Source organism: candidate division WOR-3 bacterium (genome assembly GCA_039801085.1).
In the GTDB taxonomy this organism is placed as follows: Bacteria; Hydrothermota; Tepidihabitantia; order Tepidihabitantales; family Tepidihabitantaceae; genus JAOABP01.
Map to the genome: position 1 here is coordinate 308,833 of JBDRTY010000001.1, position 230,686 is coordinate 539,518.

Sequence of the window (230,686 nt, forward strand, 5' to 3'; positions counted from 1 at the left end):
CGGCGGTGGACAGTGCGCGGGTGGCTGGTAACTCACACCGGCTTCAGGGCAAGGATACGCTTGCCCTGAGTGCCAAGTTTGTTGACGAGGGGCAGGCGAACTCGGTTACCAGCGGGATGATCACGGACGGGCAGGTTGGTAATGCCGACCTTGCTGACAATGCGGTCAACTCGGCAAAAATTCAGGATGGCACGATTACCAATTCTGACATTTCGGCAACTGCCGGCATCAGCGATTCCAAGCTTGCCGGCACCGGCACAGTGGTCACCAACCTCAATGCTGACCTGCTGGATGGTAACCATGCTTCAGCTTTCCTGACCATCGCCAATGACTACGGCCGGAGCGGAGTTGCGACTGATCTGTATGAAGGAACATTAACTCTGAGCGCCAAATATGTCAACGAGGGGCAGACCGCTGGTGGTGATTTAACCGGAACCTATCCTAACCCGACGATTGCCAATAATGTCGTTACTTCGGCTAAGATTCAGGATGGAACAATCATCTCCGCCGATATTGCCAATGGTACAATTTTAGGAGCAAACCTGCATCAGATGGGCGCCACCACCGGTCAGGTACTGAAATGGACCGGTTCTACCTGGGCACCGAGAAATGATAGTATCGGGGCGGGCGACAATGCCTGGGTCCGCGGAGCGCCGGACTCGGTGCTTTATACCATCAGGCAGCTGGGTATCGCCCGTGGTGGTGCTTATAATATGCTTTACGGCATCAACCGCCATACCCACACCAATCTGGGCTATGCCTGTACTACCGGTGTCAACGGGGGGAGCCATGCTGGCTGTGCAGTAGGAGGTGGTTTCTATAATAATTCCACAAATGACTACACTACCGTTGCCGGTGGTGTTCAAAATACCGCAAGCGGTGCCCGCTCGATGGTTGGTGGGGGCAGCGGGAACCGTGCAACAGGTGATTTTGCAGCAGTTCTGGGAGGTTCTTCCAACGCAGCAGTAGGAAATCACAGTTCTATTGGTGGCGGATTTTGCAATGCTGCCAGCGGTGACTTTGCTACGGTGGCGGGCGGTGCGCGCGACACAGTCTTCGGGGTTTATGGCAGTGCACTTTCCGGCTACGACAATCTTGGCGGTGACGGGAATGCTGATACCGCAGCAACTGTTGCTGGTGGCTTTAGAAACTCTGCCACTGCCAAGTTTACTTTTGTCGGCGGTGGCTACATTAACACCGCCAGCAATAATTACGCAACGGTCGGGGGCGGCTATACCAATACCGCCAGTGGTAATTACTCAACGGTTGCTGGTGGCGTCAATAATACCGCCAGTGCTCAGGATGCAACGGTCGGTGGTGGTGAATACAACCGGGCAACAGATATGTTTACGACGGTCAGTGGCGGATGGAGCAACCATGCAAGCAATACCGGGGCAGCGATAGGAGGCGGGGGGTTCAATACCACCAGCGGTAATTACAGCACCGTCGGTGGCGGGATGGAAAATACCGCGAGCGGCAGTATGAGCACAGTCGGTGGTGGTTATCGCAATGTCGCCAGTGGCGGTTATGCCGTAGTTGGCGGTGGTTGGGCTGATACGGTAAAAGGTTATCTCGGCGGAGTGCTTTCGGGATTCAGCAATCTTGCCGGAGATGCAGCTGAGGATACCGGAGCGACAGTCACTGGTGGCTATGAGAATGCAGTGACCGCCAAATATGCTTTTATCGGCAGCGGTAGGTTAAATTATGCCAGCGGCATTTACAGCACGGTCGCTGGCGGCATCCGGGATAGTGCGATAGGCGACTATTCTTTCGTAGGTGGTGGTGTCAACAATGTCAGTCGTGGTGATTACTCAACCGTGTGTGGTGGCTACATTAACATCGCTGACGGTAGCGATGCCTTCATAGGAGGGGGTGATTTTAATACCGCCAGCGGCGGTTTAAGCGTAGTAGCTGGTGGATGGAGGAATAATGCCTCAGGCAATAACTCCACCATTTGTGGGGGGCAGTACAATCTGGCAAGTGAGCCATATGCAACAGTTTGCGGTGGCTACGCCGATTCATCCGTGGGTTATTTCAGTTTTACTGCCAATAATCACTCGGTAGTCTTTTATACCAACTCTGCTGCCTTCAACGGTCAGAGCGCTACCGCCTCCAACCAGCTCCGCTGCGGCACCCTATCCAAGGCAGGTGGAAGCTTTACCATTGACCATCCGCTTGACCCCTACGGCAAGATCCTCAATCACTACTTTATTGAGGGTCCGGAGATGCGCAATCTCTATGATGGTGAGGTTGTGCTGGATGCATCGGGTCGTGCCACTGTCCATCTGCCAGAATACTTCAGCGCCCTGAACCGCAGACCGCGAATCCAGCTGACCGGTGTCGGGACTTCCAATGTCTATGTTGCTGTGGACATCAGAGGAAATACCTTTGTAATCGGCGGCAAGCCGGGTACCAAGGTCTACTGGCAGGTGACCGGTGAGCGGCAGGATGTCTCGGCTGAGGTGATCCGGCGGCTGATGCCGGTGGAGCAGAAAAAGGCTGGTGAACTTGCCGGCAGGATGCTGGATGACGAGTTCCTCTCCGGCTGTATGGAGCAGCTGGAGCGCGAAGGCAAGGCGCAGGGTATTGATTTCCGCACTGCTGCGGGCAGACAGCGCTATGAGCAGATGAAGAATCCGCCGCAACTGGAAAGGAAGATAATGGAGGAGCGATGAAACCGTTTATCTCTCTTCTGGGAGTCATCCTGCTGGCTTTGATAGTTTCTGCCCAGCCCTACCGGTGTGACTGGCAGGTGGTGGCAGCAGGTGGCGGTATACTTGCCGGTGATTACCGCTGTGGTGCCACCATCGGTCAGACTGCAACCGGCAGGATGAGCGGAACCAACCTGCTGGCGCTCATCGGCTTCTGGCAGCCGGAGCCGGCAGTCGGGCTGGAGGAAAGACAGCAGTTTGACCAGTAGGCGGTGTCGCCGCTGGTGACCCGGCTTTACCAGCCCGCACCCAACCCGTTTCTCCGCCGGACGGTCGTCTGCTACTCGCTGGCACAGGCGGGTCCGGTCAGTCTGCAGATCCTTGACCTTTCCGGCAGAGTGGTGCGGACACTGGTGAACGCAATCCAGAAGCCGGGTGTTTACCGTCTGGTCTGGGATGGACAGGACGGTTCAGGCAGAGCGCTTGCCGGCGGGGTCTACTTCTGCCAGTTCTGTGCCGGTGCTCACCGCCAGACGGTGAAACTGCTCTTCGGACGCTGAGACTGAGTCAGAAGCTCAAGCGGGGCGGGGAGAACCCGTCCCGCTTTTTTATAAATACTTAAAAGGTGAATTTTAATACTAAGTTGATTTTCTGCAATGACTTAGGGGCTAGCCCCGGGCATGCCCCTCAGCGGCTGGGGAGAGGGGATCCGGCTGAAAATCTGGTATGAGGTACTGTCGAGATTGCCGGTCCAAAGCAGGGATATCAGCGGGCAGAGATGCCGGCACGCTGTGCCGATTTGACGAGGATGTCATATTCAATATTGACCTTTGACCCCGGACGCAGGTGCTTCAGGGTGGTGTTTTCCCAGGTGTGGGTGATGATGCTCGCGGTGAATTCGTTCTGCCGGCAGTGCTGGATCGTCAGGCTGACCCCGTCAACCGCAATTGAGCCCTTTTCCACCAGATACCGGCGGTTTTCGGGCCGGACCGCAATCACCAGCCGGATGGCACCGGTGCCACGCTGAACGGACTTTACCCTTGCGACTTCGTCAATATGGCCAAGCAGGATATGACCGCCGAGCCGGTCGCCAGCCTTAAGCGCCCGCTCCAGGTTGACCTGCGCTCCAGTCCGCAGACTGCCCAGTGTGGTCTGGCTGAGTGTCGGAGCGGTCGCCTCGGTTTCAAAACCGGTTGCCGTTACTCTGGTTACGGTGAGGCAGCAGCCGTTGACCGCAACACTTTCACCCGGTTTGAGTTCGGCGGCAAAGGGTGCAGTGATCTCAAGATAACGGCGGGCACCGGCAGCGGTAATCCGGCGGACCTTACCCTGCGCCTCAACTAAACCGGTAAACATAACCCTCGGTAAGGATGTCATCACCCAGTTCAACATGGCGGACATCGCGCAGGGTGATGGCAGTATTCAGGCTGCGCGGTCTGAGCCCGGCGCTGAACAGTTTTCCCGGTCCAAGTATCCTCGGTGCCTGAAAGATATACGCCTTGTCCACAACCCCGGCCTCCAGGGCAGAGGAGGCGACGGTCGCTCCCCCTTCAATCAGGACCGAGGCGATCTGCCGGTGGTAAAGCTCATTTAATATGTCCTGCCAGTTCAGCCGGTTCCGGCGGTCGAGCCGGACCCGGACAACCTCCGCACCTTTGCCTTCGAGCATCCGGATCCGGTTCTGCTGCCGGCAGGCAGTGAAGACCAGCACCGGTCCGGGTTCGGCAAAGAGCCGACTGTCAGGCGGAATCCGGAGGCTGGAGTCCAGAACGATCCGGTGGAGCCGTTTTTCGCCGTTCAGCCGGCAGGTGAGGCGCGGATTGTCCTTGATTACCGTATTGACCCCGACCAGGACCGCATCTGCCATCAGGCGCAGAAACTGCCCCACCGCCCGCGCCCGTTCGCCGGTGATCCACTGCGATTCGCCTTCATCGGTTGCCATCATGCCGTCCAGGGTCGCTGCCACCTTGAGCATGACGAAGGGGCGGTGTTCGCTCATATAGGTGATATAGGCTTCGTTGAGCCGGCGTGCCGCCTTTGCCAGCAGTCCGACCTCAACCGTAATTCCCTGACGGCGCAGACAGCGGACACCGGCACCGTTGACCTTCGGGTTCGGGTCAAGCATGGCGGCAATCACTTTTCTGATGCCGGCACGGAGCAGGGCATCGGTGCAGGCAGGGGTTTTGCCCTCAAAACAGCAGGGTTCCATTGTAACATAGAGAGTTGCGCCTTTTGCCCTTGAGCCGGCAGCCCGCAGCGCTTCCACCTCCGCATGGGCAGAGCCGAACCGGCGGTGATAACCCCGGCCGACAATTTTACCCTCCTTTACCAGCACCGCACCGACCATCGGGTTGGGGGAGACCAGACCGCAGCCCTGAAACGCCAGCTCCAGCGCCTCAAGCATGAAACGGCGGTCGGCTTCAGTCCAGCGGGGCATAAACTTTACCGATAGTCAATCTGGAAGTCGTCGTATTCGTGCAGGTATTCGCCCCACTCCAACTTGACATTTTCCACAATCGCCCCCGGCGGTCCCTGATGCAGTTTTGCCACCAGTTTTTCCAGCTTTTCCCGTTCGCCTTCGGCATTGACCTCAACCCTGCCGTCAGGCAGGTTGCGCACCCGTCCGGTCAGACCGAGCGTCCGCGCCTCCTTCAGGACAAACATCCGGAAGAAGACCCCCTGAACCCTGCCGGCGACATAGGCGGAAAGTGAAGCCTTGTTTCCCGTTGCGCTCATGATTCAAGCATAGGTAAAAACTGCCGGTTGTCAATAAAGGGCAGTCCTGTTTTACCCGGAGGATTTTTCTGATAGAATATTCCTGTGAGCACGGGTAAGAACCGATGGTGGCGGCTGGTGGCGGTTTTGCTCCTGGTCATTGCCGGCAGTGTTCTGGTGATCCTGCCGCACTGGCTGCGGTTCGGCAGGAGAGCAGTAACACCGCTTGTGCTCCAGGGCAGGGGCAGACTGCCCGGCGGTCCGGCACCGGACACCCTGCTTCTGCTTTACCGGCTGTCACTGGTGTCGGATCCGGAGCTGGGTTCTGACATCTTCCGGCTCGGGCTGGTGGAGAGTCTGGATTTCGATACGCTGGGGAATGTCCGGGTGGTGCTGGGACTGACAACGCCCTACTGCCCGTTTATTGAGCCGCTGGGCAGGGCGGTGCTCGAGACGCTGGTGAATACACCCGGAATCAACGGTGTGACGGTCAGGGTTGACCCGCAAATCCGGGTGCGGCGATGAGTCCCGGGCTTTTCGTCCGGGCGGTAATGCTCGGTCTGTCTGCCGGCACATCCTGTCTCGGTTTCTGTCTGCCGGTGGTGCTGCCGGTGCTTGCCGGTTCGGACCGGGCCGGTTTTTATCCGGCAGCGGTCCGGCTGTTATCATTTCTGGCGGGCAGGCTGGTCGCCTATCTCCTTTTCGGTATTCTTGCCGGTCTTGCCGGCGCCCGGCTGAGCGGACCTGTTTTCCTGCGGACAGCAGCACTGCCGGTTATCTATCTCCTGCTGGGCGGATTGATGATAATTTACGGCATTACCGTCTTTGATCCGTTCACCCGGCTCAGGTTCTGCCGGCTGATTCAGCCCCAGCTCAATTCGGGCCGGTTTCCTTTTCTCCTCGGGCTGCTGGCAGGGGCAAGTCCCTGTCCGCCGTTTCTGCTCGCACTGGCAACTGTTCTTGATTACGCCGGCGTGCTCAGCGGGGCGCTGTTCTTTCTGGTTTTCTTTCTGGCGACCTCGGTCTACTTTCTACCGCTGTTATTTGCCGGTTTTCTTGTCCGTTGGGATCCGCCCCGGAGCGCTGCCCGCATCGTGGCGGTGGTTACCGGATTTTACTTCGTGGTGCTCGCATTGCGCACACTGTTGAGCGTATTTTGAGTCCATTTCTCAGTTGCGTGAATTTATTTGACAAGAGAGAGAGAGAGTATAATTAAAATTAAGACGCAGCCGGATGCCAGCCCCGGCTGTGAAAGGAGATGCGATGTTTGCAAGCTGGAAGGCGCTGATTGTCGCAACGGCATTCAGCGTGACTGTCATCGGGATTGCGTTTGCTGATGACAATCCCGACTCCGAAGGGTTGTGGCTATTTACCATGCAAAATGGTATGTGTGCTAACCGATGCTCAGTTTTGTCGCCTATGTAAGCATCATTACGACCAATGAACCGGCAGCCCGCTATGCTGCGGGTTATACCGGACCCGGGGGATTGTGCGACTTTCCGCCTTATTACTGGAGATGCAAATTCAGCCGTTTTGGACCGAATGGCAGTTATTACATTCCGCGCGATTCCCGGTATCGCTGGCGGTTTTATGCCAAGCGGCAGGACCAGCTTACACAGCGATGGTATTACAGTGACTGGAGCAAAGAGATGGAATATTCTGAAGTCCGGCTGTTTGATGCTGATACTTTGAATATCTACCGCGACCGGCCGCCCGAGCCCATTCCGCCCTTCAGCTCTGAAGAGTAGACTAAGGGAAGATGCAGAGCAGGAAGTGGTGCGGACTGCTGATTGCAATCGGTTCTGCCGTGCTGCAACCTGCTCTGCATCCGGGTTATTATGTGTTTGCTCAGGTTTGGGTCCGAACCTATGACGGTCCTGCTAACGGGATGGATAACTGTTATTCCTTAGCTCTCGATTCCTCAGGCTGTCTATTGTTAACCGGTTATGTGACACTAGTTGATCAGGGAGAAACTGTTCCGGCTTACTGCACGATGAAATACACCGGTAGCGGTGAAAGGCAATGGGTGAAGTTTTTCCCCCGCGGGTTCGGATTGACGATTACAGCCGATTCTGAGGGTAATGCGATTGTTGCCGGCGACAGTTTCGTGCTCAAATATTCATCTGAAGGAGAACAGTTATGGGTTCGACATTGCGGTCCGGCTTTCTGGGGTAGTGACGTTGCCGTGGATACACGAAGAAACGTATATGTGACTGGTTATTATCTGGACACAAGGTATGCAATTACAATAAAATATGATGCCAATGGTAATGAGGAGTGGATACGGGTTGATTCTGCCGGAAACTGGTTTGTCAGCATGGCGGTTGATTCACTAAATAATGTTTACTGCGGAGGATACAGTTACGCCGATGGCAGATGGGCATATCGCATTGTAAAATATAAATCCAGTGGCGAGCGGGAATGGGGGATCAGCGAGGAGTTGTTGAACGGAGTAATAAATAAAGTAAGACTGAGTGACTGCAGTGATTTATATGTAGTCGGCAGTCTGCTGAATGAATCCGGTCCCTATGCAGCAGCCACGGTCAAGTATGACAGTAATGGTGTGAGACAATGGGTAAGATTTTTTGAGGGTCCGGGTTATGATGTGGGGCAGACACTGGCGGTTGACCGGAATGGCAACTGTTATGTCGCGATTGGGACTGCCGAAAGGCCGGGGATGGTCACCAATTTTGACATTGTGCTGGTGAAATATGCTGCCGATGGTACTGAAATATGGCAGCGGAGATATACTGGCTATGGGGGAGATGATTATCCGTTTGCGATCGGTGTCGATGCTCAGAAGAATATCTATGTCTGCGGATACAGCGATAGCCGCCGGAGCGACACGGTTCTGAGGAGCGACTATCTGTTGCTGAAATATGATTCTCTGGGGAATCTGCAGTGGGAGGCTCGTTATTACGAAGGTGAGAACTGGGGATGGGCATATGACCTTGAGATTGATCCGACTGAAAGTTGTGTATACACTGCCGGCTATGTAACCAAGAAGAAAAATGGCTGTTTTGATTATGACTGGTGCACAATTAAATATCTGGCTTCCGGACCCGGCATCACCGAAAACGAGCCGGTGGTAAACAGCACTCCGATCATGGTGGTTTCCAATCCAGCCCGTTCTTGCTTCCGGATTCGTTCCCGACTCGGACTTTCAAGTCTCGGGTTCTATGATATCACCGGCAGGCTGATTATGAGTTATCCGGTCAGAGGGCAGGTTGATCTGACCTGCTATTTAATCGGGGTTTGTCCGGGTGTTTATCTGATTAAAGGAGTTACCGCCGAAGGTGTATTGACCAGTAAGCTGATCGTCCGTTAATCCAGAATATACCTTGTCAATTATTTTCCTGCGGGTATAATGAACTTGTGAGTGTTGAACTGGCACCCTTGGCGGACCGGATGCGGCCCAAGGAGCTGGACAGCATTGTCGGACAGGAGCATCTGCTGGGCAGAGACAAGCCGTTCCGGCGGATGCTGGAGCGGGGCGAACTGCACTCGATGATCTTCTGGGGTCCGCCCGGTTCCGGGAAGACGACCCTCGCCCTGGCAATTGCCCAATACACGGCTGCGGACTTCATTCAGATTTCCGCCGTTTCCTCCGGTGTCGCCGATATCCGCAAGGCGGTCAAACGGGCACAGGACAACCGGCAGCTGTTCCGGCGCCGGACAATTCTCTTCATCGACGAGATTCACCGGTTCAACAAGGCACAGCAGGATGCGCTGTTGCCTTATGTCGAGTCCGGTGTGATTACGCTGATCGGTGCCACAACCGAGAACCCCTCATTTGAAGTGATTGCCCCGCTGCTTTCCCGGTGCCGGGTTTATGTGCTGAATCAGCTGCGCCCTGAGGAGCTGAAGGTGCTGATGCGCCGGGCGCTGGAGTCAGAGCAGGGGCTGGCAGGGCTCAAGCCCGAGGTCGGAGATGATGTCCTTGACTATTTTACCGTCATCGCTCAGGGTGATGCGCGGGTGGCGCTGACCGCACTGGAGCTGGCGGTGATCTCCACCGAGCCGGATGAAACCGGAAAGCGCAGGGTGACGTGGGAGCTGGCACAGGAGATCGTCCAGCGGAAGTTTCTGCTTTATGACAAGGGGGGAGAGGAGCATTACAACCTGATTTCCGCCCTGCACAAGTCGCTCCGGGATTCGGACCCGGACGGAGCGCTCTACTGGCTGGCACGGATGCTCGAGGCCGGCGAGGACCCGCTCTATATCGCCCGCCGACTGGTCAGGTTTGCCTCGGAAGACATCGGGCTGGCAGATCCGGATGCCCTGCTCGTTGCCAATGCCGCCAAGGAGGCGGTGGATTTTATCGGGATGCCGGAGGGTAATACCGCACTGGCGCAGGCGGTGATCTATCTGGCGCTGGCGCCGAAGTCCAATGCGGTCTATCAGGCATACCTGCGGGCAAAACAGGATGCACTCAACAGCCTCACCGAACCGGTTCCCCTGCATCTGCGCAATCCGGTGACCCCGCTGATGGAGAATCTGGGTTACGGCAAAGGATATAAGTATGCCCATGATTTTCCCGATGCCCGGGTGGAGCAGGAGCACCTGCCGGATTCACTCCGGGGCAGAAGATACTATTTTCCCACCGGCCGGGGATTTGAGGCGGAACTGAAAAAACGGCAGCGGCGGCCGGACCGGGAAGAAGGTACTGATTGACAGCTGGCAAAATATCCCGATAATTAGCTATCGGCACCAGAGAGGACTTTTATCTTACCAAGCTGGAATGGCTCGGACCGCTGCTTGTCCGGGGGCTGAAGCTGCTGACCTCAGTTGAGGCACTGGGACAGGAGTTTTCCTTTTCCCAGATGATGATCCTCCTGACCCTTTTGCGGCTGAACCGGACGAGTATGAACCAGCTTGTCCAGACACTGGGGCTCTCGCGGGCAAATGCGAGCGGTCTGGTGGACCGGCTGGTGAGAAAGGGGCTGATCGAGCGCCGGCGTTCCGAGCAGGACCGGCGGCTGGTGCTGATTCAGCTGACTTCAGAGGGACAGCGGTTGGCACACCACCTTGCCCGGCAGAACCGGCAGGGGCTGCGCCGGATGATGAAGCGGATTCCCGAAGCCGATCTCAAGGTGTTCATTCAGACCCTGGAGCAGCTGGCGCTCGGCCTGGCGGACGGCGACTGATCTTTTTTTCTTGACTGATAGTTAACATTATTTACAATTAACTATGTTTACATTTTATATTATTAACGGTAAACCGGGGGTAAACTGCTGATGCGGTGGCTGCCGAGGCTGGTATACCGGTATTCGGTCTGGATTACAGCCGGAGTCGGGCTACTGACGCTGGTGCTGGGCTATTTCCTCAAGGAGCTGAAGATTGATGCGGAAGTCACCAGGATGATGCCTGCCGGTGAGGCGGGAGTTGAGGTGCTGCGGGTGGTGGACCGGGAGTTTGGCGGTTCGGAGCAGGCAATTGTGGTTATTGAGTCCGAAAGTCTCTTCAGTCCGACGGTGCTTTCCGGTATCGAAAGACTGGTAGAACAACTGTCAGCCATTAGTACGGTCAATCAGGTGACCGCGCTGAATAATCTGCAGGATGTCCGCGGAAGCGGTGATGAGGTGGTGATATCCCGGCTGATTGATTCCATTCCGTCAACCCGGGCGGGTCTGGAGTCACTGCGTGCCCGGGTACTTGCTGACCGGCGTTACCGGGGCAGGCTGGTAGCAGAGGATGGGAAGGCAGCGCTGATTCTGGTCCGGCTCAGACCTGATGTGGACAAGGCGCAGGCGATCCGGCAGATTGAGACGGCAGTTAAACAGGCACACTTTCCGGGCCGGGTTTCCCTTGCGGGGTCACCGGCGCTGATGGAGTTTGTCCGGCGCTGGATGGTTGCTGATCTCTTGAAGCTGATTCCGCTGGTAGTGCTGGTGCTGCTCATGGTTCTGGGGGTGGCGAGCCGGACCTGGGGCGGAACACTGCTGCCACTGCTGGTCGTGCTGGTGGCGGTTGTCTGGACGATGGGGCTGGTCGGGCTGTTCCGCCAGCCGGTGACGATTGTAATGGTTGTGCTGCCACCGATTCTGCTTGCTGTCGGCAGCGCCTACGGGATTCACATTTTGGAACGCTGGCAGCAGGAGAGTCGCAATGGTCTGGACCGGCGGGAAGTGGTGGAGCGGGCGGTCGGCAGAACCGGGGTGCCGGTCTTCCTGGCGATGGTTACCACTGCTGCGGGATTTGCTGCCAACCTGGTGATGAAGGTAGTAGCAATCAGGGTCTTTGCTCTGTTTGCTGTTGTCGGGATTGCGGTTTCCTTTGTGCTGGCGGTCGTCTTTCTGCCGGCACTGCTGATGCTGCTGCCGGTGAAGCCGGCAAGAGTCCGGTCAGAAACTCCTTCCCGGTCAGCCCGATGGCTGGGTCAGTTTGCTCAACGGATTATCCGGTTCAGAACCACGGTGCTGATAATCGCAGTGTTTGTATTCGTGATCGCTCTGCTGTCCGGGAGCCGGGTCAGACCGGAGACCGATTTTGTCCGCTATTTCAAATCCGGTTCCGAACCTGCCCGGGCAGCAGAGATTGTCAACCGGCAGTTCGGTGGTGAACTGCAGTTTGAGATTCTGGTCGAGGGTGATATTCAGGACCCGGCGGTATTAAGCCAGATGGAAAAATTCAGCAGTGACCTGGAGCAGATTGAGCATATCACTCATATCAGCTCAATCGTTGAGGTGCTGAAATCAACCAACCGGGCATTCAATCAGAACCGGCAGGATGCTGAGGTGCTGCCTCAAAACCGGGATGAGGTTGCTCAGTATCTTCTCCTGCTTTCCTTTTCCGGTTCCGACTACCTTGCCAGTCTGGTGACCCCCGATTACCGGCTTGCCCGGATCACCGCCCAGTTCAACGAGCACAGCAGTGCGGAGCTGGGGAGGGCGATTAGAGAGATCCGAGCGCTGATCAGAAGGGATTTCGGTCCGGAGGTCCGGGTCCGGCTGGGCGGTGTACCGCTGGCGATCTATGCCCTGCATGAAGGGATCGCCACAAGCCAGCTCTGGAGCATCATTGCTGCCCTGCTGGCGGTTGTGGCGCTGGTCGCAGTGATGTTCCGTTCACTGAGGCTGGGTCTGGCTGCGGTCCTGCCGGTCGGCTTTACCTTGGCAATGGCGTTCGGGCTGATGGGGCTTTTCGGGATCAGGGTGGATGTGGTGTCCGCAATGCTCGGTTCGATTGCGGTGGGTATCGGGATTGATTATTCCTGCCATCTGATCGCCCGATTCCGTGAAGAGTCAGGAGAAAAGGATATCAGGTCACGACTGACCCGGACCGTGCAGGCGGTCGGACCACCGATTCTCACCAATGCACTCGCGGTCGGGCTGGGCTTTGCGGTGCTCGGCGGTTCGTCGCTGATGATTGTGCAGAAATTCGGACTGCTGATTGCCGGGGCGATGCTTTTTTCCGGATTTGCCGCACTGCTGCTCGTGCCGGCAGTGCTGGCAGGGGTTTTAAAGACAAACCAAGGAGATAAAAAATGAAAAGGATGCAAGCTCTCACTTTAATTCTACTGTGCCTCAGTGCCGTAGTAGCGGCAATGAGCGGCGATGAGGTGCTGAACCGGATGCGGCAGGCAACGACCGCCGCAGACCGCCGGATTGAGGCGGTAATGAGGATTACCGATAAGAACGGCCGGGTTCAGGAGCGGGTTCTGCGGATGGTGATGAAGGGTGATAATAAACTGCTGGTGCGGTTTCTTGAGCCGGCAGATTTGCGCGGGGTCAGCTTCATGAGCACATCTCCGGAAAATATGTGGGTTTATCTGCCATCACAGGGCAGGGTGCGCCGGATTTCCGGCAGTGCGGCTGAAGCCAGTTTCGGCGGTTCGGATTTCTCCTACCGGGAAATGGCAAACATCTCCTTCGGCTCCAGCCGGGTGCGGGGTGTGCCGGTTGAGACCGAGCTCAACGGTGTCCGGGCGTATCAGCTGCTGATTGATGACGGCGGGACCCAGAGCCGGCTCTGGGTGGAAAAGGAGCGGTTTCTGCCTCTGCAGGTAGAACAGCTGGACCGGGAGGGCGGGGTGCGCAAGCGCATCATCTTTGCCGAGTTCCAGCAGGAAAAAGGGGTCTGGATGCCCTGGCTCATCCGGCTGGAAAACAGGGCAAAGGGCAGTGTTACCGAACTGCGGCTGAGAGGTGCGGAACTGAACATCGGAATCCGGGACAGCTATTTTTCTGAGGAGAATATGAAGAAAGGAGGATGAGATGGCGGTCTGGGCATTGATTTTCAGTCTGCTGTCTGCGGGTCAGGTTCCGGTTCAGGGCGAGCTGTCCAGCCGGGCGCTTTTCCGGATCGAGGATCGCGACAGCTCCCGTTTCAGTTTCTTTAATACTGCCGGCAGTCTGGTTTTTACGCCGCTGGCAAATGAAAGGCTGGAAACAAAGCTCGGGTTCACAATCCGGGCACAGGGGTTTCCGCTGATAAACAGTGCGACCCAGCTCAGTGAGGCGGACATCGTTGAACCGGTGAGTGTGCTTCTTGATGAGGCATATGTCCGGTTTTACGACCTGGTGCCGGGTTTGAGTTTTACCGCAGGCAGACAGCGGGTGCACTGGGGCAGTGCGGATGTGATCAATCCGACCGACAACTTTACCACTCCGGACTATTCCGATCCGCTTGTCTGGGACCGCCGGCGACCGGTCTGGATGCTGCATCTGGGATATTCACCATTAAACGCACTGGGTATGGAGTTCGGTCTGAAACCGGTTTTCGAGCCTGCACTCAACCCGCCTGGTTCCTGGTATGATGCCAGGATTCTGCCGACCGCCCAGGAGTTGCGTTCCGCTCTGGTGGCACAGCTGATCGGCATGGGCTATGACCCGGTGCTTGCGGAGCAGATTGCGGGTCAGTTTGACATCCGCATCCGGGAGCTGATGAACCTGCCGGATCAGACACTGAAGGATCTCACCTGGGGTGGCAGGGTCAGGACCCATCTCGGCAGGTTTGATTTCTCGCTCAGCGGTCTGCGCGGATATGACTTTCTTCCTGAGGCACAGCCGGTTTTGACGACCGATTTTGCCCAGCAGCGACTGGATTTTGTGCTTAATGAGTTCTTTCCGCAGAAGACGGTTTTCGGTGCGGATCTGGCAACCGAGCTTGCCGGGATCGGGCTGTGGGCAGAGGCGGCATATGCCTTTTACGATGACACCATGCTCAGTGACCGGCTGTCGGTAATCGGTGGCATAGACTACTCATTTGCCGGTTTTTATCTCAACCTCCAGTATCTGCACGGCGATTTTCCGCTTGCCCGGCTTCAGACTGAGCCGGTGCGGGACTTTCTGCTTGCCGGACTTGAGCACCGGTTCATTTCGGACCGGCTGCTGGTCCGGCTCGGCGGGGTCCTGGAGCTGGAAAAGCGCTCATTCGGGCTGATACCGCTGGTGCGAATTACACCGGTAAGCGGACTGAACCTGGAGCTGACCGGACTGGTGTTTTCCGGAAAAACCGGTTCCGCATTTGCACCTCTGGACCGGGTGCGGGAACTGGGTTTTGGAATCAGTTATCAGTTCTGAGTTTGCAGGAAGGGAGAGCTGGGGGACAGGGATTCGAACCCCGACTAGCTGGTCCAGAGCCAGCCGTCCTACCGTTAGACGATCCCCCAGTGCGATAAAAGATTAATTCTGGAGAGATCAAAGTCAAGTCAGTCCGGCATCCTTCTGAGGAGTGGTGATTGACACCTGCTGATGATGCAATATAATGGCTAATCGTGCGATTTGCAAGATTATTATCCTTCCTGCTGCCGGTTTTCATTCTGCTGATACTTTTTTCCGCCTGTGCCCGGCATGAGGTCAAGCCGGCAGAGCGGTTCGTGACCGTCTTTGTTTCCTCTGGACTCACACCCGAGGGGCGGGCAGGAATGGCAAAACTGGTGGCGGAGATAAGAGGCAGAACACCGGTTATCTGGATTGACGGTGGCATCTCAGCAGACACCCGCGGACCGCTCCGGTTCAGCGATGGTGAACTGCTTACTGACCTGCCCTCGGCTGCGGGGTGCGATGTGGTCCTGCTGACTTCGGACTGGCTCGGGTTCGGGGTGAACCGGCTGAAACTGCTGGTGGACCGGGCACGGCTGCGGGTGCTGTGTGCCAATCTTGAGGACAGCCTGGGCATGCCGGTTGCCCATCCCTGGATGACCAGAAATGCCGGCGGGATCAGTTTCGGTATCACCGCGCTCTATACCGACACCAGCGACTGGCGCCGGTATCAGCAGGGATTAAGGCTGATTTCCCCTGAATATGCGGCAAGGAAGATTTCCGGGCTTATTGCCCGCAATACCGATTTCCGGCTACTCATTCTGCCCGCAGGCGCCAGTGGTCAGTTCAGCGGTTATGACCTGACTTTAACCGCTGAGCCGGGCAGGGTTTTCCGTTATGATCTGGTATTCCTTGGTTCCCGGCTGAACAACCTGACAAAAACCGAGCTTGACCTGAATTCACTTGTGCCCGAACCCGCGGTTCAGCAGCGGATTGACTCCCTGCTTGCGGAATATGAAACCCGGGCACAGGCACCGGTTATCGAGAGCCGGGTAAAAATTCCGCCCCGGATTCTGCGCAAGGCGGTCATTGACGGGCTGATGGACCTGAGGCTGGCAGAGGTGATTGTCTATGATACGCTCCGGCTGGTCCGGGATACGATATTTCCCGGTATGATCACCCAACGCCGGCTGGCTGAGGTCTTTACCGAACCCGGCAGATGGGCGCTGGTCCAGCTGGAGGGGAGCGAAATCCGCCAGCTTGCCAGTCAGCCGGGATTGAAAATTGAGACCAGAAAAAATCTGCCCGGTGGCAGACTGATGGCACACAAGAGATACCGGGTAATGATGCCTGCGAGTCTGCTTGAGGCGCATCCGGAAATCTATACCCGCGGGTTTGAATTCACACTCCTGCCCCTTTATCAGTATGCGGCGGACATCCTGCAGGCACAGGGGAAGCGATGAGCGGGTTCAACCTCCATTTCCGCTGGGGCAGGTTCATCTGGACCGTGCTGATCACCGTTTACTTTCTGATTTTTTTCACCAATTTCTTTCACGATGCGGCACCGGAACGGGCGATTCTGCCTACACTCTTTGCCTGGATTTTTGTCCTGTGGCTCGGAGTGGAGTACTACTTCGGTTCCCCATTCTTCCAGTCCGGAGTGGTTGAGCCCCACGGCTTCTGGCGGGCACTCTTCGCCTTCTATGTCTATCCGCTGCTCGGCTATCTGGGAGCGGACTATATCTGGTGGCGTTTGACCCAGATTCCCCTGCCACCCGCGGTTTTCGGAGTATTAGGGCTGCTGATTTTCGGTTTCGGAACCTGGCTCCGGCTGGCAACCCTTTTCGGCATTCTCCGCATCATCCAGCGCAAATCGGGCAGTGGTGAACTGCTCATACCGACAAAGAAGTTTCTGGGGCTGAAATTTCAGCGGCTCTGCCGGCATCCGCGCTATCTTGGCACTCTGATTCAGCTGCTGGGTGCAGCGCTGGTGTTCAACTCCTGGGGAGGGGTGGTGCTGGTGCTGGGGCTGGGACTGCCGCTGATCTGGGCACAGGTGCGTTATGAGGAGCGGGTTCTTAAGGCAAATATGAGACCGGATTATGAGGCATATTCCAGGACCGTGCCGGTGCTCCTGCCGGCATTGAACCGCCATCCCCAGAAAACAGCACGGCAGGCATGACCACAGAACCGGGGCCAGCCCCGGGCATGCCCCTCTGATTAAAGTTTCGGATTAACTCTTTTATCTAAAATACCAATATACCGAATGTTATGCATTAAATAAAACCGGCTGTGAAATCCTGCCCGGTTCCGGACTCTAACTGTATGAAGAAAGGAAAGAGCAAACTGAAAGGAGGAAGTTATGAACAGTAACACCCTGAAAAGGGTTCAGAAATGGCAGGTCAAGACCGAGCCGGAGCGGGTTTGTGAACTGCTTCGGGCACTCCGGTCCGGGATGGTGAAAAACACCGAGCTGATGCAGGAGCTTTTGGTGGAGATTGAGACCCGGGTCCGGCAGGTGCTGAATGACGCCGGGGTGGTGACCATCCTTTATCCCTTCTATCTCAACTTCGGAAGGGAGGTGTTTGCCCGCCGGCTGCGGTTTGCCGGACAGTCACTTTTGATTGAGGTTGATGTGCTGCTGGAGAAATGGGTGCGCCGGGGTCTGGACCGGCAGGTGCTTGAGCGGATCCGGGATGAGGTGTTCACCCTGACCGAGCCGGAGGATTAGCCGGTTTTGTCGGTGCCGGATTTGCCTGGATGGTGATTCTGGATAAAATTCTGAATGTGAAGGCGGTAGATACGCAAATGACGGAGGTGACAGTTATGCGTTTCAGGACCGTTCTGATCCTGACCGTCCTCTGCCTCGCTGGGTGCCGGCTGTTTCCGAATCGTCCGGAGGTGATTAACTATCAAACCGGCGGTCAGGTTGAGGACCTGTGTATTTATGGCAACCGGCTGTTTATCGCCAACGGTGATTCCGGGGTGCTGGTGCTGGATGTGACCGAGCCGACCGCACCCGTCAAGGTGGCGGAGCGGAAGTTCCCTTACTATCACTTCCGAGCCATTCACGCCTGCGATACGCTTGTTTTTGCCGGCACCGATTCGGGCCATATCTTCCGGTTCATCCTCCGGGACACCGCGCTGATCCTGGTCAGTCTGCAGGATTTCACCCTTACGGGTCCGATTGTCGGAATCACCTACACCAAGTACCCGAGCTTTGCCTATGTGCTGACCCCGAAGAAGCTGGCGGTCTTCATGCCCGAACCCTGGCATTACAAGGAGAAACTGCTTTATTACAGCGATGCGGTGGACATTGATGGCCGGAATAACGAATATGATGTCAAGGTTGCCCAGCGGAATGACGGGGTCAGGGTTTTCTTCGCCCAGCTGGTGGCGGATACGCTGGTAATAAACCACACCGATTTTTTTTACGATTACGAGGGTATGGAGGGGATATTCCGCAATGACGCCTACATTGGCCAGCGGGGTCTGTTTATCGCCGAGGGCGCAGACGGACTCTGGGGGGTGGGGATCGGACCTCCCAACGGTGGGGATACACTTTACCGCTTTGACACCCGCGGATTTGCCTATGACGGCTGTGCCAGCGGGGAGTATGTGTATGTGGCGGATGGCGGCGGGGTGAGTGTGCTCAAGATGAGCCTCAGCGAGAAACTGCGGGAGGTGTGCTATCTGGAACTGCCGGGATTGACGAGAAAACTGGTTGCCTACAATGACATTCCGGGCAACCGGTTCTACATCTTTGCCGCCTCCGGCGCCGGCGGACTGCACATCTTCAAACAGTGGCGATGAGCAGGCGGTTGCTTCTGGTGCTGAGCGGACTGATTATTTCCGCCTGCTGCTGCCGGATTGAAAGCGGACAGCAGAAATTCAACGACTACCTGATCCAGCTTCAGAATGTGGACTTGGAGGCGATCGGAAACACCCGGTTTGATCTGGTGATTATTGACTATTCCCGGGACGGGAGTGAGGAGGGGCGGTTCAGCCCTGATGCGATCCGGGCGCTGAAGACCAGCCCTGGTGGCAGTAAGCTGGTGATTGCCTATCTGAGCATTGGTGAGGCGGAATCCTACCGCTGGTACTGGGACAGCCTGTGGGATGCGGATCGGGACGGCCGTCCGGATCCGGGTGCGCCCTCCTGGCTTGGTGATGCCAATCCGGACTGGCCGGATAATTACAAGGTCCGCTACTGGGAGCAGGGCTGGCAGGAAATTATTTATCTTTACCTCGACAGGATCATTGACGCCGGTTTTGACGGTGTCCTGCTGGATGTGGTTGACGCCTATGAATACTGGGGTCCGGAGGGAGAGAGCGGGGCAGAGTTTGCACCGGCAGCTTCGGAAATGGTCCGGTTTGTCAGCGGGATTGCCTCCTATACCCGGCAGGTGCGCGGCCGAAGCGACTTTCTGGTCATTCCCAACGGCGGTGAAGGTCTGGGGGAGTTTGATGAGTATCGCACCGTGGTCTCTGCCATTCTGCGCGAGGATGTCTGGTATTACGACAACAGCCCGCAGCCGCCAGAGGCAACTGCCGAGGTCATTGACCGGTTGAATCGGTTTCACTCTGAAGGGAAGCCGGTTCTCGTGCTTGATTATGTGACCGAACCGGTGCTCATTGACGATTTTTACGCCCGGGCGGAGTCGATGGGTTTCATTCCCTATGCCACGGTGCGGGCGCTGGACCGGTTGACAATCAATCCGGGACACGAGCCGGACTGAAGGCGGGGAAATACTTGACAAGGGGTATTTGTTGAAGCATATTTTATTAAGTGCCAAGTAAGCCGACGCCGTTAATCAGTGCTGTTAGGATAAGCTATGGCTAGTTTACAAGATTTTTCATTGATAACATCCGAAATCGCTTACTTAAAGAAAAGATACAGAATAAATGAGTTTTCCCGTGCGTTTATATATGCAGTATTAGAAAAACTATACGAAATCGATATAGATGAAATAGAAAATTATGTCATAGACGGCGCTTATGATTTTGGCATTGATGCTTATTATTGGGAAGATGCAAGAGCCGACGGAAGAAAAACTATAAATATTTTTCAATTTAAACATACTGAAAAATTCGAAAATGCGCAAAAAGCAGATGCCTTTCGAGAACGGGATGTTAATGATATTATTGTCAAACTTGAGAGAATCTGGCATAAAGATGGGTCATTACTGAAATCCCCCAACAGGCGGTTCACGCAGTTAGTCCAGGAGATGTGGGATGCTTTTAATAAAGGGGTAATACAAACGAAAGTTTGGCTGATTTCTAACTATATTAATTCGATTAGCGATAAGAATAAAATTAAGCATTTCGAAGTGACTGTGCGAGAAAAATTTAAAGCAGATCTTGAAGTATGGTCGCTTGATGAATTGGTTTCATTGTTTATAAAAAAAGATTTTCGACCTGTGGATTTGAATTTGCAGTTGAGCGGCAGGCGGTATTTTGATACTACTACCGGACAGGTTCGAGCTGTTGTTGGCGTAATTAATGCACATGAACTAATAAAAAAAGTTATCAACGAAAATGATGAATTGAGGGAGGAGATATTTAACGAAAATATAAGAGTATACTTAACCAGAAATACAAAGGTTAACAGCCAAATTTACAGGACAATAGAAGCCGAACGTGAAAATGCTAATTTCTTTTTCTATAACAATGGAATAACAGTAATTTGCGATAGTTTGGTACATGCAAATACAGATAGCCCCGTAGTTGCATTAAAAAATTTTCAGATAGTCAATGGAGGACAAACGATTCATGCTCTTTATGAGGCTTATAAAAACAATTTATCTGAGAACATTAAAAACATAGACTTGCTTCTAAGAATTTACGAAGTTAAAAATAGAGATATAGGACAAGCTATTGCGCGATACACTAACACGCAAAATCCCGTTAGAAGCAGAGATATAATGTCGAACGATCCCGTACAAATTAAAAAAAATAGATGCCGAGAAGGCGGGGCAAGTAATACTAGCTTTTTATCTGGAGAAGCCAGGAAGCGCTAAGAACAAGAAAAGGGAAATCTTTGGCGATTATTATCAAGAAATATTTGATGAAAGCAAAATCGATGCTAAATATGTTCTACTGCCTTATCTGCTTTATGAAAAGATAAATCAAGATATAAGACGAATAAGACAGGAGGAGAAGAAATATAAAAGTAATCCTAAAAAGTTGAATGCGTTAGCCAAAGATGAGTTTGTAAAACACGCAGGTTATTATTTATTATTGGGGTTAAAATTTTTTGCTAACAAAAAGGGGTTAGATTTGAATTTAGATAATACAGGCAAGATCTTTAAAAATTACAAAGATGTTAAAAAAGTTTTAAGAGATATTGTCAAACAACGTATAAGTAGGTTTCAGGAGAATTTAGTTGATTTGTTCAAAAGTGATGATTTAGTCGAAGAATTGAGGTGTAAGATCTACCAAATATAAATATAAATAATAGATACCATGATTCTAATTTCTATACTAGGAGTATTGGTAATTGTGTTATTTGTAATGTGGTTATCTCGAAGTTCTCAAAAAGCTGCACGTTCAAAAATACACCCCAAGGGCGAACGGCTAGTAGATGACAGTCACGGTATCTGCAAAAGTGCAAATTTACAATGCGCTGATGATAATGCAGTAGTAGCAGCTACCAATAACGGTTATATAATAAATCCTCAAAGCACATTTCCGTTGACCATTTATAACGTTGATCGAGAAACTGCAATTATAATAAAAAAGCTACTTGATACAAAATGCTTTATTGGCAATGCGCAGGAACTGGTTCCTGTAATTCTTAAAACAAATCTTCGCTGTAAAGAGATCGAGGACTACATCAATACATTCAAACCGCAATATTTTCGTAAAATTGAGGAATTGAAACAATCTTCGTCTGAATGGCAATCTGCATCTGAAAAAGATAAAGAGGACTTACTTGCATATTTTCGCGAACAGGCAATTGAATCTCTGGATATTAGACCATACTGTGACTTGGAGGTATTATTTGAATGTGAACCAGAGGATTTTACCATTGACGACGCTTTGCTTGAGCGATACGGCTATGATGTACTACAGGTATATTTAAAATATGCAGGTGATATTAACAAAGTGCGAATCCTACCAGCCGGTCACTTTGAACGTAAAAAATTTGACAGGTTAGTAGAGTTGGGATTAGCAATAAATGGATATGAAATTGATTCGAAAGCACTTTTAAGCTCGCTGACACTTAAACAGCTTAACGAAATTGCAGCCAGTTTGCAGGAGAAGCCATTTAGTCGCAAAAGCAAGGCAATAGAATTTCTAGCGTCACTGCCCGACGTGAGGGGAAAAGTTGGTACTGTGATTGCTCTTAGAGAAGTTTTCCAATTGCGACCGCTACCGCCAGAATTCTCGCACATAGACCTGAAGAAAATATCTGATATATGGTGTTATGTTTCTGAGATTGCCGAGCTGATAACACATACTTATCATATGGGGAATTATGCAAAACAGGACATGCAGAATAATCTTAGTTTGTCCGTAAATATTAGCGAGTGGAAGATTTTGACTGCAGGTGATTCATCGTGCCCATATTGCAAGCGTGCTGCGCTCAAAGTATATCCGGCAAATCAGTACCCTAGAGTTCCTTTGCACATAGGATGTAGATGTACAGTAATAAATTGACATATAAGTTTTTTAAATAATTTCAGAAAAAGATATATTCAAGATGCTAAAATTATTCGGCATGGTATCTTCATGATGCCTGTGATTGGGATCACTTACTACGGGTCAAAGATTGATAAGGTTTTGTCAGGATGAGAGCGAATACCCGCCGGGTGGTGGCGTTTATCGCCGGGAAGCTGATTGCCGGCAGCGGGGCGTGGGCAATCTATGACTGTGAAGAGGCGCGGAGCTGGCGGTTTTCCGGCAGTGTTTCACCGGAGCAGATCCTTGTTTATGACCCGGAGCAGAGGTGTATGATCAGCGGTTATGGTGAGGAGGGCTGTTACTCAATTTATCACCACGGTAACCGGCACCATATTGAGCTGAAGATTGAGGGCAGTGGCTTTGAGGGATATGACTACGGTTCGAGGTCCCGTTTTTCCGGAAGTGTGGAGGGCAGTTCGGTCGTGATCCTTGACGGTCAGGAGCGGAAGTATTATTACTTTACAATTTAATTTTCAGGGTTCGGTGACAACAATCAGCCGGTCGGGTTTGATGTCTTTGAGGGTCACGGTCTTGCCCGGGGCAAACCGGACCTGAACCGTGACCGGCCGGTCCGAGCTGCCCAGGCCGAAGTGGGCTAAAAGGGAGTTCTGGCTGGTGGTGCCTTTCCCACCCTCAATCTCGCGGATATAACGCTTTCTGCCCTGAATCACCGTGACCCGGGCGCCAATACCGCAGGCGTTGTGTTTTGTGCCGACTACCCGGACCTTGAGCCAGTGGTTGCCGTTTTTCGTGTCGTTGCGGAAGAGGCGCAGGCCGGAGCCGGAGCCAACCACCAGATCGAGATCGCCGTCGTTGTCAAAATCAGCCAGGGCACAGCCCCAGCCGTTGAAGACCCGGGTGCCGGAAAGATAGGTGGCTTCCGCAAAGGGGTAGTTGCCGAAGAGGTTCTGCCAGCCGGCAGTCGCCTGGCGCGGTGCGGGGTTGAGCTGGTTGAGGTAGAGGAAGGAGCGCCGGTTTTCATAAACGGAGGTGATGTAGAGGTCGAGATCGCCGTCGTTGTCTAGGTCGCCAAATGCCGGATCAGAGTGGGTCTCTTCGTAGCGGATGCCAAGCCGGGCGCGGCGGTCAAGGAAGCGGGGCTTCGCCTTCGGTCCGCGGTTTTCGTAGAGCAGGGAGCGGTCGGAGAATTCTATGTAGCGGGGATGGGCAAGGTTGGCACAGAAGAGGTCGAGGTCGCCGTCGTTGTCAAAATCTGCCCAGACCGAGCCGATGGTATGGCCAAACCAGCCGGAAATCTCATTGCCGGCAATCCCCAGTTTCGGGGCAAGGTTGGTGAAGGTGGAGTCGCCGTTGTTGTGCCAGAGGAGGTTCTGGCAGAGGCGGTAGTTGGCAACATGGCAGTCCGGATCACCGTCGTCATCGTAATCACCCCAGTTGACACCTCTGCCCGCAAGGTCCTCACCATAGGGCGGAGTGATGCCGGCACGGGTGGTGATGTCCTGAAATCTGCCCTGCTGGTTTTGATAGAGCCGGTCCGGATACCAGGTGTGTTTTTCCCAGTTTTCGTAGTTGGCACAGTAGAGGTCGAGCCAGCCGTCAAGGTCAAAGTCGGCAGCAGCACAGCCTTCGGTCGGATAGGGGTCCGAGGGGTTGCCGAGCGATTCGGTGGCGTTGCGGAATCTGCCGCAGTGGTTGAGGAGGAGCCAGTCCTGAGTGTCCGCACCGCAGATGTAGAGATCGAGCCAGCCATCGTTGTTAAAGTCGGCAAAGATGCCACCCCTGCCCCGGATGCCCGTAAGTCCCGCTGAATCGGTGAGTTCGGTGAAGTGTCTGCCGGAGTCGTTGCGGAAGAGGCGGGAGCCGTTGAGCAGGAGGTCTTCAAAGCCGTCATTGTTAAAATCGCCCCAGGCAACCCGGGATTCCCGGCAGCCGGCAAGTCCGGCCGAGTCGGTGATGTCGGTGAAGACCGGTCCGGTGTAGGAGAGTTGCTGGCGGGCAAGCATAAGCTGCCGGGCAGGGGGGATGCCGAGCCGCTGGAGCGCGGTGTCTGCCCGGGCAGACCAGTAGTTGCGAGAGTCGCCGAGTACGAGCGCGGTCAGGTAGCAGAGCCGGGCGCTGTCGGGCCTGCCCAGCCGGGAGTAGGCATCGCCGAGCAGGGACCAGAAGGGTGCAGGGGTGAATTCGTTTTCGGTGTCCCAGGAGAATTGTTGCAGGGCTTCGTAAAGCACGGGCAGTGCCTCCCGGGGGCGGTCCTGAAGGATGAGCGCCTCAGCGAGCGCGGCACGGGCAAGTCCGGCAAGGGGCGGGTATTCGAGCTGCCACTGGGCAGGGGGTTTGTTTTTCGGCTTTTTCGCTCTGGGCGCCAGCTGGAGCGCACGGCGGGCATACTGTTCCGCAAGCCGGGGCCGGAATCGGAGCCGGTTGTAGAGGGCAGCGGCATAGCGGTAGCGGAAGGGGTCCAGGGAGTCGTCTTTGAGCATCTCCCCGGTGAAGTGGGCAAGACCGAGGGTGTCGTTCAGGGCGTAGAGTGAGCTCAGGAGATAGATGTAGAAGGTCTGGCGCCATTCGGTCCTGGGATAGCGGGCAAGGAAGCGGGAGATGACCAGGACTTTGGCGGTGTCGTTGGTCCAGACCGGATAGAGGGAGTCGTAGAAGGCAGAGCCGATGAGTTCATAAACCGGGGCTGAGTCCGGATATTTGAATGCCAGGACGCTGAAGGCGCGCCGGGCACGGAGGGAGTCTTCGCCGAGGACAAAGCCGGCGTGGGCAAGGAGGAGGTTGCGGTAGGTGGTGTCAATGAAGTAGCCGCCGGCTTCAGCGCGGATGAGCTGGCGGACCGAGTCGAGCCGGGCGGAGTCCGGGCGGTGAAGGTTGCAGAGCGCCTGCCATCTGCCAATGACCGCCGAGTCGTCGTCGGGCCTTGCTTTCAGCACCTTTTCCCAGAAGTAGAGGCTGGAGTCGTACCGGCGCCAGTGATCATAGACCCGGGCAAGGTCTTTGAGCAGTGCCGGGTTTTGCGGCTGGCGCTGGAGCCGGGCGTAGTAATAATCGGTGGCAGCCGGATAGTCCTGCCGGGCAAGAAAGTCCTGCAGTGCCGGCCGGGCGGTGAGGATGAGGAGTGAAATCAGGAGCATCAGAGGATAAATTTAGGGGTAAAATTTCAGGAAGTCAATAGTTAAAGCAGGGGCAGTTCGTAGAGCCGGTAGCGCTTGTAGATCCTGCCACCGATCGCCAGGTCAAACTGGTTGATCGGGTCGTTGTCCTCGAGGTTCCAGCCGAGTTCGCACCATTTGTAACCTTTGCGTGCGGCATTGCGCTCAGTCTCGTAATAAAGCACCGCAATGATGCCGGTGTTGCGGAACTCCTTTTTGACCCCGCCAATCAACGCCCGAACACCATCAATCCTTTTGCGGTAATAGAGCAGTTTGACCAGCTCCAGCGGTCCGAGCCTGCCATTGAGGTGTCTGAGCACCTGATTCCAGTCCGGAATGGTGACCGTGACTCCGACCGGCTGACCGTCAATTTCCGCAAAGAGCACCAGGTCCGGATCAGCAAGCTGTTTCAGCTTGCGGGCGGTCAGGTCCATCTCCTTGTCGGTCATGGGCACAAAGCCCCAGTTTTTCTCCCAGGCGGAGTTGTAGATGTCCTTGAGAAACTGGATGTCCCGCTCAAACCGCTTCATATCAAAGGGACGGACCCTGACGCCGGTGCGGCGCTTGATCGCATTGATCATCCGCTCAATCCGCTCCGGAATGCCGTCGGCTGCCAGTTTCAGGAGGGCATAAAGGTCCTTTGCCTTGTGGAAGCCGTAGCGCTCGGCGAACTCCAGGTAGTATTTATGCGTGTAAGGCATCATGATCGTCGGCGGTTGAGCAAAACCTTCCAGCAGGAAGGCACATTCGTCGTTGAGGCTGGGGTTGACCGGTCCGCGCAGCCGTTCCATTCCCTGATTTTTCACCCATTCGCGGGCGGTATCCCACAGTTTTTCGGCAACCAGGTAGTCTTCAATACATTCAAAGAAGCCGAAGAAGCCGGTCTTTTCCTGATGAAAGCGGTTGTGGTTGTCGTCAATAATCGCCGCAATTCTGCCGACCGGCGTTGCATTCTGCCGGGCAAGGAACAGTTCGCGCCGGGCATGCTCCCAGAACGGGTTTTTTGCGGTGTCAAGGGTCTCATGGACCTCGGAAATCAGGGGCGGCACCCAGTAGGGGTTGCCCTGATAGACTTTCCAGGGGAGGCGGATGAAGTCAGTCAGGTCTTTTTTGCTCCGGACCGGTTCAATTGAAATTCCCATTGATCATCCTTGGTTTCCTGAATGCCCTACCAAAAAATGATAATATGAAAAATTGTGAAAGTCAAATTGCTGAGTGCATATTTTGATTTGGTCAGCGGTTTGATTATTGTTAAGAAAAGGAGTGATAAATGGTCAGAATATTACCACTGGCTTTGATGCTCGCAGCCGGGCTGGCAATGCCACCCGCACCGGGTTTTCAGGGACCGATGCCGGTCTTTCCGCCCGGGGTCGAGGTTCCCGGTCCGAATAAACTGAAGGGTTATGATTTCTGCGAGACGGTGACGATCCTGATGCAGTTTCCGGACAACCGGGCAGACACGGTTGAGCATTCACCTGCCAGGTTTGATTCCATGCTGTATTCGACCGGGGTCTACAATAATGCGCCCTACCGGGCAGGGAGTCTGAACGATTTCTTTCTGGAGAACTCTTATGGTCGGTATTCGGTGCGGGGCGGGGTTGCCGGCAATCGGTGGTTTCTGTCCCGGTACAATTATTCCCGGTATTATGACGGTAATTACATGCTTTCCACCGGCGGTCAGCTTGCCCGGGAGAATCTCGAGCAGGTGGATTCGTTTGTTGATTTCCGGGAGTATGACATTGATGGGGACGGGCATGTTGATGCGCTGTTTATGGTTCATGCCGGGGCGGACGGCGCGGATAATGGGGATGTGAATTGTTGCTGGTCGCATGCGATTCCCGGTTTTAATTACCGGACGAATGATGGGGTGGTCATTGACGGGGTGACGAATGTGCCGGAGTTTGCCATGGTGACCGAAACCCGGGATACAACGCTGTGTTGTATTGCGGTGATGTGTCATGAGCTGGGGCATCTGGTCGGGCTGCCGGATCTGTATGACTATTCCCGTTACAGCTGGGGTGTGGGCTATTGGGGGCTGATGGGCTATGGTGCCTGGGGTGCGGGCGGTAATACGCCGTGGAGTCCGGCGCATATGGAGGCGTGGAGTAAGGTTGAGGCCGGTTTTGTGCAGCCGGTGGTGATTGCCCGCGATACTTTCGGGCTGCGGATTGTGGATGTGGAGACCCATCCGGTGGTCTATAAGGTCTGGCGTCAGGGGAGGAGTTGTGATACCTGTTTTCTGCTGGAGAATCGGCAGAGGAAGGGGTTTGATGCGCTGCTGCCCGGGTCCGGGCTTTTGATCTGGCACATTGACCCGTATTACAGCGCCTATCATAATCGGGTGGATCTGGAGGAGGATTCGACTAATCATCTGGACCGGGGTAACGGGGTGAGGCCGGATCCGCATGTCTATCATGAGGCGCTGGGCGATACCTCAGATCCGCTGCCCGGGATCTGGAACCGCACGAGTTTTGATAACTGGTCCAATCCTTCGAGCCGGGCAAGGAACGGTCAGCCGACCTGGGTGAGTGTGAGGAATATCCGGGAGGTGGGGGATACGATTGTGTGCGATGTGAGTTTTGACTCAAGTCAGGTTGGAGTTGAGGAGCCGGAGCGCCGGGTGCCGGGGTTGAGGGTTGAGCCGGGGATATCCCGGTCCGGATTCAGAGTTGAGGTTGAGGGGGGAGGACCGGTTGCGGTGGCAGTTTTCAGTAGTGATGGCAGGAGGGTTTGGAGCGGAGTGGTGCCGGAGCGGGGCTGGTGGAAGGGGGTTGACAGTCAGGGGCGGAGGGTTGGGAGCGGTGTTTATCTGGTGCGCGCCGGGAGTTTGACCCGGAGGGTGGTGTTGGAGCGATAGGAGGAGGAATGGTCAGGATTAGCGGGTTGCTGTTGATATTCAGTGTTTTGGGGTTTGCGGTTGAGCCGCCGGAATACGGGCTGGATTCGGTTGCGCGGAGGGCGCTGGAGGAGGCGCTGGAGGTTCAGGGGATGCGGGAGGAGGAGCTGGGGTTTTTTAAGTTGTGGGCGGTTGACAGTTTTTTCCGGCTGCGGGTGGTGGAGCGGCTGCTTTCCGGTCCGCTGGAGGTTTTGCCTTATGTTGAGGGGCAGGCCGAGGTTGTGCGGGCGCGGTGTCGGAATCGGGCAGGGCTGGTGCGGCATCTTTATAATGAGGTCGATGTCGGGCTGGAGCGCCGGGATTCGCTGCGGGTGGCAGGGGAGGTTGCCAGGGAGCTGGAGCGGAGGGGCGGTTGTGTCGGGGTTGAGGGTGCGGTGAATGTCATTGCCGCCGGGTTTGCGGTGGGGAGGCGGTATCTGGAGCGGGCGGTGGCAGGGATTTCCCAGGAGGAGCTGGATGTTCTGGTTGGCGAGGCGCCCGGTTTTTGGCGGGATGAGGATGATACGCTGGAGCGGGGTTTTGCCGGACGGCTGCATGAGGAGTTCGGCCGGGTTTATGATACGAGCCGGGAGGTTAAGTCCGAGACGCTTTTGGCATATGCCCGTAAGATCGATCGCCGGGCGCTGGCACTTGCCGGGCTGGCGGTGGTGGGCGCGGTGGAGCGGGCGGTGGCGGTTTTGAGGGCTGTGCCCAGGGATTCAGGGGGGAGTTTTACGGTTGAGGGGGTGAGAGGAGGGGTGGTTTTTTGTCAGGAGAGTGAGTGGGGGAGGGTTGTTGTCGGCGGTGTGGGTGATAATGTTTATGAGGCGCCGGCAGCGGTAGTTATTGATCTCGGGGGTAATGATATCTATTATAACCGGGCAGGCGGGGCGGTCGGCATTCTGGATCACCCGTTCGGGGTGGTGATTGACCTTGAGGGTGATGACCATTATCTTTCCGAGAGGCTTTTTTCCCAGGGGGCGGCGCTTTTCGGGTGCGGGGTGCTTTTTGATCTTGCCGGGGATGATGTGTATCGCGGTGGTCACTATAGTCAGGGGGCAGGTGTGTTCGGGACCGGTGTGGTTTATGATGGGGGAGGAAGTGATATTTATGATGCGGGTTTTTTTGCCCAGGGAGCGGGTCATTACGGGGTCGGAGTGGTGGTTGATGAGGCAGGGAATGACAGTTACCGTTCTTTCTGTTATTGTCAGGGGTTTGCCGGGACCTGGGGGTACGGGCTGCTCGCAGAGCTGGGGGGGAATGATCTTTATTATGCGGGCGGAAAATATAAGCATGAGCCGCTTTTGCCCAGGGAGTACCGGTCGTTTGCCCAGGGTTATGCGATCGGGGTGAGGCCGGATGCCGGCGGGGGGATCGGTTTTCTGTGTGATTTTCAGGGGAATGATTTTTATAATGCCGAGGTCTATGCCCAGGGGACGAGTTACTGGTATTCACTCGGGATGCTTTATGACCAGGAGGGTTTTGACCATTATACCGCTGCCCAGTATTCGCAGGGCGCAGGGATTCACCTGTCAGTGGGCGCACTGGTGGATGAGGAGGGGAATGATTCGTATTTTTCCCGGCTTGGTCCGAGTCAGGGGGAGGGGCATGATCTTTCAGTCGGGGTGCTGGTGGACCGTAAGGGGGATGACGGTTATTATGCGTCTGGCGGGCAGGGGATCGGGCTGACGAATTCGGTTGGGCTGTTTGTTGACCAGGATGGTAATGACTGGTATATGGCATCAGAGTCGCTGATCAGTCAGGGCTCGGCGAACTGGGCACGGGGGTTCGGCGGGATCGGGCTGTTTCTGGATTTGGCAGGGAGGGACTGGTATCCGGGGAGGAATGTGGCAGGAGATCAGAACCGGTGGACCAAGGGGACCTACGGGTCAGGAGTTGATCTGCCCCGGCCGGCAACGGTGGTTGACTGGGAGCCGGATGTTGACACTTCCGAGGCGAGCATTGATTCGGTGATCACCGCACCGGTGGAGAGTGTGTTTAAGACCGCATCGATCTGGGCGGTGGGGAATGCCCGGAAGAGGGTGCTGCGGGCAAGAAAGGAGCTGATCCGGCTGGGGAGAAAAGCAGTGGAGTATGTCGTTGAGCATAAGCTGGATACCAAGGACGGGCTGGAGTCGGAGGCGATTGCCGCATTGATGAGGGCGCTGCCCGATACCGCCAAGCCTTATCTTTTCCGGGGGCTGCGGGATGAGCGGTTTCTCGCCCGGCAGAATTCGGCTTACTGGCTGGGGGAGATGGGCAGTAATGCCCGGGATGCGGTGGATTCAATTCTGCTGGCACTCAAAGAGAAGCGGATTACACCCAGACGGGCGGTTTATGCGCTGGGGTCAATCGGTGATTCGCTGGTGGTGCCGGAGATTCTTTATCTCCTGAGGGATACAATGGAGGTTTCCCGGATCGTGACCGCAGAGGCGTGCGGTAAGCTGAAGAATCCGGTGGCGATTGAGCCGCTGATCGCAACTCTGAATGATCCGCTGTTTACCGTGCGGAGTGCCGCCGAGGCGGGGCTGGTCGCCATCGGGGAGCCGAGCGTTGACCCGCTGCTCCGGAGTCTGGCGGAACAGAAGGTGCCGGCATTGGGGCACAGTATCCGGGCGCTGGGGCAGATCGCGGTAAAACTTGACAGCGTTCAGGCAGAACCGGTAAGGCAGAAGTGCCGGAACCGGCTTGTCTCCTGTCTCCGGCATCCGGCACCGTTTGTCCGGCTGTGTACCGTGGAGGCGCTGGGCCGGATGCTGGACAGTGAAACCCGGGCGCGGCTGCGGGCAGAAATGGAGAGGGAAACCGACCTGTTTGTGCTTAATGCCTACCGGCAGGTGCTGAGTGCTCCCGGAAAGTAAAGTTTGCATCACCACGGTCTTCGGAGTAAAATTCAGCGATGCGCATGCTGACATTAACTTTAATGGTGTTCAGTCTGGCGGCGGCGGTTAACATTCTGCCCAACCCCTCATTTGAGGTCTGGCTGGATACGCTGGGCGTGAACATGCCGCTGGGCTGGTTGACCTCAGAGCTTACCCATCCGGGTTCGGCACAGAAGGATACCATCAGTCATTCCGGTTTCTACGCGCTGAAGCTGACTGGCGGGGATACGGTGGCGTTTGCCACTTCGGTTACGGTTGTCCGGAGTGGACTGAGTTATGAGTTCAGCGGTTATGCCAATGTGCCCGGAATCGTCAGCGGCGGGTTTGTGCTTCAGTTTCTGACCCTGAGTGGCGGTCTGATCGGTACACCGCAGTTGATCCCGGTCTATTATTCCAGTGGTTACCGGCGCTATTCCCGCTGGATCACCGCACCCGATTCGGCATTTTTTCTTACGGTGTCGTGCATCGCTCTGCCCGGCGGTTTGGTTTATTTCGATGATGTTACGGTCGATGACACCTCACTTCTCGGCATTAGGCAGCCGGCACCAAACAGACCATCTCGCCTCCGGATAAGCAAGCTGGTGGCACCGGTTCCCTTCGGCAGTGCACCGGAAGTCCGGCTTTATGATGTCCTGGGCCGCCGGGTTTACGGGCGGAAACGGACCGGAGTCTATTTTCTCATCTCCGAGTGAGCGCATACGGGGATTGACATCGGTAATTTGGTGATTATCATTGACCCGTGATTAAGGTTGTTGTCCAAGGAGAGGAACGGCAGGTTGAACCGGGTTTGACTGCCGGTGCCCTGCTTGCTGATGAGCGGGCGCTGGCGGCGCGGGTGAACGGCCGGCTGGTGGATCTTTCCTTCCGGATTGAGGAGGATGCCACAATCGAGCCGGTGTATTTTGAGTCCCGGGAGGGCAGGGAGATCTTCTGGCATTCGGCTTCGCATCTGATGGCGCAGGCGGTGAAGCAGCTTTATCCCGAGGCAAAGGTGACGATCGGTCCGGCGGTGCCCGAGGGGTTTTATTATGATTTTGATGTTCCTGAGCCGTTTACCGAGAAGGATCTGGAGAGAATTGAGGCAAGGATGCGCGAGCTGGCGACACAAAAGATTCCGATTGTCCACAGGTATCTGCCCCGGAAGGAGGCGCTGAAGCTTTTCTCCGGGCGGAATGAGACTTATAAGCTGGAGATTATTAACGAGATCCCGGATGAGCAGATATCGGTCTATGAGCAGGGGGATTTTGTTGATCTGTGCCGGGGACCGCATGTTCCAGATACCGGCAGGATTAAGGCGGTTAAGCTTCTGAGTGTTGCCGGTGCCTACTGGCGCGGTGATGAGCGGAACCGGATGCTTTCCCGGATTTACGGGGTCGCCTTTCCGGATGAGGCGCTGCTTAAGGAGCATCTGGAGCGGCTGGAGGAGGCAAAACGGCGCGATCACCGGAGGCTGGGACCGGCGCTGGGGCTGTTCAGTTTTCATGAGGAGGCGGGTGCCGGGCTGGTGTTCTGGCATCCAAAAGGGGCAACAGTTCGCCGGCTGATTCAGGAGTACTGGGAGAGGGAGCATTTAGCTGCCGGCTATCAGCTGGTGGTGACACCGCATATCGCCCGGAGTCAGCTGTGGCATCAGTCCGGACATTATGATTATTACCGGGAGAATATGTATATTCTGCCAGTGGAGAATGAGGAGTATGTGCTGAAGCCGATGAATTGTCCCGGGCATATTCTGATTTACCGGACCAGGGTCCATTCCTATCGGGAGCTGCCGTTGCGGATGGCTGAATGGGGCACAGTTTACCGCTATGAGCGTTCCGGTGTGCTGCACGGGATGATGCGGGTAAGGGGGTTTACTCAGGATGATGCCCATATCTTCTGCACCCGGGAGCAGGTGGAGGAGGAGATTTACGGTGTGGTGGCGCTGGCACTGAAGATGCTGCGGCAGTTCGGGTTTGAGCGGTTCTCGGTATCCCTGTCGGTCCGGGACCCGAAGCATCCGGAGAGGTATCTGGGTACGGATGAGCAGTGGCAGGTGGCAGAGGGTTCGCTCGTTAAGGCGCTGGAGCGGGTGGGGCTGGATTTCGTCCGGGCTGAGGGGGAGGCGGTGTTTTACGGTCCGAAGATCGATATCCATCTCGCCGATTCGCTGGGCCGGGAGTTTCAGTGTTCTACCTGTCAGTTTGATTTCAATCTGGGTGGCAAGTTTGATGTGTATTATATGGATCAGTATGGTCAGCATCTGCCGGTCTATCTGGTGCACCGGACCGTCCTGGGTTCAATCGAGCGGTTTATGGGGATCCTGGTTGAGCATTACGGCGGGGCGTTTCCGGTCTGGCTGGCACCGGTGCAGGCGCGGGTGATGACCGTGACCGAGAAGGAGAACGGCTATGCGCAGGAGGTTTACGAGGCACTGCGAAAGGCTGATGTCAGAGTTGAAATTGATCTGAATAATGATAAAATTAACTACAAAATTGGTGAGGCAGAGCGGGAGAAGATTCCCTTTATGCTGGTGGTCGGGGCACGCGAAGCCGAGGCAAGGACCGTCGCACTCCGCCGCCGGGGTAAGGGGAATCTGGGCGCAATGCCGCTGGAGAAGGTAATAGCACTAATCAAGGAGGAAGAATCTGGAAGGACACGGTGAGCAGGTGGTGAGGGAGGGACTTAAGGACCGGCCCAGGGCAAATGAGCAGATCAGAGTGCCGTATGTCCGGGTGATCGGGGTGGATAAGCGGCCGATCGGTATCCTGCCGACACGGGAGGCGATTGCCTTAGCCCGGCGGCAGAATCTGGATCTGGTGATGCTGGCGCCGAATGAGGAGCCACCGGTCTGCGGGATCATGGACCTGGGACGGTACCTGTATGAGCAGAAGGCTCGACAGCGGGAGTCGAAGAAGAAGCAGCATCAGACCCAGGTGCGGCAGATACGGATGAAGATGAAGATTGACAAGCACGACTATGAGGTGAAGCTGAAGAAGATGCGCGAGTTTCTGGCAGATAAGGACCGGATCAAGCTCGTGCTCTGGCTGAGAGGACGGGAGGTGCTGCATACTGATCTGGCGATGCAGCTGATTGAACGGATCAAGCAGGACCTGGCAGATGTTGCCAAGGTGGAAGGACAGGTAAGACTTTTTGATGAAGGAAAGAAATCTATTCAGTTAATGCTGGTGCCAAAATGAAGATGAAATTGAAAACACTGAGTTCGTTGAAGAAGCGGGTGAAAAAGACCGCAACCGGGAAGTTTGTCCATGCCCACAGCGGGACCAGTCATAATAACAGCGCCAAGACCAGCCGGCAGAAGCGGTTGCTCCATCGTCCGGCAGTGGCAGATGAGACGAAGGTTAAGGCGTTAAAACGGCTTATGCCCTACTGAAAAGGAGTGTCGAATGGCACGAGTCAAGACCGGACCGGCAACAAGGAAACGGCGGAAGAAGTGGCTTAAGCAGGCAAAGGGTTACTGGGGTGGGAAGTCCCGGCTTTACAAGAGCGCCCGGCTGCAGGTGATGCACGGGCTGATCAGCGCCTACCGGGACCGCAAGCAGAAGAAGCGGGTTTTCCGTTCGCTGATGATTACCCGGATTAATGCGGCGCTGGAGCCGTATGAGCTGAGTTACAGCCGGTTTATCAACGGATTGAAGAAAGCCGGCGTCACGCTGGATCGCAGTGTCCTTTCAGAGGTTGCGATTCAGGCGCCGGAGGATTTTGCCCGGCTGGTAGAGCTGGCAAAGCAGAACCTCGCCAGTTAATACCCGGATTCAGTCGCCGTAAAATAAAAAGTCGGGGCGACCCGATTTGAACGGGCGACCCCCAGCACCCCAAGCTGGTGCGCTAAACCAACTGCGCCACGCCCCGTGTCATCATTTTAGAAAAGAACCGGGTCCAAGTCAAGTTTTGGTCGCTGTGCCCGGTATTTCCTGAGTCTACTCCAGCGGTACTGCCCAGACATAAATTGAATCCAGCGTGAGTTTGGGCAGGCGGCAGATAAACTGAACCTGCCAGCCGGCGAGCTCATGCGGCTGGGCATCAGGAGCAAAATAGCGGATGATCAGCCGGCGGTTAGCCGAGTCCAGTCCCGCATAGGAGAAGCGGAATTCAAGCGGCGATTTGACATCATAGCGCTGGCGCACGAGCTGGCGCAGGAGATTTTCATTTGCTTCAATGTCGTGACGCAGTACCGAGATCTGGGGCTGGAGCGGATGGTCCGGGGGCAGGGGCTGATGGTAATGAGGGTAATAGCCGGTAATGACCGGTGGCGGGTTTGATGAGGAAAGTCTGATAATCCGGGACTGGCGGGGACAGTAAACCGTTAATGCGGGTATGAGCATTAGCAGGATTTTGCAGGTGCGCATATTCAAAGTTTAGGGTTGAGTTGGGGTCTGTCAACCCGATTTGACCGGCAGATAGCCGGTTTTATAATCAGGGTGTGCCCAGTGTCGGGATTGCCCGGAGTCTGCACAGTTATCACCATTTTACTTTCTGGCGGGCGTTTTTTGAGGCGCTGGGATGGGAGGTGATGCTCAGCGGCAGGACCGACCGGCAGACGGTGGAGCAGGGGGTGAAGCTGGCGCCAGCCGAGCTGTGTCTGCCGGTGAAGGTTTTTCTGGGGCAGGTTGCCCGGCTGCTCGAGCAGGCGGAGTATGTGTTTGTGCCGCGGCTGGTCTGCCGGCAGTTGAGGGGAGATTTTTATTTCGGCTGTCCGAAGGCGATTGCCCTGCCGGATCTGGTGCGGGCGATTTTTCCACAGCAAAAGGGACGCATTCTGGAGCTGGTGATTGATCAGCAGACTCAGCGCGATGAGGATGGTTTTGTCCGGTGTGCAAAGGCACTCGGTATGGACCGGCAGCGTGCTCACCGCGCCTTCCAGCAGGCAAAAATGGCTGAGGCAGGAAAATTGCGGGGACAGGGTGCCAGCCCGGCAGATTGCTTTCCGCCGGAGCGGTTGAGTTTAATGCGGGAGGCGGGCAGGGGAAAAATTGGCGTTATCGGTCATCCGTATCTGGTTTATGATGAGCATATCAGTCTTGGGCTGCTCAGGATGATTGCGGAACTGGAGGCTGTGCCGGTGATTCCTGAAGTCGGGGAGGAGGAGCTGATTCAGGAGGCGGGCAGGGGAAGGGCGTTGAACTGGTATTATGAACTGGAGCTGATCGCGGGGGCACGGAAGATTGTCCGGGATGAGCAGGTTGACGGGTTGCTGCTGGTTTCCAGTTTTGCCTGCGGTACCGCACCGGTGGTGAATGAGCTGATCCGGCGCGAGGTGGCGGTCCGAGCCGGTCTGCCGATGCTGACGCTGCTTTTTGATGAGCACAGTGGTGAAACCGGTCTGCGCACCAGGCTGGAGGCGTTTGGGGAGCTGATTAAGGCGCGAAGATGAGGGTTGCCTTTCCGTATATGGGTGATATCCGGCTGGTGCTGGAGCCGATTTTGCGCAAGCTGGGGGCAGAGGTGGTGGTGCCACCGGAGCCGAACCGGGAAACAGTTGCCCGGGGTGCCCAGCTGGCACCGGAGACGATCTGTCTGCCATTTAAGGTGACGCTGGGTAATATCCTGCAGGCACTGGAGCTGGGGGCAGATACGCTGGCATATGTCAGCGGTTCCTGGTCCTGCCGGTTTGGTTATTACGGCAGACTGCAGGCGGATATCTGCCGGGAGCTGGGCTACCGGTTCCGGCTGCTGGAGCTGCGTCGGGACCGGATGAAAGAGATTGTGCAGGAGATACTCCAGTTGAGTGACAACAGTCTGCTCCGGGCAACAGGACGGGCATGGCAGGCGTTCCGGCTGGGCTGGTTCAAGGCGACAACGCTGGAGAGGGCTTATGAATTGAGCCGGCAGGTGCTGCCCCAGGCGGAAAACAGGCAGGAGTGCCGCCGGCTGCTGAAAACGGTTATTGCCGAGATTGCGACGGCAGATAAGGTCCGGGAGCTTAAGCAGATTCGGGACCGGCTGGCAACCCGTTTTGCCCGGGTCAGAAGAAATGGGAGGGGTTCGGTTCTGCGGGTGAAACTGATTGGCGAAAGTTACTGCACGATTGAGCCGTTTGTCAATTTTGACTTAATCAACCGGCTCGGGGAGATGGGGGTCTGGGTTGAGCCGTTTCTCACCGGTCCGCGCTGGCTCGGTTTTCACGGGTTCCGGCTGCGGAAAGGGGAGGTGCGCAGGGCACAGCGGCTGGCAAAGAGTTACTGGCGATACTGTGTCGGTGGTGAGGATGCCAATTCGGTCGGGCATCTGATTATGGCTGCCCGCGCCGGTTATGACGGGGTGATTCATGTCCATCCGTTTGCCTGCATGCCGAGCACGGTGGTTCAGCCGGCACTGACAGCAGCCAGCCGGGATTATGATATTCCGTTTCTGTCCATTTCGGTGGATGAGCATACCGCCGAGGCCGGATTCCTTACCCGGGTTGAGGCGTTCATTTCGCTCCTGGAGCGCCGTAAAATTTCAGGGAAAGGAGGTGCCGGATATGTATCTGGTGCGGGTCAGTAAATCGTTCAGCGCCGCCCATCGGATTGTTGACCAGGGTGGCAAGTGTGAGCAGCTTCATGGTCATAATTACCGTGTGGAGGTAGTAGTCGGTTCTGAAAGGTTGAATCCGCCCGGGATGGTGGTGGATTTTAATGAACTGAAAGAAGCGGTGGCGCTTATTCTGCCGGACCATAAACTGCTGAATGAAGTTTTCGACTTCAATCCGACCGCGGAAAACCTTGCCCGCTATTTTTATGAACAGTTGCAGAGCCGGTTTCCGGTGGTGCGGGTACGGGTCTGGGAAAATGATGAATGCTGGGCTGAGTACGAGCCGGATTAGTCGAGGATGAGCAGTTTTTGGCGCTGGTGGCGGTTGAGTTCAACTATGTAAGTTCCGGCTCTGGTGAATATGATTTCACTTACCGGGGCAGCGGTGGTGAATATGAGCATGCCGGCAGAATTGTAAACCCGCACTGAAGCGGGGGGGGTGAGCGGAAAGCGATGACCGGTAAGCAGCCAAGCAGGTTTTTCAGGATAAACCGATTTTGTCCGGGCTGTCTGCCGAATCAATGTCTGTGTCAGTTGAACCGCCCGCCAGGCATTCACCAGTCCGTAGCCGAAACGGCTGTCTCTGCCGGCACTGCCCATGTCAATGGCACTGGCGGCAAGGATTGACCGGACATCGTTTGCACTTAATCCCGGGTCAAGGGCAAGGAGCAGAGCGGCAACGCCACTGACTTCGGGCGCTGCCATTGAGGTGCCACTGGCTTCGGCGTAGGAGCCTCCCAAGGTTGTTGAGAAGATACTGGTGCCAGGTGCCACCAGTTCCTGTTCCGGACCGTAATTGGAGAACCAGGCAAGTTCGGAGTTCTCGTTGGTAGCGCCGACGGCAACGCATTCACTGAGCCGGGCAGGATAGGTGATGGTTGATCTGCCGTCATTTCCTGATGCGGCAATCAGGAGGACGCCCCGGCTTGCCGCATACTGGCAGGCTTCGATGAGCACGGTTGAGGCAGCATCACCCCCGAGACTCATATTTATGATCCGGGCACCATTATCAACCGCCCAGCGGATGCCCCGGGCAACATCACTCAGATTGCCACTGCCCGAGTCGTTTAGTACCCGGACCGCCAGGAGCTGAATCTGCGCCCAGCCAGCAACACCGATGAGATTGTCCCGGACGGCAGCAATGATGCCAGCAACATGGGTGCCGTGAAAGGCGTTTTCGATGCCCGGATTGTCCGGTTTCGGATCGTTATCATTATTGAGAAAATCGTAACCCAGCTCACCGGTGCGGAAGTTGGCGGCAAGGTCGGGATGGGTATAATCTACGCCATTGTCAACAACCGCTACCTTAAGTGTTCCACCGGTGACCACATCCCAGGCAAGGTCGGCATACATGATCCATTTGTCCCACTGGCGCAGCAGAAACTGGGGATCATTGGGTATATTCAGGATGCGGGCAGGATAATCAGGTTCCACATACCGGATGCCGCGGAACTGGCTAAGTGCCGGCTGCACAAGTCGGCCTTGAGAGGAATCAATGGTAATCACCAGAAAACGGGCGTTCGTGTCAATCAGCAGCATCCGGGCGCCAAGTTCCTGAATCTGCCTGATGATGGAAGTTAAGGCTTCGGGATAAAAGCCGATGACGAGCCGGTCCCGGATTTCGGTGCCGGCCGGGAGATCGGGGGTAATGGTAGCAGTGGCAGTGAGTTGTTCCCGGATTATCGAGAGTCGGAGGATGTCATCGGTGGTAATCGGCGGACAATCGGGACGGGGGATTAAGGTAAACAGCAGTAACAGCAGGTTGATCATCTTTCCAGCGTAAAGCGTGCCCAGTAGGTCCGAACCGTGCCGGAGGTATTGAGGAATACCAGATACCAGGTGCCACTGCTGGCAAACTGATAATTGAGGTTCACTTCAGGAGCATTCTGCTGCTCGTAAAGCGGGACATAGGAGCGTCCCTGACGGAACAGCTCAAAGTTCACCGGATCAAGCAGGGAGAAGCGGCTGATCGTGCCCGAAACTGCCCGGGCGTCCCCCAGAACCTTTCTGCCGGAATCGGCACTGAACTCAATCCAGCGATAGTAGTTGTGGTTGAGGGTGATTTTGCCGTGGAAGATGCTCTGCTGGCCAATGGCGGCGATCTGAAGATTTACCGTATCGCTTGTGCCCCGGTTGCCAGCGAGGTCGGCAGCAATGCAGTAAATTTTATGCCAGGAGCCGGGTTCGAGCGCACTGGTATTCCATTCAAAAGTTGCGGCAGCCGAACTTTCACTGGCGATCATAATGCCGTCAGCATAAAAATCGATGGCGGTAACACCGTTAGAGTCATATGCCTCGACCTGCACCGGTACCGTTCCGCTGACTATGGCGGAATCAGGAGGGGATAGGATGTGACAGCTGGGCGGAGTTGTGTCCAGCAGTTTAAACAGCAGATCACAGCCGGTGAGCAGCAGTATCAGCAGTATCCAGGGTTTAAATTTCATATTCAGCGCCCTTTTCCGGGATGGTGATTTCCGGAATACCGAGCTGATGCAGCGGTTCTATAATTGCCTGCGCTGCCTGAGGTTCGGCATGGACGATAAATATCCGGCGGAGGCGCCGGAGGTTCATATTTTTAACATATTCAAGCAGGGCGTTGCGGTCGGCATGGGCGCTGAATTCGTTCATGACTTCAATTTCTGCCCGCACCGGAAATTCCTCGCCGAAGATCTTTACCACCGGCTGATGCTCCACGAGGCGCCGGCCCAGGGTGTGCTGCGCCTGAAAGGAGACGATGAGAATCAGATTTTTCGGATCGGTGATAGAGTGTTTTAAATGATGCAGTACCCGGCCGGCTTCACACATACCCGAAGGGGAGATAATGATACAGGGTTCATGGAGCTGATTCAGTTTTTTTGATTCATTGACATCTTCTATATAACGCAACCCCGGGAAATCAAAAGGTCCGTCATATTCGCCATTAACAAGAGTCTGGGTTTCAGTGTCAAAATAGGCAGTACTGTTGCGGTAGACTTCCGTCACCTGACTGGCAAGCGGTGAGTCAACAAAAACCGGAAGGTCCGGAATTGCGGACTCCTGACGGAGCAGTTTCAGATTGTAGACAATTTCCTGTGCCCGTTCAACCGCAAACGCGGGGATGATAATTCTTCCCCCGCGTTCTACCGTCCGGTTGATGATGGCGGCAAGCCGGTTGCGGACATCACGATAGTCGCCATGGAGCCGGTCACCATAGGTTGCCTCCATGATCAGAATATCCGCTTCAGTTACCTGGACCGGGTCACGGATGATGGGCATCTTTTTGCGGCCCAGGTCGCCGGTAAAGAGTATCCGCTGGTTTTCTACCTCAATGTCAATAAGTGATGAGCCGAGAATATGACCGGCATCGTGGAAATGAACGGTAAATGGTCCGAGTTTCTCCCTGCGGGCATAGCTGATTCCCTGGAGGCGGGTCAGGGCATGTTCAGCATCGGCGGTGGTATAGATCGGTTCCTTGGGCGGTTCGCCGCGTTCCCGGCGTTTTTTGTTCAGATATTTGATGTCACCTTCCTGGATTTTGGCGGCATCCAGCAGCAGAAGCCGGCTGAGTGCCACCGAGGGTTTGGTCATCAGTACCTTTCCCCGGTAGCCGTTTTTGATCAGGTTGGGCAGGTTGCCGATATGGTCGATATGGGCATGACTGATGCAACAGTAGTCAATCTGACGGGCGTCAAAAGGCAGATGGCGGTTAATTTCTTCCGCCTCCTGCCGGTGTCCCTGAAACAGCCCGCATTCCAGAAGCAGTGATTTGCCGCCGGATTTCAGAATGTGCTGTGACCCGGTGACCGTGCCGACTCCGCCCCAGAACTGAATTTTCATCTGACGAGGCTCCGCACGGTGCGCATGTTTTCCAGATCGTCCTTGATGCTGGTACGGGGGGTTTCCATGATGCCGGGCAGTTTTCTGAGCAGCGGATGGTTAACGATTTCGCTGAATCCGGCAAGACCGATTTCACCTTTGCCGATGTGCCAGTGGCGGTCAACTCGAGAACCGAATGGTGTTTTGGAATCATTGAGGTGAATCAGGTAAAGCCGGCTGAAGCCGATTGCCCGGTCAAACTGCCGCAGAGTTTCGTCAATTGCCGGGCGGGTACGCCAGTCATAACCCGCTTCAAACGAATGGGCGGTGTCAAGGGTAACCCCGAGCCGGTCCCGGTCTTCAACCTGCTCGATGATCTCAGCAATCTGTTCAAACCGGTAACCGATTTCCGAGCCCATGCCGGCGGTGTTTTCCAGCAGGAGCTTTACCCGGTTCGGGACAAGTCGGAAAATCCGGTTGATGTTTTCAGCCACCCGCTGCAGTGCGGATTTTTCCTCCGTTCCCATTGCCTTGCCGACATGAACGACCAGAAAATCAATACCAAGGGTTTCGCACCTTTTCAGGTCATCAGCAATTGTCGTGATTGATCGTTTTTTCAACTCCGGATCAGTAGCAGCAAGATTGGGGAGATATGGGGCATGGGCGAAGACAGGGCTTATTTCCGATTTCCTGATTTCCTCGCGGAATCTTGCGACATCTTCTTCTTTCAGGGGTGAGGCACTCCAGCCCCGGGGAGAACGGGTAAAGAGCTGGACGGTATCACAATTCAACTCCTCAGCCCGTGCCCTGACATTGGCGAAACCGCCGGCGATCGAGATGTGAAACCCGAAGCGCATTTTTATGATGCTACCCTGCTGACGGTTTAAGTCAATGATATTCACGGGTTAGGTTTGCTTGACACTTGTGAAATGCGGTCTATAATCCACTATGCACCCCTGTAGCTCAGCAGGATAGAGCAGCGGTTTCCTAAACCGCAGGTCGCCCGTTCGAGTCGGGCCAGGGGTAGAGGTGTATGATGAAACAGAAGTTTTACAGAAAATAAAAACCGGGAGAAAAGGTGAGAATCAAGCATCGGGTCAGCAAGGATGAGTTGAAAGAGGATAAATTCCAGGAGTTCGTCGAAAAGGCGGCGGAGTTTTATTATGAGAATCCGCGCCGGTTCTGGATCGGAGTTGCGGTCGGAATTCTGGTGATTGCTGGTGTCATTCTCCTGATTCAAAACCGGCCGAAACCGGTTCGGAGTGCCGAAGCAGAGCTGAGGCTGATGGATGCCCTTTCCAATCTCTATCAGGGCAAGTATGATTACGCGGAGATGGCACTCAAGGAGCTGACAGCAAAATTTCCCCGTGATTATGCCGGCATCAAAGCCCATTTCTATCTGGGCACACTCTATTTCGGGTCTCAGGAGCCGCGACTGGCGGAGGCAAAGCGGGAGTTCGGAATTTTTTTGAAAAAGGCAAAAAATGATCTGCTGTTGACCCCGGCCGCCCAGTACGGAATTGCCGCCTGTGAGGAGCAGGCAGGAAATTATCTGCAGGCAGCCAGGCTTTATGAGTCAGTCTACCGTAAATATAAGGAGCTGCCGCTGGCACATGAGGCGGTGCTGGCAGCCGGGCGCTGTTTCCGGCTTGCTAATAAGCTTGATGAGGCGGAAAAGCTGTACAGTGACTATCTGGAAAAAGACAAGCCGGCAGCAATGAAGGCAGAGGATGTCAGGGTTCAGCTCGGTTACATCCGGGCACTCAAGAACCGGTTATAAAATAAGATGATGAAGGAAGCGCTGACATTTGATGATGTCCTTTTAGTTCCCCAGTATTCGCAGGTTCTGCCGGCAGAGGTCATTACAGAAACATTTTTTACCAGAAAAATCAGACTGCATCTGCCGCTGGTGAGTGCCGCAATGGATACCGTGACTGAGGGGAGAATGGCGATTGCGATGGCACGGGCGGGCGGGATCGGTGTTATTCACAAGAATATGACTATTGATGAACAGGCGCAGGAGGTGGCAAAGGTCAAACGGGCGGAAAGCTCGATGATTTCCGATCCCCTGGCGATAACACCCGACCGGACAATCGCTGAGGTGCGGGAACTTTTTAACCGGCATGGCATTTCCGGTTTGCCGGTGGTGGATAACAAGGGGCGGCTTGTTGGTATAATCACCCGGCGCGATCTACTGTTTGAAGATGACAGTACAACAGCGGTGGAGAAAGTAATGACCAGCACCAATCTGATTACCGCTCCGGTCGGCACGAGTCTGAAGAAAGCACGGGAGATTCTCCGTCAGCACCGCCTGGAAAAATTGCCGATCGTTGATGAGCAGGGACGGCTCAAGGGATTGATTACCACCAAGGATATTCTGAAGCGGGTAGAACATCCCTTTGCCACCGTTGACAGCAAGCGCCGGCTCCGGGTAGCAGCAGCAGTCGGAGTGGGCAAGGAGGCGCTGGAACGAACGAGGGCGCTTGTTGCCGCAGAGGTAGATGCGATCGTTATTGATACTGCCCATGGCCACTCAAGTCGGGTGCTTGAGACAGCACGGGCGATCAGAAAGATGTTTCCGCAGGTGGAGCTGGTGGCAGGAAATGTGGCGACTGCAGAAGGAGCACGGGCGCTGATTCAGGCGGGAGTCGGAGCGGTCAAGGTTGGTATCGGGCCGGGATCGATCTGCACGACCCGGGTGGTTGCCGGCGTTGGTGTGCCTCAGCTTTCCGCAATCATGGAATGTGCCCGGGTATGCCGGCAGTATAAGGTTCCGCTCATTGCTGACGGTGGAATCAGATTTTCCGGTGATATCGCCAAGGCACTGGCAGCCGGTGCAGATACGGTGATGATGGGGAATCTCCTTGCCGGCACTGATGAGAGCCCGGGTGAGGATGTTCTCCTTGAGGGCAGACGCTACAAGGTATACCGGGGAATGGGTTCAATTGATGCAATGAAAAAAGGCTCCTGGGACCGGTACTTTCAGGAGAGCGGTGCAGAACTGGTACCGCAGGGGATCGTGGGCAGAGTGCCCTATCGCGGCAGTGTCAAGGATGTGCTCTTTCAGCTGGAAGGTGGTCTGCGGGCGGCGATGGGCTTCTGTGGTTGCCGGACGGTCAAGGAACTGCAGCGCAAGGCAAGGTTTGTCAAGATTACCAACGCCGGCTTGCGGGAGAGCCATCCGCACAGCATCACCATCATCAAAGAGGCACCCAACTACGAGGCGCCGGAGCAGGAATAATTCAGCCTGCGCAGGTTGGGACTGATTATTTTATGTCACCGGTGCCTTTGGTATAAACCCTTCCTTCATCATCCACTGGGTAAGTTCCCGCGCCTGCTTTATCTTTGCGGTGGCGGTTTTCATCAGTTCCTCGCGGGTCATCGTGACCCGGGCAACTCCCTGCTCGATCGCCTTCATACCGACCGCCACCGCCTCGCGTGGAAATACCTCCCAGTCATCCATCGTCGGGATGAGATAATCTTCTCTTAAACCGCGGTCTTCGGCGACCTTTGCCAGTTCGAGTGCTGCTGCAATGCACATCTCGTCGGTAATTGTTCGGGCGTTGACATCGAGCGCACCGCGGAAGATCCCAGGGAAGCCCAGCGAATTATTCACCTGATTGGGGAAGTCGCTTCTGCCCGTGGCAACGACCCGGGCACCAGCTTCAATCGCCTCCCAGGGCCAGATTTCGGGAATCGGATTGGCGCAGACAAAGACGATTGCGTCCTTTGCCATTGCTTTGATCCACTCCGGTTTGACCACACCCGGTCCTGGTGTGGAAAGGGCAATCAGGACATCGGCGCCTTTCATCGCATCAGCAATTGTACCACGGACATTTTCATCATTGGTAATCTGACACATATGCCACTTTTCCTTGAATTCTTCCTGCAGTTCGGTTCTTCCTTTATGCAGGGTGCCCTTGGAGTCGCACATGATGATATTACCCGGAGTAACTCCGCCTTTGATGATAACCCGGGCGATTGCGATATTGGATGCGCCGGCACCGAGCATCGCCACCTTGACTTTTTTGATGTCCTTGCCGACGATCTTTAAGGCATTAACCAGACCGGCATAGGTTACCGCTGCCGTCCCCTGCTGGTCATCGTGCCAGACTGGAACATCAAGTTCGGCGCGCAGGGTGTCAAGGATCCGGAAGCATTTCGGCTGGGCGATATCCTCGAGGTTGAATCCGCCAAAGGATGGTTCCAGCAGTTTGGCAGTCCGGATGAACTCATCCGGGTCCTTGGTACGGAGGGCAATTGGAACCGCATCAACTCCACCGAGGTACTTGAAGAGCAGTGCCTTGCCTTCCATTACCGGCATGGAGGCTTCGGGACCGATGTCCCCCAGTCCAAGTACGCGGGTGCCGTCGGTGAGCACGCAGATGGTGTTTGCCCGGTTGGTATGGACAAAGGAAAGGTTTACATCTCTCTGGATTTCCTTGCAGGGTGCAGCAACACCCGGTGTATACCAGATTGCAAAGTCATTAAAGTCCCGAATACAGCACTTGGGAGCAATCTGGTATTTTCCCCGATAAAAGGGATGAAGTTTCAAGGCATCTTCTGCCGGCTTTTTTGCCTTGGTAATCAGCTGTTCAATTTCAGCCGGGGTAAGTTTTTTCATTTTTGACTCCTTTTTTAAAACTAAACCGTTTTTGCCTTTGCGGTTGGTGATTTAACCGTAATTATTACAATACCGGCAGCAATACAGAGCAGGGCGGTAATGAGGAAGGCGACATTGTAGTTGCCGGTAATTTCCTTGATCCGGGGTGCAAAAATGTTGGATAACAGTCCACCAACACCATAGGCGGTGAACACCAGCCCGTAGTTAATCCCCGAATTCTTTGTTCCATAAAAATCGGCGGTCACCGCCGGGTAAATTGCCAGATAGCCGCCGAAGCTGGAACCGACCAGGGCAATGCCGATCCAGAAAATGAAGGGCAGGGAGGGGATCAGAAAATAACCGAGAATGGCAATGGCGTTGATGAGAAACATCAGGAAGAGTGCCCGGGTCCTGCCCAGACTGTCGGAGATTCTGCCCCAGAAGATTCTGCCCAGGGCGTTAAAGATTGCCAGCACGCTGACACCGAGCGCCGCGGTCTCCTTGCTGAATCCGCCCAGTTCCTGTGCGATGGGGGAGGTCTGGCCGATAATCATCAGACCGGCAGCACAGCCGGCAAAATAAGTGAGCCAGATGAGCCAGAACTGAATGGTAGCAAGCATCTGCCCGGCAGTATAATCGGTGCGCACGGGGGTACCGGCAGCCGGCTGGGGTGGATTCCAGCCCGTAGGCTTGTAACCGGCAGGCGGGTTGCGCAGGATAAGGGCACCGATGAGGATCAGGATCAAATACACCACACCGAGATACCGGAAGGTGGCAAACGGGCCGATTGCGTCAATCATCGCCCGGGCGAGCGGTCCGACGATCAGTGCTCCTGCGCCAAAACCGGCTACCGCCAGTCCGGTAATCAGTCCCCGCTTGTCCGGAAACCATTTGACACCGGCAGAGATCGGACAGACATAGGCAAAGCCGATGCCGATTCCGGAAATGATGCCATAGGCGATAACGAGCATGACGATGCTCGAAGCGAAACTGGCAAGAATCATACCCAGAGCAAGCAGGATACCCCCAATGATGGCAACGATGCGAGGACCAAACCGATCCTGCAGTCTGCCTCCGACAACGGTTGCCAGTGCAAAGAAAATCAGAACAAAGGAGAAGGGCAGCGATGCCTGAGTTGAGCCGATGTTCAGTGCGGACTCAAGAGGTTTGCGGAATACGCTCCAGGCATAAATTGCACCCAAGCACAGCTGAATCAGCAGTGCTCCAACAACAATCAGCCAGCGGTTGAAGGTTCTTTTATCAGTCATTGCGCAACCTCCCTTGATATTTGCGGACCCGGGCAGGAGCGCCGGACAAGCAAGACGCTCCTGCCCGTGGTATTTTACTCATCTAAGGTCGAGATGTCGCCGACCGGTTTGCCCAGAGCTTCAGCTTTCAGCAGCCGGCGCATGATTTTGCCCGAGCGGGTCTTGGGCAGTTTGTCCCGGAATTCAATTGATTCGGGCCGGGCGATCGGTCCGATTTCCTGAGCGACCCATTTCTTGAGTTCATCAGCCAGCGCGTCTGACGGCTGATAGCCGACTTTGAGAGTAACATAGGCTTTGGGTACATCACCCTTTACCTCATCCGGAATGCCGATGACCGCAGCCTCGGCAACCGCTGGATGGGCAACCAGTGCGGATTCGATTTCTGCAGTTCCCAGCCGGTGTCCGGCAACATTGAGCACCTCATCAGCGCGCCCGCGGAACCAGAAGTAACCGTCCTCGTCCCGGGTGCAGGAATCACCGGTGAGATACTTGCCCGGATACCGGGACCAGTATGCCTGAATATAACGGTCCGGATCCTTGTAGAGAGTCCGCAGCATCGAGGGCCAGGGGCGGGTGATTACCGCAAATCCGTTTTCGCCGGGTTTGATCGGGTTGCCTTCCTGAGATACAACATCAGCGGAGAAGCCGGGGAGCGGTTTCGTGGCGGACCCGGGTTTTAGTGGCGTGATCGGCAGGGGCGAGATTACAAACGAGCCGGTCTCGGTTTGCCACCAGGTATCCATGATTTGAAGCCGGTCGCCGCCGATGTGCTTACGGTACCAGCGCCAGGCTTCGGGGTTGATCGGTTCACCGACCGAACCGAGCAGACGCAGGGATGACAGGTTGTGCTTCGCTGGATACTCTTCACCAAAACGCATGAACATCCGGATGGCGGTAGGAGAGGTATAGAGAATGGTTACCTTTTCCTGTTCGATGATTGACCACCACCGGTCCGGGGCAGGGTAGTCCGGTGCACCTTCATAGAGGATGGAGGTTGCGCCCAGCATCAGTGGAGCATAGACGATATAGGAATGACCCGTGACCCAGCCGATATCAGCAGCGCACCAGTAGATGTCCTGGGGTTTGATGTCAAAGACAAATTTCAGCGTAGTATAGGTACCGACCGCATAACCACCGTGGACATGGACAACGCCCTTGGGCTTGCCGGTTGTGCCCGAAGTGTAGAGGATGTAAAGCATATCTTCGGAATCTAACTGCTCAGTGGGACATTCTTCAGGTTCGTCAGCGGTCAGTTCGTGCCACCAGAGGTCGCGCCCCGGTTTCATTTCTACCGGATTGCCCGCGCGCTTGAATACGATACAGTGTTCAATTGACGGGCATTCTGCCAGCGCTGGATCGGCATTGGCTTTCAGGGTAACCAGTTTGCCCCGGCGATAGGCACCATCAGCGGTAATGAGAATTTTTGCTTCAGCATCCTGAATCCGGTCCCGGAGTGAGGCGGCAGAAAAGCCGGAGAAGACCACCGAATGGATTGCGCCGATCTTGGCACAGGCGAGCATCGCCACCGGCAGTTGCGGTATCATTGGTAGAAAGATTGTTACGCGGTCGCCCTTCTTAATCCCCAGTTTTTTAAGCGCATTGGCGAGTTTGTTAACTTCCTTATAAAGTTTTTCATAGGTCCAGAGTTCCCGCTCGCCCGGCTCAGAATGATAGATGTAGGCAATTTTATTTTTTACATCAGTTTTCATATGCCGGTCGACGCAGTTGTGGGCGATGTTGAATTTTCCGTCGACAAACCATTTGTAAAACGGGGCTTTTGATTCATCCAGCACTCTGGTCCATGGTTTGAACCATTCCAGCTCCTTCGCCATTTCTCCCCAGTACCACTCGAGATCCTGGGCACGTTTCAGCAGTTCGTCCAGTGTCTTGATACCGTGTTTCTTCATAAACGCCATAATATTGGAGTTTGCCACCAACTCCTGCGGCGGTTCGTAGAATTTCGGCTCTTCTGCCATGTTGTTTCCTCCTTTTTATAAAATTGTCCGGAGTTTTCAGTATATTGGCAGCCGGATTGATGTCAAGAATTTCAAAATTGAACTGTAACCGGTGCCCAGTTGTAGCCGGAGTCCCGGCTGAGCAGGAGAGTCAGTTCGTCGCCACCGATGATTCCAACCAGACCATCGGTAAAGAAGCGGATGGTAAACAGGTCCCTGGTGGTCCCGCTGTTAATCCTCTCCCAGGTTTCGCCACCATCAAGGGTATGAATTACTGTGCCCTGGGCACCGACACAGAAGCCCGCCATGGTGTCATGACGCATGTCCAGCGAATAAAGTGGTGGTAGCACGAAATCAATTGGCAGTGGACGCCAGATTTCACCACCGTTAGGGGTGAAAAACACTCTGCCGGAATTGGTAGTGGCAAATCCGACTACATCGTCTGCCGGAAAGTGAACTGCGGTAAAGTGCGTATTGGTAACCAGTCCATTTACATTGCCGGTCTGGGAAAACCAGACTGAACCGCCGGTGGTGGTTTTCAGGATTGTGCCGTTAAGCCCCACCGCATAGCCGGTCAGCTCGTCTGCCGGAAAGTGGATGTCCATGATTTTTTCCTCAGTGGCAGTCGGCAGTTTTTCCCAGGTTCTCCCATAATCTGCGGTTCGAAGCACAGTCCCGCGGTCGCCGGCTACGAATCCGACTTCCGGCGAGACGGGAAATTTGATGGAACGCAGGTCAACCGTTACAGGGGCAGGAAGCTGTTTCCAGTTTCTACCTTCATCTTCGGTTTTCAGGAGCGTTCCTCTATCACCACAGGCATAGCCAATCATCGCCTGCCCCGGGAAGCAGACACTGTAGAGATTGACCGTAGTCGGGACAGTGAGCCGGACCCAGGTGGCGCCACCGTCAACCGTTTTCAGCAGCAGACCGTTATCGCCGGCGGCAAAGGCAATCATCGTATCCTCCAGCGTAAAGACCGAATTAATCCGGTTCGGCATGGATATACAATATAAAAACCTGATTTTTTGTCAATAACTTGTAATTGGCATGCTGAAGATATAACTTGACTTTGGGCAGGGCAGGGTTAAGTTTTAACTGCGACAGCATAAGGACCGTCCCGCAATGCGGTCGGCGGGAAAGTCCCAAGTAGTTAGGAAAGAGCTAATAAAGACCGAGGAGGAGTTAATGAAACACAAGGTCGCGATACTGGCTCTGGTCAGCGTGCTGGCACTGGCACTGGCTGCCGGTCCGGAGGTGACCACGAGCGATGTGAGTCAAGGTGAACCGCAGAAGGTAAAACTGTATTACGGCACTTATGGGTCAAATGATTATGTCTGGGGAACGGTGAAGACCCAGCTTCCAACCGATGCCTGGCTTTACCACAGCGAGATGCCGGGCAGAATGATGGACAATACCTGTGCAACTGACGGCAACTATGTGTATGTGCTTGCTGGATACGGCACAAGCAACGCACTCTACCGCCATCAGGTCGGGTCAACCACCTGGCAGACGCTGGCACCCTGTCCAATGGATATCTGTAATGGTGGGGCTGCCATCATCGGTGATACACTTTATTACTGCAGCGGGTATTCTTACACTGTTGGTGCTACCGTTGATACGATGTTCAAATACTGCATCAGCACCAATACCTGGACGAGCGGACCCGGACCATTTACAGGCACAACCTATAACTGGCAGCCGCTGGTGCTTGCCTGTGGGGGCAAGCTGTATTACATCAGCGGTTGCAATCAGCCCGGAGCTACCAGTCCGACCCGTGAGGTCTACTGTTATACACCGGGCAGTGGCTGGTCCCGGGTTGCGGATATGAATCAGGGACGGGTGTTTGCCATGGGCTGTGTCTATCATGATACCATCTGGGTTACCGGCGGAAACGTTGACAATGTGGCAATTACCCATTCTGAATTTTATGACCCGGTTTCCAATACTTGGACAGTAAACAATTCCATATTCCCGCAACTCCCGATTGCCACCTGGGCAGCCGCAAGCGGTGTCGTTGGGCAGACGATGTTTGTCGCCTCAGGTGTGCGGGAGATGGTTGCGCTGATGGACACCTGCCAGTATTTTGATTTCGGAACCCGGACTTGGACGGTCACACCTGATGTCCTCCTGCCGGTTTACCGCGGCACGGGTGTTGGCAATGCTGACGGCAAGGCGGTGGTTTATGGCGGTTCGATCGGCGGGTTTACACCGACGGATACCTGTCAGTATGAGGTGCTGGCAACCGGTAATGCAAATGATGTGGGTGTGATTCAGATTGTGGCGCCCGGGAGTGTGATTGTGCCGGGTAATGTGACACCGAGAGCGAAAATCAAGAACTTCGGCACCAATGCCCAGTCCAACATTCCAGTTTACTGCTGGATTGATTCGGCCGGAACAAGAGTCTACGAGCAGAGTGCTACCTATGCCGGACCGCTGGCACCTGGTGCGACCGCGGATGTGGACTTTTCACCTCAGTGGCGGGCGGTAGGTGGAACCTACAATGTTACCATGTTTACCGACCTCCCCGGCGATGAATCGCGGGCTAACGATACCCTGCGCGGGACAACTCAGGTGATGCAGTATTCAATCGACTGGTATCAGAGCGATACCATCCAGCCTGACCGGGTAAGCCGGACCGCCTGTGTTAATGATGCTCAGGGCAGGCTGCATGTCATCTGCGGTAACTGCTTTGTTCATACATCACATCCTTCGGATATGATTTATGATACCGTAACTCATACCTGGTCAACCGGACTGACTCATCCCGCTGGCGGTGGTGTGGGTGTTCACAATCACGATGCAGTGCGGATCAATGATGTAATCTGGGTTGGTGGCGGCAGTTCCGGCTCGGGTTTCTACAACAACCTTACGAAACTGGATCTTGGTGCCAATACCTGGACTTCTGCAACCGCGATGCCGCAGTCCAATCTGCTTTACTACGCGTTTGGCGAGTATGCGGACTCCGGCTGGGTTTACTGCTTCGGCGGTTCACCGGATGGTACCGGCGGACCGATCAACAACTGTTACCGGTATGACCCGAACACTAATGCCTGGACCGCAATGGCGAATATGCCTGAAGCGCGGCGCAATCCCATGGTTGCCCGGGTTGGTGATACCATCTATGTGATTGGCGGTATGTCAACCAATGATTACACATCAACCCGCGGGACGGTGTGGAAGTACTCGGTACTCGGCAATACCTGGACCGTGGCAACTGATTCCATGCCGGACCGGCTGGGCTGGGGCAGGGCGGTTACCTACTCCTATTCTGGCGGAACCTTTATCTATGTGTTCGGCGGCTATCGGGCGGGCACGATTGTTAATACCTGCTGGCGGTATGATGTCAACAGCCACACCTGGACTCAGGACCGGGCGCTGTTGACCGCAACCCGTTCGCACGGCGGTTCAATCTCAGGTAACTTCATCTGGGTGGCAGGCGGTTATAACACATCTCCTGGAATTCTGCCCAATGTCCAGAAGGGTGTTATTGCCCTGACCGGCGTTGAGGAAGGCAAGCCGACTGTCAACTGGGAAGGGATTGAGAGCGTCAGGCCGACGCTGGTCCGTGATTTCTGCCGGATCAGTTACAGCTTGCCGGCGCGCAGCAATGTCAATCTGAGTGTATATGATGCGACCGGCTCACTGGTGCGCACGCTGGTTGACGGCACGGTAGCTGCAGGAAATCAGACGGTGACCTGGGACCGCCGGGATGCGGCGGGCAGGCGGGTTGCTGCCGGGACCTACTTCTACCGGCTGACCATCAACGGCAACTCGGTTTCCGCCAAGGCGTTGCTTCTGCAGTAACCGCTTCCCCGGATAAGAGCGAAGGGGCTGCCTTTCGGCAGCCCCTTCTGTTTTTACTCCAGCGGCAGGGCTCGAACCTGCGACCCTCCGGTTAACAGCCGGATGCTCTACCCATTGAGCTACGCTGGAATCTGATAAAATATATCAAAGAGAAAAATACAAATCAAGTTCAGCGCACAAGAGCAAATCTGGCGATTGACCGTCCAAATGTGGTTTCCAGCACCGCCAGATAGATTCCGGAGCCGGCAGGTTTCCCGGACTCATTCAACCCGTCCCAGCAGGCATTAATTCCTTCCAGTTCTTCAGAAGCAAAGTATCGTCCCGGAGTCGGCATTCTGGCGGTGTTGAGCTGAACCGTTTTTACCCTGACACCGCTGGTAGTGTAGATGGTGATCCGGGCGTCCGGAGTGACCCGGCTGAGATTAAGGGCAAAGTAAACCTTCAGGTTTTCCCCGGTAACAAACGGGTTGGGGTAAATGAGTGCGATCCGGTCCTGCGGGCTGGGCTGTGTCCTGGGTGATGGCGGGAATCTGCTGAACGCGGAGTCAACACGGGGCACCCCATAACCGAAGGTGCAGCTTTTCACTGCCCGGCTGGCGGTTGTGTAAAGCGCCACCCGGATTGATTCCGCATTCCATTCGGGGTGTGCCTCCTTGAGCAGGGCACAGCAGCCGGCGATCAGGGCGGTGGCACAGGAGGTACCGACGCTGCCTTCAAGGAAGTTTTCCGAATCCGGTGCCGCAACCGCAACGGTATCTGCCAGCGCTACCAGATCGGGTTTGATTCTGCCGTCAGCGGTCGGTCCGGTACCGGTTCCGCGCCAGGGGGTAAGGTTCTTCTCAACCCCACCGCAGGTGATGACGCCTTCGGCATCGCCAGGTGCGGTGATATACGGCCGGGGCCAGGGATATTCGGTTGTGTCACGGTTGCCCATCGCGGTGACGATTACCAGCCCGCGGCGTGCTGCCAGCTCGCAGGCAATTGAGATCGGTGCGGTTCTGCCGTCAAAATGCTCGTCCCGGTACCAGCCCCGATAGCCGAGCGATGTGGAAACAATATCCGCACCGCACTTTTCCGCCCACTCCAGCGCCTGAATATAGGTATCCTCCTCCATGTTATATTCATATCCCCGGTTGCCGGAAGTCTTGTAATATTCGGTTTTGGCGACAATCAGGTCGACTCCGGGTGCGATGCCCATCATGGAATAGGGCTGATAACCGGCGATCAGTGAAGCCATTCTGGTGCCGTGATTGGGCTGGTCATAGGAGAACTTCAGTGTGTCCGAATCTTCCCAGACCGCGATTTCATCACCCCGGCGGAACCAGAGGATGGAACTGTTGTCCGGGGCAGCCACTGGGGAATAGCAGAAACCGAGCGTATCAACCGGTTCTGTATCACGCCAGCTCATTCCCAAGTCCGGAGTTGTCCGCTGATAGAGCATACCGCCGGATTCGTAAACAAGGGTCAGACCATTGCTGGTGTGGCTCAGGGTATAATCCCCGAAGGAGCTGGCGGAGTCAATGGTCAGCGGAGAGGACCAGGTGGCGCCGAAGTCCGTTGAGCGGAGCAGATTCAATTTTGTCCGGACCGGGTTGCTTTGATCCTGATAAACAAGGAGGCGCAGAGAATCGTGATTTTTTATGGTAAACAGTCTGATGTGTCCGGCACTGCCGGCAATCAGTTCTCCATCGGGATTGAAGCTGACACCGCCATCAGTGGAATAAAACTGCCGGACCCGGCCGGTATTTTTCTCCCGGACAAGGAGGTTGATTCTGCCCTCAGGTCCGGCGCTGAGCTGGGGCTCGGTGAGCGGCTGGTCATGGGTGATTTCGGTATAGAGCAGCCAGTTTGGGGCAGGAGTGGTAATGAGCGCCTTGCGAAGGGAGATTACGGAATCGCTTTTCAGCCAGGCGGCATAAAGGGTGTCGGCGTAAATTGCCAAACTTGGATGCCTGCCTGTGCCGAGTGTCTGCCGGTTCTGCCAGCGGTCATTAATGAAATAACCGAGATAACAGGTGGGCGCAGCACCGGGATGCAGATCAACCTCATTAAACGCCAGATAAAATACCGAATCCCGGCAGTCCAGCTGCAGATTTTCATAAGTGTAGTAATAAGGCCGGGAAACTGCCACCGGCTGCGGCTGGCTCCAGTTTTCTCCCCGGTCAGCAGAAAATGTGAAGAAGACCGCCCGTGCGGGCAGACCGTAGGTGTAATTGAAACTGTCAGCAACAAAGGCAAGCAGGGTGAGACTGCCGTTGTCGCCCAGTGCCGGGTCCTTGACCAGACCAAGGTAGCGCAGTCGGGGTATAACTTCAGCTTCTGCTCCTGCATGCCGGATATAAAAATTGTCACCGGACAGAAAGTCATACTGCCGCCAGATCCGCAGCCGCCGGACCGCCTGGTTCTTGAGCTTCAGCCCGGTGTCAAAGAGCGCCAGTTTCACACCGGTGCCGAACCATCCCTGATAAAAAAGTTTCGGCACTCCCAGCATCTGCGCCTGATCCCAGGCAGCACCGTAGAACCGGTGGGCATCAGCGGTGTCAAGGGACCGGTAGTTGCGATGTGATTCCGGCTGGGTAAGCGGGACGGTCAGGTCAAAGGCGGTTTCAGTTTTCCGGGCAACAGGACGGATATCATAAACATAGGGAAGCTGGTAAATTCTCGATACCAGCTCCGGTGGCATTTCAAAGCTGGCAGCATTCAGCCAGCGGGACACGGTGCGCAGCCGGGCGCCCAGCGCCTCAATTTCCCGAATGTAATCCTGCCGGACCGGCAGGTCATCAAAGTCAAAGCCGGCAACCGGTTCCCGTGCCCGGCGCTGGAGCTGGGACAGGGATGCGGTCCGGTAGAGGTCAGCAAGCGCCTGCTGATACTGGGACTGATTGAATATTCCCTTGTCCGTGAAAAAAACCCAGACCCGGCTGGGGGAGATTTCCGGCGGTGCGGATTTCACCGGAATGCGCACCAGTTCAACTGTCGCCGGAAGGAAAAGCAGCAGGAAAAGATGCATTAATTATATACCCCGCGCAGGAATTGAACCTGCAACCCACGGATTAAGAATCCGTTGCTCTGCCAGGTTGAGCTAGCGGGGCACAAATTACCATTTTTCATCTGCGCCCGGCGCGACTCGAACGCGCAGCCTACGGGTTCGAAGCCCGGCGCTCTATCCAGTTGAGCTACGGACGCATGCATTCAGGGTGAGTGAGGGGACTCGAACCCCCAACATCCTGAGCCACAGTCAGGTGCTCTAACCGAATTGAGCTACACTCACCGTGCGACTCAATTTTTCTTCAGTATAGCAATTTCCCGACCGTTTGTCCACTCTTGCATTGCGGGAATTCGATGGTAATATCTTCGGCGGGAAAATCAAAGAAAGGAGTAAGTTGATGAGTCAGACCAGGCCAATGAGGAAGATACTGGTGACCGGCGCAGTCGGTCAGATCGGCTCCGAGCTGACGCTGGCGCTCCGTCAGCGCTACGGAGCGGAGAATGTGATCGCCACCGGCAGAAAGACCCAGCCGAGCAGGGAGCTCCTGGAGTCCGGGCCATTCTACTTTATCGATGTAGCAAAGCGGGAGACGATTGAGGAGGTGGTGAGAAAGCACAACATTGACACCATCTTTCACCTGGCGGCGATTCTGTCCGCTGCCGGCGAAAAGAACCCCCAGCTCGCCTGGGATGTGAATATCAACGGGCTCTACAATGTGCTCGAGGTGGCACGCGAACACAATATGGCGCGGGTGATTGTGCCCAGCTCAATTGCGGTCTTCGGACCTGAGACCCCGCGCCAGAATACCCCGAACGAGACGATTCTCAAGCCGAGAACAATGTATGGAATCACCAAGGTAGCGGGTGAACTGCTGGGTGATTACTACTTCCGGCGTTTCGGTCTGGATGTGCGCGGACTGCGCTATCCGGGCATCATCTCCAATGTCACCCTGCCGGGTGGCGGTACCACCGATTATGCAGTTGAGATCTTCTACGCCGCAATCAAATTCCGGCGCTACAAGTGTTTCCTCCGGGAAGATACCCGGTTGCCGATGATGTACATGCCTGACTGCATCAAGTCAACAATCATGCTTGCTGAGGCACCGCTGGAAAAGCTCAAGCACCACTGCGACTTCAATGTCACCGCCATGAGCTTCTCGGCGGGTGAGCTTGCTGCCGAGATCAGAAAGCACATCCCGGATTTTGAAGTCACCTACGAACCCGATTTCCGTCAGCAGATCGCCGACTCCTGGCCCGAGTCGATTGACGATTCGGCTGCCCGGGAGGAGTGGGGCTGGAAACCGGATTATGACCTGCCGGCAATGGTTAAGGACATGCTTGAGGTGCTGGGCAGAAGGCATAAGGAGGGGAAACTGGGCTGGCCCCCGGAAGGGGCATAGCTCTGACTGATGGAGGACATCCGCAAACAGCGGCCTGAGGGTTCGATTCCGATTGACAAGGTCGGGGTCAAGAACCTGCGCTATCCGATCGTCCTTCTGGACAGGGCGCACAAGCGTCAGCACACGATCGCCACGATCAGCATGTTTGTTGACCTGCCCAAGGAGCAGCGCGGTACCTTCATGGGCAGGTTTGTTGAGATCCTCAACCGCTATCACCGGGAGATTGATGTCCACAGGCTGGGCACAATTCTCAGGGAGATGCGGGAACGGCTCGGCGCCAACTCCGCCCATCTGGAGATGGAGTTTCCCTACTTTGTGGAGAAGTGTGCACCGGTATCCGGGGTCCGTTCCCAGATGGACTACCGGTGCTGGATCAGCGCCAGCCTGAGCGACCGGTTTATGCTCCGGCTCGGGGTGGCGGTGCCGGTAACGACCCTGTGTCCCTGTTCAAGGGAGATGTCCGGCAGAGGCGGGCACAACCAGCGGGCAGAGATCCGGGCGGTCGTGGAGTTCAAGGGGTTTGTCTGGATTGAGGACCTGATTGATCTTCTCGAGGAGTGCGGCTCAAGCGAGGTGTATTCACTGCTGGAGCGGGAGGATGAGAAGCACCTCACCGCTCAGGCGCTGGACAACCCGGCGTTTGTTGAGGATGTGGTGCGCAAGGTGGCACAGCGGCTTGATGCCCATCCCCAGATCACCGGTTATGAGGTGGAGGTGGAGAGTTTTGAATCCATCCACCACCACGAAGCCTATGCCTATATCAACCGCTTCCGCTCGGGATGAAGACCCTGCTCGTTGACTGCTACCTCAAGGATGCCGAGTCCCGGCTCGTTTATTACCGGCAGATGATTCAGCCCTGGTCCGAGATTTCTGAGATAAAGCTCGCGGAGCTGAAACCGGGGCTTGACTTTACTCAATACGATGCGGTGGTGCTCACCGGTTCCCAGTGGATGCTTTCGGAAAGGGATGTGCCCGAACCGGTTAAGGCGGTGCTCCGCCAGCTGCTCCTGCCGGTGCTCGGCATCTGCTTCGGTCACCAGCTCCTTGCCCGCTCCTTCGGTGCGGAGGTCAAAAGCGGGCCGGAATTCATCGACCGGATGGAGCGGATCCGGTTTCAGCCCTGGCGCCTGTTTGCCGGGCTGGCGCCGGAGGCGGAGATGCGGGAGAGCCACCGGGAATATGTCACCCCGGAATCGCTCGAACGGATGGGCTGGGAGATCGGTGCGGTTTCTTCTTCCTGTCCGGTTGAGGCGATAAGGCATCCCCGGCTCCCGCTCTACGGTGTTCAGTTCCATCCGGAGCGGTCAGAAATAAATGGCGAAATACTGTTCCGCAACTTCTACGAGATCGTCAAATCAGTCCGCACCGGCCAGGGCTGACGCAGACACAGCAAAGAGATTTCTCCGCTCCGGTTGAGATGATCCTTTCTGTCATTCCGAGTGGAGCGAAGCGGAATCGAGGAATCCCTTTTTTCTTCTTCCGTCATTCCGAGCCTGTTGAGGAATCTCCTTCAAGAGATTTCTCGACTCCGCCCTTCGGGCTCCGCTCGAAATGACCGAAAGGGAAGTCATTCCGCGCCTGTCGAGGAATCGCTTTTAAGGGATTTCTCCACTGCGGTCGAAATGACGAAAAGGGAAGTCATTCCGGGCTTGTCGAGGAATCTCTTTTAAGCGATTTCTCCACTCCGCCTCGCTCTGCTCGGCTCCGGTCGAAATGACCGAAAAAAAATGTGCCTGCGGCTTCGCTCCGGTCGAAATGACCCTTACTTGTCATTCCGGGTGGAGCGAAGTGGAAGCGGTGAATCTCCTTTTTCTCAGACTGAGAGGGATTTCTCGACTGCGCTCGAAATGACCCAAACAGGTTACTGCGGTCGGATAGACCTCTGCGGGTCGTTCCATGCCTTTCTTTTATTGTCATTCCGAGTGAAGCGAAGCGGAATCGAGGAATCTCTCTTTTCTTCTTCCGTCATTCCGCGCCTGTCGAGGAATCTTCTTCAAGAGATTTCTCGACTCCGCCCTTCGGGCTCCGCTCGAAATGACCGTTTTATTATTGTGTCATTCCGGGCGAGGCGTCAGCCGAGTCGAGGAATCGGTAAATCAGTGCAAAATGCAAAATCTGTCAAGCTGTTGACAGATTCAAATGCTGCTTATAATTACTGTGAGCCGATGAGTTTCTACTCTACTCTACTCTACTCTACTCTACTCCTTATTACTCCAATATCTTAACCCCTCGGGTGAGGTGCGGGCAGGCAGGCGGTGCTGCTGGCGGCAGTCTGCTGCCAGCGGTTGGAAGTCAGCAGGCAACCTGATAGATTTAAATCATTAAAAGCGGAAAGGAGGTTGAGGATGAAAAAGGCAAGTTTGTTCAGGTTGCTGATTTTAAGCACCGCAGTGCTCGCGGGGGCGATGTTAGCACAGGAGTGGGAAAGGCTGGAAGATGTGCCGGTTCCGGTTCAGCGCTGGGCATGTCTGACATATTCCTACAGCGAGTATGGTTCAAGGTCCTATGACACGGTCTGGGGTGTCTTTCCGGCACCTGCCTACGGCAAAACCTGGTTCCTTTATTACGACTGTGTTGACGGCCACTGGCATTATCCCGCTGATTCGGTGATCAACCGGGATATGAAACAGACCGCTTTGACCTTTCAATGGCTGGAAGAGGGAGTTGTTTATCTTGTGGGGCAGACATTGGACGGAGACAACCTCTTCTGGTATCCGTTGAATGAAGGGCGCTGGCATTCAGAGCCGATAACTGCCTTTGCTCTTGGTCCCCGTCCCGGGCTGGCATATAAAGCAAATCCCGGCTACAACCAGCAGCTTGAGCCGATACCGGGCTGGCTTTACTGTCTTGCCGGTGGTGGTCAGCAGTTCTGGCGCTACTGGCTGCCGAGCAGTTATCCGCCGGTGACGGTGGATGGCATCTACCCGGCTCAGGGTGCCCTGATTGCAGATCAGACACCGGTGTTCATCTGGCAGGAGGAAGGGGCAGCGATTGAATACCGGCTGGTGGTGGCGACCGATCCACAGTTTAGTAACACGGTGATCAATGTCATCACCACGGTGCCGCAGTATTAGGTGGAGACCAGACTGGCAAATGGCGACTATTACTGGCAGACCGCATCCCGGAGTGCAGGCAGTGGCTGGAAGACCGGACCGGTGCACAGCTTCCGGCTTCAGGGTGGCTGGGAGCGGCTGGCAGATATCCCGACGCGGGTTGGTGATGGCGGGGCGCTTGCCTACTGCGGGAAGTTCTTCGGCACATCTTCAGACATCTTCATTGCCTTTGTCGGGGGCGGCGACACCGTCTGCTACGCCTATGTGGACGAGTATAATCGCTGGGTGCGGCTGTATAGTGAAGAGTATGTGCCTCCGCAGAACATCGGCGCAGCTCTGAGTGCGCATCGGGGGCTTTATATGGACCGAGGGACTCCTTATGCTATTTGGGGGATTGGTGATAACTATTTTCGATTTTATGAGTGGGGGAGATGGACTCAAGGAGCTCCAGCGCTCCCAGAAGATATCGGGCCGGGTGCATCTTTAGCTGTGGGGCGGTACCATTTACAACCTTATGGCGCTTATCTTTACTTCATTCCCGGGTCCGATCCAAGAAATGGAACACCAAGAGTCTCCTTCTGGCGAAAGCTGGTCTTTGCTTATGACGGGCAGACAAAGGTACAGAAGTCGGGTGGAATGGGTGATGAGGGGTTGTATAGCAATCAGATGATTCTGGCTGGTGGTAAAGGGGTGATAGCTTATGTGCTGGACCGACCGGCGAATGTGCGGATAGCGGTTTTTGATGCTGCGGGCAGAAGGGTTGCTCTGCCATATGCTGGCAGGCAGGATGGAGGTCACCATCTGGTCCGCTGGCATTTCAAGGGTGCCGGAGCGTATTTTGTCCTTGTTGACATTGACGATGAAAGGCATAAATTCAAGGTGGTTGTGCGGTAGAACAAAGGTAAAGGCGGCGGGGCGGAATTGCCCCGCCGCACAAAGGGGCAGAGGGTTGATGGCTTATTTCCTTTTAATTTTCCTTTGTCCTGCGACTGTCTTCGGACAGGTGGTGGAGCTGGACACAGTATTGACTTTCCCTCAGCGGATTCTGAATGGTTTTTATGTCTCCGAGTTGAATAAATTATACATTTCCAGCCGTAACAAGATTTATGTGGTTGACTGTTCAACCTGTCAGATGGGTGAGATTCCGATCAGCTGGGGAGGTGATAATCATTTTGCTTATAATCAGCAGGGCAGGAAATTGTATGTGAAGGACCAGGGATACAGTGACAGTGTGGCGGTGATTGATGTGCTGGGCGATACGGTTATTAAATGGATTTCAATCAGCGGTATTCAGGCAAGGAACTTGGCTTATGCCAGGAATACTAACCGGCTGTATTTCGGTGGTGTGCGGCTTTGTGTAGTGAACTGTGATAATGACAGCATTATCAGGGAGATTGCTCCTCCTCTTTCCGGTTACTATTTCGCGGCGGCGGACTGGGATGCTGAGCAAATGAAGCTTTATGTGTCATTAGCGAGATGGGGGTATCCGCCGATGATGGCGGTCTATGATACGAGTGAGTCGCTGGTGGCGCTGTTGCGGGTTCCGATTGTTGAGCCGTTTGCCCTGCAGTTTCATCATCAGCTGGGCAAGGCATATTTTGCCGGCTATGCCATGGATTGTGCGGGTGTGATTGACACGAAAAACGACACCTTTGTTCGCTGGTTTCCGATTCTGGTTGTGTATTCCGGCCTGGTTCCCTATGCGCTGGATACGATTGACGACAAGTTCTACTGTGCAGCTGCGCGTCAGCATTGGCCCGACACGCTGTATGTGATTGACTGTGTGACCGACTCCATCGTCAAAAAGCTCCTGGAGGCGGGCTGGGGACCTTTGTCGGTGCGCTGGGCGGCCTGGAGCAACCGGCTGTATTTCACCGGTGGTCCGCGTGGTGAGACGCTGAAGGTCCTGGACTGCCGGACCGATTCGGTGATTGACCGGGTGTATCTGGAGGAGTATAGCCTCTTCGGGCCGCCGGACATTGAGCTGGACCCGGTCCGGCACCGCATCTTTGCGATTGGCTGTGACAGCGCGCTGTATGTTCTGCGCGAGCTGGAGCAGGGGGTTGAGGAGGAGCGGAGCAACAATCCGGGGCGGTCAGCGCCCACAGTGGTGCGGGGTGTGCTGTATCTGCCGGAGCGGGCAGGAGCGGCAGGTAAGCCGGTGCTGGTGGACATCACCGGCAGGCGGGTGCGGGAGCTTGTGCCCGGTGCCAATGATGTGCGGGGTCTGGTACCAGGGGTGTATTTTGTCCGCAGCAATGCCGGCGTGGAACGCAAAGTAGTGATTGCACGGTAGGAAAGGGATTTCTCCACTGCGCTCGAAATGACATAAACAGGTTACTGCGGTCGGATAGACCTCTGCGGGTCGTTCCATGGCTTTGCTTTCTTGTCATTCCGAGTGAAGCGAAGCGGAATTGAGGAATCCCTTTTTTCTTCTTCCGTCATTCCGCGCCTGTCGAGGAATCTCCTTCAAGAGATTTCTCGACTCCGCCCTTCGGGCTCTGCTCGAAATGACCGAAAGAGAAGTCATTCCGCGCCTGTCGAGGAATCTCTTTTAAGCGATTTCTCCACTCCGCCTCGCTCTGCTCGGCTCCGGTCGAAATGACCGTTTTATTATTGTGTCATTCCGCGCGAGGCGTCAGCCGAGTCGAGGAATCGGTAAATCAGTGCAAATTGCAAAATCTGTCAAGCTGTTGACAGAATTCAAATTCTGCTTATAATTACTGTGAGCCGATGAGTTTCTACTCTACTCTACTCTACTCTACTCTACTCTACTCTACTCTACTCTACTCCTTATTACTCCAATATCTTAACCCCTCGGGTGAGGTGCGGGCAGGCAGGCGGTGCTGCTGGTGGCAATCTGCTGCCAGTGGTTGGAAGTCAGCAGGCAACCTGATAGATTTAAATCATTAAAAGCGGAAAGGAGGTTGAGGATGAAAAAGGCAAGTTTGTTCAGGTTGCTGATTTTAAGCACCGCAGTGCTCGCGGGTATTGCGTTTGGAAGATGGGAGCCGCTTGATCCGGTTGGCGATGGTGAAGTGGTTGGTCCTGGCGGCTGTGCGGCACGGGGTAGGGGCTACACCTTCGTTGCAATAGGGGATGGGAGGAGGAAGGTATATGCATTTGATCATGAGGGTGAAATGTGGGATGAAATAGAAGTACCGATGCCCGAGGCAATTGATTATGCCGGCGCGATGGCATATGAACTTGGATATGGACGTCATTTGTATGTTGTGACTGATGAAAGCGGAGGAAAACTTCAGGTGTATCGTTTTTATGAAAATGAAGACTTGGAAGGCGAGTGGTTGCCACCGATTCCATTACCGGAATCAATCGGTCCTGGTGTGGCACTGGCCTTTGTTCCCTGTGTGAGGGCAGACACAACCCATATTGGTGACCTTTACCTTCTGGTGGGAAAATGCACCCGACATTTTTACCGGCGTTCATTTGACTGGATCGCCGAGCTTGATGCCCTCGGTCCGGGCAATGATGCGGAAATAACGGTGCAGGATATCTGTCTTGACTGGCTCCCTGATCCCTGGTGGGATTCATACCGGTTACAGGTGTCATCCAATGCAGATTTTACCAGCCTGGTGCTGGATACGGTGATATCGGTTGGTGAATTCAAACCAGCAGGTGCGGTATTCCCCTCTGCAACCGGCACTTATTACTGGCGGGTCCGGGGTATTAAAGACGGGCATCACTCGGACTGGTCCGAAGCTCAAAGTTTCACTTTAGCCCAGCAGAATACCTCTCTCAATTACGAGATTATTCCTGCCGATGGGTTGCTGATAAGCGGTGATGAGCTGGTATTTGACTGGCAGCCTCAGAGTGATGCGGAATCCTACCGGCTGCAGGTGGCGCTATCCCCGGATTTTTCCGAGCCGGTGATTGATGTTATTACCGATGTGAGTGAATGGGTGGCAGAGCAACCGCTTGAGACTGGCACATACTACTGGCGGGTGTGCTGCCGGAGAGCAAATGGCTGGGACAGCTGGACTCAACCGATTGAGTTTCAGGTTGAATACGGCTGGCAGCGACTGCCGGACATTCCATCTGACACCCCGGTTGGAGCCGGTGGTGCGATGTGCTATGTTAAGGCCAGGGATGGTGATACTATGGCACTCTATGTGCTGGTGGGGAATGGCAGCAGTCAGTTCTGGCGGTTCAATCTCAGTGAGGGTGGAGTCTGGCAGGAGCGGGCTGAAACCCCTTATCCGCAGACCGGCGGCGCAGCAATTACATCATATCAGAGGTGGCAGCAATCAAGCGACCTGTGGGCGATTTTTGGCGATTTGGTGGAATTCAGGCGTACTTTCAAAATAAATCATAACGGTTGGGCGAGAATTGATCATCCTCTTCCCCGGGTTTGCGAATACGGTTCATCGATTGTTCGCAACGAGCCTGATTACCATCTTGTTTTAGTCGTTGCCGGTGAATATCCTGAGGACAGCACCAACTTTTATGCCTGGGTGCCGGATACGGCTAAGGACGGAGAGGAGGGTGCGCAGGCGCGGTCGGCGGGCTTTGGTCCAGCCGATGTCCGGTTTGGGCGCACCGGCTCTGATCTGTGGCTGAATTACACGCTCTCGGAGCCGGCAGCAGTGGATATCGGTCTGTTTAACCCTGCGGGTCAGAAGGTGGCAAGTTTATATTCAGGGTGGCAAAGCGCCGGTTGTCATCAGCACCGATACAGACCCGGTTCGCTGATAAAGGGGGTTTGCTTTATCAGGGTTGACATTGCGGGCAGAAGCACTACTATCAAGCTAACCGCATGGTAGCGGAGATAAAACCGGGAGGGGCGGATCCGTCCCCTCCCGACATTCAGGAAGACTGGGCAATGAGGATTGTATTGTTGCTCTCTTTATTAACCGCTTCAGCAGATGCCGGTCTGGTGCTGGATACGATTCTGCCGGTTCCGGACCCGGTAGAATTTATGTATCTGGTTCCGGCCTTCAACAAGCTGTATGCAGGTGGGCGGAGTGCCCGTATCTATGTGTTTAACTGTGAAGATGAGGAGCTTACTGGTATTATTTCGCCTTCGGGATTTGGCGAGGTTTATCCCTATCCGGCATGGGCAGCGCAACACAACAAGTTATACTTTCCAGTCTCTCACAACCCCATTTCTGATGAGAGCTGTGCCTTGGCCGTAGTGGATGTTACTACCGACTCCCTTCTAAAGGTGATTGAATTAAATACACGTTATTGGGGTAGCTCTTACTTTCCGATTGCCTGGAATTCGGCTCTGAACAAGATTTATGTCTCCTGTTATGATTCGCTGCTGGTCATAGACGGCAATACCGATTCCATAAGCAAGGTGATTCACTGTGAGGACTACATTCTCGGCGGTTTTGTCTTCTGGGATTCGGTGGATAACTGCGTGTATGTGGGGTCGGAGGGCTGGGCAAGCCGCTACAATGTGACGGTTATTGACTGTGCCACCGATTCAATCGTTGCAGTGATCCCGACGCGGGTGTTTTTGCCGTGCAATGCGGTTTACAGTCCCAAGCAGCACAAGCTGTATGTCGGGGGTGCGGCTGAGGGTAACGAGGTTGCTGTTATTGACTGTTCAAGTAAGAGGCTGATCGGGCATATCCGCGGTATTGCCTACTATGTGGATTACTTTCCTGCGTACGCCAGTGCCGGTGATAAAATTTACTGGCCAGCGGAGCCTGATTCCTGGGATGTAATCATAACCATAGATTGTCAGAACGACTCCATAACCGGCACAATCGACGAGATAGCAGGGATGAGATTTTATTTCTGCAGCCAGGCTTACTCCGAGGAGTGCAATCATGTATACATATCTTTTACGACCTGGGACTATCGCAGATGGGTTGCTGTTCTGAATAGCAAAAACGATTCAGTCCTGAGTTACCTTAGCATTCAGGCGCGGGTTTTTCAGGATATGCTGTGGAATCCGGTTAATCGTAAGGTATACCTTGCCGGGTACTGGGACTCCTGTATCTATGTCTTCCGGGACAGTCTGGTCGGGGTTGAGGAGCGGGGAGTGGTTTCATCGCCGGCAGAGGCTGAACCGACGCTGGTCCGCAGTATCCTGTATCTGCCGGAGCGGGCAGGAGCGGCAGGTAAGCCGGTGCTGGTGGACATCACCGGCAGGCGGGTGCGGGAGCTTGTGCCCGGTGCCAATGATGTGCGGGGTCTGACACCAGGGGTGTATTTTATCCGCAGCAATGCCGGCGTGGAACGCAAAGTAGTGATTGCACGGTAGGAAAGGGATTTCTCCACTCCGGTCGAAATGACCCAAACAGGTTACTGCGGTCGGATAGACCTCTGCGGGTCGTTCCATGGCTTTGCTTTCTTGTCATTCCGAGTGAAGCGAAGCGGAATTGAGGAATCTCTCTTTTACCAGGCCGGGAGGGATTTCTCGACTCCGCCCTTCGGGCTCCGCTCGAAATGACCGAAAGGGAAGTCATTCCGCGCCTGTCGAGGAATCGCTTTTAAGGGATTTCTCCACTCCGCCTCGCTCTGCTCGGCTCCGCTCGAAATGACCTTTCCCTTTTTCTGCCATTCCGAGCTGAGCGGAACTGAGAAATCGCTCTTTCTCAGACTGAGAGGGATTTCTCGACTGCGCTCGAAATGACCAAAGGGGAGGTCATTCCGGGCGAGGTGTCAGCCGAGTCGAGGAATCGGTAAATCAGTGCAAAATGCAAAGTGCAGAATGCAAAATGAAAAGATCTTTCGGGCTGTTGACAGAATTCAAATTCTGCTTATAATTACTGTGAGCCGATGAGTTTCTACTCTACTCTACTCTACTCTACTTCCTTTTACTTCACAACCTCAACCCATCTGGTGAGGTGCGGGCGGGCAGGCGGTGCTGCTGGCGGCAGTCTGCTGCCAGCGGTTGGAAGTCAGCAGGCAACCTGATAGATTTAAATCATTAAAAGCGGAAAGGAGGTTGAGGATGAAAAAGGCAAGTTTGTTCAGGTTGCTGATTTTAAGCACCGCAGTGCTCGCGGGCGGGGTCCGGGCAAATGTTAATACTTACTACTTCATAGGTCCTGATTCGGTGTTAGCTGAGGTTGTGGTACCTGATACTGTCTTTCCTCAGGCACCAGATGCAAGCTGGCGACTGATTAGTATTACGGAATTGCATAGTATTAGTCTGTACTCTCCAAGTGAATACGAAGCGATGGCAAGACAGCAGGGTAATTTCTGGACTCAAGAGACTGATGGTAACACTCGAGAGTCGGGTTGGTATGTTGTTGGTCAGTCTGGTAACACAAAATGGATTGTGAGTGGTGGGACATCGGAACGGATCTGGTATCGGTGCTGGCCTGGAAGAGTGTATGTTAAGACGGAGTTGTTTATGGACGGCTATCAGAATCCGGTATCAGCAGGCACGGCAAATTTTGATCTGGCATATAAGGCAACAATAGTTACCTGGCCACGGAGCTGGACCGACGGTTCAGTTCATCGCTGGCAAAACAAGACCACTCACTGGTATGGCAGCAACTGGATATATCTTGAATGGCAACTGATCTACTGGTAAAATGGCGTATGAGGAGAATTGCAATTGTCTTGCTGGGGCTGGTGATTAATACAAGTCAGTTGTCAGCAGAGAAGGCGGGTATCGGTTTGAGTGGTTCCCTCTGCCGGACAAGACACAAAATCTTTCTGCAGTTTTTTGACCCATCTCAGCCCAGGCGTGAACTATGGCGGATTACATTCAAGGATGATTACTGGGGTATGGGATTGAATGTACTCTACGGTCCGGTCTGGCGTCTCTACGCCAGGATGACTCTGGCAGAACTGCAGTTGTATACTGCAGGTGGAGCGGGCGTCATGATTTTTCCGGGTCTCGGGCTGGATGTGCTTCTGACTCCGTTCAGGTGGCGGTTTGCGCCCTATCTCTGGGCAGGAGCCAGTTTCAGCGGCTTCTGGGGCAATCAGGGCACGCCGGATATGCGGTTTAATGATGTGGGCGAGATTACGCCCTATTATGACCTTCGCGGTGGTGCCGGCTTAAGGTATCAGTTCAGCCGGTCACTCTGGGCTTTTGTTGAGACTCAAAACTGGACCAGCATCTCAGTTCCTTCATTCTTACCGCACAACGGGTTCCGGCAGAACTGGGTATTCAGTGCTCTCGGACTGCTGCCGGTAAAAATTGGTGTACATTACTGCTTTGCCCACGAATGAGGAGCGTATGCAGTGTCAACGGCAATGACACTGAAACTGCCGGTATGGTAGGCAGGAGTTGCCGGGGAGGGCTTTCTGCCCTCCCCGGAGAAAGGGTGGCATAAGTGAAACACACCTTGCTGGTGTTTATGTTCTTGTGTAGTGGATTGCTTTTTAGTCAAGTCCTAGATACTATAATGAGATTTCCGTTTAAGCCCGCTTCTTTTTTTCATATTGTTCAGAATAACAAACTGTATGTGAATATGTATACAACAGATTCAGGAATTTACTATATCTATGTGCTTGACTGTGATAGTAAACAGATTATCAGAACAATTTCTTATACGACAATGATCGGTACTTACCCTGGTTGTGGATTATTGCCGAGCAGACATCCCCAGAAGCTTTACTGGGGGTTGTATAATTATACTTCTCAAGATACTCCCGGACTTGCCGTGTTCGATATCGCGGATGACACAATGTGCAAGCTAATTCCGGCAGGTGTAACCTGCCCATTTAATCTCTATTCTATAAATGGACTGGGATATAGTTCAACTTCGGACCGGTTGTTCACCTCGGCTGCTCGAGATTGGCGGGAGGGGCAGATTTTTGTAATTGATTGTGCCTCAGACAGTATCGTGAACTGTATCCTTGGTTATCCTACAAGTGCTACGATGTGGTGGGATTCCGTTGGTAATAAAATGTACCTTTCTTCAATCCAGGAGTTCGATCGGACAGACTGGATTACGGTGGTAAACTGTGTTTCTGGAGAGGTGCAGAAGGTGATAAGAACCGGATTGTATAAACCAGCAGCAGGTATTTATCTTCCTCAGTATCGCAAAATTTATGTAGCGGGTGAACATGACGGGGTGGCAGTGATAGATTGTGAGTGCGATACAGTAATCAAACGTTTTGATAACATAGTATTCTTCACCTCCGAATTGTCGATCTGGCAACCGGAATACGCCCCCTCAGTGAATAAGGTTTATTTTCCATCCGTTGTCACCAGAGCGCAAGGGCTTTATGGAGATACGATTCTAATAATTGATCCGCGGACGGACTCAATTATCGGCGGGATTCGTGTCCAGCCCTGGGTTACGAGAAGCTCGAATTATCGTGCCGGCGAGTTCTGGGGAATGGATTATGCACCGTGGAGCAACCGGCTGTATGTGGTATCCTGCACTGCCGGGCAGGGGGTAGTTAGATCATTCATATCTGTTTATGATTGTACGACCGATTCACTCATCGGGCAAAGCTGCTATCAAATTCCCGTGATTGCTCAAATTTACTGCAACCCTCTTAACCGCAAAATCTATATTTCTTCTCCAGAGGATTTTGCTATCTATGTCTTCCGGGACAGTCTGGTCGGGGTTGAGGAGCGGGGAGTGGTTTCATCGCCGGCAGAGGCTGAACCGACGCTGGTCCGCAGTATCCTGTATCTGCCGGAGCGAGCAGGAGCGGCAGGTAAGCCGGTGCTGGTGGACATCACCGGCAGGCGGGTGCTGGAGCTTGTGCCCGGTGCCAATGATGTGCGGGGTCTGACACCAGGGGTGTATTTTGTCCGCAGTAATGCCGGTGTGGAACGCAAAGTAGTGATTGCACGGTAGGAAAGGGATTTCTCCACTGCGGTCGAAATGACATAAACAGGTTACTGCGGTCGGATAGACCTCTGCGGGTCGTTCCATGGCTTTGCTTTCTTGTCATTCCGAGTGAAGCGAAGCGGAATCGAGGAATCCCTTTTTTCTTCTTCCGTCATTCCGCGCCTGTCGAGGAATCTCCTTCAAGAGATTTCTCGACTCCGCCCTTCGGGCTCTGCTCGAAATGACCGTTTTATTATTGTGTCATTCCGAGCGAGGCGTCAGCCGAGTCGAGGAATCCCTTTGTTCATCCTTCTGTCATTCCGCGCCTGTCGAGGAATCGCTTTTAAGGGATTTCTCCACTCCGCCTCGCTCTGCTCGGCTCCGGTCGAAATGACCTTTCCCTTTTTCTGCCATTCCGAGCGAAGCGGAACTGAGAAATCGCTCTTTCTCAGACGGAGCGGGATTTCTCGACTGCGCTCGAAATGACCAAAGGGGAGGTCATTCCGGGCGAGGCGTCAGCCGAGTCGAGGAATCGGTAAATCAGTGCAAAATGCAAAGTGCAAAATGTGGTGGTCAGATGTGGTGGAGCTGGGGGCGGATCAGGGTGACAATGGTAAGTGTCAAGAGGACAACAACCCCGGAAACAAGCAGTGCCGAACAGGCGCTCCAGCGCTGAGCAATTGAACCGCCGATCAGGCTGCCGAGCGGAAACATGCCGTTGAAGAAAAGGGAGAAGATGCTCATCACTCTGCCGCGGATGTAATCCGGTGTCAGGGTCTGAATCAGGGTGTTAGTCAGGGAGGCGATGCTGGTCTGGCAGAAGCCGACGAGCAGAAGCAGGATCAGGGCAAGGTGGTAACTGCGGCAGAAGGAAAAGGCTAAAAGGAGCAGTCCGAGGCTCAGGGTGCCGGCAAGAAGGATTTTGCCCCGGTGCCGGGTTCGGCTTAATGTTGCCAGAGTTAATCCGCCAGCCAACGCACCGGCACCCAGAGCGGTCATCATCAGACCGTAGCCGCGTGCTCCCTGTCCGAGGACATCCCGGGCAATGACCGGCAGCAGCGGAATGTAGACAATTCCGAATGAGGAGAAGATGCCGATAAGCAGGATGAGCAGGCGGATGTCCGGATGGGACCGGACATAGCGCAAGCCGGAGACAAGCTGAGTGAGGAGCGGTTCCGGCTGGAGTTTATTTGCCGGTTGATCCAGCCGGATCAGGGCAAGGGCGAGGATGATGGCGAGAAAGCTGGTAGCGTTGATGGCAAATACCGGTGCCGGACCGGAGAAGGTCAGAACTGAGCCGGCGATCGCCGGTCCGATCATCCGGGCGAGGTTGAACATTGAGGAGTTGAGGGCGATGGCGTTGAGCACATCCTTGCGGTTGACCAGTTCGGGCACAAGCGTCTGGGCAACGGGCGCATTGAGCGCGACAAAGATGCCGGCAAGAAAGGAGATGAGAAGAATCTGATAGATGGTGATGACTTTTGTCCAGGTGAGGATTGCGAGCAGGAGGGCAAAGAAGGCGAGGACCGACTGGGTGACCAGCATCAGGTTGCGCTTGTTGAACCGGTCTGCCAGGACCCCGGCCGGAAGGGAGACAAGCCAGACCGGCAGCCAGTTCATCGCCGAGTCCAGGCCGACAAGGAATGGTGAGTTGGTAACTGAGAGTACAAGCCAGCTTTTGGCAACATTCTGCATCCAGGTGCCGGTAAATGAGATTATGTTGCCGAACCAGTAGAGCCGGTAGTTTCTGTGCCGGAATGCGGCAAAGGTGGCGGGCAGGCGGATGGTCAGAACCGGACGGGTCTCTCCGTTTTCGGAAGGCATGGAAATACAATTTTAGCCCGTTCTGAACCGGATTCAAATCGGTGATGGACCGCCCGGAATTTACCTTGTCAACACAAGTTTGCTTCTGGTATGCGCTCCTCCCGGATGAGCGATAAAATATATTCCCGGCGCAAGCCGGCTGAGGCTGTTGATTCCGGGTTTGAGGTCAAGTACCTTTCTGCCCCCAGCATCAATCAGGATTAATCGGCTGGAGGAGAATATCCCGGGGTTCAGCTTCAGGAGCCCGCGGGTGACGGTGGCTGCCGGTTCTGCTGGCGGGGTCGGATCTCTGGCCAATTCGCTGATGCCGAGGAGTGAAACCGGCACAAACTGGCAGACGACCGGGTTGGTACTCATCGGTCCTTGGTTTTGAACATAGAATCCGGCGGTGGAGTCCATAATGTAGACGACCGCAATGGTATCCGGTGGACCGGCGAGCAGCTGGTCAACAATGCACGGAAAGCGATGGGAGACTTCGTTGCTCGGGGTGATCTGAAGTGGCGGACCCCAGGATTCGCCGTTGTCGGTGCTGGCAGCGAGAAAGATATTGGCGCGGAGAAGATTGGTCCTGGGTTCCACATTCAGGGAGTCAAACTCCTCCCAGGCGACATACAGGTTACCTGTATTGTCGGTGCCGATGCTGGGATGGCAGCAGTAGTTGGCGTTGTAGCCGAGCGGTGCCCGGATCACCTCCAGCCGGCAGCCGGCACGCCGGATCTGGGACCACTGTGGTTCATTGATTTCGCACCAGTGCCAGATGCCGGCAGGCACGATGTAGGCGGTGTCGTTGATTACCGGATAGACATCGGTAACGATGTGGAGCCAGCCCTGATGGTCAAACCAGGGGAAGGGACCGAAAAGGGAGATGCGGGTCAGGGTGTCACCCTGATAAGCCCGGGGCGGAGCAAGCGGTTCTGTTTCCCAGGTGGTACCGCCATCAGTGGAGCGGGCAAGGTAGATTGAGTCCTGGGTTATGCCGTCAACCCAGGTGATGGCAATTTTCCGGCTGTTGTCAGGTGCGGCAGCGATGTTGAAACTGGGATAGCCCGGTTCACCAAGGGTGCGGGGCGCAGTCCAGTTGAGCCAGTCCGGACAGGAGGTATAAATCACCCGCTCCCGCTGTCCGTCATCCATGACCGCAACCTGGGCACACCGGTCCGGGTCAAGGGCAAGCACGGGCCAGAGCAGTGAGTCGGGTCCCCATGAGAACTCAAAGATACCGGCACCGGGCTGGAGGTCACGGGCAAGGACCGGGTTTATCGAGCTGGAGGTGGCGATATGGGCAACCATCCAGGCAACACCGGTAACCGGATCCGCCTGCAGGTTGCCGAACCCGGCACGCTGGGGATAAACATTGCATCCGGAGCCGATGAATTCAGTTGCCAGAAAATGCCAGGAACGGGTGGTGAAATCATAGAAGTTATAGCGCAGGTTGCGGTCGGTAAACGGCTCCGGAAGCGCAGAGTAGAGCCAGAGGCAGTGCAGACCATGGGGTGGAGCGCTGACCAGGGTCCGTTTTACCGGTCCGCTCAGCTGCCAGTCATAGGTGGTGCCGCCGATCGTGTCAACCCTGCCGGTATAATTGCCGAGGGCAAAGGCGGTAGCGATGAGACTGAGGGTAATTAAAATGATTCGGCACATTGGACCTCCTGTTCCATCGAAATTATAATCCGGATCTGTTTTCTGTCAACCGGTTGACAGATTCTGAATTTCAGTCCGCGAGGGGGATGAAGCGCCAGGTGATGGTATCGGGCTGGACCTCAAAGAGGAGAAATCCGGCTTCCCCGAAGTCCAGCGCCCGGGAGACCGCACCGGTGAGGAGGTGGCTGGTGCTGTCAATCTGCTGGTGGCGCAGGCCATGGATGTGCCCCGCACACCAGGCATACACCCGATATTTGCGCAGCAGGCTGAGCAGTTTTGCCCGTTCCGCAACCGAACCGAGCCGGAAGATGGAGGGGGTCTGGTCATCATAGAGCGGGAAGTGGGTGATGATAATTTTGTATTTCTCCGGTGAGCTGAGTTCGGTCTCAAGCCAGCGGAACTGGGTGGCGCCTAATCTGCCTTCGCCGGTATCAAGGAAAATCAGCTTCAGGTGCAGGCCGGGGCGGATCGCATAGCAGGAGGGACCGAACCGGGTCTGATAATAATCCCAGCTGTTCGGCCGGTAGAGGTCGTGGTTGCCAAGCGTGACATAGAAGTGCCGGTTTGTGTGCTGGAACAGATAGAGCACCGAGTCATATTCGGCAGTGGTGCCATGGTCGGTCAGATCACCGGCAGCACAGAAGAAGCTGATATTCAGGGAATCAAGGCACCGGACAAAGGTCTGCCAGTAACTGCCTGCCGGCTTGCCGATATGCAGGTCACTGAAAACGGCAAAACGCAGGGTATCGGGAAATGTTTCGGGTAGCAGGATGCAGTCCAGACTCTGCCGGACCCGGGTTTCAACATCAGGATGAAGCAGGACCGCCCGCGGGTCAATTTCACAGCCGGCAGTGATTAACAGTAGCAGGCAGAAAAGCCTATTTGCCATACTTCACCCCGATCTCTGCCCGGAGCGCTGACGGATAGATCAATCCGGTGGAGAAACCGTTAAACGCCAGTCGCGCCCTGCCAACGAGCTGCCACCGGGGAGTGAACCGGTAAGCGCCGTCAAGACTGATGGGAAACTGCTGGGGATTGAGGATTTCGAGCCGGTCAAGGTTGGTGAGTCGGGCGGTCAGGCCGAACTTTGGTGTCTCCAGCAGACGCCAGCCGAACCGGTAGATGATGTTCCACTCATTCATTCCCGGCGCAGGCAGACGCCGGCAGATGCCCAGACCCAGTTCCAGCCGGGATAGCGGTTCAACCTGCACCAGTCCGAACAGCCGGTTCTCGGATGTATTCCAGCCGGTCCAGCGCTGGTGCTGAAAGCCGGCGTCCATCCGGGGACTGAGAAAGCCGGGAAGTTTCAGCCCGCCGGTCAGGGCAAAGCCGGCAGGACCCGGATGCTCGATGAAGCTGAAACCGGCAGTGCAATCAAGCGTAAGCAGGTTGAACAGCTCGGCGGTCAATCCGGCATTGAGCAGGCATTTTGCCTCAACACCGGTCTCGCCCTGATAGCCGAGTGCGAGATCGGCATTCAAGCCGGGTGCGGGCAGGAGCGTCAGCATTACCACCACCGGCAGACTGAGCACGATATGATTTAACCGGACGGCGGGGCGATGTCAAATCGGATGCTTGACAGAATCGGGAAGGCGGGTTAAAATCTGAATGTCAACCAGGAGGTGGTATGAAACAGGCGGCAGTTTTTTCTGCCCTGCTGGTGAGTGTCCTTACCGCCCAGTGGCTGGAGCGGTATATCTATTTCGGCGATTCGCTGAACGGACCGTATGCACCGGACCGGATATTTTACAACCCCGGTAATAACAATGTCTTTGTGTTCGGCGATGACTGGGGGGTGCTGGTGTTTGACGGTGTGTCCGGCAGAAAGATCGCCCGGATTGACCTGCCCGATTATCCTGCCGGCTTCTGTTACCACCCGCAGGCAAACAAGCTCTATGTTGCGGGCACGGAGGTGGTGGTGATTGATGCTGCCGCCTGCCGGATCATCCGGACGATCAGTCCGGGTTATACTACCGAGCACATCTGCTATAATCCGGCGAACAACCGGGTTTATGCCGCGGGTGGCAATCTGCTCAGCGTCATTGATGCTGTCAGTGATACGCTGATTATGAGTGTCGGTCTGCCCGGTAGGGCAGCAGCGGTCGCCTGTGCCCCGCGAGTGAACAAGGTCTACTGTGTGATGACCAATGAAAGGGTGGCGGTATTTGACTGCGACCAGAACCGGGTGATCAGAACCTTCTATACCGGTGCCGGTCCCTATACGACACTTTATAATGAGCAGACCAACCGGCTTTATATCGCTGAGGGTTATGATGAGGACATTGCGGTGGTGGACTGTGAACGGGATTCGGTGCTCCGGTGGCTCGTTGCCGGCTACGAGCCGCACCGGCTGTGCCTGAATCCGGTCAGCGGAAAATTTTACTGTGCGGATGGTGATGGAAACTGGTTCGGCATCTACGATGCCCGGGCCGATACCCTGATCCGGTGGCTTTATCTCGGTGAGGAGGTGCAGGGCGGGATGGTCTGGGATTCAATTGACAATCTGGTCTATGTGTCGCTCACTGATCGTGACAGTCTGGCAGTGATTGACGGGGTCACCGATGAGCTGGTCCGGCAGGTGCCGACACCGGGGCGGGAGCCGTCCGGCCTGGCATACAATCCGCGTCAGAATCTGGTTTACTGTGCGGAGACAGGAAGTGACCGTGTGACATTTTACGATGGAAGAACGAGTGCAGTGGTGGGCGAAGTATCGACCGAAGTTCCCGGAGCTTCAAAGCTGGTCTATATTTCCGCTACCGACCGGGTTTACTGTCTTGTTCACAGTGATAGCATCTTTCCCGTAGACTGCGCTACCGGCCGGATTGGTGTTCCGATTGAGCTGCCGTTTTCCCCGGATGAGCTGATTGAGGTTGCCGAGGTTAACCGGGTGTATCTGTTTCCGATGTGGGGAGAGGCGATCGCGGTGATTGAAATTGCAGGGGATACGCTCAGCAAAATCATCCCCGTGTCCGGAGTTCCGTTACAGCCGGTGCGGGCAACCGGGCAGAACCGGATCTATTTTGTCCTGTATGAACAAAGGACCGGGTTTTACGGTTTGAACTGTGTTACCGACTCAATTGATGAATCTGTGATCACCGATTCCTTTCCTGCGCTGCTCGGCTATGCTGCCGGACGCCTCTACTTTGCGGAAGGCGCTGGTACCCGCCGGCTGGTCGCCTATGATGTTGCCGGGCGCCGGCGAGTGGCGGAGATCAGTCCGGGCTGCTATCCGCAAGCGCTGTATCCGCTGCCGGGACTGAATCTGGTGGCGGTGTCCTCCCGGTTTCAGGATTCGCTGGTGTTCATTGACTGTTCAACCCATACGGTTACCGGGGCGCTGCGTTTCCGTTACGGTTTCTATTATTTGATTTACAATCCGGCGAACCGCCGGCTCTATCTTCCGGCATACGGTGATACAATGTATGTGGTCGATCCGGTCCTGCCGGCAGTGGTGGATACGGTGGCGGGCGATTTTGCCGGTCCGTGCCGGGCAGTGGATACGATTGCGAGCAAGCTCTACTTTGGTGACGAGCACCGGGTGACAGTTTTTGACTGTCAGAGCAACCGGATTGTGGTTGTGATTCCGCTTCCGGGTTTGGCTTCGGGGTGTGCCTTCAGTCCGCCGAACCGGCGGATGTTTTTCAGTGTGTCGGGGGTTGGCGGGCTGGCGGTCATCCGGGATACGACAATGGTGGGTATCGGCGAACAGAGATCGGTTTTAAGCGACAGCCGTTCTCTGCCAACCGTGGTGTGCCGCCGGCTGAATCTTCCTCTTGAGTTTCAGGCTCCGGGCCGGCAGTTCTATCTTGCTGACCCGGCAGGCAGGCGGGTGCAGGTGCTCAAACCGGGGGTTAACGAGCTGGACCGACTGGCATCAGGAGTTTATTTTATCGTCAGCAGCAACCGGCAGGAGCAGGCACAAATCCGGAGGCTGATTATCGTCCGGTAAAGCAGATAGCGGGCAAGTAAACTTGACTTTGATTTTTGACCGGTTATTTTTCTGAGTGCACACGCGTCCGGGGTTTTCTCAGTCAGAAATGCCAAGGAGTGAACAATGACCGATAATAATATTGATTTTTTCATTTCCCGGTTTGAGGAGCTGTTCAGTCTTGCACCTCAGCCCGGAAGGTATTTTCAGCCCCGTGCCTACCGGAATGCGGCGGTCCGGTTCCGTGCCCATACCGGTCATGACTGTGAGCAGGTTCGGCATTTTTTCAATACGACCGGCTGTCCCCTGCATTCAGTGCGGGCGCGGCGGGAACTGGTAGAAAAAACCGGACTGAATCCGTTTCTCTATCCGGCGCAGCTCCTGCCCGGTTGTGACCTGCTTTCTGACTCCGGCACCACCACCATGACCATGGAGCAGTGGGCGCAGCTGCTTCTGGGCGATGAGGCTTACGGCTCAAATGAGGGGTATTATGAACTGAATGAGCAGATCGGGAGAACCTTTGGTTCCCAGTGGCAGCAGGAGCTGACAAGTACCGTTCAGACGCTTTTTATCTTCCACCAGGGCCGGGCGGCTGAGCATGCGCTGTTTTCTAATCTGTCCCGGATGCTGGGACAGCGGGATGTTCCGCCTCTTGTCGAGGTGCTGAACGGGGTTGCTGATCGGACCGGTGTTTTTGCCCGGCTGAGACGGGCGGCAGAACGGGTGCGGAAAAGGAGCGGTGCGGAACCGAGGTTTGTTATTCCGAGTAACGGCCATTTTGACACGACCGAAGCCAATATCGCCGACTGCAGTATCGTTCCGCTGAATCTCAACTGTGATGAGCACCGGCAGAATGATGAGCAGTTTCCGTTCCGGGGTAATATCAATCTCGGTGAGCTGGCGGAACTGCTGGACCGGATTCCTCAGCACATCCCGCTGGTCTATCTCACAATCACCAATAATACCGGCGGGGGGCAGCCGGTCTCAATGGCAAATATCCGGGCGGTGCGGGAGCTGACCCGGCAGAAAAATATCCCGTTCTTTTTTGATGCCTGCCGTTTTGCGGAAAACGCCTGGTTCGTCCGGGAACGGGAACCTGAGTTTCGAAATAAAGATGTTGCCGAAATCGTCCGGCAGATGTTTGAATACCCGGACGGGTTTCACATCAGTCTGAAAAAGGACGGGCTGGCAAATATCGGTGGCGCGCTGGTAATCCGGCCGGACGGACTTTTTGCCCGGCTGGCCGATTATCAGCAGATTCTGCCCCGGCTCACCGATTATCAGATTCTGACTGAGGGTCATCCGACTTATGGCGGACTGGCGGGCAGAGACCTGAAGGCGATCGCCGAAGGGCTGCGGATGGTGGTGCGGAACGAGTATCTGTTTGCCCGGGTTGAGCAGGTCCGGCGTTTCGCAGAACGGCTTGCCAGTGATGGCATTCCCGTGCTCAAACCCGCAGGCGGCCATGCGGTCTATCTGGATGTGGACCGGTTCTTTGATGGTGTTCCGGTTCAGGACCGTGACTATCCCGGAGTGGCGCTGGTGGCGCTGCTGCTTGTTGCCGGACACCGGCTGTGTGAGCTGGGGGTCTACGCCTTTGAGCTTGAGGATGTGACTCCACCGCGCAACAACTTTGTGCGGGCAGCGGTGCCCCGGCTTGCCTATGAGGACCAGGACCTGTCTGCCTGTGCGGAAGCGGTCCGGCTCGTTTATGAACACCGGGCACGCATTCCCAAAGTTGAGGTAGTTTACGGTGCCGGACTGCTCCTGCGCCATTTCAAGAGCCGGTTCCGGTTTGTCTGAGGATGCGGGTCGGTTTCTATCAGTTTGAGCCCAGACCCAGAGCGATGGAGGAAAATTTGAACCGGATCTTTGAGCGGTTGAAAGGAGTAAGCGCTGATCTGATTGTGCTGCCGGAGTTGTGTCTGAGCGGATATCTGTTTGCCAGCCGGGAGGAGCTTGCCCGTTATGCGCTTGCGGTGCCGGATGCACCGGTCTGCAACCGGCTGGTTAACTTCTGTGCGGAGAAAAATCTCAGTCTGGTGCTCGGTGCCGCCGAAAAGGCGGGTGCCTGTATTTTTAATTCCGCGCTGCTTTTCACCCCGACCGGCTCAATTCATGTCTACCGGAAGGTGCATCTGTTCAACGACGAGAAGGATCTTTTTGATCCCGGTGATCTGCCGTTTCCGGTGTTCAGAATTGATGCGGTTACGGTGGGGCTGCTGGTGTGCTTTGACTACTTTTTCCCGGAGAGCGCCCGATCGCTCCTGTTGCGGGGTGCGCAGATTGTCTGCCATCCGGCAAATCTGGTGCTGAATTATGCCCAGTCAATGACCATCACCCGGGCACAGGAGAACCGGGTCTTCTGGATTTTAGCCAACCGCACTGGCACTGAAGCGCTGGGCAGCCGGGTGATGAATTTTACCGGTCAGAGTCAGATCATCAGTCCAGAAGGAACAGTGCTTGCCCGCGCCGGTGCTGAAGCTGAAGACCTGCAGATTGTGGATATTAATCCCGCGCTGGCACTGAACAAGACGGTTACCCCGCGCAATGATCTGATCGCCGACCGCCGACCCGGGCTCTATTTTCCCGGAGCAGGATGAACGACCGTGCCGATGAAGAGAATTGTGCCGGTCGTGTTGTCCTGAATCAGAAACAGAAAGGGCCGGTTGAAAACCAGATTGAAACTGTTTACCGGAATTGCGGTCATCACCATTTCCACTGAGGTCACCGCTGCCGCTTCCGTGCCCTCCTCATTGACTTCAATGAAGCTTTTGTGCTTGACATCACCGATTGCCAGGCGCGGCTGGGAACACATGGCGGAAAAGTCTGCCCGGTTGAGGTCAAAAGCCAGTCCCATACCCAGCTGGCTCAGTGCCGGTTTCAGGCTCTGTTCATACTCAATCCGGAAGCGCGGCAGGGCAATTTCTCCCTGGCGGGAGGCAAACCGGGCACGCCAGGCAGACCAGTTTTCCGGTGTGAGCTGTTTGAGCAGTGCCGGCAGGCCCGTTTTTTCTTCCGGCAGGAGTAGAAACATGCTGATTTTGCCCTGACCGTAGGGCAGTTCCACCGCTTCAAAGCCGGCGCCGGCAAAATAGCTGAACTTTCCGGACCGGTGCATCATCTGGACCCTGACCGTGCGATTGTCCGGCAGATAGAAGATATCTTCGGCAGTCAGCTGGGGGTCAAAGGGCTGCTGCCACTTGCCCTTGAAATAGACCGCATTGATCAGAAACAGCGCATGTTCGGGGTTGATCCGGCTGATGATCGAGCGGATTTTATCGTGGGTCCTGCGGCTGACCCAGCTGTTGATCCGGCTGGCAGCATCGGGTGAGTTGAAGTCAAGGGTGAACAGTTCGGCTGAGTAGAAGTGCTGCAGTTTCCGCCGGAAGACAGATTTGAAGGCAATCCCGTGCCGTGCCCAGATTGAATTTGCAATTTCCAGTGTTATATTCCGTCGGGCGGTAATCAGGGAATCGAGAAGGTTTTTCTCCCCGGCATTGAGCTCCTCAGTGCGGGTGCCGGATAATGACAGTGTCTTCAGTATCACATTCTTTGTTTCGCCTGCAGCTCCAGTTGCGGTCATTGTCAGTGCGGTAGCGATTGAATAGGGGGAGATGAGCAGATTTTCCGCCGGCTGGACCGCGGCAAGTTCATTCACCAGGGCAAAGCCAAAGCGGTTCTTGGCTGCCGCTAACAGCTCCGGTGCAACCGGCGGGTTGGCACCGCGGAGCGGGGAGCTGAAAAGTGAAAGCAGTAATAAAGTGTACATATTAAAACAATATGAGGTCTCAAGCCGGCAAGTCAAATCCACGCCATGATCATAACAGGATCGACGCTCTTGACTTGTCAATTATGCCGGTTATGATATCTGTTCCGCATCAAATTAAAAAAAGAAAGGTGGTATAAGTTATGAAGCACAATATGGAAAATTATGAAGAGACCTATCGCAGCTTCAAGTGGGAAGTTCCTGAATTCTACAACTTCGCCTATGATACCGTAGACTCTTGGGCGGAGAAGGACCGGACGAAGCTGGCATTGATTTCGGTGAACGATGATCCTAAGGTAGCCCAGAAGCACACCTTCTGGGAGTTGAGCCGGCTGTCCAACCGGTTCGCCAATGTGCTGATGTCAGCCGGCGCCAGGCCGGGGGACCGGCTGCTGGTGCTGCTGCCCCGGATTCCGGAGTGGTATGTGGCGGTGCTCGGTGCAATGAAAGCCGGTGTCGTTTTCATGCCGACGCCAACGCTGTCAATGCCCAAGGATATTGAATACCGGCTTAACAGTTCCGGTGCCGCCTTTGCGATCACCGACGCTGATAATGCCTTCAAGATCAGAGATATTCAGCAGAACTGTCTGAATCTCAAGGCGGTGTTTATCGTTGGCGGGAACCAGGAAGGCTGGATTAGCTATGAGGAGGAGATGGAGAAGGCGGCGCCTGAGGTAAAGGAACGAATTCGGACGCGGACGAGCGATCCGCTGCTCATTTACTTCACCTCCGGCACGGTCGGGTATCCGAAGATGGTTGAGCACACCCATGCCTATCCGCTCGCTCACATCGTCACCGCCAAATTTGTTCATGATCTCCAGCCTAATGATATCCACTGGACGATCGCCGATACCGGCTGGGCAAAGACCGCCTGGGGCAAGCTTTTCGGCCAGTGGATCATCGGCTGCACCGTGCTTCAGCGCAATCCGAAGGGCAGGTTTAATCCGAAGGCGGCGCTGGAGGTGCTGGAACGCTACGGTGTAACCACATTCTGCGCACCACCGACCGCTTACCGGCTTTTGATCCTTGAGGATCTGAAGAAGTACCGGCTGAGTCTGCGGCACTGCGTCTCTGCGGGTGAGCCTTTGAATCCGGAGGTCATCCGGGCATGGGAGGCAGGAACCGGACTTAAGATTTATGATTTTTACGGGCAGACCGAAACCGTGGCAGTGCTGGCAAATTACCCCTGTCTGCCGATCAAGGAAGGTTCGATGGGCAAGCCGACACCGGGACATTATGTGGCAATTGTTGATGATGAAGGTAATGAGTTGCCCGCTGGCGAGGAGGGACATATTGCCATCCGGATCAAGCCGTTTCATCCGCCGGGAATCTTCAAAGGCTATCTGAATCAGCCCGATGCCAATCTGGTGGCATTCCGGGGCGACTGGTACTACACCGGCGACAAGGCATATAAGGATGCGGAGGGCTATTTCTGGTTTGTCGGCCGGGCCGATGATGTGATCAAGGCATCCGGTTACCGGATCGGACCGTTTGAGGTGGAGTCGGCGCTGATTGAACATCCGGCGGTTCAGGAGTCGGCGGTCATCGGTAAACCGGACCCGGTGCGTGGTGAGATTGTCAAGGCTTTCGTCATCCTCAAGCCGGGTTACGAGCCTTCAGAACAGCTGGTCAAGGAACTGCAGGAACATTGCAAAAGGGTGACCGCACCCTACAAGTATCCGCGCGAGATTGAGTTTGTAAAGGAGCTCCCCAAGACGATCAGCGGCAAGATCCGCCGGGGGGAACTGCGCCGGATGGAGCTGGCACGGCTGGCAGCCGCTCGCGAGGGGAAACAGCAGTAACCGCATAATCCCGGTTCGGGTTAAGCATATATAAACTTGACCTGAACCGGGTTTGGTTTATGCTCAGTTATGGCCGGTTCCGGGCTGGCGCTGCTCATTCTGCTCGTCTGTGCTCTTATTCTTGCCGTTCTCGTGCTGGTTTTGTTCAAGTTGCGGCGTCCCGGTGATACTGAGCCGTCGGCTGCGACACTGCTGCTCCAGCAGATTGAAACGGTTCGTCAGGAGCAGACTCGAGCACTGGAGGCAAATGCCCAGCTGCTGAATCAGCGGCTGGCGGAGATGCAGCAGGTGCTGCTGGAGAGCACAAACGCGGTCGGGGCGCGGCTTGATCATACTGCCCAGCTTAGTGGCGAGTTGAACCGGAGGCTGGGTGAGTTGGCAGCAGCGGCGCAGAATATTCTGGATGTGGGCAAAAATCTGGCGTCGCTGCAGGATATTCTGCGCGCACCCAAACCGAGAGGCGTCCTGGGTGAATTTTTCCTCGGCAATATTCTTCAGGAGATGGTGCCGAACAATTATGAACTGCAGTATCGGTTCCGCAGTGGTGAGCGGGTTGATGCGGTGGTACGGCTCGGTGGAAAGCTGGTGCCGATTGATGCCAAGTTTCCACTTGAGGATTTTCAGCGGCTGCTGGCTGCCGGCGACGAGAATGAACGTCTGACACTCCGGCGGCAGTTTTTGCAAAGGGTGAAAAAGCACATCGATGCCATCGCCCAGAAATACATTCTGCCGGATGAAGGGACTTTTGATTTTGCGCTGATGTACATCCCGGCAGAGAATGTTTACTATGAGACAATCGTTACTTCTGCAGAGCAGGAGGAGAGCGTTCTGAATTATGCGTTTGCCCGCAAGGTAATCCCGGTATCACCGGGAACAATTTATGCCTACCTGCAGGCGATTGTGCTTGGTCTGCGGGGGATGCAGGTCGAGCGGCAGGCACAGGAGATACTTGCCCATCTGGGCCGGCTGCAGTCCGATATCAGCCGGTTCCAGGAGAAGTTTCAGATTCTGGGTAACCATCTGACCAACGCCCATAACCGCTATGAGGAGGCGGCACGGGAACTGGAGCGCCTGACCGTCAGGCTGGCATCGGCTGTGCCGGTCGCAGACCGCAAATCTGAGAGCCGTCAAGCGTGATTCAGGAGGTGAAGGATGAAATCCTGCCGTTTTGTTTTCTTAGTTTGCTTGATAATGGCGCTGGCATCCGGTGCCTGGCGGCAGCTGGGACCGGAAGGTGTCAGTGTCCGGGCAATGAGCAACGTTCCCGGGTACCCGGATGAGCTGTTCATAATTACGGGCGGTTTTCCGAGTTACATTTGCTGGACTGGCAACGCGGGACAGACCTGGACCGTGCGCGAGACGATACCCGACCGGCTGAACGCGCTGACGGTCAATCCTCTTAATGTGAGAACGATGTTTGCTGGCGGTAATACGGGAAAAGTTTACCGCAGCACCAACAGCGGTTACAGCTGGTCGGTTGTCGCTACTCTGCCGTCCGGGGTGCAGATTCAGCAGTTGGCGGTGAATGCGGAGAACGGCGCGGAAATCTGGGCACTGGCAGAAATTGCGGCAGGAGATTCTGTCGGGCTCGGTTTTTACCGTTCTACTGATGGCGGTGCAAACTGGCAGGGCAGGGGTGTTGTCTGGTCATATGCTGTTCAGGCACGGGCATTGGCGGTAGTGCCCGGAGATTCGGGGTGGGCATTGATCGGTGGTTCGGTGGCTAACCGGGCGCGGCTGTTTCTGACCACCGATGGCGGGTCCAGCTGGGCAGACCGTTCGGTCGGGCTTGCGGGCAGCTGTGTTTACGGCGGTGCCTTTGTGCCGACCGGCAGCGGTGTGATTGTCTGTGCCACCGATTCCGGGATTTTCCGGTCAACCGATCTGGGAGTCACCTGGACCAGAAGGCTCAGCGCTCCGGCATATTCCATTGTCTTTGCGCCGTTGTCACCATATTACGGATATGCGGGTGGCGAAAATCTGGTTTTCCGTTCAACTGATCTCGGTCTCAGCTGGCGGACCGATACTGTCAGTGTATTCACCGGCACCGGAACCCGTTTTATTGCGGTTAACCCCAACAGTCCGCTGGAACTTTATGCCGGTAATGGTTTCGGGGTATTCTACAGTTATAATGGTGGTTACAACTGGATCAACCGTTCATCCGGTTTCCGGCAGCTGGATGTATCGTTTTTGAAATTTTACCGGCCAGAAACTTTGTTTGCCGGGATTACCGGCTACGGGATTGTCCGGTCAAACGATGGCGGGCAGGGCTGGGAGCTCTGGGGCAGGATGTTTCCCGGCAGCGGCTGGGTCCGGGGACTGGCGGTGAATCCACGGCATCCTGATACTGTAATCTGCGTAACCGGCTGGGACAGTAAGCTTCATCTGACGATCAATCGGGGCGACTCCTGGGAAACTTTTACCGTTGTCAGCCATTTTGAACCGATGGGTGTTGATTATCATCCCCGCGGACCGGATACGGTTTATGTCTGGGGAGGAAAACGGGATTCGGTTTCAGGACCGCTCCGGTTTGCAATTTACCGTTCAACTGACCGGGGACAGCACTGGACTCTGGTTCTGGTCCGGAATGAAGGCTGGTGTCAGGGGATGATATTTTCCGGCACCGGCGATACACTAATCGCCTACGGCAAGGACGGCAGCGGTCCTGCAGTTCTGCGTTCAACCGACCGTGGCAGGAACTGGATTTCCCTGACCAACGGTATCAGTGGTGCTTCTGTTGCCGACCTTAAGCTTGTTCCGGGCAGTTCAGAGCAGTGGTTATGTGCCACCCCGGCCGGCGTATTCCGGACCCAGAATTCCGGTTCCTACTGGAGCCGGCTCGGTCTTCAGGGTGTTACCTGTGTGCTTCCGGATACCATGAATCCGAATGTCATCTGGGCGGGAACCGATACTCAGGGGTTCTACTATACCACCAATCAGGGGGTCAGCTGGTGGCGGGATACTCTGGGTATTGCCGGTCGGTCGGTTTCGTTTCTTGTGTTTAACCCGTTCCGGCGCAGTGCAGTCTATGCTGGAATTACAGGTCACAGTCTCCTGGGAAGGAATGTGATCGGCATCGGCGAAACGGGGCAGGAACGGTTTCCGGAGATGGAACTGGGGGTCCTGCCCACAGCTGTCCGGAAAATCTGCCGGATTATCGTCCCTCCCGGGACTGAGCGGATTGAGGTTTTTGACCCTGCGGGCAGGAAACGGGCTGAGATTCCGGTTTCGGGACGGAAAGAAGTCTGCTGGTCGATTCCCGGAGAGCTGAATCCGGGTGTTTACCTCCTGGTGCTCAGGCGCGCACAGGAAAGAACGGTGCGAAAGGTTCTGTTCCTGCCGTGACAAAGTTGACAGGGAAGCCGGTTTTCGTTATGCTAATGAACTGCAAAAAAGGAGTTGAAAATTGGTCAGAATACGGCTTACACGACTGGGTGCTCGAAATAATCCGGTGTATCGGGTGGTCGCAATCGACTCCCGGCGGGCACGCGACAGCCAATACCTGGAGGCGTTAGGGCATTATGACCCGCGCCGCAAGGTGTTAAAGCTTAATCTCGAACGGGTTGATTACTGGTTGTCAGTTGGTGCTCAACCTTCAAACACCGTGAACAGGTTAATCAAGCGTTACCGTCAAACTGTTCCGGTGGCGCAGTCTCCAGCAGCACCGGAACAGCCACCCCTCTCCCCGAAGACAGTCGGGGATACGGATGTTGAGCCGGAGCAGATTGAGGGGTCTGCTCCACACAAACCTGAGTCGGCAAACTAAAAAGGAGGAACGATGAAGGAACTGATCGAACACATCGCGAAAGCACTCGTTGACCATCCTGACAAGGTTGAGGTCAAGGAGATCGCCGGCGAAAAAACCCTGATTTACGAACTGCGTGTCGGACAGGGTGACCTGGGTAAGGTCATCGGCAAGGAAGGCAGGACCGCAAAGTCCATCCGCGCGATCATCTCCGCGGCCGCGATGAAGCAGGGTAAGCGGGCGCAGCTCGAAATCCTCGAGTAGTCGCTACTGCTGACCCAGGTCCGCAGCCAAGGGCAGGCAACGGTGCGTATCGATCTAGTAACCATTTTTCCCGAGTTTTTTGTCGGTCCGTTTGATTGCGGTCCGACTCGAATTGCCCGGGAAAAAGGGGTGCTGGAGATCGGGATTGTTAATCCCCGGGATTTCACCACCGACCTGCACCGCACCGTGGACGATTATCCGTTCGGGGGCGGTGCCGGCATGGTGATGAAACCGGAGCCGATTTTCCTTGCGGTTGAAAGCATCAGAAAACCTGAATCACGGGTGATTCTGCTTTCACCGCAGGGGGAGCGGTTTGACCAGCAGATGGCGCACCGGTTTTGCAGTCTGTCTCACCTGATTCTGATCTGCGGACGGTATAAAGGGGTGGACGAGCGCGTCCGGCTGCTGCTGATTGACCAGGAAGTGTCAATCGGCGATTATGTGCTCGCCGGAGGAGAGGCTGCGGCAGTGGTGATGATTGAAGCCATTGCCCGGCTTCTCCCCGGCGCGGTCGGCGATGAGGATTCAGTTGCTACCGATTCGTTTGAAAACGGTCTTCTGGATGCACCGGTCTATACCCGGCCACGGGAGTTTCGGGGTGTCTGTGTTCCGGAGGTGCTGATCTCGGGGAATCATGGTGCGGTGGCAAAATGGCGCCGGCAGCAGGCGCTCCTCAATACCGCCCGGCGCCGGCCGGAGCTGCTGCGCAATGTGTTACTGAGTGCTGAAGAGCGTGATTTTCTCCTGCGGGAACTGGGCGAGCTGCCGGCAGAGATTAAAGACGGTGAATGCGGAAGTGAAATCAAGAAGGTTTTTGAGAAGATTTGAAAAGGAGTTAAGTTCATGGCACAGAAGATTAAGGAGAAAAAAGGAAATTCCGGCGGCAATTCGCCTGCCAGCGTTGTAACCCCGGAACCGGGGGATCTGGTTGATGTTCACATCCGGATCCGGGAAGGTGATAAGGAGCGGATTCAGGTATTTCGGGGTTATGTGATTGCAGTGCGGGGCAAGGGTGCAGGCAGGACATTTACCGTGCGCCGGGTAAGCCAGGGAATCGGAATCGAACGGATATTCCCGGTGCAGGCGCCGGTTATTGCCAGAATCGAGGTCCGGCGCAAGAGCCGGGTCCGCCGGGCAAAGCTGTATTATCTGCGCGAGAAGACCGGTCGCGAGGCGGTATTGAAGGAACTCAAAGCCGGTGCGCAATCTGGACCGCAGGCTGGCGAAGTTTAGTGCCCTGGTCTGTGGCGTTGATGAAGTAGGCCGGGGCGCAATTGCCGGTCCGGTCGTGGCAGCAGCAGTGGTGCTGCCGAAGGGCACTTCAATTCGTGGTGTTGATGACTCCAAAAAATTGACACCGCGCCAGCGGGAGCTTCTTGTGCCGCTGATCCGGGCAAAAGCTTTAGCAGTCGGTATCGGTGCGGTCAGTCAGCAGGTGATTGAGCAGACCGACATCGCCCGGGCGACATTTCAGGCAATGAGGCTGGCGGTGGCGAGGGCGTTAAAACAGCTTGACCCTGCTTGCCGGAATCAGCTGCTGGTGCTCGCCGACGGCTGGGAAATACCCGGGCTGGAGGTACCCTGCATTGGAGTTGTCAATGGTGATGCCCGAAGTGCTGTGATCGCATCCGCATCAGTTATCGCCAAGGTTTACCGGGACAGCCTGATGTGCCGTTATGATGTCCGCTATCCGGGCTACGGATTTGCCCGGCACAAGGGGTATGGAACCCCGTTTCATATTGCCGCTCTTAAGCGGTTGGGGGCTGCACCGGTTCACCGTCGCAGCTTTGAGCCGGTCCGGAGTCTGGTCAACCCGGACAGCGGCAGCCCGCAATTTCTGCGGGAAAAGTTCGAGGCACCCGGATTCTGATATTGTATGCGCAGCCGGGACCTGGGCAGAGAGGGGGAAATTGCGGCGCAGGAGTTCCTGAAAAGGAGTGGCTACCGGATTCTGGCAACCAATTACCGGTGCCGGTTCGGTGAGATTGACATTGTGAGTGAGCGGGATGGCACGGTTGTGTTTGTTGAGGTCAAGGCCCGGAGTTCAGACCGCTTCGGTCAGCCCGCCGAGGCGGTGACCAGGTCCAAGCAGGTCCGGCTTTACCGGCTGGCACAGGAGTTTCTCCTGAGGCACAACTTGGAGGATGTGCCGGTGCGGTTTGATGTGCTGACTCTCGTCCGGTTCGGCGGGAATATGGAGATTGAGCATCTGGAAGGGGCTTTCTGATGCTGGCGCGGGTGCTTTCCAGTTCGGTGTTCGGGGTGGACGGTTATCTGGTGACGGTGGAGGTGGACATTGCCTACGGGTTGCCGGTATTTAATATTGTCGGGCTGCCGGATGCGGCGGTTAAGGAGTCTCAGCACCGGGTGCAGGCGGCAATCAAGAATTCCGGGCTGGCATTCCCGAACCGGCGGATTACTGTAAACCTGGCGCCGGCGGACATCAAGAAGGAGGGCCCGGCTTTTGATCTGCCGATTGCGGTTGGAATAATTGCTGCCGCGGGCGGGATTGGTGCCGGTGCCCCTGATGGTTTTGTGCTGACCGGAGAGCTTTCGCTTGACGGCTCGGTCCGGCCGGTCAAGGGGGTGGTTTCGATGGCACTGGCTGCCCGTGCCGCACAGGTCCGGGGTCTGATAGTCCCCGCGGCGAACGGACTGGAGGCGGGTCTGGTGCCGGAGTTGACCGTTTACGGAGTCGGGTCGCTGGTCCAGACGCTGAATTTTCTGAATGGAACTGAAAAACTGGAACCGGTGCAGACCGATGCCCGCCGGCTTTTTGAGCAGGCGCGGGATGCCGGGATTGATTTTTCTGAAGTGCACGGTCATGAGCATGCGAAACGGGCGCTGGAGGTGGCGGCAGCAGGGGGGCACAATGTGCTCATGACCGGACCGCCGGGCAGTGGCAAGACGATGCTTGCCCGGCGTCTCCCGACGATCATGCCGCCACTGACTCTCGACGAGGCGCTGGAGGCAACCCGGATCCATTCGGTTGCCGGAACCCTGCCGGCGGATGTGCCGATTGTGGCGGTCCGGCCGTTCCGCTCTCCCCATCATAATGTGTCCGAAGCCGGGATGATTGGTGGCGGGACATTTCCCCGTCCGGGCGAGGCGTCACTGGCACACAACGGGGTACTTTTTCTGGATGAGCTGCCGGAGTTCCGGCGGGATGTACTGGAGGCACTGCGCCAGCCCTTGGAGGATGGTGAGGTGACGATCGGCCGGGCGCGTTCAACCCTGACCTTTCCGGCGCGCTTCATGCTCGTGGGAGCAATGAACCCGTGTCCGTGTGGTTTTTTCGGGGATCCGAAGCATACCTGCACCTGCACCCCGCAGAAAATCCGACGCTACCGGAGCCGGATCTCCGGACCGCTGCTGGACCGGATTGACATTCATATTGAGGTGCCGGCACTGCGCTATGCCGATGTGGCAGACAAAAAGCCGGCAGAAAGTTCGGCAAAGGTCCGGGAACGGGTATTGAAGGCAAGGGAGATTCAGCTTGCCCGTTTCGGCAGTCTGAAACTCCGGCGCCCGGTTTACTGCAATGCCCAGATGACACCGGCACTCATCCGCCGGTTCTGTCCACTGACCAGGGAAGGCGATGAGGTGGTGCGTACCGCCATCGACCACTTCGGTCTTTCCACCCGTGCCTATCACCGGGTACTGAAGGTAGCACGCACTATTGCCGACCTTGAGGGCCGGGAACAGATTGAGCCCCGGCATCTGACCGAGGCGGTGCAGTACCGGAGTTTTGACCGTAATGTCTGGTAAGGAAAGGAGTGTTTAATGAGTAAACTTGTTCAGCAGATTGACCGCCGGCAGGCACGCGTGGCAGTGATCGGGATCGGTTATGTCGGTCTGCCGCTGGCGGTGGAGATCGCCCGCGCGGGTTACTACACGGTCGGAATCGATGTGGACGAAAACAAGGTTCAGGCGGTCAGGCAGGGGAAAAGCTATATCGGTGATGTACCGGCAGAGGATGTTGCCGAGCTGGTCAAAGCCGGCAGGCTGAAGGCGACCACCGATTACCGGCAGTGCCAAGAGTGTGAAATCATCAACATCTGTGTTCCGACGCCGTTTACTGCCACCAAGGACCCGGATGTTTCTTATATTGTTGAGGCGGGGAAGCGAGTAGCAGAAAACCTGAAGCCGGGGCGGCTGATCATCCTCCGCAGCACCACCTATCCGGAGACCACCGAAAAGGTGCTTTTGCCGATTCTGGAGCAGACCGGGCTGAAGGTCGGGCGCGACTTCTTCCTTTCCTTCGCACCGGAGCGGATTGACCCGGGCAACAAGAAATGGACAATCCGGACTACGCCGGTGGTGATTGGCGGGGTGACGAAAAAATGCACCGAGCTTTCCTGCCGTTTTTATGAAAAGATTGTGGACCGGGTGGTGCCGGTCTCCTCGCCCCGGGTGGCGGAGATGTCCAAACTGCTGGAGAACATCTTCCGGAGCGTGAATATTGCGCTGGTTAATGAGCTGGCACGGATGTGCGACCGGATGGGCAACATCGATGTCTGGGAGGTAATCAATGCGGCAGCGACCAAGCCGTTCGGCTATATGCCCTTTTATCCCGGTCCGGGAATTGGCGGGCACTGTATCCTGATTGACCCCTACTATCTTGCCTGGAAGGCACGGGAGTATGACTTCCATTCCAACTTCATTGAACTGGCAGCGGAGACCAATGAGGCGATGCCGTTCTTTGTTGTTGACCGGATTCTGGAGGTGCTGGGTATCAATGGTGTGCCGGCAAGAAAAGCCCGGATTCTGATCATCGGCGCCGCCTTCAAGCGGGATGTGGATGACACCCGCCATTCCCCGGCAATCAAGGTGATGGAACTGCTTCTGGACAAGGTGCGCCGGATTGAATATGTTGATCCGTATGTACCGGAAATTGAAATTGCCGGCAGAAAATTCCGGGCGCAGAAACTGACACCGGCGCTACTGCGGGCAGCCGACTGCGTGGTCATTCTGACTGACCACACCTGTCTCGATTATGATCTGATTCTGCGGGAGAGCCGGCTTATTGTTGACACCAGGAATGCGATCAAGCACCGGCGGGTTAAGAAGCTTTATACGCTGGGCTACCGGGTTAAGGGTTAGACACCACCTGCCCAAGCGGTAATAAAACTGACGATTTCCGGCAATGCCTGCCGGACTGCCGGCGAAAGTTCAGTGCCTGCTCTTGTGTCTGAGGGCATAATCCCCATAAGGTAAACTTCCGCGCCGGTTTCTGCTGCCAGCAGTTCGGCGATCATGTTGAGCGGCGGAGTATGGGTGGAGAAACCGGCTACTTCCAGCCGGTCAAATTCGGACCGGTCAAACAGCCGGAATTCCCCCGGTTCGCCACTGAACCGGCAGGCGTCAACAAATAGAATCCGGTCAGGCCGGGCTTTAATTACCGGTCCGAGATGGTTCTCCGGGACTGTCCGGGCATCAATCAGCACAATTCCGGGCAGATTCAGTGCCCCCAGCATTTCGGCAATATGGACGCCGACGCCGTCATCACCCCGTTCCGGATTGCCGATGCCAATGATTACGGTGCTCATCCCCGCCCCTGCCGGTATTTCAGGGCTTTTGCCTCCCGGACATAACTGCCGAGCCAGGGGACCCGGGAGGCGTAGCACTCCAGAGCAATGATCCGGTTGGCATAATGGACCGCACTGTCGGCAACCCCCAGACCCTGCCAGGCGTATGCCAGCTTGAGCCAGTTTTCGGTCAGGCCGTAGCGGTTATCAGGAAATGTCCGGCGGATGTCGGCATCAAGTTCTCTGCCGAGCGCAATCGCCTGCCGGTAATCACCCTTTGCCAGATAGACATCGCGCAGAAGCCTTCGTGCTGAGCGGTTGCCGGGATAGCGCCGGAGCAGATGTTGGCAGTAACGGATTGCGGCAGGATAGTCTCGATCCTCCTTATGCATGAACCCGAGCATGAACTCCGCCATCGGCTGGAGCAGTTCTGCCTGAAGTCGTGCCTCCTCCATCTGCCGGTATGCCCGCTCCCGTGAGCCGAGCAGGCCGAGTCCGAGGCAGTAGCGGTCGGCGGTTGCCTTGAAATACTCAATGACGGCGAGACCGAACCGGGCATCGTGGAGTTGCGGGTCAAGCGTCAGCGCCCGTTTCAGATGGGATGGGACCCTGAGCATGGTCCTGAAGGCGTCAAACTTCCGGTTCTGCCAGGAGAGGAGGTTTGCCCGGTTGAGCAGGGCAAGACCGAGATAGAGATGGGCTGATGCATCCTGCTCATGCTCCTGGAGCCGGCGCCGGCAGGCGTCAAGCACCTGCTCGGTGCAGTGCTCAAACGAGTCCACGAGGGCGGTGTTGCCGGAGTCATAAATCAGCAGCTGCAGCAGGCACGCCTGCCAGAACAGTCCGGGAAGCCGGGTGTCGGGATGCTGTTTCAGCAGTTCCACCTTCTCCCGGGCAGTTTGATAAAGCTGACGATAGGACAGGTCCCGGGCAAAGATGATTGATTCTCTGATCCCTGCCGGCTGCTGAGCGCTGAGAGCTGCCAGCAGAACGAGCTTAACGCAGAGCAACCGCCTCAATTTCCACCATCGCACCCTTGGGCAGGGCTGATACCTGCACGGTGGAGCGGGCAGGATAGGGCTCCTGGAAATAGCGGGCATAGACCGCATTCACCCGGGCAAACTGGTTCATATCGGTGATGAAGATCATGGTCTTGACGACCCGGTCCAGACCGCTGCCTGCTGCCTCCAGCACCGCAGCAAGATTTTTCAGCACCTGCTCAGTCTCGGCTTCAATGCCACCCGGAACGAGTTCGCCGGTCCTGGGATCAATGCCGAGCTGACCTGAAGTCCAGACAAATTCACCGGCAATTACCGCCGGACTGTATGGTCCGACCGGCCTCGGTGCCTTTTCGGAGTGAACCGTTTGTTTCATAACTTCTCCTTTCAGCAGCCGTAGTAAAGGTTGAACTCCCAGGGATGGGGGCGCCGGGCGATCGCCTCGGCTTCGATCCGCTTCAGCTCAATCCACTTGCGGATTGTCTCCTCGGCAAACACCCCCGGTCCGGTCAGAAACTGGTGGTCATTTTCCAGTTCCCGGAGCGCCTGCATCAGGTCGGACGGCACCGGTGTGCTTCTGGAGCGCATCTCCTCGGTGCCGCCCCGGACCGTCTGAGGCAGACCCGGATCAAGCCGGCGTCGGATACCGTCCAGCCCGGCAAGGAGAATTGCTGCCAGCGCCAGATAGGGGTTGGCGGTCGCATCCGGAACCCGGAATTCCAGCGCCATCTTCTCCGGTTTGCGGATATAGCCCGGGATCCGGATCGCTGCGGTCCGGTTGGCAATCGAGAAGAACGCCTCGGTGGGTGCTTCATAGCCGGGCACGAGCCGGCGGTAGGAGTTGGTTGAAGGGTTGGTCAGGGCGCAGAGTGCGGGCACATGCTCAAGGATACCGCCGATGTAATTGAGCGCCAGCCGGCTCAGTCCGGTCGGGCTCTTGCGGTCGCCAAACAGTGATATTCCCTTTTTTGCCAGATACTGGTGGATATGCATTCCGGAGCCGGGTTCGTTATAAATCGGCTTGGGCATGAAGGTAGCGGTTCTGCCCTGCCGGAATGCCAGATTGCGGATCAGATACTTGGTCAGAATGACCGCATCACCGGCACGGGATGCCGGCAGATATCCGGGTTCAATCTCCACCTGCGCAAACCTGCCTCCCTCATGGTGATGGTATTTCACCGGGATGCCGCAGCGGTTCATCAGACAGACGAGCTGGTTGCGGAACTCCTGACTGCGGTCAAAGGGCGGGGCAACATGATAGGCAGAGCCCTTGAACAGGGCGGTGCCGGTCTGATCATCATGCTTGAGTTCCTCACTTGTCACCCGGTAAACTGCGGAGCTCTCATCGGTCCAGAACTCGGCCGAGGTGAAGAGATAGAACTCAAACTCGGGCAGAAACATGATCTCATCACAGCCGGTTGCTTTTTTTACCGTGCTCACCGCCTTCTCCAGGATGTAGCGCGGGTCATGCTCATAGCGCTGACCGGTCTGCGGGTGATAGATTTCGGCAAACATTGAGACGGTCGGCTCGCCGGCAAACGGTTCAACAAATGCGGTCTCCAGGTCGGGCTTGAGGATCATATCTCCGGACTCCACCTTGCCGAATCCCGCAACCGAGGAGCTGTCAAATCCGATCCCGTTTTCCACCGCCGATTTCAGATTTTCTGCCGGAATGGTCACATGGCGCAGTCTGCCCCAGAGGTCACAGTATTTGATGTCAATGAACTTTACCCTGATTTCCGGTCCTTTGCCTTTTGCCTTCTGCTCCATATATAGTAGCTTGCCGGAAATCAGGCCGGTGTCAACTTGTTCTGTCCGATCTCCAGACGCACCGCTGGCACTGAGCCCGGGACCCATATTATGCCCGACGGTGTAGGGAACTGCCACCCGGGCAGGGGTAAGAATAACGAAAATAAATCTGTAACTTGTTGATATTAAAAAACCTGCAATTCCGGGGCAGAATCAGGCGGTGAATTTTTCTCCTCGGGCGGACTCTAACTGATAATGGGAAATTTGCGTGAAGGCGGGTCTGTAAGCCGGGTTCTGTACCCCTTGCGGGGCGACGGTCATTTCTCTGGGGCTGACAGTTGCCCGTCAGCCTCAAGCAACCTACCCGGGAATCAGACGGACCGGGCAAGTCCTCTTCCCTGTTGGTCTTGCACCAGGCAGGGTTTGTCCATCCGGCATGTCACCATGCCGGATAGTGCGCTCTTACCGCACTATTTCACCCTTACCCGCACCGGCAACCTCAACCGGTGCAGGCGGTGTCGTTTCTGTGACACTTTCCGTCGGCATGCGGTTACCCGCATACCGCCTCGCGCTTAACGAGTGCCTTGCCCTGTGGTGCCCGGACTTTCCTCCCCGGAAAAAATCCGGGGCGACCGTCCGACCCGCCTTCACCCAATTATATCATGACGCATTCAGCTGGCAACCGGTTGCAGCAGGGTGAAATAATGGAACCGGTTGAGGTCATCATGGTTGACGATGTCAAATCCGGTCTGGCGCGCCAGCTGGAAGATTGTGCCCGGATCCAGCCGTTCCTTCTCCGGTGGTCCGGGTGGCGGTTTTATTTTGTGCCACTCCACAATCAGCAGTCTGCCATCAGGTTTGAGCAGACGCCGGGCTTCCCGGAGTGCGGCTGTGGGTTCAGCGATTTCGTGGAGCACCAGCGCCATCAGGATCCGGTCCGCACATCTGTCTGGCAGAGGTATCCCCACCGCATCGGCAATCAGGGTCTGCACCTCAGCCCGGGTGGAGCCCAGGTTTTTCCTTAACTCCCCCAGCATCACCGGTGCGATGTCAATTGCGATCAGTCTGCCATGCGGACCCAGCTGCCGGAGCAGGGCACGGGCAAAGTATCCGACCCCGGCACCGATGTCCAGCACTGTATTGTCAGGTGCGATGTCCAGTTCACGGACAATCCGGGTTGCGGGCAGCCGTTTCCGGCGCTCCGGTGCCAGCAGATGGCGTCGCTCTGCCGGATTGAAGCGGTGGGGCACTTTACTCCTGACGGAGCTTCTGGAGGGCGTTCAGCACCGCCTGAACGATCAGTTCCGCGGGCACCGCCTCATAAGTCCGGTTCTCCAGCTCCACGGTCCGGCATTGAGCAGGTCCGCACACATCACAGCACGGGCTCTGTCCGGTTGTGGCAGCAAGCCAGGATTCCAGCGGTCTGTTGTTGATCAGAATCCGGTTGGAGCGCAGGGGGTTCTGCCGGAATTCCTCCAGCGTCAGCGCCCGTTGCTCAACACTCAGTTCCACACCTGCCTGACTGAGTACCGGTTTCAGCAGGGCAACCGCCTGCTTTAGCTCCTCACCGGTTGAGCTGCAGCGGGGACAGGTGCGGTTGTCCTCAACCAGCCGTTCCCAGATGATGGTGATTTTCCGGTCCATTAGAACATTTTAGCCGATGCCGGATCAAAGGCAACTGCAGCACCCGGCTTGATTATCAATGCCCGGTGGCTATTATTAACGGTATGACTGCAGTCCTGGCGATCGGCGGCAACTCACTCATCCGCTCCAAGGAGCAGATCTCGTTTGCTGACCAGCTGGCGACCCTGAAGGCAAGCTGTGAACCGCTGGTGGCGCTCGTCCGACAGGGCGAGCGGGTAGTGATTACTCATGGCAACGGTCCGCAGGTCGGGTTCATTCTCCTCCGCTCCTATCTGGCGCGCAACCGTCTGCCTGAAATTCCGCTCGATGCCGCCAACGCCCAGACTCAGGCGGAGATCGGCTACATGATTCAGCAGGTGCTCGGCAACCTTTTCCTTCAGGCGGGAATCAGTCAGCCGGTGGTGACGGTGGTAACCCGGGTGCTGGTGGACAGAGATGACCCGGCATTTGCCAAGCCTTCAAAGCCGGTCGGTCCGTTCTATACCCGTGCCGAGGCGGTGAAACTGGAGCAGGAGCTGGGCTGGACCGTCAGGGAGGATTCAGGCCGGGGCTACCGTCGGATGGTGGCGTCGCCCCTGCCGCAGGCGGTAATTGAGCTTGAGGAGATCCGGAGTCTGGTCAATGCCGGTGCGGTGGTCATCGCCTGCGGTGGTGGCGGAATTCCGGTGATCCGGGAGAATGGTGAGCTGAAGGGGGTGGCAGCGGTGATTGACAAGGACCTGGCTTCTGCCCTGCTCGCCAACCTGCTGGGTGCGGAGCGGATGATCATCACCACCGCGGTCGACCGGGTGTATCTCAATTACGGCAAACCGGATGCCCAGCCGCTTGCGCAGGTGCGCGCCGGCGAGCTGGCGGAGTATCAGAAACAGGGACATTTTCCCGAGGGAAGCATGGGTCCGAAGATTGAGGCGGCGCTCAGGTTTCTTGCCGGTGGCGGTAAGGAGGTGCTGATCACCGATCCGGACCATCTGCTGGCAGCGCTTGAGGGCAGGGCAGGCACAAGGATTACAGAATGAGCCTCCGGAGCCGGCTGGTTGCGGTGGCACTGCTGGTGGTTGCGGTGCTGGGTGCCCAGGAGCAGATTCTGATTCCGATGGACTTGACCCAGACCGACCATCTGAAGGCATACGGCATCGCCTACCGGCTCCTGCAGCGGGGCACCAGGGTGGAGTGGCTGCTCAACTACCGGGGCGGGTCATTTCTCTTTCCGGTGGAAAATCAGGCGCTGCGGGAGTGCCGGCTTAACGGGGTCTATTATGAGCCGGTATCACCTTCAAAGCTTGTCGAGATCCGGCAGACGATTGAGGCAAACAACATGGCATCGGTGATCCTGGAACGGCCGACCCGGGTTGCGGTCTATGCTCCACCGACCGCGGACCCCTGGGATGATGCGGTCCGGCTGGCACTGGACTATGCGGGCATACCCTATGATGTGGTCTGGGATCCGGATGTGCTGGCAGGCAGACTTTCCCAGTATGACTGGCTTCATCTCCATCATGAGGACTTTACCGGTCAGTTCGGCAAGTTCTACTCCTCCTACCGGCAGGAGAAATGGTATCAGGAGGAGGTGGCGCTCAACCTCCAGACCGCAAAAAGGTTCGGGTTCAGCAAGGTGAGCCGGCTCAAGCTGGCGGTGCTGGAGAAGATCCGGGAGTATGTGGCAGCGGGCGGGATGCTGTTTGCGATGTGCTCGGCAACCGACACCCCGGACATCGCCTGGGCGGCAAGGAATACCGACATCTGTGCCGAGGTTTTTGACGGTGATCCGGTTGACCCGCAGTATCAGAAAAAGCTTGACTATGATGGTTGTCTTGCCTTTGAGAACTTCCAGGTGATCACCGACCCGTATCTTTATGAGCATTCCAATATTGACACCTATCTGGAGACCTCAGGCCGGGGTCCGGATGTGTATTTCTCCCTCTTTGACTTCTCCGCCAAGTATGACCCGGTGCCGACGATGCTCGTCCAGAACCATGTCGGGCTGGTCCGGGAGTTTCTGGGGCAGAACTGCGGTTTCCGGCGCGAGCTTCTGAAAAAGGATGTCCTGATTCTGGGTGAGGTGGAGAACACCGAGGAGGTGAAATACATCCATGGCCAGTTCGGCAAGGGGACCTTCACCTTTCTGGGCGGACATGATCCTGAGGACTATGCCCACCGGATCGGTGATCCGCCGACCGACCTCAACCTGCACAAGAATTCGCCCGGCTACCGGCTGATTCTCAACAATGTCCTTTTCCCGGCAGCGGAGAAAAAACCGCTCAAGACCTGAGGATGAACTCCACACCCAAGTGTCTGGAATGCGGACTGGAGCAGTGCCGCCGGATTTACCGGCTGGTCCGGGGTGATGATGACGGCTGGGAGCAGGTTCAGCAGGAGCTGGCGGTGCTCGTGCCGGCACTGGACCTGAGCGAGCCGCCCGGCACCATGACCGCAAAACTGCTCGTCCGGACGACGGGACTGCTCGGCACAACCGATCCATTCCGGGAGATAAAGCAGGAGCAGAACCGGCAGGCGGCAGAGCTGGCGGTGACGCTGGATGGACAGCTGGGCAGGGATGAAGCCGGGCTGAGGCGGGCGATGATGCTTGCCGCAGCCGGCAATGTGCTTGATGTCGGGCCCGGACAGAAATTTGACCTCAACACACTGCTTGATTCGCTCCGGTTTGCCCATGACGACTCAGAAAAACTGATTGAGCGTTTAAGGCGGGTCCGCCGGGTAATGTATATCCTGGACAACTGCGGTGAGGTGATGTTTGACCGGCTGGTGCTCAGCCGGCTGCCCCGGACTGAGCTGACAATTGTTGCCCGCTCATCTCCAATCCTCAACGATGTCACGGTTGAAGAGGCGGTGGCGCTCGGGCTGGGTGAATTCGGCAGGGTCATCGGCACCGGCTCGCCCTACCTCGGGATTGACTTCCAGACTGTGAGTCCTGAGTTCCGCGCTGCCTATGAGCAGGCGGAGCTGGTGATTGCCAAGGGCCACGCCAATTTTGAGGCGCTGGTGGACGGACCGCGGGACGGGTTCTATCTTCTGACCGCCAAGTGTGAACTGGTCGCAGACCGGCTCGGGGTCGGGCTGGGTCAGTCGGTCTGCTACTATTCAGCAGGGGCCGGGAGGTAGTATGTGCCTGGCGATTCCGGTCCGGATTGTCCGGATTGAAGGTGAGACCGCAATTGGTGAGGTGGGCGGGGTGGAGCGTGAGGTTTCGCTTGTCATGACCCCGGAGGCAAAGGTGGGTGATTATGTCATCGTCCATGCCGGGTTTGCGATTCAGATTCTGGACCGGCAGGCGGCAGAGGAGACGCGTCAGCTCTTTGACCGGATGGCGCAGGCAGTTCAGGAGCGGCGCCAGCGGGCGAAGAGAAAGACCGGTTAGCGGACGACCAGTTTCGCCCGGAGCGCCTGAGGTTCAAGCCGGATAAAGTAGACGCCGGGTTGCAGGTTCAAAGGGAAAATCGTGAATTCCTCCTTATTCCTGTTAGTGGTGGTGATGCTTGTGGATAGCACACAGCCGCCGGCGATATTGAAAATCTTTATCTTTTCAAGCACCAGATGGGTGGGCAGCGCCTTAATCCCCAGCTTTCTGGCACCCGGCAGGTAGTAAACAAGCGGGCAGCCGGACCGGCCCGGTTCGGTAACCTCGCCGATTCCCGGTCCCGGACCGTAGTATTCAAGAATATACCATCCCTCTTCATCTGCCACATAAATCCGGTGGTTGCGGACACGCAGCCGGCAGGCAAAGGTCGGGGTGATGTAATAGCCCACCTCTACGGGCATCAGGGTCTGGGAGACATCGATCGCCCGGACGCCATCAAGTCCGGTGGCGACAAAGGCGATATTGTGCTCAAGCTCAAAGTCATAACCGTAATCCGGGGTCAGGTAATAGGTCAGCCATACCGGGTTTGCCGGGTCCGAGATGTCAAATACAAGCAGACCGTAGCCACCTGAAAAGAACGCATAGGGATAGCGTATCTCTACCCGTTCGAGACTGGCGGTAGTGTCGCATTTTCCCAGAAAAACCGGGTTTGCCGGGCTGGAAATGTCAAAGGTCCTCATTCCCGCATCCTGCTCAGCGGTAACAAGCAGGTTTCCGTAAACGGCACAACCGGCAAAGTCCTGATTTCGCTGTCGGGGAATCCGGCTGATGATTACGGGGTTTGCGGGATCAGCAACATTGACAATCAGCAGACGATTTCCCCCAATAAAGAGCAGACTGTCTTTGAGCAAGAGTCTGCCTGCCGGTGTGTCAAGCGTGGCGATGAGTTCCGGGTTTTCAGGATCACGGACATTCAGAACCATCAGTCCCGGTGCGGTGTTACAGGCAACATAGGCGATGGTATCGTGAATCAGAATGTCTTTTACCCGTTTCTCCGGGGCATAATGGGTGCAGAGACGGGGCTGGTGCGGATCGGCTGCATCGTAGATCATAATGCCGTTATATCGGGGTGCAGTAAACACATAACTGTCGGCAACAGCAATACCTTCCGTATGTGTATGAAATCCGGTCATCCTGCCCAGAATCTCCGGGTTTGCTGGATCAGAGATGTCAATTACCAGAAGCGTGTCCAGAAAATATCTGCCCAGAGTGTCTTCGGTGATGCAGAACAGGCGGTTGTGGTATACCGCTGATGTCCCGGTGCGATTAACCGTTGCAATCAGACGGGGTGAGACGGGGTTGGCGATGTTGAAGATGCGCGTCTTTGGCGGCAATCCGCCTTCAATTGCCAGTGCCAGCGTTTCGTTGAAGATTGTCACCTTCCTGGCATAGCTCCCGGGTATTGAGCAGATCTCCGCCGGCTGGCGGGGATTGGCAATGTTCCAGAGCCGTAGCCCTGAATTATACCAGGCAATGAGGGCAACCGTATCCTTAACCGCTATTGAGACCGCCGGTCTGGGCAGGCGGTGATTAAATACCAGCTCCGGCCGGGCAGGGTTGGCGATATTAATGACATTGAAGCCGCCGAGCCAGTTGACCACATAGGCAAAAGAATCCTTTACTTCAACATCATAAGTTGTGTAGGGCAAATCCAGACTGCCGGCTTCACGAGGATGAAAAGGATCGGAGTAATCAATAATCCGCAAGCCTGCTTCATAGCAGGCAACATAGGCGTAGGGAAAGGCAAGGGTGCATCCTCGGGGAATATCGGGAGTAAGATAGTTACTGATCAGCCGGGGGGATTTTTGCTGAGCGATATTGTAAAGGCTGATGCCGGATTTGAATTCCGGGGAAAGCAGGAATGTGTCAGTAATTGAGGAGTAAGAGCCGGGTGCTCCGGGCCAGACCGGTGAGGTAAAGGAATCCAGTTTGACGGGGGTCTGCGGGGTTGAAACATCGACGATATAAGCAGCCCAGCCTGCGTTTACATAGATGATGCTATCAGATACCGGAATGATATTATAAGTTACGGAAAAGGGCCAGCCGCCGAGCAGACGGATATTGGCTGAGTCCCGCATCTGAAGCGTAAAAATAAAAGATAGTAAAATAATCTGAGAGCCCATTTTAATTTATTCCGGGGCTGGGGACAGCCCAGCCCCGGTTTTTATTATTACCAGCTGATCGCATCGCCTCTCAGGCAGGGATCAATAAAGATTTGAGATTTTTCCGGTCTGTAGGGGACTTCAGTTAGATAAGTGGGGGAGAAAACCGTTCCGGTTGCCCATTCAGGAGGCGGAAAGGGACCGGGTTGGGTAATTGGCGGTGTTTCAATCCGATCCTTGGGAATCCAGCGCAGTGCCTTGATATAATAGTAATGATCCCATGGTATTGAGTGATAAGGGATATTCCGGTTGTGGACATAATAGGCGGTATGAATGGACCAGTAGGTGTGGACCCACGCATTGATGCCGGAATCATCTTTTGCCTGTGCATATACCCAGGAGTAGTCGGCAGGTTGCCTGTTGGGCCAGTGAACCAGTTCCTGAATTCCTTCCGGCCTTGGTTCTGGAGGATAATATTCTGGGCATACTGAAGTGCCAATCTGTATATCACCGTTTGTAATCTCCTGCTGCATTTCCTGATAGAAGGTCAGCTCAGGGTTGATGGCGATTGCCGTGCCGGCAATCAGCAGGGCTGCCAGAAAGGCAACCAGCAGTTTCGGGTATGACATCTCTGCTCCTTTCACAGTCAGACCACTGCCTTGCTGACTGCAGGCAGATTATAATAAACTCGCTCTCTCTCCTGTCAAGCGGTCCTGTGGTCAGTTGCCGACAATGAATTTGGCGGAAATGGGGCGAATGCCGTTTTTAAGACGCAGCTGGACAAAGTAGACGCCGGGTCTGATGCTGGTAAGCTGGAGCTGGTGCCCGGTAATGGTTCCGGTCTGCAGGAGTCTGCCCGAGCTGTCAAAGAGCCGGACCTCACCGGTTTCTGCCGGCAGATCAAGCACCGCACCGGGACGCACCGGGTTGGGCAGGAGGAGAGAAGGGTTTGAGGCGGTCGCTGGCTTTTCGGTAATCCCCGGTCCGGTTGGCGGATACTTGATTGTGCACCAGTCGTAATCGTATGCCTGCCGGGTGCCGGTGATGACAAATCCGGTGGTGATGACATTGTCCTCGTTGTCAATCGCCAGCGCATAGATCCAGCCGGCGATACTGTCCGGGCTGACATACCTTGCCTCCCAGACAAGGTTGCCCTCCGGGTCATATTTAATCAGCGTGTAATCATCTCCCCAGTAGATGCCGACAGTATCCCTCGGTCCCTGGCTCCAGCCACCGACATAGACATTGCCCCGGCTGTCAACACCGATGGCAAAGGGGTAGTCATCACCGATTGTGTCGTTGTAGCGCCGTTCCCAGAGCCGGGTGCCGTCAGGAGTGTATTTGATGGTCAGGAAGTCGAAGGAGGGCATGATGCCGGCGCGGCGGGCGCTCGGACCGGTGACATAGCAGTTGCCCTGGGCATCAATATCCAGGCTCTGACCGATGTCGTAGCCCGGTCCGTCATAGACATCCCACCAGAGCTCCTGCCCCTGGCTGTTGAGTTTTACGGTGTAAACCGCCTGATAGTAGGGCAGGGATCCGGTTGCATAGACATCGCCGGCGGGTGTTGCCTTAACTTTGAAGGCATAACCTGAGACCTGCTGGTAACGCCAGAGCAGTTCTCCATCCGGGCTGTATTTAAGTATCATAAACATTGCATCTCTGCTATACCCGGCGGTATAAACATTGCCGGCACTGTCCAGTGCAATGCTTACGGTGTGCCATCCTATTGAATCGATAGCGGTCCACAGATCATGCCCGGCCGAATCGTATTTGATAGTAATGGCAAAACTCGGATCAGCACCAATGCTTCCCGTAGTATACACACAGTTCTGCCGGTCAACGGTGATATCGCTGCCCCCTGGAGTTCGTACCCAGGCGATATTACCATATTTATCGTATTTTACAGTGCCTCTGTCCCCGGTTACATAGGCGTTGCCCGATGAGTCGGCAGCAATCGCACTGGCAAAGCCGGGTCCAAGAAGCCGGACCCAGTGGCGGGTTCCATCCGGTCCGTATTTCATGGTGCAGTAGTAGGAGGTAGTATCACCGTTACTTTCAATTATACCGGCATGGCCGGTAAGGAGCACATTGCCCTCTGGATCAAGGGCAACCGCCATTGACTTGTCCCATGCGTGGGAGGGTCCGTCATAGGTCCGGACCCAGAGCTGGGCAGACAGCGGTCCGGTCAGCATCAGCGGGAGCAGGAGCAGGCCGGTGACTATGAGTTTTTTCCGACCGTCCTGCTCCCGCAAGCGCATCTTTCCTGCTATTCCTGAGTGTAATACGGTGGAATCGGGTCGGGCGGTGAGGTGCGGGTCAGATAGAGGAAGTCGTAATCATAACGGTTGTCAGGAGAATAGATCATCTCCTTGCTCCAGTCGCTGTAATAGGTGGTGCCGTTAATTTCCTTGTAGGCATAGAACCGCCAGCGATACCGGCCATCACAGGGAATGGCATATCCGGGTGGAATAATTTCCTGTCGGGCAAACCGACAGGTGTTGTAGTTTGGGGGATACTCACTCTGACCATTCGGTCCGGTATAGCCGGTGATGTAGTGTGATGCCCGCTGGTTTGCAGAGTAGATATCATAGACATAGGCGGCGACATAGGATGATTCAGGTAAGCCAGAACGGAGTGTATACAGGAACAACCCTTCGGGTGTGGGGTTGTCGTTGGCGATTGCCGTGCCGGCAATCAGCAGGGCTGCCAGAAAGGCAACCAGCAGTTTCGGGTATGACATCTCTGCTCCTTTCACAGTCAGACCACTACCTTGCTGACTGCAGGCAGATTATAATAAACTCGCTCTCTCTCCTGTCAAGCGGTCCTGGTTTTTTCAGCAGACCGGCTCAATCAGTCCTTCGCTGCCTTCCTCCTGCTTCTGGGCGATGGTGGCGATGATCTTTGCCGCATCGGCAGCGGTCGGAGCGTTGAGCGCCAGACGCCGGACCGGTTCCAGATGCAGGGCCCGGGCAAGGGCGGCGAGCACCTGCAGGTAGACCGAATAAAGGGAGGGTGGGGAGATCAGGGCGACCACGAGGCTGACCGGCTCGTTGTCCCGGGCATGCCAGTCCAGCGCCGGATTGACCCGGGTGACGACCACGACAATCCGGTCAACCGCATCGGTGGCGGAGTGGGGCAGGGCAACACCATGGCCGACACCGGTTGAGCACAGCTCCTCCCGCTTGCGGAAGCCTTCAATCAGCGAGTCATGGTCGGTGGTGATGCCGGCACTGAGCAGGCGGTCGGCGATCAGGCCAAACAGCTGCTCCTGGGTGCCAACCGGCGGAGCATCAAAGGCAAGCTCGGGCAGGACAATATCCTTCAGGTTCATGACACCGTCCGGAAAAATTCCTGTATCTTATTAATAATGAGTCCCTGCTCGTGAAATGTCAAACTGTGCCGGACTGGCAGGCAGAGGATTTCGCTTGCCACCCTGGCGGCGACCGGCAGGGGATAAAGGGGGTCGGGGTAGTAAATCATGGTCTGGATGCCGTTTTCGCTCAGAAACTGGCGCAGCCGGTCCCGGTCAGGGGTGAGGATTGCAAACTGGTGGCAGTTGGGCAGGGAGTCGGGATGGGAGGTGGCGAACCGGACCCAGGGGTGAAGTGCCAGCCGGTAGCGCTCGGCAAGCTCCCGGCGCCGGGCGTTCCAGTCGTCAAGATGGGGCAGTTTGAGCCGGAGAAACCCTGCCTGCAGTTCGTCAAGCCGGGCGGAGTTGGGGACCTCCAGCGGGCGGTTGAGGACCAGGGCACCGCCGTTGCCCAGTGCGCCGAGGTTCTTGGTCGGATAGAAGCTGAAGATGGCGGCATTACCGAAACTGCCCAGCTTCCGCCCCTGAAATTCGGCACCGAGCGCCTGTGCCGCATCCTCAATTAAAAGCAGGTTGTTTGACCGGCAGAGCCGGACAAACCGGTCCAGATCACCACAGTTGCCGAAAAGATGCACCAGCACAATCGCCCGGGTCCTGGCGGTCAGCTGTTCCGCACACCGCTCAGGGTCAAGGCAGAGTGTGATCGGCTCAATGTCGGCAAAGACCGGGGTTGCCCCGGTGCGGGTGATCGCCTCCACGGTTGCGGAAAAGGTGAAGGGGCTGGTGAGCACCTCATCACCCGGACCGATGCCCAGCGCCTTCAGTCCGTAGTAGAGGGCGTCGGTGCCGCTCTTGAGGCAGGTAACCTGCGGCACACCGAGGTAGTCTGCCAGTTCAGATTCAAACGCCTGGAGTTCGTTGCCGAGGACAAACCGGCCTGAGTCCAGCACCCGTTCCAGCACCTGATGAAACCGGGGACCAAACTCCTGATTTTCGGCCGTCAGGGTGTAGAAGCTGACTGTCTCTGACATAATGGATATGATAGAATGCAGTGCGCGGCGAATCAACGATTGCCGGCTGTAAGGTTGACAGCGGGATGAATTTTCGCAAGAATTAAATGATGACCAGAGAGCAGGCAAGACAGGAGATTGAACGGCTGCGCCGGGAGATTGAGGAGCACAATTACCGGTATTATGTGCTTGCCCAGCCCGTGATCTCCGACTATGAGTATGATCAGCTGGTAAAACGGCTCGAGGAGCTGGAGCGGCAGTTTCCCGAGTTTGTCACGCCGGATTCACCGACTCAGCGGGTCGGCGGTGAACCGCTCAAGGAGTTTGCCACCGTCGCCCACGAGATCCCGATGCTATCGCTGGATAACACCTATAATTACGACGAGCTCCGGGAGTTTGACCACCGGGTGCGCAAGGTTGTGCCCAGACCGGTCTATCTCGTCCAGCAGAAGATTGACGGCGTGGCGGTGGCGCTGCGCTATGAGAACTTCCGGTTTGTGCTCGGCGCCACCCGGGGCGACGGCCTGCACGGTGATGACATCACCCAGAACCTGCGCACGATCAATACCATTCCGCTCCGGCTGCGCCAGGAGCGGGCGGGTTTTGAGCGGTTTGAGGTCCGGGGTGAGGTGTATCTGCCGCGCCAGGAGTTTGTCCGGCTGAATGAGGAGCGGGAGGATGAGGGACAGCCGGTGTTTGCCAATCCGCGCAATGCCGCTGCCGGGACGCTCAAGCTTCTGGACCCGCGTGAGGTGAAGAAGCGGAAGCTGGAGTGCTTTATCCATACCGTGCCCCGTCCGCCGAAGGGTTATGAGCGGGATTCGGAGACGCTCCGGATGCTGAAGGAGCTGGGTTTCCGGATCACACCGCCATCGGTGCTGTTTGACAGTATTGAGGGGGTGATTGAGTTCTGCCGGAAATGGGAAGGGGAACGGCACAGCCTGCCCTATGATGTGGACGGAATGGTGATCAAGCTCGACCGGTATGCGGACCGGGAGGAGCTGGGCACAACCGAGAAGAGCCCGCGCTGGGCGGTGGCGTTCAAGTATCCGCCCGAGGAGAAGGAGACGCGGGTGAAGCGGATTTTTGTCAATGTCGGCCGGCTGGGTACAGTGACGCCGGTTGCCGAGCTGGAGCCGGTTTTTCTTTCCGGCACGACCGTTACCCATGCCACTCTGCACAATATGGATGAGGTGGAGCGGCTGGATGTGCGCGAGGGTGATATTGTGGTCGTGCACAAGGCGGGAGAGATCATCCCTCAGATTCTGCGGGTGGTGAAGGAGAAGCGGCCCCCGGGAACGAAGAAGTTCCGGATGCCGGAGCGCTGTCCGGTCTGCAACACCAAGCTGTTCAAGGAGGCGGATGAGGTTGCTTGGCGCTGTGTCAACGCCTCCTGCCCGGCACAGCTGGTGGCGCGGCTGATCCATTTCGGCTCCCGGCAGGCGCTGGATATTGAGGGGCTGGGCGAGAAGCTGGCACAGCAGCTGGTTGGAACCGGGCTGGTCCGGAATTTTGCGGATCTCTATGAGCTGAATGAGGAGCAGCTGGTCAGGCTGGAACGGATGGGCAGGAAGTCGGCAGCCAATCTGCTGGCAGCACTGGAGCGGTCCAAGTCTAGACCCTTCTCCCGGGTGCTTTACGGGCTGGGAATCCGGCACATCGGCATTCATGCGGCACGGCTGCTGGCTCAGCATTTCGGCTCAATTGACCGGCTGATGCGGGCAAAGGAGGAGGAGATCGCCCAGGTGCCGGGCATCGGACCGGCAGTTGCCCAGTCGCTGAAAAACTTCTTTGCCGACCGGGAGAATGTGGAGCTGATCAGCCGGCTGAAGCGGGCCGGTCTGCAGCTGGCAGAAAAGAGCGCTGCCGGACCGAAGCCGCTGGCGGGTAAGAAGTTTGTGCTCACCGGCACACTGGAACATTTCACCCGGGAGGCGGCTACTGAAAAGATTCTCGCCCTGGGCGGCACAGTATCCTCATCGGTCTCCAGAAATACCGACTATGTGGTGGTCGGACGGGATCCCGGTTCCAAGCTGGATAAAGCCCGGCAGCTGGGAGTGAAGACGATCGACGAGTCGGAGTTTCTGCGACTCCTCGGGGAGCGGTAGTTGACCCGACCGGAAAAGGGACTCGCAACACCGGTTCAGTATCTCAAGGGGATCGGGCCTAAGCGGGCGGCACTGCTGGAACGGCTCGGAGTCGTTACCGTGCGCGACCTGCTGTTTCTGGTGCCGCGGCGGTATCTGGACCGTTCGCAGGTGCTCCCGATCAGCGAACTGCGGGTCGGAGATGAGGCGACGGTGCTTGCCCGGGTTATGGCGGTTTCTGCCCGGAAGACCAGAAACGGACGGGAGCTGGTCAGCTGTCTGGTCCAGGACCAAAGTGATGTGATTGAGGTGCTGTGGTTCAACCGGCCGGATCTGAAAAACCGGTTCAAGCCCGGACAGGAGATTCTGATCTCGGGCCGGGTGACCCGGTTCCAGCATAAACAGTTTGTCAATCCCAGTTTTGAGCTCAGTGAGACGGGCGGTTTTTCCTTTGCCCATGCGATCATCCCGGTCTACCCGCTGACCGCGGGACTTTCACTCTGGGTTATCCGCAGGGCGCTGCGTACCGCCCTGGACCTTTACGGAGGTGACCTGCAGGAGACACTGTTACCGGAGATCATCCGGCAGTACCGGTTTATGGAAATTAAACCGGCGCTCGAGGCAGTTCATTTTCCGAAGAGTCTCGTGGTGGCACAGCGGGCACGGGAGCGGCTGATTTATGATGAGCTTTTCTTTTTCCAGCTGCTTTTGGCACTCCGGCGCCGGGCAGCAAAAGGGGTGGAGAAACCAGCACCGGTGATTGAGAAGGGAAATCTGACGCGCCGTTTTCTTGCCAGTCTGAAATTCCGGCTGACCCGGGCACAGGAGCGGGTGATTGATGAGATCCGTCAGGATCTGGCACAGAAGCGGTGCATGAACCGGCTGCTGCAGGGGGATGTTGGATCGGGAAAGACCGTGGTCGCCCTTTACGCCCTGCTCATCGCCTGTGAGAACGGACTTCAGGGGGCGCTGATGGCACCGACCGAAATTCTTGCCGAACAGCACTATCATAACTACGCACCGGTACTGCAGGAGCTGGGGGTCAGGTGCGCCCTGCTCACCGGTTCCACCAAAAGCAGCGAACGGGCAGAAATCCTTTCCGGACTGGAGCAGGGCACGGTGCAGATTGTTTTTGGTACCCACGCGCTGATTGAGGAGGGGGTGCGGTTTGAGCGGCTCGGGCTGGTGGTAGTGGATGAACAGCACCGGTTCGGGGTGATGCAGCGGGCAGCACTGCTGAACAAGGGGCTTAATCCTGATTTTCTGGTAATGACCGCAACCCCGATCCCCCGGACATTGACCCTGACCGTCTACGGTGATCTGGATCTGTCGGTTCTGGATGAGAAGCCGCCGGGCAGAATGCCGGTCATTACCCGGCTGGTGACCGAACGGCAGCGGGAACGGGTTTATGAAGGGTTGAGGCGCCGGCTGGCGCTCGGCGAGCAGGTGTTTGTTGTCTGTCCGGTGATTGAGGAGAGTGAACGGCTGGAGCTGACTTCGGCGGTTGAGACCTACGAGCGCATGCGGCAGGTTTTCAGTCAGTTCCGCATCGGTCTTGTTCACGGCCGGCTCCGGGCAGAGGAGCGCCGGCGGCTGATGGAGCGGTTCCGGCACGGTGAGCTGGACATTCTGGTGGCGACACCGGTGATTGAGGTTGGAGTTGATATTCCGAATGCAACGGTGATGCTTATTGAGCATCCGGAGCGGTTCGGGCTGGCACAGCTGCATCAGCTGCGGGGCAGAATCGGCCGGGGTGACCGGCAGGCATTCTGCATTCTGATTGCTGGTGATGAGGAGCTGGCAGAGGCAAGTGAGCGGCTGCGCTATTTCGTTGCAACTACCGACGGGTTCAAACTGGCGGAAAAGGATCTGGAGCTGCGGGGTCCGGGAGAGATTTTCGGTACCCGTCAGCATGGACTGCCGGATCTGCGGGTCGCAGATATTTTCCGGGACCGGGAGATTCTGCTCCGGGCAAGAAGAGACGCATTCCGGCTGGTGGAGGCTGATCCGGAACTCGAGGCTCCAGAGCATAAGCGGCTGAAAGCTACACTCCTGGAGCGGTTCGGTGATCGCGCCGGGCTGCTACGGGTGGGTTAGGAGGCAGAGATGAGATTTTTGCGCAGGTTTCAGCAAGGCGGGGTGGGGCTGGCAGTTCTGGTCCTCTGTCTGTGCACCGGTTCCCTGCCCAAATCTATCGGCAGATTGCAGGAGGTGACGATTATTACCGACTACTGGAACCTGGTGAGTGGTCAGGTGAAGGCAGTTCTGGAACAGCCTGTCTTTACCCCTCAGCCCGAGCCGGAGTTTCTGCTGCGGGTCGGCGGATTTGACCGTTTCCCAAGTTATTCCCGGATGCGGATCGTTTTTCTGATCGGCACCGTCCGGGATTCAATCATCCGAGGTGTGCTGGGTGGCCGTGCCGATTCGCTCGGTGAGGAAGGCTTCGGGTTGTTCAAGTTCCCCAATGCCTGGGTAGATAATCAGCAGGTGCTTCTGTTTGTTGCCCGGGACACAGAACGGCTGATTGAGGGACTGCGGGTTTACGGAGCACGACTCTATCGCACGGTTACCGAGATGGTGCTGGAGCAGATGACCGCCGCCACCTATTTCCGGGGCAGGGATGATGGGGCAGGCCGGCAGCTGGCACGGTTCGGTTTCAGTCTGGATGTGCCGAAAGAGTGGCTGATTCAGGATAAGGACAGTGCGGAGCGGTTTATTTACATTCACGGTCATTTCCCGGACCGGAGTGTATTCGTCCACTGGCAGGATACCGTTTTTCCACTGGTGTCCGATTCTGTTCTTCAGCTGCGGGACCGGCTGACCGCAAAGTTCTACGATGGTGATTATGTGGACCGGAATGCGGTGCGGGCTGAGAGTATTGAATTTCTGGGTGTTCCCTGCCTCCGGATTCGGGGGGTGTGGCAGAATCAGAAACAGGTAATTGGCGGACCGTTTGTGCTCTATGCGTTTAATTATCAGGAGCGGTTTTTCCTCCTCGACGGGATGGTGTTCAATCCGGGAGAGAAAAAGGTAAGCAGTCTGTTTCAGGTAGAGGCAATCATCAGGACTTTTCTGCCCCGATGAGTCAGAGTTGACTCTGGTAGACCCGGTAGGTGCGATACAGCCTGCCGCCCCACATCAGGATCGGGCGGATGATTGAGTAGTTGTCTTCCAGAATCCAGGAGACCTCTCCTTCGGTATAGCCGAGCCGTTTTGCTCCCATGAATGACTCATAGTAGAGCAGGGAGTCAAATCCGAGATTGTGGAATTTCCGCTTTACCCCCAGCGCCCAGAGCCGGGCACGGGTGATGCGGTTTTTGTAGAGCAGAAATTTCAGCCAGCCGAAGGGAAAGAGTCTGCCCTTGAGCCGGTTGAGCACCTGGTTGTAATCGGGCAGGGCGATGCACATGCCCGCCGGTTCCCCCTGATAGAAGACAAGCGGGCAGATGGCGGGCTGGATGATGGGTTTCAGCTGCCGGGCAAGGTCGTCAATCTCCTCATCGGTCATCGGTGCAAAGTCCCAGTTCTGGGACCAGGAGTCGTTGTAAATCTCCTTGATGTATTTCAGATCGGTCTTCAGGTCCTGCAGATTCACCGGCCGGACCGAAAGACCGGGTTTGTTTTTCAGCGCATTAAGAACACGCTGCAGCTTTTCCGGAATCGGCTGGTCAAGCGGAACCGCATAGGCATACAGATCTTTAACTTTGGTAAACCCGCAGGCTTCAATGAGCACCGGATAATAGGAGGGGTTGTAGCTCATCTTGATGTAGGGCATGCCATCAAACGGTTCGATCAGCAGCCCGGCTTCGTCATTCAGACTCGGATTTGCCGGGCCGTAGATCAGTTTCATTCCTGCCTGACGCAGATACTCCCGCACCGCCTGGAAAAGTGCCTGGGCAGTTTCAATGCTGTTTTCACATTCAAAGAATCCGAAGAAGCCGATTGCGGTCTGGTGATACTCGTTGTAATTACGGTCAACCGTGGCGCAGATCCTGCCGGCAGGCTGGCCTTTGCGTTCGGCAAGAAACAGCCGGCGCTCGGCATGGGACCAGAACGGATTCTGACCCGGTGTCAGGGTGCGTTTGACATCACTGAGCAGAGGCGGGACCCAGTAGGGGTCGTTACGGTAAAGCGCAAATGGCAGGCGCACAAAACGGTTAAGCTCAGCTGCGGTTGTTACCGGACGGACGGTCAGTCCGCTCAAGGAATCAGCCCCTCTTTTTTCCCGACCTTTTCAAAAATCTCCAGTGCCTGAGTGATGTCTTCGTCGGTGTGGGTTGCCATATAACTGGTCCGGATGAGGGAGCGGTTGGGCGGGACAGCAGGGGGCAGGACCGGATTGGCAAAGATGCCGGCATCAAAAAGTTTGCGCCAGAAAAGCAGGGTTTTCATGTCATCGCCGATATGGATCGGGATGATCGGGGTTGCGGTGGTGCCGATGTTGTAGCCCATGGAACGCAGTCCTGCCATCATTCTGCGGGCATTACGCCAGAGCTGAGTGCGCCGTTCCGGCTCCGATTTGATAATCTTCAGGGCGGCGAGCACAGTGGCAACTGCGGTGGGGGGTATGGCGGCAGAGAAGATCAGCGGCCGTGCCTGATGGCGGATAAAGGTAATTACTTTGTGCTCACCAACTACATAACCGCCGATCGTGGCGAATGACTTGGAAAATGTGCCCATGATCAGGTCAACCTTATCTTCCACCCCGAAATGTTCAGCGGTGCCCCGGCCGTGCCGGCCCAGGACACCGACCGCATGGGCGTCATCCACCATCAGCCGGCAGTGGTATTTCTGCATCAGCGGCACAATCCGGTCAAGCGGTGCAATGTCACCCTCCATTGAGAACACGCCGTCAACGATTACCAGCTTACCCGCATCCCGGGGCAGATCTTTGAGCAGGGTTTCCAGCGATTCCGGGTCATTGTGGGTAAAGCGCTTGATCTGGCCATAGGACATCTGACAGCCGTCAACAATCGATGCATGGTCCAGTTTGTCGGTGATCGCAATGTCCCCGCGCCGGACCAGTGCGGAAACTACGCCCAGATTGGTCTGATAACCGGTGGAAAAGACAATGCAGTCTTCTTTTTTGTAGAAACCGGCTAGTTCCGATTCCAGCTGGACATGAAGATCGAGCGTGCCGTTAAGGAACCGGGAGCCGGTGCAGCCGGTGCCGTATTTTCTGATTGCATCAATTGCTGCCTGCTTGACCCGCGGATCGGTTGTCAGCCCGAGATAATTGTTGGAACCGAGCATGATCAGCTCCTTGCCGTTGATGGTAACCCGGCGGTCCGGCTCGGAATTCAGGGGAATAAAGTAAGGATAGTATCCTGCCCGCTTTGCCCGGTCAACGATCGGATAATATTCACTGCATTTGGCAAATAAATCCATCGGGTTGATTTTAAGCTGTTGCTTGGATATGTCAAGCAAGATGCCAGTTTCGGGTTATTTCTGTCCTTCCGCGAGTCATACTTGACTGATTTCGAGAGCTGATTAATATTGCCCTATGAAGGATGAAGGTCAGGTAAGAGAAATTCCGGCAAAGAGCGGTAATTTTTCCGAGTGGTATACCGCAGTGGTGCTGAAGGCGGAACTTGCCGATTACGCACCGGTCCGGGGCTGTATGGTGATCCGGCCCTATGGCTATGCGCTGTGGGAAAACATGCAGGCACGGCTGGATGCCCGGTTTAAAGCCACCGGACATGTCAATGCCTATTTTCCAACTCTGATTCCCGAAAGTTTTCTTAAAAAAGAGGCGGAGCATGTGAAGGGGTTTTCGCCCCAGGTCGCCTGGGTAACGAGAGGCGGGGATTCGGATCTGACCGAACCGCTGGCGCTCCGCCCCACGAGTGAGGCGATTATCAACTACATGTACGCCCGCTGGGTCAGAAGTTATCGGGACCTGCCGGTGCTGATCAACCAGTGGTGCAACATCTTCCGCTGGGAAAAGACTACCCGGCTGTTTCTGCGCACCCTGGAGTTTCTCTGGCAGGAGGGGCATACGCTGCACCGGACTCAGGAGGAGGCACAGGAGGAGACACTGCGGATATTAAACATCTATGTTGATTTTGTGGAGAATGACCTGGCGGTACCGGTAATTGCCGGGCAGAAGCCGGAAAGTGAGAAGTTCCCAGGTGCCCTGGCGACCTATTCCATTGAGGCGCTGATGCCGGACGGTCAGGCACTCCAGGCCGGAACCTCGCATAATCTCGGCCAGAACTTCACCCGGGCTTTTGATATCCGTTATCTGGATGAGGATAATACCGAGAAGTATCCCTGGGGGACATCTTGGGGTGTTTCCAGCCGCCTGATCGGCGCGGTGATCATGACCCATGGTGATGACAAGGGGCTCTTTCTGCCGCCCCGAGTGGCACCGGTCCAGGTGGTAATCGTGCCGATCCTCTATGGCAAGGAGGATGAGGCGGTCTTAAGCCAGTGCCGGAAGGTCCGGGAAATGCTTTCGCTATTCCGGGTAAAACTTGACGACCGGCTTCAGTATACCGCCGGCTGGAAGTTCAATGAGTATGAGATGCGCGGAGTGCCGCTGCGGATTGAGGTCGGTCCCCGCGATGTGAAGAACGGTCAGGTGGTACTCGTGCCCCGGGATGGCAGTGGTAAACTGGCGGTCAGTCTGGAACGGCTGCCGGACGAGACCGGAAAACTGCTGGACCAGATTCAGCGGAATATGCTGGAACGGGCACGGCGGTGGGTGATGAGTGTTACCACCAGTGCGGCGACGATTGATGAGTTCAAGCATAACCTTGCGGCGAAGCCGGGGTTTGTCAAGGTCCACTGGTGCGGTGCCCCGGAGTGTGAAAACCGGCTGATCGATGAGACCAAGACCACGCCGCGCAATATGCCCTTGAATGAGCAGGACAGCGTAGGGAAATGCATCATCTGCGGCAAGGAGACGAGGATCCTGATTTATTACGCCCGGACATATTAGCCAATTTTGATTCCTTTCTCTACCGTACAGTAATCAGGTTCTTGATCTGCTCAAACTTCTTGGGTCCTATGCCCCGGACATTCATGATCTCCTCCACCGATTTGAATTTGCCGTGGGTCTGACGGTATTCAATGATGCGCTGGGCGGTTTTGGGTCCGATGCCCGGCAGTTGACAGAGCAGTTCCAGATCAGCGGTGTTGATGTTGATTAAGCCGGTTTTGGGTTTTTGTGTCCGCAGGGCCTGAAGGGCGGTTGCCGGATAAAGGCGGGGCGGCGGGCAGGTGATGATTGAGCCTTTTTCCGAGGCATATCTGAGCCAGAAATCGGTCAGGTTTTCGGTCAGGGTTTTGCCTTTTTCCGTCAGCCCGGACATTTCCAGCCAGGTTTCGGTCGTGATCAGTTTGTAATCTCCTCTTTTTCTGTCTCTGAGCCTGATACCGGCGACATCGGCAAGGGTGCGGAGCTGGCTGGTGTCCCCCAGTACAAAGAGATCGGCACCGGCAACTGCAGGAGCAGGCAGATTTTCATTGATACCGGCGGGTTTGAGGATCTGATTGAGCAGACTCTCCGGCAGGGTGAGCATTTTCAGTTTTTCCTGATAAGGGACTGCATTGAATAAATCCCGACGGGTGAGCGGAGCGGAAGGAAGTCCGGCTTCAGTTGCCGAGAGCGGCAGAATGACCAGATCCGCATTATATTTCTGACGCAGAGCTTCGGCAATGGCAAGCGCGAGCTGAAGGCGTCCGGATTCATCCGGAAAGAACTCGTTGGTGGAATAGGCGGCGGTGGTATCATATCGGTTAAGGATAAACTGTTTGAGCTGGGGAACGGTTTCGGTTCCGGGCTGAACATTGAGAAGCTGGGCTTCAATCGCATACACCCGGCGCTCCGTCTTGTGAAAGAGAATATCGGCAATCCCAAGCCGCTGGCCGTAGACGCCGCCGCTGACAATAGCCGCCTTGCCGGAACGGGGTAGCTGGCTTTCCAGCTGCTGTTCCCCCCGGCAGATTACTAGATCAATTCCCGGCAGACTTTCGGTGATGATCCGTCCCTGTTCAGCTGTAATATGACCGAGGACGATCACGATTTCTGCCGATTCAGCCTTTACTGCTGGAAGCAGACGCCGTGCCTGATAGAGCGGTTCATCAATGACCATCCCCGGAATTCTTTCCGGGGCGTTAAGCAGTGTGATTTCCGGATCAGACAGACCGATAATACCCACTTTGACCCCGCGGACATCCTTGACCAGATAGGGTCGGAAGAGGGGTGTCTGCCGGTTGAGTAAAATGTTGAGTATGGGGTCGGCAAGAATCGGGAAACCGGCAGAACGGGCAAGCAGTTCAATGTTCACCAGTCCGTCCCTGAAGTCGCGGGCACCGAGTACCGCCGCATCATAGCCGAGACGGTTCATAAAGAAGGTCATTACCCTGCCCTGGGAGCTGTCACCTTCTGGTGAACCGAAGGCAAAGTCGCCGTTATCCAGCAGCAGGGTTGCGGGTGTTTTCTGCTCCTGAATCAGGTGGATCAGTCCGGTGATGCCGCCCAGCTGACGGCGGGGGGTGCCGGGTGAGGCAAAGTCAGGGGTCGGCAGCAGCTGGGCATGCAGGTCTGAGGTCCAGATCACCCGCACGACGGTAAAATCGGATTTGCCGGCAGATGGGGCAAGCAGTAAAAGCCAGAACAGGGGCATGGTTCTAAATAGTGCCCTAATTTTCTGGTAATTTCAAGCAGTTCCCGCCGGTTGACAGATTCTTAAATCACCCTTATACTGTTAGTGTCAACAGGAGGAAGCCATGACCCGCATCCTTTTCTGGGGTTTGATATTTTTCTGTGGTTATGTTTTGGCTGCCGATGTCGGGGTGGTGGCAATCACCGGACCGGCGGAGCCCAGAGTTCAACCCGGACAGGAAATAGTCCTGGCGGCAATTATCAGGAATTTCGATTCCCAGCCGGCTGGCGGGTATGCAGTTGTCTTTCAGGTTGATTCTAGCGGGCAGATGATTTATGAGGAGACAGCAACTCCGGATTCACTGCCACCGGGTGGAGAAAGGACGGTATCGTCACCGAGAGTCTGGGTGCCGCAACCGGTGTTGTGGTCCGGCTATACGCTGAGAGTTTACACAAGGCATCCTGGTGATTCGTTTCCCGGCAATGACACCTTGGAGATGAGGGTGCTGTTTACCAGTGATACGGTCCGGGCGTTTTTTTCGGAGCTGGGAGTTCCGGTAATAGATGGCAATATTGAACCGGAAGAATGGTCTTGGGCGGGGTTTATGAGTTCAGCAAACTTCGCCCGCCGCGGTAACTCCTCAATTCAGCATCAGTCCTATGCTTGGTATATGAGCGGCGATAGTTTCCTCTATGCGGCATTTTCTCTGCCTGAGATCTCCACCCGTTCACCTGCCGACGAAATCTGTCTGTTCATTGACGAGAATAACAACAGCCGGTGGGAACCGGACTCTTCAGAGGGTAATTATCAGATAGTTATTGACAGCGGTGGTGTGGACCGGGTGTATTACTATCCATGGACATCATCGGGCCCCTCATTAGTGCCGCTGCCGGTTCCCGGTGCCCTTGCCGCCTCCTCGGTCAGTTCCGGAAACCTGCAGTTTGAATGCCGGATTCCGTTCGGCAGTGAACGCTGGCAGTTGAACCTCCATCCTGATGCCGATACCTGCAGGCTGTTTTTCTTCCAGAAAGATGCAGGAGAGTTTCACGGCTGGTGGCCGATGGTGGTTGATGACACCACCGGCTGGCAGGACCCGGCATTCTACGGCAAACTTCTACTCACTCCACTCCAGAGCGATTTCGGCTGGCGCCGGATCATTTCTCCTGCCGGCATAGTTGATACCAATATCTTTGTGCTGCCGAGGGCGGAGCTGGCAGGTTTTGGCAGCGGCGGCAGGGTGAGGGTCTGGTTTTATATTTACACTCCAGATAGTGCCCGGGTTTATGCTGATTCGGAGGAGGTGTTTTTCTCTGCTGGAGGGGGCGCGATAATCGTGGATTTTGACAGCTTTTATGTAAACAACCGCACCGGCATCTGGGGTACCAAGTGTTCCCTTTACTCCCGCTACGATATCAATTCCCAGAACGATGTCCGCACTGGTTATTTTATCGTCAGCGGTCAGGGGGTGGCAGAAGACCGGAATTGGGGAGATAATACCGGGCTGGCGGTATTCCCGCAGGTCGTCAGTGAGCGGGTACGGGTGCGGAATGCGGAGGCAGGCAATTTTCTTCTTTATGATGCAACCGGGCGCCTCCGGCTTGAACAGTCACTGCGTCAATCATCAGCAGGGGAGGTTGATGTTGATCTACAAAGCCTTGAACCCGGAATATACTTTATCCGGTTGCCGGGCAGCAGAAGTGTGGTACGAAAACTGCTGTTCGTCCGGAAGTAAAATTCGGTAATAGGCTGTTTTTTACTGTCCCAGCGACCGGCCGAGATAATAAGGCCAGATAACGAGGGCGAGCACACCCTTCCAGAAAAATGGCAGCTGGAGATAGCCGATGGTAAACAGCCATCCGATAAACCAGACCGGTCCCATAATGTCCGGACCGCGCCATTTGTGGACTATTTTCATTTTACCCCCATTCTTACAATCGGTTTCCTGCGCTCTGTTTTCTTCCGGCATCAAACCTCCTCTGAATTCAAAAAAGAAAGTAGCGGGGGCTGGATTCGAACCAGCGACCTTGAGGTTATGAGCCTCACGAGCTACCAGGCTGCTCCACCCCGCAGTTAATACAATATCATAACAAGGTTCTACCGGCTGTCAATATTTGTTTAGGCAATCTGAAAAGTTGACTTTTCTTAAAATTACGGTATAATACCTGATTGTATTTACCAGGTCCGAATAAGAACAGTTGAAAATGTAGAGCTTATTTTTATTAAGTAAAATGGAGGCAGAATGGTTAAGATATTGAAAAAAAGTATACTTGCACCTGGTGTTAAACGCCTGGAGCTGGATGCACCCGAAATTGCCCGTAAAGCCCTGCCCGGGCAGTTTGTAGTTTTGCGAATTCACGAGGAGGGGGAGCGGATTCCGCTGACAATCGCTGATGCCCGACCTGATGAAGGGGTACTGGTAATTGTATTTCAGGAGGTGGGTAAATCAACCATGCTCTTGGGGACGCTGAATGATGGGGATGGCATAATGGATCTTATCGGTCCGCTGGGCAGGCCGACTGAAATTGAGCGGTTCGGGACGGTGGTGTGTGTTGGTGGCGGGGTTGGCACACCGGAAATTTATCCGGTTGCCCGGGCACTGCGTCAGGCAAACAACAGGGTGATTGGAATTATCGGTTTCCGGAATCGGGAGCTGATTCTGATGGAGGAGGAGATGCGGCGGGTGGTTGATGAACTTATTGTGTGTACTGATGACGGCTCGAATGGCAATAAGGGGCTGGTCACCGATATGCTTCAGCAGGTAATTGATCGGGGGGAGAAGATCGACCGGTGTTTCGCCGTCGGTCCGGTAATTATGATGAAGATGGTTTCCCTGTTGACGAAGAAGTATGGTATTCCGACGATCGTGAGTCTGAATCCGATCATGCTCGATGCGACCGGGATGTGCGGGGTGTGCCGGGTGGAGGTTGATGGACAGACCAAATTTGCCTGTGTGGATGGTCCGGAGTTTGACGGTCACAAGGTGAACTTTGACCTGCTGATGGCGCGTTTGAAAACTTATGTAAACGAGGAGCGGCAGGCGGTGGAGCTGTTCCGGCAGGCACAAACCGGCTGCGGCTGCGGCCGAAGGGGGGCATAAATGGCAAAAATCAGTCCCAAGCGCACACCGATGAAGGAGCAGGCACCTGAGGTGCGCCGGCACAACTTTGATGAGGTTCCGTTCGGTTATACTCCGGAAGAGGCAAAGGTCGAGGCGCAGCGCTGTCTCCGGTGCAAAAAACCCGGCTGTGTTGAGGGGTGTCCGGTGCAGGTAGATATTCCCGGTTTTATCCGGCATATTGCCGAAGGCAACTTTCTTGAGGCAATGAAGGTGATGAAGCGGACCAATGTCCTGCCGGCGATCTGCGGTCGCGTCTGTCCGCAGGAGACGCAGTGTGAGGGCGCCTGTGTCCTGGGAAAAAAGATGGAGCCAGTGGCGATCGGTAATCTGGAACGGTTCATTGCGGACTGGGAGGCAACCCAGCCGGAGTGTGTGATGTGCGAAATTCAGCCCGCAACCGGCAAGAAGGTGGCGGTAATCGGTTCCGGGCCGGCCGGATTGACTCTTGCCGGAGATATGCGGAAACTGGGGCATGAAGTAACAATTTTTGAAGCACTGCACAAGCCAGGCGGGGTATTGATGTACGGGATCCCGGAATTCCGTCTGCCCAAGGCAATTGTTGAGCGGGAGGTGAACTTTGTCCGTTCTATGGGGGTGAGGCTGGAGCTCAATTATGTGGTGGGTAAACTGAAGACCGTGGATGAGCTGCTTGAGGAGTTTGATGCCGTATTTATCGGTACCGGCGCCGGACTGCCACTGTTCATGAATATTCCGGGCGAGAACTATCTCGGAGTTTATTCGGCAAATGAGTATCTTACCAGGTCCAATCTGATGAAGGCATATCTGTTTCCCCAATACGATACTCCGATTGTCAAAGGTAAGAATGTGGCAGTAGTTGGCGGCGGTAATGTGGCGATGGATGCCGCCCGGACTGCGCTGCGTCTGGGAGCACAGCGGTCCATCCTGATTTACCGGCGGTCCAGGGATGAGATGCCGGCGCGGGCAGCAGAAATTCATCATGCCGAGGAAGAAGGGGTGGAGTTTCAGCTTTTGACCAATCCGGTGCGTTATATTGCCGATGAGAATGGCTGGGTCCGGGAGGTGGAATGTATCCGGATGGAACTGGGGGAGCCGGATGCATCTGGCAGACGCCGTCCAGTGCCCGTGCCGGGAAGTGAGTTCCGTATCCCGGTGGATACCGTGGTGATTGCAATCGGTAACAGCCCGAATCCGCTGATTCCTCAGACAACACCAGGTCTGGAGGTTTCGAAGCGGGGGACGATCGTGGTGGATCCAGATACCGGCAGGACCTCAAAGCGGGGCGTGTTTGCTGGAGGGGACATTGTGACCGGTGCGGCAACCGTAATTCTGGCGATGGGTGCGGGCAGAATTGCCGCCCGCTCCATGGATGAGTATCTGCGGACCGGCCGATGGTGAGCCGGGAAAGGGGTGAAAGAATGAGTAGAAGCGATATCGTCCGCCGCCTGCGCAAACGCCGGATCGGTGTCCTGATGGGCGGCTGGTCGAGCGAACGGGAGGTTTCACTCCTTTCGGGCCAGCGGGTGCTGGAGTCGCTAAGGCGGCAGGGTTATCAGGCGGTCGGGATCGATATCAATCGCAGTTTTGTCGATCAAATCCGCCAGGCAAAGATTGATATGGCATTCATCGCCCTGCACGGCAAACCGGGCGAGGATGGGACAATGCAGGGATTTCTGGAACTGATGGGAATACCGTATACCGGTTCCGGTGTGACCGCATCAGCGATTGCAATCGACAAGGTGTTCACCAAGATGATCTTCCGGCAGACCGGAATCCCGACTCCGGATTTTGTGGCGGTTGGTGCAGATGATGATGTGGCTGAAGGTCTGGCTGAAGCGGAGAAGCGGTTTGGTTACCCGATGATTGTCAAACCGCGGTGCGAGGGGTCGAGCGTCGGAATTGAACTGCTTGAGGGCCGGAGGGGAGCACTGGATCACTGCGAACGGGTCTGGCGCGGGTTTGGTGATCTGCTGATCGAGCCTTTTGTCCGGGGGGTGATTGCTACAGTGGGAATTCTCGGGCAGGAGGTGCTGCCGATTCTGGAGCTGGTGCCCAAGAGCCATGAATACTACAGCTATGAAGCCAAATATACACGCGGAGAGACTGAGTTCATCATTCCGGCCCGGCTGGACAGCCGAACCGAAAAGAAGGTCAAGGAGCTGGCGCTCAAGGCGCATAACAGCTTGGGTTGCAAGGGGTTTTCCCGGCTGGATCTGATTATCAAAGACAGCCGGTATCCTTATTTTCTTGAGATCAACACAATTCCCGGGCTGACTGATCTTTCGGACCTGCCGGCTCAGGCTGAGCACGCCGGAATTTCCTATGACGAGCTGATCTTCCGGATTCTGGCCGATGCGCTGGTTTGATGCCGTTATGTGTTTTCTTGACAGGGGAAAATTAGTGAATAGTATTGAAAGCTATGATTCGTGATCGCAGGTTAAAACGGCATCTGAGTATCCGACACCGGATCAGCGGAACCCCGGAGCGGCCGCGGCTGTGTGTGTTCCGCAGTAACAAGCATATTTACGCCCAGCTGATTGATGACACGACCAGCCGGGTGCTGACGACAGCCTCTACGCTCGCACCCGAGTTGAGAGATAAGAAACTCAAGCCGGTTGAGGTTTCTGCCGAGGTGGGCAAGCTGCTTGCTCAGAAGGCGCAGGCGCTCGGGGTGAAAAAGGTGGTGTTTGACCGTGCCGGTTATCGCTATCACGGCCGGGTGAAGGCACTGGCAGAAGGTGCCCGGCAAGGAGGGCTGGAATTTTGAGAGACATTACCACTGTTGATACCGAAACGGTTCAGCCTGAACCGGAACTGATTGAGCGGGTAATCAATATCAAGCGTATTTCCAAGGTGATGAAGGGCGGCAAGCGGATGCGGATTTCAGCAACGGTTGTGGTCGGCGATGGCAAGGGGCAGGTCGGGGTCGGCCATGGGAAGGCGGTTGAAGTAGCGGCGGCAGTGCGTAAGGCGGCGGTGCAGGCGCAGAAACAGATGGTGAAAATTGGCTTCCGGGGGCATACGATTCCTCACGAAACTTGGGGAAAGTTCGGTGCCAGCAAAGTGCTGGTCAAGCCGGCAGCGCCGGGAACTGGCCTGATCGCCTGTCCGCAGGTGCGGGCGGTGCTTGAGGCGGCGGGTTTAAGCGATGCCCTGAGCAAGGCATTCGGTTCCCGGAACCACTATAATACCGCCAAGGCGACCATTCTGGCACTGCAGAAACTGCGGACGATTGACATGACCGCTCAGGCACGCAACAAGCCGATCCGTCATTTTGTGGAAAGAAGGCAGGATGAAAAGGTTGAAAGTCCGGCTGGTTAAGAGCTTGATTGACGAGAAGGAAGAGCACAAGCGCACCGCCCGGGCGCTCGGTCTGCGCCGGGTCGGGGCGGAACGGGAGCATGAGGATACTCCGGTGATCCGCGGGATGATATTCCAGATCAGGCATCTGGTGGAAGTGGAGGAACTGTGAAGTTAAGTGAGCTGAAACCGGCACCAGGGGCAAAAAGGCGCAAGAAAAGGGTAGGTTGCGGTCCGGGCTCGGGGCATGGCAAGACCTCCTGCCGGGGGCATAAGGGTGCAGGCCAGCATTCGGCTCCGGAGTTTGATGCCCGGTTTGAAGGCGGACAGATGCCCTTCTACCGTCGAATTCCGAAGCGCGGTTTCCAGAATCCGACCCGGGTGGAATACAGCGTGGTTAATCTGGATGATCTGGCTGAACTGGGTGCGGATAATGTTACGATTGAACTGCTTCTGGAGCGGAAACTGGTGCGGCGCGGCATGCCGGTAAAGGTGCTCGGCCGGGGGGGGATCAGCCGTCCGATTACAGTAACTGCCCACGCCTTTTCTGAATCAGCAAGGCAGAAGATTGAGGCTGCCGGGGGTAAGGCGGTTCTGCTGCAACCGCAAGGGACCGAGGAAGGAAAGTAAATTGACCGGCGGTGTAACTGGCGTCTTCAAAATTCCCGATCTGCGGAAAAAGATTCTCTTTACGCTGGCAATGGTGGTGGTATACCGTCTGGGTACCCATATCCCGGTTCCCGGAATTAATGCCCAGGCGCTCGGCTGGGTTCTCTCCCAGCTGCAGGGCACGGTCTTCGGACTTTACGATATCTTTGTTGGCGGTGCTTTGTCTCGGGCATCAGTGTTTGCCCTCGGGGTGATGCCCTACATTTCGGCGTCAATCGTATTTCAGCTCCTCGGTTCGGTCTTCCCGTTTCTGGAGAAGTTACAGCGGGATGAAGAGGGAAGAAAGAAACTCAATCAGTATACCCGCTATGCCACGGTCGGTCTGGCGATCATTCAGGCCGCAAGCATTGCGGTCTATCTTGAGTCTCAGCCGCCGACCGAGTTCGGGCCGATTGTGCTTCAGCCCGGGCTGTTTTTCCGGCTGATGACGATCTTTACCCTGACCGCTGGGACGATTTTTGTGATGTGGCTCGGCGAGCAGATTACCGACCGGGGTATCGGCAACGGCATCTCCTTCATCATTCTCATCGGCTGTCTTGACAGTACGCCTCAGGATTTTGCCCGGACCTTCCAGCAGGCGCGGATCAGCTCCTGGCTCTGGCTGCTGATCGTTGCGGCGCTGGTGTTTGTGGTCTATGCGGCGGTTGTGCTGATGACGATGGCGATCCGTAAGATTCCGGTTCAGTATCCGAAGCGGATTGTCGGCCGGCGGATGTACGGAGGTCAGAGTACCCACATCCCGCTCCGGCTGATCACCGCGGGCGTGATTCCGATCATCTTTGCCCAGAGCCTGATTGTCTTTCCTTCGACCTTTGCCACATTTTTGAAACTGCCCTTCCTTGAGTGGCTGCAGCGTTATCTTTCACCGGGCGGCTGGCTCTACAATCTGCTGTATGCGGTGTTGATAGTTTTCTTCACCTACTTTTACACCTCGATCGTGTTCAATCCGCGTGATTTGGCCGATAACATGCAGCGCTACGGCGGTTTCATTCCCGGAATCCGGCCCGGGGAAAAGACCGCTGCCTATATTGACCGCAGCCTGTCGCTGCTGACCCTGCCCGGGGCACTGTTTCTGGTGGTGATTGCCCTCCTGCCCTGGCTGCTGATGAGTGCCTTCCGCGTGCCGTTCTACTTCGGGGGCACCACGCTTTTGATTATCGTCGGCGTGGCACTTGATACCCTCCAGCAGATTGAAGCCCATCTGGTGATGCGGCACTACGAAGGGCTGGTCAAGGGTGGCAAGTTTCTGGGCCGGCGCTTCGGATAATTTCCATTTTCCAAAGTGGACTTCCTGAGTCTGCTCCGGCGCAAACAGGCACGGGGCAGACTGCGGGCGGAGGAAATCGCCTGGCTGGTGGACAGCTATGTCAAAGGTGAGATTCCGGACTACCAGATGGCCGCCTGGCTGATGGCGGTCTATCTGCGTGGACTGGACAAGTCGGAAACGGTTACCCTGACCCGGGCGATCATGAACTCGGGTGTGATTCTGGATCTGAGTGCCATTCCGGGTCCGAAGATTGACAAACACTCCACCGGCGGTGTCGGTGACAAGGTCTCGCTGGTGCTGTCGCCACTGGTTGCCGCCTGCGGGGTCGTGGTGCCGATGATTTCGGGAAGAAGCCTTGGTCACACCGGCGGCACGCTGGACAAACTGGAGTCGATTCCCGGCTTCCGGACCAATCTTACAGTGGCGGAATTCCGGGCCGCGCTGGAGAAAAACGGGGTGGCGCTCGCCGGGCAGACTGACGAGCTCTGTCCGGCGGACCGCAAGCTTTACGCCCTGCGGGATGTTACCGGTACGGTGGATTCGATACCGCTGATTGCTGCCAGTATCATGTCCAAGAAGCTGGCAGAAGGAATTGACGGGCTGGTGCTGGATGTCAAGACGGGCCGGGGGGCGTTCATGTCAACCCGGCGCCAGGCGCGCAAGCTCGCCCGGCTGATGATTGAGATCGGCAGTGCCCTGGGGTGCCGGGTGCGGGCACTCCTGACCAGCATGTCTCAGCCCCTAGGCCGGGCAGTCGGCAATGCACTTGAGGTCCGGGAGGCGATCGCTACGCTCCGGGGTGACGGTCCTGAAGACCTGCTCGAGGTGACGTTGACGCTCGGCAGTGAGATGTTGCTTCTGGCCGGTCTCGCTCAGAAACCGCAGCAGGCGCGGCGGCTGCTGCTGCGGGCGCTGCATCAGGGCAGGGGGCTGGAAAAGTTCCGGGCGGTGATTGCGACGCAGGGAGGTGATCCGGCGGTGGTAGACAATCCTGATCTGCTGCCCCAGGCCCGATATCAGCAGCCGGTATATGCCACCGGTTCAGGTTATGTCAAGTCAATCGATGCCCTCGAGGTCGGACTGCTGGGGCTGGAGATCGGTCTTGGCCGGAAGAAACTTGATGATGTCATCGACCCCGGAGCGGGTTTCATCTTTCTCAAGAAGGTTGGCGAACTGGTGAAGAAGGGGGAGACGGTGGCGGTGGTGCATGCCGGCACCCTGCAGTTGGCGGAGAAGACAGGAGCGGCACTGGCACAATGTTTCACCTATTCTGACCGGAAGGTGGAGCCGGAGGAACTAGTGCTGGAACGGCTGGGGGATGTAGAGGAAAGGCGGAAGGTGAGGAAAGTGCTCAGACTGCGCCAGCGTTATTCCGGATCACAAGCAGCTTCCCTTAAGGTTCAGGACCAGAGACCAGATTGACAACCGGGCTGACAGTTACCCGGAGTATACCCCGGAAAATCGGAATTGCAACTGGAAACCGATTCGCTAACAACTTGCCATTTCAAGAATTATAAGAAAATGCCGAAGAATTCCGCATCCCCCTGATGTGAAAAAACAGCTGTTTATGGCTCTAATTTATTTAATTGGCTTGACTTGCTGGGGAGAATGATTTAAAATTAAGATAATAGGAGGTAGAGAGCAATGATGCTGATAGCACTGTTAATTCTTTTTAACGGCTATGAGGTGGAATGGCAGTTTCCGGTCCAGAAGGGTTGGGTGACTGTAGGACCGGATGTCGACGGCGACAGTCTGCCCGAACTGGTGATCAGATACGGTTATGCGCACCGGGATTCCTTGGGTTTTGTCAGCGGTGTCACCCGGCAGTTGTTCTGGACCGTCCCCAACCCTTATCCCGGCTGGCACAACTGGGAGGTAATTGGTGCTGGGAACATGGATGGTGACGCTGCCAAGGAGCTGCTGGTTTACGGCTTCAGCTACTCCTATCCCAGTTACTCCCTGAGGTTCCGCATCTACGACTGTGCCACTCAGACCGTTGAATTTGAGAGTCCGGAGTTCACAAGTTATGAGTTTCCCTATCCACTGCTTTCCGATCTCGATGGAGACCACAGAGCCGAGGTCATCGTCAACTATGGTGACACCTTGAACAGCACCTGTCTTGTTTACGGCTGGACCGGTGCCGGTATCAGCGGGTATGAATTAAAGAATCAGCGCGGCACAACCGCGCTGCCGGTGCCGGCGTCGCGCCGGGTCCTGATTCCGGCGGTCCGGGGTTATCCGGTGAGCATCCGGGATGCAGCGGGCAGGGTGATTCGGAGATTGACGGCGGAGCAGGAGTTTCTTTTCTGGGACGGAATTGATGCAGCGGGTCAGCCGGTTGTGCCGGGAATCTACTTTTATGACAATGGAGCGACACAGGGGAAAATTGAGCTGATGCAGTGAACCGGTCTCAGCCGGGTGATTTTGATTGCCTCCTGACAGCGGTTCATTATATTCCCAGATAGTGAAAGAACTGGAAGTGGTTGCCGATCCGACGATTCAGAGTCGGGTACAGGAGTTACTCCAGCCCCGGTTTTACGGTTCCGGAGTCCGGCGGGTAAAACTGATTCAGACCCACACCTCCTGGGTTTTCATCGCCGGCGAGTTTGCCTACAAGGTGAAGAAGCCGGTAAACTTCGGGTTTCTGGACTATACCACCCTTTCAGCACGGAAATTTTTCTGCTACGAGGAGCTGCGGTTGAACCGGCAGCTGGCGCCCGAGCTTTACCTTGATGTTCTGCCGATTACAGAAGAAAGGGGAAGATTGAGGCTGGGCGGTCAGGGAAAGGTGGTTGACTACTGTGTGAAGATGCAGGCGCTGCCCCAGTCGGCAATCATGACTGAAAGGCTGAAAAATGGTCAGGTGACCTTTGAACAGATTGACGAAATTGCCCGGCTCGTTGCCCGCTTTCACCAGCAGGCGGAGCGGGGCGAGGAGATCAGCCGTTACGGTTCAAGCGAGATCATCAGACTGAACTGGGATGAGAACTTCGCCCAGACACTGGATTTTATCGGCAGGACGATCAGCCGGCGGGCTTTTGACGAAATCAGAAGCCTGGTGGAGCGGTTTATCAGCGGGCACCGGGAGGTTTTCCGGCAGCGGCGGCGCCAGGGGTTTGTGCGCCGGTGCCATGGTGATCTGCACTCGAAAAACATCTTTCTTGCTGACCGGACCTACATCTTTGACTGCATTGAGTTCAACCCCCGGTTTTCCTGTTCGGATGTTGCGTCGGAGATCGCCTTCATGGCGATGGACTTGGACTTTCATCAGCGGCATGACCTGGCGAATTTCTTTGTTGAGCGCTACTGGGCGCTCACCGGGGATCAGGGCATGCTCGGTCTGCTCCGATTTTATCAATGTTATCGTGCCTATGTCCGGGGCAAGGTTACGGGTTTTCAGCTGAATGATCCTGGTGTGCCGGCTGATATCCGGCGGCAGGCGCAATTAACTGCCCGGCGCTATTTTGACTTGGCGCTACGCTATGCCCGGCTGCTGGAGGCAAAGCCGTTTCTGGTTGTTTTCGCCGGTCTGCCCGGTGTGGGCAAGAGTTTTCTTGCCCGGCACTTTGCCGCCCGGACACTGGCGATGCATCTGCTTTCCGATTCAATCCGCAAGCAGCTTTGCGGTATTCCGGTCAGCGCACGCCGGTTTGACGGCTACGGCAGGGGGATATATGCGCCCGAGGTGAGCCAGCGAACGTATGATGAACTTTTCCACCGGGCTGAGGTATTTCTCGTTGGAGGAATCAGTGTGGTGCTGGATGCCACTTTTACCGGCGAAGAGAGCCGGCAGCGCTGCCGGGAACTGGCAGACCGGCTCGGGGTTAAGCTTCTGATGGTGCTCGTTGACTGTCCGGAGCGGACGGTAATTTCCCGGCTGCGACGCCGGGCAAACCAGGCCGGATTTTCTGATGCCAATCTGGAGATTTACCGGATTATGAAGGAAAGGTTCAAGCCACCCCGCTCCAGTCCGGGGCTTCTGAGGATTGACAGTCGGCAGCCGGTGCGCCGGTCACTTGAGCAGATTGAGCGCCGGCTGAACCGGATTTGATATTTAATTAAAAAGGAGGTTGTTATGAAGATGGCGGCAGTTTCCTATTCACTGAGTGGTAACAATCAGATGGTGGCGCAGAAGGTTGCGGCCGGGCTCGGGATTGAACATATTCAGCTTAAGGAAGGTAGGAAAAGGCGTGCCTTTAATACACTCGTGGATATCATTTTCAACCGCACTCCTAGGGTTTCTCCGGAACCAGATGTGCTGGCAGGTTATGATTTCGTCCTGCTGTTTGCACCGGTCTGGATGGGGCATATTGCTACTCCCCTGCGGTCCTATTTGAAATACATCGGTGAGCAGCGGAAGCAGTACGGTCTGATTGTGGTGTGTGGCGGGGTTAATCGCAATCTGAAGGCGAAGGTTGCGGGTTATGCCGGCGTCGAACCGGCGGTGTTAATGGAGCTGGCGATCATGATCGAGCTTGGGGTCAAGACGCCGTTCTACCGGTTGAATTCCGCTGAAGCGGAACGACTGGCAGACAAGGTTCTAGCCGGTTTACGGGAGCATTTTAAGCTATAGCCGGTTAATCAGCGGTCCCGATACCAAGCCCGGTTTGAATTAATACGCCTTTCTGTTGATAAGCCGGAGAATTTGTCTATAATGTTTTTTCTTGAGCGGTCATTACTTCATCTCGGACGCCCATGTGGGTTCGCGTCAGCCCGAAGCCGAACGCCGGCTGGCTGAGTTTCTTGCCAGTCTCAGAGGCCGGGCAGCGGCGCTTTATATCCTCGGTGATCTGTTTGAGTTCTGGTTTGAGTATCAGCGGGTGATTCCCAAGTCCGGGCTCAGGGTGCTTACACTGCTGGCGGAACTACGGAGTTCAGGCACGGGAGTTTTTCTGCTCCGGGGCAATCACGATGTCTGGTTTCGCGGATTTCTTCAGCAGGAGCTGGGGCTGGAGGGTTTCCGGGATGAAATGAGCATTGAGATTGAGGGCAGGCGGGTGTTTGTAACCCATGGTGATGTGCTGGACCGAAATTTCATTCCGCGGGTTTTCCGGTGCCTGATGCGCAGCCGGATTAACGGTGCCCTGTTTTCGCTTCTCCATCCGGATATCGGGATCGGGCTTGCCCGCTATATCGCCCGCCGGAGCCGGGAGCAGGGAGCAAAACCGGCGCTGGTGACAGCGCTGCGGGAGTTTGCCCGGTGCAAGATTGCTGATGGTTATCAGGTGGTGATCATGGGTCATTCCCATATTCCGGAGCGGGTTGAGTTTCCGGGCGGAGTCTATCTGAATGTCGGTGACTGGCTCAGAAATTTCACCTACGGACTGTTGGAAAACGGGACGGTGCGGCTGGAGCGGTTATGAAGGATTTGCTCCAGACTGCCGGGCTGGGTGTTTTCCGTGGGGTGCGGGCGTTTCTGAAGCTGATGAGTATTGTAGTACCGGTCTATACCTTTGTCACTCTGCTTAAGTATACACCGGTGCTTGCCGCCTTTGCCCGGTTGATGGCACCGTTCATGAAGTTCTTCCGGTTGCCGGGTGAGGCGGCAATGGCGCTGATTCTAGGGAATTTTATCAATATCTATGCCTCACTGGGAGCTATCACCGCCCTGAAAATTTCCGGTGCCCAGCTGACGGTTTTGAGCCTGATGATTCTTTTATCTCATTCACAGATTCTTGAGACTGCGGTTTTCTTTCAGATCCGGGCACAGTGGTGGCTTCTATGGCTGATCCGGTTGCTGCTTTCATTTGCCGCCGGGTTCGGGCTGGCAACGCTGATTGTTCCGGCAGGAGCAGGTTACGGCAGTAATGCGGTGGATTTTTCCGCCCTGCAGCATCGGTTTGTGCCGGTGCCAGCGTTAAAGTCCTGGGCACTCGGACTCGGCAGTACGGGTATCAAGATGCTGGCGGTGCTGGTCGGTATCTTTCTGATGCTGGAGCTGGCACGGCGCTACGGGGTGCTGGAGCGGATGCTTGCCGGGCTGCAGCGGGTTCTCAAGTTTATGGGCTATAGTCGGGATGCGGGAATGCCCTGGCTTGCCGGGAATGTGTTCGGTATCGTTTTCGGGGCAGGACTGATCGTGGAATCGGTAAAGGAGAGCAGACTTACCCCCAAGCAGGTGACGCTGGTGGCAACATTTCTGGCGCTGTGCCACGGTCTGTTTGAGGATACCGCTATCTTTCTGGTGCTGGGGGCAAACCTGTTTTGGATCGTTGTTCCCCGAGTTGTGCTGGCAGTGCTGGTGACTTGGGTGCTGAACCGGATTTTGAAGGATGCCCCGGTGTTGACAGGTGCAGGACTGAAGGGATAAGATTATAAGACTATAAAAAGAAAGGAGCGGAGATGAAAGTTGAATTGACAAGCCGAGCAAAGTGGAACGGCAGATTGAGCGCCGCTTTGATGTTTGAAGGCGAACAAAGTCCCGCAGGGGTGGAACCGGGCAGTTTCAGCCGGGTGGTTCTGCTCCATGAGTGTTTTAACGGACAGTTCCGTGAGACTGCAGTCGGCATTGATGCCGGCAGGAAAAGGCTGATTCTGTCCGGACTGGGGAAAAAGGCGGAGTTTGAGCCGGAGCGGGTGCGGGGGGCGGTAGCACGGGCGTTAAGCCGGGCGCAAGAGCTGAAGGCAGAGGAGTTGGGGGTGATTATGCCCCGTGCCGGAGAAGTGAAAGGAGGGCTGGAGCGGTGGTTGATGGCGGCAGTTGAGGGCGGAATTCTGAGCAGTTACCGGTTTGATCGTTACCGTCAGCCCAAACCGGATGAGATTGCGGGGTTGAAGCGGCTGGTCCTGGTTTTCAGTTCGGAAGGGGAAGCGAAAAAGGCGGAACCGGCGGTCAGGGAAGCGGAACGGCGCTGTGCTGCGGTGTGCTATGTCCGTGATCTGGTGAACGAGCCTTCTGCAAACAAATGGCCGATGAAACTGGCAGAGCGGGCAGGTGAGCTGGCTGTCGAGGGCAGAATCGCGGTCAAGATGATGGACCACACAGAGCTGGAGCGGCTGGGGATGAACGGGATCCTTGCGGTCGGCAGGGGTTCACACAACCCACCCTGTCTAGTGCAGCTGACCTATACCCCAAGGGGAAAGTCTAGGGGCACACTCGTATTTATCGGCAAGGGGATAACTTTTGATTCCGGCGGACTGTCGCTGAAGACACCGCAGTATATGGAGAATATGAAGGATGATATGGCCGGTGCCGCAACTGTATTCGGGCTGTTTCATTATCTGCGGGAAACCGAACTGCCTTGGACAGTTGTCGGTCTGACACCGCTGGCAGAAAATATGCCTGGCGGCGGTGCGCAGAAGGTCGGCGATGTCATCCGCCATTATAATGGCAAGACGGTGGAGGTGGCAAATACTGATGCTGAAGGAAGACTCCTGCTTGCCGACGTGCTGGCATACGGTGCTACTTTCAAGCCGGAGCTGATGATTGACATCGCCACCCTGACCGGTGCCTGTGTTGTGGCGCTGGGCAATGAGTGCGCCGGAGTTCTGGGAACGGACCAGCAGACGATCAACCGGCTGATTGCGCTGGGGAAGGACCATGGAGAGCTTTTCTGGCAGCTCCCGCTGATAGAAAACTACCGGTCACATATGAAGAGCACGGTGGCAGATCTGAAGAATATTGGCAAGCCGATGAATGCAGGCACGATTATCGGCGGGCTGTTTCTTTCCGAATTCGTGCCCAAGAACAGCAACTGGGTGCATATTGACATTGCCGGTGTTGCCTTTACGACCGAGGCCCGGGACTATTGTCCGGCAGGTGCGACCGGTGTGCCGGCACGGACACTGATCGCCCTGCTGGTGAACCGGTAATGGTACCGGCAGTTGAATTTGAACGGGTAACGGTTTCATTTCCCCGTCAGATTGCGCTGGAGGATGTTTCCTTCCGGCTGGAAAGGGGTGAATTTCTCGGTGTTATTGGACCCAACGGTTCGGGCAAGACGACGCTGCTTAAGACCGTGCTTGGATTGTTTAAACCCGCTGCCGGCAAAGTGCGGGTGCTGGGAGTGGAATGGGCTGGTATCAGCCGGGTGCGGCAGCGGATTGGCTATGTGCCCCAGCGTAAGCCGATCGATCCCAATATGCCGGTGAGTGCACTGGAGGCGGTGCTGATGGGTACCTATGCCGGACTGGGGTTATTCCGGTTACCGGGAAAGAAAGAACGGGAACAGGCCTGGGCAGCACTGGCTGCTGTAGGACTGGAAAAAAATGCCATTCATGTTGCCGGCCATCTTTCCGGAGGGCAGCAGCAGCGGCTGTTTCTGGCCCGGGCCCTCGTCTCTGCACCGGAACTGCTCCTGCTGGATGAACCGACCGCAGGTGTGGATGTGGTGACCCGAAGGCAGATGGTCGAGCTGATCCGAAGAGTGCATCAGGAATGGAAACTGACCACAATTTATGTAACCCATGATCTTAATGAGGTGATGAGCTGTTCGGACCGGATTATACTGCTCAACCGGAGGGTGTTCGGTTTCGGTCCGTGTGGCGAGGTAGTTAACAGTGAGAACATGAGCCGGCTTTATCAGACCGGCGTGCAGATTGTTGAGCAGGATGGTCAGCGGTATGTGATCACCGGTGATTATCATGGCTGAATTATTCTCCTTCGGGTTTATCCGGAATGCGCTGATTGGTGCCTTGCTTGTCTCTACCGTTTGTTCGGTGATCGGGGTGCTGGTGGTGTTGCGCGGGCTGGCATTTGCGGGTGCGGGAATTGCTCATGCGGCGTTTGGCGGTGTGGCGCTCGGGTTTCTCTTGGGAGTTGATCCGCTCCTGAGTGCGGTTATCTTCTGTCTGGTAACTGCGGCGCTCGTCAGTTTCACCGGTGCCCAGACCGCTCTCCGTCAGGATACGACGATCGGTATCTTCTTTTCCTGGACAATGGCGCTGGGGGTACTTTTCATCGGGCTGATGCGGCGCTACGATGCCCGGGTATACGGTTATCTGTTTGGCAATGTGCTGGGAATAACCTCACAGAACATCGGGCTGATGATTGGGCTCACGGTTCTCGTGCTACTGCTGATTGCGATTTTCTTTAAAGAGTTTCAGTTTTTCATTTTTGATGGAGAGATGGCGCAGGCTTCCGGTCTGCCGGTCGGAATTCTGAATCTGCTGCTTTACGGTCTAATTGCACTCACGGTGGTGATTGCACTCAAGGCGGTGGGAATTATTCTTGTGGAGGCGCTGCTGGTGATTCCGGCGGCAACCGCATATCAGCTGACCACCAGCTATAAAATGATGTTTGTTCTTTCCTGGCTGTGTGCGACGATGGCAAGCAGCGCCGGGCTGGTCCTTTCCTATTTTTTCAATCTGCCTTCGGGCGCTACTATCGTCATGGTGGCGGTGTTGATCTTTGTCGTGGCGGTGATATTCTCACCCAAAAGGAGGCGGTGTAAAATATGTGGTCGCGCGGCGTAACCTTATTAATAATTACACTTCTGATCTTCACCGGCAGCTGTCGCCGGTCACAAAGGTTAGAAATCGGCGTTGTTACGACCATACCGGTGACTGCTGACTGGGTGCAGCAGGTTGGCGGTGACCGGGTAAAGGTGGTTTCGATCTTGAAAGGGCAGGAGGACGCGCACAGTTATGAGCCCGGTCCCCAGACGGCAGAGATGCTGGCTCAGGCACAGCTGGTGATCCGGGTCGGGCTCGGATTTGATGCCTGGCTGGACGGGCTGATCGCCAACTCCGGTAATCCGAAGTTGAAGGCGCTGACACTGGCAGAGGGGATTGAACCGGTTGAGGATGAGGGTGAGCATCACGGCCACGGTGTTCATGAGGCGGGCAACCCGCACATCTGGCTGGACCCGGAGGTGGCAAAGTCCGGGGTAACGAGAATCGCCATTCTGCTCGGTGCAATTGATCCGGCACATCGTGCTGAGTATCAGCGACGGGCAGAGGCGTACTGTGGAGAACTGGACAGTGTCAGTGCTGTTCTCAGAGGACTGGTGGCGGAGCTGAACAATCGCCGGTTTGTTGCCCTGCACAACTCCTGGCCCTATTTCTGCCGGGCATTCGGGCTGGAGATGGTTGCGGCGGTTGAACCGCTTCCGGGCCGGGAGCCTTCGGCAAGGAGTTTTGCCGGACTGATCAAGCTAATGCGCCAGGATTCAGTGCGGGTAATTGTGATCGAACCGCAGCATAATCCGGATCTTGCCCGGGTGCTCGCAAGGGAGACCGGTGCGCAGGTGGTAACCCTGAGCCAGTTCAACGGTGTCCTGCCGGGAACCGATACCTATCTGGAGCTTCTGGATTATAATGTCGGGACCCTGGTCAGTGTCCTGAAAGGGAATCGTTCAAAGCCAGCACGGTGATCAGCTGTCCGCGGATGCGGAATTGGAGCAGTTTTTTTGTCTTTTCTTTCACTCCCGGACTGACCCGTTCCCAGAGCAGACGGTCGGTTTCGCCTTCGCCGAGAATAAGATGGGTGACAGCGAAACGTCTGAACAGGTCAGCAAGATTCGCCCAGTCGGTGACTGCAATTGCCCGTTTCCGGGATTCAATCATTACCGGTGGTGCCCATGGTCCGGCAACAACAGCATTATCCGGCAGCAGACGGTCAACCGCTTTTGAATATGTGATTAGATCATAGGTTCGGTTGGTGAACCATGCGCTCCATTGACCGATATCGAGTCGCAGACTGAGAATGAGAATCAGTCCGACCAGTGCAACCCGGAGCCAGCCGGGTCTGATTGTCCAGCCTTTTTTCCGGAACCGGAGCAGACCGTAGCCGGTAAAGGCGAGGGCGATACCGATGATCAGAGAGAATATAATGATACCAGATTCCCCGTCGGGCTGGGGGTAATTGCGGAATCCTGAGCTGTAAAGCATTAACTGGAGAACCGCCGGGCTGAGCCAAATGCCATAGAGCAGGGTTTTTATAACGGTGGGGCGGGTCTGGGGAATGATGGTGCCGTTTTCCAGTATCCGGCAGAGGGCGGCGGCAGCAGCGATCAGGAGGCAGGGCAGAAGTATGATTTCATAGCGGGGTGGCCGGTAGTTCATGTAACCAAGCATCAGTAGCCCGAAGACGAACCAGAGCAGCGTGTAGCGGAGCAGCCGGGATTGTGACCGTCCTAACCAGGGTAGGGTCAGATAGCCGAGGAGGGCAGTCCAGATCATTCGGGGTATGAGACGCGAGCGCAGACCGAAGGTGAAGGTGTTAAACAGGTAGGCAGAAATGGTGCGGGGATGGCCTGCCGGTGATTCACTGGAATGGCGTACAGCATACTGGAGATATTCCTTACGGTAAGGTAGATAGACGAGCAGGAGCCAGCAAAGAGATGCGATGATGCCGCCGGCAGAAAAGTAAAGCAGGGTGGTTGTCATCCGTTTCCGGTTCGGAAATGCGGGCAGTTCGCTGACAATCAGGATGAGCATTACCGGCACCAGGAAAACAGCGGACAGCTTTACCAGCAGCACGGTAGCGGCAGCACAGAACCCGGCAGCGGTCATCAGACCAGGGCGCCTGAGTCCCTGGACCCAGAAAAAACCGGTGAGCAGCAGGGACAGGATTTCCAGTGATTCCACCAGTCCCAGCCGGCTGTACATCACTAGTGGATAGCAGGTGGCAAGTAGCAGTGCACTGAGCAGAGCTGGGGCGGGGTTTTTTTCTGTGCGGAAAAAGAGAGCGAGTATCAGAATGCTGAGTGCCCCCGAGATCAGGGACAGCAGTTTTACCTGAACAAAGCCGATACCCAGAATTTTGTAGATCAGAGCCACGAACACATTTACCAGCGGGTAAATGACAAACGGCAGGAAGTCGTCCATTTTCCATCTGCCATAAAGGGAAAAGTTGCGGGCGGAATAGGTATTCAGGCTTTCATCGGTGTAGGGGGCGAAGCTCCATGAGAGGTCAGGTGGAGGGTCGGCCCGCAGATCAGCAGCCCGCAGACCGAAGCCGGCGATGATAATTACCCCGAGTATGAACCAGAAATAACGGGGGTGGAATCGGAAGAGCTGATTTGGTCTGCTGTTGAGTTCGGGAGCGTGCTGCCGGTTTTTCTTCATTGTTTAACCGGACCAGCGTCCAAGTTCTTCCCGGGCACGGCGCAGGAGCTCGGTCTGCTCAGCGATAATTTTCTCCAACTGCTCACGCCCACGCCGGAGTTCAGTCTGGACCTGAACCAGCCGGGTGATATCGAAGCCGATGTCAATCACACCGACGGTCTCGCCGTTCGCTCCCGGGAGCGGCAATTTGGAAAGTGCAACCCAGGTGCTGGTAGCTGATTTGGGATCGCCGAGACAAAGTTCCAGATTTACCGGTCTGCCGGTTTGCAGGACCTGACGGTCTTGGGAATTCAGCATCGCGGTTACTGTTGCGGGAAACAGCTCGGCGTCCGATTTACCCAGAATGCTCGAACCACCGCCATAGGTTGCTGATGCCACCGGGTTCGCCTGGATATATTTCAGATTTGCGTCCTTGATGGCAAGCAGGATTCGTTCGTTCTGCCAGATGGTCTGAAACCGGCGATCCAGTTCCTGCCAGGACTGCTCAATCTTGCGCCGGGCGGTAATGTTGGTGATCAAGCCCAGAATACCTATATCCACCGGAAACAGGATCAGTTGAAACCATCCGGCGTACCGTTCACGGCCGTCCTGATAAAAGAATTCGCCACTCTGGGGCTGTTGATCGAGTAACGCCTTGCGCACGATTGCTGCAAGGCCGCTGGCTTCGGCTTCCGGATAGACCTCCCAGAGTTTTCTCCCCACCGCTTCTTCACTGTTTACCCGGGTTTCCTTTTCCGCACCTTTGCTCCAGGCGGTGATTACCCAGTCGCGGTTAATCAGAAAAACACCGGCGACCTCGGTTTCCAGCATGGCAGCGATATTCTGCTCCTTTTTTCTCAGGAGTTCTTCCAGCTGCTTCTCCCGGGTGATGTTCAGGACGATAATTTCAAAGGTCCGGCGACTGGCAAAGGTACAGGTGCGGGCTGTCATTCTGAGCCAGACCGTATCCTTCGCCGGTTCCTTGATTATCCGGAATTCAAGGCCGGGCGGATATTCGCCGGTCTGGCGGGCCTGGAGTTCTGCGCTTTTCACCCGTTCCTGATCTTCGGGATGAACCTGAGCGTAGAGCGCCATATTATCGGTCAGAACCGTTTCTCTTGATACTCCGAACAGTTCGCGGACACTCGGACTGATCGCAAGGATTCTGCCGTCTTCAGCACGGCGGATGATGCACAGCTCCTGAGCTGAATCGATCAGGGTGCGGTAGCGCTCTTCACTTTCCCGCCATGCCTGTTCAATTTTTCGCCGCGCAAATTCAATATCCCGGGTATCTGCTGAATCGGCTGAATCCGAATAGGCAGGAGAGATCGCGGGCGCACTTTTTAGTTCTTGGATTGACGCTTCTGCCCTTTTCAGGTCAGTGAGGTCTTCATAGATGAGCGCCAGCATCTTAACCCTGCCTTCATAATCAAGCAGCGGCAGGGCAGTTACCCGCAGACAGACCTTGCCATAAGGGGTGGGCGGAAGACCGATCTCCGCCGGTTCATACCAGTAAGGCGGTGTTTCAATCCGGGCACCGGCGAGGAGTCGTCGGAGCTGAGGTTCAAGCAGGCCGGTGCGCTTGAGTGCCCTGGGGTCATTTAAACTGATACCGGGGGGCGGTATTTTGCCCAGCAACCGTTCAGCCGCCCGGTTACTTTTGAGCAGGTTTCCCTGAGGGTCAAAGATTTCGATTGCCACCGGACTGAAGTCAATCAGGCTGTCGAAGATCGCCTGTGCCCGGGCTTCTGCGCGGCGGCGTTCTGCTTCCTGAAACGCCTCCTGTTCTTCCAGCATCTTTTTCGGATCCGGTGCTTTCGGGAAGATCATTTTTTCCTTTCAGAACAGCAAGCCGGCGACCCGGTTCGAACGGGTGACCTGCGGTTTACGAAACCGCTGCTCTGCCTGCTGAGCTACGCCGGCAGTTGTAATCGAAATTTTAGCAGGTTGTCGAGCAGCGTCAAGCGGCAGAATCAGATTGAGCAGCCGGTGCCGTAATTTGTTTTGACAACCGGGACCGGGCAAATATACTTCTGATAAAGGAGTACAATGTCCCGAGAAAAGAATGGTGGCAGAATTGATACAGTAATTGGAAGTGAGGCGGTGATGAAGGGGGATCTGCGGGTAAACGGTGGTGTGCGGTTTGATGGCAAACTTGAGGGCAGGATCGATGTTGCGGATGTGTTTCTCGCCGGTCCGCGTTCGTTCCTGAAAGGGGAGATTCAATGCCGGAGCGCAGTGATCGCCGGCAGGATTGAGGGCGATATCCGGGCACAGGAGCTGGTCGAGCTGCAGACCGGTGCTCAGGTATTTGGCAATATCACTTGCCGGGAGCTGGTGATCCAGCCGGGGTGTTTCTTTGAAGGTAAATGCCAGATGCTCAGGGAAGATAACAGAGCTGAACAATGAGGCTGTTCGGGTTTGTTCTGCTTTCCGTCGGTTTAGGGGCAGCGATGCCGCCGATACCGGGTAACAGTCGCAGGGTCTTTCTTCCCGGGAAACTGGAGCGGCCTTCAGCAGTGCGTCCGGCAACAGATCGGACGGGCAGACTGCTGGTAATTCTCGTTGATTTCAATGATAATATCCATCGTTTTCCCGGATCGGAGTTTCAGCAGCTGATTTTCGGTAGTGGAACCGGTTCAATGCGCGATTATTACCGGGAGGTGAGTTTTGGCAGTCTGTTGCTCAGCGGTGATGTGGCAGGCTGGATACGTCTGAGTAATCCCTATTCGTATTATCTCGGAGATTCATTCGGTATTTATGGAAGTTTTCCCCATAACAGCCAGGGTCTGGTGCGGGATTTGGTGTCCGCGATTGATGGAGCGGTTGATTTTTCCCGTTACGACTGGGATGGAGATGGATTTGTTGACGGTCTGCTCATCGTCCATGCCGGACCAGGTGCCGAAGAGACGGGTGAACCCGGTGACATCTGGTCGCACAAGTGGCAGCTGAGTGATGATATATTCGGTTCCCCCGGACCGGTCCAGACTGGTGACGGGGTGAGTGTGGATGAGTATTCAATTCAGCCGGAAAGATTTCTTGACGGTAATATAATCTCGATCGGCGTTTTCTGTCATGAGTTCGGCCATCTGCTGGGATTGCCTGATCTCTATGATACTGACTATTCCAGTTCCGGGTTGGGTATGTTCTGTCTGATGGCAGCCGGCGGTTGGGCCCGGGCCGATACTGGCGTGTCTTATGGCAGCTCACCGACCCACCCGTCAATCTGGTGCAAGTATCTTCTGGGCTGGGTTGTGCCCGATTCGGTTCAGCCTGGATATCGGGATTCTCTCTCACCGGCTTTACTGGCGGCTGCTGCAACTGCGCCCGCCGGGTACCGGATTCTCGAGAATCCCGGGGGCGTTGACTGGTCGTTCAGCCAGACCGGCAATGGTGAATATTTTCTGATCGAGAACCGTCAGCGCTTCGGATTTGACCGGGGTCTGCCCGGAGTCGGCATTTTGATTCTGCATATCGATGAGTCCCGACCGGACAACAGCGATGAGCGCCACCCGCTGGTCGGTATTCTGCGTGCCGACCGTTCACCAAGATTTGCCCTTGATGCCGGGGACAGAGGCAGCGATGTTCACTTGTGGAAGGCAAGTGATACCGGGGTGCGCAATTTTACCACGCCCTCAACCGCATTTTACAACGGGATTCAGAGCGGTGTGGTTATTGAGCAGATCTCGGGATCAGATTCAATAATGACGGCAACTCTGAAGATTTCACCGATGTTTCTGGGCCGGGTTTACTCGTTCCCCAATCCAGTAGTAGTGCGGGATAATCAGCCCCAAGCGACGATTGCCTACATGCCGACCGATTCGGTCCGGCTTGCAGGACAGTTTCCCGATTTTAAAATCAGAATTTTCAACATTGCGGGCGAGCCGGTCCGGTTGCTGGATGAACCCGGGACTGAAATTGTCCCGCGCTACCGGGCGGGTTTCTGGAATCTGAGAAATGAACAGGGCAAACCGGTTACAAGTGGGATGTATTTTTACATTGTCGAGATTGAGGAGGACGGGGTAATTGAACAAAATGTGGGGCGATTGACGGTGGTCAGATAATTTCAACAGAAAATAAAGGAGGAGTGAAGGAGATGGTTTGTAATTTGAATGGCAAAATTGCTCTGGTAACTGGCGGTGGCGCCGGGATCGGTCGGGCGATCGCCAAGCGGCTGGCAGACTCGGGCGCGGTAGTGGCTGTGTGTGATCTGATTGGTGAATCTGCCCGGCAGGTGATGCAGGAGATTGAACAAGCTGGGGGGCGGGCTTGTGGTTATGCACTTGATGTTGCTGATAACAACCAGGTGGAACAGGTGGTTGAACAGATTGAGTCGGAATTAGGCGGTGTGCAGATTCTAGTGAATAACGCGGGCATTACCCGTGATAGTCTGTTGATCCGGATGAGTGAGGATGATTTTGACCGGGTGCTGGCGGTTAATCTCAAAGGCGCATTTAATCTTACGAAGGCCTGCTGCCGTTCGATGATGAGGCTGCGCTGGGGCCGGATTATCAATATCAGTTCGGTTATCGGGCAAATGGGGAATGCCGGTCAGTCAAACTATGCGGCAGCCAAAGCGGGGCTGATTGGATTTACCAAGTCGGTAGCGAAGGAGCTCGCCATCAGAAATATCACCGTGAACGCTATTGCTCCGGGTTTCATCGCCACTGCCATGACTGAGAAACTGACCCCGGCAGTACGCCAGTCATATATTGAGGCAATTCCCTTAAAGCGGGCTGGCACACCCGAAGATGTTGCCAGCCTTTGTCTTTTCCTTGCCTCAGATGAGGCGGGATATATTACCGGTCAGGTGATAAGAGTTGATGGTGGTATGCTGATGTAAACCCTACCTTTATATTTATAGGACCCATTGATGTTCGCACTTTTCGCAGAACAGGTATGAAGGGGGACGCGCAACTCCATCCTGACAGTCCGGACACGGGAGGTTAATCGGTCTGCCGTCCGGACCAAGCCAGGCTTCCCTTTTCCAACTATTTACACCTGTGGGCGCACTTGGACATCCGGGATGTTCATAAAGGGCAAATGTTTTTTCCGCGATGCCGCACTGGGGGCAGATTGCCCGTTGCTGATTTGAGGGCATTGTTTTGTTCATCGCTGCTCCTTTGCTGGTTAAATTCTTTATTTTATAAAAGCAGGATGATATAACGACATCCTGCCGTCCTCAAAATAATATATTAGACTTATTCTGTTCTGTCAAATGAGTTCGAGTATTGACAGTAAAGAACTTGTTGTATATGCTTAATTTACAAGATGATGGATGATTTTCTGCAGCGGGTAAGGGAACTGGAAACTCAGCTTGCTCACTGTTCTTCTCTTGAGGAGCGTGCAGAGTTACTACTTGGACAGGCAGATGGTTTTGTAGTAAATGCTGCACCCCTGCTCAAGCCTTTATTTGAACAGGAACTCCTGGCAGCTCAGGAGCAGGGCAGGCGTTTGATAGAAGTGCGGCTGGCACGCCGGCTGTCTGATATCTGCCGGCACTGCGGGGCAAATGAAGAAGCTGATCTTTATGCCCAGCGGGTCAGGAAAATCGGTACTGAGATTGGGGAGCCGCGATTCATCGGATCAGGCTGGTATCTCGCTGGACAGGTGGAGCAGGCAAGGTGCAATTATGAAGCAGCGATCGATTGCTACCAGCGGGCACTGACAGAGTGGCAGAAGGCCGGGGTAGTGCGCGGAATTTATGCTGCACTTAATGGCCTGGGGAGTGTTGCAGGACTCACCGGGCGTTATCATGAGGCAAGGGATTATTATCAGCAGTGCCGCCAGTTGCTAGAGAATCCCGAGTTTGATGACTTTGTCCGGGCAACCAATTACTGCAATCTGGGCTGGGTTTATCTTCAGCTTGGTGAGTGGGACGATGCAGAGGAAAATCTCTACCGGTCGGTGGCACTGGCTGAACAGCAGGGATATGATTTTATCCGTTACAATGCCCTGAATCTGTTGGGCGAACTGTTTCTTAAGCGTGACCGTCTGGAACGGGCGGTGGAGGTTTTTACCACGGTTGTTGAGGCCGGGAGAAAGGGATTGACTGCTGCCGAACTGTTACGGGATAGCCTGACTAATCTGGGGGAAGCCGAGTTCCGGCGTCGCAATTATGCGGGAGCAAGCCGGGCGTTTGCGGAAGCAATCGATTTGTGCGCGGTCAATCAGGACCGGTTGAATAGCAGCATGCTTTTGTGGCGGATGGCAGAACTGGAGCTGGCACAGGGAAATTACGATCGGTGCGCCGGGCTCTGTCAGCAGGCACAACAGCTGGCAAAGGAGCTGGGTGCCCGCAATGTTGAGGCAGAAGTATTCCGGGTCCGGGCGCTACTGGAGCAGGAGCGGGGTATGGCTGGTGCGGCGTGCAGCTTTTATGAACGGGCACGGGAGTTGCTTAATGATGAACCGGAGAGTTATGAATCAGCCCGGTTGCGGCTACAGTTTGGGCAGTTTCTCCTGGAACAGAATCAGAAGGAACGGGCAGCGGAGGAGCTGAAGTTTGCCAGCCGGGTTTTCCGGAAACTGGGACTTGTGGCAGAAACTGATGAGGTGAACCGGATTCTGTTCCGTCTGGAACTTAATGCCGACCGGGAAATTGCTCTGGTCGCTGGAATTGCCGGGCTGGCACTTGCTGGACTTGAATCGGGTAAGTTCATTGAAGGCGCCCTCAAGATGATTTGCGAAGCATTCGGATTTGATGGCGCAGCACTAATAATTAACCAGATTCCCAGGATTATTTATGGCGACGTTAATGTTGCAGTGGAGGATTGGGAACAGGGTGCTCCGATTGTGAAGGAGCACGAAGTGCTGATGCCGGTATGTGTCCGAGGTGATGTGAACGGTTATGTTTATCTGGCGAGGAGAGCATCATGGAAATTGGATCTTCGCACCAGCGTGCTGGAGACCGTGGCTTCGCTTTTGGCACCAGCGGTGGAGAAGCTGTACAGTTTGGCTGAGGAACTGCCAGCACCAATAATGGAAATTCCCGGACTGCGGTTTGACGGTGTGATCGGCAAGTCGATAGCGATGAGAAAGAATCTGGAAATCATTGTTCGATGTGCGGACTCAAGTCTTCCCGTTCTTATCCGGGGTGAAAGTGGAACCGGCAAAGAGCTGGTAGCGCGGGCGATACATTTTACCAGTAGCCGGAGTGGGAAGCCATTCGTGCCGATTAACTGCGCTGCGGTGCCAGAAACTCTGCTTGAGGCAGAATTCTTCGGTGTAGAAAAAGGTGCGGCTACCGGGGTGAGTGCGCGTAAGGGAAAGTTTGAACTGGCTGACGGCGGAACAGTTTTTTTGGATGAGATCGGTGATATGAGCCCCGGGTTGCAGGCAAAGTTGTTGCGGGTTCTGCAGGATAAGACTTTTGAACGGGTAGGTAGCACCAGACCGGTGCGGGTTGATGTCCGGGTGGTTGCTGCTACTAATCAAAATCTGGAGAAACTTATTCAGGAAGGAAGGTTTCGGGAGGATCTTTATTACCGGCTGAACGGTATTGAGATCTACCTGCCCCCTTTAAGGGAGCGGGCAGAAGATATCCCTGAGCTGGTCCGGTTTTTCATTGCTAAGGCAAATCAGGAGGCGAAACGGGAGGTCCGTGGTGTCAGTCCGGCGGTGTTGCGTCTGTTTCTTGCGTATAGCTGGCCTGGTAATATCCGGCAGCTGCGGAATGTAATTCAGCGGGCAGTGGTACTGGCAAAAGGGGAGGAGATTGAGATTGAAGATCTGCCGGCGGAGTTGCGCCATTTGAGCGGTTTTCAGCAGGCTGATATCAAGTCGCCACTGAAATCAGCAAAAAAAATTGTCCAAGAAAAGGCGAGCGCGGAGCTGGAACGAGCGATGGTCATGGATTGTCTTGAAAAGGCTAACGGAAATGTCAAAAAGGCGGCTGAACTTTCAGGTTATAGCCGGGCACAGTTCTATCGTTTAATAAAAAAACACAATATAAGATTTAGAAACAGCACCAGGAATTAAGACCCAATTTTAAACTCACCCAGAAAAATAAGTTTGAGACAATTTTTATCATAATTTGAGACATTCAAGCCTCCTGTCTCGATAGATGAGACATCCACTAAAACCAGCCGGCGCTTTTTTGTTGTAATATATTGTAATTATAATACTTATAATAGTGAAATTTAATCTGGCACATTTTTTGCATCTCGTTGATACGATGGCGAACAAAAGACAGTAAATGAAATTGAAAGAAAGGAGCAAAAATGTTTAATAGAGGTGTAGAGAGAGTAATGCAGATACTTCTGGTCGGTGTGTTTGGGGTAGCCGGATTGATGGTTGCTAAGCTGAGGTCTGTAGATAAGGGGGCACTGGATCCGAAGATCAATCTTCATGAATCGATGCGGGATTATCAGATCAAGAAGATCGCCACTGAGCGGATGCTGGTTGATAATATCTATCGATAAACCTCTGGGGAGGTAGAAATGACGGGAGTAGCAATGAGAAAATGGGTGGAGGCAGGCTTGGGAGTCGGGCTGCTGGTGACTGAAGTTTTTATCGCCAGGATGCGCATGAGCGAATCGGAACCGCAGTTCACTCCGATTTCCAATTCAGTGGTCGCGGTTAATGCAGCAGGAAAGGAGGGTTGGCGCTCTTACAAATCGGGAATTGCTGGCGTTCGCCTGTCTGGCGAAAATTGAATTTTCGGAGTTGAAAGGTGAGGGATATGATCAGCGGGGTTATGTAAACCGAGCCAGACCGCGCCTCTACCGGGGCTGACCGGTAATATTACCGGTCAGCCCCGAACAGTTTCAGATTAACGGCAGTTATTTTAACCTGAGAATGCGTAGTGTCTGCTGTTCTGCCTGAGATTCCAGTTGGACAAAATAGACTCCAGGCGCCAGTTTTTCGCTGTTAACAGCGAACTGATGATTGCCGGCATCAAGGCTGCCAGAAAACAGCCGCGTGACGGTTCTGCCCGCAATGTCATGCACCGTGAGGCGCAGTCGGGAATGTAGGGGGAGGTGCAGGTGGACAGTTGTTGTCCGATTAAAAATGCTGGGTTCAATACTGAAATTGATCAAGTCCGATCTACTCAGGTTCTGGGATTCCTGCATACCGACATTCTGATCATACCACTCCTGAACCGTCTGGCAGGTATTGAGGAATGAGATTGAGTCCGGTGCGCCAATAAAGGCGAATGCCATGCGTCTTTTCCCTGCACCCGGCATCAGGTCAAATGGTCCGGTGCTGACTGAGATTGACCAGTTGAAGGGGTGATCACTTTGTCTTACACCCAAGTTGCCGGTAATGGCGCGATATTTCATATCTTCGGTCATTGCTGAATCCGGATAGACATAAACTGCATGGTCAATACAGGTGAGACGAACCGGTGTGGCGGGATAGAGCTGTTTGATGCCGAGGAAGCGACTGGGGTTATTGACATTCCGCATCACTGCTGTCCGTTGTTCAGGAAATGTCCAGGCAAGGTCGTGCAGCCTGTCGGTAGCAATCACATCAAAATCGGCAAGGATGCCAGCATAGAGGTTGTTCAGTTCAACAGCTCCCGCATTCCACAGGTCATAAACGAGAATCACTGTATTCCGCGGTCCGGGTGGTGCCGGCACAAGCGCCCGCTGATCAACGATCACTGATTTCGCCCGGGGGTGATTCAGATCAGTAAAGCTTGCCTGCAGCAGCTGCGCGGAGTTCCAGACAGGCAGGCGGGTGCGGATGCTGTCATTCAGTTGCCAGTCTCGGTCAATTCCATGCTGACGGTAAAACCGGTCAACTAAGTAATCCGGGCTATTGCCCAGGGTAAAGCTGGCAAGATAAAGGCTTGATGTATCGTTGATAGGATACCGGAAGCCTCTGCCCTGCCGACCATCGTCAGTATCATAGCCGATACCGCCCCGGGCGGTTACAGTCAGAGCACAGTTGTCAGCGGAGATATCTGCCCAGGTTCTGCCCGAATACCCAAGATTAATCGAAAACATGGTCTGCCAGCTGTTCTGGTCCGAGTGGATGTAAAGGGTGAATTCTGGTCCGGACCCTGGAGGAGCAGAACACACTGCGGTGATCGTGATGTTTTCTGCAGTTGCGGATTCGCCGGGCAGGATGGTGCCCAGAATTGCGGTTGTATCAATGATTTCAATATAAGGGCTGGTTTCTGTCAGCGTCAGGCGCACCGAAGTTGCCGGTCCGGTGCCGGTGTTTTTAATCGTGATTTTCAATCGCGCAGTTTCCCCCGGTTCCAGGATGTGGTTGGGATTGGATTGAAGGGTATCATCAATTTCGTAACGACAATAAACAAGATACGGTTCAGCTGCTCCCTGAAGCACAGTTACAATCTTGGTGGCAGGAAGGTTGTTGTGCCGGATTGCTGTGAGCTGGAGTTCGCCCGGTGTGAACGGATGGATATTGATGTTGACTTGACCGTTGCTGCCGGTAATTCCGGTAACCAATACCTCATTATCTTTACAGGCAGTAACCGTAACACCAGATGCAGGGTTTGTGTTTTCGTAAACATTCACTGACAGGGTCTGACTGCCGGTAGTGATCGTATCCGGAGCGGTAATGGTCATATTCCGGGGCGGTGCAGTCCAGATGTCCAGTGTCGGGTCGCCTAGGAGATTGAATTCAGTCAGGCACCAGCGCCAGAGTGAGGAGTAGATGGCAGAGCCTGCGTACTCTTCACGAGACCGGTTATGGGCAGGACCCAGCAGGTATTCGGAGCGGGCGAGCAGATAGTCATAGAACCGGACACAGAGTTTTTCCGAGGGTCCCATTACCGGCGGCGTACCCCAGCCGTAGCGGGAGTTCATCATCACCCCAATTGCGCCGCCATCAGGACAGTTTAGTGCTACTTCTGCCAGGCAATCCTCGGCTTCAAAGTTTCCCGGATTGCACGCAAGTGAAGTAATGATTGAATACCGGTTGTGGTTAGTCTGATAACCGGCATAGCTGGTCGTATATATTGGGGTTCCATTTTCGTCATAAACACCACTCTCATTACCATGACCAGCCGGGTCAAAAATCAAAAAGCCGTTGTTAAAAGAGTCAGCTACAACACCAGCGCCGGGGGGATTTTCCATTTTCCGGTCGGTCCATCCCGATGGTGTCAGTTCGGCGATGGAGTCATTCACAAATTTGCCGTGATAATTAAGGGAGCGCCAGAGCCAGCCTGAGGGCAAAAGGGAACGCTGAATATAATCAGCAGCGGGTGTGTTTTCAAAGGCGAGGACCTTGCTGATGAAGTTCCGTACCTGTTCCCGTGTCTCTACTGATGCCCGTCCGACAAAAACATCGGCATACAGGTCGACCGAGTCGTCCATTTCGCCAAACAGGTTGTTATGGTTTGAGTCCCAGGAGTAGTCCAGGTCTCCGTAATACAGATCAGTGGGAATCATTCCCTGTTCATTGCCAACATTAACACAGATCTGACGGGATGGTATCTGCCGGTTATCACCAGCAAGTAAAACATAGACCACACCCCGGTTATGGTAATAGTCAATGATGTGATTTCTTATTTTTTCCTGAAGGTCCCGACCTGGATAATTGGCTTCAATCCAGTCGGTAGTTCGGATTTCGGTGCGCATTCCGCGCTGGCGCCGGTATTCAAGATAGGGCTGAAAGCTTTCGCTCAGTTCCCTGCTGGTGATAATCAGATAGTCGATTGACAGTTGGTCTTTCTCAAAAATAGGAGGTGCGAATGTTGTTAGATCTTCGGGATTAACGACCAGTGGTCTCAGGTTCTGGAGCTGCTGATTACGCTGGAATATGGTGATGGGAGTGACTGGAGTTAATCCGGGTTCAAATGTAACAGTAAGGCTGATTTCAGTATGCAGCAGCAGACGGCCGGAAAGGGGAAAATAAGTGAACGGGCAGATGAGAAGATTAACCAGTTGAAATCCACCGGCATGATGAACTGAATAATTGACGAGTGGCTGAGCCGGCCAGGGTTCATCCGAGCGGTAAATTACAGTGTCGGGCGGACAGAATTCAGGAAGTTGAGATGCAGAAATTGTTACCGGGAACTGACCGGGCAGGATAATGAATTTGCCTTCAATCTGGTTGGTGGTCGCCGGTGATGCATCAATCCGATGAAGCCGGGCATCGGCCGGAATCACCAAGGTAATGCTGATTATCGGCAGCAGCGGTCTGCCCGGTTCGGGGATGAAAAATGTACCATCCAGAGTAATCCGGTCAAAGCCCCGATAACTGTCGATCTTCGGTTTTTCCGGTGTGATTCTAAGCGTATGATTGACGACATTACCTGAGCCGGCGCCGGCAATCATGAAAAAAAACAGCAATACCTTTCGCAATTTTCCTCCTGTGTTTAATTCAAATAATTCTAACTGCTAATTTCTGTCAGGCAATAAAAACCGGTTTTTACTTCTGTTCCGATGGTGTTTCTTCCCTTTGGGGCGGTTCTTCAGGAGCATTGCCTCCCTCAATCTCTATTCTGCTTTTCAGTTTCGGTTTTTCGTGGCTGAATCCGCCAAAGATCACATTCAGACTGAACCAGAGATTGTTGCCCGGCATTTGCGGACCCCGCAGGATTGCGCCGCCGTCCCCCAGTTCCCAGTTCGCGCCCAAAGGGCCGAAATTATACCCCCCGCGCAGTTCCAGTCCGATAAAGGACAAGGGTAAAATCAGTGCGAGCTGCGGGTTGAGGTTGAAGCCGGAGAAGTTCAGAGTTGAAGTTCTTCCCGGATGTGCCAGCAGGGAGTCAAAACTCGGGACAGTGTGGTTTTCCGGGCTAAGACTGATGGAATAGCCGCTGCCACCGATACCGAGACCGGCAATCACCAGCAGATGTTTGAAATCTAAAATGATGTAGCCGGCACGGAATTCTCCACCACCGTAATTTACCCGGCAGAGGAGTTTCAGGGATTCTGATGTAACAGATTGCGCTCCTCCCCACCCGGCGCCTCCGATAAGTACCCGGTTTGCCAGTGCATAACCACCGCCCCCAAACAGCCAGTGCCGTGAATTGAGGTTAGTAAAACCATTGCGCTGAAATGTAGTGTTGAGGTCATCGTATTTCAGCAGTGCCAAGGTGGGACCAAAAGCACCGTAGCCCCCTGCAGTGGTTCGGGCCAAGGCAAGGGTTAGAAGAAACAGCAAGAGTCCGACTGTTTTTTTCATGTTACCTCCATTTGATGGATGTTATGTCTATAATTAAAACTTAAATTATAGTAAGGAGGAAGTCAAGCAAAGATTTCCGGCTTGACCTAAATTCAGTCGTTTTTATAATTATATATTAGTGTCAATCCATTGAAAAATAGATAAAAGGAGGATATTGTGGCAAAGAGAACAATTGTAACTATGCCCGGGGACGGAATTGGCAGGATTGTCTTACCCGAGGCGCTGCGCGTGCTGCGGGCGGTCGGGTTTGATGCAGAGTTCGTGCATGGTGATGTTGGCTGGGAGTTCTGGTGTAAGGAAGGGAATGCCCTGCCGGAGCGGACGATAAAATTGCTTGAGGAACACAAAATTGGCCTGTTTGGTGCTATTACCTCTAAGCCCAAGGATAAGGCGGAGGCAGAACTGGACCCGGCGCTTAAAGGGAAAGGGTATGTGTATTATTCTCCGATTGTGACTATGCGCCAGCATTTCAATCTTGATATCTGTATCCGGCCCTGTCGATCGTTTCCGGGTAATCCGCTGAACTTTATCCGGCGTAAGGGCGATGGGTTCGAGGAGCCCAAAGTTGATGTGGTAATTTTCCGTCAAAATACTGAGTGTCTTTATGCCGGCGTGGAGTGGACCAATCCCCCGGCTGAGGTCCGCAGGGCACTGGAGACGCACAAGAAGATGAAGGCATTTGCCCATGTGCCTTCTGAGGATATGGCAATTTCCCTGAGGATTTTTACCCGTCCGGCATGTCAGCGGATCATCCGCGCCGCATTTGATTATGCCCGTCAGCATGGCTACAAATCGGTTACTATCTGTGAGAAACCGAATGTTGTGCGCGAGACCAGCGGGATGATGGAACTGGAGGCTAAGAAGATCGCCGCTGAGTATCCTGATATTCAACTCTGGTCGGTCAATATTGATGCGATGATGATGTGGATGACTAAGAACCCAGAGGACTACGGGGTGATTGTTTCCGGAAATATGTTTGGCGATATCGTATCCGACGGCTTTGCCGGACTAGTGGGCGGGCTGGGGTTCGCCTATTCAGCAAACATCGGACCGGAAGTGGCAGTTTTTGAGCCAACCCACGGTTCAGCGCCCAAATATGAGCGGCTCTCGCCTTCAATCGTTAATCCAATTGCGATGATCATGGCAGCAGCGATGATGCTCGATTATATCGGAGAGAAGGAAAAGGCGGATCGGATCGAAAAGGCAGTGGCAAGGGTAGTTGCCGAGGGCAGAGTTAGGACTTATGACATGCTCCGCCTGTCCGGCGGTCCGGATGTATTCCAGCATGGTGCGGCATCGACTCAGAAAATGACCGATGCAATTATTGCAGCGCTGTGAGGGGTTTGATGATTACCGCAGATGAAATCCGAAAGCTGTTTCAGCATCAGCTGGAGAGAATAAAGGATGAAAAACTGCGGGAGCAGGTGGTCCAGGTGTGGGTGACAGCAGCAGCACTCGGAGGCTGGGAGTCGATTGAGGACCTGCAGCGCCTGCCATTTACCATTCTGACCGATACAAAGGGGATCAATATTGTTGAGCATACGATCGCGGTAACCGAAGGGGCGCTGGGATTAGCAGAGGCACAACTGCGCGCCTACCGTCAGATGCCTTATCCGGTAAATTTTGACCGGTTGATTGCAGGTGGACTGTTACATGATGTGGGTAAGCTTGTGGAGGTGCATCCTGATGGCAAAGGTGGTTACAAGAAAAGTCGGGCAGGTGAATTGGCCCGTCATCCAATTTCCGGGGCGATCATCGCTGCCAAGGTCGGGCTATCCGATGACGTAATCAATACAATCGCCTGTCATGCGAAGGAGGGGGAGGGTGCACCCAAAGTGCTGGAGACGGTGCTGATTCATCAGGCTGATTTTGCCACTTTTGACCCCCTTGTCATGATGCAGAAAGGACAGCTGATTTTATGAGTATGACCATTGTTGAGAAGATTATCGCCCAACACTCCGGGCGAACACAGGTACAGCCGGGCGATATTGTGGAAATGAAGATCGATGTCCGCGTGGCGCGCGATTTTGGCGGTGCAAATGTGGTCAAGGAGCTCGAGGAACATGGGCTTGGTGTTGACGACCCGAAACGGACTTTCTTTACATTTGATTGCAATCCCACCGGTTCCGATCAGAAGTATGCAGCGAATCAGCAGCTCTGTCGGGAGTTTGCCCGGAAATGGGGGATCAGAATCTTTGATATCGATGCGGGTATCGGCACCCATCTTGCAATTGATGAAGGTCTGGCAGGCCCGGGCGATACTTTGGTCTCCACCGATTCGCATGCAAATATTCTTGGCGCAATCGGTGCCTTCGGGCAGGGGATGGGCGATAGGGATATCGCCTATGCTTGGGCTAAGGGAAAAGTCTGGTTTGAAGTGCCCCCAACTGTGCGGGTTGAACTGAACGGCATGCCATCTGTATCAGTTACCCCTAAGGATGTCGGTCTGGCGCTTTTACGTTACTTCGGTGCAAACGGACTGTTAGGTTGTGCGGCCGAGGTGTATGGTGAATATGCGCACCAGTTGAGCCTTGACGGCCGGATAACAGTCGCCTCCCTGGGAACCGAAATGGGGGCGATTATTATTCTATTTCCGCCCAGTGCTGAGGTGCTTGAATACTGCCGGCAGCGGATCGGTAGAACGGTGGAACCGGTTTATGCCGATCCGGATGCAAATTATCTGCGAGTTGACCGTGTTGATCTTGCCGGAATCGAACCGCTCATCTCCCGGCCCGGACATCCGGAGGATGTAGTAACGGTAACGAGTGTCGCCGGGAGAAAGGTTGATTCGGTTTTTATCGGTTCCTGCACGAATGGCCGAATGGAGGATCTCCGAGTGGTGGCAGAGGTGTTGAAAGGCAGAAGGGTAGCACCTGGAGTTGTGCTCAAAATTGTGCCGGCAACCGATGCTATCTGGCAACAGTGTCTTCGAACCGGTTTAATGGAGATTTTTAAACAGGCAGGAGCGCTCGTCGGTAATGCCGGCTGTGCCGGATGTGCTGCCGGACAGATTGGTCAGAACGGTCCCGGGGAGGTGACAGTTTCTACCGGCAACCGTAATTTTACCGGTAAGCAGGGGAAGGGCGAGGTTTATCTGGCATCGCCGGCAACTGCCGCGGCTTCAGCGGTTGCCGGTATCATTACCACCAGCGACCGCATCCCCCCCGTGCCGGTTACATTTGAGAGTAGGGAACCGGCGAAGATAATTACTGCTGCGCCGACACAACCGGCATCTGTGCCGCCGCTGGTGATCACGGGTCGGGTCTGGGTAGTCAGAAAGGACAATGTCGACACGGATCAGATTTACCATAACCGGCATCTCACTGTAACCGACATCCGGGAGATGGGACAGTTCGCCTTTGGCAATCTGCCCGGCTGGGAAGACTTTCCCCAAAAGGCACAGCCGGGCGATATTATCGTTACCGGTGCTAACTTTGGTGCCGGTTCTTCCCGACAGCAAGCAGTGGACTGTTTTAAAAGCCTGGGGATTGCGCTGATCATTGCCCGATCGTTCGGTGCAATCTATTTCCGAAATGCAGTTAATGCCGGACTGGCAGTAATGACAGCGGATTTGATGGATTATGTTCAGAACGGAGATCAAATTCAGGTAAACCTGAAAACCGGAGAAATTATTCTGCTGGATAAAAAAATCCGCCTTCAGGGGAAACCATTTTCCCAGGTGCAACTGGAGATCTACCAGAGGGGCGGATTATTGAGTTAATGTCCCAGTGTCTTTATTCGTTCGGTTCGGCGGACGACATGATAGAGTACGGCACCGATAACATAAGTGAATAAGACTGCGATTGCCCAGAGAGCCCGCTGTCCTTTTTCATCAGTTTCTTTAGTTAGGATGTCAATCAGCGTCCATCCCCAGAAAACGAATAAACTGAGGGATATGAGCCAGCCGAGGGGAGTACCCCACCGAAAATTATGCAAAGGACCAAAGGTGCACCAAGGGTAAGGGGTACAGTTCATGCTATTTTCCCAGTTTACGGATGCGTTCGGGTCGCCGGACAAGTAGATAGATGAGTGCGCCCAGCCAGTGAGTGAAAATGATGACCAGTGTCCAGAGTAGACGCATATTGCTTTCGTCAGTTTCGTGAATCAGGACATCGATCAGCATCCAGATCCAAAGAACCTTGGCTGCGATTACAACGGTGATGCAGATTAGAATCAGGGGTAACCAGAGCCAGCCCAGCGAACTGAGCGCAAACAACCCGACAAGTTCTTTCATATGAATAAACGATACATCCGGAAGCAAGGCTGTCAATTGATTTCAATGCAATATTTTTTATAATCGAAGAAAGTGAGGTAAAATATGGGAATGACCTTTGCCGAAAAGATTCTTGCCCGCAAGGCGGGTAAATCAGAGGTTCGGGCCGGCGAGATTGTTTTTTGCAAGCCGGATCGGCTGTTGATGCACGATAATGCTGCTGCAATTACTGATAAGATCGCCAAGGAATTGAATGAGTTTGGTGTTGCCAATCCGGACCAGGTAGTCATCGTCCTCGATCATACTGTACCCGCAGTAGATGAGAAGACGGCTGCCGGCCATAAGAAAATCCGGGAGTTCGTCCAAAAATACGGGATCAGACATTTCTATGATATAGGTACTGGCGTTTGCCATCAGGTGATGGTGGAGAAGGGGTTGGTGTTGCCAGGAATGCTGGCGGTAGGTTCGGATTCCCATACCTGTTCTTACGGAGCAGTGAATGCGTTTGCCACCGGCATCGACCGTACTGAAGCAGCGGCACTCCTTCTGACCGGTGAAACCTGGTTCAAGGTGCCGCAGTCAATCCGTATCCAGCTTCGTAAACGGCTGTCAGAATTAGTGACCGCCAAGGATCTAGTGTTGACGATTATCGGTCAGATCGGTGCCGATGGTGCCGACTATTGTTCGGTTGAATTCTGGGGTGATATCAGCTATCTGACTATCGATGACCGCTTTACGATTGCTAATATGGGCGTAGAGATGGGAGCGAAGATTGCGGTCTTTCCTGCTGATGAGATTGTCAAAGGTTTTCTCACCGGAATCGGGGTTGAAAGGTCCGACTGGCAGGAGGTGTGGGCAGATCCGGATGCGCAATATCGACAGGAACTGGTATTTGAACTTGACAGAATTGTTCCAATGGTAGCAGCGCCCCACAAGGTTGACAATGTGAAGCCGGTCAATGAGTTTAAGGATGTTGAGGTGCAGCAGTGTCTGCTTGGGACCTGCACCAATGGTCGCGCAAGCGATTTTGCTTTGGCAGCCCAAATCATCGGCCGACGCAGGGTCGCTCCTGGTACCCGGCTGCTGCTGTTGCCGGCATCGCGCAGTGAACTGGAGAAGGCGCTGGATGCCGGTGATATTCAGACACTGATTGAGGCGGGCGGTGTGCTGTTGCCCCCGGGTTGCGGTCCCTGTCTGGGTGCTCATCAAGGGGTGCTGGCACCGGGTGAGCGCTGTGTTTCTACCGCCAACCGAAACTTCAAGGGACGGATGGGGTGCCGGGAGGCAGAAATCTATCTTGCCAGTCCCGCAACCGTGGCAGCGAGCGCACTGACCGGAAAAATAACCGATCCAAGGGAGGTGATGTAGCATGAGAATCTGGTATTACGGTGATGATGTCAATACCGACATGCTTTTCCCGGGGAAATATACCTATACCTGCTCCAAACCCGAGGAGATCAGACCGCACCTGCTCGAGGATCTGGACCCGGAATTTGCTAACAGTGTCCAAGCAGGAGATATAATTATTGCCGGCAGAAATTTCGGCTGTGGTTCTTCCCGGGAGCAGCCAGTAGTAGGACTCAAAGCGGTAGGAATTCAGGCGGTAATCGCCAAGAGCTTTGCTCGGATTTTCTACCGGGCTGCGATTAATCAGGGTTTATTGCTGATTGAAGCGCCTGAGGCGGTTGATTATTATCAACCGGGGATGGCGGTTGAATTGAATGCGGATCTGGGGCGGGTCAGAATTGGTACTCAGGAATTTCTGTTTCCCAAACCTCCGCCGGAAATTCTGGGAATTGTCGAGGCGGGCGGACTTTTGGAGTATACGCGCCGAAAATTGAGAGAAAGGGTGGGCAGGAAATGAGCCGGAATGGAGTAGCCGGGAGAAAGGGCGAAGGAGTACGCTCGGATGCCTTCGTGGTAGTGGAACTCAGAGACGAAGGCGGGATCGAGCTAATTGTTAAAAGCCGGGTCAGTTTTATATATGGAGATTCTATCCACAAGCTCGTGGCTGCCGGATTGAGTTTTTTTGGCATCAGCAATGCCCGGGTTGAAGTTGAGGATTCGGGGGCAGTGCCGTTTGTGCTCATGGCCCGGCTTGAGACCGCGGTCCGCCGGGCTTTAGGCAAGAACTATCAAGATGTTGCTGAGTGGTTACCTGAGCCAGGCCCCTCTTTTGGTCTTCCCAGCAGCCGGGAACGGTGGCGGCGATCCCGGCTTTATCTTCCGGGCAATGAACCCAAATTCATGCTCAATGCCCGGATTCATGAGCCGGACGGCGTGATTCTTGACCTCGAGGATTCGGTGCCGCCGGAAGAGAAGGATGCTGCACTCGTGCTGGTGCGAAATGCACTGATTGCGCTTGATTTCGCAGGGTGTGAGCGCATGGTGCGGATTAATCCCCTGCCGCAGGGTAAAGAGGAAGTTGAGCCCCTGATTCGTGCCGGGGTCAATCTGCTGGTTGTTCCGAAGTGTGAGGATGATGAGGAAATTAAGGAACTGGCAGCAGCGGTGGCAGAAATTGAAAGGAGGACCGGTATCCGGCATGAGGTCTGGCTGATGCCAATTATTGAGACAGCTGCTGGTGCCTTTCGTGCCTACGAAATTGCCCGGTCATCAGAACGGATCGCCGCACTGACTTACGGCATGGAGGATTACATCGCCGATATCGGTGCACAGAAAACTCGTGATGGCTGGGAAACACTCTGGCTTCGTTCCGTAGTGGTTAATGCTGCACGGTCTGCCGGGATTCAGCCGATTGATACGGTATATGCAGATGTGGCTGATCTTGAGGGGTTGAAATTCAGCTGCCTGCAGGCAAGGGCACTCGGTTTTGAAGGCAAGGGGTGCATTCATCCCCGTCAAGTTCGGGTGGTGAACGAGGCTTTTACTCCAGATGATGAGGAGATTGCTCACGCAATGGAGATCGTGAAAGCGGATATGGTGGCACGGGCAAATGGCAAAAGTGTGGCGGTGATCGGGTCCAAAATGATTGACCCGCCGGTTGTCCGTCGTGCCCGGCGGACACTGGAACTGGCAGTGGCGCTGGGTAGATTAAGTCCGGACTGGAATAAGGAGGGGCGATGAATCTTGTCACCAATGCTCTGGGCAGAATGGTGCCTACCGAGATCAACGGCCGGCCGGCAGTGCCTTTCCCGGGGATTGATCGCTTCCGGCCTTCGGGTTGCAAAGCCGCCCCCAGAATTCCTACTGTTCTTGATTACCCCCGTGATGGTAACAAGGTAGTAAAGGATTTGAAAACCGCACTGGAGTTGGCCGGTGTCCGTAACGGTATGACAATTTCTACGCATCACCATTTCCGGGACGGTGATACGCTGGCTTTGCAGCTTTTTGACATCTGCGCTGAGATGGGGCTCAAAGATCTGGTCTGGTTTCCTTCGGCAGCTTTCCCCTGTCATGCACCGTTGATCAAACACCTTGACAGTGGGGTTATCCATCATATTGAAGGCAGTCTCAACGGTCCCTTGGGAGATTACTGTACCAGCGGCAGGATGCGGGGACTGGGCGTGCTGCGTTCACACGGCGCCCGGGCAATGGCGGTTCAGGATGGTGAGGTCCATATTGATATTGCAGTGCTGGCGGCACCAAGTGCTGATTGTTTCGGCAATGCCAATGCGGTTAACGGCGATGCAGCCTGTGGTGTGCTCGGTTATGCGCTGGCTGATGCGATGTATGCTGACCGGGTAATTGTTGTAACCAATAATCTTGTGCCTTTCCCCTGTATCCCGATTGAAATCTCCGGTAGCTATGTGGATTATGTGGTGGTTCAGGATTCCATTGGCGACCCGAAGAAGATTGTTTCCGGAACGACTGAAATTACCCGTTCTCCAGATCGTCTCTATATTGCCGAACTGGTTGCCCGGTTCATCCGTGATGCGGGCATAATGCGCAATGGGTTCAGTTTTCAGGCTGGGGCAGGAGGTATTTCCCTTGCCTTTGCAGTTTATCTTGCCCAGATGATGAAGGAGTCTGGCGTAAGGGCAGGCTGGATTCACGGGGGAACGACGAAATTTCTGGTACGGATGCTGGAGGAAGGTCTGACGGATGCGCTAGTGGACGGGCAGGCATTTGATCTGGAGGCAGTGCGTTCGATTGCGGTGAACCGCAGTCATATCGGCACCGCCCCCCTGATTAGTTACAACCATCATTCCAAAGGAAATTTCATTAATCTGATGGATGTGGTCGTTCTGGGTGCGACTGAAGTAGATTTGAACTTTAACGCCAATGTGGTTACTCACTCCGATGGACGTCTGCTGCACGGCATTGGTGGCTGGCAGAACTGTCTTTATGCCCGGTGTGTAATTCTGGCGATGCCAGCGGTGCGTGACCGGATTCCGGTAATTGTTGATGAAGTGACTACACTGTGCGGTCCGGGTGAAATGATCGATGTTGTAGTTACTGAGCTTGGAATTGCGATCAACCCGCGGCGGCAGGACCTGATTGAGGCAGTCAAAGGTAAAAGTCTGCCACTTAAGAGTCTGGAGGAGATGAAGGCTGAGGTTGAGCGTCTCTGTGGAAAGCCGGAAAGGCAGGAGCGGACAAGCCGGGTAGTGGCAGCGGTTAAATGGGTTGACGGCACAGTGCTGGATTCGGTTTTCCAGATCCCGGGAAAACAGTAGGATTTGTGACTGTTGTAGTGTTCAGGTTAACTTTAAATTTCAAACCAGGGGAGACGGTATGGCGTTTATTGTATTTATTATCTGTCTGATCTGGTTTCTAATGATGTACAGAGTTTATGGCGGTTTTCTCAGCCGCCGGGTGTTTAAACTTGACGACTCTCGCAAAACACCAGCGCACATTTTGTGTGACAATACCGACTATGTGCCCAGCAACCGCTGGGTGGTCTGGGGACACAACTTCACTTCAATCGCCGGGCTGGGTCCGATTGTCGGTCCCGCGATTGGGATCATCTGGGGGTGGGTCCCGGCACTGCTCTGGATTACGCTTGGCACAGTTTTTTTGGGTGGTGTTCATGATTTTGCGGCGCTGGTTGTATCGGTGCGCAATAAGGGTTTGTCCATTGGTGAAATTACTACCAAGGTTATCGGTAAGCGGGCGAAATATCTTTTTATGGCGATTATTTTTCTGGAACTGTGGGTTGTAATCGCAATTTTTGCGATGATTATGGGGGTATTGTTCAAGATGTATCCCACCTCAGTATTCCCGGTCTGGATGGAGATTCCCATTGCAGTGGTATTGTCTTATATGGTTTTTCGCAAAGGGAAGAGTCTTGAGCTCTGGTCATGGATTGCATTGCTGGCGATGTATCTGACTGTTGCGGTGGGCGTGTTTCTGCCCCTTGAGATTCCCGGGCCGAATGCAGTGGTGATCTGGATTGTCATTCTGATGGTTTATGCCTATATTGCTTCCACTCTGCCAGTGGAGATACTGCTTCAGCCCCGGGATTACATAAACTCTCACGAACTTCTGGTGGCGGCGCTACTGATCTTTGCCGGCGCAGTGGCGGCATTTATCCGGGACCCGGGGCATCTGGGTTTCGTGGCACCGGCATTTAACTTTTCTGCCCGCGGGGCGCCACCGGTCTGGCCGTTTCTTTTTGTTACCATTGCCTGTGGTGCCATTTCCGGGTTTCATTCGCTGGTTGCCTCCGGGACCGCATCCAAGCAGATTGACCGGGAAAGTGATGCGAAACTGGTAGGGTATGGCGGGATGATCGCAGAAGGAATTCTGGCGGCCTTAGTCGTACTTGCAGTGGCAGCAGGATTTGGTGCTAATGGCAGGGGGTTGGCTGAAGGTATTGTTGCGTGGTCGGAACATTATGCCGACTGGTCTTCTGCCAGCGGTATGGCAGCTAATATCAGGGCTTTCGTGACCGGTGCCAGTAACATGATGAGTTATTTCTTTGGTAACAGCAGGTATATCCGGGAACTGATGATGACAATCATGGGGGTATTTATCGTTTCCTTTGCCGGTACGACAATTGATACTGCTGCCAGAACTCAGCGGTACATTGTTCAGGAGTTCGGCCGAAGTGTTGGCTGGCGCTTTCTCACCGGCAAGCATATTGCTACCCTGGTGGCGGTTGGTTCAGCATTTGGATTGGCAATGGTTAGACCGGGCGGGCAGGGTGCCCTTATTCTCTGGCCCCTTTTCGGTACGATTAACCAGTTGCTGGCAGGTCTGGCATTGGTGGTGGTGACTATTTATCTCACATTCAAACGGGCAAAGCCGTGGGTAGCGGCAATACCAACCGGATTTCTGGTAATCATGACCGGCTGGGCAATGGTAATGAATATCCACCAGTATTCCCGGTCTCATAACTGGTTGCTGGTAGTGGTGGGCTTGGTGGTATTTCTACTGATGCTGTGGCTGGTTTTTGAAGCGGTTCTGGTATTAATTCGATTTCGATCCAACCCTCCAGCACTGGATTAAACTGTTATTTCAGGAAGACGAGAACAGCGCCGATACCGGCAGTAATAATTGCCAGCAGGCGACGGTGAGTTATCGGTTCTTTGAGAAACAGGGCGGAAAATATAAAAATGAAGATATTACTCAACTGATTGAGCGGAGCAGCTACAGAAACTTGGGTAAACTTCATGCCCCCCAGCCACACGGTCAGGGCAAGATAGGTACCCAATACGGTACCGGCAGTTGAATAACCCAGTCCCCGAAGTTTGAATATTGAGCTGATTATTTTTTTCCGTTCAGGCAGGGCCAGAGTAACGACTGCCACTCCGATCATGCCGATCATCAGTCTTAGTGCAGCTGCCCAGAGCAGCGGGGTTTGAGCAAGCAGCGGCTTAATAATGATAATCCCTGCTGCAGTTGAGGCGGTTGATAAAATGCCGAATGTGATGCCGGTTAAGAGATTTCGGCGACTGATTTGGCTTTGGGTACGGTAGCTGGAAATCAGGAGCAGCGCCGTCAGAATCAAAACAATGCCGAGTATTTGTCGTGGCGTGATTCTTTCTTTCAGAAAAACCATGGAGAAGATTACCATAAGTGGACTGTATGTATAACTGGTGATCGCCGCGAGATTGGCGCCAAGTCGGTTGAGACTCATAAAAAATAGCGTATCACCTAATGTCATTCCGAGCAGGCCGCTGAGGATAAATCTGAGGTAATCGGCGAATGGCATCGTGGGCATAAGGGGTGTATGGAAAATAATGAGCGTCGGGATCAGGAGTGTTAATGCCAACATGTTTTTGAACAGGTTCAAGCCGAGAGGGTGAACAGTTTCGCCACTCTTTTTGAAGAGAATTACCGCCAGTGCCCAGAACAGTGCGCTAAACAGGGCAAGAGTTTCGCCTAAGAAGGGTATGTTGGCAGGCATAGCCAATTATCCGGCAGTTAAGAAAACTGTCAACAGGATGGTAATAAGCGATCAAGGGCAGATTTGTAACAGACCGGGTGCATTGAATAATTACTGTTTGACTTTGCCCCGGAAAATAGTATTGTATTATAAGGACTATAGATGTTCCACAAATCAGAGCGCGGCACGTGTACAACAAAACAGTTGCTGCTCACTCTGGTAATAATATTATCGGGATATCCTGCACACAATCTGTATGCTACCCAGAACCGTACGCTGGGCCTGATTTTTCGGGATTCTGTTGCCAACGCTGAAGGTTATACACTTTTTGCGCCGATGAATTACAATGTTGCTTATCTGATCGATAATAATGGAATGCTGGTTCATTCCTGGTCCGGAAGCGGTTTACCGGGGATGGCAGTCTATCTGTGTGAGGACGGCTTGTTGCTTCGTACAGTGCAAACTAACAATCCAGTATTCGGAAATGGTGGTGGTATTGGAGGGAAGTTGGAGCTTGTTGACTGGGATGGAAATGTGGTCTGGTCTTATACCTATTCTAATACCCAGCACTGCCAGCACCATGATGCTATCCGGCTGCCTAATGGGAATGTACTGCTGATTGCCTGGGAATACAAGTCACGGAACGAGGCGATTGAAGCCGGTCGCGATCCCAATTTGTTGATTTACAACTCCCTCTGGCCCGATCATCTGGTTGAAGTTGACCCCCGGACCGATTCAATTGTATGGGAGTGGCATGTCTGGAATCATCTGGTTCAGGATTATGATTCCACCAAGTCCAATTACGGTGATCCCCGGCAGCATCCCGAACTGATAGATCTGAACTTTGTTACCGGGCTGGCAGTTTCTGACTGGAATCACACCAACGGGCTTGCCTATAATCCCGAGCTTGATCAGATTGCCGTTAGTGTCCGTCAGTTTTCTGAGATCTGGGTAATTGATCACAGCACCACCCGGGAGCAGGCTGCCAGTCACACCGGTGGCCGATACGGGCGGGGTGGTGATCTGCTTTACCGCTGGGGGGACCCGCGCGCCTATCGTCGTGACCATACGATCGGCCAAACGCTATTTGGTCAGCATGACATTCAGTGGATTGAGCCGGGACTGCCCGGTAGTGGTGAAATGCTGGTTTTTAATAATGGTTACGGCAGAACTCCCTGGTATTCAACTGTTGACCAGTTTGTCCCGCCAGTTGATTCACCCGGGTTTTATCATCTGGGGCCGGATTCGGCATACGGTCCGGCAGAACTTACATGGCAGTTCATTGGATCCCCGCCGGAGAGTATCTACTCCAGTCTGATTTCCAGTTGTCAGCGACTTGCCAACGGCAATACTCTGATCTGCGTCGGATTAAGCGGTATTTTCTATGAAGTTACGCCTGAACGCCGGATTGTCTGGAAATATGTCAACCCGGTTACCCGCTATGGCCCACAGCAGCAGGGTGATGTGCTGCAGCCCGGTGCCAATTCGGTTTTCAAAATCCGGCGCTATCCCCCTGATTATCCGGGTCTTGCCGGACGGCAGCTAAATCCGGTGGGACCGATTGAAATTTATCCGCAGGCAGTTGATGAAGAGCGTTCCCGGAGATATCGCTTGAACAGCTTACCGACGGTGGTCCGCAATTGCATACGGTTAACCAACGCTGAGGCAGCAGGATTGATGGACATTACCGGCAGGCTGGTGATTCAACTTGGTCCTGGTGAGAACGATCTGCGGGCAGTTTCTCCGGGAGTTTATTTCATCTGGTTTAAATCATCACCACAGGTTCAACCGGTGTTGGTTGTCCGTTGAGCGGTTACCCCCAAAAACAACAAAGTTTGGATCAGAAGGTGAGAACCATAGTAGCAAAATAGCGGGAAACGATTGTTTCTGGTGGGAAATATTAATAAATGGTCTAATGCAATTTGAAGTCAAAGGTAACAATTATTTCGACCGGAACCTTGCGGGTGCGCTGCAACCGGGGGGTAAATCGGTATTTTAGAATTGCATCGATGACAGACTGGTCGAAGAGCTGATATCCGGAAGAGGCATATATTTCAGCATTAGTTACCATACCAGAAGTGTCCACGACCGCCCGAACTGCCACTCTGCCTTCAATTCCCAGATTCCGTAGCATTTCGGGGTAAACCGGTGGCACCTCATAAACTTTTTCTGGTTTTTTTCCACTTTAAAGAAAGGTACCGCTTCTGGGAGTGGTATGGGAAAAGAGGTAGTCTGTCCGGTGTCATCCCAGGTTGTTGTTTTGCCGATAGTAGTGCCTGCTTGATCACCAGGCGCAGCGGGAATTGGGATTGATGGTTTTATAACCCGGGGCGGAGCGACCGGCATATGTGGGATGTTATCAAGCGGTTTAAGTATTAAGTATTATAATTTTAATATATTACGGTGTCAAGCAGTTTTGAAGAGGACATTTGCTTGACATCACCTGAACATCCTTTTAGTATTTTGATTGATTATGTCCCATCTTGATGATGTCCGGAAAGAGTTGCAGCGGCGGAATGAGCAGGCGCTGATGGGAGGAGGCGAGGAGCGGATTAAGAAGCAGCATGAGGAAGGAAAGCTGACCGCCCGCGAGCGGCTGGAAATTCTGCTCGATGAGGGAAGTTTTATTGAGTTGGATCGGCTCCGGGTGCATGACTGCACCGATTTCGGCATGGAGAAGAAGAAGTTTTATGGTGATGCGGTGGTAACCGGTTACGGAATGATTAACGGGCGTCCGGTTGCGGTTTTTTCCCAGGATTTTACTGTATTCGGTGGCACGCTTTCCAAGGTTTTTGCTGAGAAAATCTGCAAAATAATGGACTTGGCAATGAAGGTCGGAATGCCCGTGATCGGTTTGAATGATTCAGGAGGTGCCCGGATTCAGGAAGGCGTAGTAAGTCTGGGCGGTTATGCGGATATCTTTCTGCGTAATACGCTGGCTTCAGGGGTGATTCCGCAGATTTCAGCAATTATGGGACCGTGTGCTGGCGGTGCGGTGTATTCACCGGCACTGACCGATTTCATTTTCATGACCGAGGGCACAAGTTATATGTTCATCACCGGACCGGAGGTGATTAAGGCAGTGACGCGCGAGGAGGTGACGAAGGAGAAGCTGGGAGGTGCAGATACTCATAATTCCGTTTCCGGAGTCGCTCATTTCAAGGACATTGACGACAAAGATCTGCTATTGCGGATCAGGAAGTTTTTGAATTACCTGCCCCAGAACAATCGTGAGAAGCCTCCGCGCCTGCCAGCCCGGGATTTGCCGGACCGGGATGTGGAAGGTCTTGAGGAAATTTTGCCCGATGATCCGCGTAAGCCCTATGACATGTTACAGGTGATTCTGCGGGTCGTGGATAACGGGAGTTTCATGGAGATTCAGCAGCACTGGGCGAAGAATATCGTAATCGGGTTTGCCCGGATGGATGGCGCGGTAGTGGGTATTGTAGCCAATCAGCCCAAGGTTCTTGCGGGCTGTCTGGACATCGATGCCTCAGTCAAGGCGGCAAGGTTTGTGCGGTTCTGTGATGCGTTTAATATTCCGATTGTGACTTTCGTTGATGTACCGGGATTTCTGCCCGGAACTGCTCAGGAGTATGGCGGTATCATCCGGCACGGCGCAAAACTGCTCTACGCCTACTGTGAGGCAACAGTGCCCAAGGTAACTTTGATTACGCGGAAGGCTTATGGCGGTGCCTATGATGTGATGTCTTCAAAACATATCCGGGGTGATTTCAACTTCGCCTGGCCCACAGCTGAGATTGCGGTAATGGGTTCAGAAGGTGCGGTGAATATCATCTTTCGAAAGGAGATCAGCGAGTCATCAGATCCCGAGGCAACCAAACGCAAGCTGGTGTCCGAATATGAGAAGAAGTTCGGCAATCCGTTCAAGGCAGCGGAGCTCGGATATATTGACGAAGTGATTGAATTCCGGGAGACAAGACGTAAGATCATCCAGAGTTTGAAGATCCTTGAAAACAAGCAGTTGAGTAATCCGTGGAAGAAGCACGGGTGTATTCCGCTGTGATGGCTGAAGTCCCAAACGAAAAGCGTATGAACAATCTTGAGAAGTTAAGACAGGAGCTTGAGCGCTGGGAGCAAGAGGTATTAATCCCGGCGCTTAATAAAATACCGGAGCGGAGTAAAGAGTTCAAAACGGTGTCAGGAATCCCAGTCCAGAGAGTTTACACCCCGCTTGATCGTGAAAAGGAAAATTATCATGAGGAGCAGGGGTTGCCGGGAAGTTTTCCTTTTACCCGCGGGGTCCAGCCGACGATGTACCGGTCCCGGTTCTGGACGATGCGTCAGTATGCGGGGTTCGGTTCTGCCCAGGAGACCAATGCCCGCTATCATTATCTGTTGAAGCAGGGACAGACGGGGCTATCGGTTGCTTTTGATCTGCCAACTCAGATGGGTTATGACTCAGACAGTCCTTGGGCAAGAGGTGAGGTTGGGAAGGTCGGGGTGGCGATTTCCACGCTGGAGGATATGGAGGTGCTGTTTCAGGGGATTCCGCTGGACAAGGTCTCTACCTCAATGACTATTAATGCCACCGCCGCCATTCTGCTGGCGATGTACTGCGTGGTGGCGGAGCGGCAGGGGGTTGACTGGTCGAAGCTGCAGGGGACAATCCAGAATGATATTCTCAAGGAGTATGTTGCGCGGGGAACTTACATCTTTCCTCCCCGGGAGTCGCTGAGACTGGTGACTGATATCATCGCCTGGTGTGCGGGGGTGGTGCCCAAGTGGAATACGATGAGTATTTCGGGTTATCATATCCGGGAAGCAGGAGCAACCGCAGTGGAGGAACTGGCATTTACACTCGCCAACGGACTGGAGTATGTCAAGTCAGCTCAGGCAAGAGGGCTGGCGGTTGACAAGTTTGCACCACGGCTTTCTTTTTTCTTTGCCGCCCATTCCAATATTCTTGAGGAGGTGGCGAAATTCCGGGCAGCCAGACGGCTCTGGGCCCGGTTGCTGCGTAGACGATTCAATGCGGGAGATGAGGCATGCAAACTCCGGTTTCATACTCAAACCGGCGGTGTAACCCTGACCGCACAGCAGCCGGAGAATAATATCATCCGGGTTGCCTATCAGGCGCTCGCAGCGGTTCTTGGTGGAACTCAGAGTCTGCATACTAACTCGCGGGACGAGGCGCTGTCGCTCCCCACTGAAGATTCAGTAACAATTGCTCTGCGAACTCAGCAGATTCTCGCCTACGAAACCGGAGTTGCCGACACGGTCGATCCCCTTGCAGGTTCATATTTTGTTGAAAGTCTGACCGATGAGATTGAAAGGCGGGCGCAGGAACTGATTGATGAGATTGAACGGCGGGGAGGGGCGGTCAGGGCGATTGAGCAGGGGTTTATTCAGGAACGGATTGCCGAGAGTGCCTACCGGTATCAGCAGGAGGTGGAGCGGGGCGAGCGGATTGTAGTGGGGGTGAACCGGTTTCAGGATGCGGTTGAACCCCAACTGAAGCTGCTCAAAGTTGACGAAAGATTGGCAGAAAAGCGGCGGGTGCTTTTAGCCGCTTACCGGCAACGCCGGGATAATCGACTGGTTGAGGAACGGTTAAAGCAGGTGAGGGAGACGGCGCAAAGTGATGCCAATCTGATGCCGGCAATTATTGAGGCGGTGCGTGCTGGCTGCACGCTCGGCGAGATCAGTGATGCCCTGCGTGCCGTTTTTGGGGAATATGACCGTGTACGATAGCAGGACAGCAAATACGAAAGTTTTTAAAAGAGAGGGGAGTATAACATGATCAAGAAGGTTGCCCATATTGCAATCGCGGTCCCGAGCGTGGATGAGGCAGCCCGGTTTTACACCGAGCAGCTGGGGCTGAAACTGGAACGAAAGGAAACGGTGCCCAACAGAAAGGTTACCGTGGGTTTTATTCAGGTCGGCGAGACAAAGGTTGAGCTGGTTCAGCCTGATACACCGGATGCACCTGTTGCCGGTTTCCTTGCGGTTCGAGGGCCAGGCCTGCATCATATCTGCTTTGAGGTAGATGATGTTGATGCTGAATTTCAGCGATTGAAGGCGGCGGGTGTGCGGATTGTGGATCCGGAACCGCAGGCAGGGGCTGAAGGCACCCGAGCCTTTTTTGTTCATCCGAAAGCAACGGGTGGCGTACTGATTGAGCTGAGCCAGCGGACTTAAAGTCCGCCGTAGACGGTGCGCCGGATGAAGGGTTCGTTATCACGCCAGTTGCGAGCGACCTTGACCCACAGTTCAAGATAAACAGGTCGCCCCAGAAACTGTTCGATAGACTCCCGGGCAATTTCTCCCACCTTTCTGAGTGCCCTGCCGCCCTCTCCGATGAGGATCGCCTTCTGGGATTCCTTTTCAACATAGATCGTGGCGCGAATATAGTCCTTTCTTCCCGGTCTTTCTCTGAACTCCTCAATTTCTACTGTAGTTGAGTAGGGAACTTCTGCACCATAGCGGTTAAAAATTGCTTCCCGGATCAGTTCCGCAACAAAGAAGCGTTCTGACCGTTCAGATATCTGATCTGACGGATAAAAAGGTGGTGCCTCAGGCAGGAGTTGAATCAGTCCCTGTTTTAGGTCTTCAATCCCGTCGCCTTTGAGTGCAGAAATCATATAGATACGGTCAAAGCCTTCACGGGCACAGCGTTCTGTAATTGGCAGCAAGTCCAGCCGCGGAATTTGGTCAATTTTGTTAAGGGCGATGACCGCATTTTTTCCGGCAATGAGGTTCAGATCTTCAAAGACCGGATCGGTCACATCAATCAGTAACAGAATTATATCTGCATCGGCGAGCGCGCGTTCGATTTCCTGTTTCATCAATTTCTGAAGAGTGTATTTCGGATCGAGGATTCCGGGGGTATCCAGGAGGAGTGCCTGATAGTCAGGACCGTTGAGGATGCCGAGAATACGGTGGCGCGTAGTTTGCGGTTTCGGGGTGACGATGGCAAGCCGGTGCCCGAGCAGGGTGTTGAGCAGGGTTGATTTGCCGGCATTGGGTCTGCCGATCAGGGCGATGTAACCGGAACGGAAGGTTGATTCGTTCCCCGATGGTTGGGTCATCGTCGGGGGGTATTCTCTGGGGTTTGAAACACGCCAATAGAGTTGAACCGGGCGATCCGTCGCGCGACAAGTTCAGACCCGGGCAGGGTGTTGAGATAGTAGTAGTTAGCGAGGACCGCCTTTTTCAGTAGTTTAGCCGCTTCATCCCAATCCTGATGGGCTCCACCCGGTGGTTCGGGTACGATTTCGTCAATCACACCAAGAGTCAGGAGATCCGGAGCGGTCATTTTCAGAACCGCTGCCGCCTCTTCTGCTTTGGAACCATCCCGCCAGAGGATTGCGGCGCAGCCTTCGGGGGAGATTACAGAATACACCGCATTTTCCTGCATGAGAATCCGGTCGCCGACCGCAATTGCCAGGGCACCCCCAGAACCGCCTTCCCCGGTCACAATTACTATGATCGGCACTTCCAGGAGCGCCATTTCTCTGAGATTACGGGCGATCGCTTCTGCCTGACCCCGTTCTTCAGCACCAACACCAGGGTAGGCACCCGGGGTGTCTACCAGACAGAGAATCGGGACTTCGAAACGGGCCGCGAGGTCCATAATTCGGAGTGCCTTGCGATATCCTTCCGGGTGGGGCATGCCGAAGTTACGGGCGAGCTTTTCCTTTGTATCTCTACCTTTCTGATGGCCCAAGATGGCAAAGGGAATGGTGTCAATTTTCCCCAAGCCGGCTATGATTGCCGGGTCGTCCCCAAATGCACGGTCGCCGTGCAGTTCGACAAAGTCGTTGCAGATTCGTTCGATGTAATCGAGCGTGTAGGGGCGCCGGGGGTGACGCGCCATCTGGACCCGTTGCCAGGGTGTAAGCTGGGAGTAAAGTTTAAGTTTGAGTTCTTCAATCTGTTTCTGGATGCGTTCAATCTCCTGAGCTGCACCAAGCGCTGTGACCTCTTCAAGGCGGTCAAGGAGTTCTACCAGCGGCTGTTCAAAATCAAGCCAGCCCTGATTCTGACCGGCAGACATAATTAATAACCGAAGCTGAGGCTGAGCCGGTGGGCGGAACCGAGGTTAAAACCGAGTGGTGACCATGCATAGTCCAGCCGGAACAGCCGGTGTCGGATTCCGGTCCCGAAACTGAATCGATTGCCAGGGTTGAGTGGATCACAACCGGCACGAATAAATAAGATTTCATTAACCGTCAGTTCAGTGCCGGCACTTGCCCGGAAGTTCCGGTTGTAAAAGAAGTAGTTGGCGTCGCCGGTCAGCGTGAGCCGGGTAGTACTGATTGGCAGATTCCAGGAGAGGCCGACCCGTGCCCGGGTGGGCAGCCAGAATGGTTCGTAGTAATAATACAGGGTTTTACCAAAGTCAGTTACTGCCAGACCGACTGTGAGGTTGGGTAAAGGATGAACACGAAAGCCGGCATCCGCCCCCAAGGCTGATGCCTGATTGTTGATAATTTTCGAGTAGAAGTAGCGGGCACTAAAACCGATTTCAGCGAAATCACCCAAGGTGCGGGCAAAATTGAGGTACCCGGTGAGATCAAGGGGGGAGAAAGTACCGAATGGCTCTTCTGTTGGTCGTTCTTCCCGGTATTCAATTTTGCCGTAGGCAAATGAGGACAAACCGAGCCCGAGCTGAAAGATGCCGAGGTCACGATTGGCAAAGATTGACTGGTGATGGGTGTCGAGAAACCATTTGGTGTAGCTGGCATTGATGGAGAATGGTGCAAGCCGGGCAGTAGCGGCAGGGTTATAGACGAGTGCCTGCGGTCCGAATGCAGCAGCAGTGCCTGTGCCAGCCATAGCAGCTTCGCGGGCGCCAACCGGGATTTTGAGCCAGGCACATCCGACCTGGCGTTCTGTCGCCTTAGCGGTCACGAAGGCGGTAAATATCAGAACGAAGGTTGTTTTCAGTTTATTCTTCAATGATTTCAACATTGGCGCGCGGCAGAACAATGTGTTCGCCATTTTCCAGTTCTACTTCCAGTACCCGGACTTTTGCCTCAGTTTCAATTGTCTGGAGTTCCACCGGCAGGGCAATGACCTTGCCGATTTTGCCGAAATGGGGCTGGCGGATAATACGGACAAGCATCCCCAGTGCCAGTCCGCCTTCTGCCTGGCTGGGTTTGGCTTCCCCACTGCTGTCCGTGCAGGGTACAATTACTTCGGGTCGGATTACTCCCGCACGGATCTGGGTGGCACCGTTAACGGAAGCCATTTTTCCTTCTAACGCCGAAAGGAGTTCAAAGGTGCGTTTTGCCATCCGCATCGTACCGAAGCCTTCGGTAACGATGATGGTCAATCCCTTTTTTTCTGAGCCGGTGATGGCGACGCCAATGTCATAGCCGAGAAAGCGGCGGAGGGTGGAATCCTCAATGCCGCCTCCAACGATCGCTCGGGCACCGAACTGGAGCGCCTTTTCAATTACTTCATAGGTAATGAGCGAGCCGGCAATGAGTATCCGGTTCTGACAGTCGGGGCCGATTTTTTCCGCAGGGACAATTTCGTCGGGTGCCTCGGCAATGCGTTTGAGAACACCGCGGGTTTCTCCGCCGACACCGAAGATCCCCTGAATCAGGCTGACATCATTGGCGACAACCACACCTTCGCGGGGGATGATTTCATCAACGATACCATCAATGTAGGCGTCAATCTGTACCGGCTGGGGCGGTTCCCGCAATATCACCTGCCCGGTCACGGGAGATATGCTTTCGACTGTGCCGTCAACTGGTGATCGGACTTCGCTCTTGAATAAACCGAACAGGCCTTTGGAGCGGGCGATAACTTCGTCTTTTTTTACCGGGTCCCCGACCTTCTTGATCATCAGATTGGGGACATCTTCCGGCGGTATACCCAGGAGTCCGGCAACATTGACCGTCTGGACATTACCCGGAACCGCGGTGCGCGCCACGATGTCATCGCCTTTTACCTGTGCGCCCTTTTCCACCAGGGTTTCTCCTGGCAGTGGCAGGCGCCGGACCTTGCGGATATGGGTCCGGCTGGTGACTTTTAATCCGGGTGTATAAGCATGAGCCATCATTATAGCATAAGAATGAAATTTGAGCAGTCAATAATTGAATTTAATGTTAAATTTCCGGTTGTTGCGGGGTATAATGTTACAGGCGAACGTAGCAGTGGAAGCCCTGCGCCATTTTCTGACGGCTTTCAAGCATAATTGAATAGCGAGCAGTCAATGAACCCTCTCTGTTTAACTTATTTAATTACAATATCTTAAGAATTTGGGCACTTAATTTACCTGCTCCGGGGGCAGTTCCGGTGACGGTATCAGACGGGAAGGTTCTGGGGTTTGAGTCAGGAGCGGTTCGCGGGAACTGTGGGCAGGAATTGGTAGGCAAGGGCTGTAAAAATGCCATTGGAGTTCAGGGGCAGAGTGGTGGCAGTGAAACGCACAATATGTTTTTGGGGTCTAATTTAAGTATGGAAACGGTTGAAAATCGGCAGGTTGGCGGATCAGAGAAGAAAGGTCCGGTGACCGAGCTGGTGGAGCGGGTTTGTGAGCTGGAGATGATTTCCCGGAAACTGAAAAATGATTATCTGCGGGCGCTGGCCGATTTTGAGAATTACCGCAGACGGATGGAGCGTGATATTGAGGTGAAAAAAAAGGAAAGTATGGAGAGTCTGATCTGTGAACTTCTTTCCGTTCTGGACAATTTTGAGCGGGCGCTGAGTGCCGGGGGAAACAATGTGCAGAGTCTCAAGCAGGGGGTGGAGCTGATTTACCGGCAGCTGGTGTCGGTGCTGGAGAATCACGGGCTGCGGAGTTACAGCTGTGTCGGTGAGAAGTTTGATCCGCGGCGGGCTGAGGCAGTAGGGTTTGTGGAGTGCAAAGCCGCGGAGGATAATAACCGGGTGCTGGAGGAGGTGGTCCGAGGTTATGAGATTTCGGGCCGGGTTATCCGGCCGGCACGGGTGAAGGTTGGGAAAATGTCCGACTCGAACAGTGAAGTAAAGACAGAGAAGCCGGATGCTGAAATCAAATCAGGGGGAGCAGAGTCTAATAACTAAGGAGTTGATTGTTCTGAGTATGAAGAAAGGAGGCATTAGTGAGTAAGGTAATTGGTATTGATCTCGGAACCACATTTTCCTGTGTTGCGGTCATGGAGCGGGGCCAGCCAGTTGTGATCCCGAACCCCGAGGGTGGTAGAACTACCCCTTCAGTAGTGGCGCTGGGTAAGGAACGGCTGGTGGGAACACTGGCCAAGCGGCAGGCGGTGATCAACCCGACTTCGACCATTTATTCAATCAAGCGTTTCATGGGACGGCGCTATTCCGAGGTGCTGGAGGAGATTAAACGGGTGCCGTACCGGGTGGTAGAGTCGGCGAATGGTGATGCCTGGGTTGAGGTTGACGGCAAACGCTACTCGCCACCGGAAATCTCAGCGATGATTCTTTCCTATCTGAAAAAGGCGGCTGAGGCTTATCTCGGCGAGGCGGTAACCAAGGCAGTGATCACAGTGCCTGCCTATTTCAACGATTCCCAGCGTCAGGCAACCAAGGATGCAGGGAAGATTGCCGGACTGGATGTGTTGCGAATTATCAACGAACCGACTGCAGCGGCTCTTGCCTACGGTCTGGACAAAAAGGGGTCAGAAAAGATTGCAGTCTATGATCTCGGGGGCGGAACCTTTGATATTTCAATTCTCGAAATCGGTGAAGGAGTCTTTGAAGTCCGTTCGACCAATGGTGATACTCACTTGGGCGGAGATGATTTTGACCAGCGGGTGATGGAATGGATTATTGAGGAGTTCCGGCGTGAGCACGGCATCGACCTTTCGAGGGATAAGACCGCGCTCCAGCGGATTAAGGAGGCGGCGGAGAAGGCAAAGTGTGAGCTTTCCACTTCGATGGAAACAACGATCAGTCTGCCATTTATCTATGCGGATGAAAAGAAGGGTCCGCTTCATATTGATATGAAGCTGACCCGGGCAAAGCTGGAGGCGCTGGTTGAGGATTTGGTGCAGAAGACGCTGGGACCGGTACGACAGGCATTGGAGGATGCCAGGCTGACGCCGCGGGATATTGATGAGGTGATCCTGGTTGGCGGTCAGACGCGGATGCCGCGGGTACAGCAGGTGGTGCGTGATTTCTTCGGCAAGGAGCCGCACAAGGGTATCAATCCGGATGAGGTGGTGGCAATTGGAGCGGCGATTCAGGGTGCGGTACTTGCCGGCGAGGTGAAGGATGTTGTGCTGCTGGATGTTACGCCCCTGTCGCTGGGAATTGAGACCGCCGGCGGTGTGTTCACCAAGATTATTGAGCGGAATACTACGATTCCGACGCGCAAGAGTCAGATCTTCACTACTGTTGAGGACAACCAGACAACAGTGCGGATTCATGTGCTTCAGGGGGAGCGGGAGATGGCAGCAGATAACCGGACACTGGGAGTGTTTGACCTGGTTGGAATTACACCCGCCCCCAGAGGAATACCGCAGATTGAAGTTACCTTTGATATTGATGCCGATGGAATTCTGCATGTGACGGCAAAGGACAAGCTGACCGGGAAGGAGCAGAGTATCAAGATAACCGCATCTTCCGGACTGACAAAGGAAGAGATTGACCGGATGATCAGTGAGGCACAGGCGCATGCGGCTGAGGACCGGAAACGGCGGGAGCTTGTTGACAGCCGGAACAAGGCTGATACCATTATATACCAGACGGAACGGACGCTGAAGGAGTTAGGTGACAAGGTGTCAGCCGAAGAACGGCAGAAGATTGAGGCGGCGATTAATCGGCTGAAAGAGGTAATGAAGGGTGATGACCGGAGTGCAATTGAAGCCGGAATTGATGAGCTGCAACGGACAGTGAGTACAATCGGCGAACGGCTTTATCGACAGCAGGGATCAGCCGGTACCGGAAGCACAGGTCAGGATCAGGAGAGAAGGCAGCAGGCTGATTATACGATAATTGATGGCGAGGAGAAGAAATAAAAGGAGGCAGGTTTAATAAATTGGAAGCTTTAAGGAGGTGGCTGATTTGAGCCGACTAGGTGTCGGCTCTTTCAGATATAATGCCCCAGACCAAACGCGACTATTACGAGGTCCTCGGGGTATCCCGTAACGCAACGCAGGAAGAAATAAAGGCTGCCTATCGTCGTCTGGCGAAGCAGTATCATCCGGACCGTAATCCCGAGAACCGCAAGGAGGCAGAGGAGAAGTTCAAGGAGCTTTCTGAAGCTTATGAAGTCCTGGCGGATCCGGAGAAAAGGCGTCTGTACGATGCTTATGGTCATGAAGGCGTTTCTGCCCAGTTCGGACCGAGTGGTTTTGACTTTGGACGCCATTTCACCCATACTGAGGACCTCGAGGACATTTTCGGCGACCTTTTGCGCGGTTTTTCGGGCGGAGGTTCAATTTTTGATTTACTGTTCGGTTCCGAATCAAACAGGAGCGTCCGGCACAGGTCCCGGGGACGGGATATTGTGATTAAAATGAGGTTGAGCCTGGAAGAGATTGCCAACGGGGTTACAAAGGAGGTGACATTTTCCCGGTTCGAACGGTGTGAGGATTGCGCTGGAATAGGCGGGACCGGGAAGACGGTCTGTGGTACCTGCCGGGGTCACGGTCAGGTTCGACGCCAAACGAGCTCAATTTTCGGTCAGTTCGTACAGATTACCACCTGCCCCGATTGCGGCGGAACTGGCGAGCAGGTTAAAAATACCTGCGCCAAATGTGACGGTGAGGGGCGAGTTCGGCGCAGTCGAACCCTCAAGGTGAAGATTCCGAGTGGCGTGAACTCTCAGATGCCGCTTGTGCTGGAGAAGGAGGGGCACTGGGGTCCGGGTGGTGCCGGTGATGTAATCATTGAGATTGAGGAGAAGGAGCATCCGTATTTTATCCGGGAAGGTGATGACATTATGGTGGAGGTGCCGATATCAATTCCTGTGGCGGTGCTGGGGGGCAAGATCAGCGTGCCGACGCTGAGCGGTAACAGGGAGGTGGAGATTCCGGCAGGAATCAGTTCCGGGACGGTATTGCGTCTGCGGGGAATGGGGCTCAAGCGGTTGCGTGGTGGGAATGGCGATCTCCTTGTCCGGGTCGTTGTGCATATTCCGAAGCATCTTTCCTCCCGTGAACGCCAGCTTTACAAGCAGCTGGCAGATGCTGCATCCGAACCGGTACCTGAGCCGCGGAAGCCGGAGCGCGGGGCGTAACAATTTATGGAGTATTTCTATATTCCGGAACTGAAGCCGGGGACAGCAATCACTGAGCTCAGTGGAGCCGAAGCGCGGCACATGACGAAGGTTTTGCGCTATCAGCCCGGTGATGAGGTTTACGCTACAAATGGCAGGGGACAGGAGTTCCGCCTGATAATCAGGCGACTGCAGTCTGCCAGGGTTACGCTTGAGGTTTGTTCGGTGCGAGCAGGCGAGCGGGAACCGAAGCATCAGCTGACACTGGCACCGGCAGTGCTGAAGGGAGATAAACTGAGTCAGGTAGTAGAGGCGGCAGCCGAATTGGGGGTTAAGGAGATTATCCCCTTTCGCTCCGCAAGAGTTGTAGGCAGGTTGAGTGAAACCAAGTACCGGCGGTTGCACCAGGTGGCGGTCAGCGGTATGAAGACGGCACTGCGCACAGTACTGCCCCAAGTCAGGCCAGCACGGGATTTCAGCGAGCTGGTGGCAGATTTCCCGCATTATGAGCGGGTGGTGGTAGCTTATGAAGAGGAACGGGTCAGGAGACTGGAAGAGGTTCTGGAACCGGCGGTTGAATCGGTGCTGGTAGTCATTGGACCCGAGGGCGGGTTTACACCCGAGGAGGTAGCAGCAATGAGTGCTGCCGGCGCAAGGCTTTTCACCCTGGGGCCGCGGCGGTTGCGGGCAGAAACCGCAGCAATAGCAGCAGTTACACTCTGCCTTGCCCGGCTGGGAGATTTGCAATGATTATTCAGGAAAGGAGGTGTTGAACGCATGGTAGGTATTACTGTCAAAGAAGGTGAACCCTACGAGAGTTTTATCCGGAGGTTCCGTCGGGTTTGCGAGCAGGCAGGAATTCTGCGCGAGGTGAAGCGCCGCGAGTATTACGAGAAACCGAGTGAGCGGCGTAAACGCAAACTCGCGGAGGCAAGGCGCAGGTTGTTTCGCAAGCAATTGAGCGAGCGTTAATAACTCCAGGGTCAGAAGGTTTTGGACGCGCAAACACTCAAGGCGCTTGATTTTGAGCGTATCCGCAGTCTGCTGGCAGAGGGCTGCAGCACGTCAATCGGGCGCGATAAAATACTTCAGCTGAAGCCGTCGCTGAGTCGGGATCAGGCAGAGTCAGAGTATGAGCGACTGACAGAGATGCTGAAGCTGGATGCCGAGCCGCCGCTTGCCGGCATGAGTGATATCCGGCAGCTGCTATGGGAGGCAGAAGCGGGTAGAGTTTTGAGTGCGGAGGAATTGCTCCGAGTAAGACAGTCGTGTGCAACACTGAACAGCTGTAGACAGTTCTTTCTGACTCGGGAACACGGGCTCAGGGTGCTGCGGGCACTGGTGGGGCTGATCCCTGATGTCCGGGAACTGCAGAGGGCAATAGAACGGGCAGTTGATGATTCAGGTGCGTTCCGGGATAATGCCAGTGATCTGCTTTATGAGCTGCGGAGCGAAATCCGGGAGCGTCGGAACCGGCTAGTGGAGCAGCTGGAGCAGATGATTGAAACTGAGCCCGAGCGATTTGCCGGCACGGTGATGGTGCGACGGGAGCGGTTTGTCGTACCGGTCCGGGTGGAGTTCAAGAATCAAATTGCCGGGGTGGTACATTCGGTTTCAGCCAGCGGGCAGACGGTGTTTATAGAACCGCTGGCGACGATTACTGAACAGAACCGGCTGCAGGAACTGCGGGATGCGGAACGGGAGGAGATCGAACGGATTCAGCGGGAGCTGTCTGATCTGGTAGTTAAATTTGCCGGTGCGCTCCGGGCAGGAATCAGCGCGGTGGCGGACCTGGATGCACTTTTGGCAAAGCGCCGGTTTGTCATCAAATTTGATTGTCATCAGCCGGTGATTGACGAAGACGGCAGAGTGGAGCTGGTTAAGGCAAGACATCCGCTGTTAATGATGCACCGGTCTGAGGTGGTGCCCCTTGATTTCAAACTACCTGATGGTGTAAATGTCGTTGTGGTTTCGGGTCCGAATGCCGGCGGCAAAACGGTGGTGCTGAAGACCATCGGGGTCTGTGTCCTGCTGATGAAAAGCGGTATTTTTATCCCCGCGGCTGCCGGTTCCCGGCTGCCATGGTTTGAGCGGGTGTTTGCCGATATCGGCGATGAGCAGTCGCTTGAAGCGGATATCTCATCCTTTACTGCCCATCTGCATCGGCTGAAGCAGATCCTCAATGGTGCTGACGCCAGAAGTCTGGTGCTGATTGATGAAATCGGTTCTGCTACTGCACCGGAAGAGGGTTCGGCACTGGCAATTGCAGTACTTGAGGAGTTGAGGCGCCGCCAAGTGTTCACCGTGGCGACTACTCATTTCAGCAGTTTGAAGGTATTTGTTCAGAATGAACACGGAATGGCCAACGCCGGTATGGAGTTCCGTAACGGTCCGACCTACCGGTTACTGATGGGTTTGCCGGGCGAGTCCAGTGCCTTCGAAATCGCTGAGCAGTCAGGTTTGCCGGCAACGCTGATCAGCCGGGCGCGGGAACGGATGGGCAGTGAGTGGCTGGATTTCAAGACAAAGCTCCAGCAGCTTAATATGGAAGTGGAGTCGGTGACGAGGGCGCGACACGAAGCAGAAGTGCAGCAGAAGCGGGCTGAGGCGTTGATCAGGGAATATGAATCTAAACTGGCGGAATTTGAGCGATGGCAGATGCAGGAGCGGAAGCGGCAGTTGCTGATGCGGGAACAGGAGTTGAAGGAATGGCGGCGCCGGATCGAAAATCTGGTGCGGGAACTGCGGGAACGCCAGGCAGACCGGGAAAGTGTTGTTAAGACAAAGAGTTTTATTGCGGATGAGCTCAAAGTTGTTGAAGCACAGCTGTCTGAAGTCCGATTGCCTTCACTTCCAAATGAAGAATCGCCACAGGTTTTTGCGGTTGGAGATGAGGTGGAATCCGAACTTTTCCGGCGTCGGGGCAAAGTGGTGGAGTACAAGGGTGAACGGGTGGTGGTGGAGTTTGGAAATATCAAGCTGGAGGTAGATCCTCGGGGCTTGAAACTGGCTCGTCCGGCATCCCAGCCCAAGCCGGCAGTTTCTGAGGAGTTTGAGTTTGTGCCGCATTTGAACATTCGAGGAATGACCCGGGATGAGGCAGAAATCGCCGTATCCCGGTTTCTGAGTGAAGCGGTAATTGCAGGTGCATTTGAGTTGTCAATTTTGCATGGTAAAGGAACAGGAACTCTACGCCAGATGCTATGGAGAAAACTGCGGCAGGATGCCCGGGTTGCCGAAATCAGGTTTGCCGAGCCCAGCGAAGGCGGCATGGGTGTGACGATTGTGAAGTTGCATCCTAAGGCAGAGCGGAATGGTGAGAAATGATTAAGCCCGATATTATTGAACGGGTCCGGCAGGAGACCGATATTGTAGCACTGATCGGCAGTTATGTGCCGCTTAAGAAAGTTGGCCGGTATTATCGCGGTCTGTGTCCGTTTCATTCCGAGCGGTCACCATCTTTCTATGTCAGTCCCGAACGCCAGGCTTATCACTGTTTTGGCTGCGGTGCTGGCGGCACCGCCATCACTTTTGTCATGCGCTACGAGAAACTGGAATTTCCGGAGGCGGTCCGGCTGCTGGCGAAACGGCTGGGAATCAGAGTGGAGGAAGAAACCGGAAGCAGCAAGTATCAGCCGCTTTATGAGACATGCGAGCGGGTTGCCCGTTTCTATGAGCAGATGCTGGTGAAATCTGAGCCGGCAAGAAATTATCTACAGCAGCGAGGCTTGAGTGCTAATACGATTAAGCGGTTCCGACTGGGTTTTGCTCCTGGGGGCAATTATCTGCGCGGGCATGCCGCAAAACTGGGGTTGAACGAGGAGCTGCTGATTCAGTCCGGGCTGCTTCTGGTGCGTGACGAGGGTAGAATTGACTATTTCCGAGAGCGGATTATTTTCCCGGTATTTTCACTTTCCGGCAGGATAATCGGATTTGGCGGGCGGGTGCTCGATGACAGTGAACCGAAGTATCTTAATTCCCCGGACACACCAATTTTTCACAAAGGAGAAAACCTCTACGGTCTCTATCAGGCGCGGGCCTATATTCGGGATAATGTACCGGTGCTGGTTGAGGGTAATTTTGATCTGCTGTCACTGGTGGAACACGGAATTAATAACTGCTTGGCAAGTCTGGGAACCGCACTCACTACCGAGCAGGCACTGCTTCTGCGGCGATTTAATCAGCAGGTAATTCTCTGTTATGATGGTGATGAAGCGGGAAGGAAGGCGTGCCGGCGCTCAATCGAAACTCTGCTCCGCGCAGGGTTGGACCCGCAGATTGTTAATCTGCCGGCGGATGAGGACCCGGACAGTTTTGTCCGGAAGTACGGACGGGAAGATTTCGAGAATATTTTAAGCCGGCGCGTTGATTTCGTTGATTTTATCGTTGCTGGCCGGGAACTGAGTTCAGTGGCAGAACAGCGGGCAGTGCTCAGAGAACTTACCGGTCTCGTAGCTCTGATTCCTGATTCGGTAACAGGAGAATTGTACCGGAACCGGATTGCCCGGAATTTTAACATCGACCCCAGGCAACTTCTGACCGCCGGACCCGAGAATTCAAAGGGCACCGATTTTCGTCTGTCCGACGCCTGGCACCGGCGTGCAGAGAAACTTCTGGCGGCAGCGGTCAAGAGTCAGAGGCTGGCGCAGGTCGCATCCGAATTTTCAATTTCAGAGCTGGTTGAAGATGAGGTTTTGAGCAGTATTGCCCGGACTCTGGAAGTGCACTGTGGAGATGAGGCTTATTCCCCGCACCGGCTGATGGAGCTGGTGGGCGATGACACGGCGAGAAACAAGATTGCCCGCTGGCTTTTTTCGGAGGAGAAGCCCCCGGATGAGAATGATTTCCGGCGCTGGCTCTGTGATTTCCGTGGACGATGGCTGCAACGGGAAATCGAGCGGGCACATGATGCCGGAGACCAGGAACGTGAGGAGAGGTTGATTCGGGAAAAAAATTTACTTAAGTCAAGATGTTTGAAGAAAAAGTGAGGTGTTATGAGCAGAAAAAGTCGCACGAGCAGATCGAAATCAAGGGCTGCTGAACGGAAAAAAGCACGATTGAATACCGGGAGGAAGAATGATATCGGCGTACCTGATGACGGTGATCAGCAGCCCGAATGGATGGAGAATATTCTGAAGAAGGCAGCAGCAAATCACCGGATGACCTATGCTGAACTGGAGGACATGCTTCCCGACGAAATTCTGATGGCACCAGACCGGCTGGAGGAGGTGATTGCCAGTCTGGATCGTGAGGGTATTCAGATGGTTGAAAATCATGAGGTGGGCGAGGAACTGCTTCTGGCGCGGCATGGTACCCGTCCGGCGGTTCAGCGCAGCGACGATACAACCAAGGCGTATTTCCGGGAGCTGGCAAAACTGCCACTTTTGAGCCGTGATGAAGAGGTCAAGTATTCCCGGGAGATGGAAGAGGGTTACCGCGGATTGATTCAGTATCTGTTTGATTCCGTGCCGATGATGCGCCGGGTGATTGAAGAATGCCGTCCGGTTGAGGAGGGAACCAGAACGCTGGATCAGATTGCACGGGTGGAGTTTGAATGTCTTTTTGACAAGAAGGCGCTGGCACGGGAGCGAACGCGGTTCATACGCTGTCTCCGGGAGATTCAGAAAGCTGCAGACCGCCTGGAAGAGCTGCAGACAAAGAAACCGACACCAAGAGTACAAAAGGAAATCGCCGAGGTCAAACGCCGGGCATTTAATAAGATTCAGGCGCTATCCCTTCAGCATCATATCATCAACAATTTCCTTACGGAATTCAAAAATGTAGCGAATCAGGCAATCCAGCTTCAGGAGAAGGTTGACCATCTGAGGGCACGGGGTGAGACAGCTGAAGCCGAGCTTAAGGAGTTGAAGGCAAAATTAACTGAAGCCCGGAGATTTCTTGGGAAGAGACCTGCCCAACTCAAACGGATTCTGGCCGAGATGGCTGCCTGTGAGGAGCGGATTCTGGCGGCACGGGACCGGATGATTGAGGGGAATGTCCGACTCGTGATATCAATCGCAAAGCGCTACATCAACCGGGGGCTGGAGTTTGCGGATCTGCTTGAGGAGGGTAATGTCGGGTTGATTAAGGCGGTGGAAAAATTTAATTACCGGAAAGGGTTCAAATTTTCAACTTATGCGACTTGGTGGATCAAACAGGCGATCACCCGGGCGATTGCCGATCAGTCACGAACTGTCCGGGTCCCGGCACATATCATTGATGCCATTAACAAGGTGGCGAAGATTCAGCGCCGTTTTCTGCAGATCGAAGGGCGAGAGCCCACGACCGCCGAACTGGCACAGCGGCTCTCAACACCGAAGGAGAAGCTGGAACAGCTGAATAAAATCGCTCAGTTCGGAATTTCAATTGACAAACCGATTGACGACGAGGAATCCAGCTTCATCGGCGATTTCATCTATGATGACAAAACTGCTTCGCCGTCTCATGATGCTGCGGTCAAGCTGCTCCGGGAGAAGTTGGAGGAGGGGTTGAAGACCCTTACCCGGCGCGAAGAGAAGGTGCTCAGACTGCGGTTCGGACTGGGCGATAACTGCCCCCGGACGCTGGAAGAAGTCGGGCAGATTTTCAACATTACCCGCGAACGCGTCCGCCAGATTGAAGCCAAGGCGCTGCGTAAATTGCGGCATCCATTGCGACTGATGGAGCTGGAAGAAATAATGAAGCTGCTGCGATGAATCTGATTGGCATCATCTCCGATACCCACGACCATCTGATCCACGTCCGCCGGGCAATTGCACTGTTCAATGAACGCAGGGTGAATCGGGTAATTCACTGCGGTGATATTGTGGCGCGGTTTGTGCTGGAGGAGTTCAGCCGGTCTCAGGCACCGCTGACAGTTGTGCTCGGTAACTGTGATGGTGATCCGCCAGCGCTACAAGAGAGTGCCCGACGACTGGGCTTTGAATTTCATCTTCAGCCGGTGCTTCTGGAGCTGTCACAACGGCGGGTTTTCGTCAGTCATCAACCTCTGAATTCGGTACCGGAGTGCGACTTCTATCTTCATGGCCATACCCACCGGCAGCGGTATGAACCGGGAAAACCGGTAATTGTCAATCCAGGAGAAGCCTGCGGCTGGCTCTCGGGGGTGGCGTCGGTTGCAATTTTGGATCTCACTACCGGGACAGTTGAATTTCCAGAACTTGTTACGGGATGAACGGTGGATATTGAGCCCGGTCTTTATATAGTTTCAACCCCGATCGGAAACTTAGGAGATATCACTCAGCGGGCGCTGACAGTACTTGCCGGAGTGGACCTGATCGCCTGTGAGGATACTAGGAAGACCGGTCTGCTGCTAAAGAATTTCAGTATTACCAACCGGCTGATTTCCTATAATGAATACAACAAATTCCGCCGGACTCCGGAAATTCTTACTGTTCTCAGTCAACAACGGGCGGTGGCACTGGTCAGTGATGCGGGGACACCCGGAATTTCCGATCCCGGTTTTTATCTAATCCGTGCTGCAATTGAGCAGGGTATCCGGGTGATTCCAGTGCCGGGAGCGTCGGCAATTCTGGCAGCGTTGGTAGTATCAGGTCTGCCTTCTGACCGCTTTGTGTTTGAGGGATTTTTGCCGAAACGTGCCGGCCGGCGCCGGAAGCGACTGGCGGCGCTGGTAGATGAAACAAGGACGGTAATCTTTCTTGAGTCGGCAAGAAGGCTGATCCGACTGCTGAATGAGATCGGAGAGGTGCTGGGTGACCGGAGGGTGGTTGTCTGTCGGGAATTGACGAAAAAATATGAGGAGATAATTCGCGGGCGGGTTTCGGAAGTGCTGGAAGTGCTGACATCAAGGAAGATTAAGGGAGAAGTAGTTGTGGTTGTGAGTGGTTATGAGGAACGAGACCAAGGACCGAGGTAGAAGATTTCTGCGGCCGCTGGTCAAATTGTTGAACCGGTGGGCAATATCCCCATCAGCAGTGACTTGGAGTGCTCTGCCCTTGAGTATCGTAGCCGGTATTTTATTCGCCATGGGGAATTTTGTCTGGGGAGGAGTAGCTGCCATGCTGGTGGGATTGTGCGATACGGTTGACGGCGAACTCTCGCGGATGAGCGGCAGAACCTCAGTCAGCGGTGCAATCCTTGATTCTACCGTTGACCGTCTGAGCGAAGGGATAATTCTGACCGGCATTGCTCTGTATTACCAGAAAGTGAATGGCGTATATTCGGTACTGGCGATGATCACTATGCTGTTTTCCCTGCTGGTGAGCTATGTCCGGGCACGGGCGGAAGGTGCCGGGCGTCAATGTCAGGTGGGTTTTTTTGAGCGCCCGATACGGGTGATCATTCTGGTGTTCAGTGCCATCGTACTGGGCAGGCGACTACTACCCCTCGGTCTGGGTGTTATTGCCGTCGGGTCACTTGTAACCTTTATCCACCGGCTGGTTCATGTTCTAAAGTCCCAATCTTAATGAGTTCGCAGGTTCTGTTAGTAGGGCTGGCGCGGTCACCTCGCCAGCGCTGGATTAAAGCCGATCAGCTCGATGAGCTCGCTCAGCTTGTAAAGACTGCGGGCGGCTCGGTGGTGGAACGGATAATTCAGATCCGGGAGCGACCGGACGCCGCAACGCTTATTGGTCGCGGGAAGGCGCTTGAGGTCAGCAGGCTCTGTGCTCAGTATGGAATCGATCTTGTGGTATTTGAAGATCTGCTTTCTCCAACTCAGCTCCGGAATTTGGAAGATATCATCGGGGTGCGGGTTATTGACCGGGAAGCGGTGATACTTGATATTTTTGCTTTGCATGCCCGGACTGCCGAGGCAAAAGTGCAGGTGGAACTGGCACAGCTCGAATACATCAAGACACGCCTGACTGGTCTGGGTGTGGAGCTGTCACGGCTGGGGGGCGGTATCGGAACCAGGGGTCCAGGAGAGACTAAGCTGGAGATGGATCGGCGCCGGATTGAGCACCGGATTACCTTTCTGCGCCGGGAGCTCGCCCGGATTGAACGGGAGCGGGCGGTTCAGCGGAAAAGGAGGAGCAATCTGTTTCAGATTGTACTCGCAGGATATACGAATGCCGGCAAATCGACAATTTTCAACCGCCTGACCTCTGCCGGTGCAAAGGTTTCAGATCAGCTGTTTGCTACTCTTGATGCAAACACCCGGGTCTGGCAGATTGACAGCCGGCTCAAGACGCTGGTGACCGATACCGTCGGATTTATCCGGAATCTGCCGGTTCAGTTGATTGCTTCTTTCCGTTCGACCCTTTCTGAAGTCCGGGAGGCAGACTTGATTATCCATGTGGCTGATATCAGCGATCCGCAGGTAGAGATGCGTATTGATGTTGTTAATGAAACACTCGCGGCAATCGGTGCTGCTAATAACACCAGGGTTCTGGTGTTCAACAAGATCGATCGCGTATTTGATGAGTCGATAGTCAGCCGTCTGTCGCCCAGGTATCCGGATGCCATTTTTCTATCAGCACTGACTGGTACCGGGCTGGACCGGTTGCAGGATCGGATAAGAAAAATCGTCGAGGGGCAGATGGTAATTCGCCGTTTTACTCTGCCGGTAAACCGTCCGGACCTTGTGGCAATGATACGTTCTGCCGGCAGAGTGCTTTCAGAAAGATCTGTTAATGGTACAACCCAAGTCCGCGTCCAAGGTTATTCTGCGGACCTGGCAAGGATTCGGAAGGCGATAAAAAAGTTGCTCTGAATCCGTTACTCTACTTTGATTGCACTTGCCGGGCAGTCTTCCGCTGCCTGCTGCACGCAGTCTTCTGCTGCTTCGGGCACAATCTCCACCTTTGCCCGGGCAAGGTCGCCATCCAGTTCAAAGATATCTGGACAGGTGTCGACACACAGTCCGCAGCCGGTACAAAGTTCCCGATCGACCGATACCTTCATGTTATTCCTCCTTGAATTAAAGTTTATATTTAATAGCGAAAGTAGAACCGGTTGTCAAGAAAATTACGGGCGGACAGCACCGGTGTGCTGACGGTTGAACCGGGTGAGATAGGCGCGGACAAATTCATCAATTTCTCCCGACAGCACCTTTTCGACATCCCGGGTTTCATAACCCGTGCGATGGTCCTTCACCAGCTGATAGGGAAAGAGGACATAGGAGCGGATCTGGTGTCCCCAAGCGATATCGGTTTTTGCGGCCTCAAATTTTTCCAGTTCTACCCGCTGCTGTTGACGGTAGTAATCATACAACCGGGCACGAAGGACCTTGAGGGCATTCTGTTTATTCTGGAACTGGGAACGCTCGTTCTGGCAGGTGACAACGATTCCGGTCGGTATATGAGTAATCCGGACCGCCGAGCTGACTTTGTTGACATTCTGACCGCCGTGCCCGCCTGCCCGGAAGGTGTCGATCTTAAGGTCATTGGGGTTCAGTTCCACTTCAATTTCATCCACTTCCGGGAGCACCGTTACAGCAGTGAAGCTGGTGTGGCGTCGGCGATTGGCGTCGAAGGGCGAAATCCGTACCAGCCGGTGAACTCCCATTTCCGATTTAAGCAGTCCGTAGGCGTAAGGACCACTTACTTCGATTGTTGCATCTTTGATCCCGGCTTCTTCGTTGAGCTGTAAATCAAGAATTTCGTATTTCAGTCCCTGATTTTCAATGTAATGGAGGTACATCCGGAACAGGATTTCCGCCCAGTCACAGGACTCGGTGCCCCCGGCACCAGGGTGGATTGAAAGGATGGCATTTCTGCTGTCTTCCGGAGAATTGAAAAGTGCCCGTTCTTCGAGCTGGTTGAATTCTTTTTCCACTTCCCTGAGCTGCGAGGCAAGTTCGTCAGCGATCTGGGTATCGGTTTCTTCGGCGAAAAGCTCCTCAAGTTCCCGGATTTCGTTAATTTCCCGCTCCAGTTTTTCCATCCGACTGATCAGATCGTCCAGCTGGGCAAGCCGGCGCATCACTGTTTGGGCGTTGTGCGGGTTGTTCCAGAAGTCGGCGGAGGCAGACTGTTCGCGCAGTTTTGCGCGTTCGTTGCGCAGTTTTTCGATTTCAAAGAAATGCCGCAAGGTCACGGAACCGTGCGGCAAGCTGATTTAACTGTTCGGACACGGCGACAGTTTATTTCTTTTCGCCGGTATCGGCGTTCTGCTTGTAACGGCGCCGGAATTTCTCCACCCGGCCGGCAGTGTCGACAATCTTCTGCTTGCCAGTGAAAAACGGATGGCAGGCAGAACAGATCTCGACATGAAGCTTCGGTTTTGTGGAACGGGTTTTGAATGTGTTACCACAGGCACAGGTGACAACACACTCACCGTATGGTGGATGAATTTTTTCCTTCATGGTATGACTCCTTTTTAACTTTCACTCATTGATTCCAGAAACTCTTTATTATTCCTGGTCAGGCGCATTTTGTCAAGGACGAATTCCATCATTTCCACCGGATTGAGTTCGGCGAGGAGTTTGCGCAGCACCCAGATGCGGTTGAGCTCAAATTCATTCAGCAGCAGTTCCTCCTTCCGGGTGCCGGAACGCTGGAGGTCGATGGCGGGAAAGATCCGGCGGTCTGCAAGCCGGCGGTCAAGAATGAGCTCCATATTGCCGGTCCCCTTGAATTCCTCAAATATAACCTCGTCCATCCGCGAGCCGGTTTCAATCAGGGCGGTGGCAATGATCGTCAGACTGCCACCTTCTTCAATATTTCGGGCAGAGCCGAAGAATTTTTTCGGTTTCTGCAGGGCGTTGGAGTCCAGACCGCCGGAAAGGGTGCGGCCTGAATGAGGCACTACCAGGTTATGGGCACGGGCAAGCCGGGTGATGGAGTCCAGCAGGATGACAACATCATGTTTGTTCTCCACCAGCCGTTTCGCCTTTTCCAAAACCATATCAGCAACCTGGACATGGCGTTCGGGGACTTCATCAAATGTTGAGCTGATGACTTCAGCTTTAACTGACCGTTCCATATCAGTTACTTCCTCCGGGCGTTCATCGATGAGCAGAATGATTAGTTTAATTTCCGGATGATTCTGGGTAATGCTGTTGGCGATTTTCTGCAGGAGCACGGTTTTTCCGGCCCGGGGCGGGGAAACAATCAGTCCACGCTGTCCTTTGCCGATCGGGGTGAAAAGGTCAACGACTCGCATTGAGAGGTCGTTCTTTTCCGGAATCTCAAGATGGATGCGTTCCTGAGGATAGAGCGGGGTTAATGCGTCAAAAGGTATCCGGGGCCGTTCTTCGGTCAGGGGCGTGCCGTTTATCGTTTCAATTTTCAGCAGGGCGAAATAGCGTTCGCTGTTCTTGGGCGGACGGGCGATGCCGGTAATGGTATCACCCGTGCGCAGTCCGAACCTCTTGATCTGCGAGGGGGAGACATAGATATCGTCCGAGGAAGGCAGATAGCTGTATTCCGGTGAACGCAAAAATCCGAACCCATCCTCAAGGATTTCCAGCACGCCATCGACCTGAACCCCCCCCTCGTTTCCCTCTGTTGCCCGCTGCCGGGCTTCCGCCTCAAGTATTGCCATAATCAGACCGGGTTTGCGTTTTTCCCGGTAATCAGGAATCCCGAGTGATTCGGCAATCTCATACAATTCGGTTATTTTCTTGTTTTTAAGCTCTTCCTGTGTCATATTTGCTCCTTACTGACCGGTTTTGTTTCCCGATAAACGAAAAAGATGTTAACCGGGAATTACCAACTAAAAATTGAATCTTGCCTCGGATGCCATCAGAATTCAAAATCATTATACAAAATGGTAAACTGGTGTCAAGAAAGTCGCCCGTAATTTAACACCCATGTTTTCGACCATTCAACTCGGTTACGCCTGATATTAATGTAATGGCATCTTTTACAGAGTTACTGAGTTACTGATAAAATGTATCATTGCATCAACAGTTACATGTCTCATGCAGTGATACACTGCATACGTTCTAGATGACGACCATATTTTCTATTTCATTGATTCTGAATAAGATAAGCTACCAAATTCAGGCTGGTACGGGAGTTGCATGCTATATAATGGTAATTGTGTAAGGAGTTTAAATGTCTCAATTCTGGGAAACAACATACACCGAATACGAAGATTCGTGGGTGGCATTCGTAACCGGTTCTATATGGGACGGTTGTGAGTGGTTGGGATGCCCCATTAATGGTGAGCAGGGTCAGGGGCTGACCCTGCTCACCTTATCCTGCATGGTCTGATTTCTGTCCCTGCGGTCATCTATCTTGATTGTTGTAACCAGACGCTGACATCCCATAGCAGCCAGCCGGTCATGAATCTTTTTTAAAGTAGAAAAAATCTCATCCCACTCGCCTTCGACACATGTGCCCATGGGATTTATCGAATAGTTCAACCCGCTGCTTTTTATTATTTCCACTGCGGTGCGAATGTATTTACTCACACCGGGATTTCCCGTGCCTACTGGAACAACACTGATTTCTACGATCAGCATCGCTCAAATAAAGCGTTCAAAACGCTCTTTTCCTGCCTTGCAGATCGGGCATTTTCCCGGAGGTTCCGGACGGGCGCACAGATAGCCGCATACTTTACAGCGCCATACCGGCAGCGACAGTTTTGTCATTTCCCCGGTGTTCGTAACAGGTGCCGGTTCGGCATAACCGGAGATGAAGAACTGAGCCGGTCTTCTTTCAGGTATTGAACCTTTCCGGATCCTGCCTGCGATCCAGTCATCAGATACATAAAGAGCACAGTAGCAGGCACCGAACTCCTCCAGATCGGCATCGCGGTAATAACAGGGGCAGATGATGTCAATGTCTTTTTCCTTGTCTCCCAGCGCAAGTCGACACGGGCAGGCACGGTAACCGTATCTTTTTTCATTGGTCAGCAGGGCGGCAACCAAGCCAAGCGTGAAATTCCGGTCTGGATTCAGGTTATAGCCGGCTTCTTCCGCTTCTTTTTTCAGTTGTTCGTAAAGCTTGACGACTTCAGGCGGAAATTCTTCAGTCATATTCAAATCTCCAGCAGTTCCCGGATTCTTTCTTCATCATAGCCGACGACTACCTGATCATCAATTTGAATTGTTGGAAATGAGCCGCGGGGATTGAGCTGGCGCACACGTTTGATGATCTCCTCCCGTTCCGGTCCGGATGTGAGATCAACGTCGATGAATTCGTATTCGATCCCGTTACTGTTGAACAGCTCCTTGGTCATCCGGCACCAGCCGCAGGTGGACAGCGCAAATAAGATAACTTGATGTTTGTTGTTCTTACCGCTGATTTTCTTAAAAGGCATGAGCCTCCCTTCCTATTTGTCGATTTTACCGCCGCATTCGGGGCAGACCGTGGTGTTCCGGGGCAACGGTTTGCCACAGTGCGGACAGAAGTTTATCTTGGTCTGGCAGGGCTGGCAGACTGTTTCTCCTTCCGTAAGCGGCCGGTCACAGTAGGGGCAGCGACAGCCAGTTGCACTCTGCTGCCGGCGCTGCAGATAGTCCTGGATTGCAGCGTGAAGGGCATCAGCACCAAGATTGGAACAGTGCATCTTATTAGGTGGCAGGCCGCCGAGTTCCTTTGCCACCTGCTCATTGGTGATCTTGAGCGCTTCTTCAATTGTCTTGCCCTTTGCCATTTCACTCACCATTGATGATACCGCAATTGCAGCACCACACCCGAAGGTTTTAAACTTGACATCGGTAATTATGTCATTTTCCACTTTGATGTAGAAGGTCATCATATCACCACAGACCGGATTGCCAACTTCGCCGACTCCATCCGCATTTTCAATCTCCCCAACATTACGGGGGTTGCGAAAGTGCTCCATTACTTTTTCTGAATACATGTCTGCTCCTTAATTTTCTTCATGATAATGATTTTGTCCAGCTTTGAATTCATAGGGGTTTTCTCCCCGGAGATAACGGGCGTAAAGCGGGGAGATGCTGCGCAGACGGCTGACAATCGGTGGCAGCTGGTCAAGAAAATAGTCAATGTCTGCGTCGGTGTTGTCCTTGCCCAGTGTCAACAGCAGTGAGGATTGAGCGACTGCATGGTTAATGCCCAGCGCCAAAAGCACATGTGAGGCTTTGAGGGTGCGAGCGGTACAGGCGGAGCCGGAGGCAGCGGCAATTCCCGTATCATCGAGGGAAAGCAGCAGTGCTTCGCCTTCTACAAACTCTATGCACATGCTGACAACACCGGGCAGTCTGTTGACAGGGTGTCCGGTGAAGATAATTCGTTCAACGCGGGTGGGCAGTTCCTGATACAGACGTTTACCGAGTCGGTCGAGGTTTTTCCGCCAGTCGGGGAGATGTATCTGGGCGATTTCTGCTGCTTTGCCCATTCCTGCTATGGCTGCAACATTCTCAGTTCCGGCGCGACGTCCCTTTTCCTGAAATCCGCCTTCGATCAGAGGGTTGATCCTGGTGCCGGGTTTGAGATAGAGGATAGCTGCCCCCTTTGGACCGTAAATTGACTGGGCAGAGAAGGTATAGGCGTCCGCTCCCAGCCGGGCGACATCAATCGCAATTCTGCCGACTGCAGCAGTGCCGTCCGAATGAAACAGAATTCCCCGCTCCCGGCAAATTGCAGCCAGTTGTTCAACGGGCTGAATCGTGCCGATTTCGTAATTCGCATGCATCACCGAGACCAGAATCGTGTCCGGTCTGATTGCTTCCCGGAGCTCCTGCGGGTCAACCCTGCCCCACTGATCAACCTTCAGGGTGGTAATTTCAAAACCGAGTCGTTTGAGCGTGCGGGTTTGTTCGATAATCGAAATGTGCTCAATAGCGGAAATGATGATATGTTTTCCTTTGTTCTGATGGGCAAGTGCCAAGCCCTTTAGTGCCAGATTGTTGCTCTCAGTTGCAGAGCTGGTGAAGATTATTGATTCCGGTGCTGCATTGATGAGTCGAGCGACCTGATTTCTGGCCTGTTCGATTGCTTGACGCGGCGGGTCACCGAATCGGTGCAGGCTTGAGGGATTACCGAATTGCTGATTCAGATAGGGTTGCATTGCTGTAACCGCTTCGGGCAGGACCGGGGTGGAGTTTGCATGGTCAAAATAGACGGGGTTCATAACTATTTGACTCCTGATGCTGCGCAGGAGGTTTACATGCGTTCCATGACTTCAATTCCTAGGAGTTTCAGGCCGGTTCTGATGACGGTGCCGACCATTTCCACGAGCACCAGCCGACTGCGCTTCAATTCCGGGCTCGGTGCAGTCAGGACCGGAATGCGGTCATAAAAAACTGAAAAATCACGGGTTAAGCGGTAGATACGATTGGCGATACGATGAGGTTCATAATTCTGGGCAGCTGCGATTACAGCATCCGGGAACAGGGCAATCTGTTTAAGCAGATTTAATTCTTCCGGGGCAACGAGCGTTTCCGGGTGGAAGTCCGCAATTTCCGGGTTGCCCGCCTTTCTCATGATTGACCGGGTGCGGGTATAGGCATACTGCAGATAAGGGCCGGAGTCACCGTCAAGCGCAAGCATCCGGTTCCAGTCAAAGACTACCTCCTTCACCCGGTTCTGGGAAAGATCAGCATACTTGATGGCACCGACTCCGACCCGGCGGGCAATTTCCTCCTTTTCTGATTCGGGCAGGTCGCGTCCCTGAATGATTGCCATTGCCCGTTCGATTGCTTCATGAATTACATCTTCCAGCAGGATGAACCGGCCGGCACGGGTGGAAAGCCTGCCTTCGGGCAGACGGATGAGACCGAAGTTCACATGGATGCAGGGGACGTCATAGCCCAAAAGTTTCATTGCGGCACTGAACTGCTTGAAGTAGAACTCCTGTTCATTGCCGACCACATAAAGAATCTTTTCCGGGTGCCATTCTTCAATCCGGTATTCTGCGGTGGCGATTTCTCTGGTGGCATAGAGGCTGGTGCCGTCCGATTTCTGAAGAAGCAGGGGAACCTTGATACCAAAACGGTCAAGCGGGATCAGGACCACTGTTTCCTCTGCACTAACCGTCTCTTCACCGGCAGTCACGGTAGCAGGCGGTTTTTCCCGCCGGGCAATTCCGAGCCGGAGTGCCCGGTTAATAACCGATTGCAACCGGGGGGCATAGAAGCTTTCGCCGAGGGTGTGATCAAATCGGACTCCAAGCAGTTGATAAACCCGTTCAAATTCCTGCCGACTCAGCCGGACAAACTCCTGCCAGCGGGTACGGGCGACCGGATCACCGGTCTCTAGTCGCCGGAACCATTCTCGTGCCTTCTTTTCGAGCTCAGGTTTTTCTTTTGCCTCCTGATGAAACCGGATATATAGGTCCAGCAGGTGCCGGGTGGAGCTGCGGCTCAGTTCCGCGGCATCCCCCCACATTTCATAGGCACAGAGGAGTTTGCCAAACTGGGTTCCCCAGTCACCCAGGTGGTTGTCACCAATCACCCTGTAACCGAGAAAGGAGTAGATGTTGTAAAGCGCCTGACCGATCACAGTTGAACGGAGATGGCCCACGGAAAAGGGTTTGGCAATGTTCGGGGAAGAATAATCGATGACAATGGTCTTGCCGGTTCCAAAGGTGAAACTGCCGTAGCGTTCCGGTGACTGACCCGAAAACCCCGGTGAAATCCCATGATAATCCTCAAAGACCCGACGGGCCAGTTCGTAGGGCTGAAACTTGAGGTTGACATAGCCGCGACTGGCACTGATGGCTGCAAATGGTGTGCCGGTAAGATTCAGTGTTTCTGCAATTTGGTGCGCCAGTTCCTCCGGTGATTTGCGGACTGTTTTTGCCAGTCTGAATACTGGAACTGCCAGATCGGCATCAATTTCAGGTTCTCCGGTGCGGATTTCTGCCGGCGTCAGTTCCAGCCTGAGTTCTGCAAACCGGTCGGACAGGAGCTGGCGGCAGCGGGCAAGAAAGTAGACCGCCGGTATTTCGGTCATGGAGTCTCTGGAAGTGAGCTTAATATCTGAGCAAATGCCTGAAACGCAGCCGGCTCGAAAAGGACAAAACGTATCAGTTCGGGGTATTGATGTTTCTGGCAGTGGCGCAATGCAGCAGCAAGCATCAGCCGGGCACATGCCGGCACGGCGAATCCACCAACGCCGGTGCCCAATGCGGGAAAGGCAACCGATCTGATCTTCAGCCGTGCGGTTTCCTGGAGGGCACTGCTGGTAGCACAGGTAATCAATTCCGCATTCGTAACCAGATCCTGCTCCATGACCGCAGCATGGATACAGAACTTAGCCTTCAATCTGCCGGCGCTGGTAGTTACCGCTGCTCCCGGTTCAACCGGTCCGAGTTTCATTGCCTCCTGTTCAATCTCGGCTCCGCCGCGGCGTTTGATGGCACCGGCGACACCACCACCCATCCAGAAGTGGTTGTTGGCAGCATTGACGATTGCCTCAGTATCTTGGTCAGTGATGTCGCCGAGTATCACTTCCAGCCGGCAGTTACCCAAAATCCGGACAATGGGATTACAGGCGTTCATACTGCTCAATGATGGCATAGACTTCGTCCACTGAACCTGCTTGGAGCAGTCCGTTCCGGACCTCCTCCCGGCGCAGCAGACTGGAAAGTTTTGCCAGTGTCCAGATATACTCACGTTTGAGCGCTTCCGGAGCGGCGATCAGGAAAATAAGATGGGACAATTTGCCATCCAGACTGGAGAAGTCCACTCCGGTTTCGGAACGGCCAAAGGCGATCACCGCTTCCCGGACCGCATTGGTCCGGGCATGAGGTATGGCGACACCAAAACCGATTCCAGTGCTTTCAAGATTTTCCCGGCGCATGATTGCGGAAATGAATTCTTGTTCGCTGGTGACCAGGCCGGCGGTAACCAGCGGTGCGGTGAGTTCTGCAATGACCGCCGACTTTTCCCGGCTGTTGAGTTTCAGGATAACTGCCGCAGGTAGCAGCAGTTCGGACACTTTTTTGGGCATTACTCCTCCTTGTCCGTTTTGAAAAATACGACCGGTTTTTGAGAGTGCCGGAGCAGATGTTCGGGGGAAAAGGGAGTTTCGGCACTCACGACCAGCAGGTCAATCCTGTAACTTTCACAAAGTTGAGCAAGGCGTGCCAGCGGCTCGCCGGTTTCCAGCAAAAGTGAAACCCGGACGTTCTGATTAAAGGATTGATCCTCAATTTCATAGAGTACCTGCCAAGCCTTTTCTTCTTCCGATGAGTGTTTCCGAATTCTGCTGGTTCTTAATTCCTCCGGACCGGTGCGGTCTGAACCGGTGTCAGCCGGCAGCAGGTAGACTGCAAACAGGTGGGCATTCAGACGGGCGGCAAGGCTGACGGTCCAGCGGGCGGCGGGTCGGAACCGGACCGGACTTGAGAGTGCGAGCAGGATGCGATTGATCATTTGCCGACGCAGAAATTTTCAAATATCCGGTTGAGAATCGCATCGGATGTAACCGGCTGGTCAATTGCGGTGAGCGCATCGAGTGCGGTCCGGACTTCAAACAGGCGGGTTTCCAGATTTTCACTCCTGATGCCTGCGCGGAGCGCATCCCGGCAGCGGGTAAGACATTCAATCTGGCGTTGAGTGAAGACTGGACAGGTTGCACTGGCAACCATCAGTTCCCGGTGTAGGCGTCGGCGCAGGAGATTCAGATTTTCGCCGGTTTTGCAGGAGACCGTCACCGGATTTTTCAGGCCGAGTTCTGCCGGCTGGAACCGCGGTGTGAGGTCCGACTTATTAAGCACCGGAATTTTAGGTTTGTCGGCAATCCGGGTTAAAATCTCCCGGTCAAGCGGTCGGACTGGCATCGAGCGGTCAAAGATGATTAGCACCAGATCCGCCTCGGCAATCGCCTTGGAAGTCTCAACCGTGCCCCGGCGGGTGAGCGGGTTGCGGGCATCAGGATGATAACCGCAGGTGTCAATGAGCCGGACCGTTATTCCACTCAGGTCAAGACGGGCTTCGATTCGATCCCGAGTTGTGCCGGGGATCGGGCTGGTCAGAACCCGCTTTTCTTGCAGAAGACAATTGAACAGACTGGATTTGCCGACATTGGCTCTGCCCACGATCGCTACCGTCACCGGCTCAAAGAGCCGGTTAGTGGCTTCTGCCTGACTGATTTTCCGGTCAAGTTCGGTGATAAGCCGCTGAATTTTGCGGTCAATAGTGGCTAAATTGAATCCGGGTTTTCCCGGGTGGGACTCTTCGGCAAAACCCAGCCGGTACTCCAGTTCAGCGCACAGCTGATAAAGCGGTTCCTGCAGATGATTAACAAGCTTGGCGGTGGCACCGTTGTAGGCGTTGATGGCGACGCGCAGTGCGCGCCAGTTCCGGGCATGGACAATTCCTGCTACCGCTTCGGCTCTGGAAATGCTCATTTTCCGATTGAGAACCGCGCGCCGGGTGAATTCGCCCGGCTGAGCAAGACGGGCACCCAGACGCCGGCACATCCGGACGATCCGGTCCACAATCAGCGGGCTGCCGTGAGATGAGATTTCTGCCATATCTTCTCCAGTATAGGAGCGTGGAGCGTGGAAAACGGTGATCATTACTTGGTCAATTAATTCCCCTTTTTCATCCCGGAGCCAGCACAGGCGGGCGGTGTAGCCGGGCCGGGCTTGAAAATTCTGGCCGGGTATGAGCCGTTCCAGCAGTGCAAAGGTGTCGGGCCCGGAGATTCTGATGACCGCGATCCCGCCAACTCCGCTGGGGGTTGCGGGGGCAACAATCGTATCCTCTGTCATTGACCGCAGATTGCGTCAGCCCTTCGTTCCTGTCGAGGGTACGGTTTCCTGTGGTGCGATGATGACATTGCGGCGGGAGCCGGTGCCGACCGCATATACCCGCACCTGGGGCATGGTCGCAAGTGCATCCTGGACTACCGCCATTTCCTTCTCGCTCAGAAAGTCGAGCGCCATCTCCCGTCGGGTCTCGGTGACGATTTTGGCAACCGCCAGCGCCTTCTTACGCAGGAAGTTGTCCCGCCGCTGGAGATAGCCTGCAACATCCACGGTAATCGGCGCAATTTCCGGGAACCGGCGTCGGACAATTGTGCGCACGAGATGCTGCAGTGCCTTGAGTGTGGCACCGCGTCTGCCAATCAGAATTGCACTTGCCCGCTTGGTTTTGATGTTCGCCAGATAGCCTTCGTCTGTCCGGTTGACCTCAACCCTTGCCCGGATGCCGATGTGGTTGATCAGTTCCTCGATCACCCGGGCGATATGCTCTTCTTCAGAAGCCGGAACTTCGGGTGCAAATTGGGCATCGGCCTGGATCGCCGGATTTAATTCCCCCCCGGGTTCGGGGCTTTTCTGATTTTCTGCCATAGTGATCCTCCTTTGGTTGCGATCAGACTCTCGCCAATTGAGAGTATATTATAGATAAACCAGTATAACTGCAATCCGCTGGAAAGATTGAGAAAGATTGCAGTAATGAAGATCGGAAAGATTACCGTGAGTGCCCAGTTCTTTTTGTCAGTGGCAGTCAGCAGGTTCTGGGCGATGAATGATACCCCCATCAGAATCGGGAGCAGTCCGAGCGCAAAGCCCCCGACCAGTGGTACACCTCTCGGAATGTGTCCGAACAGTGTATCAGGCTGGGAGAGGTCCCTGAGCCAGAGAATAAAACCTGCGCCCCGTAGTTCAATGAAATTGCGCAGGACCGCATAGAGGGCAAAGAAGACCGGCATCTGAACCAGCAGCGGCAGACAGCCGGAAAGCGGATTGACCCGGTAGAGTTGATAAAGGCGCATAGTTTCCTGATTGAGCTGTTGCGGATCGTCCTTGTATTTCTTTTTGAGCTCCTCCAATTTTGGCTGCAAAAGTTGGAGCTGGCGCATCTGGCGGGTCTGAGTCCGGGTAAGGGGATAGAATATCAGTTTCATCACGAGCGAAAAAAGGACGATCGCCCCGCCCCAGTTGCGTACGAGCTGATAGAACAGCCGGAGGATAAACAGGATTGCGAGGGCAATCGGTTTAAGCCAGCCGAGACTGACCACATTCTCAAATCCGAGACCAAACCGGCGTAGCCGGTTGTATTCAATCGGTCCGAGGTAAATCAGATAACGGGCAGGGTTTTTGCTGATTGTGTGGGTTACCTGCATTCCGATTCTACCATCAGGCAGTGCCTCAGCCCGGCAGGAGTCGATGCCGGTCTGATTCACCAGAGCGGCAAAGAAGTATTTGGATTTCAGTCCCGCCCAGTCAGCCACTGCACTGAACGGCTTGCGCCGGAGATTCAAGGCAGCAATCTGATGCACCTTACCCGATGTGCGGGCATAGAAATGAAAATTGGCAAGGTCTTCCTTCAGGTTTGCCTCGGTGGTGGCGATGCCGCCACGGGCATCAAAAGTGAGTCGATTGAGGGTGGATTCGGCATCCAGCAGAAGCTGCAGGGTGTAGTCATCGCCGATTAGCCAAGTGAGGGTCAATCTTCCCGGGGCGGTGTGATACTGCAGAGTTAGGGAGGTGTCGGTGGTCTGATATCCACTCAGCAGGGACTGCGCAAGTTCCTTTATACCCAGAATCGTCTGTCCTTCGGGAATCAGCTGGACGCGGTAGTTTTTCAGATAGCAGGAGTTGATTGCGGCACTACGGCTAGAGATCGTAACCTCAAGAAACCGGTTACTCAGGGTGAAGCTGGTTTCCGGGTATTGATATTCAGGTTCGGTAGGAGTGGTAAGTACCGGTGTCTGGGGTTGGGACTGGACGATCAGCGATTCGACCGGTGCCGGTGCTGGTAGTGGAGTGGTTCGGGTCCGGCCTGGAAGCAGAAGCTGCCATAGGATGAGGATTACCATGATAATGGCAAAGCCGACAAGCATCCTGAGGTTGTCGGAATTCATCGTTCTATCATCCTTTGTTTTACTGAGGTTTTTTCCGGAACTGGGTCATACCCTCCCGGATTCAGAGGGTGGCATCTGAGGATACGTTTCAGCGCCAGCCAGGTGCCGGCGCGGACTCCATGCCGGGATATCGCCTCGAGCGCATATTCAGAGCAGGTAGGGTAAAACCGGCAGGACCTAGGCAGAACTGTTCCCCAAGTCAGCTGATATCCCCGGATCAGGAGCACGACGAGTTTTGTGAGCATGCTGATACCTCCTCAAAAAGTTTTCTTATCTCTTGTTTCAAAGCTTCAAAGCTGAGATTTTCTGCTCCGGGTCGGACTTGGACAATGTAATCATAACCTGCCGGTAACCATTCCTTGTTGCGACGGTAAATTTCCCGCAGCCGGCGTTTCAGCAGGTTGCGGATCACCGCACCACGGATTTTTGAGCTTAAATGGAAGGCGATGCGCCGGCCAAAATTGCGAGGTTCAGTTTTAAGATATTTTAAGGTAAAAAGGGATGAAGCAATCCGCTGTCCCTGCTGGGTAATGGAGATGACTGCCCGGCGGTGCCGGACAATTTCCACCCGCTTGAGACTTTCGCGCATCGGAGTAATTGTGCCGGAAGGGCACGGTTATGTTCATACGGTCAGACGGTGTCTGCCCTTACGCCGGCGGTTGGCAAGCACTCTTCTGCCACCGACGGTTTTCATCCGGGCGCGAAAGCCATGCGTCCGTTTACGCCTGATCTTTGACGGTTGATAAGTTCTTTTTGGCATATGAATTCCTTTTGGTGATTATAAGCATCCTGATAACAATAGTCAAGATTTGCAGTAAAACCTCCATATTACAGTTATATTGGCGGCAGCGGCCTAATTTCCCATTTCCGGGTGCGCGGAAAAGATGGCTTTTAAGATAACTTACTGATTTGCAACATTTTAGCAACACGGTCCCGGCTGATAATTATAAAAATGAGGGAGTTCACCCCCGGCGTAAACCCGGTGTTGGTTCTTTTACTCCGTGCAGTGCCGGTTATGCCCCTAAGCCGAGTCTACGTTCCGGAGCCGGTTTTCTGGATATATATAAGACGGAGCTGGGTCAGAACATCGTCAATGAGCTCGGTTTCCTCGTTAGTGCGGTTTCCTTCAGTTTTTTCCTTGAGCATCTGGATCGTATCGATAGTATAACGGGCAAGACGAAAGTCGGGTTCCGGGTTGTTGCCGTCCGGGTTTACCGGCTGACCGAGATAGGCAAGGGCAGTGGCGGTAAGGGTGAGGATTAGACCGTTCAGGCTCGGCGGCGGTTCGCCGGCACAGGATTCATGGTCATGCTGTTCAGTCATAATTTAATAATGTTTTAATATGAACCACTTTGCCATCCTGCAGATAGATGCGGGGCACGCGTGGGCTCACCCGGCAGATGATTTCATAGGGAATTGTGCCCGCAAGCAGCGCCAGTTCGTTGGCGCAGATTTTCTTGCCGTCAGCTGAGCCGAGCAGGGTAACAATATCGCCGAGGCGGGCGTCGGGCACATCCGTGACATCGAGCATCGTGAGGTCCATCGAGACATTGCCAACTACCGGCACTTTTCGGCCGTGGAGCAGGCAGTAGCCCTTGTTTGTGAGCGAGTGGGGATAGCCGTCACCGTAACCGGCAGAGATGACCGCAATCCGCGAGTCGCGGGTAGTGAAGTAGTTGCGTTCATAGCTGATTGATGTGCCCGCAGGAAATTCCCGCAGATTGACAATCCGGGAGCGCAGACTCATTACCGGTTTTAAGGTGAATGGTGCCTGGCGATGGCCGAAGTGGTAACTCAATGGCATAATGCCGTAGAGCATAAGTCCGGGGCGGACCATGTCCAGCTGTGCCTCCGGAATGTTGAGGCAGCCGGCAGAATTTGCCGCATGACGCAGAAATCCGGTTATGCCCCGATGCTCAAGCTGGGCAGTCACCCGGTTGAACTCCCGGACCTGCTGGCGGGTGAAGTGGATGTCAGTATCGGCAGCCGGAAAATGGGTGAAAACGCCGGCAAGGGTGATACCAGGCAGGCTGGTAACCCTGGTGATGAAATCGAGCGCTTGGTTCAGGCTGACGCCGGTTCTGCCCATACCGGTGTCGACTTCGATGTGGACCGGAATTGAGGTCTGCCGCCGTTGTGCCTCCTGAGCGAGGGCAAGCGCAAACTGTTCATCCGATACCGTTGGTATCAGCCGGTATTCAAACAGTTCGGGGATTTCCTTTTCGGGGATTGGGGAGAGGATCAGTACGGGCACATCAGCGACGCCGGCATGGCGGCAGCTGACCCCTTCTTCAACACTGGCAACACCGAAGGCGTCGACAAAATTCTGGGCGGCACGGGCTATTTCCCGCAGTCCGTGACCATAGGCGTCGGCTTTGATCGCAAAGAGCAGTTTACCGTTGCCGATTGCCGAGCGTACCTGAGCGATGTTGTGTCTGAGGGCGTCAAGGTCAATTTCTGCCCAGACCCGTCCGTGGTTCACAGATATCATATTAATATTATTTTTGATGGGTGTCAAATATGCGGGGGATTCCTTGACTGAACTGAAATTGCCGGTTAGAATGATGGATAAACTAAACGGAGCAGAACAATGAGTGAAAGGATATTGCGTTTAGTGCTTCTTGGACCTCCCGGTTCGGGTAAGGGAACACAAGCGGAGCTGCTCGCAAGTCAGTTGGGGTTTGTCCATTATTCCACCGGCGAGGTTTTCCGGGAACAGATCAGTCAGGGAACCGAACTGGGCCGGCAGGTTGAAAGTTATGTGGCAAGAGGTGCACTGGTGCCGGATGGGGTCGTCCTGGCGGTCGTCGAAGAGTTCGTCCGACAGCATGGGCAGCAGTCAATTGCGTTTGACGGATTTCCCCGGACCATGCCACAGGCGACCGGGCTCGATGAACTCCTGAAACGGCTGGGTGTGCAGGTTGATCGGGCGGTACTGATTGATTTGAGCGATGATGAGGTGGTGCGCCGGCTTTCCAGCCGCCGGCAATGCAGAAATTGCAGCCGGATTTATAATCTGAGTTTCAGTCCTCCGAAAAATGCCGGTGTCTGCGATGTGTGCGGCGGCGAACTTTATCAGCGTGCCGATGATCAGGAGGAAACAATTCGTTCACGGTTACGGGTTTATGCCGAGCAGACCAGCCCGTTGATTGATTATTATGAACGGCAGGGAAAGCTGGTGCGACTGGACGGGAGTCTGGGACGGGACCGGGTGTTTGCGGAGCTGAAACAGCTGGTTGAGCAGTTGAGATGAGTGATGGCACTTTATATCAAAAGCGATGCCGAGGTGGCGGGAATGAGAATTGCGGGCAGAATTGTCGCGAGTGTCCTGAAGCGGGTTGCAGAGGTGGTGGTGCCCGGGATTACACTTAAGGAGCTGGAGGCGGTGTGTATTGACTATATCCGGAGTGCCGGTGGGGTGCCGACCTTCCTGGGTTACCGGGGTTTTCCTGCCGGGGTATGTATCAGCGTGAACGATGAAGTGGTGCATGGTATTCCTGACTCCAGGGTATTGAATGACGGGGATATTGTAAAGGTGGATGTCGGGGTAACCAAAGACGGTCTGATTGCCGACGGCGCCCGGACATTTTTTGTCGGCAGGGTTGAACCCGCGGTAGTGCAACTGGTGCGGGTAACTGAGGCTGCATTTTATGAGGGACTGAAGTTCTGCCGGGCCGGATTCCGGGTTGGTGACATCAGTGCGGCAATCCAGCGTTATGTTGAGGCGCAGGGATATTCAGTCGTCCGGGAACTGCACGGCCACGGAGTCGGGGTTGAGCTGCATGAGGAGCCGACGATTCCCAATTTCGGCAAGCCGGGCAGCGGCCGAAGGTTGGAAAAAAACATGACCTTGGCGATTGAGCCGATGGTGAATATGGGTGGACCGGCGGTCCGGACATTAAAGAACGGCTGGACCGTGGTGACCGCTGACGGGAAGCCTTCGGCACATTATGAAAATACCGTACTGGTGACTGATGATGAGCCGGAAATATTGACTGGAGTTGTTGAACCGGTATAACAATAAGAGCGGTTATGGCAAAAAAGGATATGATTCAGGTTGAAGGGGTGGTGACCGAGGCACTGCCCAATGCTACTTTCCGTGTACAGCTGGACTCCGGGCACTCCGTGCTGGCGCATATTTCCGGCAAGATGCGGATGCACTGGATCAAGATTCTGCCCGGCGACCGGGTTACAGTTGAGCTTTCTCCCTATGATTTAAACCGGGGGAGAATCGTTTATCGGTTCAAGTAGATTTAGCATGTTCTCGGCAGAAAGGAGATAGAGAAAAAATGAAAGTGCGTTCCTCAGTGAAGAAGCGCTGCGCCCATTGCAAGGTTGTGAAACGCAAGGGGGTAGTGCGGGTGATCTGTAAACGCGAACCCAAGCATAATCAGCGTCAGGGTTAATGTCTGAGTATCAGTCTTCGGGCACCGTGACTGTGTCGGGAGCTTAGGTGCCGAAATACATATTTATTTCCGGCGGGGTCGTTTCTTCGCTGGGAAAGGGAATTGCTACCGCTTCGATCGGACTGCTGCTCAAGAGTCGCGGGCTGCAGGTGATGCCCCTGAAGTTTGATCCGTATATCAATGTTGACCCAGGAACGATGAATCCGTTTCAGCATGGTGAGGTATTTGTTACCGATGATGGTGCAGAAACCGATCTGGATCTGGGGCATTATGAGCGGTTTATCAACCGTAATCTCAGCCGGGATAATAACCTGACCGCCGGGCAGATTTATTCTGCGGTGATTGAAAAGGAGCGCCGGGGGGAATATCTGGGCAGGACGATTCAAGTTGTGCCCCATATTACCGGTGAGATCAAAGAGCGGATCCGGAAGGTTGCCCGGGGCCAAGATGTAGTGCTTACCGAGATCGGCGGTACCGTCGGCGACATTGAGGGGCTGCCTTTTCTGGAAGCGGCGCGTCAGTTTGCGCTTGAGGAGGGCAGGGAAAATGTGCTCTATATCCATCTGACGCTCGTGCCGTTTGTTCCGAGCGCCGGGGAATTCAAAACCAAGCCGACTCAGCATTCGGTGAACAAGTTGCGCGAAATCGGTATTCAGCCGGATATTCTGCTTTGCCGGGCAGAAAAGCCGCTTCCCCCGGATGCCAAGGAAAAGATTGCTCTCTTCTGTAATGTGGAGCCCGAGGCTGTGATTGAGGCAATTGATGTGAAAAACATCTACGAGATTCCGCTGGTGTTTCAGCGGCAGGGTCTGGATGATTTGATTGTAAGGAAGCTGGGGTTGAAACGGAAGAGTCGGGTAGACATGAAGCCTTGGCGGGAGTTTGTCCGGCGGCAAAGTCAGGCCCAGAGTACCGTAGCGATAGGTTTGTGCGGCAAATATGTCCAGCTGAGAGATGCCTACAAGTCGGTGATCGAGGCGATTGTTCATGCTGGAGCTGCGGTGGGAGTAAGGCCGGAGATTGAGTTTGTTGAAGCCGAGGAGCTGTCACCGGCGAATGTTGGGGCACGGTTGCGCCGGTTTGCCGGCATCATTGTCCCGGGCGGTTTCGGAGTGCGGGGCATGGAGGGGAAGATGGCGGCAATTACCTTCTGCCGGAAGCAGGGGGTGCCCTTTCTGGGGCTTTGTGTTGGACTTCAGGTCGCGGTCATTGAGTTTGCGCGCAATGTTTGCGGACTCAAGGGTGCCAATTCAACCGAGTTTGCCCCCAAGACCCGTTATCCGGTAATTCATCTGATGCCGGCTCAGCGGGGAAAGCGTATTAAGGGCGGGACAATGCGTCTTGGTGCCTATCCCTGTGCCATCAGGAAGCCAAGCCTGGCGTTCGGATGCTACCGGCGGCGTCTTGTATGGGAGCGGCACCGGCACCGGTATGAGGTTAACAACCGCTTTCTTGAGCTCTTTGCACGCTACGGGCTGATCGCTTCCGGTATGTCGCCGGACGGTAGACTGGTGGAAATGATTGAGTTGCGCAACCACCCATTTTTTATCGCTACTCAATTCCATCCGGAGTTCAAGTCGCGGCCACTGGCACCACACCCCCTGTTTACTTCATTTTTAAAGGCAAGTTATGAATTTGCTCAGCGCGGTTCTGCTGCTAGTGCGGGGGCTGCCGCTTGAACTGGCGATTGCGGTTGCAAGGATTTTCACCGTAATCTATCTTTTTTTTCGGCACGATTATCGCCGGGAGATTGAGATTAATCAGCGTCTGCTTCTGGGCAGCCGAAATCGGTGGTTCTGGCTGAGAAACGGCTGGTGTATCGGCAGGAATCTGGCACTGATGGCCAAGCTGGGGACGCCAGCCGGCAATAAATTAATTGACAGTGCGGTCATTTACAGGGAAAATATTGACGATGGGAGTGTACAGACAGGTGGTCAATCGGCATGGATCATGGCTTCTTTTCATTTTGGGGTCTGGGAATTTCTGCCCGGAATTTACCGGGGTCACGGGCAGGATGTAGCAGTAATAGTAGGCGATATGCACGACAAAAGATTTAACCTGATGGTCAGGCGGTTGCGTTCGAAGACCGGTATCAAGGTGATTAATCGGGCAAGGATGCTGATTGAGCAGTTGCGGCGGCCCGGAATAACTGGGTTCATGCTGGACAATACTGCACGGGGAACACGGATTCAGATCGTCCTAGATGGAGTGACTTTCCGGATCCCGGCACTGCCGTTCGCCTTCGGAAGGAGACGCGGTTGCGGTGTGATACCCGTGTTCTGTTATTGGGATCACGGACGCCTGCGGGTCCGGGTTTTTGAACCCGAAGGTCCTGAGGGATGTATCCGGGCACTGGTTCAGATGGTGCGGGAACGGCCAGCAGAATGGATATTCTGGGGAAAGGCTGGGGCGGTTTCCTGAGATGAGTCCGGTTGACCAGATGAGATTTTTTTCTGCTGTCTGCTCCAAGGTCCTGTATCTCTCACTACTGTTTCTTGTTGGCTGCAAGGAGGAAGAGGGAAGATTTGAGAGCTACAAATTGCCCAATCAGGTTGTCCGGGATTTTGAGTTGGATGAATCGGTGAGCGGCAGGCGTCTTTACCGATTAAGTGCCCGGCTGGCGACGGTCTGGGAAAATGAATCCCGGATTGATGTGGAAACTCTGGAAGTTATTTTTTACGGTGATGATGAGCAGCCTTATTCCCGGCTTGTAGCCGATGCCGGGACAGTCTGGATTAGAAGTGAGGACCTAGTGGCGCGGGGGCATGTATGTGTGATTACCGGTGATAGCATGACACTGCGGACAGATTCGCTTGCGTGGAGTAATTCCCGGCGCCTGATTCATACACAGGCCGGAATTGTGATCGAGACCTCACAGGGGCAGATCGCCGGTACCGGACTGGTTGCAGATGCCCAGCTGAATAAAATTGAGATTCTCAGTGAAGTGTACGGGAGTTCCAATTATGAATTTGAACCCTAATCCCGTCTTACTGATTGCGCTGTCTGCCGTTACGGTTTTGAGCGGAGCAGAGATTTATGCCCGGAAAATGGAGGTTGTGCGGATTGGAGGTATGCAAGCGATGGTTCTCAGAGAGAGTGTTGCGATTTCTGATCGTGGAACAGTGATCTGCAGCCGGAATGCCCAGCTGTCACCGGGGCGGGATCGGGCGGTTCTCTGGGATTCGGTCTGGATTAAAACATCTGAGGTTTATGTACAGGCAGATTCAGTGGAATATGATTTTTCTCAACGTCACTCCAGGCTTTACGCCCGGCCCGGGAGGTTAATTACGGTGCAGGAAGAATCGGTTGAGATCCGAGCACCGGTACTCGAATATTCGTTTGTTGCGGGTAGGATTCAGGCGCCAGCAGGCTTGGAATTGCGAGACAGGCGCGGAGAGTTTGTGGTTAACGGCAAAAGGGGCTGTTATTTTCTGAAATCACGACAGGGAATGGTGGATTCGGAACCGATTTTAACGATTAACCCTGAGCAGCAGGAAACGGAGGTTGAGGTTACGGCAACCACGATGGATTATAACGATGTCGAAGGGCAGTTTAGAGCAAGTGGTAATGTGCGAGTGCGATCGGGAGCGGGGGAACTCGTGTGTGATTCTGCGGTTTTCCACCCCGCTGCGGATTCCGGGGTTGCTTGGGGAAGTCCGAAAGTAAAGGACAGCTCCGGATCGGCGGAAGGCGATACCGTCGTATTTTATCTTAAAGACCAGTCTCTCCGGCAGGTTGCACTTCACGGTCGAGCGAAAGGACGGTATCGGACCAATTCCGGTGAAACTGTTCTGGTCAACGGTTCACAGTTAAGTATGGAGCTTGCCGACGGCAAAATTGATGTAATTGAGGTGGCAAATCTGATTTCTGGGCAGTTGATCAGGCGCGGTTCTGCCGAGCGTATCGGGGATTAGTGATATGAAGCTTGTTGCCCAGGAGCTGGTGAAGACCTATGGTGGCAGAAGGGTAGTCAACGAGGTTTCACTGGAGCTTAACCGGCAGGAGGTGGTCGGACTTCTTGGTCCCAATGGTGCCGGCAAGACCACTACTTTTCATATGATTACCGGGTTCATTCGCCCTGATTCCGGCAGAATTTTTCTCGATGGCGTGGATATAACCCATCTGCCGGTTTATAAACGGGCACGGTTAGGTCTGGGTTACCTTTCTCAGGAGCCTTCGGTTTTCCGGAAACTTTCAGTGGAGGATAATATCCGGGTGATTCTGGAACTGCTTAATATCTCACGGGCTGAACAGGAACAGATAATCGATGGCTTGCTCACCAAACTCAACATAACCAGTATCCGGCGTCAGCGTGCCAGCAGTCTTTCCGGGGGCGAACGGCGGCGGGTGGAACTAGCAAGAGCACTGGCTTCAAGACCTTTATTTCTGCTGCTGGATGAACCGTTTACTGGTGTGGACCCAATTGTCCGGGCGGAGATTCAGGATATCATCAGAAGGCTGAAGGCCGAAGGGCTGGGCATTCTAATTACTGATCATAATGTCCGGGAAACACTGGAGATTACCGATCGGGCATATGTAATGTATGATGCCCGGGTGCTGCTTTCGGGGACATCGGAGGAATTGGTCCGGGACGAGCAGGCAAGACAGGTATATTTGGGGGAGAGGTTTCGGATATGAACTTTGAACAACGGCATGAGTTGCGCACCGAAGCGCGGCTTACTCCACAATTGGTGCTCAACCTGAAACTCTTGGTGCTACCAGGTCTGGATCTGCAGCAGTTGATTGAAAATGAGCTGGAGCAGAATCCAGCGCTGGAAATGGTAGATGATGGTGATGAGAATGCCAGCTTTGATTCAGCAGAAACCGAGGTTTCGGGTATTTCTGAAGAGCCGGATGTTCCAAGCGGTGTTTTGGGAGGTGATCCGGCGGAGGAATTTGATATTGCCGACCTTCTGCCGCAAGATAGCTGGGAGGTTACTGGTTATGGGGCTGACGAGGAAGGCAAGGAAAGTGCCATAGCTGAGATCATTCCTGATGCCCGGATTACCTATCATGATATCCTGCTTCCGAAACTCTTGACAGAAATTGAACCCCAAGATACTCATATTGCAGAGGAGATTGTTGAATGGCTGGATGAGGACGGATTTCTTTCTGTGCCACCGGGAAAAATTTCCGAATTAACTGGAATATCACTGGAGAAACTTAACCGGGTGCTGGGGGTGCTGCAGCGAATTCCCCCCGGGGGTATCGGTTGTCCGGATATGCGCTCCGCCCTTCTCAAGCAGTTGAATCTGAGGGGATATGATCAAACTAGTTTGGAATACCGACTGCTTTCGGAACACTGGGAACTGGTTATGCAACAGAATTACCGGAAATTGGCAGGCATTTTGCAAATTGATATCAGCAATGTTGAGCAGGCGGTAAAGAATATCTCGTCGTTAGAACCCAGACCGGGGCGTCAGTTTACTTCTGTGCCACCAGAGTATGTGATGCCGGATTTTTCGATTGAGTGGCAGGATGGCAAGTTTGTGGCGATAGAGCAGGATAGCTATATTCCCAGAATCAGGGTGGCGCGACGGTTTGTCGAAATAGTTCAGCATCCTCAGGGTTATCCGGCAGAAACGGTCGCATTTGCCCGGAAAAAGGTAAGTGACGCATTAATGTTTCTGAGGGCAATCGAATCCCGGCGGCGCCTGCTCCGGCGATTAATGGATTGGATAATTAGGCGGCAGGGTCCTTTTCTTCAGCATGGGACCCAGTTTCTCCGTCCGGCAAAGCTCAAGGAGGCTGCAACGGATCTTGGGGTTCACCCTGCGACGGTCTCCAGGGCAATCAGCGGTAAGTATGTGGAAACGCAGTTCGGCATCTTCAAACTGAGAGATTTTTTTGAAACGGGAACTGGTGGAGTTGCGCGTACGGGAATCAAGGAGAAAATCCAGGCATTAATTGCCGCCGAGGACAAAAGTTGTCCTTTGAGCGATGAAGAGATATGTGAACGGTTGCAGGTTGAGGGAATCAAGATTTCCCGCCGAACAGTTGCCAAGTATCGGGCCGAGTTGGGGATTCCCGGATCTGATGAACGGCGGAGGTTGTAATGCATTTTGTCTTGGGTACTGCCGGCCACATTGACCACGGTAAGAGCGCTTTGGTTAAAGCACTCACCGGGACTGACCCGGACCGTTTGAAGGAGGAGCAGGAACGGGGAATGACCACCGACTTGGGTTTTGCCTTTCTCGGCGAAGATATTACAATTATCGACGTGCCGGGTCATGAACGGTTTGTGCGTCATATGCTGGCAGGGGCGAGTTCCATTGATATGGTAATGCTGGTGGTTGCTGCTGATGATGGGGTTATGCCTCAGACAAAGGAGCATTTTGAAATTTGCCGGCTGTTGGGAATTAAAAAGGGAATAATTGTAATAAACAAGATTGATCTGGTCGATAGTACATTAGTAGAGCTGGTCAGAGATGAGGTTCGGGAGCTGGTCCGGGGATCATTTTTGGAAAACGCCCCGGTATTTGCGGTCTCAGCCCGTACCGGCGAGGGAATTGAGGATTTGAAGCGGGGAATTCTTGAGCTGACACGGGAGGTGGAACGGAAACCGGATCGGGGCGTATTCCGGATGCCGATTGATCGTTGTTTTACAATCAAAGGGTTCGGTGTGGTAGTTGCCGGCACTGTGCTATCCGGGAGCTGTAAGATTGGGGACCGGCTTGAGATATTACCTGAATGCATTGCCGCAAGAGTCCGGGGTATTCAACGGCACAACCAGCCTGTAGTACAGGCGGGTACCGGGGAACGGGCAGCATTGAATCTCCAAGGAGTGGAACTGGATCAGGTGTATCGTGGTCAGGTGGTGGTGACTCCTGGATATTACCAGCCGTCCAGTTACATTCAAGCATCGCTTTATCTTTTGAAAGATTCTCCGATCGCACTCCGCAATATGGCACGGGTCCATCTGCATATTGGAACTGCTGAGGTGATGTGCCGGGTCTGTCTGTTGGATAAAAAGGAACTTCTCCCCGGGGATGAAGGGCTGGTGCAATTGAGGACTGAAAAACCGATAGTCTGCGACTATAACGATAGGTATGTCCTAAGGTATGCTTCCCCACTAGCCACACTGGGGGGTGGTGTTGTGCTCGAGATTGGCAGCAGTAAGCTGCGGCGTTTTGATGAAGCGGTTATCAATCGGCTGAGGCAGCTTAAGGCAGGTGAGCAGGGTGCATTGCTGGAACAGCTATTGCTGAAAAACAGTTTTGATATCAAGACTTTAGGCGGTATCGCGCGGCAGATGGCTGTTAGCGAAGATCAGGTCGGTCATATGCTCCAGGTGCTGATTGACAGTCAGCGGGCGGCGACGCTGGATTTTGAAGGCAAGCGGTATGTGATTCACAATGAAGTCCTGCGTTTGGCACTGACAAGTGTTCTTGGCATATTAGCCGATTTCCATCGGCAGAATCCGCTGCGCATGGGAATGAAATCGTCGGAGCTTCGGACGAAGGCCGGACAACTGCCTCCGGTTCTGTTTGAGCTGGTATTAAATCACCTGCAACAGCAGGGTGAGATAATAGTTGATGGCGACAGGGTGCGGCTCAAGGGGCATACGCTGCAGTTGAAACCGGAGGAGCAGGTTCTGTTTGACTGGGTTGCCCGTATTTTGCAAGAGACCCGCTGGATACCGCCCGATCCAGTCGAACTTTTTTCCGGAGTTGACCATAAACTTGCACAGCGGGTAAAACTTGCACTGGTGGAATCTGGAACGGTTATTGATCTCGGTGACGGAATTTTGATGCATGCGCAGGCAGTTTCCGAGGCAAAAAAAGTGTTGTTGAGACTGTTGGAGGAGAAGTCTGAGCTTGCAGCAACCGATTTCCGTCAGGCACTGGAAACAACGCGAAAGTATGCAATTCCGCTTTTGAATTACTTTGATAGTATCGGATTGACCCAGCGCAAGGGCGATGTCCGGGTACTTAAAAGCAGGGTAAAGACTTAGGCAGCTTAAGGAGCTAAAATGGCAAAACGTGGTATACTGGCAACAGTTAGTTGTGCGGGTTGAGCTTCTAAAATAAGTAAGGCGCAGTTGGCGCAGGCACTTTCGGGACTGGAAGTCCCCACGGACCCGCGACTGCTGGTTGGTATCAGCACCGCAGATGATGCAGGGGTTTTTCTGCTTCAGTCGGAACTTGCACTTGTACAGACGGTCGATATTTTGACGCCGATGGTAGAGGATCCCTATGTCTTTGGGCAGATTGCAGCTGCCAATTCTCTTTCGGATATTTATGCGATGGGAGGAGAACCTGTTACGGTGCTGAACATCGTTGGTTTTCCGGCTGCGATGGATAAGGCGGTGCTTCGGGAAATTCTGCGGGGAGGACAGGATACGGTAAAACTGGCAGGTGCAGTAGTAGTTGGCGGACACACATTTAATGAGAAAGAAATAAAATACGGGCTGTCAGTTACAGGCAGGGTGGATCCCGATAAGATTATCACCAATGCCGGTGCCCGGATTGGCGACCGCTTGGTTCTGACCAAACCTTTGGGTACCGGGGTTTTTGCTCAGATCATGATGACCGAAGAAACCGTAGACACCGATCTCTACCGTACAGCAGTTGAGTCGATGATGCTTTTAAACAAGACCGCCCGCGACTTGATGCTTGAGTTTGGTGCCACTGCAGCAACCGACATTACCGGATACGGTTTTTTGGGGCATCTTCAGGAAATGGCAGAGGCTTCAGGAGTTCGGGCAAGGGTTTATTCCCGAGAGATACCGATATTACCCGGGGTAAGGGAACTGGCAGATAGATATGTAAATTCCGGGGTGGCCATGAACGAGGCTTCGTTCAGCAGATGGGTGGAATGGAAAGACAAAGTTTCTGATCCAATAAGGAATCTGCTCTGGGAGTCCGAGAGTTCAGGCGGGCTTTTGATTTCGCTGCCGACGGATAGTGTGCATTCATTTCAAGATAAGGCACAACGACTGGGAGTGATGACAGCGGTTGTAGGGGAAGTTATTTCGGGACCACCGGGAACAATTGAAGTAGTATAATTATATGTTGTGGCAGGAGCTGGGGAAAAGTCTGGCAGAACAGTTTTTTGGACCGGGCCGATTACTAAGTTATACGCGCGCATTTATCAATACATTGATAATCGTTACCGGTGCTTGGCTTGTCACCAAGCTGTTTAATCTGGCAGTCAGCCGGATTTTCCGGCAGAAGGAAGAGAGGTATTACCGGACGGTAGTTCCGCTGATACAGAGTCTTTTTCGTTATGTAATTCTTGCTCTGGCTATTGTTCTGATACTCCGAGCAGTAGGAGTCGATTATAAGGCAATTATTGCCGGAGCTGGTGTACTCGGGTTGGCGATCGGTTTCGGTGCCCAGACGTTGGTTAAGGATTTTATCTCCGGGTTTTTCACTCTGTTTGAAGGAGCAATTGCCGCCGGCGACTATGTTGTTACCTCTAATCTTGAGGGAACGGTAGAGAAAATCGGTTTGCGAGTTACCCAGATTCGTGCGTTTGACGGCACGCTCTGGACCGTACCCAATGGTGAGCTCACCAGTTTCGGAAACAGGAATCGAGATTACATGCGGGCGATGGTTACATTTGATCTGGCCTATGAACAGAATGCCGAACAGGGAATGAAAGTGGCGGCGCTGGTGGCTGAGAACTGGTATGCCCGAAACCACGAACGGTGTTTAGATAGACCTGAAGTTCAGGGTTTGCTGAATTTCGGCGATTCTGGTGTGCGGATTAGAGTTATCTGCAAGGTGAAGCCTGGTGAGCAGTGGGCCGTGGAACGGGAACTCCGGCTGGAAATTAAAAAGGCGTTTGATGAGTCGGGAATTGAAATTCCATTTCCCCGTCGTGTAGTTTACACCCGCAAGAGGCAGGACGGTTAGTTTGAAGTTTCTTCCGAAGGTTCCGGAGGAGCTGGATTGGTGATGATGACGAGGACAGCAATTGTCGTTCCTTCTCGATTGCGGAGTGCCTCAAAGCATACGGCTGAACTGGCAAAGGCAGGGATGATTTCACATTCCTGATGGCTGGCAGCGCCGGAGAGCAGTTGTTGAAGGTGAAGGAGAAATGGCTTGAGGTTGGATAGTTCAGCGCATGACCTGCCGATTGCTTCAGCCGGGTGAATGCCCAGCAGGGGTTCGGCTGCAGGATTGACATAGATTATTTTCAAATTCCGGTCAACAACAAGGACCCCTTCCTTGATGTTGGATGCTAGGAGACGGAACCGGCGTTCCAGCTCGACGATCTGATTTGACTTCATTTCATCCAGTTCCCGCAGGTGGACGAATACCCGGTTCAACTGCCGGGCAAGGTTTCCCAGCTCATCACGCGCTTCAAGTGTAATACGGACATCGAAATCGCCGTTTTCCACACGATGCAGTGCATTAGCCATCCGTTTGAGCGGGAGGATGACAGCACGGGGCAGGGTGAAGATCAGATAAATCAGAAGGCAGCAAAATATCAGAACCGAAGTGATAATGTTCCGTTGACTCCAAATAAAGAGTCGGGTAACCCGAGCTTTATGTTCTGCTATTCGCTGATTTGCTCTGGAGGTGATTGATTCTGCCAGAGTAATGATTGCGCGGCTGACATCGGTCAGACGTTGATGAAACATGGTTTGCATGCCACCCAGCATTTGATAAAATTCGATTTCCTGATCCAGTTTGCTGATGACATTCAGTATTGAATCTGCGGTTGTTTCAGCATCAGCAGGAAGTGTTGAACTCTGTTCAATCAATAAGCGCCTTTGGTCCCATAGTCTATTCAGTTCGAAGGCAGGAGTTGTTGAAAAACGCAGTGTTCGAAACTGGGCTAGTGAATCGATCATTAAATTGTACGTTCTGAGTGCCATGACCAGAGAATCAAATTGGGGTTTGAGTTCCGGAGCGAAACGCCGGCTGCGTTCACTTCTGGCCACTAACTGATTCAAAGCAAGCCGGGCTGTTGACAGATACTGCGAATCGCCGGTAAGCATAAAGTTACGCTCCGCCGTTCGTAACTCGTGGAAGTGGTGGATAATGATATTGCCTTGACGTAGCAGTTCGGCGTCGGTTTCGGCAATGACTGTCGCGAGGCGATTCATTTCGCCAACATAATAAAGTGCCAAGAGAACCACCGGCAGAATCAGCAGCGCAGTAATGAGCATACCCGAGGCAATTCTACCTCGGATAGAATGAAATGGCGTTATTATCATATCACTTAGATTGTGCGGGTCAGGCGTTCAATATCTCCATCCCGTCCTACGACGACCAGAATATCATCCTGTTCAATGATATCTTCAGGGCCTGGAAGGTCGTTAATCTGCTCCTGATATGAAGTTTCGCCTTCGGGGGTGATAGTAGGCATTCTTTTTTTGATCGCAATAACATTGACACCGAAACGCCGGCGGATGTCGAGCTGTCCGAGTTTTTTGCCGATAAAATGCCGGGGTGCATGAATTTCTGCTAGGCTGTGATTTGAGGCAAGCGGTATCTGTTCCAACAGGTCTGGGGTCAAAAGTGACTTTGCCAGTTGATCGGCCATCTGTTCTTCAATCAGAATTGTACGGTCGGCACCGACATCCTTGAGAATTCGGGCATAAAGAGAAGAGGCAGCGCGGGTGATTACCTGACCGGCACCAAACCGTTTCAATAGAGATGTGACAATAATAGCCGCTTCCATTCGCTCACCCATTGCTACAATAACGGCATCAACATCCAGCACACCCGATTGCTTGAGTGCATCTTCGTCCGTGGCATCAATACACAGTGCCTGAGTGACATCGTCCTTGATGTCTTCGACCCGTTTTATGTCAGAATCAATTGCGATAACCTCTGCTCCCTTTTTCATCAGTGCGCGGGCGACCCGGGCACCAAAAGTGCCCAGTCCGATAACTGCAAACTGTTTCATTGATCCTCCTTTACCCAACGATGATTCGGGCGGTCGGGTACGTAATCATCGAATGCTTGTTGGCAGCACTCATAGCCAATGTCAGAGTTAGTGGGCCAGTTCTACCAATAAACATTAAAATTATTATGAGCAATTTCCCGATGATATTCAACTCCGGAGTGATGCCGATTGATAAGCCGACCGTACCGAAAGCCGAGATAGCTTCAAAAAGCAGGGATTCAAACCGCTGATTTTCAAGAAAAAGTAGTCCGGCGTAGGTCAGTGCTATTATTCCCAAGCTGAGGGCAATTATTGCCATTGCCCGGTAGACAACATCCTTTGGGATTGTGCGCCGGAAATAGACGATTTCCTCTTCGCCTCGGATCCGGGAACGGATTGCAAGAAACAGGACAGCGATTGTTGATGTTTTTACTCCGCCACCGGTGCCGCCGGGAGATGCGCCGATGAACATTAGAATCGCCCAGAGGAATATCGTTACGCCATGGAGGTTGGAGAGGCCCACGGTGTTAAATCCTGCGGTTCGGGCAGTTACTGACTGAAATAAGCTTGCCAGCAGTTTTGTACTTAGAGGCAGATTGTGGAGTGTGTTGTCATATTCCAAGAAAAAGAATAGTATAGTACCCCCGGTAATTAGAAATGCAGTCGTGATTAATACAATACGGGAGTGGAGAGTCAGTCGCAGCTGCCGGGGACTATTATTAGTTGACAGTTGACGGAAATTCCTTGGGAAACGGAGTAAATTTTGACGGTTGATTATTTCATTTACTACCGGGAATCCGAGTCCACCAAGAACAATGAGGGTAATAATGCAAAGATTGATGCACAGATCCGACTGGAAACGGATAAACGAATCAGGGAACAGGGAAAAACCCGCATTACAAAAGGCGGAAATCGAGTGAAATGCTGCAAAGTATAATGCCTGACCCGGACTGCCCAGTACAAACAGCCAGCGGAGGAAAAGGATCACCATTCCAATTCCCTCTGCCGTCAGGGTAAAGAGCAGAACGTACCTGACCATGCGGGCGATATCGATATCCCGGGTTTCTTCGATAATCTCCTGCATTGTCCGGCGTTCCTGCAGTCCCATGCGCTGACCCAGCAGAACGACGATGCTTGTATAAAAAGTCATTATTCCCAGTCCGCCCAGCTGAATTAGTGTTAGGATTACCAGCTGGCCGAAATGTGAAAAATAGGTGCCCGTATCCCTGACAATCAGTCCGGTGACACAAGTGGCAGAAGTGGCGGTAAATAGAGCGGTAAGAATATCGGCGCCTCGGCCGTCAGTAGTAGCAGCAGGGAATGTAAGCAGTAAAGTTCCCGCAGCAATCAGCGTCAGAAAGCTGATGACCAGCATACGTACCGGTCGCTGCCGGATGTTACCTAGGACTGCCGGCAGAAATCTAGACCGGGAAAGACCTGTGAGATTGATCACCTGATAGAGTACGAGAATGAGAATGAGCATACGCTGGAAGACAACTGCCGGGATAAGTATTATTGCGATCGCAAGGTCAAAAATTTGCCGAAACCGCGATAACGGCAAAGCCGGAGTAACAAGCCGCTTGGTGAAGATTTCGGCAATTGTCCCCAAACCGGCGGTAATGAGCGACAGGCGCAAGATTAACTTAGCCCATGGGGGAAATGTGAGGTGATAACCATTAGTAAGCACTATGAAAATGACATTAATACCTACCAGTGCGGTGATAGACCAGAATAACGACGTCAGCCAGCCCGGAGGTGTTCGGGCAGTTTTGATAATCCGGAAGCGTTTAAAAAGCATAATTAAATAAAAAAGCTAAATTTATAGTCGCTCACGGGGAACGGTTATTTCATAACTAATCTATATTATACTTTGAAATAGAAAATTGGCAAGGGGGAAAATTTCAGATAATAAACATAGAAGATGGGTCATTTGATCTGGGGTCCTGAAATTACTAACTGGAGCCCGAGGACCGCACACAGTCCCAGTAGGCTACTGAAGACAAAAGGTGCCCGCGGGCCGAAGAGATTCCAGAGGATCCCGGCAAGGATTGATGCTGCGAGCAGTCCCAAACCGGTGATTGCCGCATGCAATCCCAGCATGCTCGCCCGTTGGTTTTCCGGAGCAATGTCGCTGATCAGGGCTTTTTCCAGACCTTCAGTAAGAGCGCTGAACAGTCCATAGGCAACAAAGAGGATACAGGGTAGAGCTACACCAGTTCCTTTATTCAACAGGGCAAAGCCGAAGTAGACTGCACTGTAAGTAAGGTAACCGGCACTAAGGATTTTCCGTTTACCGATCCGATCGGCTATTTTCCCGGCAGGAAAGGCAAAAGTGGCATAGCTGACATTATAAAGCAAATAAAGAAGCAGAATGTTCAGAGTAGACCAGCCGAGCCGGCTCATTCGCAGCAGGAGAAACTGATTGGAGGAGTTGCCAATGGCGAACATACCGATTATGAGTAGGAAGCGACGCAGCGGAGGGGGCAGATTTTTGATCCTGAGCGCGGGCGGGGAAGTTGGTTTTTTTGTGCGGGTTTCTTTAAGAAAGAAGAGGACGAAAACGCCCAGCAGTGCTGGCATAATTGAGAGCAGAAAGATTTGCTGGTAATTGCGGAGAGCCGGGTTGCCGTGCAGGCGGCTGATAAGAAAAATCGCAATGGCGATACCGAGAGTGGCACCCAAGGTATCAAAGGCCCGGTGCAGACCGAATGCTCGTCCGCGGGTTCCATTGATTGAGGCATCAGCGATAATGGCGTCCCGGGGGGCTACGCGAATTCCTTTCCCGATTCGGTCAATTAATCTGCCGAAGAAAACCAAAATCCAGTTTCCCGACAGATAAAGTAGCAGCTTGCCTAAGGTGGAACCGGAATAGCCGGTGAGTACCAGTAGTTTACGGCGCTGGAAGCGGTCGGAAATTCTGCCCGAAAGGAGTTTGAGTAGGGATGCCGAACTCTCGGCAATCCCTTCGATTAGTCCGAGAATTGCCGGTGGTGTACCTAAGGAGGAAAGATAGAGCGGAAGCAGGGGATAAACCATCTCGGTGGATATGTCGGTAAGCATACTGGCGATACCGGCAATAATAATGTTAAACATGAGTTACTGGGCAGTATAATCGATTACCCTCAAAGATGCAAGTTTTATCAGATTTTTTGAATAATTGACTTTGATATGAATGTCGGTTAATATTAACGGTTATGGTTATGGGTGACTTCCGGCTCATTCCGCTGTTTGATGGGTATTTCGGGCTTGATGGGGGTGCAATGTTCGGTGTGGTACCAAAGCCTTTGTGGGAGAAAAATAATCCACCGGATGAGTATAACCGGATTCGTTTGGCATTGAGACCGCTTCTGGTGGTTACTCCTAAAGAGCGAATACTGATTGATGTCGGAATCGGAGATAAGTACGATGAAAAATTTGCCCAACGCTACCGAGTTGAAAAACCTTGCACTTTGCTTGATGCCCTTAAAGATGCCGGGTTTGAACCAGGGGATATCAGTTTGGTGATTCTGACCCATCTGCACTTTGACCACTGCGGCGGGGCAACGATGCGGGTTGGAAATCAGGTAGTGCCTACTTTTTCCGAAGCGCAATATATTGTGCAGTCAGCAGAGTGGCAGGAAGCAGTTGCGCCAAATCGGCGGTCCCGGGCGTCATATTTACCGGAGAATTTTTTGCCCATCCAAGAGTCAGGGCAACTGGAATTAATAAATGGTTCGTGCGAAATTATTGCCGGTGTGGAGGTGATTCATACTGGCGGCCATACTCGTGGTATGCAGGTGGTCAAGATCACTAATGGACAGGACACCGCCATTTTCTGGTCGGATATAATTCCTACCCGGGGCCACATCCCGGTGCCGTATATTATGGGCTATGACCTTTTTCCGCTTGACTCCATGGAACAGAAGGAGAAACTGCTGAATCAGGTGGTTGCCGGAGGCTGGATTTCTTTTCTGGAGCATGATCCGGAGGTGGTCGCCGGCAGAATATATTATGAAAATGACAAATACCGTTTCGAGGAAATTGATGATAAGGAGGAATTTAGGTATGAGCACTGCTGACTGGCGAGTAAAATATGCTCATAAACTGAAGAGCGCAGCGCAGGCGCTCGAGGTGCTGCAACCAGGAGACCGTATTTTCATCGGTTCTGCCTGCGGTACACCCCAACGGCTGGTTCGGGCACTGGCTGACCGACCGGTGGAAGATGTGGAGGTAACCCATCTGCTGACACTTGGTGTTGCACCCTATGCCGAGGAGGCGCTTGCGGGCAAATATCGGGCAAACTCGTTTTTTATCAGTGCCAATGTACGCGATGCGGTTCAGGAGGGTAGAGCTGATTATACGCCGATTTTCCTTTCGGAAATACCGCGGCTTCTGCGTTCAGGCCGGCTCCCGATTGATGTAGCATTGATTCAGGTGACTCCGCCCGATGAGCATGGATTCTGTAGTTTGGGGGTTTCGGTTGATATTACCAAGCCGGCGGCGGAGGTGGCAAAGCATGTGATCGCTGAGGTAAATCCACGGATGCCACGGACGCTTGGTGACAGTTTTATTCACATTTCGCAGATTGAGGCTCTTGTGGAGAATGATGCCCCAATTTACGAATTTATTACACCCGGTGAGAGTGAGGTTGCCCGGCGGATTGCCAAGAATGTAGCGGATCTGATTCCGGATGGAGCAACGATACAGGTCGGTTACGGCGGAATTCCAAACGCCCTGCTATTTTACCTGAAGGACAAGAAGGATCTCGGTGTCCATACTGAGGTCTTTTCCGATGGCATTATTGACCTGATTGAAGCCGGTGTCATTAACAACCGGAAGAAGACACTTCATCCGGGCAAGGTTATTGCTTCATTCTGTATGGGGTCGCAGCGGCTTTATGACTACATTAATAACAACCCGATGTTTGAATTTCATCCGGTGGATTACACTAATGATCCGTATGTGATCGCACAGAATGAGAAGATGGTTTCCATTAATTCGGCGCTGGAGATTGATTTGACCGGTCAAGTGTGCGCCGATTCAATCGGCTACAAGTTCTATTCCGGTATCGGGGGACAGCTGGATTTTGTTCGTGGCGCAGCCCGGGCAAAGGATGGTAAACCGATTATTGTTCTGAAGTCAACCCGCGATAATGATCAGTTTTCCAGAATCGTGCCGGTACTCTCCGAGGGCGCAGGAGTGGTTACTTCCCGAGGTGATGTTCATTATGTGGTTACCGAGTGGGGAGTGGCATATCTCCATGGCCGGTCAATAAGAGAGCGGGCCCTCGCCCTGATTTCCATTGCCCATCCCAAGTTTCGAGCTGAGTTACTGCGTCAGGCAAAGGAACGGCACTATGTCTACCAGGACCAGCCGGAGGTGTCCCTAGTTGCTGCCCGTTATCCGGAGGAGTTTGAAACCAAGGTGAGGCTTCAGGATGGCACGATGGTCCTCATCCGGCCGATCAAGCCGACCGACGAACCGGCGATGCGCGAATTGTTTTATTCCTTTTCCCGGGATACGGTTTTTTACCGTTATTTCAGTTATATCAAGGCGATGCCCCATGAAAAACTGAGCAAATTTGTCAATATTGATTATGAGAAGGAGATGGCGCTGGTAGCGGTGATCCGGAAAAACGGCGATGAGCACATTGTGGGTTCAACCCGTTACTATGTTGATCCATCGAGCGGACTGGCCGAGTTTGCAATTGAAGTACAGGATGAGTATCAAAACCGGGGTATCGGTACCGCACTGTTCAACCATCTCATCCGGGTGGCACGGATGAAAGGGGTGAGGGGGTTTGTCGGGTATGTTCTTGATTCCAATACCCGTGCCTACCGTCTGGTGACCAAGGCAGGATTTCCGCTTGAGACAAAGTGGGAGGATGGAGTTTATATTCTGACGCTGAGGTTCGAAAAATGAGCAGAGTAAATCTTGATTTTATTTTCAAACCCCGTTCAGTAGCAGTGATTGGGGCATCTAATCGCGAAGGTTCGGTCGGCAGAGCGCTTTTTGCAAATATCCTGTTCAACGGTTATACGGGTATTGTCTATCCGGTAAATCCGAAGGCGAAGAGTGTACTCGGAGTAAAAACCTATCCTTCGATTCTGGACATTGAGGATGAGATCGATCTGGCAATTCTGATTGTGCCGGCAGTGACCGTGCCCGCGGTACTGGCGGAGTGTGGACAGAAGAAAGTCAAGGGAGCAATTGTGATTTCCGCAGGGTTTAAGGAGTTGGGACCGACCGGTGCAGCACTGGAGCAGGCAGTGCGCGAGCGTGCTCGGGCTTGGGGAATCAGGCTGGTCGGACCCAACTGCTTCGGGATGATTAATACCAGTCCGGAAGTCCGTTTGAACACTACCTTCGGCAGGATAAGACCGCGCTACGGTAATATTGCGCTAATCTCTCAGTCGGGTGCGGTTGGGGCAAATGCTCTGGAGTATGCGGAAGTTGAAGAGGTCGGACTGTGTAAGTTTATTTCTATCGGCAACAAGGCAGATATCAATGAGTGTGATTTATTGGAATATCTCAAAGATGATCCCGAGACGGATGTGATTGCCCTTTATCTTGAAGATCTCGCAAATCCGCCGGAGTTTATGCGTATTGCCCGGGAGATTACTTCCCATCCCGAGCGCCCAAAACCGATTCTGGCAATTAAGGCGGGGCGGACGAGTGAGGGGGCAAAGGCGGCTTCGTCTCATACCGGAGCGCTTGCTGGCTCAGATGAAGCTTATAACGCCTTTTTTGCTCAAGCACGGGTGCTGCGGGTGGATACGGTAAACGAACTGATTGCCAAGGCGGCCTCACTGGCATATCAGCCACCGCCGAAGGGACCGCGGGTGGCAATTATTACTAATGCCGGCGGTATCGGAATTATGGCGACCGATGCCTGTATCCGCAATGGACTGAAACTGGCAAAACTAAGCGACAGGACACGGGAGGAGCTGAAAAAGGTATTGCCTGCGGCTGCTAATACAAATAACCCGGTTGATATCATCGGCGATGGAGATGCTAGCCGTTACCGTGCGGCATTCCGTATTCTGATCCAAGATGAGAATGTGGACGGTATCATTCCCATCTGGACGCCAACTGTTGTTGCCGAGGCGATTGATATTGCCAATGTGATTGTTGAAGAGAGTGAAAAAACCGATAAGCCGATCCTTGCCTGCATCCAGACGATGGGGGACAGCACTGCGATCAGGCGAACACTGCTCAAGCGCCGGATTCCTCATTTCCAGTTTCCCGAGAATGCGGCACGGGCAATGGCAACAATGGCGGAGTTTTCCCGGATGAGCCGCCGGGCGCCAGGGGAGGTAATTCATTATACGGATGTCAACCAGAAACGGGTGAGGGAGCTTATTGCTCAGGCTCGGCAGCGGCCGAGGGTATATCTATCCGAGCCTGAGTGTCATGAGGTTCTTCGTGCTTACGGTCTGCCGGTGGTAAAATTCGAGCTGACAAAAAATGAGGAGGAGGCGGTAGCGGCTGCGGAAAAGATCGGATATCCAGTGGTGATCAAAATCGTTTCTCCTGATATTCTGCATAAGACCGATTTTGGCGGTGTACGAGTGAACCTTAAAAATGAAACTGACCTGCGTCAGGCTTATCAGTCGATGCTCGAACAGGTTAAGTCAAGAAAACCAGATGCAGATTTGTGGGGAGTGATGGTGCAGCAGATGGCAAAAGCCGGCGGTCTGGAGACAATTATCGGAATGAAGCGCGATCCCCACTTTGGACCTTTGCTGATGTTCGGACTGGGCGGAATCATGGTTGAGGTGCTTAAGGATGTGATGTTCCGGGTGGCACCGGTGAACGATCTCTCTGCCGAATCGATGATCAGCGGGATTCGAGCACATAAGTTACTTGAACCTTTCCGGGGTCAGCCGGCCCGGGACAAGAAGATTATCAAGGAATGTATATTGCGGTTGTCCCAGCTTGTCACTGATTTTCCCGATTTTGAGGAGATCGATATTAATCCTCTGCTCGTATATTACGAAGGCGAAGGGGCAGCAGCAATTGATGCTCGGATTTTACTGCATTAGAATTTTAGTGGAGCTGACCCGATTCGAACGGGCGACCCCCTGCTTGCAAAGCAGGTGCTCTCCCAACTGAGCTACAGCCCCAGTTATAGTTGACTTTATAATAGCATTATGAGTTTCCAAGTCAATAATTTTCTGTTTGATTCGCCTTAATTAACTTTAATTCTTTTAAAACTAATAACTTAAATCTGAATTTGCATTATGTTTTTTCTATTCCCCGGGCAGTTCCGGCGAGGGTGGTAAAAGCCTCCGGTTTTGGGTTTCTGCGTTGTTTTCTCTTCAGCGTAGCCGACAGAGGAACGGTTGGAATGTTGAAGTTCCACTGCTGGATGTTGGGGGAGTCTGTTGCTGGCCGTTAGGCGTCAGGAGAGATTTATCTCGTATGGTTTTGAGTAGGCTGCGGTTTTTATGATATCTATTAGTGCAGCTCAGGGGGGGCAGGATTTGCCAGTTAACTGGAGACATCTCTTCTTGACAGCGATAGTCATGGGTTTAGACTTGAATCAAAAGGAGGCATAATATTATGCGTTGTCTGTTAATCGTAACCGTGGTACTGACCGTGGTAGCAGTAATATCGGATACCGGATGTGCGCGCTGTGGAGCGAAGGCGGGAGAGAAGGCGGCGGAGAAGATGATTGAGGCGGCAAGCGGGGGTAGGGTAAAAGTGGATGTCGGGACAGTTGACATCTCGTCATTGCCGGCAAACCTGCGCTATCCGAATGCAGTTGCGAAGGGAAAATGGGAGGTTGCTACCGAGCAAGGTAAGGGTGTTAATTATGCGCTGGAGACTTCCGATCCCAAGTCGAGGGTTGTGGAATTTTATAAGAATGCGCTTAGTGGCTGGAAGCAGTCAATGATGAGCGAGACACCAGATGCAACCACGCTGGCGTTCCTCAGTAATGATGAGAAGGAGGCGGTGTTTATCCTTGTGAACACAGAGGAGGGGAAAACGGTTATTAATATCAGTCACACCAAGAAGTGAGATAGTTATACGGGCATAGGCTGATCTGTTCAGTGAGCGTCTCCGGTGGGTAACGTAGTTGCAAATTTTGAATCTGTAGAACAGAGGAGAAAATGGGTTATCCTTGCTTTTTATTGGGCGGGATGTATAATAAAATAAAGTGATTGCTGCCTGGGTGCAGGAATGGTATCCAGTTACACATCCTGCTGAGGTGCGGCAATCCAAGCATTTAAACATCTCGGGGAAAGGAGGGAGCTATGGATAAGAACTCCGCATTTGACATTGGATATATTATTGAAGTCCGTGGTGAACGGGCACTGGTAGAAATCAGAGCAGACACCACCAAATCCTTGGCAGAGGACTATTATCCCGGACAACCGGGTTCTTATGTAAAAATTCCCTTCAGGGATTTTAAGATTATCGGCACAGTTACCAGTATCCGGGTTGAGACCGGCAGTGCAGTTTCGTCCGGTGCCGGAAGAAAAGTAGCGGAGTGTATTCTGTTGGGTACTCTGGAACACGATGAGCGGTTTATACGCGGCGTGGCGGTTTATCCCAATGTCGGTCAGCCGGTGCAGATGGTTTCCAGTCATGAGCTGAACAAAATTTTTTCCGAGTTCTGTGAGTTTGGTTTTTCTTTCGGCCGGCCGACCGGCGCCCGGGACCAGCGGGTTTATGTGCAGGTGAACCGGTTTTTCGGTGGCCATATTGCGGTACTGGGGACAACGGGCAGCGGCAAGTCATTTACGGTTGTGAGTATACTTCAGCAGACGATCAGAAAATATTCCAACGCTCACATTGTCGTGCTGGATCTGCATGGGGAGTATGCACGGGCATTTCCTGAAGGGGTGAATCTCATTAATGCGAGTAATATTGATTTACCTTACTGGGTGCTGAATTTTGAGGAATTTGTGGATCTGACTGTGGATATGAACGAGCCGACTGCCAAGAACCAGATTACAGTAATAAGGGATTCTCTTCTGCGGGCGCGTCAGGCATGGGATACGCGGGAACGTCTTGGACTGGGAGACCAGATTACTGCTGATTCACCAGTCTACTACGACCTTGATGAGCTGATTGCGATGCTGCGCGACTGGAATATTCAGATGGTATACAATGGGCTGGGGGAGCAGGAGGAAGGTCCGCTTTACGGGGTTTTTGACAAGTTTCTCATACGGATGGATAGCCGGATTTCCGATCCGCGCTACCATTTCATGTTCAAGCCCAAGGTGTATGACGGGAGTCCTAAATTTTCCGATTTGCTGCGTGATTACCTGTCAATCGATGCTCCGCATCGTATGACCGTGATCGATTTGAGCGGGTTGCCTTCGGATGCGGTTGGCGTAGTAGTGGCAGTAATTACACGGATTGCATTTGAATTTAATCTGTGGAATCCGCAGCGGGAACAATGTCCGGTTCTGCTGGTACTGGAGGAGGCGCATAACTATGTGCCGAACCGTCCAGACGGGCGATTTACTGCTGCTCGCAGCGCAGTGGAGCGGCTTGCCAAAGAGGGAAGAAAGTACGGCATCGGGCTGATTTTAGTGAGCCAACGGCCGAAGGAATTGTCGGAAACCGTATTATCCCAGTGCAATACATTTATTACCATGCGACTGACTAACCCTGCGGACCAGGATTATGTCAGGCGGCTCGTTCCCGATTCGCTTGCCGGTCTTCTGAATACCCTGCCGGCACTGCGGACTGGTGAAGCGCTGATACTGGGCGATTCTGTAGCCATGCCGACACGAATGATCGTGGATCTGCCTGATCCACAGCCTGGAACTGGTGATATTCAGTTCGCCAAGTGGTGGCAGAGTGGAACTCCAAGTCTGAATCTGGAGCAGGTTATTAAACGGTGGCGAACCCGGCGTCAAGATGTCTAACCGGTTCCGTAATTAGCAGCGTTCTTTCTGATCGCTTTAATTCAGTTATCTGAAAGAGTCGAATAATTTTTTGGGAAATACTTGGTTACCGGTTTTACGGTGAGGAGATGTTTGACTGCAAATGGGTGCTAATTATGATTTTTTATGAGGATGCTGATGGTTTCGGGAGAGTTCGTCTGGTTTCTTTTGAGGAGTTTCAGTGCCGGGGCAGAATGGCGCCGGATGTTACCCAGGTTGAGTGAACAAATTTATCATCACGGGGTGCGGGCAACACCAATAGTGGTTTTCGCCAGCATTTTTGTCGGCTTGACAACCGCCGTGCAAACAGGTTATCAGCTGTTGGGAATGGTGCCGAATTATTTTGTCGGAATGGGTGTGGGGAGGATGCTCCTGATCGAACTTGGTCCGGTTTTTGCTGCATTCATTGTTGCGAGCCGTTCAGCATCAGCGATGGCTGCTGAACTAGGAAGCATGCAGATTTCTGAACAGATTGATGCTCTGCGCACGATGGCCATTGATCCATATCATTATCTGTGTCTGCCGCGGATCCTCGCCACAACCTGCAGTCTTCCGATTCTTGTGGCATTGATGGAGGTAGTGGCAAGTTTTACTGCACTGGTAGCCGCAGCAGCACTGGGAATTTCACCCGAGACTTTTCTATACGGTGTGACCCATTTTGTCAATGCCCATGATTTTGTTGGCGGGCTCCTGAAGGCAAGTCTGTTCGGATTGCTTATTGGGACAAGTGGCTGTTTCTTCGGCTTCCGGGTCCGGGGCGGGGCGCAGGGTCTGGGACGGACGACTACGAGTGCGGTAGTAACCGCCGCAGTGTTAATTCTCATTTCGGATTTTGTAATGGCAGCATTGCTTTTTTCCCGATGATCAGATTGACGAAGATAAGCAAAATGATCCGGGGAGAGCCGGTCCTGCGGGATGTGAATATTGAGGTGCCGGATGCCAGCTGCTGCTGTGTGCTGGGGCGTTCGGGTTCGGGCAAGACAGTTTTACTGAAAATCATCGCCGGGCTCATCGTTCCGGATTCCGGGGAGGTGATTTTTGATGGTCGGACACTGAAGTCCGGCATCTTCGGAAATAATCAGGAAATCATCAGAGAGATCGGTTTTCTCTTTCAGCATGGTGCCCTGTTTGACGGAATGGATGTGGGGGAGAATGTTGCTCTACCTCTAAGAGAACGGAATTGTATTCCGGCATATGAATTGAAAGAGCGGGTGCAGAAGACACTGGTTCAGGTTGGTCTACCGGACAGCTGTCATTTACGCGTACCAGAACTTTCCGGGGGTATGATAAAGCTTGTGGCACTTGCCCGCGCGCTGATTACTGAGCCCCGGTACCTGTTTTTGGATGAACCTACTGGTGGACTGGATCCAGTTTCCCGCGAGCGGGTAATAAATATCGTGCGTTCGTTACGTGCCGCCGGAAAGACGGTTGTGGCGGTTACTCATGATCTGGATTTAGCCCGGCAGATGGCGGATAGAATTTATTTGATCCGGGACGGGAAGCTGCATCTTGCGATGGGAGAGGTAAGAAAGGAGGATTATGAATAAACGGGTGCGCGATGTGCTGACCGGTATATTTGTTGTTTTCGGTATTGCAGTGGCGGTTTTTGGTTACTTCTGGTTTTCTGGTAAGTGGGGAATGAATTATAAGCGGCGGGTCACAGTTTATTTCCGCGAAATATCCGGTTTAAAACCTGGGGATCGGGTGGATGTCCTTGGTGTAACCAGAGGTAAAGTACTGTCAACAGAATTGACAGAAGACAGTCGGGTTCGGGTTCGCGTGGCACTGGCAGAGGATGTCCGGTTATGTAAGAATGCCCGTTTTGCCGTTCGTTCGCTCAGTTATCTGGGGAGCGACCGCTACCTTACGGTCGACCCCGGGGTGGGCGAGCCGGCAGATAATACAATGGTTTTTTATGGCACAAACGAGGTGCTGGATCTTGAGTCCACCTTCCTCAAGCTGGATCGGCTGATGAGTCTGGTAAATCCTGATTCACTGAGTGCGGAGTTGAGGCAGACCCGCGCAGAAATAATGGAGCTTGTTAATCTGAGGCTGAGCAGTCTGGATTCGGGTTTTTCCATTACCAGCCGTAATATCCAGCGTCTGGCAGGACTGGTAGACAGTCTGACTTTGCTTCTGAACCGGGAATCTACCGCGCGTAAACTTTTGACTTCACCCGAACTTTACGAGGAACTGTTGAGGACTAGTTATGAACTCAGGGAATTGATGAGTGATATCCGTAACCACCCTGAGCGGTATTTCCGGCTGCGGCTTTTTAAGTAATTTGAATTAGCACTGGAAACGCAAGTTCATCTTGGAGAGTCTAAAAGATAAAAGGAGGAATAATGAATTTAAAAGGCAGCAGGACTGAAAAAAACATCATAACCGCATTCGCCGGTGAGTCTCAGGCAAGAAATCGTTATACATACTTTGCCAGCAAGGCTCGGGATGAGGGCTACATTCAGATCGCTCAAATATTTGAGGAGACCGCCAATCAGGAAAAAGAACACGCCAAAAGGCTGTTTAAACTGCTAGAAGGGGGAATGGTCGAGGTCAAGGCAGAGTTTCCTGCTGGAATTATCGGGTCAACAGCGGAGAATCTCAAGGCTGCAGCAGATGGAGAGCATTACGAGTGGTCGCAGATGTATCCGGAATTCGCTCAAGTAGCTGAGCAGGAGGGTTTCGGCAACATCGCCGCAATCTTCCGGGCGATTGCGGTGGCTGAGAAACAGCATGAGAAGCGGTATCAGGAATTGAAGGAGAATATCGAAAGGGGCAGGGTTTTCCGTCGTGAAAAACCGGTAGTATGGCGTTGTATCAACTGCGGTTACCTGCATGAAGGGACCGAAGCGCCTGAGGTCTGTCCTTCTTGCGCTCATCCCCAAGGCTACTTTGAGATTCTCGGGGAGAACTGGTGATGACGGAACGCAGTGGAATCGTCACCTTTGGTGGCAGGCCGGTAACTCTGTTGGGCCGTGAACTTAAGGTCGGGGAGCCGGCTCCGGACTTCGAGTTGACGGGCAACGATTTACAGCCGGTTCGACTGGCTGATTTTCGCGGCAAGACTCTGGTGATACTAAGCTTGCCATCACTGGATACACCGGTCTGCGATCTGGAAACGAGGCGGTTCAACGCCGAGGCGGAGAGGCTGAGTTTGAATGTTGCGGTTCTGGCGGTGAGTATGGACCTTCCATTTGCTCAGAAGCGATGGTGTGGGGTTGCCGGTATCAGCCGTGTGCTTACTGCGTCGGATCATCGTCAAGCCTCATTTGGAAATGCCTACGGAGTTCTGATAAAGGAATACCGGCTGCTGGCCCGGGCGGTTTTCGTAATTGACCGGGATGGAGTATTGCGTTACCAGCAAATCGTGCCTGAGGCGGGTAAGGAACCGGACTATGAATCGGTGCTGGCAGCAATCAGGAGTTTAAAAGGAGGATGATTTGACTGACAGGGCACATATTTACAGCTGCCGCCGGTGCGGTCAGATAATTGCTCTGCTTCACCGCGGTGGCGGAACATTGGTCTGCTGTAACGAGGCGATGCAGGCCGGCAAGAAGGAAGAAGTGTTAAAGGAGAAAACGACGCCGGGTATGAGGGTGCCCTACTGGAGCTGCAGTAATTGTCATTATGTTCTCCAAGCACTGCAGCCACCTGATGTGTGCCCTTCATGCAATCAGGCGTGTCAGTTTGTTGATGTCAGCTGTTACATTCCGGAGTGTGGATTTTCCGGGGTGGACAGCCGGTTAATCAAATAAAAGGGAGGAGAGAATGGCCAAAAAGCTGGAAATTTATAAGTGTGAGATCTGCGGGAACATCGTCGAGGTTCTGCATTCCGGTGCCGGGCAGTTGGTCTGCTGTGGTCAGCCGATGAAGCTGCTGGTGGAGAATACAACTGATGCTTCAAGGGAAAAGCATGTTCCAGTGATTGAAAA

217 protein-coding genes, 10 tRNA genes, 1 other RNA gene and 1 pseudogene (1 of these 229 cut by a window edge) are annotated in these 230,686 nt (G+C 54.2%); 146 read left to right on the top strand and 83 right to left on the bottom strand.

Going from position 1 to position 230,686, the window contains the following annotated elements; genetic code table 11:
* The 3 genes from ABIK48_01415 to ABIK48_01425 all read left to right on the top strand — a co-directional run.
* Positions 1–2,675, top strand: a 2,675-nt coding sequence (locus ABIK48_01415; GenBank protein ID MEO0020821.1) for a hypothetical protein, incomplete at its 5' end; no start/stop codon positions are given.
* On the top strand, positions 2,672–2,920 hold the full coding sequence (locus ABIK48_01420) for a hypothetical protein (GenBank protein ID MEO0020822.1): 249 nt from the start codon (positions 2,672–2,674) through the stop codon (positions 2,918–2,920). The genes ABIK48_01415 and ABIK48_01420, both read left to right, overlap by 4 nt.
* A gap of 3 nt (positions 2,921–2,923) precedes the next feature.
* Positions 2,924–3,211, top strand: coding sequence for a FlgD immunoglobulin-like domain containing protein (locus tag ABIK48_01425; protein ID MEO0020823.1), 288 nt, complete (start codon positions 2,924–2,926; stop codon positions 3,209–3,211).
* A 205-nt stretch (positions 3,212–3,416) separates the two neighbouring features.
* Here the strand turns inward: ABIK48_01425 and ABIK48_01430 are convergent, their stop codons facing one another.
* The 3 genes from ABIK48_01430 to ABIK48_01440 are packed head-to-tail and all read right to left on the bottom strand — an operon-like array spanning position 3,417 to position 5,387.
* Positions 3,417–4,007, bottom strand: coding sequence for a riboflavin synthase (locus ABIK48_01430; GenBank protein ID MEO0020824.1), 591 nt, complete (start codon positions 4,005–4,007; stop codon positions 3,417–3,419).
* Positions 3,988–5,088, bottom strand: coding sequence for a bifunctional diaminohydroxyphosphoribosylaminopyrimidine deaminase/5-amino-6-(5-phosphoribosylamino)uracil reductase RibD (gene ribD / locus ABIK48_01435; GenBank protein ID MEO0020825.1), 1,101 nt, complete (start codon positions 5,086–5,088; stop codon positions 3,988–3,990). Before ribD ends, ABIK48_01430 begins: the two co-directional genes overlap by 20 nt.
* Before the next feature lie 5 nt (positions 5,089–5,093).
* On the bottom strand, positions 5,094–5,387 hold the full coding sequence (locus ABIK48_01440) for an acylphosphatase (GenBank protein MEO0020826.1): 294 nt from the start codon (positions 5,385–5,387) through the stop codon (positions 5,094–5,096).
* Positions 5,388–5,471: 84 nt separating this feature from the next.
* Between ABIK48_01440 and ABIK48_01445 the strand changes: the two genes are divergently transcribed.
* The 10 genes from ABIK48_01445 to ABIK48_01490 all read left to right on the top strand — a co-directional run bounded on the left by ABIK48_01445 (position 5,472) and on the right by ABIK48_01490 (position 14,890).
* On the top strand, positions 5,472–5,891 hold the full coding sequence (locus tag ABIK48_01445) for an iron-sulfur cluster assembly protein (protein ID MEO0020827.1): 420 nt from the start codon (positions 5,472–5,474) through the stop codon (positions 5,889–5,891).
* Positions 5,888–6,526, top strand: coding sequence for a sulfite exporter TauE/SafE family protein (locus ABIK48_01450; GenBank protein MEO0020828.1), 639 nt, complete (start codon positions 5,888–5,890; stop codon positions 6,524–6,526). The genes ABIK48_01445 and ABIK48_01450 overlap by 4 nt, the downstream gene beginning before the upstream one ends.
* A 103-nt stretch (positions 6,527–6,629) precedes the next feature.
* A complete protein-coding gene (locus ABIK48_01455) occupies positions 6,630–6,791 on the top strand; it encodes a hypothetical protein (GenBank protein ID MEO0020829.1) in 162 nt (53 codons plus the stop codon).
* On the top strand, positions 6,767–7,114 hold the full coding sequence (locus ABIK48_01460) for a hypothetical protein (protein ID MEO0020830.1): 348 nt from the start codon (positions 6,767–6,769) through the stop codon (positions 7,112–7,114). Before ABIK48_01455 ends, ABIK48_01460 begins: the two co-directional genes overlap by 25 nt.
* An 11-nt stretch (positions 7,115–7,125) precedes the next feature.
* On the top strand, positions 7,126–8,694 hold the full coding sequence (locus ABIK48_01465; GenBank protein ID MEO0020831.1) for an SBBP repeat-containing protein: 1,569 nt from the start codon (positions 7,126–7,128) through the stop codon (positions 8,692–8,694).
* Positions 8,695–8,774: 80 nt separating this feature from the next.
* A complete protein-coding gene (locus ABIK48_01470) occupies positions 8,775–10,040 on the top strand; it encodes a replication-associated recombination protein A (GenBank protein MEO0020832.1) in 1,266 nt (421 codons plus the stop codon).
* Between the two features lie 149 nt (positions 10,041–10,189).
* A complete protein-coding gene (locus ABIK48_01475; GenBank protein ID MEO0020833.1) occupies positions 10,190–10,513 on the top strand; it encodes a MarR family transcriptional regulator in 324 nt (107 codons plus the stop codon).
* A 90-nt stretch (positions 10,514–10,603) separates the two neighbouring features.
* Positions 10,604–12,856, top strand: a complete 2,253-nt coding sequence (locus ABIK48_01480) for an MMPL family transporter (GenBank protein MEO0020834.1) — start codon at positions 10,604–10,606, stop codon at positions 12,854–12,856.
* A complete protein-coding gene (locus ABIK48_01485) occupies positions 12,853–13,581 on the top strand; it encodes an outer membrane lipoprotein-sorting protein (GenBank protein ID MEO0020835.1) in 729 nt (242 codons plus the stop codon). Before ABIK48_01480 ends, ABIK48_01485 begins: the two co-directional genes overlap by 4 nt.
* Position 13,582: 1 nt before the next feature.
* Positions 13,583–14,890: a DUF1302 family protein gene (locus ABIK48_01490; protein ID MEO0020836.1), complete on the top strand. Its 1,308-nt coding sequence runs from the start codon at positions 13,583–13,585 to the stop codon at positions 14,888–14,890.
* Between the two features lie 18 nt (positions 14,891–14,908).
* Here the strand turns inward: ABIK48_01490 and ABIK48_01495 are convergent.
* Positions 14,909–14,979, bottom strand: a tRNA-Gln gene (locus ABIK48_01495).
* 105 nt (positions 14,980–15,084) lie between these two features.
* Here ABIK48_01495 and ABIK48_01500 point away from each other — a divergent pair.
* The 9 genes from ABIK48_01500 to ABIK48_01540 all read left to right on the top strand — a co-directional run bounded on the left by ABIK48_01500 (position 15,085) and on the right by ABIK48_01540 (position 23,007).
* Complete coding sequence (locus ABIK48_01500) at positions 15,085–16,314, top strand: hypothetical protein (GenBank protein MEO0020837.1); 1,230 nt, start codon at positions 15,085–15,087, stop codon at positions 16,312–16,314.
* Positions 16,311–17,033, top strand: coding sequence for a methyltransferase (locus ABIK48_01505; GenBank protein MEO0020838.1), 723 nt, complete (start codon positions 16,311–16,313; stop codon positions 17,031–17,033). Before ABIK48_01500 ends, ABIK48_01505 begins: the two co-directional genes overlap by 4 nt.
* Before the next feature lie 180 nt (positions 17,034–17,213).
* Entirely contained in the window at positions 17,214–17,582 is a 369-nt protein-coding gene (locus ABIK48_01510) for a hypothetical protein (protein MEO0020839.1), read from the top strand.
* Between the two features lie 95 nt (positions 17,583–17,677).
* Complete coding sequence (locus ABIK48_01515; GenBank protein MEO0020840.1) at positions 17,678–18,664, top strand: hypothetical protein; 987 nt, start codon at positions 17,678–17,680, stop codon at positions 18,662–18,664.
* Entirely contained in the window at positions 18,661–19,590 is a 930-nt protein-coding gene (locus ABIK48_01520) for an MJ1477/TM1410 family putative glycoside hydrolase (protein ID MEO0020841.1), read from the top strand. The genes ABIK48_01515 and ABIK48_01520 overlap by 4 nt, the downstream gene beginning before the upstream one ends.
* Before the next feature lie 96 nt (positions 19,591–19,686).
* Entirely contained in the window at positions 19,687–20,871 is a 1,185-nt protein-coding gene (locus ABIK48_01525) for an AIPR family protein (protein ID MEO0020842.1), read from the top strand.
* A 166-nt stretch (positions 20,872–21,037) separates the two neighbouring features.
* Positions 21,038–21,298: a hypothetical protein gene (locus ABIK48_01530; GenBank protein ID MEO0020843.1), complete on the top strand. Its 261-nt coding sequence runs from the start codon at positions 21,038–21,040 to the stop codon at positions 21,296–21,298.
* 45 nt (positions 21,299–21,343) lie between these two features.
* On the top strand, positions 21,344–22,513 hold the full coding sequence (locus ABIK48_01535) for a hypothetical protein (GenBank protein ID MEO0020844.1): 1,170 nt from the start codon (positions 21,344–21,346) through the stop codon (positions 22,511–22,513).
* Between the two features lie 131 nt (positions 22,514–22,644).
* On the top strand, positions 22,645–23,007 hold the full coding sequence (locus tag ABIK48_01540) for a hypothetical protein (GenBank protein MEO0020845.1): 363 nt from the start codon (positions 22,645–22,647) through the stop codon (positions 23,005–23,007).
* 3 nt (positions 23,008–23,010) lie between these two features.
* Here ABIK48_01540 and ABIK48_01545 read toward each other — a convergent pair whose 3' ends face one another.
* Both ABIK48_01545 and ABIK48_01550 read right to left on the bottom strand, forming a co-directional pair.
* Entirely contained in the window at positions 23,011–25,632 is a 2,622-nt protein-coding gene (locus ABIK48_01545; GenBank protein MEO0020846.1) for a CRTAC1 family protein, read from the bottom strand.
* A gap of 41 nt (positions 25,633–25,673) precedes the next feature.
* A complete protein-coding gene (locus ABIK48_01550) occupies positions 25,674–26,792 on the bottom strand; it encodes a hypothetical protein (protein MEO0020847.1) in 1,119 nt (372 codons plus the stop codon).
* A gap of 128 nt (positions 26,793–26,920) precedes the next feature.
* On the opposite strand from ABIK48_01550, the gene ABIK48_01555 reads away from it, so the two are divergent.
* The 7 genes from ABIK48_01555 to rplT are packed head-to-tail and all read left to right on the top strand — an operon-like array spanning position 26,921 to position 35,150.
* A complete protein-coding gene (locus tag ABIK48_01555; GenBank protein MEO0020848.1) occupies positions 26,921–28,507 on the top strand; it encodes a M6 family metalloprotease domain-containing protein in 1,587 nt (528 codons plus the stop codon).
* Positions 28,508–28,515: 8 nt separating this feature from the next.
* On the top strand, positions 28,516–31,386 hold the full coding sequence (locus tag ABIK48_01560) for a HEAT repeat domain-containing protein (GenBank protein ID MEO0020849.1): 2,871 nt from the start codon (positions 28,516–28,518) through the stop codon (positions 31,384–31,386).
* Between the two features lie 38 nt (positions 31,387–31,424).
* The gene (locus ABIK48_01565; GenBank protein ID MEO0020850.1) at positions 31,425–32,099 is read left to right on the top strand and encodes a hypothetical protein; all 675 of its coding nucleotides are present in this window, start codon (positions 31,425–31,427) and stop codon (positions 32,097–32,099) included.
* Positions 32,100–32,146: 47 nt separating this feature from the next.
* Entirely contained in the window at positions 32,147–34,048 is a 1,902-nt protein-coding gene (gene thrS / locus ABIK48_01570) for a threonine--tRNA ligase (GenBank protein MEO0020851.1), read from the top strand.
* A 7-nt stretch (positions 34,049–34,055) separates the two neighbouring features.
* The gene (gene infC / locus ABIK48_01575) at positions 34,056–34,583 is read left to right on the top strand and encodes a translation initiation factor IF-3 (protein ID MEO0020852.1); all 528 of its coding nucleotides are present in this window, start codon (positions 34,056–34,058) and stop codon (positions 34,581–34,583) included.
* Complete coding sequence (rpmI, locus tag ABIK48_01580) at positions 34,580–34,777, top strand: 50S ribosomal protein L35 (GenBank protein MEO0020853.1); 198 nt, start codon at positions 34,580–34,582, stop codon at positions 34,775–34,777. The genes infC and rpmI overlap by 4 nt, the downstream gene beginning before the upstream one ends.
* Before the next feature lie 13 nt (positions 34,778–34,790).
* On the top strand, positions 34,791–35,150 hold the full coding sequence (gene rplT, locus ABIK48_01585) for a 50S ribosomal protein L20 (GenBank protein ID MEO0020854.1): 360 nt from the start codon (positions 34,791–34,793) through the stop codon (positions 35,148–35,150).
* 31 nt (positions 35,151–35,181) lie between these two features.
* Here rplT and ABIK48_01590 read toward each other — a convergent pair.
* Together ABIK48_01590 and ABIK48_01595 are read right to left on the bottom strand one after the other, a co-directional pair.
* A tRNA-Pro gene (locus ABIK48_01590) sits at positions 35,182–35,256 on the bottom strand.
* A gap of 68 nt (positions 35,257–35,324) precedes the next feature.
* Positions 35,325–35,753: a hypothetical protein gene (locus ABIK48_01595; protein MEO0020855.1), complete on the bottom strand. Its 429-nt coding sequence runs from the start codon at positions 35,751–35,753 to the stop codon at positions 35,325–35,327.
* A gap of 74 nt (positions 35,754–35,827) precedes the next feature.
* Between ABIK48_01595 and ABIK48_01600 the strand changes: the two genes are divergently transcribed.
* Genes ABIK48_01600 through queD form a run of 3 tightly spaced genes read left to right on the top strand, consistent with a single transcriptional unit; the run spans position 35,828 to position 38,209 of the window.
* Entirely contained in the window at positions 35,828–36,778 is a 951-nt protein-coding gene (locus tag ABIK48_01600) for an acyl-CoA dehydratase activase-related protein (GenBank protein MEO0020856.1), read from the top strand.
* Entirely contained in the window at positions 36,775–37,890 is a 1,116-nt protein-coding gene (locus ABIK48_01605; GenBank protein MEO0020857.1) for an acyl-CoA dehydratase activase-related protein, read from the top strand. Before ABIK48_01600 ends, ABIK48_01605 begins: the two co-directional genes overlap by 4 nt.
* Positions 37,868–38,209: a 6-carboxytetrahydropterin synthase QueD gene (gene queD / locus ABIK48_01610; GenBank protein MEO0020858.1), complete on the top strand. Its 342-nt coding sequence runs from the start codon at positions 37,868–37,870 to the stop codon at positions 38,207–38,209. The genes ABIK48_01605 and queD overlap by 23 nt, the downstream gene beginning before the upstream one ends.
* On the opposite strand, the gene ABIK48_01615 is transcribed toward queD, so the two are convergent.
* From ABIK48_01615 to ABIK48_01630, 4 genes are read right to left on the bottom strand one after another with little or no spacing between them, the layout of a single operon-like run.
* Positions 38,206–39,687: a S8 family peptidase gene (locus ABIK48_01615; GenBank protein ID MEO0020859.1), complete on the bottom strand. Its 1,482-nt coding sequence runs from the start codon at positions 39,685–39,687 to the stop codon at positions 38,206–38,208. The genes queD and ABIK48_01615 overlap by 4 nt on opposite strands.
* Positions 39,684–40,361, bottom strand: coding sequence for an Ig-like domain-containing protein (locus ABIK48_01620; GenBank protein ID MEO0020860.1), 678 nt, complete (start codon positions 40,359–40,361; stop codon positions 39,684–39,686). Before ABIK48_01620 ends, ABIK48_01615 begins: the two co-directional genes overlap by 4 nt.
* On the bottom strand, positions 40,351–41,733 hold the full coding sequence (locus ABIK48_01625) for an MBL fold metallo-hydrolase (protein MEO0020861.1): 1,383 nt from the start codon (positions 41,731–41,733) through the stop codon (positions 40,351–40,353). Before ABIK48_01625 ends, ABIK48_01620 begins: the two co-directional genes overlap by 11 nt.
* Positions 41,730–42,569 (bottom strand): deoxyribonuclease IV, encoded by an 840-nt coding sequence (locus ABIK48_01630; GenBank protein ID MEO0020862.1) that lies wholly within the window; start codon positions 42,567–42,569, stop codon positions 41,730–41,732. The genes ABIK48_01625 and ABIK48_01630 overlap by 4 nt, the downstream gene beginning before the upstream one ends.
* 95 nt (positions 42,570–42,664) lie before the next feature.
* On the opposite strand from ABIK48_01630, the gene ABIK48_01635 reads away from it, so the two are divergent.
* The 3 genes from ABIK48_01635 (at position 42,665) to guaB (ending at position 44,953) form a co-directional block, all read left to right on the top strand.
* Positions 42,665–42,738: transfer RNA gene (locus tag ABIK48_01635), tRNA-Arg, on the top strand.
* Positions 42,739–42,790: 52 nt separating this feature from the next.
* Positions 42,791–43,492: a tetratricopeptide repeat protein gene (locus tag ABIK48_01640; GenBank protein ID MEO0020863.1), complete on the top strand. Its 702-nt coding sequence runs from the start codon at positions 42,791–42,793 to the stop codon at positions 43,490–43,492.
* 9 nt (positions 43,493–43,501) lie between these two features.
* A complete protein-coding gene (gene guaB, locus ABIK48_01645) occupies positions 43,502–44,953 on the top strand; it encodes an IMP dehydrogenase (GenBank protein MEO0020864.1) in 1,452 nt (483 codons plus the stop codon).
* 30 nt (positions 44,954–44,983) lie between these two features.
* Here guaB and ABIK48_01650 read toward each other — a convergent pair whose 3' ends face one another.
* From ABIK48_01650 to ABIK48_01665, 4 genes are all read right to left on the bottom strand, one after another.
* The gene (locus ABIK48_01650; GenBank protein MEO0020865.1) at positions 44,984–46,336 is read right to left on the bottom strand and encodes an NADP-dependent malic enzyme; all 1,353 of its coding nucleotides are present in this window, start codon (positions 46,334–46,336) and stop codon (positions 44,984–44,986) included.
* Between the two features lie 20 nt (positions 46,337–46,356).
* Positions 46,357–47,583 (bottom strand): OFA family MFS transporter, encoded by a 1,227-nt coding sequence (locus tag ABIK48_01655; GenBank protein MEO0020866.1) that lies wholly within the window; start codon positions 47,581–47,583, stop codon positions 46,357–46,359.
* Positions 47,584–47,657: 74 nt separating this feature from the next.
* On the bottom strand, positions 47,658–49,559 hold the full coding sequence (acs, locus tag ABIK48_01660; GenBank protein MEO0020867.1) for an acetate--CoA ligase: 1,902 nt from the start codon (positions 49,557–49,559) through the stop codon (positions 47,658–47,660).
* 71 nt (positions 49,560–49,630) lie between these two features.
* Positions 49,631–50,536 (bottom strand): YCF48-related protein, encoded by a 906-nt coding sequence (locus ABIK48_01665; protein MEO0020868.1) that lies wholly within the window; start codon positions 50,534–50,536, stop codon positions 49,631–49,633.
* Between the two features lie 187 nt (positions 50,537–50,723).
* Between ABIK48_01665 and ABIK48_01670 the strand changes: the two genes are divergently transcribed.
* Positions 50,724–53,342, top strand: coding sequence for a kelch repeat-containing protein (locus ABIK48_01670; protein ID MEO0020869.1), 2,619 nt, complete (start codon positions 50,724–50,726; stop codon positions 53,340–53,342).
* A gap of 56 nt (positions 53,343–53,398) precedes the next feature.
* On the opposite strand, the gene ABIK48_01675 is transcribed toward ABIK48_01670, so the two are convergent.
* The 5 genes from ABIK48_01675 to ABIK48_01695 form a co-directional block, all read right to left on the bottom strand.
* A tRNA-Asn gene (locus ABIK48_01675) sits at positions 53,399–53,471 on the bottom strand.
* 40 nt (positions 53,472–53,511) lie between these two features.
* Entirely contained in the window at positions 53,512–56,352 is a 2,841-nt protein-coding gene (locus tag ABIK48_01680) for a S8 family serine peptidase (GenBank protein ID MEO0020870.1), read from the bottom strand.
* Between the two features lie 8 nt (positions 56,353–56,360).
* Positions 56,361–56,434: transfer RNA gene (locus tag ABIK48_01685), tRNA-Lys, on the bottom strand.
* A 20-nt stretch (positions 56,435–56,454) separates the two neighbouring features.
* Positions 56,455–56,528, bottom strand: a tRNA-Arg gene (locus ABIK48_01690).
* A gap of 10 nt (positions 56,529–56,538) precedes the next feature.
* Positions 56,539–56,613, bottom strand: a tRNA-His gene (locus ABIK48_01695).
* A gap of 133 nt (positions 56,614–56,746) precedes the next feature.
* Between ABIK48_01695 and ABIK48_01700 the strand changes: the two genes are divergently transcribed.
* The 13 genes from ABIK48_01700 (at position 56,747) to ABIK48_01760 (ending at position 70,529) form a co-directional block, all read left to right on the top strand.
* Positions 56,747–57,730, top strand: a complete 984-nt coding sequence (locus ABIK48_01700; protein ID MEO0020871.1) for an L-threonine 3-dehydrogenase — start codon at positions 56,747–56,749, stop codon at positions 57,728–57,730.
* Between the two features lie 9 nt (positions 57,731–57,739).
* Entirely contained in the window at positions 57,740–58,513 is a 774-nt protein-coding gene (gene folE2, locus ABIK48_01705) for a GTP cyclohydrolase FolE2 (protein MEO0020872.1), read from the top strand.
* The gene (locus ABIK48_01710; protein ID MEO0020873.1) at positions 58,510–59,109 is read left to right on the top strand and encodes a gamma-glutamyl-gamma-aminobutyrate hydrolase family protein; all 600 of its coding nucleotides are present in this window, start codon (positions 58,510–58,512) and stop codon (positions 59,107–59,109) included. Before folE2 ends, ABIK48_01710 begins: the two co-directional genes overlap by 4 nt.
* A 966-nt stretch (positions 59,110–60,075) precedes the next feature.
* On the top strand, positions 60,076–60,804 hold the full coding sequence (locus ABIK48_01715; GenBank protein MEO0020874.1) for a hypothetical protein: 729 nt from the start codon (positions 60,076–60,078) through the stop codon (positions 60,802–60,804).
* Positions 60,805–61,677, top strand: a complete 873-nt coding sequence (locus tag ABIK48_01720; protein MEO0020875.1) for a hypothetical protein — start codon at positions 60,805–60,807, stop codon at positions 61,675–61,677.
* A 58-nt stretch (positions 61,678–61,735) separates the two neighbouring features.
* Entirely contained in the window at positions 61,736–63,079 is a 1,344-nt protein-coding gene (locus ABIK48_01725; protein ID MEO0020876.1) for a hypothetical protein, read from the top strand.
* Between the two features lie 437 nt (positions 63,080–63,516).
* Positions 63,517–63,696, top strand: a complete 180-nt coding sequence (locus tag ABIK48_01730; GenBank protein ID MEO0020877.1) for a hypothetical protein — start codon at positions 63,517–63,519, stop codon at positions 63,694–63,696.
* Between the two features lie 20 nt (positions 63,697–63,716).
* On the top strand, positions 63,717–65,564 hold the full coding sequence (locus ABIK48_01735) for a hypothetical protein (GenBank protein MEO0020878.1): 1,848 nt from the start codon (positions 63,717–63,719) through the stop codon (positions 65,562–65,564).
* Positions 65,558–67,015, top strand: a complete 1,458-nt coding sequence (locus ABIK48_01740; GenBank protein ID MEO0020879.1) for a hypothetical protein — start codon at positions 65,558–65,560, stop codon at positions 67,013–67,015. Before ABIK48_01735 ends, ABIK48_01740 begins: the two co-directional genes overlap by 7 nt.
* Positions 67,016–67,533: 518 nt before the next feature.
* Positions 67,534–67,671, top strand: coding sequence for a hypothetical protein (locus ABIK48_01745; protein MEO0020880.1), 138 nt, complete (start codon positions 67,534–67,536; stop codon positions 67,669–67,671).
* A gap of 37 nt (positions 67,672–67,708) precedes the next feature.
* Entirely contained in the window at positions 67,709–68,296 is a 588-nt protein-coding gene (locus ABIK48_01750; protein MEO0020881.1) for a hypothetical protein, read from the top strand.
* An 8-nt stretch (positions 68,297–68,304) separates the two neighbouring features.
* Entirely contained in the window at positions 68,305–68,943 is a 639-nt protein-coding gene (locus ABIK48_01755; protein ID MEO0020882.1) for a hypothetical protein, read from the top strand.
* Between the two features lie 458 nt (positions 68,944–69,401).
* A complete protein-coding gene (locus tag ABIK48_01760) occupies positions 69,402–70,529 on the top strand; it encodes a hypothetical protein (protein ID MEO0020883.1) in 1,128 nt (375 codons plus the stop codon).
* 546 nt (positions 70,530–71,075) lie between these two features.
* On the opposite strand, the gene ABIK48_01765 is transcribed toward ABIK48_01760, so the two are convergent.
* The 4 genes from ABIK48_01765 to ABIK48_01780 form a co-directional block, all read right to left on the bottom strand.
* A complete protein-coding gene (locus ABIK48_01765; protein ID MEO0020884.1) occupies positions 71,076–72,326 on the bottom strand; it encodes an MFS transporter in 1,251 nt (416 codons plus the stop codon).
* Between the two features lie 60 nt (positions 72,327–72,386).
* Positions 72,387–73,967, bottom strand: coding sequence for a hypothetical protein (locus ABIK48_01770; GenBank protein MEO0020885.1), 1,581 nt, complete (start codon positions 73,965–73,967; stop codon positions 72,387–72,389).
* A gap of 70 nt (positions 73,968–74,037) precedes the next feature.
* A complete protein-coding gene (locus tag ABIK48_01775; GenBank protein ID MEO0020886.1) occupies positions 74,038–74,856 on the bottom strand; it encodes a metallophosphoesterase in 819 nt (272 codons plus the stop codon).
* Positions 74,846–75,499, bottom strand: coding sequence for a hypothetical protein (locus ABIK48_01780; protein ID MEO0020887.1), 654 nt, complete (start codon positions 75,497–75,499; stop codon positions 74,846–74,848). Before ABIK48_01780 ends, ABIK48_01775 begins: the two co-directional genes overlap by 11 nt.
* Before the next feature lie 95 nt (positions 75,500–75,594).
* Between ABIK48_01780 and ABIK48_01785 the strand changes: the two genes are divergently transcribed.
* From ABIK48_01785 to ABIK48_01795, 3 genes are all read left to right on the top strand, one after another.
* Positions 75,595–77,916, top strand: a complete 2,322-nt coding sequence (locus ABIK48_01785) for a YncE family protein (protein MEO0020888.1) — start codon at positions 75,595–75,597, stop codon at positions 77,914–77,916.
* Between the two features lie 105 nt (positions 77,917–78,021).
* Positions 78,022–79,698, top strand: a complete 1,677-nt coding sequence (locus ABIK48_01790) for a tryptophanase (GenBank protein ID MEO0020889.1) — start codon at positions 78,022–78,024, stop codon at positions 79,696–79,698.
* Positions 79,699–79,700: 2 nt separating this feature from the next.
* The gene (locus ABIK48_01795; protein ID MEO0020890.1) at positions 79,701–80,498 is read left to right on the top strand and encodes a nitrilase-related carbon-nitrogen hydrolase; all 798 of its coding nucleotides are present in this window, start codon (positions 79,701–79,703) and stop codon (positions 80,496–80,498) included.
* Here the strand turns inward: ABIK48_01795 and ABIK48_01800 are convergent.
* A complete protein-coding gene (locus ABIK48_01800; protein MEO0020891.1) occupies positions 80,477–81,667 on the bottom strand; it encodes a serpin family protein in 1,191 nt (396 codons plus the stop codon). The genes ABIK48_01795 and ABIK48_01800 overlap by 22 nt on opposite strands.
* Before the next feature lie 140 nt (positions 81,668–81,807).
* Here ABIK48_01800 and ABIK48_01805 point away from each other — a divergent pair, with 140 nt between their 5' ends.
* The 11 genes from ABIK48_01805 to ABIK48_01855 all read left to right on the top strand — a co-directional run bounded on the left by ABIK48_01805 (position 81,808) and on the right by ABIK48_01855 (position 92,578).
* On the top strand, positions 81,808–83,466 hold the full coding sequence (locus ABIK48_01805; protein MEO0020892.1) for an acyl--CoA ligase: 1,659 nt from the start codon (positions 81,808–81,810) through the stop codon (positions 83,464–83,466).
* A gap of 69 nt (positions 83,467–83,535) precedes the next feature.
* The gene (locus ABIK48_01810; protein ID MEO0020893.1) at positions 83,536–84,603 is read left to right on the top strand and encodes a DNA recombination protein RmuC; all 1,068 of its coding nucleotides are present in this window, start codon (positions 83,536–83,538) and stop codon (positions 84,601–84,603) included.
* Between the two features lie 15 nt (positions 84,604–84,618).
* Complete coding sequence (locus tag ABIK48_01815) at positions 84,619–86,811, top strand: hypothetical protein (GenBank protein MEO0020894.1); 2,193 nt, start codon at positions 84,619–84,621, stop codon at positions 86,809–86,811.
* Positions 86,812–86,872: 61 nt separating this feature from the next.
* On the top strand, positions 86,873–87,232 hold the full coding sequence (gene rpsP, locus ABIK48_01820; protein MEO0020895.1) for a 30S ribosomal protein S16: 360 nt from the start codon (positions 86,873–86,875) through the stop codon (positions 87,230–87,232).
* Between the two features lie 12 nt (positions 87,233–87,244).
* A complete protein-coding gene (locus ABIK48_01825) occupies positions 87,245–87,475 on the top strand; it encodes a KH domain-containing protein (GenBank protein MEO0020896.1) in 231 nt (76 codons plus the stop codon).
* Between the two features lie 42 nt (positions 87,476–87,517).
* Positions 87,518–88,303, top strand: a complete 786-nt coding sequence (gene trmD, locus ABIK48_01830) for a tRNA (guanosine(37)-N1)-methyltransferase TrmD (protein MEO0020897.1) — start codon at positions 87,518–87,520, stop codon at positions 88,301–88,303.
* A gap of 15 nt (positions 88,304–88,318) precedes the next feature.
* Positions 88,319–88,708: a 50S ribosomal protein L19 gene (gene rplS, locus ABIK48_01835; GenBank protein MEO0020898.1), complete on the top strand. Its 390-nt coding sequence runs from the start codon at positions 88,319–88,321 to the stop codon at positions 88,706–88,708.
* Positions 88,674–89,345, top strand: a complete 672-nt coding sequence (locus ABIK48_01840) for a ribonuclease HII (protein ID MEO0020899.1) — start codon at positions 88,674–88,676, stop codon at positions 89,343–89,345. The genes rplS and ABIK48_01840 overlap by 35 nt, the downstream gene beginning before the upstream one ends.
* Positions 89,346–89,351: 6 nt before the next feature.
* Complete coding sequence (locus tag ABIK48_01845) at positions 89,352–89,702, top strand: YraN family protein (protein ID MEO0020900.1); 351 nt, start codon at positions 89,352–89,354, stop codon at positions 89,700–89,702.
* Positions 89,702–91,243 (top strand): YifB family Mg chelatase-like AAA ATPase, encoded by a 1,542-nt coding sequence (locus ABIK48_01850; GenBank protein ID MEO0020901.1) that lies wholly within the window; start codon positions 89,702–89,704, stop codon positions 91,241–91,243. The genes ABIK48_01845 and ABIK48_01850 overlap by 1 nt, the downstream gene beginning before the upstream one ends.
* 15 nt (positions 91,244–91,258) lie before the next feature.
* Positions 91,259–92,578, top strand: a complete 1,320-nt coding sequence (locus tag ABIK48_01855) for a nucleotide sugar dehydrogenase (GenBank protein MEO0020902.1) — start codon at positions 91,259–91,261, stop codon at positions 92,576–92,578.
* Here the strand turns inward: ABIK48_01855 and ABIK48_01860 are convergent.
* The 7 genes from ABIK48_01860 to ABIK48_01890 form a co-directional block, all read right to left on the bottom strand.
* Positions 92,575–93,024, bottom strand: coding sequence for a hydrogenase 3 maturation endopeptidase HyCI (locus tag ABIK48_01860; protein MEO0020903.1), 450 nt, complete (start codon positions 93,022–93,024; stop codon positions 92,575–92,577). The two genes, ABIK48_01855 and ABIK48_01860, sit on opposite strands and share 4 nt — an antisense overlap.
* Positions 93,021–94,013, bottom strand: a complete 993-nt coding sequence (locus ABIK48_01865; protein ID MEO0020904.1) for a tetratricopeptide repeat protein — start codon at positions 94,011–94,013, stop codon at positions 93,021–93,023. Before ABIK48_01865 ends, ABIK48_01860 begins: the two co-directional genes overlap by 4 nt.
* A complete protein-coding gene (locus ABIK48_01870; protein ID MEO0020905.1) occupies positions 94,000–94,377 on the bottom strand; it encodes a RidA family protein in 378 nt (125 codons plus the stop codon). Before ABIK48_01870 ends, ABIK48_01865 begins: the two co-directional genes overlap by 14 nt.
* Positions 94,378–94,388: 11 nt before the next feature.
* Positions 94,389–95,771: a type I glutamate--ammonia ligase gene (glnA, locus tag ABIK48_01875; GenBank protein ID MEO0020906.1), complete on the bottom strand. Its 1,383-nt coding sequence runs from the start codon at positions 95,769–95,771 to the stop codon at positions 94,389–94,391.
* Positions 95,772–96,017: 246 nt separating this feature from the next.
* Positions 96,018–96,398, bottom strand: an RNA gene (rnpB, locus tag ABIK48_01880) — RNase P RNA component class A.
* A gap of 23 nt (positions 96,399–96,421) precedes the next feature.
* Positions 96,422–97,000, bottom strand: coding sequence for a class I SAM-dependent methyltransferase (locus tag ABIK48_01885; GenBank protein ID MEO0020907.1), 579 nt, complete (start codon positions 96,998–97,000; stop codon positions 96,422–96,424).
* A 1-nt stretch (position 97,001) separates the two neighbouring features.
* Positions 97,002–97,394: a DUF2703 domain-containing protein gene (locus ABIK48_01890; protein ID MEO0020908.1), complete on the bottom strand. Its 393-nt coding sequence runs from the start codon at positions 97,392–97,394 to the stop codon at positions 97,002–97,004.
* An 83-nt stretch (positions 97,395–97,477) separates the two neighbouring features.
* Here ABIK48_01890 and arcC point away from each other — a divergent pair, with 83 nt between their 5' ends.
* Genes arcC through ABIK48_01910 form a run of 4 tightly spaced genes read left to right on the top strand, consistent with a single transcriptional unit; the run spans position 97,478 to position 100,770 of the window.
* Complete coding sequence (arcC, locus tag ABIK48_01895; protein MEO0020909.1) at positions 97,478–98,410, top strand: carbamate kinase; 933 nt, start codon at positions 97,478–97,480, stop codon at positions 98,408–98,410.
* A complete protein-coding gene (locus ABIK48_01900; GenBank protein MEO0020910.1) occupies positions 98,407–99,663 on the top strand; it encodes an asparagine synthetase B in 1,257 nt (418 codons plus the stop codon). Before arcC ends, ABIK48_01900 begins: the two co-directional genes overlap by 4 nt.
* 2 nt (positions 99,664–99,665) lie before the next feature.
* On the top strand, positions 99,666–100,514 hold the full coding sequence (locus tag ABIK48_01905) for an ARMT1-like domain-containing protein (protein MEO0020911.1): 849 nt from the start codon (positions 99,666–99,668) through the stop codon (positions 100,512–100,514).
* Between the two features lies 1 nt (position 100,515).
* Positions 100,516–100,770: a HypC/HybG/HupF family hydrogenase formation chaperone gene (locus tag ABIK48_01910; protein MEO0020912.1), complete on the top strand. Its 255-nt coding sequence runs from the start codon at positions 100,516–100,518 to the stop codon at positions 100,768–100,770.
* On the opposite strand, the gene ABIK48_01915 is transcribed toward ABIK48_01910, so the two are convergent.
* The 6 genes from ABIK48_01915 to ABIK48_01940 all read right to left on the bottom strand — a co-directional run bounded on the left by ABIK48_01915 (position 100,767) and on the right by ABIK48_01940 (position 107,216).
* Complete coding sequence (locus ABIK48_01915; GenBank protein ID MEO0020913.1) at positions 100,767–102,848, bottom strand: hypothetical protein; 2,082 nt, start codon at positions 102,846–102,848, stop codon at positions 100,767–100,769. The two genes, ABIK48_01910 and ABIK48_01915, sit on opposite strands and share 4 nt — an antisense overlap.
* A 92-nt stretch (positions 102,849–102,940) precedes the next feature.
* A complete protein-coding gene (locus ABIK48_01920; protein MEO0020914.1) occupies positions 102,941–103,501 on the bottom strand; it encodes a hypothetical protein in 561 nt (186 codons plus the stop codon).
* Positions 103,502–103,591: 90 nt separating this feature from the next.
* Positions 103,592–105,133 carry an SBBP repeat-containing protein gene (locus tag ABIK48_01925; protein MEO0020915.1) on the bottom strand — a complete coding sequence of 514 codons (1,542 nt, stop codon included), beginning with the start codon at positions 105,131–105,133 and terminating at the stop codon, positions 103,592–103,594.
* An 8-nt stretch (positions 105,134–105,141) separates the two neighbouring features.
* Complete coding sequence (locus tag ABIK48_01930) at positions 105,142–105,615, bottom strand: hypothetical protein (GenBank protein MEO0020916.1); 474 nt, start codon at positions 105,613–105,615, stop codon at positions 105,142–105,144.
* Between the two features lie 93 nt (positions 105,616–105,708).
* Positions 105,709–106,206, bottom strand: a complete 498-nt coding sequence (locus ABIK48_01935) for a PTS sugar transporter subunit IIA (protein MEO0020917.1) — start codon at positions 106,204–106,206, stop codon at positions 105,709–105,711.
* Positions 106,203–107,216, bottom strand: a complete 1,014-nt coding sequence (locus ABIK48_01940; GenBank protein MEO0020918.1) for a DegT/DnrJ/EryC1/StrS family aminotransferase — start codon at positions 107,214–107,216, stop codon at positions 106,203–106,205. Before ABIK48_01940 ends, ABIK48_01935 begins: the two co-directional genes overlap by 4 nt.
* An 89-nt stretch (positions 107,217–107,305) precedes the next feature.
* Here ABIK48_01940 and ligA point away from each other — a divergent pair, with 89 nt between their 5' ends.
* From ligA to ABIK48_01955, 3 genes are read left to right on the top strand one after another with little or no spacing between them, the layout of a single operon-like run.
* Positions 107,306–109,303, top strand: a complete 1,998-nt coding sequence (gene ligA / locus ABIK48_01945; GenBank protein MEO0020919.1) for an NAD-dependent DNA ligase LigA — start codon at positions 107,306–107,308, stop codon at positions 109,301–109,303.
* Entirely contained in the window at positions 109,304–111,379 is a 2,076-nt protein-coding gene (recG, locus tag ABIK48_01950; GenBank protein ID MEO0020920.1) for an ATP-dependent DNA helicase RecG, read from the top strand.
* A gap of 9 nt (positions 111,380–111,388) precedes the next feature.
* Positions 111,389–112,366 carry a DUF4837 family protein gene (locus ABIK48_01955; GenBank protein MEO0020921.1) on the top strand — a complete coding sequence of 326 codons (978 nt, stop codon included), beginning with the start codon at positions 111,389–111,391 and terminating at the stop codon, positions 112,364–112,366.
* 1 nt (position 112,367) lies between these two features.
* Here the strand turns inward: ABIK48_01955 and ABIK48_01960 are convergent, their stop codons facing one another.
* Together ABIK48_01960 and ABIK48_01965 are read right to left on the bottom strand one after the other, a co-directional pair.
* Positions 112,368–113,486, bottom strand: coding sequence for an N-acetyltransferase (locus tag ABIK48_01960; protein ID MEO0020922.1), 1,119 nt, complete (start codon positions 113,484–113,486; stop codon positions 112,368–112,370).
* Positions 113,483–114,670 carry a pyridoxal phosphate-dependent aminotransferase family protein gene (locus tag ABIK48_01965; GenBank protein MEO0020923.1) on the bottom strand — a complete coding sequence of 396 codons (1,188 nt, stop codon included), beginning with the start codon at positions 114,668–114,670 and terminating at the stop codon, positions 113,483–113,485. The genes ABIK48_01960 and ABIK48_01965 overlap by 4 nt, the downstream gene beginning before the upstream one ends.
* Before the next feature lie 115 nt (positions 114,671–114,785).
* Between ABIK48_01965 and proS the strand changes: the two genes are divergently transcribed.
* Positions 114,786–116,225, top strand: a complete 1,440-nt coding sequence (gene proS, locus ABIK48_01970; GenBank protein ID MEO0020924.1) for a proline--tRNA ligase — start codon at positions 114,786–114,788, stop codon at positions 116,223–116,225.
* A 19-nt stretch (positions 116,226–116,244) separates the two neighbouring features.
* On the opposite strand, the gene ABIK48_01975 is transcribed toward proS, so the two are convergent.
* Positions 116,245–117,915, bottom strand: a complete 1,671-nt coding sequence (locus ABIK48_01975; protein MEO0020925.1) for a helix-hairpin-helix domain-containing protein — start codon at positions 117,913–117,915, stop codon at positions 116,245–116,247.
* 103 nt (positions 117,916–118,018) lie between these two features.
* Between ABIK48_01975 and ABIK48_01980 the strand changes: the two genes are divergently transcribed.
* Complete coding sequence (locus ABIK48_01980; GenBank protein MEO0020926.1) at positions 118,019–119,626, top strand: T9SS type A sorting domain-containing protein; 1,608 nt, start codon at positions 118,019–118,021, stop codon at positions 119,624–119,626.
* Between the two features lie 21 nt (positions 119,627–119,647).
* Here the strand turns inward: ABIK48_01980 and ABIK48_01985 are convergent, their stop codons facing one another.
* Positions 119,648–119,860 (bottom strand): hypothetical protein, encoded by a 213-nt coding sequence (locus ABIK48_01985; protein ID MEO0020927.1) that lies wholly within the window; start codon positions 119,858–119,860, stop codon positions 119,648–119,650.
* A gap of 29 nt (positions 119,861–119,889) precedes the next feature.
* Positions 119,890–119,963: transfer RNA gene (locus ABIK48_01990), tRNA-Met, on the bottom strand.
* Positions 119,964–120,133: 170 nt separating this feature from the next.
* Between ABIK48_01990 and ABIK48_01995 the strand changes: the two genes are divergently transcribed.
* From ABIK48_01995 to ABIK48_02080, 18 genes are all read left to right on the top strand, one after another.
* Complete coding sequence (locus tag ABIK48_01995) at positions 120,134–120,991, top strand: sulfide/dihydroorotate dehydrogenase-like FAD/NAD-binding protein (protein ID MEO0020928.1); 858 nt, start codon at positions 120,134–120,136, stop codon at positions 120,989–120,991.
* Positions 120,992–122,389 (top strand): NADPH-dependent glutamate synthase, encoded by a 1,398-nt coding sequence (gene gltA / locus ABIK48_02000; GenBank protein MEO0020929.1) that lies wholly within the window; start codon positions 120,992–120,994, stop codon positions 122,387–122,389.
* Positions 122,390–122,409: 20 nt separating this feature from the next.
* Positions 122,410–123,357 carry a D-alanine--D-alanine ligase gene (locus ABIK48_02005; protein MEO0020930.1) on the top strand — a complete coding sequence of 316 codons (948 nt, stop codon included), beginning with the start codon at positions 122,410–122,412 and terminating at the stop codon, positions 123,355–123,357.
* 53 nt (positions 123,358–123,410) lie between these two features.
* Positions 123,411–123,758 (top strand): 50S ribosomal protein L18, encoded by a 348-nt coding sequence (gene rplR, locus ABIK48_02010; protein ID MEO0020931.1) that lies wholly within the window; start codon positions 123,411–123,413, stop codon positions 123,756–123,758.
* On the top strand, positions 123,755–124,312 hold the full coding sequence (gene rpsE / locus ABIK48_02015; protein MEO0020932.1) for a 30S ribosomal protein S5: 558 nt from the start codon (positions 123,755–123,757) through the stop codon (positions 124,310–124,312). Before rplR ends, rpsE begins: the two co-directional genes overlap by 4 nt.
* Entirely contained in the window at positions 124,284–124,463 is a 180-nt protein-coding gene (gene rpmD, locus ABIK48_02020; GenBank protein MEO0020933.1) for a 50S ribosomal protein L30, read from the top strand. The genes rpsE and rpmD overlap by 29 nt, the downstream gene beginning before the upstream one ends.
* Positions 124,460–124,921, top strand: coding sequence for a 50S ribosomal protein L15 (gene rplO, locus ABIK48_02025; protein ID MEO0020934.1), 462 nt, complete (start codon positions 124,460–124,462; stop codon positions 124,919–124,921). The genes rpmD and rplO overlap by 4 nt, the downstream gene beginning before the upstream one ends.
* Position 124,922: 1 nt before the next feature.
* Positions 124,923–126,227, top strand: coding sequence for a preprotein translocase subunit SecY (gene secY / locus ABIK48_02030; protein MEO0020935.1), 1,305 nt, complete (start codon positions 124,923–124,925; stop codon positions 126,225–126,227).
* A gap of 15 nt (positions 126,228–126,242) precedes the next feature.
* Positions 126,243–127,649 carry a thymidine phosphorylase gene (locus tag ABIK48_02035; GenBank protein ID MEO0020936.1) on the top strand — a complete coding sequence of 469 codons (1,407 nt, stop codon included), beginning with the start codon at positions 126,243–126,245 and terminating at the stop codon, positions 127,647–127,649.
* Positions 127,650–127,871: 222 nt separating this feature from the next.
* The gene (locus tag ABIK48_02040; GenBank protein ID MEO0020937.1) at positions 127,872–128,630 is read left to right on the top strand and encodes a hypothetical protein; all 759 of its coding nucleotides are present in this window, start codon (positions 127,872–127,874) and stop codon (positions 128,628–128,630) included.
* Between the two features lie 61 nt (positions 128,631–128,691).
* Positions 128,692–130,278 carry an AAA family ATPase gene (locus ABIK48_02045; protein MEO0020938.1) on the top strand — a complete coding sequence of 529 codons (1,587 nt, stop codon included), beginning with the start codon at positions 128,692–128,694 and terminating at the stop codon, positions 130,276–130,278.
* 24 nt (positions 130,279–130,302) lie between these two features.
* Positions 130,303–130,800 carry a hypothetical protein gene (locus ABIK48_02050; GenBank protein ID MEO0020939.1) on the top strand — a complete coding sequence of 166 codons (498 nt, stop codon included), beginning with the start codon at positions 130,303–130,305 and terminating at the stop codon, positions 130,798–130,800.
* Positions 130,801–130,891: 91 nt separating this feature from the next.
* On the top strand, positions 130,892–131,590 hold the full coding sequence (locus ABIK48_02055) for a UDP-2,3-diacylglucosamine diphosphatase (protein MEO0020940.1): 699 nt from the start codon (positions 130,892–130,894) through the stop codon (positions 131,588–131,590).
* Positions 131,587–132,537 carry a nucleoside recognition domain-containing protein gene (locus ABIK48_02060; GenBank protein MEO0020941.1) on the top strand — a complete coding sequence of 317 codons (951 nt, stop codon included), beginning with the start codon at positions 131,587–131,589 and terminating at the stop codon, positions 132,535–132,537. Before ABIK48_02055 ends, ABIK48_02060 begins: the two co-directional genes overlap by 4 nt.
* Positions 132,538–132,569: 32 nt before the next feature.
* Positions 132,570–134,039, top strand: a complete 1,470-nt coding sequence (locus tag ABIK48_02065) for a leucyl aminopeptidase (protein ID MEO0020942.1) — start codon at positions 132,570–132,572, stop codon at positions 134,037–134,039.
* Complete coding sequence (locus tag ABIK48_02070; protein ID MEO0020943.1) at positions 134,039–134,818, top strand: metal ABC transporter ATP-binding protein; 780 nt, start codon at positions 134,039–134,041, stop codon at positions 134,816–134,818. Before ABIK48_02065 ends, ABIK48_02070 begins: the two co-directional genes overlap by 1 nt.
* On the top strand, positions 134,811–135,641 hold the full coding sequence (locus ABIK48_02075) for a metal ABC transporter permease (GenBank protein ID MEO0020944.1): 831 nt from the start codon (positions 134,811–134,813) through the stop codon (positions 135,639–135,641). Before ABIK48_02070 ends, ABIK48_02075 begins: the two co-directional genes overlap by 8 nt.
* Positions 135,623–136,540, top strand: a complete 918-nt coding sequence (locus tag ABIK48_02080; protein MEO0020945.1) for a metal ABC transporter substrate-binding protein — start codon at positions 135,623–135,625, stop codon at positions 136,538–136,540. Before ABIK48_02075 ends, ABIK48_02080 begins: the two co-directional genes overlap by 19 nt.
* On the opposite strand, the gene ABIK48_02085 is transcribed toward ABIK48_02080, so the two are convergent.
* The 3 genes from ABIK48_02085 to ABIK48_02095 form a co-directional block, all read right to left on the bottom strand.
* Complete coding sequence (locus ABIK48_02085; GenBank protein MEO0020946.1) at positions 136,500–138,236, bottom strand: glycosyltransferase family 39 protein; 1,737 nt, start codon at positions 138,234–138,236, stop codon at positions 136,500–136,502. The two genes, ABIK48_02080 and ABIK48_02085, sit on opposite strands and share 41 nt — an antisense overlap.
* 3 nt (positions 138,237–138,239) lie before the next feature.
* Positions 138,240–140,045, bottom strand: coding sequence for a PAS domain-containing protein (locus tag ABIK48_02090; GenBank protein ID MEO0020947.1), 1,806 nt, complete (start codon positions 140,043–140,045; stop codon positions 138,240–138,242).
* Positions 140,046–140,065: 20 nt separating this feature from the next.
* Positions 140,066–140,138: transfer RNA gene (locus tag ABIK48_02095), tRNA-Thr, on the bottom strand.
* Between the two features lie 126 nt (positions 140,139–140,264).
* On the opposite strand from ABIK48_02095, the gene ABIK48_02100 reads away from it, so the two are divergent.
* The 6 genes from ABIK48_02100 (at position 140,265) to ABIK48_02125 (ending at position 146,872) form a co-directional block, all read left to right on the top strand.
* Positions 140,265–140,624, top strand: coding sequence for a polymer-forming cytoskeletal protein (locus ABIK48_02100; protein ID MEO0020948.1), 360 nt, complete (start codon positions 140,265–140,267; stop codon positions 140,622–140,624).
* Positions 140,621–142,279 carry a M6 family metalloprotease domain-containing protein gene (locus tag ABIK48_02105; GenBank protein MEO0020949.1) on the top strand — a complete coding sequence of 553 codons (1,659 nt, stop codon included), beginning with the start codon at positions 140,621–140,623 and terminating at the stop codon, positions 142,277–142,279. The genes ABIK48_02100 and ABIK48_02105 overlap by 4 nt, the downstream gene beginning before the upstream one ends.
* Before the next feature lie 32 nt (positions 142,280–142,311).
* Positions 142,312–143,058 (top strand): 3-oxoacyl-[acyl-carrier-protein] reductase, encoded by a 747-nt coding sequence (gene fabG / locus ABIK48_02110; GenBank protein MEO0020950.1) that lies wholly within the window; start codon positions 142,312–142,314, stop codon positions 143,056–143,058.
* Positions 143,059–143,486: 428 nt separating this feature from the next.
* Positions 143,487–146,195, top strand: coding sequence for a sigma 54-interacting transcriptional regulator (locus ABIK48_02115; protein ID MEO0020951.1), 2,709 nt, complete (start codon positions 143,487–143,489; stop codon positions 146,193–146,195).
* 242 nt (positions 146,196–146,437) lie between these two features.
* Positions 146,438–146,638 (top strand): hypothetical protein, encoded by a 201-nt coding sequence (locus tag ABIK48_02120; GenBank protein MEO0020952.1) that lies wholly within the window; start codon positions 146,438–146,440, stop codon positions 146,636–146,638.
* Positions 146,639–146,671: 33 nt separating this feature from the next.
* Positions 146,672–146,872: a hypothetical protein gene (locus ABIK48_02125; protein MEO0020953.1), complete on the top strand. Its 201-nt coding sequence runs from the start codon at positions 146,672–146,674 to the stop codon at positions 146,870–146,872.
* 126 nt (positions 146,873–146,998) lie between these two features.
* On the opposite strand, the gene ABIK48_02130 is transcribed toward ABIK48_02125, so the two are convergent.
* Positions 146,999–150,496, bottom strand: coding sequence for a C25 family cysteine peptidase (locus tag ABIK48_02130; protein ID MEO0020954.1), 3,498 nt, complete (start codon positions 150,494–150,496; stop codon positions 146,999–147,001).
* Positions 150,497–150,563: 67 nt separating this feature from the next.
* The gene (locus tag ABIK48_02135) at positions 150,564–151,322 is read right to left on the bottom strand and encodes a hypothetical protein (protein ID MEO0020955.1); all 759 of its coding nucleotides are present in this window, start codon (positions 151,320–151,322) and stop codon (positions 150,564–150,566) included.
* Between the two features lie 156 nt (positions 151,323–151,478).
* On the opposite strand from ABIK48_02135, the gene ABIK48_02140 reads away from it, so the two are divergent.
* Genes ABIK48_02140 through ABIK48_02150 form a run of 3 tightly spaced genes read left to right on the top strand, consistent with a single transcriptional unit; the run spans position 151,479 to position 155,043 of the window.
* A complete protein-coding gene (locus ABIK48_02140) occupies positions 151,479–152,660 on the top strand; it encodes an isocitrate/isopropylmalate family dehydrogenase (GenBank protein MEO0020956.1) in 1,182 nt (393 codons plus the stop codon).
* Between the two features lie 8 nt (positions 152,661–152,668).
* Positions 152,669–153,244 (top strand): HD domain-containing protein, encoded by a 576-nt coding sequence (locus ABIK48_02145; protein MEO0020957.1) that lies wholly within the window; start codon positions 152,669–152,671, stop codon positions 153,242–153,244.
* A complete protein-coding gene (locus tag ABIK48_02150; GenBank protein ID MEO0020958.1) occupies positions 153,241–155,043 on the top strand; it encodes an aconitase/3-isopropylmalate dehydratase large subunit family protein in 1,803 nt (600 codons plus the stop codon). The genes ABIK48_02145 and ABIK48_02150 overlap by 4 nt, the downstream gene beginning before the upstream one ends.
* Here the strand turns inward: ABIK48_02150 and ABIK48_02155 are convergent.
* Positions 155,040–155,297, bottom strand: a complete 258-nt coding sequence (locus tag ABIK48_02155; protein MEO0020959.1) for a PLDc N-terminal domain-containing protein — start codon at positions 155,295–155,297, stop codon at positions 155,040–155,042. The two genes, ABIK48_02150 and ABIK48_02155, sit on opposite strands and share 4 nt — an antisense overlap.
* Position 155,298: 1 nt before the next feature.
* The gene (locus tag ABIK48_02160; GenBank protein ID MEO0020960.1) at positions 155,299–155,556 is read right to left on the bottom strand and encodes a PLD nuclease N-terminal domain-containing protein; all 258 of its coding nucleotides are present in this window, start codon (positions 155,554–155,556) and stop codon (positions 155,299–155,301) included.
* Between the two features lie 84 nt (positions 155,557–155,640).
* Here ABIK48_02160 and ABIK48_02165 point away from each other — a divergent pair, with 84 nt between their 5' ends.
* The 5 genes from ABIK48_02165 to ABIK48_02185 are packed head-to-tail and all read left to right on the top strand — an operon-like array spanning position 155,641 to position 161,949.
* Positions 155,641–156,903 carry a 3-isopropylmalate dehydratase large subunit gene (locus ABIK48_02165; protein MEO0020961.1) on the top strand — a complete coding sequence of 421 codons (1,263 nt, stop codon included), beginning with the start codon at positions 155,641–155,643 and terminating at the stop codon, positions 156,901–156,903.
* A gap of 1 nt (position 156,904) precedes the next feature.
* Positions 156,905–157,399 carry a 3-isopropylmalate dehydratase gene (locus ABIK48_02170; GenBank protein MEO0020962.1) on the top strand — a complete coding sequence of 165 codons (495 nt, stop codon included), beginning with the start codon at positions 156,905–156,907 and terminating at the stop codon, positions 157,397–157,399.
* Positions 157,396–158,622: an aldolase/citrate lyase family protein gene (locus ABIK48_02175; GenBank protein MEO0020963.1), complete on the top strand. Its 1,227-nt coding sequence runs from the start codon at positions 157,396–157,398 to the stop codon at positions 158,620–158,622. Before ABIK48_02170 ends, ABIK48_02175 begins: the two co-directional genes overlap by 4 nt.
* Complete coding sequence (locus ABIK48_02180; GenBank protein MEO0020964.1) at positions 158,619–160,175, top strand: citrate lyase subunit alpha; 1,557 nt, start codon at positions 158,619–158,621, stop codon at positions 160,173–160,175. The genes ABIK48_02175 and ABIK48_02180 overlap by 4 nt, the downstream gene beginning before the upstream one ends.
* A gap of 58 nt (positions 160,176–160,233) precedes the next feature.
* Positions 160,234–161,949, top strand: coding sequence for a carbon starvation protein A (locus ABIK48_02185; protein ID MEO0020965.1), 1,716 nt, complete (start codon positions 160,234–160,236; stop codon positions 161,947–161,949).
* A gap of 4 nt (positions 161,950–161,953) precedes the next feature.
* Here ABIK48_02185 and ABIK48_02190 read toward each other — a convergent pair whose 3' ends face one another.
* Complete coding sequence (locus ABIK48_02190; protein MEO0020966.1) at positions 161,954–162,850, bottom strand: DMT family transporter; 897 nt, start codon at positions 162,848–162,850, stop codon at positions 161,954–161,956.
* 141 nt (positions 162,851–162,991) lie between these two features.
* On the opposite strand from ABIK48_02190, the gene ABIK48_02195 reads away from it, so the two are divergent.
* Positions 162,992–164,638, top strand: a complete 1,647-nt coding sequence (locus ABIK48_02195; GenBank protein MEO0020967.1) for an aryl-sulfate sulfotransferase — start codon at positions 162,992–162,994, stop codon at positions 164,636–164,638.
* A gap of 103 nt (positions 164,639–164,741) precedes the next feature.
* Here the strand turns inward: ABIK48_02195 and ABIK48_02200 are convergent, their stop codons facing one another.
* A complete protein-coding gene (locus ABIK48_02200) occupies positions 164,742–164,984 on the bottom strand; it encodes an energy transducer TonB (GenBank protein ID MEO0020968.1) in 243 nt (80 codons plus the stop codon).
* Positions 164,985–165,302: 318 nt separating this feature from the next.
* Here ABIK48_02200 and ABIK48_02205 point away from each other — a divergent pair, with 318 nt between their 5' ends.
* Genes ABIK48_02205 through mce form a run of 3 tightly spaced genes read left to right on the top strand, consistent with a single transcriptional unit; the run spans position 165,303 to position 168,991 of the window.
* Positions 165,303–166,856 carry an acyl-CoA carboxylase subunit beta gene (locus tag ABIK48_02205; protein MEO0020969.1) on the top strand — a complete coding sequence of 518 codons (1,554 nt, stop codon included), beginning with the start codon at positions 165,303–165,305 and terminating at the stop codon, positions 166,854–166,856.
* Between the two features lie 26 nt (positions 166,857–166,882).
* Positions 166,883–168,544, top strand: coding sequence for a methylmalonyl-CoA mutase family protein (locus tag ABIK48_02210; protein MEO0020970.1), 1,662 nt, complete (start codon positions 166,883–166,885; stop codon positions 168,542–168,544).
* 45 nt (positions 168,545–168,589) lie between these two features.
* Positions 168,590–168,991, top strand: coding sequence for a methylmalonyl-CoA epimerase (gene mce, locus ABIK48_02215; protein MEO0020971.1), 402 nt, complete (start codon positions 168,590–168,592; stop codon positions 168,989–168,991).
* Here the strand turns inward: mce and era are convergent.
* Genes era through ABIK48_02235 form a run of 4 tightly spaced genes read right to left on the bottom strand, consistent with a single transcriptional unit; the run spans position 168,988 to position 172,865 of the window.
* Positions 168,988–169,881 (bottom strand): GTPase Era, encoded by an 894-nt coding sequence (gene era / locus ABIK48_02220; protein MEO0020972.1) that lies wholly within the window; start codon positions 169,879–169,881, stop codon positions 168,988–168,990. The genes mce and era overlap by 4 nt on opposite strands.
* A complete protein-coding gene (locus ABIK48_02225; GenBank protein ID MEO0020973.1) occupies positions 169,878–170,849 on the bottom strand; it encodes an acetyl-CoA carboxylase carboxyltransferase subunit alpha in 972 nt (323 codons plus the stop codon). Before ABIK48_02225 ends, era begins: the two co-directional genes overlap by 4 nt.
* 2 nt (positions 170,850–170,851) lie before the next feature.
* Positions 170,852–171,754, bottom strand: a complete 903-nt coding sequence (locus tag ABIK48_02230) for a PorV/PorQ family protein (protein ID MEO0020974.1) — start codon at positions 171,752–171,754, stop codon at positions 170,852–170,854.
* Positions 171,744–172,865, bottom strand: a complete 1,122-nt coding sequence (locus ABIK48_02235) for a hypothetical protein (protein MEO0020975.1) — start codon at positions 172,863–172,865, stop codon at positions 171,744–171,746. Before ABIK48_02235 ends, ABIK48_02230 begins: the two co-directional genes overlap by 11 nt.
* 239 nt (positions 172,866–173,104) lie before the next feature.
* Here ABIK48_02235 and ABIK48_02240 point away from each other — a divergent pair, with 239 nt between their 5' ends.
* The 12 genes from ABIK48_02240 to hflX all read left to right on the top strand — a co-directional run bounded on the left by ABIK48_02240 (position 173,105) and on the right by hflX (position 186,654).
* Positions 173,105–173,854 (top strand): nucleotide exchange factor GrpE, encoded by a 750-nt coding sequence (locus ABIK48_02240; GenBank protein ID MEO0020976.1) that lies wholly within the window; start codon positions 173,105–173,107, stop codon positions 173,852–173,854.
* A gap of 38 nt (positions 173,855–173,892) precedes the next feature.
* Positions 173,893–175,776, top strand: a complete 1,884-nt coding sequence (gene dnaK / locus ABIK48_02245) for a molecular chaperone DnaK (GenBank protein MEO0020977.1) — start codon at positions 173,893–173,895, stop codon at positions 175,774–175,776.
* Between the two features lie 80 nt (positions 175,777–175,856).
* Positions 175,857–176,999 carry a molecular chaperone DnaJ gene (gene dnaJ, locus ABIK48_02250; protein MEO0020978.1) on the top strand — a complete coding sequence of 381 codons (1,143 nt, stop codon included), beginning with the start codon at positions 175,857–175,859 and terminating at the stop codon, positions 176,997–176,999.
* A 6-nt stretch (positions 177,000–177,005) separates the two neighbouring features.
* Entirely contained in the window at positions 177,006–177,728 is a 723-nt protein-coding gene (locus tag ABIK48_02255) for an RsmE family RNA methyltransferase (protein MEO0020979.1), read from the top strand.
* Positions 177,729–177,755: 27 nt separating this feature from the next.
* A complete protein-coding gene (gene rpsU, locus ABIK48_02260) occupies positions 177,756–177,950 on the top strand; it encodes a 30S ribosomal protein S21 (protein ID MEO0020980.1) in 195 nt (64 codons plus the stop codon).
* A gap of 21 nt (positions 177,951–177,971) precedes the next feature.
* On the top strand, positions 177,972–180,305 hold the full coding sequence (locus tag ABIK48_02265; GenBank protein ID MEO0020981.1) for an endonuclease MutS2: 2,334 nt from the start codon (positions 177,972–177,974) through the stop codon (positions 180,303–180,305).
* Positions 180,302–181,966 carry a DNA primase gene (gene dnaG, locus ABIK48_02270; protein MEO0020982.1) on the top strand — a complete coding sequence of 555 codons (1,665 nt, stop codon included), beginning with the start codon at positions 180,302–180,304 and terminating at the stop codon, positions 181,964–181,966. Before ABIK48_02265 ends, dnaG begins: the two co-directional genes overlap by 4 nt.
* A gap of 6 nt (positions 181,967–181,972) precedes the next feature.
* Positions 181,973–183,673: a sigma-70 family RNA polymerase sigma factor gene (locus ABIK48_02275; GenBank protein MEO0020983.1), complete on the top strand. Its 1,701-nt coding sequence runs from the start codon at positions 181,973–181,975 to the stop codon at positions 183,671–183,673.
* Positions 183,670–184,152, top strand: coding sequence for a metallophosphoesterase (locus ABIK48_02280; GenBank protein MEO0020984.1), 483 nt, complete (start codon positions 183,670–183,672; stop codon positions 184,150–184,152). Before ABIK48_02275 ends, ABIK48_02280 begins: the two co-directional genes overlap by 4 nt.
* Positions 184,153–184,155: 3 nt before the next feature.
* Positions 184,156–184,857 (top strand): 16S rRNA (cytidine(1402)-2'-O)-methyltransferase, encoded by a 702-nt coding sequence (gene rsmI, locus ABIK48_02285; protein MEO0020985.1) that lies wholly within the window; start codon positions 184,156–184,158, stop codon positions 184,855–184,857.
* A gap of 79 nt (positions 184,858–184,936) precedes the next feature.
* Positions 184,937–185,407, top strand: a complete 471-nt coding sequence (locus tag ABIK48_02290; protein MEO0020986.1) for a CDP-alcohol phosphatidyltransferase family protein — start codon at positions 184,937–184,939, stop codon at positions 185,405–185,407.
* Positions 185,407–186,654: a GTPase HflX gene (hflX, locus tag ABIK48_02295; GenBank protein ID MEO0020987.1), complete on the top strand. Its 1,248-nt coding sequence runs from the start codon at positions 185,407–185,409 to the stop codon at positions 186,652–186,654. The genes ABIK48_02290 and hflX overlap by 1 nt, the downstream gene beginning before the upstream one ends.
* Positions 186,655–186,659: 5 nt before the next feature.
* On the opposite strand, the gene ABIK48_02300 is transcribed toward hflX, so the two are convergent.
* From ABIK48_02300 to alr, 21 genes are all read right to left on the bottom strand, one after another.
* On the bottom strand, positions 186,660–186,845 hold the full coding sequence (locus tag ABIK48_02300; protein ID MEO0020988.1) for a ferredoxin: 186 nt from the start codon (positions 186,843–186,845) through the stop codon (positions 186,660–186,662).
* Positions 186,846–186,908: 63 nt separating this feature from the next.
* A complete protein-coding gene (gene prfB, locus ABIK48_02305) occupies positions 186,909–187,979 on the bottom strand; it encodes a peptide chain release factor 2 (protein MEO0020989.1) in 1,071 nt (356 codons plus the stop codon).
* A 46-nt stretch (positions 187,980–188,025) separates the two neighbouring features.
* Complete coding sequence (gene rpmE / locus ABIK48_02310; GenBank protein MEO0020990.1) at positions 188,026–188,247, bottom strand: 50S ribosomal protein L31; 222 nt, start codon at positions 188,245–188,247, stop codon at positions 188,026–188,028.
* 14 nt (positions 188,248–188,261) lie between these two features.
* Positions 188,262–189,533: a transcription termination factor Rho gene (rho, locus tag ABIK48_02315; protein ID MEO0020991.1), complete on the bottom strand. Its 1,272-nt coding sequence runs from the start codon at positions 189,531–189,533 to the stop codon at positions 188,262–188,264.
* Positions 189,534–190,062: 529 nt separating this feature from the next.
* A complete protein-coding gene (locus ABIK48_02320) occupies positions 190,063–190,353 on the bottom strand; it encodes an MTH1187 family thiamine-binding protein (GenBank protein MEO0020992.1) in 291 nt (96 codons plus the stop codon).
* 3 nt (positions 190,354–190,356) lie between these two features.
* Positions 190,357–190,869: a ferredoxin-thioredoxin reductase catalytic domain-containing protein gene (locus tag ABIK48_02325; protein MEO0020993.1), complete on the bottom strand. Its 513-nt coding sequence runs from the start codon at positions 190,867–190,869 to the stop codon at positions 190,357–190,359.
* 2 nt (positions 190,870–190,871) lie between these two features.
* A complete protein-coding gene (locus ABIK48_02330) occupies positions 190,872–191,153 on the bottom strand; it encodes a glutaredoxin family protein (protein ID MEO0020994.1) in 282 nt (93 codons plus the stop codon).
* 12 nt (positions 191,154–191,165) lie between these two features.
* Positions 191,166–191,699 (bottom strand): Fe-S cluster assembly scaffold protein NifU, encoded by a 534-nt coding sequence (nifU, locus tag ABIK48_02335; protein ID MEO0020995.1) that lies wholly within the window; start codon positions 191,697–191,699, stop codon positions 191,166–191,168.
* Positions 191,700–191,708: 9 nt separating this feature from the next.
* Positions 191,709–192,932 carry a cysteine desulfurase family protein gene (locus ABIK48_02340; protein MEO0020996.1) on the bottom strand — a complete coding sequence of 408 codons (1,224 nt, stop codon included), beginning with the start codon at positions 192,930–192,932 and terminating at the stop codon, positions 191,709–191,711.
* A 32-nt stretch (positions 192,933–192,964) separates the two neighbouring features.
* Complete coding sequence (argS, locus tag ABIK48_02345) at positions 192,965–194,755, bottom strand: arginine--tRNA ligase (protein MEO0020997.1); 1,791 nt, start codon at positions 194,753–194,755, stop codon at positions 192,965–192,967.
* The gene (locus ABIK48_02350) at positions 194,752–195,303 is read right to left on the bottom strand and encodes a macro domain-containing protein (protein MEO0020998.1); all 552 of its coding nucleotides are present in this window, start codon (positions 195,301–195,303) and stop codon (positions 194,752–194,754) included. The genes argS and ABIK48_02350 overlap by 4 nt, the downstream gene beginning before the upstream one ends.
* Entirely contained in the window at positions 195,290–195,754 is a 465-nt protein-coding gene (locus tag ABIK48_02355) for a PTS sugar transporter subunit IIA (GenBank protein MEO0020999.1), read from the bottom strand. Before ABIK48_02355 ends, ABIK48_02350 begins: the two co-directional genes overlap by 14 nt.
* On the bottom strand, positions 195,754–196,179 hold the full coding sequence (locus ABIK48_02360; GenBank protein ID MEO0021000.1) for a universal stress protein: 426 nt from the start codon (positions 196,177–196,179) through the stop codon (positions 195,754–195,756). Before ABIK48_02360 ends, ABIK48_02355 begins: the two co-directional genes overlap by 1 nt.
* Positions 196,176–197,522: a tRNA uridine-5-carboxymethylaminomethyl(34) synthesis GTPase MnmE gene (gene mnmE / locus ABIK48_02365; GenBank protein ID MEO0021001.1), complete on the bottom strand. Its 1,347-nt coding sequence runs from the start codon at positions 197,520–197,522 to the stop codon at positions 196,176–196,178. The genes ABIK48_02360 and mnmE overlap by 4 nt, the downstream gene beginning before the upstream one ends.
* 15 nt (positions 197,523–197,537) lie before the next feature.
* Positions 197,538–198,104: a hypothetical protein gene (locus tag ABIK48_02370; protein ID MEO0021002.1), complete on the bottom strand. Its 567-nt coding sequence runs from the start codon at positions 198,102–198,104 to the stop codon at positions 197,538–197,540.
* On the bottom strand, positions 198,062–199,621 hold the full coding sequence (locus ABIK48_02375; GenBank protein MEO0021003.1) for a YidC/Oxa1 family insertase periplasmic-domain containing protein: 1,560 nt from the start codon (positions 199,619–199,621) through the stop codon (positions 198,062–198,064). Before ABIK48_02375 ends, ABIK48_02370 begins: the two co-directional genes overlap by 43 nt.
* The gene (yidD, locus tag ABIK48_02380) at positions 199,618–199,866 is read right to left on the bottom strand and encodes a membrane protein insertion efficiency factor YidD (protein ID MEO0021004.1); all 249 of its coding nucleotides are present in this window, start codon (positions 199,864–199,866) and stop codon (positions 199,618–199,620) included. The genes ABIK48_02375 and yidD overlap by 4 nt, the downstream gene beginning before the upstream one ends.
* Positions 199,839–200,210, bottom strand: coding sequence for a ribonuclease P protein component (gene rnpA / locus ABIK48_02385; protein MEO0021005.1), 372 nt, complete (start codon positions 200,208–200,210; stop codon positions 199,839–199,841). The genes yidD and rnpA overlap by 28 nt, the downstream gene beginning before the upstream one ends.
* 33 nt (positions 200,211–200,243) lie before the next feature.
* Complete coding sequence (gene rpmH / locus ABIK48_02390; protein MEO0021006.1) at positions 200,244–200,381, bottom strand: 50S ribosomal protein L34; 138 nt, start codon at positions 200,379–200,381, stop codon at positions 200,244–200,246.
* A gap of 272 nt (positions 200,382–200,653) precedes the next feature.
* Entirely contained in the window at positions 200,654–200,944 is a 291-nt protein-coding gene (locus ABIK48_02395; GenBank protein MEO0021007.1) for a DUF1844 domain-containing protein, read from the bottom strand.
* The gene (alr, locus tag ABIK48_02400; protein MEO0021008.1) at positions 200,937–202,103 is read right to left on the bottom strand and encodes an alanine racemase; all 1,167 of its coding nucleotides are present in this window, start codon (positions 202,101–202,103) and stop codon (positions 200,937–200,939) included. Before alr ends, ABIK48_02395 begins: the two co-directional genes overlap by 8 nt.
* Before the next feature lie 108 nt (positions 202,104–202,211).
* Here alr and ABIK48_02405 point away from each other — a divergent pair, with 108 nt between their 5' ends.
* The 13 genes from ABIK48_02405 to ABIK48_02465 all read left to right on the top strand — a co-directional run bounded on the left by ABIK48_02405 (position 202,212) and on the right by ABIK48_02465 (position 213,887).
* Positions 202,212–202,874, top strand: a complete 663-nt coding sequence (locus tag ABIK48_02405; GenBank protein ID MEO0021009.1) for an adenylate kinase — start codon at positions 202,212–202,214, stop codon at positions 202,872–202,874.
* Between the two features lie 3 nt (positions 202,875–202,877).
* Positions 202,878–203,639, top strand: a complete 762-nt coding sequence (gene map / locus ABIK48_02410) for a type I methionyl aminopeptidase (protein MEO0021010.1) — start codon at positions 202,878–202,880, stop codon at positions 203,637–203,639.
* Positions 203,640–203,653: 14 nt separating this feature from the next.
* Positions 203,654–203,872 carry a translation initiation factor IF-1 gene (gene infA, locus ABIK48_02415; protein ID MEO0021011.1) on the top strand — a complete coding sequence of 73 codons (219 nt, stop codon included), beginning with the start codon at positions 203,654–203,656 and terminating at the stop codon, positions 203,870–203,872.
* Between the two features lie 38 nt (positions 203,873–203,910).
* Positions 203,911–204,027, top strand: coding sequence for a 50S ribosomal protein L36 (gene rpmJ / locus ABIK48_02420; GenBank protein ID MEO0021012.1), 117 nt, complete (start codon positions 203,911–203,913; stop codon positions 204,025–204,027).
* A 47-nt stretch (positions 204,028–204,074) separates the two neighbouring features.
* A complete protein-coding gene (locus tag ABIK48_02425) occupies positions 204,075–205,706 on the top strand; it encodes a CTP synthase (GenBank protein MEO0021013.1) in 1,632 nt (543 codons plus the stop codon).
* A complete protein-coding gene (locus ABIK48_02430) occupies positions 205,657–206,448 on the top strand; it encodes a hypothetical protein (protein ID MEO0021014.1) in 792 nt (263 codons plus the stop codon). Before ABIK48_02425 ends, ABIK48_02430 begins: the two co-directional genes overlap by 50 nt.
* Before the next feature lies 1 nt (position 206,449).
* Entirely contained in the window at positions 206,450–207,007 is a 558-nt protein-coding gene (lptC, locus tag ABIK48_02435) for an LPS export ABC transporter periplasmic protein LptC (protein MEO0021015.1), read from the top strand.
* A complete protein-coding gene (locus tag ABIK48_02440; protein ID MEO0021016.1) occupies positions 206,991–207,941 on the top strand; it encodes a hypothetical protein in 951 nt (316 codons plus the stop codon). Before lptC ends, ABIK48_02440 begins: the two co-directional genes overlap by 17 nt.
* Positions 207,942–207,945: 4 nt before the next feature.
* On the top strand, positions 207,946–208,665 hold the full coding sequence (gene lptB, locus ABIK48_02445; protein ID MEO0021017.1) for an LPS export ABC transporter ATP-binding protein: 720 nt from the start codon (positions 207,946–207,948) through the stop codon (positions 208,663–208,665).
* Positions 208,662–210,083, top strand: coding sequence for an RNA polymerase factor sigma-54 (gene rpoN, locus ABIK48_02450; GenBank protein ID MEO0021018.1), 1,422 nt, complete (start codon positions 208,662–208,664; stop codon positions 210,081–210,083). The genes lptB and rpoN overlap by 4 nt, the downstream gene beginning before the upstream one ends.
* Positions 210,083–211,981: a selenocysteine-specific translation elongation factor gene (gene selB / locus ABIK48_02455; GenBank protein ID MEO0021019.1), complete on the top strand. Its 1,899-nt coding sequence runs from the start codon at positions 210,083–210,085 to the stop codon at positions 211,979–211,981. Before rpoN ends, selB begins: the two co-directional genes overlap by 1 nt.
* 72 nt (positions 211,982–212,053) lie before the next feature.
* Complete coding sequence (gene selD / locus ABIK48_02460; GenBank protein ID MEO0021020.1) at positions 212,054–213,034, top strand: selenide, water dikinase SelD; 981 nt, start codon at positions 212,054–212,056, stop codon at positions 213,032–213,034.
* A 4-nt stretch (positions 213,035–213,038) separates the two neighbouring features.
* Complete coding sequence (locus tag ABIK48_02465; protein ID MEO0021021.1) at positions 213,039–213,887, top strand: mechanosensitive ion channel family protein; 849 nt, start codon at positions 213,039–213,041, stop codon at positions 213,885–213,887.
* On the opposite strand, the gene ABIK48_02470 is transcribed toward ABIK48_02465, so the two are convergent.
* The 4 genes from ABIK48_02470 to ABIK48_02485 form a co-directional block, all read right to left on the bottom strand.
* Positions 213,884–215,197, bottom strand: coding sequence for a HAMP domain-containing protein (locus tag ABIK48_02470; GenBank protein MEO0021022.1), 1,314 nt, complete (start codon positions 215,195–215,197; stop codon positions 213,884–213,886). The two genes, ABIK48_02465 and ABIK48_02470, sit on opposite strands and share 4 nt — an antisense overlap.
* 5 nt (positions 215,198–215,202) lie before the next feature.
* Entirely contained in the window at positions 215,203–215,892 is a 690-nt protein-coding gene (locus tag ABIK48_02475) for a TrkA family potassium uptake protein (protein ID MEO0021023.1), read from the bottom strand.
* 10 nt (positions 215,893–215,902) lie between these two features.
* Positions 215,903–217,669 carry a TrkH family potassium uptake protein gene (locus tag ABIK48_02480; GenBank protein MEO0021024.1) on the bottom strand — a complete coding sequence of 589 codons (1,767 nt, stop codon included), beginning with the start codon at positions 217,667–217,669 and terminating at the stop codon, positions 215,903–215,905.
* Between the two features lie 128 nt (positions 217,670–217,797).
* A complete protein-coding gene (locus tag ABIK48_02485) occupies positions 217,798–218,964 on the bottom strand; it encodes an MFS transporter (protein ID MEO0021025.1) in 1,167 nt (388 codons plus the stop codon).
* Positions 218,965–219,065: 101 nt separating this feature from the next.
* Between ABIK48_02485 and ABIK48_02490 the strand changes: the two genes are divergently transcribed.
* Genes ABIK48_02490 through ABIK48_02500 form a run of 3 tightly spaced genes read left to right on the top strand, consistent with a single transcriptional unit; the run spans position 219,066 to position 223,895 of the window.
* Positions 219,066–219,929 (top strand): MBL fold metallo-hydrolase, encoded by an 864-nt coding sequence (locus tag ABIK48_02490; protein ID MEO0021026.1) that lies wholly within the window; start codon positions 219,066–219,068, stop codon positions 219,927–219,929.
* On the top strand, positions 219,916–221,772 hold the full coding sequence (locus ABIK48_02495; GenBank protein MEO0021027.1) for a GNAT family N-acetyltransferase: 1,857 nt from the start codon (positions 219,916–219,918) through the stop codon (positions 221,770–221,772). The genes ABIK48_02490 and ABIK48_02495 overlap by 14 nt, the downstream gene beginning before the upstream one ends.
* Entirely contained in the window at positions 221,769–223,895 is a 2,127-nt protein-coding gene (locus ABIK48_02500) for an acetate--CoA ligase family protein (protein MEO0021028.1), read from the top strand. Before ABIK48_02495 ends, ABIK48_02500 begins: the two co-directional genes overlap by 4 nt.
* 8 nt (positions 223,896–223,903) lie before the next feature.
* Here ABIK48_02500 and ABIK48_02505 read toward each other — a convergent pair.
* Positions 223,904–223,976, bottom strand: a tRNA-Ala gene (locus tag ABIK48_02505).
* Positions 223,977–224,415: 439 nt separating this feature from the next.
* On the opposite strand from ABIK48_02505, the gene ABIK48_02510 reads away from it, so the two are divergent.
* From ABIK48_02510 to ABIK48_02555, 10 genes and pseudogenes are all read left to right on the top strand, one after another.
* Positions 224,416–224,874 carry a hypothetical protein gene (locus ABIK48_02510; GenBank protein MEO0021029.1) on the top strand — a complete coding sequence of 153 codons (459 nt, stop codon included), beginning with the start codon at positions 224,416–224,418 and terminating at the stop codon, positions 224,872–224,874.
* A 236-nt stretch (positions 224,875–225,110) separates the two neighbouring features.
* On the top strand, positions 225,111–226,736 hold the full coding sequence (locus tag ABIK48_02515) for a DUF87 domain-containing protein (GenBank protein ID MEO0021030.1): 1,626 nt from the start codon (positions 225,111–225,113) through the stop codon (positions 226,734–226,736).
* 144 nt (positions 226,737–226,880) lie between these two features.
* Positions 226,881–227,618, top strand: coding sequence for an ABC transporter permease (locus ABIK48_02520; protein MEO0021031.1), 738 nt, complete (start codon positions 226,881–226,883; stop codon positions 227,616–227,618).
* Entirely contained in the window at positions 227,615–228,301 is a 687-nt protein-coding gene (locus ABIK48_02525) for an ATP-binding cassette domain-containing protein (protein MEO0021032.1), read from the top strand. The genes ABIK48_02520 and ABIK48_02525 overlap by 4 nt, the downstream gene beginning before the upstream one ends.
* Positions 228,294–229,037 carry an MlaD family protein gene (locus ABIK48_02530; GenBank protein ID MEO0021033.1) on the top strand — a complete coding sequence of 248 codons (744 nt, stop codon included), beginning with the start codon at positions 228,294–228,296 and terminating at the stop codon, positions 229,035–229,037. Before ABIK48_02525 ends, ABIK48_02530 begins: the two co-directional genes overlap by 8 nt.
* Before the next feature lie 59 nt (positions 229,038–229,096).
* Complete coding sequence (gene rbr / locus ABIK48_02535) at positions 229,097–229,672, top strand: rubrerythrin (protein MEO0021034.1); 576 nt, start codon at positions 229,097–229,099, stop codon at positions 229,670–229,672.
* A complete protein-coding gene (gene tpx, locus ABIK48_02540; GenBank protein MEO0021035.1) occupies positions 229,672–230,193 on the top strand; it encodes a thiol peroxidase in 522 nt (173 codons plus the stop codon). Before rbr ends, tpx begins: the two co-directional genes overlap by 1 nt.
* A gap of 1 nt (position 230,194) precedes the next feature.
* Positions 230,195–230,287, top strand: a pseudogene (locus tag ABIK48_02545) (desulfoferrodoxin FeS4 iron-binding domain-containing protein).
* Positions 230,288–230,350: 63 nt separating this feature from the next.
* Positions 230,351–230,509, top strand: a complete 159-nt coding sequence (locus ABIK48_02550) for a rubredoxin-like domain-containing protein (GenBank protein MEO0021036.1) — start codon at positions 230,351–230,353, stop codon at positions 230,507–230,509.
* A 13-nt stretch (positions 230,510–230,522) separates the two neighbouring features.
* On the top strand, positions 230,523–230,686 hold the 5' end (the start) of the coding sequence (locus ABIK48_02555) for a desulfoferrodoxin (protein ID MEO0021037.1). It continues 214 nt past the right edge of the window; 164 of the gene's 378 nt are visible here — the first part of the coding sequence; its start codon is at positions 230,523–230,525; its stop codon lies off the right edge, out of view.

What these genes read in the sequence shown, in the direction of transcription:
- ABIK48_01420 (MEO0020822.1), top strand. Translation starts at nt 2,672, where the DNA reads ATGAAACCGTTTATCTCTCTTCTGGGAGTCATCCTGCTGGCTTTGATA.
- ABIK48_01430 (MEO0020824.1), bottom strand. Translation starts at nt 4,007, where the DNA reads ATGTTTACCGGTTTAGTTGAGGCGCAGGGTAAGGTCCGCCGGATTACC.
- ribD (MEO0020825.1), bottom strand. Translation starts at nt 5,088, where the DNA reads ATGCCCCGCTGGACTGAAGCCGACCGCCGTTTCATGCTTGAGGCGCTG.
- ABIK48_01440 (MEO0020826.1), bottom strand. Translation starts at nt 5,387, where the DNA reads ATGAGCGCAACGGGAAACAAGGCTTCACTTTCCGCCTATGTCGCCGGC.
- ABIK48_01450 (MEO0020828.1), top strand. Translation starts at nt 5,888, where the DNA reads ATGAGTCCCGGGCTTTTCGTCCGGGCGGTAATGCTCGGTCTGTCTGCC.
- ABIK48_01455 (MEO0020829.1), top strand. Translation starts at nt 6,630, where the DNA reads ATGTTTGCAAGCTGGAAGGCGCTGATTGTCGCAACGGCATTCAGCGTG.
- ABIK48_01460 (MEO0020830.1), top strand. Translation starts at nt 6,767, where the DNA reads ATGCTCAGTTTTGTCGCCTATGTAAGCATCATTACGACCAATGAACCG.
- ABIK48_01465 (MEO0020831.1), top strand. Translation starts at nt 7,126, where the DNA reads ATGCAGAGCAGGAAGTGGTGCGGACTGCTGATTGCAATCGGTTCTGCC.
- ABIK48_01470 (MEO0020832.1), top strand. Translation starts at nt 8,775, where the DNA reads ATGCGGCCCAAGGAGCTGGACAGCATTGTCGGACAGGAGCATCTGCTG.
- ABIK48_01475 (MEO0020833.1), top strand. Translation starts at nt 10,190, where the DNA reads ATGATGATCCTCCTGACCCTTTTGCGGCTGAACCGGACGAGTATGAAC.
- ABIK48_01480 (MEO0020834.1), top strand. Translation starts at nt 10,604, where the DNA reads ATGCGGTGGCTGCCGAGGCTGGTATACCGGTATTCGGTCTGGATTACA.
- ABIK48_01485 (MEO0020835.1), top strand. Translation starts at nt 12,853, where the DNA reads ATGAAAAGGATGCAAGCTCTCACTTTAATTCTACTGTGCCTCAGTGCC.
- ABIK48_01490 (MEO0020836.1), top strand. Translation starts at nt 13,583, where the DNA reads ATGGCGGTCTGGGCATTGATTTTCAGTCTGCTGTCTGCGGGTCAGGTT.
- ABIK48_01505 (MEO0020838.1), top strand. Translation starts at nt 16,311, where the DNA reads ATGAGCGGGTTCAACCTCCATTTCCGCTGGGGCAGGTTCATCTGGACC.
- ABIK48_01510 (MEO0020839.1), top strand. Translation starts at nt 17,214, where the DNA reads ATGAACAGTAACACCCTGAAAAGGGTTCAGAAATGGCAGGTCAAGACC.
- ABIK48_01515 (MEO0020840.1), top strand. Translation starts at nt 17,678, where the DNA reads ATGCGTTTCAGGACCGTTCTGATCCTGACCGTCCTCTGCCTCGCTGGG.
- ABIK48_01520 (MEO0020841.1), top strand. Translation starts at nt 18,661, where the DNA reads ATGAGCAGGCGGTTGCTTCTGGTGCTGAGCGGACTGATTATTTCCGCC.
- ABIK48_01525 (MEO0020842.1), top strand. Translation starts at nt 19,687, where the DNA reads ATGGCTAGTTTACAAGATTTTTCATTGATAACATCCGAAATCGCTTAC.
- ABIK48_01540 (MEO0020845.1), top strand. Translation starts at nt 22,645, where the DNA reads ATGAGAGCGAATACCCGCCGGGTGGTGGCGTTTATCGCCGGGAAGCTG.
- ABIK48_01545 (MEO0020846.1), bottom strand. Translation starts at nt 25,632, where the DNA reads ATGCTCCTGATTTCACTCCTCATCCTCACCGCCCGGCCGGCACTGCAG.
- ABIK48_01550 (MEO0020847.1), bottom strand. Translation starts at nt 26,792, where the DNA reads ATGGGAATTTCAATTGAACCGGTCCGGAGCAAAAAAGACCTGACTGAC.
- ABIK48_01555 (MEO0020848.1), top strand. Translation starts at nt 26,921, where the DNA reads ATGGTCAGAATATTACCACTGGCTTTGATGCTCGCAGCCGGGCTGGCA.
- ABIK48_01560 (MEO0020849.1), top strand. Translation starts at nt 28,516, where the DNA reads ATGGTCAGGATTAGCGGGTTGCTGTTGATATTCAGTGTTTTGGGGTTT.
- ABIK48_01565 (MEO0020850.1), top strand. Translation starts at nt 31,425, where the DNA reads ATGCGCATGCTGACATTAACTTTAATGGTGTTCAGTCTGGCGGCGGCG.
- rpmI (MEO0020853.1), top strand. Translation starts at nt 34,580, where the DNA reads ATGAAGATGAAATTGAAAACACTGAGTTCGTTGAAGAAGCGGGTGAAA.
- rplT (MEO0020854.1), top strand. Translation starts at nt 34,791, where the DNA reads ATGGCACGAGTCAAGACCGGACCGGCAACAAGGAAACGGCGGAAGAAG.
- ABIK48_01595 (MEO0020855.1), bottom strand. Translation starts at nt 35,753, where the DNA reads ATGCGCACCTGCAAAATCCTGCTAATGCTCATACCCGCATTAACGGTT.
- ABIK48_01605 (MEO0020857.1), top strand. Translation starts at nt 36,775, where the DNA reads ATGAGGGTTGCCTTTCCGTATATGGGTGATATCCGGCTGGTGCTGGAG.
- queD (MEO0020858.1), top strand. Translation starts at nt 37,868, where the DNA reads ATGTATCTGGTGCGGGTCAGTAAATCGTTCAGCGCCGCCCATCGGATT.
- ABIK48_01615 (MEO0020859.1), bottom strand. Translation starts at nt 39,687, where the DNA reads ATGATCAACCTGCTGTTACTGCTGTTTACCTTAATCCCCCGTCCCGAT.
- ABIK48_01620 (MEO0020860.1), bottom strand. Translation starts at nt 40,361, where the DNA reads ATGAAATTTAAACCCTGGATACTGCTGATACTGCTGCTCACCGGCTGT.
- ABIK48_01625 (MEO0020861.1), bottom strand. Translation starts at nt 41,733, where the DNA reads ATGAAAATTCAGTTCTGGGGCGGAGTCGGCACGGTCACCGGGTCACAG.
- ABIK48_01630 (MEO0020862.1), bottom strand. Translation starts at nt 42,569, where the DNA reads ATGCGCTTCGGGTTTCACATCTCGATCGCCGGCGGTTTCGCCAATGTC.
- guaB (MEO0020864.1), top strand. Translation starts at nt 43,502, where the DNA reads ATGAAGGAAGCGCTGACATTTGATGATGTCCTTTTAGTTCCCCAGTAT.
- ABIK48_01650 (MEO0020865.1), bottom strand. Translation starts at nt 46,336, where the DNA reads ATGAAAAAACTTACCCCGGCTGAAATTGAACAGCTGATTACCAAGGCA.
- ABIK48_01655 (MEO0020866.1), bottom strand. Translation starts at nt 47,583, where the DNA reads ATGACTGATAAAAGAACCTTCAACCGCTGGCTGATTGTTGTTGGAGCA.
- acs (MEO0020867.1), bottom strand. Translation starts at nt 49,559, where the DNA reads ATGGCAGAAGAGCCGAAATTCTACGAACCGCCGCAGGAGTTGGTGGCA.
- ABIK48_01665 (MEO0020868.1), bottom strand. Translation starts at nt 50,536, where the DNA reads ATGCCGAACCGGATTAATTCGGTCTTTACGCTGGAGGATACGATGATT.
- ABIK48_01670 (MEO0020869.1), top strand. Translation starts at nt 50,724, where the DNA reads ATGAAACACAAGGTCGCGATACTGGCTCTGGTCAGCGTGCTGGCACTG.
- ABIK48_01680 (MEO0020870.1), bottom strand. Translation starts at nt 56,352, where the DNA reads ATGCATCTTTTCCTGCTGCTTTTCCTTCCGGCGACAGTTGAACTGGTG.
- ABIK48_01700 (MEO0020871.1), top strand. Translation starts at nt 56,747, where the DNA reads ATGAGGAAGATACTGGTGACCGGCGCAGTCGGTCAGATCGGCTCCGAG.
- folE2 (MEO0020872.1), top strand. Translation starts at nt 57,740, where the DNA reads ATGGAGGACATCCGCAAACAGCGGCCTGAGGGTTCGATTCCGATTGAC.
- ABIK48_01710 (MEO0020873.1), top strand. Translation starts at nt 58,510, where the DNA reads ATGAAGACCCTGCTCGTTGACTGCTACCTCAAGGATGCCGAGTCCCGG.
- ABIK48_01715 (MEO0020874.1), top strand. Translation starts at nt 60,076, where the DNA reads ATGAAAAAGGCAAGTTTGTTCAGGTTGCTGATTTTAAGCACCGCAGTG.
- ABIK48_01725 (MEO0020876.1), top strand. Translation starts at nt 61,736, where the DNA reads ATGGCTTATTTCCTTTTAATTTTCCTTTGTCCTGCGACTGTCTTCGGA.
- ABIK48_01730 (MEO0020877.1), top strand. Translation starts at nt 63,517, where the DNA reads ATGAGTTTCTACTCTACTCTACTCTACTCTACTCTACTCTACTCTACT.
- ABIK48_01735 (MEO0020878.1), top strand. Translation starts at nt 63,717, where the DNA reads ATGAAAAAGGCAAGTTTGTTCAGGTTGCTGATTTTAAGCACCGCAGTG.
- ABIK48_01740 (MEO0020879.1), top strand. Translation starts at nt 65,558, where the DNA reads ATGGTAGCGGAGATAAAACCGGGAGGGGCGGATCCGTCCCCTCCCGAC.
- ABIK48_01745 (MEO0020880.1), top strand. Translation starts at nt 67,534, where the DNA reads ATGAGTTTCTACTCTACTCTACTCTACTCTACTTCCTTTTACTTCACA.
- ABIK48_01750 (MEO0020881.1), top strand. Translation starts at nt 67,709, where the DNA reads ATGAAAAAGGCAAGTTTGTTCAGGTTGCTGATTTTAAGCACCGCAGTG.
- ABIK48_01755 (MEO0020882.1), top strand. Translation starts at nt 68,305, where the DNA reads ATGAGGAGAATTGCAATTGTCTTGCTGGGGCTGGTGATTAATACAAGT.
- ABIK48_01760 (MEO0020883.1), top strand. Translation starts at nt 69,402, where the DNA reads ATGTGCAAGCTAATTCCGGCAGGTGTAACCTGCCCATTTAATCTCTAT.
- ABIK48_01765 (MEO0020884.1), bottom strand. Translation starts at nt 72,326, where the DNA reads ATGCCTTCCGAAAACGGAGAGACCCGTCCGGTTCTGACCATCCGCCTG.
- ABIK48_01770 (MEO0020885.1), bottom strand. Translation starts at nt 73,967, where the DNA reads ATGTGCCGAATCATTTTAATTACCCTCAGTCTCATCGCTACCGCCTTT.
- ABIK48_01775 (MEO0020886.1), bottom strand. Translation starts at nt 74,856, where the DNA reads ATGGCAAATAGGCTTTTCTGCCTGCTACTGTTAATCACTGCCGGCTGT.
- ABIK48_01785 (MEO0020888.1), top strand. Translation starts at nt 75,595, where the DNA reads ATGAAACAGGCGGCAGTTTTTTCTGCCCTGCTGGTGAGTGTCCTTACC.
- ABIK48_01790 (MEO0020889.1), top strand. Translation starts at nt 78,022, where the DNA reads ATGACCGATAATAATATTGATTTTTTCATTTCCCGGTTTGAGGAGCTG.
- ABIK48_01795 (MEO0020890.1), top strand. Translation starts at nt 79,701, where the DNA reads ATGCGGGTCGGTTTCTATCAGTTTGAGCCCAGACCCAGAGCGATGGAG.
- ABIK48_01800 (MEO0020891.1), bottom strand. Translation starts at nt 81,667, where the DNA reads ATGTACACTTTATTACTGCTTTCACTTTTCAGCTCCCCGCTCCGCGGT.
- ABIK48_01805 (MEO0020892.1), top strand. Translation starts at nt 81,808, where the DNA reads ATGAAGCACAATATGGAAAATTATGAAGAGACCTATCGCAGCTTCAAG.
- ABIK48_01810 (MEO0020893.1), top strand. Translation starts at nt 83,536, where the DNA reads ATGGCCGGTTCCGGGCTGGCGCTGCTCATTCTGCTCGTCTGTGCTCTT.
- ABIK48_01815 (MEO0020894.1), top strand. Translation starts at nt 84,619, where the DNA reads ATGAAATCCTGCCGTTTTGTTTTCTTAGTTTGCTTGATAATGGCGCTG.
- ABIK48_01825 (MEO0020896.1), top strand. Translation starts at nt 87,245, where the DNA reads ATGAAGGAACTGATCGAACACATCGCGAAAGCACTCGTTGACCATCCT.
- rplS (MEO0020898.1), top strand. Translation starts at nt 88,319, where the DNA reads ATGGCACAGAAGATTAAGGAGAAAAAAGGAAATTCCGGCGGCAATTCG.
- ABIK48_01845 (MEO0020900.1), top strand. Translation starts at nt 89,352, where the DNA reads ATGCGCAGCCGGGACCTGGGCAGAGAGGGGGAAATTGCGGCGCAGGAG.
- ABIK48_01850 (MEO0020901.1), top strand. Translation starts at nt 89,702, where the DNA reads ATGCTGGCGCGGGTGCTTTCCAGTTCGGTGTTCGGGGTGGACGGTTAT.
- ABIK48_01855 (MEO0020902.1), top strand. Translation starts at nt 91,259, where the DNA reads ATGAGTAAACTTGTTCAGCAGATTGACCGCCGGCAGGCACGCGTGGCA.
- ABIK48_01860 (MEO0020903.1), bottom strand. Translation starts at nt 93,024, where the DNA reads ATGAGCACCGTAATCATTGGCATCGGCAATCCGGAACGGGGTGATGAC.
- ABIK48_01870 (MEO0020905.1), bottom strand. Translation starts at nt 94,377, where the DNA reads ATGAAACAAACGGTTCACTCCGAAAAGGCACCGAGGCCGGTCGGACCA.
- glnA (MEO0020906.1), bottom strand. Translation starts at nt 95,771, where the DNA reads ATGGAGCAGAAGGCAAAAGGCAAAGGACCGGAAATCAGGGTAAAGTTC.
- ABIK48_01890 (MEO0020908.1), bottom strand. Translation starts at nt 97,394, where the DNA reads ATGGACCGGAAAATCACCATCATCTGGGAACGGCTGGTTGAGGACAAC.
- arcC (MEO0020909.1), top strand. Translation starts at nt 97,478, where the DNA reads ATGACTGCAGTCCTGGCGATCGGCGGCAACTCACTCATCCGCTCCAAG.
- ABIK48_01900 (MEO0020910.1), top strand. Translation starts at nt 98,407, where the DNA reads ATGAGCCTCCGGAGCCGGCTGGTTGCGGTGGCACTGCTGGTGGTTGCG.
- ABIK48_01905 (MEO0020911.1), top strand. Translation starts at nt 99,666, where the DNA reads ATGAACTCCACACCCAAGTGTCTGGAATGCGGACTGGAGCAGTGCCGC.
- ABIK48_01910 (MEO0020912.1), top strand. Translation starts at nt 100,516, where the DNA reads ATGTGCCTGGCGATTCCGGTCCGGATTGTCCGGATTGAAGGTGAGACC.
- ABIK48_01915 (MEO0020913.1), bottom strand. Translation starts at nt 102,848, where the DNA reads ATGCGGGACTCAGCCAATATCCGTCTGCTCGGCGGCTGGCCCTTTTCC.
- ABIK48_01920 (MEO0020914.1), bottom strand. Translation starts at nt 103,501, where the DNA reads ATGTCATACCCGAAACTGCTGGTTGCCTTTCTGGCAGCCCTGCTGATT.
- ABIK48_01925 (MEO0020915.1), bottom strand. Translation starts at nt 105,133, where the DNA reads ATGCGCTTGCGGGAGCAGGACGGTCGGAAAAAACTCATAGTCACCGGC.
- ABIK48_01930 (MEO0020916.1), bottom strand. Translation starts at nt 105,615, where the DNA reads ATGTCATACCCGAAACTGCTGGTTGCCTTTCTGGCAGCCCTGCTGATT.
- ABIK48_01935 (MEO0020917.1), bottom strand. Translation starts at nt 106,206, where the DNA reads ATGAACCTGAAGGATATTGTCCTGCCCGAGCTTGCCTTTGATGCTCCG.
- ABIK48_01940 (MEO0020918.1), bottom strand. Translation starts at nt 107,216, where the DNA reads ATGTCAGAGACAGTCAGCTTCTACACCCTGACGGCCGAAAATCAGGAG.
- ligA (MEO0020919.1), top strand. Translation starts at nt 107,306, where the DNA reads ATGACCAGAGAGCAGGCAAGACAGGAGATTGAACGGCTGCGCCGGGAG.
- ABIK48_01955 (MEO0020921.1), top strand. Translation starts at nt 111,389, where the DNA reads ATGAGATTTTTGCGCAGGTTTCAGCAAGGCGGGGTGGGGCTGGCAGTT.
- ABIK48_01965 (MEO0020923.1), bottom strand. Translation starts at nt 114,670, where the DNA reads ATGGATTTATTTGCCAAATGCAGTGAATATTATCCGATCGTTGACCGG.
- proS (MEO0020924.1), top strand. Translation starts at nt 114,786, where the DNA reads ATGAAGGATGAAGGTCAGGTAAGAGAAATTCCGGCAAAGAGCGGTAAT.
- ABIK48_01975 (MEO0020925.1), bottom strand. Translation starts at nt 117,915, where the DNA reads ATGCCCCTGTTCTGGCTTTTACTGCTTGCCCCATCTGCCGGCAAATCC.
- ABIK48_01980 (MEO0020926.1), top strand. Translation starts at nt 118,019, where the DNA reads ATGACCCGCATCCTTTTCTGGGGTTTGATATTTTTCTGTGGTTATGTT.
- ABIK48_01985 (MEO0020927.1), bottom strand. Translation starts at nt 119,860, where the DNA reads ATGCCGGAAGAAAACAGAGCGCAGGAAACCGATTGTAAGAATGGGGGT.
- ABIK48_01995 (MEO0020928.1), top strand. Translation starts at nt 120,134, where the DNA reads ATGGTTAAGATATTGAAAAAAAGTATACTTGCACCTGGTGTTAAACGC.
- gltA (MEO0020929.1), top strand. Translation starts at nt 120,992, where the DNA reads ATGGCAAAAATCAGTCCCAAGCGCACACCGATGAAGGAGCAGGCACCT.
- ABIK48_02005 (MEO0020930.1), top strand. Translation starts at nt 122,410, where the DNA reads ATGAGTAGAAGCGATATCGTCCGCCGCCTGCGCAAACGCCGGATCGGT.
- rplR (MEO0020931.1), top strand. Translation starts at nt 123,411, where the DNA reads ATGATTCGTGATCGCAGGTTAAAACGGCATCTGAGTATCCGACACCGG.
- rpmD (MEO0020933.1), top strand. Translation starts at nt 124,284, where the DNA reads ATGAAAAGGTTGAAAGTCCGGCTGGTTAAGAGCTTGATTGACGAGAAG.
- ABIK48_02040 (MEO0020937.1), top strand. Translation starts at nt 127,872, where the DNA reads ATGATGCTGATAGCACTGTTAATTCTTTTTAACGGCTATGAGGTGGAA.
- ABIK48_02050 (MEO0020939.1), top strand. Translation starts at nt 130,303, where the DNA reads ATGAAGATGGCGGCAGTTTCCTATTCACTGAGTGGTAACAATCAGATG.
- ABIK48_02060 (MEO0020941.1), top strand. Translation starts at nt 131,587, where the DNA reads ATGAAGGATTTGCTCCAGACTGCCGGGCTGGGTGTTTTCCGTGGGGTG.
- ABIK48_02065 (MEO0020942.1), top strand. Translation starts at nt 132,570, where the DNA reads ATGAAAGTTGAATTGACAAGCCGAGCAAAGTGGAACGGCAGATTGAGC.
- ABIK48_02070 (MEO0020943.1), top strand. Translation starts at nt 134,039, where the DNA reads ATGGTACCGGCAGTTGAATTTGAACGGGTAACGGTTTCATTTCCCCGT.
- ABIK48_02075 (MEO0020944.1), top strand. Translation starts at nt 134,811, where the DNA reads ATGGCTGAATTATTCTCCTTCGGGTTTATCCGGAATGCGCTGATTGGT.
- ABIK48_02080 (MEO0020945.1), top strand. Translation starts at nt 135,623, where the DNA reads ATGTGGTCGCGCGGCGTAACCTTATTAATAATTACACTTCTGATCTTC.
- ABIK48_02085 (MEO0020946.1), bottom strand. Translation starts at nt 138,236, where the DNA reads ATGAAGAAAAACCGGCAGCACGCTCCCGAACTCAACAGCAGACCAAAT.
- ABIK48_02090 (MEO0020947.1), bottom strand. Translation starts at nt 140,045, where the DNA reads ATGATCTTCCCGAAAGCACCGGATCCGAAAAAGATGCTGGAAGAACAG.
- ABIK48_02100 (MEO0020948.1), top strand. Translation starts at nt 140,265, where the DNA reads ATGTCCCGAGAAAAGAATGGTGGCAGAATTGATACAGTAATTGGAAGT.
- ABIK48_02105 (MEO0020949.1), top strand. Translation starts at nt 140,621, where the DNA reads ATGAGGCTGTTCGGGTTTGTTCTGCTTTCCGTCGGTTTAGGGGCAGCG.
- fabG (MEO0020950.1), top strand. Translation starts at nt 142,312, where the DNA reads ATGGTTTGTAATTTGAATGGCAAAATTGCTCTGGTAACTGGCGGTGGC.
- ABIK48_02115 (MEO0020951.1), top strand. Translation starts at nt 143,487, where the DNA reads ATGATGGATGATTTTCTGCAGCGGGTAAGGGAACTGGAAACTCAGCTT.
- ABIK48_02120 (MEO0020952.1), top strand. Translation starts at nt 146,438, where the DNA reads ATGTTTAATAGAGGTGTAGAGAGAGTAATGCAGATACTTCTGGTCGGT.
- ABIK48_02125 (MEO0020953.1), top strand. Translation starts at nt 146,672, where the DNA reads ATGAGAAAATGGGTGGAGGCAGGCTTGGGAGTCGGGCTGCTGGTGACT.
- ABIK48_02135 (MEO0020955.1), bottom strand. Translation starts at nt 151,322, where the DNA reads ATGAAAAAAACAGTCGGACTCTTGCTGTTTCTTCTAACCCTTGCCTTG.
- ABIK48_02145 (MEO0020957.1), top strand. Translation starts at nt 152,669, where the DNA reads ATGATTACCGCAGATGAAATCCGAAAGCTGTTTCAGCATCAGCTGGAG.
- ABIK48_02150 (MEO0020958.1), top strand. Translation starts at nt 153,241, where the DNA reads ATGAGTATGACCATTGTTGAGAAGATTATCGCCCAACACTCCGGGCGA.
- ABIK48_02155 (MEO0020959.1), bottom strand. Translation starts at nt 155,297, where the DNA reads ATGAACTGTACCCCTTACCCTTGGTGCACCTTTGGTCCTTTGCATAAT.
- ABIK48_02160 (MEO0020960.1), bottom strand. Translation starts at nt 155,556, where the DNA reads ATGAAAGAACTTGTCGGGTTGTTTGCGCTCAGTTCGCTGGGCTGGCTC.
- ABIK48_02165 (MEO0020961.1), top strand. Translation starts at nt 155,641, where the DNA reads ATGGGAATGACCTTTGCCGAAAAGATTCTTGCCCGCAAGGCGGGTAAA.
- ABIK48_02170 (MEO0020962.1), top strand. Translation starts at nt 156,905, where the DNA reads ATGAGAATCTGGTATTACGGTGATGATGTCAATACCGACATGCTTTTC.
- ABIK48_02175 (MEO0020963.1), top strand. Translation starts at nt 157,396, where the DNA reads ATGAGCCGGAATGGAGTAGCCGGGAGAAAGGGCGAAGGAGTACGCTCG.
- ABIK48_02180 (MEO0020964.1), top strand. Translation starts at nt 158,619, where the DNA reads ATGAATCTTGTCACCAATGCTCTGGGCAGAATGGTGCCTACCGAGATC.
- ABIK48_02185 (MEO0020965.1), top strand. Translation starts at nt 160,234, where the DNA reads ATGGCGTTTATTGTATTTATTATCTGTCTGATCTGGTTTCTAATGATG.
- ABIK48_02190 (MEO0020966.1), bottom strand. Translation starts at nt 162,850, where the DNA reads ATGCCTGCCAACATACCCTTCTTAGGCGAAACTCTTGCCCTGTTTAGC.
- ABIK48_02195 (MEO0020967.1), top strand. Translation starts at nt 162,992, where the DNA reads ATGTTCCACAAATCAGAGCGCGGCACGTGTACAACAAAACAGTTGCTG.
- ABIK48_02205 (MEO0020969.1), top strand. Translation starts at nt 165,303, where the DNA reads ATGTCCCATCTTGATGATGTCCGGAAAGAGTTGCAGCGGCGGAATGAG.
- ABIK48_02210 (MEO0020970.1), top strand. Translation starts at nt 166,883, where the DNA reads ATGAACAATCTTGAGAAGTTAAGACAGGAGCTTGAGCGCTGGGAGCAA.
- mce (MEO0020971.1), top strand. Translation starts at nt 168,590, where the DNA reads ATGATCAAGAAGGTTGCCCATATTGCAATCGCGGTCCCGAGCGTGGAT.
- era (MEO0020972.1), bottom strand. Translation starts at nt 169,881, where the DNA reads ATGACCCAACCATCGGGGAACGAATCAACCTTCCGTTCCGGTTACATC.
- ABIK48_02225 (MEO0020973.1), bottom strand. Translation starts at nt 170,849, where the DNA reads ATGTCTGCCGGTCAGAATCAGGGCTGGCTTGATTTTGAACAGCCGCTG.
- ABIK48_02235 (MEO0020975.1), bottom strand. Translation starts at nt 172,865, where the DNA reads ATGGCTCATGCTTATACACCCGGATTAAAAGTCACCAGCCGGACCCAT.
- dnaJ (MEO0020978.1), top strand. Translation starts at nt 175,857, where the DNA reads ATGCCCCAGACCAAACGCGACTATTACGAGGTCCTCGGGGTATCCCGT.
- ABIK48_02255 (MEO0020979.1), top strand. Translation starts at nt 177,006, where the DNA reads ATGGAGTATTTCTATATTCCGGAACTGAAGCCGGGGACAGCAATCACT.
- rpsU (MEO0020980.1), top strand. Translation starts at nt 177,756, where the DNA reads ATGGTAGGTATTACTGTCAAAGAAGGTGAACCCTACGAGAGTTTTATC.
- dnaG (MEO0020982.1), top strand. Translation starts at nt 180,302, where the DNA reads ATGATTAAGCCCGATATTATTGAACGGGTCCGGCAGGAGACCGATATT.
- ABIK48_02275 (MEO0020983.1), top strand. Translation starts at nt 181,973, where the DNA reads ATGAGCAGAAAAAGTCGCACGAGCAGATCGAAATCAAGGGCTGCTGAA.
- ABIK48_02280 (MEO0020984.1), top strand. Translation starts at nt 183,670, where the DNA reads ATGAATCTGATTGGCATCATCTCCGATACCCACGACCATCTGATCCAC.
- hflX (MEO0020987.1), top strand. Translation starts at nt 185,407, where the DNA reads ATGAGTTCGCAGGTTCTGTTAGTAGGGCTGGCGCGGTCACCTCGCCAG.
- ABIK48_02300 (MEO0020988.1), bottom strand. Translation starts at nt 186,845, where the DNA reads ATGAAGGTATCGGTCGATCGGGAACTTTGTACCGGCTGCGGACTGTGT.
- rpmE (MEO0020990.1), bottom strand. Translation starts at nt 188,247, where the DNA reads ATGAAGGAAAAAATTCATCCACCATACGGTGAGTGTGTTGTCACCTGT.
- rho (MEO0020991.1), bottom strand. Translation starts at nt 189,533, where the DNA reads ATGACACAGGAAGAGCTTAAAAACAAGAAAATAACCGAATTGTATGAG.
- ABIK48_02320 (MEO0020992.1), bottom strand. Translation starts at nt 190,353, where the DNA reads ATGCTGATCGTAGAAATCAGTGTTGTTCCAGTAGGCACGGGAAATCCC.
- ABIK48_02325 (MEO0020993.1), bottom strand. Translation starts at nt 190,869, where the DNA reads ATGACTGAAGAATTTCCGCCTGAAGTCGTCAAGCTTTACGAACAACTG.
- ABIK48_02330 (MEO0020994.1), bottom strand. Translation starts at nt 191,153, where the DNA reads ATGCCTTTTAAGAAAATCAGCGGTAAGAACAACAAACATCAAGTTATC.
- nifU (MEO0020995.1), bottom strand. Translation starts at nt 191,699, where the DNA reads ATGTATTCAGAAAAAGTAATGGAGCACTTTCGCAACCCCCGTAATGTT.
- ABIK48_02340 (MEO0020996.1), bottom strand. Translation starts at nt 192,932, where the DNA reads ATGAACCCCGTCTATTTTGACCATGCAAACTCCACCCCGGTCCTGCCC.
- argS (MEO0020997.1), bottom strand. Translation starts at nt 194,755, where the DNA reads ATGACCGAAATACCGGCGGTCTACTTTCTTGCCCGCTGCCGCCAGCTC.
- ABIK48_02350 (MEO0020998.1), bottom strand. Translation starts at nt 195,303, where the DNA reads ATGAACGCCTGTAATCCCATTGTCCGGATTTTGGGTAACTGCCGGCTG.
- ABIK48_02355 (MEO0020999.1), bottom strand. Translation starts at nt 195,754, where the DNA reads ATGCCCAAAAAAGTGTCCGAACTGCTGCTACCTGCGGCAGTTATCCTG.
- ABIK48_02360 (MEO0021000.1), bottom strand. Translation starts at nt 196,179, where the DNA reads ATGATCAATCGCATCCTGCTCGCACTCTCAAGTCCGGTCCGGTTCCGA.
- mnmE (MEO0021001.1), bottom strand. Translation starts at nt 197,522, where the DNA reads ATGACAGAGGATACGATTGTTGCCCCCGCAACCCCCAGCGGAGTTGGC.
- ABIK48_02370 (MEO0021002.1), bottom strand. Translation starts at nt 198,104, where the DNA reads ATGGCAGAAAATCAGAAAAGCCCCGAACCCGGGGGGGAATTAAATCCG.
- ABIK48_02375 (MEO0021003.1), bottom strand. Translation starts at nt 199,621, where the DNA reads ATGAATTCCGACAACCTCAGGATGCTTGTCGGCTTTGCCATTATCATG.
- yidD (MEO0021004.1), bottom strand. Translation starts at nt 199,866, where the DNA reads ATGCTCACAAAACTCGTCGTGCTCCTGATCCGGGGATATCAGCTGACT.
- rnpA (MEO0021005.1), bottom strand. Translation starts at nt 200,210, where the DNA reads ATGCGCGAAAGTCTCAAGCGGGTGGAAATTGTCCGGCACCGCCGGGCA.
- rpmH (MEO0021006.1), bottom strand. Translation starts at nt 200,381, where the DNA reads ATGCCAAAAAGAACTTATCAACCGTCAAAGATCAGGCGTAAACGGACG.
- ABIK48_02395 (MEO0021007.1), bottom strand. Translation starts at nt 200,944, where the DNA reads ATGACTGAACAGCATGACCATGAATCCTGTGCCGGCGAACCGCCGCCG.
- ABIK48_02405 (MEO0021009.1), top strand. Translation starts at nt 202,212, where the DNA reads ATGAGTGAAAGGATATTGCGTTTAGTGCTTCTTGGACCTCCCGGTTCG.
- map (MEO0021010.1), top strand. Translation starts at nt 202,878, where the DNA reads ATGGCACTTTATATCAAAAGCGATGCCGAGGTGGCGGGAATGAGAATT.
- infA (MEO0021011.1), top strand. Translation starts at nt 203,654, where the DNA reads ATGGCAAAAAAGGATATGATTCAGGTTGAAGGGGTGGTGACCGAGGCA.
- rpmJ (MEO0021012.1), top strand. Translation starts at nt 203,911, where the DNA reads ATGAAAGTGCGTTCCTCAGTGAAGAAGCGCTGCGCCCATTGCAAGGTT.
- ABIK48_02430 (MEO0021014.1), top strand. Translation starts at nt 205,657, where the DNA reads ATGAATTTGCTCAGCGCGGTTCTGCTGCTAGTGCGGGGGCTGCCGCTT.
- lptC (MEO0021015.1), top strand. Translation starts at nt 206,450, where the DNA reads ATGAGTCCGGTTGACCAGATGAGATTTTTTTCTGCTGTCTGCTCCAAG.
- ABIK48_02440 (MEO0021016.1), top strand. Translation starts at nt 206,991, where the DNA reads ATGAATTTGAACCCTAATCCCGTCTTACTGATTGCGCTGTCTGCCGTT.
- lptB (MEO0021017.1), top strand. Translation starts at nt 207,946, where the DNA reads ATGAAGCTTGTTGCCCAGGAGCTGGTGAAGACCTATGGTGGCAGAAGG.
- rpoN (MEO0021018.1), top strand. Translation starts at nt 208,662, where the DNA reads ATGAACTTTGAACAACGGCATGAGTTGCGCACCGAAGCGCGGCTTACT.
- selB (MEO0021019.1), top strand. Translation starts at nt 210,083, where the DNA reads ATGCATTTTGTCTTGGGTACTGCCGGCCACATTGACCACGGTAAGAGC.
- ABIK48_02465 (MEO0021021.1), top strand. Translation starts at nt 213,039, where the DNA reads ATGTTGTGGCAGGAGCTGGGGAAAAGTCTGGCAGAACAGTTTTTTGGA.
- ABIK48_02470 (MEO0021022.1), bottom strand. Translation starts at nt 215,197, where the DNA reads ATGATAATAACGCCATTTCATTCTATCCGAGGTAGAATTGCCTCGGGT.
- ABIK48_02475 (MEO0021023.1), bottom strand. Translation starts at nt 215,892, where the DNA reads ATGAAACAGTTTGCAGTTATCGGACTGGGCACTTTTGGTGCCCGGGTC.
- ABIK48_02480 (MEO0021024.1), bottom strand. Translation starts at nt 217,669, where the DNA reads ATGCTTTTTAAACGCTTCCGGATTATCAAAACTGCCCGAACACCTCCG.
- ABIK48_02485 (MEO0021025.1), bottom strand. Translation starts at nt 218,964, where the DNA reads ATGTTTAACATTATTATTGCCGGTATCGCCAGTATGCTTACCGACATA.
- ABIK48_02490 (MEO0021026.1), top strand. Translation starts at nt 219,066, where the DNA reads ATGGTTATGGGTGACTTCCGGCTCATTCCGCTGTTTGATGGGTATTTC.
- ABIK48_02495 (MEO0021027.1), top strand. Translation starts at nt 219,916, where the DNA reads ATGAGCACTGCTGACTGGCGAGTAAAATATGCTCATAAACTGAAGAGC.
- ABIK48_02500 (MEO0021028.1), top strand. Translation starts at nt 221,769, where the DNA reads ATGAGCAGAGTAAATCTTGATTTTATTTTCAAACCCCGTTCAGTAGCA.
- ABIK48_02510 (MEO0021029.1), top strand. Translation starts at nt 224,416, where the DNA reads ATGCGTTGTCTGTTAATCGTAACCGTGGTACTGACCGTGGTAGCAGTA.
- ABIK48_02515 (MEO0021030.1), top strand. Translation starts at nt 225,111, where the DNA reads ATGGATAAGAACTCCGCATTTGACATTGGATATATTATTGAAGTCCGT.
- ABIK48_02520 (MEO0021031.1), top strand. Translation starts at nt 226,881, where the DNA reads ATGAGGATGCTGATGGTTTCGGGAGAGTTCGTCTGGTTTCTTTTGAGG.
- ABIK48_02525 (MEO0021032.1), top strand. Translation starts at nt 227,615, where the DNA reads ATGATCAGATTGACGAAGATAAGCAAAATGATCCGGGGAGAGCCGGTC.
- ABIK48_02530 (MEO0021033.1), top strand. Translation starts at nt 228,294, where the DNA reads ATGAATAAACGGGTGCGCGATGTGCTGACCGGTATATTTGTTGTTTTC.
- tpx (MEO0021035.1), top strand. Translation starts at nt 229,672, where the DNA reads ATGACGGAACGCAGTGGAATCGTCACCTTTGGTGGCAGGCCGGTAACT.